The organism is Allobosea sp. AK1 (genome assembly GCF_006714945.1).
Taxonomy (GTDB): Bacteria; Pseudomonadota; Alphaproteobacteria; order Rhizobiales; family Beijerinckiaceae; genus Allobosea; species Allobosea robiniae.
Genome location: NZ_VFMG01000001.1, coordinates 2352501 through 2576450, shown reverse-complemented (window position 1 = coordinate 2576450; position 223950 = coordinate 2352501). Strand labels below are relative to the sequence as shown.

The 223950-nt window shown below is 66.6% G+C and carries 224 protein-coding genes and 1 tRNA gene (2 of these 225 running past the window's edge); 104 read left to right on the top strand and 121 right to left on the bottom strand.

What is annotated here, in order from left to right; translation table 11 throughout:
• On the bottom strand, positions 1–414 hold the 5' portion of the coding sequence (locus tag FHT98_RS12755; protein ID WP_248309212.1) for a transporter substrate-binding domain-containing protein. The gene continues 369 nt to the left of window position 1, outside the view; only the first 414 of its 783 coding nucleotides appear in the window; its start codon is at positions 412–414; its stop codon lies off the left edge, out of view.
• A 99-nt stretch (positions 415–513) separates the two neighbouring features.
• On the opposite strand from FHT98_RS12755, the gene hisF reads away from it, so the two are divergent.
• The 6 genes from hisF to FHT98_RS12725 all read left to right on the top strand — a co-directional run bounded on the left by hisF (position 514) and on the right by FHT98_RS12725 (position 5039).
• Positions 514–1278: an imidazole glycerol phosphate synthase subunit HisF gene (gene hisF, locus FHT98_RS12750; RefSeq protein WP_061971185.1), complete on the top strand. Its 765-nt coding sequence runs from the start codon at positions 514–516 to the stop codon at positions 1276–1278.
• Between the two features lies 1 nt (position 1279).
• Positions 1280–1600 carry a phosphoribosyl-ATP diphosphatase gene (locus FHT98_RS12745; RefSeq protein WP_142114250.1) on the top strand — a complete coding sequence of 107 codons (321 nt, stop codon included), beginning with the start codon at positions 1280–1282 and terminating at the stop codon, positions 1598–1600.
• A gap of 82 nt (positions 1601–1682) precedes the next feature.
• On the top strand, positions 1683–2654 hold the full coding sequence (gene coaA, locus FHT98_RS12740; RefSeq protein ID WP_061971187.1) for a type I pantothenate kinase: 972 nt from the start codon (positions 1683–1685) through the stop codon (positions 2652–2654).
• A complete protein-coding gene (locus FHT98_RS12735) occupies positions 2654–3100 on the top strand; it encodes a YqaA family protein (RefSeq protein WP_142114249.1) in 447 nt (148 codons plus the stop codon). The genes coaA and FHT98_RS12735 overlap by 1 nt, the downstream gene beginning before the upstream one ends.
• A gap of 125 nt (positions 3101–3225) precedes the next feature.
• Positions 3226–3576 carry a RidA family protein gene (locus FHT98_RS12730; protein WP_061971022.1) on the top strand — a complete coding sequence of 117 codons (351 nt, stop codon included), beginning with the start codon at positions 3226–3228 and terminating at the stop codon, positions 3574–3576.
• Between the two features lie 140 nt (positions 3577–3716).
• Positions 3717–5039 carry a hypothetical protein gene (locus FHT98_RS12725; protein ID WP_142114248.1) on the top strand — a complete coding sequence of 441 codons (1323 nt, stop codon included), beginning with the start codon at positions 3717–3719 and terminating at the stop codon, positions 5037–5039.
• An 18-nt stretch (positions 5040–5057) separates the two neighbouring features.
• Here the strand turns inward: FHT98_RS12725 and FHT98_RS12720 are convergent, their stop codons facing one another.
• Positions 5058–6206, bottom strand: a complete 1149-nt coding sequence (locus FHT98_RS12720) for an aminotransferase (RefSeq protein ID WP_142114247.1) — start codon at positions 6204–6206, stop codon at positions 5058–5060.
• A gap of 309 nt (positions 6207–6515) precedes the next feature.
• Between FHT98_RS12720 and FHT98_RS12715 the strand changes: the two genes are divergently transcribed.
• The 3 genes from FHT98_RS12715 (at position 6516) to FHT98_RS12705 (ending at position 10847) form a co-directional block, all read left to right on the top strand.
• A complete protein-coding gene (locus FHT98_RS12715; protein ID WP_142114246.1) occupies positions 6516–7997 on the top strand; it encodes a cobyric acid synthase in 1482 nt (493 codons plus the stop codon).
• A 174-nt stretch (positions 7998–8171) separates the two neighbouring features.
• Complete coding sequence (locus tag FHT98_RS12710; RefSeq protein WP_061971028.1) at positions 8172–8768, top strand: TetR/AcrR family transcriptional regulator; 597 nt, start codon at positions 8172–8174, stop codon at positions 8766–8768.
• A 123-nt stretch (positions 8769–8891) separates the two neighbouring features.
• Complete coding sequence (locus FHT98_RS12705; RefSeq protein ID WP_142115749.1) at positions 8892–10847, top strand: nucleoside-diphosphate sugar epimerase/dehydratase; 1956 nt, start codon at positions 8892–8894, stop codon at positions 10845–10847.
• Here FHT98_RS12705 and FHT98_RS12700 read toward each other — a convergent pair.
• The 3 genes from FHT98_RS12700 to FHT98_RS12690 form a co-directional block, all read right to left on the bottom strand.
• The gene (locus FHT98_RS12700; protein ID WP_142114245.1) at positions 10771–11700 is read right to left on the bottom strand and encodes an NAD-dependent epimerase/dehydratase family protein; all 930 of its coding nucleotides are present in this window, start codon (positions 11698–11700) and stop codon (positions 10771–10773) included. The two genes, FHT98_RS12705 and FHT98_RS12700, sit on opposite strands and share 77 nt — an antisense overlap.
• Entirely contained in the window at positions 11693–12706 is a 1014-nt protein-coding gene (locus tag FHT98_RS12695) for an MraY family glycosyltransferase (protein WP_142114244.1), read from the bottom strand. Before FHT98_RS12695 ends, FHT98_RS12700 begins: the two co-directional genes overlap by 8 nt.
• A gap of 98 nt (positions 12707–12804) precedes the next feature.
• Positions 12805–13254 (bottom strand): hypothetical protein, encoded by a 450-nt coding sequence (locus tag FHT98_RS12690; protein WP_142114243.1) that lies wholly within the window; start codon positions 13252–13254, stop codon positions 12805–12807.
• Between the two features lie 567 nt (positions 13255–13821).
• Here FHT98_RS12690 and FHT98_RS12685 point away from each other — a divergent pair.
• On the top strand, positions 13822–14046 hold the full coding sequence (locus tag FHT98_RS12685; RefSeq protein WP_113584843.1) for a DUF4167 domain-containing protein: 225 nt from the start codon (positions 13822–13824) through the stop codon (positions 14044–14046).
• A gap of 35 nt (positions 14047–14081) precedes the next feature.
• On the opposite strand, the gene FHT98_RS12680 is transcribed toward FHT98_RS12685, so the two are convergent.
• Together FHT98_RS12680 and FHT98_RS26465 are read right to left on the bottom strand one after the other, a co-directional pair.
• A tRNA-Gly gene (locus FHT98_RS12680) sits at positions 14082–14156 on the bottom strand.
• A 122-nt stretch (positions 14157–14278) separates the two neighbouring features.
• A complete protein-coding gene (locus tag FHT98_RS26465; protein ID WP_465246908.1) occupies positions 14279–14443 on the bottom strand; it encodes a hypothetical protein in 165 nt (54 codons plus the stop codon).
• Between the two features lie 372 nt (positions 14444–14815).
• Between FHT98_RS26465 and bcsN the strand changes: the two genes are divergently transcribed.
• The 5 genes from bcsN to FHT98_RS12650 are packed head-to-tail and all read left to right on the top strand — an operon-like array spanning position 14816 to position 23522.
• On the top strand, positions 14816–15709 hold the full coding sequence (bcsN, locus tag FHT98_RS12670; RefSeq protein WP_185745143.1) for a cellulose biosynthesis protein BcsN: 894 nt from the start codon (positions 14816–14818) through the stop codon (positions 15707–15709).
• A 25-nt stretch (positions 15710–15734) separates the two neighbouring features.
• Positions 15735–17918, top strand: coding sequence for a UDP-forming cellulose synthase catalytic subunit (gene bcsA, locus FHT98_RS12665; RefSeq protein WP_142114240.1), 2184 nt, complete (start codon positions 15735–15737; stop codon positions 17916–17918).
• Positions 17915–20371 carry a cellulose biosynthesis cyclic di-GMP-binding regulatory protein BcsB gene (locus tag FHT98_RS12660; RefSeq protein WP_142114239.1) on the top strand — a complete coding sequence of 819 codons (2457 nt, stop codon included), beginning with the start codon at positions 17915–17917 and terminating at the stop codon, positions 20369–20371. Before bcsA ends, FHT98_RS12660 begins: the two co-directional genes overlap by 4 nt.
• On the top strand, positions 20368–21387 hold the full coding sequence (locus tag FHT98_RS12655; RefSeq protein ID WP_248309210.1) for a family 8 glycosyl hydrolase: 1020 nt from the start codon (positions 20368–20370) through the stop codon (positions 21385–21387). Before FHT98_RS12660 ends, FHT98_RS12655 begins: the two co-directional genes overlap by 4 nt.
• Positions 21378–23522, top strand: coding sequence for a tetratricopeptide repeat protein (locus FHT98_RS12650; protein ID WP_142114237.1), 2145 nt, complete (start codon positions 21378–21380; stop codon positions 23520–23522). The genes FHT98_RS12655 and FHT98_RS12650 overlap by 10 nt, the downstream gene beginning before the upstream one ends.
• Positions 23523–23908: 386 nt before the next feature.
• On the opposite strand, the gene FHT98_RS12645 is transcribed toward FHT98_RS12650, so the two are convergent.
• Positions 23909–24784, bottom strand: coding sequence for a flagellar motor protein MotB (locus FHT98_RS12645; protein WP_061968643.1), 876 nt, complete (start codon positions 24782–24784; stop codon positions 23909–23911).
• A gap of 28 nt (positions 24785–24812) precedes the next feature.
• A complete protein-coding gene (gene motA / locus FHT98_RS12640; protein ID WP_061968642.1) occupies positions 24813–25670 on the bottom strand; it encodes a flagellar motor stator protein MotA in 858 nt (285 codons plus the stop codon).
• A 332-nt stretch (positions 25671–26002) separates the two neighbouring features.
• On the opposite strand from motA, the gene FHT98_RS12635 reads away from it, so the two are divergent.
• The 3 genes from FHT98_RS12635 (at position 26003) to FHT98_RS12625 (ending at position 27839) form a co-directional block, all read left to right on the top strand.
• Positions 26003–26875 (top strand): PhzF family phenazine biosynthesis protein, encoded by an 873-nt coding sequence (locus FHT98_RS12635; protein WP_142114236.1) that lies wholly within the window; start codon positions 26003–26005, stop codon positions 26873–26875.
• Between the two features lie 208 nt (positions 26876–27083).
• Positions 27084–27335: a hypothetical protein gene (locus FHT98_RS12630; protein WP_113584836.1), complete on the top strand. Its 252-nt coding sequence runs from the start codon at positions 27084–27086 to the stop codon at positions 27333–27335.
• A 237-nt stretch (positions 27336–27572) separates the two neighbouring features.
• On the top strand, positions 27573–27839 hold the full coding sequence (locus FHT98_RS12625) for a sunset domain-containing protein (protein WP_142114235.1): 267 nt from the start codon (positions 27573–27575) through the stop codon (positions 27837–27839).
• A gap of 171 nt (positions 27840–28010) precedes the next feature.
• On the opposite strand, the gene FHT98_RS12620 is transcribed toward FHT98_RS12625, so the two are convergent.
• The 10 genes from FHT98_RS12620 to pdxR (FHT98_RS12575) all read right to left on the bottom strand — a co-directional run bounded on the left by FHT98_RS12620 (position 28011) and on the right by pdxR (FHT98_RS12575) (position 37865).
• Positions 28011–28796 (bottom strand): inositol monophosphatase family protein, encoded by a 786-nt coding sequence (locus FHT98_RS12620; protein ID WP_142114234.1) that lies wholly within the window; start codon positions 28794–28796, stop codon positions 28011–28013.
• Entirely contained in the window at positions 28783–29514 is a 732-nt protein-coding gene (locus tag FHT98_RS12615; protein WP_142114233.1) for an ABC transporter permease, read from the bottom strand. Before FHT98_RS12615 ends, FHT98_RS12620 begins: the two co-directional genes overlap by 14 nt.
• On the bottom strand, positions 29511–30209 hold the full coding sequence (locus FHT98_RS12610) for an ABC transporter permease (RefSeq protein ID WP_142114232.1): 699 nt from the start codon (positions 30207–30209) through the stop codon (positions 29511–29513). The genes FHT98_RS12615 and FHT98_RS12610 overlap by 4 nt, the downstream gene beginning before the upstream one ends.
• 45 nt (positions 30210–30254) lie before the next feature.
• Positions 30255–31037: a transporter substrate-binding domain-containing protein gene (locus FHT98_RS12605; RefSeq protein ID WP_061968631.1), complete on the bottom strand. Its 783-nt coding sequence runs from the start codon at positions 31035–31037 to the stop codon at positions 30255–30257.
• A gap of 31 nt (positions 31038–31068) precedes the next feature.
• Entirely contained in the window at positions 31069–31842 is a 774-nt protein-coding gene (locus FHT98_RS12600; protein WP_142114231.1) for an ABC transporter ATP-binding protein, read from the bottom strand.
• 150 nt (positions 31843–31992) lie between these two features.
• Positions 31993–33489: a MocR-like pyridoxine biosynthesis transcription factor PdxR gene (gene pdxR / locus FHT98_RS12595; RefSeq protein ID WP_142114230.1), complete on the bottom strand. Its 1497-nt coding sequence runs from the start codon at positions 33487–33489 to the stop codon at positions 31993–31995.
• Between the two features lie 102 nt (positions 33490–33591).
• A complete protein-coding gene (locus FHT98_RS12590) occupies positions 33592–34254 on the bottom strand; it encodes an RraA family protein (RefSeq protein WP_142114229.1) in 663 nt (220 codons plus the stop codon).
• Positions 34255–34315: 61 nt separating this feature from the next.
• A complete protein-coding gene (locus FHT98_RS12585; RefSeq protein WP_185745142.1) occupies positions 34316–35521 on the bottom strand; it encodes an aminotransferase-like domain-containing protein in 1206 nt (401 codons plus the stop codon).
• Between the two features lie 18 nt (positions 35522–35539).
• The gene (locus tag FHT98_RS12580; protein ID WP_142114228.1) at positions 35540–36322 is read right to left on the bottom strand and encodes a 2-keto-4-pentenoate hydratase; all 783 of its coding nucleotides are present in this window, start codon (positions 36320–36322) and stop codon (positions 35540–35542) included.
• 58 nt (positions 36323–36380) lie between these two features.
• A complete protein-coding gene (pdxR, locus tag FHT98_RS12575) occupies positions 36381–37865 on the bottom strand; it encodes a MocR-like pyridoxine biosynthesis transcription factor PdxR (RefSeq protein WP_185745141.1) in 1485 nt (494 codons plus the stop codon).
• 200 nt (positions 37866–38065) lie between these two features.
• Between pdxR (FHT98_RS12575) and FHT98_RS12570 the strand changes: the two genes are divergently transcribed.
• From FHT98_RS12570 to FHT98_RS12545, 6 genes are all read left to right on the top strand, one after another.
• Complete coding sequence (locus tag FHT98_RS12570; RefSeq protein ID WP_061968620.1) at positions 38066–38842, top strand: ABC transporter ATP-binding protein; 777 nt, start codon at positions 38066–38068, stop codon at positions 38840–38842.
• Positions 38843–38853: 11 nt separating this feature from the next.
• On the top strand, positions 38854–39651 hold the full coding sequence (locus FHT98_RS12565) for a transporter substrate-binding domain-containing protein (RefSeq protein WP_091857514.1): 798 nt from the start codon (positions 38854–38856) through the stop codon (positions 39649–39651).
• Positions 39652–39733: 82 nt separating this feature from the next.
• Positions 39734–40432 (top strand): ABC transporter permease, encoded by a 699-nt coding sequence (locus tag FHT98_RS12560; RefSeq protein WP_142114226.1) that lies wholly within the window; start codon positions 39734–39736, stop codon positions 40430–40432.
• 2 nt (positions 40433–40434) lie between these two features.
• Positions 40435–41163: an ABC transporter permease gene (locus tag FHT98_RS12555; RefSeq protein WP_142114225.1), complete on the top strand. Its 729-nt coding sequence runs from the start codon at positions 40435–40437 to the stop codon at positions 41161–41163.
• Positions 41153–41959: an inositol monophosphatase family protein gene (locus FHT98_RS12550; RefSeq protein WP_142114224.1), complete on the top strand. Its 807-nt coding sequence runs from the start codon at positions 41153–41155 to the stop codon at positions 41957–41959. Before FHT98_RS12555 ends, FHT98_RS12550 begins: the two co-directional genes overlap by 11 nt.
• A 40-nt stretch (positions 41960–41999) precedes the next feature.
• Positions 42000–42845, top strand: a complete 846-nt coding sequence (locus FHT98_RS12545) for an inositol monophosphatase family protein (RefSeq protein WP_061968611.1) — start codon at positions 42000–42002, stop codon at positions 42843–42845.
• A gap of 102 nt (positions 42846–42947) precedes the next feature.
• Here FHT98_RS12545 and FHT98_RS12540 read toward each other — a convergent pair whose 3' ends face one another.
• The 7 genes from FHT98_RS12540 to FHT98_RS12510 are packed head-to-tail and all read right to left on the bottom strand — an operon-like array spanning position 42948 to position 51257.
• On the bottom strand, positions 42948–43847 hold the full coding sequence (locus FHT98_RS12540; RefSeq protein WP_061968609.1) for an ABC transporter permease: 900 nt from the start codon (positions 43845–43847) through the stop codon (positions 42948–42950).
• Between the two features lies 1 nt (position 43848).
• Entirely contained in the window at positions 43849–44817 is a 969-nt protein-coding gene (locus FHT98_RS12535) for an ABC transporter permease (RefSeq protein ID WP_142114223.1), read from the bottom strand.
• Positions 44818–44864: 47 nt separating this feature from the next.
• Positions 44865–46442 (bottom strand): ABC transporter substrate-binding protein, encoded by a 1578-nt coding sequence (locus FHT98_RS12530; protein WP_142114222.1) that lies wholly within the window; start codon positions 46440–46442, stop codon positions 44865–44867.
• 43 nt (positions 46443–46485) lie between these two features.
• Positions 46486–48084: a gamma-glutamyltransferase gene (ggt, locus tag FHT98_RS12525; RefSeq protein WP_185745275.1), complete on the bottom strand. Its 1599-nt coding sequence runs from the start codon at positions 48082–48084 to the stop codon at positions 46486–46488.
• A gap of 22 nt (positions 48085–48106) precedes the next feature.
• Complete coding sequence (locus FHT98_RS12520) at positions 48107–49510, bottom strand: dipeptidase (protein ID WP_142114220.1); 1404 nt, start codon at positions 49508–49510, stop codon at positions 48107–48109.
• Positions 49507–49887, bottom strand: a complete 381-nt coding sequence (locus FHT98_RS12515) for an AtuA-related protein (protein ID WP_142114219.1) — start codon at positions 49885–49887, stop codon at positions 49507–49509. Before FHT98_RS12515 ends, FHT98_RS12520 begins: the two co-directional genes overlap by 4 nt.
• Positions 49884–51257: an acyclic terpene utilization AtuA family protein gene (locus tag FHT98_RS12510; protein ID WP_142114218.1), complete on the bottom strand. Its 1374-nt coding sequence runs from the start codon at positions 51255–51257 to the stop codon at positions 49884–49886. Before FHT98_RS12510 ends, FHT98_RS12515 begins: the two co-directional genes overlap by 4 nt.
• A 142-nt stretch (positions 51258–51399) precedes the next feature.
• On the opposite strand from FHT98_RS12510, the gene FHT98_RS12505 reads away from it, so the two are divergent.
• The 5 genes from FHT98_RS12505 (at position 51400) to FHT98_RS12485 (ending at position 55802) form a co-directional block, all read left to right on the top strand.
• Entirely contained in the window at positions 51400–52287 is an 888-nt protein-coding gene (locus FHT98_RS12505; protein ID WP_142114217.1) for a LysR family transcriptional regulator, read from the top strand.
• Positions 52288–52682: 395 nt separating this feature from the next.
• On the top strand, positions 52683–54068 hold the full coding sequence (locus tag FHT98_RS12500; RefSeq protein ID WP_142114216.1) for a YncE family protein: 1386 nt from the start codon (positions 52683–52685) through the stop codon (positions 54066–54068).
• A 12-nt stretch (positions 54069–54080) separates the two neighbouring features.
• Positions 54081–54521 carry a DUF305 domain-containing protein gene (locus FHT98_RS12495; RefSeq protein ID WP_142114215.1) on the top strand — a complete coding sequence of 147 codons (441 nt, stop codon included), beginning with the start codon at positions 54081–54083 and terminating at the stop codon, positions 54519–54521.
• A gap of 1 nt (position 54522) precedes the next feature.
• Positions 54523–55038: an RNA polymerase sigma factor gene (locus tag FHT98_RS12490; RefSeq protein WP_142114214.1), complete on the top strand. Its 516-nt coding sequence runs from the start codon at positions 54523–54525 to the stop codon at positions 55036–55038.
• Complete coding sequence (locus tag FHT98_RS12485) at positions 55035–55802, top strand: anti-sigma factor family protein (protein WP_061968592.1); 768 nt, start codon at positions 55035–55037, stop codon at positions 55800–55802. The genes FHT98_RS12490 and FHT98_RS12485 overlap by 4 nt, the downstream gene beginning before the upstream one ends.
• A gap of 313 nt (positions 55803–56115) precedes the next feature.
• On the opposite strand, the gene FHT98_RS12480 is transcribed toward FHT98_RS12485, so the two are convergent.
• Entirely contained in the window at positions 56116–57471 is a 1356-nt protein-coding gene (locus tag FHT98_RS12480; protein ID WP_142114213.1) for a sensor histidine kinase, read from the bottom strand.
• Entirely contained in the window at positions 57468–58184 is a 717-nt protein-coding gene (locus FHT98_RS12475) for a response regulator (RefSeq protein ID WP_142115747.1), read from the bottom strand. Before FHT98_RS12475 ends, FHT98_RS12480 begins: the two co-directional genes overlap by 4 nt.
• Positions 58185–58602: 418 nt before the next feature.
• On the opposite strand from FHT98_RS12475, the gene FHT98_RS12470 reads away from it, so the two are divergent.
• From FHT98_RS12470 to FHT98_RS12430, 9 genes are all read left to right on the top strand, one after another.
• Positions 58603–58917 carry a cysteine rich repeat-containing protein gene (locus FHT98_RS12470; protein WP_091857554.1) on the top strand — a complete coding sequence of 105 codons (315 nt, stop codon included), beginning with the start codon at positions 58603–58605 and terminating at the stop codon, positions 58915–58917.
• Between the two features lie 89 nt (positions 58918–59006).
• Entirely contained in the window at positions 59007–59531 is a 525-nt protein-coding gene (locus FHT98_RS12465) for an SH3 domain-containing protein (RefSeq protein ID WP_061968587.1), read from the top strand.
• Positions 59532–59638: 107 nt separating this feature from the next.
• The gene (locus FHT98_RS12460) at positions 59639–60088 is read left to right on the top strand and encodes a hypothetical protein (RefSeq protein ID WP_091857558.1); all 450 of its coding nucleotides are present in this window, start codon (positions 59639–59641) and stop codon (positions 60086–60088) included.
• On the top strand, positions 60081–61313 hold the full coding sequence (locus tag FHT98_RS12455) for an HlyD family secretion protein (protein ID WP_113584811.1): 1233 nt from the start codon (positions 60081–60083) through the stop codon (positions 61311–61313). Before FHT98_RS12460 ends, FHT98_RS12455 begins: the two co-directional genes overlap by 8 nt.
• Before the next feature lie 429 nt (positions 61314–61742).
• Complete coding sequence (locus FHT98_RS12450; RefSeq protein ID WP_142114211.1) at positions 61743–62195, top strand: DUF2721 domain-containing protein; 453 nt, start codon at positions 61743–61745, stop codon at positions 62193–62195.
• Positions 62196–62978: 783 nt separating this feature from the next.
• On the top strand, positions 62979–63371 hold the full coding sequence (locus FHT98_RS12445; RefSeq protein WP_139163547.1) for a hypothetical protein: 393 nt from the start codon (positions 62979–62981) through the stop codon (positions 63369–63371).
• Positions 63372–63402: 31 nt separating this feature from the next.
• Positions 63403–63930, top strand: a complete 528-nt coding sequence (locus FHT98_RS12440; RefSeq protein WP_142114210.1) for a hypothetical protein — start codon at positions 63403–63405, stop codon at positions 63928–63930.
• Positions 63931–63966: 36 nt separating this feature from the next.
• Positions 63967–64527, top strand: coding sequence for a dihydrofolate reductase family protein (locus tag FHT98_RS12435; protein ID WP_142114209.1), 561 nt, complete (start codon positions 63967–63969; stop codon positions 64525–64527).
• 119 nt (positions 64528–64646) lie between these two features.
• Positions 64647–64979 carry a YciI family protein gene (locus FHT98_RS12430; protein WP_142114208.1) on the top strand — a complete coding sequence of 111 codons (333 nt, stop codon included), beginning with the start codon at positions 64647–64649 and terminating at the stop codon, positions 64977–64979.
• 61 nt (positions 64980–65040) lie between these two features.
• Here the strand turns inward: FHT98_RS12430 and FHT98_RS12425 are convergent, their stop codons facing one another.
• On the bottom strand, positions 65041–65583 hold the full coding sequence (locus FHT98_RS12425; protein ID WP_142114207.1) for an imm11 family protein: 543 nt from the start codon (positions 65581–65583) through the stop codon (positions 65041–65043).
• 16 nt (positions 65584–65599) lie between these two features.
• Positions 65600–66571: a GlxA family transcriptional regulator gene (locus FHT98_RS12420; protein ID WP_142114206.1), complete on the bottom strand. Its 972-nt coding sequence runs from the start codon at positions 66569–66571 to the stop codon at positions 65600–65602.
• An 80-nt stretch (positions 66572–66651) separates the two neighbouring features.
• Here FHT98_RS12420 and FHT98_RS12415 point away from each other — a divergent pair, with 80 nt between their 5' ends.
• The 7 genes from FHT98_RS12415 to FHT98_RS12385 all read left to right on the top strand — a co-directional run bounded on the left by FHT98_RS12415 (position 66652) and on the right by FHT98_RS12385 (position 72263).
• Positions 66652–67137: a DUF1772 domain-containing protein gene (locus tag FHT98_RS12415; protein WP_142114205.1), complete on the top strand. Its 486-nt coding sequence runs from the start codon at positions 66652–66654 to the stop codon at positions 67135–67137.
• 179 nt (positions 67138–67316) lie between these two features.
• Complete coding sequence (locus FHT98_RS12410) at positions 67317–68465, top strand: DJ-1/PfpI family protein (protein ID WP_142114204.1); 1149 nt, start codon at positions 67317–67319, stop codon at positions 68463–68465.
• The gene (locus FHT98_RS12405) at positions 68462–69733 is read left to right on the top strand and encodes a flavin-dependent oxidoreductase (protein WP_142114203.1); all 1272 of its coding nucleotides are present in this window, start codon (positions 68462–68464) and stop codon (positions 69731–69733) included. Before FHT98_RS12410 ends, FHT98_RS12405 begins: the two co-directional genes overlap by 4 nt.
• Positions 69730–70092 carry a hypothetical protein gene (locus tag FHT98_RS12400; protein ID WP_061971068.1) on the top strand — a complete coding sequence of 121 codons (363 nt, stop codon included), beginning with the start codon at positions 69730–69732 and terminating at the stop codon, positions 70090–70092. Before FHT98_RS12405 ends, FHT98_RS12400 begins: the two co-directional genes overlap by 4 nt.
• Positions 70093–70310: 218 nt before the next feature.
• A complete protein-coding gene (locus FHT98_RS12395) occupies positions 70311–70898 on the top strand; it encodes a dihydrofolate reductase family protein (protein ID WP_142114202.1) in 588 nt (195 codons plus the stop codon).
• Between the two features lie 97 nt (positions 70899–70995).
• Positions 70996–71706, top strand: coding sequence for an LON peptidase substrate-binding domain-containing protein (locus FHT98_RS12390; RefSeq protein WP_185745140.1), 711 nt, complete (start codon positions 70996–70998; stop codon positions 71704–71706).
• Between the two features lie 227 nt (positions 71707–71933).
• Complete coding sequence (locus tag FHT98_RS12385; RefSeq protein ID WP_142114200.1) at positions 71934–72263, top strand: hypothetical protein; 330 nt, start codon at positions 71934–71936, stop codon at positions 72261–72263.
• Positions 72264–72291: 28 nt separating this feature from the next.
• Here FHT98_RS12385 and FHT98_RS12380 read toward each other — a convergent pair whose 3' ends face one another.
• The gene (locus FHT98_RS12380) at positions 72292–73323 is read right to left on the bottom strand and encodes a 2'-deoxycytidine 5'-triphosphate deaminase domain-containing protein (RefSeq protein WP_142114199.1); all 1032 of its coding nucleotides are present in this window, start codon (positions 73321–73323) and stop codon (positions 72292–72294) included.
• A gap of 425 nt (positions 73324–73748) precedes the next feature.
• Here FHT98_RS12380 and apaG point away from each other — a divergent pair, with 425 nt between their 5' ends.
• Complete coding sequence (gene apaG, locus FHT98_RS12375) at positions 73749–74141, top strand: Co2+/Mg2+ efflux protein ApaG (RefSeq protein ID WP_061971076.1); 393 nt, start codon at positions 73749–73751, stop codon at positions 74139–74141.
• Complete coding sequence (gene argE, locus FHT98_RS12370) at positions 74138–75316, top strand: acetylornithine deacetylase (RefSeq protein ID WP_142114198.1); 1179 nt, start codon at positions 74138–74140, stop codon at positions 75314–75316. Before apaG ends, argE begins: the two co-directional genes overlap by 4 nt.
• A 113-nt stretch (positions 75317–75429) precedes the next feature.
• On the opposite strand, the gene FHT98_RS12365 is transcribed toward argE, so the two are convergent.
• The 3 genes from FHT98_RS12365 to FHT98_RS12355 are packed head-to-tail and all read right to left on the bottom strand — an operon-like array spanning position 75430 to position 78619.
• Positions 75430–76434 carry an Hsp33 family molecular chaperone gene (locus FHT98_RS12365; RefSeq protein WP_142114197.1) on the bottom strand — a complete coding sequence of 335 codons (1005 nt, stop codon included), beginning with the start codon at positions 76432–76434 and terminating at the stop codon, positions 75430–75432.
• The gene (argF, locus tag FHT98_RS12360) at positions 76434–77357 is read right to left on the bottom strand and encodes an ornithine carbamoyltransferase (protein WP_091857624.1); all 924 of its coding nucleotides are present in this window, start codon (positions 77355–77357) and stop codon (positions 76434–76436) included. The genes FHT98_RS12365 and argF overlap by 1 nt, the downstream gene beginning before the upstream one ends.
• 41 nt (positions 77358–77398) lie before the next feature.
• Positions 77399–78619 carry an aspartate aminotransferase family protein gene (locus FHT98_RS12355; protein WP_142114196.1) on the bottom strand — a complete coding sequence of 407 codons (1221 nt, stop codon included), beginning with the start codon at positions 78617–78619 and terminating at the stop codon, positions 77399–77401.
• A 543-nt stretch (positions 78620–79162) separates the two neighbouring features.
• Here FHT98_RS12355 and FHT98_RS12350 point away from each other — a divergent pair.
• A complete protein-coding gene (locus tag FHT98_RS12350; RefSeq protein WP_142114195.1) occupies positions 79163–79711 on the top strand; it encodes a GcrA family cell cycle regulator in 549 nt (182 codons plus the stop codon).
• A gap of 192 nt (positions 79712–79903) precedes the next feature.
• Here FHT98_RS12350 and FHT98_RS12345 read toward each other — a convergent pair whose 3' ends face one another.
• The 5 genes from FHT98_RS12345 to FHT98_RS12325 form a co-directional block, all read right to left on the bottom strand.
• Positions 79904–80947, bottom strand: a complete 1044-nt coding sequence (locus FHT98_RS12345) for an amino acid ABC transporter permease (RefSeq protein ID WP_142114194.1) — start codon at positions 80945–80947, stop codon at positions 79904–79906.
• Complete coding sequence (locus tag FHT98_RS12340; RefSeq protein ID WP_248309208.1) at positions 80944–82107, bottom strand: amino acid ABC transporter permease; 1164 nt, start codon at positions 82105–82107, stop codon at positions 80944–80946. The genes FHT98_RS12345 and FHT98_RS12340 overlap by 4 nt, the downstream gene beginning before the upstream one ends.
• Before the next feature lie 120 nt (positions 82108–82227).
• On the bottom strand, positions 82228–83259 hold the full coding sequence (locus FHT98_RS12335) for an amino acid ABC transporter substrate-binding protein (RefSeq protein ID WP_162766191.1): 1032 nt from the start codon (positions 83257–83259) through the stop codon (positions 82228–82230).
• Positions 83260–83355: 96 nt separating this feature from the next.
• Positions 83356–84399, bottom strand: coding sequence for a GMP reductase (locus FHT98_RS12330; RefSeq protein WP_061971090.1), 1044 nt, complete (start codon positions 84397–84399; stop codon positions 83356–83358).
• Between the two features lie 109 nt (positions 84400–84508).
• Complete coding sequence (locus FHT98_RS12325) at positions 84509–85591, bottom strand: DMT family transporter (RefSeq protein WP_142114192.1); 1083 nt, start codon at positions 85589–85591, stop codon at positions 84509–84511.
• Positions 85592–85881: 290 nt separating this feature from the next.
• Here FHT98_RS12325 and FHT98_RS12320 point away from each other — a divergent pair, with 290 nt between their 5' ends.
• Complete coding sequence (locus tag FHT98_RS12320; RefSeq protein WP_142114191.1) at positions 85882–86991, top strand: AbrB family transcriptional regulator; 1110 nt, start codon at positions 85882–85884, stop codon at positions 86989–86991.
• Between the two features lie 4 nt (positions 86992–86995).
• Here the strand turns inward: FHT98_RS12320 and FHT98_RS12315 are convergent, their stop codons facing one another.
• Entirely contained in the window at positions 86996–88168 is a 1173-nt protein-coding gene (locus FHT98_RS12315) for a glycosyltransferase (protein ID WP_185745138.1), read from the bottom strand.
• A gap of 167 nt (positions 88169–88335) precedes the next feature.
• On the opposite strand from FHT98_RS12315, the gene FHT98_RS12310 reads away from it, so the two are divergent.
• Positions 88336–89385 (top strand): glycosyltransferase family 2 protein, encoded by a 1050-nt coding sequence (locus FHT98_RS12310; protein ID WP_142114189.1) that lies wholly within the window; start codon positions 88336–88338, stop codon positions 89383–89385.
• A gap of 25 nt (positions 89386–89410) precedes the next feature.
• Here FHT98_RS12310 and FHT98_RS12305 read toward each other — a convergent pair whose 3' ends face one another.
• Positions 89411–91927 (bottom strand): exopolysaccharide transport family protein, encoded by a 2517-nt coding sequence (locus tag FHT98_RS12305; RefSeq protein ID WP_185745137.1) that lies wholly within the window; start codon positions 91925–91927, stop codon positions 89411–89413.
• Between the two features lie 111 nt (positions 91928–92038).
• Positions 92039–93139 (bottom strand): endo-1,4-beta-xylanase, encoded by a 1101-nt coding sequence (locus FHT98_RS12300; RefSeq protein WP_142114187.1) that lies wholly within the window; start codon positions 93137–93139, stop codon positions 92039–92041.
• A 111-nt stretch (positions 93140–93250) separates the two neighbouring features.
• Between FHT98_RS12300 and FHT98_RS12295 the strand changes: the two genes are divergently transcribed.
• Complete coding sequence (locus FHT98_RS12295) at positions 93251–94489, top strand: lipopolysaccharide biosynthesis protein (RefSeq protein WP_142114186.1); 1239 nt, start codon at positions 93251–93253, stop codon at positions 94487–94489.
• Here the strand turns inward: FHT98_RS12295 and FHT98_RS12290 are convergent.
• The gene (locus FHT98_RS12290) at positions 94481–95383 is read right to left on the bottom strand and encodes a DUF6492 family protein (protein WP_142114185.1); all 903 of its coding nucleotides are present in this window, start codon (positions 95381–95383) and stop codon (positions 94481–94483) included. The genes FHT98_RS12295 and FHT98_RS12290 overlap by 9 nt on opposite strands.
• A 10-nt stretch (positions 95384–95393) precedes the next feature.
• The gene (locus FHT98_RS12285) at positions 95394–96200 is read right to left on the bottom strand and encodes a WecB/TagA/CpsF family glycosyltransferase (protein ID WP_082617681.1); all 807 of its coding nucleotides are present in this window, start codon (positions 96198–96200) and stop codon (positions 95394–95396) included.
• Between the two features lie 411 nt (positions 96201–96611).
• Between FHT98_RS12285 and FHT98_RS12280 the strand changes: the two genes are divergently transcribed.
• From FHT98_RS12280 to hemA, 3 genes are all read left to right on the top strand, one after another.
• The gene (locus tag FHT98_RS12280; RefSeq protein ID WP_113584792.1) at positions 96612–97358 is read left to right on the top strand and encodes an SDR family NAD(P)-dependent oxidoreductase; all 747 of its coding nucleotides are present in this window, start codon (positions 96612–96614) and stop codon (positions 97356–97358) included.
• 92 nt (positions 97359–97450) lie between these two features.
• Entirely contained in the window at positions 97451–98710 is a 1260-nt protein-coding gene (locus tag FHT98_RS12275; protein WP_142114184.1) for an allantoate amidohydrolase, read from the top strand.
• A gap of 81 nt (positions 98711–98791) precedes the next feature.
• Entirely contained in the window at positions 98792–100003 is a 1212-nt protein-coding gene (hemA, locus tag FHT98_RS12270) for a 5-aminolevulinate synthase (protein WP_061971106.1), read from the top strand.
• Positions 100004–100009: 6 nt separating this feature from the next.
• Here hemA and FHT98_RS12265 read toward each other — a convergent pair whose 3' ends face one another.
• The 7 genes from FHT98_RS12265 to rimP all read right to left on the bottom strand — a co-directional run bounded on the left by FHT98_RS12265 (position 100010) and on the right by rimP (position 107841).
• Positions 100010–100471, bottom strand: a complete 462-nt coding sequence (locus FHT98_RS12265; protein WP_142114183.1) for a DUF3592 domain-containing protein — start codon at positions 100469–100471, stop codon at positions 100010–100012.
• Positions 100472–100477: 6 nt separating this feature from the next.
• Complete coding sequence (gene truB, locus FHT98_RS12260; protein WP_142115746.1) at positions 100478–101425, bottom strand: tRNA pseudouridine(55) synthase TruB; 948 nt, start codon at positions 101423–101425, stop codon at positions 100478–100480.
• A complete protein-coding gene (gene rbfA / locus FHT98_RS12255; protein WP_061971111.1) occupies positions 101415–101873 on the bottom strand; it encodes a 30S ribosome-binding factor RbfA in 459 nt (152 codons plus the stop codon). Before rbfA ends, truB begins: the two co-directional genes overlap by 11 nt.
• 154 nt (positions 101874–102027) lie before the next feature.
• Positions 102028–104847 (bottom strand): translation initiation factor IF-2, encoded by a 2820-nt coding sequence (gene infB / locus FHT98_RS12250; RefSeq protein WP_142114182.1) that lies wholly within the window; start codon positions 104845–104847, stop codon positions 102028–102030.
• The gene (locus tag FHT98_RS12245; RefSeq protein WP_274532900.1) at positions 104844–105533 is read right to left on the bottom strand and encodes an RNA-binding protein; all 690 of its coding nucleotides are present in this window, start codon (positions 105531–105533) and stop codon (positions 104844–104846) included. The genes infB and FHT98_RS12245 overlap by 4 nt, the downstream gene beginning before the upstream one ends.
• Before the next feature lie 14 nt (positions 105534–105547).
• The gene (gene nusA, locus FHT98_RS12240) at positions 105548–107140 is read right to left on the bottom strand and encodes a transcription termination factor NusA (protein WP_061971116.1); all 1593 of its coding nucleotides are present in this window, start codon (positions 107138–107140) and stop codon (positions 105548–105550) included.
• A 5-nt stretch (positions 107141–107145) separates the two neighbouring features.
• On the bottom strand, positions 107146–107841 hold the full coding sequence (gene rimP, locus FHT98_RS12235; RefSeq protein WP_113586822.1) for a ribosome maturation factor RimP: 696 nt from the start codon (positions 107839–107841) through the stop codon (positions 107146–107148).
• A 219-nt stretch (positions 107842–108060) separates the two neighbouring features.
• On the opposite strand from rimP, the gene FHT98_RS12230 reads away from it, so the two are divergent.
• A complete protein-coding gene (locus FHT98_RS12230) occupies positions 108061–109149 on the top strand; it encodes a DUF2336 domain-containing protein (protein WP_142114181.1) in 1089 nt (362 codons plus the stop codon).
• Here FHT98_RS12230 and trmB read toward each other — a convergent pair.
• The 18 genes from trmB to hslV all read right to left on the bottom strand — a co-directional run bounded on the left by trmB (position 109124) and on the right by hslV (position 126364).
• The gene (trmB, locus tag FHT98_RS12225) at positions 109124–109819 is read right to left on the bottom strand and encodes a tRNA (guanine(46)-N(7))-methyltransferase TrmB (protein WP_061971120.1); all 696 of its coding nucleotides are present in this window, start codon (positions 109817–109819) and stop codon (positions 109124–109126) included. The two genes, FHT98_RS12230 and trmB, sit on opposite strands and share 26 nt — an antisense overlap.
• 161 nt (positions 109820–109980) lie before the next feature.
• Positions 109981–111213 (bottom strand): methionine adenosyltransferase, encoded by a 1233-nt coding sequence (gene metK / locus FHT98_RS12220; protein WP_091857656.1) that lies wholly within the window; start codon positions 111211–111213, stop codon positions 109981–109983.
• A 128-nt stretch (positions 111214–111341) separates the two neighbouring features.
• Positions 111342–111755: a helix-turn-helix domain-containing protein gene (locus FHT98_RS12215; protein WP_061971122.1), complete on the bottom strand. Its 414-nt coding sequence runs from the start codon at positions 111753–111755 to the stop codon at positions 111342–111344.
• Positions 111756–111880: 125 nt separating this feature from the next.
• Positions 111881–113476, bottom strand: a complete 1596-nt coding sequence (lnt, locus tag FHT98_RS12210) for an apolipoprotein N-acyltransferase (protein WP_142114180.1) — start codon at positions 113474–113476, stop codon at positions 111881–111883.
• Positions 113476–114465 carry a hemolysin family protein gene (locus FHT98_RS12205; RefSeq protein WP_061971125.1) on the bottom strand — a complete coding sequence of 330 codons (990 nt, stop codon included), beginning with the start codon at positions 114463–114465 and terminating at the stop codon, positions 113476–113478. Before FHT98_RS12205 ends, lnt begins: the two co-directional genes overlap by 1 nt.
• Before the next feature lie 11 nt (positions 114466–114476).
• Positions 114477–115049, bottom strand: coding sequence for an rRNA maturation RNase YbeY (ybeY, locus tag FHT98_RS12200; RefSeq protein ID WP_113586825.1), 573 nt, complete (start codon positions 115047–115049; stop codon positions 114477–114479).
• Positions 115046–116152, bottom strand: coding sequence for a PhoH family protein (locus FHT98_RS12195; RefSeq protein WP_091857694.1), 1107 nt, complete (start codon positions 116150–116152; stop codon positions 115046–115048). Before FHT98_RS12195 ends, ybeY begins: the two co-directional genes overlap by 4 nt.
• Positions 116153–116407: 255 nt before the next feature.
• The gene (miaB, locus tag FHT98_RS12190; RefSeq protein ID WP_113586826.1) at positions 116408–117778 is read right to left on the bottom strand and encodes a tRNA (N6-isopentenyl adenosine(37)-C2)-methylthiotransferase MiaB; all 1371 of its coding nucleotides are present in this window, start codon (positions 117776–117778) and stop codon (positions 116408–116410) included.
• Between the two features lie 105 nt (positions 117779–117883).
• Complete coding sequence (locus tag FHT98_RS12185) at positions 117884–118684, bottom strand: lysophospholipid acyltransferase family protein (protein WP_142114179.1); 801 nt, start codon at positions 118682–118684, stop codon at positions 117884–117886.
• 83 nt (positions 118685–118767) lie between these two features.
• Positions 118768–119247, bottom strand: a complete 480-nt coding sequence (locus tag FHT98_RS12180) for a GNAT family N-acetyltransferase (RefSeq protein ID WP_248309207.1) — start codon at positions 119245–119247, stop codon at positions 118768–118770.
• A gap of 71 nt (positions 119248–119318) precedes the next feature.
• Complete coding sequence (tsaB, locus tag FHT98_RS12175) at positions 119319–120005, bottom strand: tRNA (adenosine(37)-N6)-threonylcarbamoyltransferase complex dimerization subunit type 1 TsaB (RefSeq protein ID WP_091857695.1); 687 nt, start codon at positions 120003–120005, stop codon at positions 119319–119321.
• A 55-nt stretch (positions 120006–120060) separates the two neighbouring features.
• Complete coding sequence (locus tag FHT98_RS12170) at positions 120061–120621, bottom strand: NifU family protein (protein ID WP_142114178.1); 561 nt, start codon at positions 120619–120621, stop codon at positions 120061–120063.
• 101 nt (positions 120622–120722) lie between these two features.
• A complete protein-coding gene (locus tag FHT98_RS12165; protein WP_061971136.1) occupies positions 120723–121217 on the bottom strand; it encodes a universal stress protein in 495 nt (164 codons plus the stop codon).
• A 73-nt stretch (positions 121218–121290) separates the two neighbouring features.
• Positions 121291–122340: a tryptophan--tRNA ligase gene (trpS, locus tag FHT98_RS12160; RefSeq protein ID WP_061971137.1), complete on the bottom strand. Its 1050-nt coding sequence runs from the start codon at positions 122338–122340 to the stop codon at positions 121291–121293.
• 46 nt (positions 122341–122386) lie between these two features.
• Positions 122387–123958, bottom strand: a complete 1572-nt coding sequence (gene murJ / locus FHT98_RS12155; protein WP_142114177.1) for a murein biosynthesis integral membrane protein MurJ — start codon at positions 123956–123958, stop codon at positions 122387–122389.
• The gene (hslU, locus tag FHT98_RS12150) at positions 123958–125268 is read right to left on the bottom strand and encodes an ATP-dependent protease ATPase subunit HslU (protein ID WP_142114176.1); all 1311 of its coding nucleotides are present in this window, start codon (positions 125266–125268) and stop codon (positions 123958–123960) included. Before hslU ends, murJ begins: the two co-directional genes overlap by 1 nt.
• Entirely contained in the window at positions 125265–125798 is a 534-nt protein-coding gene (locus FHT98_RS12145) for a GNAT family N-acetyltransferase (protein ID WP_091857702.1), read from the bottom strand. Before FHT98_RS12145 ends, hslU begins: the two co-directional genes overlap by 4 nt.
• Positions 125795–126364, bottom strand: coding sequence for an ATP-dependent protease subunit HslV (gene hslV / locus FHT98_RS12140; RefSeq protein ID WP_274532901.1), 570 nt, complete (start codon positions 126362–126364; stop codon positions 125795–125797). Before hslV ends, FHT98_RS12145 begins: the two co-directional genes overlap by 4 nt.
• A 364-nt stretch (positions 126365–126728) precedes the next feature.
• On the opposite strand from hslV, the gene FHT98_RS12135 reads away from it, so the two are divergent.
• Together FHT98_RS12135 and FHT98_RS12130 are read left to right on the top strand one after the other, a co-directional pair.
• A complete protein-coding gene (locus FHT98_RS12135) occupies positions 126729–128822 on the top strand; it encodes a methyl-accepting chemotaxis protein (protein WP_185745136.1) in 2094 nt (697 codons plus the stop codon).
• 299 nt (positions 128823–129121) lie between these two features.
• Entirely contained in the window at positions 129122–129472 is a 351-nt protein-coding gene (locus tag FHT98_RS12130; protein ID WP_061966648.1) for an Atu4866 domain-containing protein, read from the top strand.
• Positions 129473–129543: 71 nt separating this feature from the next.
• Here FHT98_RS12130 and FHT98_RS12125 read toward each other — a convergent pair whose 3' ends face one another.
• Positions 129544–130155 (bottom strand): NAD(P)-dependent oxidoreductase, encoded by a 612-nt coding sequence (locus FHT98_RS12125; RefSeq protein ID WP_142114174.1) that lies wholly within the window; start codon positions 130153–130155, stop codon positions 129544–129546.
• Positions 130156–130279: 124 nt separating this feature from the next.
• On the opposite strand from FHT98_RS12125, the gene FHT98_RS12120 reads away from it, so the two are divergent.
• From FHT98_RS12120 to FHT98_RS12100, 5 genes are all read left to right on the top strand, one after another.
• Positions 130280–130651, top strand: a complete 372-nt coding sequence (locus FHT98_RS12120; protein WP_200959620.1) for a winged helix-turn-helix transcriptional regulator — start codon at positions 130280–130282, stop codon at positions 130649–130651.
• 174 nt (positions 130652–130825) lie between these two features.
• Positions 130826–131095 (top strand): 30S ribosomal protein S15, encoded by a 270-nt coding sequence (gene rpsO / locus FHT98_RS12115; RefSeq protein ID WP_061966650.1) that lies wholly within the window; start codon positions 130826–130828, stop codon positions 131093–131095.
• Between the two features lie 263 nt (positions 131096–131358).
• Positions 131359–133530 (top strand): polyribonucleotide nucleotidyltransferase, encoded by a 2172-nt coding sequence (pnp, locus tag FHT98_RS12110; protein WP_142114173.1) that lies wholly within the window; start codon positions 131359–131361, stop codon positions 133528–133530.
• Between the two features lie 135 nt (positions 133531–133665).
• Positions 133666–134451, top strand: a complete 786-nt coding sequence (locus FHT98_RS12105; RefSeq protein WP_142114172.1) for an alpha/beta fold hydrolase — start codon at positions 133666–133668, stop codon at positions 134449–134451.
• Between the two features lie 51 nt (positions 134452–134502).
• Positions 134503–135138, top strand: coding sequence for a pyridoxamine 5'-phosphate oxidase family protein (locus FHT98_RS12100; RefSeq protein ID WP_142114171.1), 636 nt, complete (start codon positions 134503–134505; stop codon positions 135136–135138).
• 49 nt (positions 135139–135187) lie between these two features.
• On the opposite strand, the gene FHT98_RS12095 is transcribed toward FHT98_RS12100, so the two are convergent.
• From FHT98_RS12095 to FHT98_RS12075, 5 genes are all read right to left on the bottom strand, one after another.
• Positions 135188–136186, bottom strand: coding sequence for an adenosine kinase (locus FHT98_RS12095; protein ID WP_091862817.1), 999 nt, complete (start codon positions 136184–136186; stop codon positions 135188–135190).
• A 93-nt stretch (positions 136187–136279) separates the two neighbouring features.
• Positions 136280–136654 carry a helix-turn-helix domain-containing protein gene (locus FHT98_RS12090; protein WP_142114170.1) on the bottom strand — a complete coding sequence of 125 codons (375 nt, stop codon included), beginning with the start codon at positions 136652–136654 and terminating at the stop codon, positions 136280–136282.
• Entirely contained in the window at positions 136651–137214 is a 564-nt protein-coding gene (locus tag FHT98_RS12085) for a Smr/MutS family protein (RefSeq protein ID WP_061966656.1), read from the bottom strand. Before FHT98_RS12085 ends, FHT98_RS12090 begins: the two co-directional genes overlap by 4 nt.
• Before the next feature lies 1 nt (position 137215).
• A complete protein-coding gene (mltA, locus tag FHT98_RS12080) occupies positions 137216–138385 on the bottom strand; it encodes a murein transglycosylase A (RefSeq protein WP_142114169.1) in 1170 nt (389 codons plus the stop codon).
• Positions 138382–139107 (bottom strand): Tim44/TimA family putative adaptor protein, encoded by a 726-nt coding sequence (locus FHT98_RS12075; RefSeq protein ID WP_091862805.1) that lies wholly within the window; start codon positions 139105–139107, stop codon positions 138382–138384. The genes mltA and FHT98_RS12075 overlap by 4 nt, the downstream gene beginning before the upstream one ends.
• Positions 139108–139350: 243 nt before the next feature.
• On the opposite strand from FHT98_RS12075, the gene secB reads away from it, so the two are divergent.
• Both secB and FHT98_RS12065 read left to right on the top strand, forming a co-directional pair.
• Complete coding sequence (secB, locus tag FHT98_RS12070; RefSeq protein WP_061966659.1) at positions 139351–139845, top strand: protein-export chaperone SecB; 495 nt, start codon at positions 139351–139353, stop codon at positions 139843–139845.
• A gap of 170 nt (positions 139846–140015) precedes the next feature.
• Complete coding sequence (locus tag FHT98_RS12065) at positions 140016–140750, top strand: TerC family protein (protein ID WP_091862802.1); 735 nt, start codon at positions 140016–140018, stop codon at positions 140748–140750.
• Positions 140751–140777: 27 nt separating this feature from the next.
• Here the strand turns inward: FHT98_RS12065 and dnaQ are convergent, their stop codons facing one another.
• The 5 genes from dnaQ to FHT98_RS12040 are packed head-to-tail and all read right to left on the bottom strand — an operon-like array spanning position 140778 to position 144428.
• Entirely contained in the window at positions 140778–141494 is a 717-nt protein-coding gene (gene dnaQ, locus FHT98_RS12060) for a DNA polymerase III subunit epsilon (protein ID WP_091862799.1), read from the bottom strand.
• A 4-nt stretch (positions 141495–141498) separates the two neighbouring features.
• Complete coding sequence (coaE, locus tag FHT98_RS12055) at positions 141499–142113, bottom strand: dephospho-CoA kinase (RefSeq protein ID WP_061966662.1); 615 nt, start codon at positions 142111–142113, stop codon at positions 141499–141501.
• A gap of 15 nt (positions 142114–142128) precedes the next feature.
• Entirely contained in the window at positions 142129–142962 is an 834-nt protein-coding gene (locus tag FHT98_RS12050) for a shikimate dehydrogenase (protein WP_142114168.1), read from the bottom strand.
• A 12-nt stretch (positions 142963–142974) separates the two neighbouring features.
• Positions 142975–143601, bottom strand: coding sequence for a Maf family protein (locus FHT98_RS12045; protein ID WP_142114167.1), 627 nt, complete (start codon positions 143599–143601; stop codon positions 142975–142977).
• Positions 143598–144428 carry a pyruvate, water dikinase regulatory protein gene (locus tag FHT98_RS12040; protein WP_061966665.1) on the bottom strand — a complete coding sequence of 277 codons (831 nt, stop codon included), beginning with the start codon at positions 144426–144428 and terminating at the stop codon, positions 143598–143600. Before FHT98_RS12040 ends, FHT98_RS12045 begins: the two co-directional genes overlap by 4 nt.
• 469 nt (positions 144429–144897) lie before the next feature.
• On the opposite strand from FHT98_RS12040, the gene hemE reads away from it, so the two are divergent.
• The 8 genes from hemE to FHT98_RS12000 all read left to right on the top strand — a co-directional run bounded on the left by hemE (position 144898) and on the right by FHT98_RS12000 (position 154185).
• Positions 144898–145932 (top strand): uroporphyrinogen decarboxylase, encoded by a 1035-nt coding sequence (hemE, locus tag FHT98_RS12035; protein ID WP_142114166.1) that lies wholly within the window; start codon positions 144898–144900, stop codon positions 145930–145932.
• Positions 145933–145943: 11 nt separating this feature from the next.
• A complete protein-coding gene (gene hemJ / locus FHT98_RS12030; protein ID WP_061966667.1) occupies positions 145944–146366 on the top strand; it encodes a protoporphyrinogen oxidase HemJ in 423 nt (140 codons plus the stop codon).
• Between the two features lie 225 nt (positions 146367–146591).
• Positions 146592–147857, top strand: a complete 1266-nt coding sequence (gene rho / locus FHT98_RS12025) for a transcription termination factor Rho (protein ID WP_061966668.1) — start codon at positions 146592–146594, stop codon at positions 147855–147857.
• A 668-nt stretch (positions 147858–148525) separates the two neighbouring features.
• Positions 148526–149839, top strand: a complete 1314-nt coding sequence (gene mnmE / locus FHT98_RS12020) for a tRNA uridine-5-carboxymethylaminomethyl(34) synthesis GTPase MnmE (protein WP_142114165.1) — start codon at positions 148526–148528, stop codon at positions 149837–149839.
• A gap of 75 nt (positions 149840–149914) precedes the next feature.
• Positions 149915–151801 carry a tRNA uridine-5-carboxymethylaminomethyl(34) synthesis enzyme MnmG gene (gene mnmG, locus FHT98_RS12015; RefSeq protein ID WP_142114164.1) on the top strand — a complete coding sequence of 629 codons (1887 nt, stop codon included), beginning with the start codon at positions 149915–149917 and terminating at the stop codon, positions 151799–151801.
• Positions 151798–152445 carry a 16S rRNA (guanine(527)-N(7))-methyltransferase RsmG gene (gene rsmG, locus FHT98_RS12010; RefSeq protein ID WP_142114163.1) on the top strand — a complete coding sequence of 216 codons (648 nt, stop codon included), beginning with the start codon at positions 151798–151800 and terminating at the stop codon, positions 152443–152445. Before mnmG ends, rsmG begins: the two co-directional genes overlap by 4 nt.
• Positions 152442–153272, top strand: coding sequence for a ParA family protein (locus FHT98_RS12005; RefSeq protein ID WP_061966672.1), 831 nt, complete (start codon positions 152442–152444; stop codon positions 153270–153272). Before rsmG ends, FHT98_RS12005 begins: the two co-directional genes overlap by 4 nt.
• A 31-nt stretch (positions 153273–153303) precedes the next feature.
• Entirely contained in the window at positions 153304–154185 is an 882-nt protein-coding gene (locus tag FHT98_RS12000) for a ParB/RepB/Spo0J family partition protein (RefSeq protein ID WP_185745135.1), read from the top strand.
• A gap of 1 nt (position 154186) precedes the next feature.
• Here the strand turns inward: FHT98_RS12000 and holA are convergent, their stop codons facing one another.
• Genes holA through leuS form a run of 3 tightly spaced genes read right to left on the bottom strand, consistent with a single transcriptional unit; the run spans position 154187 to position 158366 of the window.
• Positions 154187–155215: a DNA polymerase III subunit delta gene (gene holA, locus FHT98_RS11995; RefSeq protein ID WP_142114162.1), complete on the bottom strand. Its 1029-nt coding sequence runs from the start codon at positions 155213–155215 to the stop codon at positions 154187–154189.
• Positions 155216–155221: 6 nt separating this feature from the next.
• Positions 155222–155755, bottom strand: coding sequence for an LPS assembly lipoprotein LptE (locus tag FHT98_RS11990; protein ID WP_091862769.1), 534 nt, complete (start codon positions 155753–155755; stop codon positions 155222–155224).
• Positions 155742–158366, bottom strand: a complete 2625-nt coding sequence (gene leuS, locus FHT98_RS11985) for a leucine--tRNA ligase (RefSeq protein WP_142114161.1) — start codon at positions 158364–158366, stop codon at positions 155742–155744. Before leuS ends, FHT98_RS11990 begins: the two co-directional genes overlap by 14 nt.
• Before the next feature lie 153 nt (positions 158367–158519).
• Between leuS and FHT98_RS11980 the strand changes: the two genes are divergently transcribed.
• A complete protein-coding gene (locus FHT98_RS11980) occupies positions 158520–159185 on the top strand; it encodes a YggS family pyridoxal phosphate-dependent enzyme (RefSeq protein WP_142114160.1) in 666 nt (221 codons plus the stop codon).
• Here FHT98_RS11980 and FHT98_RS11975 read toward each other — a convergent pair.
• Together FHT98_RS11975 and FHT98_RS11970 are read right to left on the bottom strand one after the other, a co-directional pair.
• On the bottom strand, positions 159182–159562 hold the full coding sequence (locus tag FHT98_RS11975) for a glyoxalase superfamily protein (protein WP_113586697.1): 381 nt from the start codon (positions 159560–159562) through the stop codon (positions 159182–159184). The two genes, FHT98_RS11980 and FHT98_RS11975, sit on opposite strands and share 4 nt — an antisense overlap.
• A gap of 104 nt (positions 159563–159666) precedes the next feature.
• The gene (locus FHT98_RS11970; RefSeq protein ID WP_061966679.1) at positions 159667–160233 is read right to left on the bottom strand and encodes a L,D-transpeptidase family protein; all 567 of its coding nucleotides are present in this window, start codon (positions 160231–160233) and stop codon (positions 159667–159669) included.
• Positions 160234–160314: 81 nt separating this feature from the next.
• On the opposite strand from FHT98_RS11970, the gene FHT98_RS11965 reads away from it, so the two are divergent.
• Together FHT98_RS11965 and FHT98_RS11960 are read left to right on the top strand one after the other, a co-directional pair.
• A complete protein-coding gene (locus FHT98_RS11965; protein WP_061966680.1) occupies positions 160315–161001 on the top strand; it encodes a response regulator transcription factor in 687 nt (228 codons plus the stop codon).
• Positions 161002–161004: 3 nt separating this feature from the next.
• Positions 161005–161469, top strand: a complete 465-nt coding sequence (locus FHT98_RS11960) for a cyclic nucleotide-binding domain-containing protein (protein ID WP_061966681.1) — start codon at positions 161005–161007, stop codon at positions 161467–161469.
• A 9-nt stretch (positions 161470–161478) separates the two neighbouring features.
• On the opposite strand, the gene FHT98_RS11955 is transcribed toward FHT98_RS11960, so the two are convergent.
• The 4 genes from FHT98_RS11955 to FHT98_RS11940 form a co-directional block, all read right to left on the bottom strand.
• The gene (locus FHT98_RS11955; protein WP_248309206.1) at positions 161479–162396 is read right to left on the bottom strand and encodes an EamA family transporter; all 918 of its coding nucleotides are present in this window, start codon (positions 162394–162396) and stop codon (positions 161479–161481) included.
• Between the two features lie 119 nt (positions 162397–162515).
• Positions 162516–163331 carry an exodeoxyribonuclease III gene (gene xth, locus FHT98_RS11950; RefSeq protein ID WP_142114158.1) on the bottom strand — a complete coding sequence of 272 codons (816 nt, stop codon included), beginning with the start codon at positions 163329–163331 and terminating at the stop codon, positions 162516–162518.
• 82 nt (positions 163332–163413) lie between these two features.
• Positions 163414–164262, bottom strand: a complete 849-nt coding sequence (locus tag FHT98_RS11945; RefSeq protein ID WP_185745134.1) for a LolA family protein — start codon at positions 164260–164262, stop codon at positions 163414–163416.
• 189 nt (positions 164263–164451) lie between these two features.
• Positions 164452–167022, bottom strand: a complete 2571-nt coding sequence (locus FHT98_RS11940) for a DNA translocase FtsK (protein WP_142114156.1) — start codon at positions 167020–167022, stop codon at positions 164452–164454.
• A gap of 187 nt (positions 167023–167209) precedes the next feature.
• Here FHT98_RS11940 and FHT98_RS11935 point away from each other — a divergent pair, with 187 nt between their 5' ends.
• Positions 167210–167542 carry a hypothetical protein gene (locus FHT98_RS11935; protein WP_142114155.1) on the top strand — a complete coding sequence of 111 codons (333 nt, stop codon included), beginning with the start codon at positions 167210–167212 and terminating at the stop codon, positions 167540–167542.
• Positions 167543–167604: 62 nt separating this feature from the next.
• On the opposite strand, the gene FHT98_RS11930 is transcribed toward FHT98_RS11935, so the two are convergent.
• The 3 genes from FHT98_RS11930 to tesB form a co-directional block, all read right to left on the bottom strand.
• Complete coding sequence (locus FHT98_RS11930) at positions 167605–168942, bottom strand: ammonium transporter (RefSeq protein ID WP_061966540.1); 1338 nt, start codon at positions 168940–168942, stop codon at positions 167605–167607.
• A 28-nt stretch (positions 168943–168970) separates the two neighbouring features.
• Positions 168971–169309, bottom strand: a complete 339-nt coding sequence (locus tag FHT98_RS11925; RefSeq protein WP_142114154.1) for a P-II family nitrogen regulator — start codon at positions 169307–169309, stop codon at positions 168971–168973.
• Positions 169310–169547: 238 nt separating this feature from the next.
• Positions 169548–170414: an acyl-CoA thioesterase II gene (gene tesB, locus FHT98_RS11920; protein ID WP_113586412.1), complete on the bottom strand. Its 867-nt coding sequence runs from the start codon at positions 170412–170414 to the stop codon at positions 169548–169550.
• A gap of 123 nt (positions 170415–170537) precedes the next feature.
• On the opposite strand from tesB, the gene FHT98_RS11915 reads away from it, so the two are divergent.
• Complete coding sequence (locus FHT98_RS11915; protein WP_142114153.1) at positions 170538–171788, top strand: ubiquinone biosynthesis hydroxylase; 1251 nt, start codon at positions 170538–170540, stop codon at positions 171786–171788.
• Positions 171789–171820: 32 nt separating this feature from the next.
• Here the strand turns inward: FHT98_RS11915 and FHT98_RS11910 are convergent, their stop codons facing one another.
• Both FHT98_RS11910 and FHT98_RS11905 read right to left on the bottom strand, forming a co-directional pair.
• On the bottom strand, positions 171821–172018 hold the full coding sequence (locus FHT98_RS11910; protein ID WP_061966490.1) for a Trm112 family protein: 198 nt from the start codon (positions 172016–172018) through the stop codon (positions 171821–171823).
• Between the two features lie 108 nt (positions 172019–172126).
• Complete coding sequence (locus FHT98_RS11905; RefSeq protein ID WP_142114152.1) at positions 172127–176959, bottom strand: NAD-glutamate dehydrogenase; 4833 nt, start codon at positions 176957–176959, stop codon at positions 172127–172129.
• Positions 176960–177140: 181 nt separating this feature from the next.
• Between FHT98_RS11905 and FHT98_RS11900 the strand changes: the two genes are divergently transcribed.
• Both FHT98_RS11900 and FHT98_RS11895 read left to right on the top strand, forming a co-directional pair.
• On the top strand, positions 177141–177689 hold the full coding sequence (locus FHT98_RS11900) for a peroxidase-related enzyme (protein WP_061966491.1): 549 nt from the start codon (positions 177141–177143) through the stop codon (positions 177687–177689).
• Positions 177690–178036: 347 nt separating this feature from the next.
• The gene (locus FHT98_RS11895; RefSeq protein ID WP_061966492.1) at positions 178037–178405 is read left to right on the top strand and encodes a DUF2794 domain-containing protein; all 369 of its coding nucleotides are present in this window, start codon (positions 178037–178039) and stop codon (positions 178403–178405) included.
• A 20-nt stretch (positions 178406–178425) separates the two neighbouring features.
• On the opposite strand, the gene FHT98_RS11890 is transcribed toward FHT98_RS11895, so the two are convergent.
• From FHT98_RS11890 to FHT98_RS11875, 4 genes are all read right to left on the bottom strand, one after another.
• A complete protein-coding gene (locus FHT98_RS11890) occupies positions 178426–178962 on the bottom strand; it encodes a GNAT family N-acetyltransferase (protein ID WP_142114151.1) in 537 nt (178 codons plus the stop codon).
• Between the two features lie 107 nt (positions 178963–179069).
• The gene (locus FHT98_RS11885) at positions 179070–179852 is read right to left on the bottom strand and encodes a Bax inhibitor-1/YccA family protein (protein ID WP_142114150.1); all 783 of its coding nucleotides are present in this window, start codon (positions 179850–179852) and stop codon (positions 179070–179072) included.
• Between the two features lie 219 nt (positions 179853–180071).
• Complete coding sequence (locus tag FHT98_RS11880; protein ID WP_142114149.1) at positions 180072–182657, bottom strand: ABC transporter permease; 2586 nt, start codon at positions 182655–182657, stop codon at positions 180072–180074.
• Between the two features lie 2 nt (positions 182658–182659).
• Positions 182660–183361 carry an ABC transporter ATP-binding protein gene (locus tag FHT98_RS11875; RefSeq protein ID WP_142114148.1) on the bottom strand — a complete coding sequence of 234 codons (702 nt, stop codon included), beginning with the start codon at positions 183359–183361 and terminating at the stop codon, positions 182660–182662.
• Between the two features lie 180 nt (positions 183362–183541).
• Here FHT98_RS11875 and FHT98_RS11870 point away from each other — a divergent pair, with 180 nt between their 5' ends.
• The 4 genes from FHT98_RS11870 (at position 183542) to FHT98_RS11855 (ending at position 186319) form a co-directional block, all read left to right on the top strand.
• A complete protein-coding gene (locus FHT98_RS11870; RefSeq protein WP_091862602.1) occupies positions 183542–184150 on the top strand; it encodes an arylesterase in 609 nt (202 codons plus the stop codon).
• Between the two features lie 80 nt (positions 184151–184230).
• Positions 184231–185286 (top strand): aldo/keto reductase, encoded by a 1056-nt coding sequence (locus FHT98_RS11865; RefSeq protein WP_142114147.1) that lies wholly within the window; start codon positions 184231–184233, stop codon positions 185284–185286.
• Between the two features lie 167 nt (positions 185287–185453).
• Positions 185454–186026 (top strand): RNA 2',3'-cyclic phosphodiesterase, encoded by a 573-nt coding sequence (gene thpR, locus FHT98_RS11860; RefSeq protein ID WP_142114146.1) that lies wholly within the window; start codon positions 185454–185456, stop codon positions 186024–186026.
• Positions 186023–186319 carry a 4a-hydroxytetrahydrobiopterin dehydratase gene (locus tag FHT98_RS11855; RefSeq protein ID WP_061966499.1) on the top strand — a complete coding sequence of 99 codons (297 nt, stop codon included), beginning with the start codon at positions 186023–186025 and terminating at the stop codon, positions 186317–186319. The genes thpR and FHT98_RS11855 overlap by 4 nt, the downstream gene beginning before the upstream one ends.
• A gap of 9 nt (positions 186320–186328) precedes the next feature.
• On the opposite strand, the gene FHT98_RS11850 is transcribed toward FHT98_RS11855, so the two are convergent.
• The 3 genes from FHT98_RS11850 to FHT98_RS11840 form a co-directional block, all read right to left on the bottom strand.
• Entirely contained in the window at positions 186329–187474 is a 1146-nt protein-coding gene (locus FHT98_RS11850; protein WP_185745133.1) for a GNAT family N-acetyltransferase, read from the bottom strand.
• Positions 187475–187488: 14 nt separating this feature from the next.
• On the bottom strand, positions 187489–188124 hold the full coding sequence (locus FHT98_RS11845; RefSeq protein ID WP_142114144.1) for a DUF6875 domain-containing protein: 636 nt from the start codon (positions 188122–188124) through the stop codon (positions 187489–187491).
• A 99-nt stretch (positions 188125–188223) separates the two neighbouring features.
• Positions 188224–188973: an RluA family pseudouridine synthase gene (locus FHT98_RS11840; protein ID WP_142114143.1), complete on the bottom strand. Its 750-nt coding sequence runs from the start codon at positions 188971–188973 to the stop codon at positions 188224–188226.
• Between the two features lie 70 nt (positions 188974–189043).
• On the opposite strand from FHT98_RS11840, the gene ftsY reads away from it, so the two are divergent.
• From ftsY to FHT98_RS11820, 4 genes are all read left to right on the top strand, one after another.
• Positions 189044–190312 carry a signal recognition particle-docking protein FtsY gene (gene ftsY / locus FHT98_RS11835; protein WP_142114142.1) on the top strand — a complete coding sequence of 423 codons (1269 nt, stop codon included), beginning with the start codon at positions 189044–189046 and terminating at the stop codon, positions 190310–190312.
• Positions 190309–190947, top strand: coding sequence for a septation protein A (locus FHT98_RS11830; protein WP_091862545.1), 639 nt, complete (start codon positions 190309–190311; stop codon positions 190945–190947). Before ftsY ends, FHT98_RS11830 begins: the two co-directional genes overlap by 4 nt.
• Positions 190948–191015: 68 nt before the next feature.
• Positions 191016–191429 carry an MbcA/ParS/Xre antitoxin family protein gene (locus tag FHT98_RS11825; RefSeq protein WP_142114141.1) on the top strand — a complete coding sequence of 138 codons (414 nt, stop codon included), beginning with the start codon at positions 191016–191018 and terminating at the stop codon, positions 191427–191429.
• A complete protein-coding gene (locus FHT98_RS11820) occupies positions 191423–192139 on the top strand; it encodes an RES family NAD+ phosphorylase (protein WP_210244421.1) in 717 nt (238 codons plus the stop codon). Before FHT98_RS11825 ends, FHT98_RS11820 begins: the two co-directional genes overlap by 7 nt.
• A gap of 3 nt (positions 192140–192142) precedes the next feature.
• Here the strand turns inward: FHT98_RS11820 and FHT98_RS11815 are convergent, their stop codons facing one another.
• On the bottom strand, positions 192143–192928 hold the full coding sequence (locus FHT98_RS11815; protein ID WP_091862539.1) for an SDR family NAD(P)-dependent oxidoreductase: 786 nt from the start codon (positions 192926–192928) through the stop codon (positions 192143–192145).
• Between the two features lie 178 nt (positions 192929–193106).
• Here FHT98_RS11815 and FHT98_RS11810 point away from each other — a divergent pair, with 178 nt between their 5' ends.
• Positions 193107–193481, top strand: a complete 375-nt coding sequence (locus tag FHT98_RS11810) for a YkvA family protein (RefSeq protein ID WP_091862537.1) — start codon at positions 193107–193109, stop codon at positions 193479–193481.
• Positions 193482–193488: 7 nt separating this feature from the next.
• Here FHT98_RS11810 and FHT98_RS11805 read toward each other — a convergent pair whose 3' ends face one another.
• On the bottom strand, positions 193489–194463 hold the full coding sequence (locus tag FHT98_RS11805) for an NADPH:quinone oxidoreductase family protein (RefSeq protein WP_091862534.1): 975 nt from the start codon (positions 194461–194463) through the stop codon (positions 193489–193491).
• 183 nt (positions 194464–194646) lie between these two features.
• On the opposite strand from FHT98_RS11805, the gene FHT98_RS11800 reads away from it, so the two are divergent.
• The 4 genes from FHT98_RS11800 (at position 194647) to FHT98_RS11785 (ending at position 197491) form a co-directional block, all read left to right on the top strand.
• Entirely contained in the window at positions 194647–195243 is a 597-nt protein-coding gene (locus tag FHT98_RS11800; RefSeq protein ID WP_061966510.1) for a hypothetical protein, read from the top strand.
• Between the two features lie 13 nt (positions 195244–195256).
• Positions 195257–195679: a GFA family protein gene (locus FHT98_RS11795; RefSeq protein WP_091862531.1), complete on the top strand. Its 423-nt coding sequence runs from the start codon at positions 195257–195259 to the stop codon at positions 195677–195679.
• A 102-nt stretch (positions 195680–195781) separates the two neighbouring features.
• The gene (gene rlmN, locus FHT98_RS11790; RefSeq protein WP_244512143.1) at positions 195782–197008 is read left to right on the top strand and encodes a dual-specificity RNA methyltransferase RlmN; all 1227 of its coding nucleotides are present in this window, start codon (positions 195782–195784) and stop codon (positions 197006–197008) included.
• Positions 197009–197011: 3 nt separating this feature from the next.
• Entirely contained in the window at positions 197012–197491 is a 480-nt protein-coding gene (locus FHT98_RS11785; RefSeq protein WP_091862524.1) for a hypothetical protein, read from the top strand.
• Between the two features lie 6 nt (positions 197492–197497).
• Here FHT98_RS11785 and ggt (FHT98_RS11780) read toward each other — a convergent pair whose 3' ends face one another.
• Positions 197498–199234 (bottom strand): gamma-glutamyltransferase, encoded by a 1737-nt coding sequence (ggt, locus tag FHT98_RS11780; protein ID WP_142114139.1) that lies wholly within the window; start codon positions 199232–199234, stop codon positions 197498–197500.
• 175 nt (positions 199235–199409) lie between these two features.
• Between ggt (FHT98_RS11780) and FHT98_RS11775 the strand changes: the two genes are divergently transcribed.
• The 3 genes from FHT98_RS11775 (at position 199410) to FHT98_RS11765 (ending at position 201464) form a co-directional block, all read left to right on the top strand.
• Entirely contained in the window at positions 199410–199961 is a 552-nt protein-coding gene (locus FHT98_RS11775; protein WP_244492769.1) for a LemA family protein, read from the top strand.
• A 94-nt stretch (positions 199962–200055) separates the two neighbouring features.
• A complete protein-coding gene (locus FHT98_RS11770) occupies positions 200056–200859 on the top strand; it encodes a TPM domain-containing protein (RefSeq protein WP_142114138.1) in 804 nt (267 codons plus the stop codon).
• Positions 200859–201464: a TPM domain-containing protein gene (locus FHT98_RS11765; RefSeq protein WP_061966516.1), complete on the top strand. Its 606-nt coding sequence runs from the start codon at positions 200859–200861 to the stop codon at positions 201462–201464. Before FHT98_RS11770 ends, FHT98_RS11765 begins: the two co-directional genes overlap by 1 nt.
• A gap of 18 nt (positions 201465–201482) precedes the next feature.
• Here the strand turns inward: FHT98_RS11765 and FHT98_RS11760 are convergent, their stop codons facing one another.
• The 9 genes from FHT98_RS11760 to acnA all read right to left on the bottom strand — a co-directional run bounded on the left by FHT98_RS11760 (position 201483) and on the right by acnA (position 211403).
• Positions 201483–202250 (bottom strand): DUF1223 domain-containing protein, encoded by a 768-nt coding sequence (locus FHT98_RS11760; protein ID WP_142114137.1) that lies wholly within the window; start codon positions 202248–202250, stop codon positions 201483–201485.
• A gap of 68 nt (positions 202251–202318) precedes the next feature.
• The gene (locus FHT98_RS11755) at positions 202319–203254 is read right to left on the bottom strand and encodes a lipid A biosynthesis lauroyl acyltransferase (RefSeq protein WP_061966546.1); all 936 of its coding nucleotides are present in this window, start codon (positions 203252–203254) and stop codon (positions 202319–202321) included.
• A 153-nt stretch (positions 203255–203407) separates the two neighbouring features.
• The gene (locus FHT98_RS11750) at positions 203408–204430 is read right to left on the bottom strand and encodes a zinc-binding dehydrogenase (RefSeq protein ID WP_113586403.1); all 1023 of its coding nucleotides are present in this window, start codon (positions 204428–204430) and stop codon (positions 203408–203410) included.
• A gap of 28 nt (positions 204431–204458) precedes the next feature.
• Entirely contained in the window at positions 204459–205205 is a 747-nt protein-coding gene (locus tag FHT98_RS11745) for an SDR family oxidoreductase (protein ID WP_113586404.1), read from the bottom strand.
• Positions 205202–206482 (bottom strand): beta-ketoacyl-ACP synthase, encoded by a 1281-nt coding sequence (locus FHT98_RS11740; RefSeq protein WP_113586405.1) that lies wholly within the window; start codon positions 206480–206482, stop codon positions 205202–205204. Before FHT98_RS11740 ends, FHT98_RS11745 begins: the two co-directional genes overlap by 4 nt.
• Before the next feature lie 11 nt (positions 206483–206493).
• On the bottom strand, positions 206494–207627 hold the full coding sequence (locus FHT98_RS11735; protein ID WP_142114136.1) for a beta-ketoacyl-ACP synthase: 1134 nt from the start codon (positions 207625–207627) through the stop codon (positions 206494–206496).
• Complete coding sequence (locus FHT98_RS11730; protein WP_142114135.1) at positions 207624–208088, bottom strand: 3-hydroxyacyl-ACP dehydratase FabZ family protein; 465 nt, start codon at positions 208086–208088, stop codon at positions 207624–207626. Before FHT98_RS11730 ends, FHT98_RS11735 begins: the two co-directional genes overlap by 4 nt.
• Before the next feature lie 128 nt (positions 208089–208216).
• Positions 208217–208498, bottom strand: a complete 282-nt coding sequence (locus FHT98_RS11725) for an acyl carrier protein (protein ID WP_047580420.1) — start codon at positions 208496–208498, stop codon at positions 208217–208219.
• A gap of 205 nt (positions 208499–208703) precedes the next feature.
• Positions 208704–211403: an aconitate hydratase AcnA gene (gene acnA / locus FHT98_RS11720; protein WP_142114134.1), complete on the bottom strand. Its 2700-nt coding sequence runs from the start codon at positions 211401–211403 to the stop codon at positions 208704–208706.
• Between the two features lie 319 nt (positions 211404–211722).
• Here acnA and ccmA point away from each other — a divergent pair, with 319 nt between their 5' ends.
• The gene (ccmA, locus tag FHT98_RS11715; RefSeq protein WP_244492766.1) at positions 211723–212262 is read left to right on the top strand and encodes a heme ABC exporter ATP-binding protein CcmA; all 540 of its coding nucleotides are present in this window, start codon (positions 211723–211725) and stop codon (positions 212260–212262) included.
• On the top strand, positions 212259–212927 hold the full coding sequence (gene ccmB, locus FHT98_RS11710; RefSeq protein WP_061966525.1) for a heme exporter protein CcmB: 669 nt from the start codon (positions 212259–212261) through the stop codon (positions 212925–212927). The genes ccmA and ccmB overlap by 4 nt, the downstream gene beginning before the upstream one ends.
• 5 nt (positions 212928–212932) lie before the next feature.
• Here ccmB and FHT98_RS11705 read toward each other — a convergent pair whose 3' ends face one another.
• Positions 212933–213160, bottom strand: a complete 228-nt coding sequence (locus tag FHT98_RS11705; RefSeq protein WP_061966526.1) for a hypothetical protein — start codon at positions 213158–213160, stop codon at positions 212933–212935.
• A 201-nt stretch (positions 213161–213361) separates the two neighbouring features.
• On the opposite strand from FHT98_RS11705, the gene FHT98_RS11700 reads away from it, so the two are divergent.
• From FHT98_RS11700 to FHT98_RS11685, 4 genes are all read left to right on the top strand, one after another.
• Positions 213362–213601 carry a hypothetical protein gene (locus FHT98_RS11700; protein WP_061966527.1) on the top strand — a complete coding sequence of 80 codons (240 nt, stop codon included), beginning with the start codon at positions 213362–213364 and terminating at the stop codon, positions 213599–213601.
• Between the two features lie 109 nt (positions 213602–213710).
• Positions 213711–214472: a heme ABC transporter permease gene (locus FHT98_RS11695; protein WP_091862492.1), complete on the top strand. Its 762-nt coding sequence runs from the start codon at positions 213711–213713 to the stop codon at positions 214470–214472.
• Positions 214469–214654, top strand: a complete 186-nt coding sequence (gene ccmD, locus FHT98_RS11690) for a heme exporter protein CcmD (RefSeq protein ID WP_142114133.1) — start codon at positions 214469–214471, stop codon at positions 214652–214654. Before FHT98_RS11695 ends, ccmD begins: the two co-directional genes overlap by 4 nt.
• Complete coding sequence (locus tag FHT98_RS11685) at positions 214651–215244, top strand: DsbE family thiol:disulfide interchange protein (protein ID WP_142114132.1); 594 nt, start codon at positions 214651–214653, stop codon at positions 215242–215244. Before ccmD ends, FHT98_RS11685 begins: the two co-directional genes overlap by 4 nt.
• A gap of 130 nt (positions 215245–215374) precedes the next feature.
• Here the strand turns inward: FHT98_RS11685 and purQ are convergent, their stop codons facing one another.
• The 4 genes from purQ to purC form a co-directional block, all read right to left on the bottom strand.
• Positions 215375–216070, bottom strand: coding sequence for a phosphoribosylformylglycinamidine synthase subunit PurQ (gene purQ, locus FHT98_RS11680; RefSeq protein WP_142114131.1), 696 nt, complete (start codon positions 216068–216070; stop codon positions 215375–215377).
• Between the two features lie 3 nt (positions 216071–216073).
• Complete coding sequence (gene purS, locus FHT98_RS11675; RefSeq protein ID WP_061966532.1) at positions 216074–216316, bottom strand: phosphoribosylformylglycinamidine synthase subunit PurS; 243 nt, start codon at positions 216314–216316, stop codon at positions 216074–216076.
• An 84-nt stretch (positions 216317–216400) separates the two neighbouring features.
• A complete protein-coding gene (locus tag FHT98_RS11670) occupies positions 216401–216988 on the bottom strand; it encodes a hypothetical protein (RefSeq protein ID WP_142114130.1) in 588 nt (195 codons plus the stop codon).
• Positions 216989–217029: 41 nt separating this feature from the next.
• Positions 217030–217824: a phosphoribosylaminoimidazolesuccinocarboxamide synthase gene (gene purC, locus FHT98_RS11665; RefSeq protein WP_061966534.1), complete on the bottom strand. Its 795-nt coding sequence runs from the start codon at positions 217822–217824 to the stop codon at positions 217030–217032.
• Between the two features lie 315 nt (positions 217825–218139).
• Here purC and FHT98_RS11660 point away from each other — a divergent pair, with 315 nt between their 5' ends.
• Positions 218140–218463, top strand: coding sequence for a DUF1476 domain-containing protein (locus FHT98_RS11660; RefSeq protein ID WP_061966535.1), 324 nt, complete (start codon positions 218140–218142; stop codon positions 218461–218463).
• 150 nt (positions 218464–218613) lie between these two features.
• Positions 218614–219393 carry an HpcH/HpaI aldolase family protein gene (locus FHT98_RS11655; protein WP_061966536.1) on the top strand — a complete coding sequence of 260 codons (780 nt, stop codon included), beginning with the start codon at positions 218614–218616 and terminating at the stop codon, positions 219391–219393.
• Between the two features lie 74 nt (positions 219394–219467).
• Here the strand turns inward: FHT98_RS11655 and FHT98_RS11650 are convergent, their stop codons facing one another.
• The gene (locus tag FHT98_RS11650) at positions 219468–220112 is read right to left on the bottom strand and encodes a DNA-3-methyladenine glycosylase family protein (protein ID WP_142114129.1); all 645 of its coding nucleotides are present in this window, start codon (positions 220110–220112) and stop codon (positions 219468–219470) included.
• 85 nt (positions 220113–220197) lie between these two features.
• Here FHT98_RS11650 and gluQRS point away from each other — a divergent pair, with 85 nt between their 5' ends.
• Positions 220198–221094, top strand: coding sequence for a tRNA glutamyl-Q(34) synthetase GluQRS (gene gluQRS / locus FHT98_RS11645; RefSeq protein WP_142114128.1), 897 nt, complete (start codon positions 220198–220200; stop codon positions 221092–221094).
• Positions 221095–221099: 5 nt separating this feature from the next.
• Here the strand turns inward: gluQRS and FHT98_RS11640 are convergent, their stop codons facing one another.
• Together FHT98_RS11640 and FHT98_RS11635 are read right to left on the bottom strand one after the other, a co-directional pair.
• Positions 221100–222017, bottom strand: coding sequence for an AEC family transporter (locus FHT98_RS11640; RefSeq protein ID WP_061966539.1), 918 nt, complete (start codon positions 222015–222017; stop codon positions 221100–221102).
• Between the two features lie 112 nt (positions 222018–222129).
• Positions 222130–223950, bottom strand: the 3' portion of a protein-coding gene (locus FHT98_RS11635; protein WP_091862462.1) for a M23 family metallopeptidase. The gene runs 204 nt beyond the window's last position; only the last 1821 of its 2025 coding nucleotides appear in the window; the start codon falls outside the window, past its right edge; its stop codon occupies positions 222130–222132.

Below are 223950 nucleotides of genomic sequence, written 5' to 3'. Positions count from 1 at the left end.
CGCACAGCGCACGATCGGCGCCTTGCCGTTGACGAGATAGGGCGAGGAGAAGAACACCTTCTTCTGCCGGTCGAGCGTCACCGAGATGCCGCCCATCGCGACGTCGCATTTGCCCGAGCCCATATCGGTGAGGAGATCGGCCCATTTCGTCTGGACGAACTTGGCCTCGACGCCGAGCGCCTTGGCGAGCGATTTCGCCAGCTCGATGTCGATGCCCTCGAAGGAGCCGTCCTTCGCCAGGGTGAAGGGCTTGTAGTCGCCGGTGGTGCAGACCTGCAGCGCGCCGCGGCTCTGGACGGTGTCGAGCAGGCTCGGCGCGGCTTGCGCCCGCGCGCCCGAGGCGACGACAGCGGTAACGGCAAAAGCCAGGCCGGCCGCGACGCCAGCCCGGCGAATCATCGATGCAATAGCCATGGAACTCCCCTCTTTGGACTGCTATCAGTCGCCGCCAGCAGAGCAGGGTTGCGGTTCGCGATCAATCCACCCTGCGCCCGCAGGACCGCGTTGCCGCCGATGACCCTGAAGACCCGCATCATCCCCTGCCTCGACGTCAAGGACGGCCGCGTCGTCAAGGGCGTCAAGTTCCTCGATCTCGTCGATGCCGGCGATCCCGTCGAGGCCGCCAAAGCCTATGACGCGGCCGGCGCCGACGAGCTCTGCTTCCTCGACATCACCGCGAGCCATGAGGATCGCGGCATCCTGTTCGACGTGGTCACCCGCACGGCCGAAGCCTGCTTCATGCCGCTCACCGTCGGCGGTGGCGTGCGCAAGGTCGAGGATATCCGGGCGCTGCTCCTCGCCGGCGCCGACAAGGTCTCGATCAACACCGCCGCCGTGACCAACCGCCAGTTCGTCAAGGAAGCGGCCGAGAAATTCGGCGCGCAGTGCATCACGGTCGCGATCGACGCCAAGCAGGTCACGCCCGGCCGCTGGGAGATATTCACCCATGGCGGGCGCAACGCCACCGGCATCGAGGCCGTCGCCTTCGCCCGCGAGGTCGTCTCGCTCGGTGCCGGCGAATTGCTGGTCACCTCGATGGACCGCGACGGCACCAAGGTCGGCTACGATCTCGGCCTGACGCGGGCGATCGCGGATGCGGTCCCGGTCCCGGTGATCGCGTCGGGCGGTGTCGGTGACCTCGACGACCTCGTCGCCGGCGTCGCGCAAGGCCATGCCTCGGCCGTGCTCGCCGCCTCGATCTTCCATTTCGGCACCTACACGATCGGCCAGGCCAAGGCGCATATGGCGGAAGCCGGCCTCAGGATGAGGCAGGACTGAGATGGCTGGTTTCACCCTCTCCGATCTCGAAGCCCGCATCGCCGAGCGCGCGAGCGCCTCCCCCGAGGAATCCTGGACGGCGAAGCTGCTCGCCGCCGGGCCCGAGCGCGCGGCCAAGAAATTCGGCGAAGAGGCGGTCGAGGCCGTCATCGCCGCCGTGAAGGGCGACCGCGCCGAGCTGATCGCCGAAAGCGCCGACGTGCTCTATCATCTTTTGGTCGTGCTCAAGGCCCGCGATGTTGCATTGCGGGACGTCTTGAGCCAGCTTGAAACTCGCACGGCCCGCTCCGGACTGGCGGAAAAGGCAGCCAGACCCCGGTAATCAGCCGGTTTAAGTTGCGTGAGGACGGACCTGGCAGGATGACCCTCCCTTGAACCTCGAAGCCTGGATTGCGGGCCGCGTCATGGACCAGCGCCTCATCCCGACACCGGAGCGCGACCTGGTCTCGCCCTATCGGCTGTTCTCGCGCGACGAGTGGGCCCATCTGCGCGCCGACCAGCCGCTGACGCTCTCGGTCGACGACCTGACCAAGCTGCAATCGATCAACGATCCGATCTCGCTCGACGAGATCGTCGCGATCTACCTGCCGCTGTCGCGGCTGCTCTCGCTCTATGTCGCGGCGACGCAAGGGCTGTTCAAGGCGACGCAGCGCTTCCTGATGGCCGAGTCCGAGCCGAAGGTACCCTATGTCATCGGCGTCGCCGGCTCGGTCGCGGTCGGCAAGTCGACCACGGCGCGCGTGCTCAAGGCGCTGCTCTCGCGCTGGCCGAACACGCCCAAGGTCGAACTCGTCACCACCGACGGTTTCCTCCTGCCCAATGCCGAGCTGGAGCGGCGCGGGCTGATGCAGCGCAAGGGCTTCCCGGAGAGCTATGACGGCGCGGCGATCCTGCGCTTCCTCTCGGACGTCAAGGCCGGCAAGCCGCGGGTGAGCGCGCCGGTCTATTCGCACCTCGTCTACGACGTCGTGCCAGGCGAGACGGTGACGGTCGAGCGGCCGGACATCCTGATCCTCGAAGGACTGAACGTCCTGCAGCCGAGCCGGATGCCCAAGGACGGCACCGTCATCCCCTTCGTCTCCGATTATTTCGACTTCTCGGTCTATCTCGATGCCGACGAGAACGACCTGCATCGCTGGTATGTCAACCGCTTCATGACGCTGCGCCAGACGGCCTTCCGCGACCCGCGCTCGTTCTTCCGCAAATATGCAGAGATCGGCGAGGAGGAGGCGCTCGCCATCGCCGAGAAGCTCTGGACCGGGATCAACCTGCCGAACCTCCAGGACAACATCCTGCCGACCCGCCAGCGCGCCAGCCTGATCCTGACCAAGGGCGCGAGCCATCGCATCCAGCAGGTCGCGCTGCGACGGCTTTGATGGAAGCCTTCGGCGCGCTCGCCGCCATGGCGGGCGCGGCCTTCGTCGCCGCGACCCTGCTGCCGGCGCAATCGGAAGCGGTCTTCGTCGGACTGCTCGCGGCGAAAAGCGTCGATCCGCTCGCGTTGTTCCTGACCGCGAGTCTCGCGAACACCGCCGGTTCGATCCTGAACTGGTGGCTCGGCCGATTGATCGCGCGCCATGGCGTCGACAGGTTGCCGGCGCGCCTGCGGCCCGATCCGAAGCGCTTCGTCCAGGCGCAGGACCTGTTCGCCCGATTCGGCTGGCCGTCCCTGCTGCTCGCCTGGCTGCCGCTGGTCGGCGACCCCCTGACCTTCGCGGCGGGCACCCTGAACTATCCGTTCTGGCGTTTCGCCGTCCTCGTCCTGATCGGCAAGGCCGGGCGCTACGCGGCACTCTGGGCGGGTTGGGCCAGTCTCGCCTGAACCGGGCGCCACCTCGACGACGCCTCCGGCATGTGGCTCCGCCATCCCGGAGGCGCACAGCCGGCATTTGCGAAACCAGCCGGGCCGGGCTACCAGCGAAGACGTCCGTTCAAGGAGATTTGACTATGAGCATTCAGCGTATCGGCGTCGGCCCGCGTATGTCCAAGGCCGTCGTGCATGGCAACACCGTCTATCTGGCCGGCCAGGTCTGCGACAAGGCAGCGGGCAAGAGCGTCGGCGAGCAGACCCAGGAAATCCTCGGCATCATCGACGGCCTCCTGGCCGAGGCCGGCACCGACAAGACGAAGCTGCTGATGGTCAACATCTGGCTCTCCGACATCTCGACCTTCGCCGAGATGAACGCCGTCTGGGACAAGTGGGTCGTCGCCGGCTCCACGCCGGGCCGCGCCACGGTCGAGGCCAAGCTCGCCGCGCCGCAGTTTACGGTCGAGATCGCGGTCATCGCCGCCAAGTAAGCCATCCCGGAACGCCGCGCGCCCACCCGGGCGCGCGGCGTTCCCTTTCACCGGACCGGAGCGGGGAGGCAACCATCAGCCAGACCGACCAGATCGCTCCGCTTCTCGCCCGCGTCGCCGGGCGCAGCGGCATCGCGCCAATGGCTCTGGCAGCGATGATCGCGGATTGGCTGCGCCGTCCCGGCTCCAGCCCGCCGAGCGAAAACCTGCTCGACCGCAAGGCAGCCGACTTTGCTGCGTTGGTGAAGCGCCTTGCGACGCCGCTGGGCGACGCGGAGATCAGGCGGCTGCGGAGCGAGGCGGCAGGCGCCATCGCCGCGGGCCGCTTCGCCGAAGCCGACAAGAGCCTCGCCGAAGCCGAACTGCATGCTATCGGCGGCTCCACCGACCTGTCGGCTCTGCCGCTCGAACGCCGGCTGCTGATCGGCGAGAACCGCGCCGACCGGGCCGCGCTCAGCTTCCTGCGCACGACGGCCGAGGCCTATCGCGAAGCTGCCGCCCGCTATGGCGAGGCCTCCGCCCTGATCGGCCTCGCCGCTATCGACCGCAGCCGCGACACCGCACTGGACCAGGCGAAAGCCATGGCCCGGATCAGCGAGGATTTCGGCGGACGCGAGGGCTATGACGCCGCCATAGCCACCCTGCGCCGATTGCTCGAAGGGCTGGACAGCCTGAGCGATACCGTCGCCTTCGCCGGAGCTCAGGAAGCGCTGGCCACCGCGCTCGACAGGCTCGCCGGGCTCAGCGGCGACAGCAAGCTGCTCAACGAGGCTCTCGTCCATTGCCGGGCCGGGCTGGAGGATCTGCGCCATGACGAGGCGCCGGCGCTCTGGCGCGCCCTGAAGCTGCGTTTCGGCCGGCTCGCCGTGAATCTCGGCATTTCACAGAAGGACGACAACCTGCTGGAGGAGGCGGTCGCGACCTACGCCACGGCGCTCGCGGTCTGGAAGCGCAGCGACGACGAGGCCCGCTGGCTCGAAGCGGAGCACATGATTTCGCGTGCGCGCGCCACGCTCGGCGGACGCCGCAGCGACCTCGCCCTGCTCGAACGCGCCTTCAACGGGCTCAACCGCGTCTCCCAGGCGATCGATCGCAGCCGCGATCCCATGCGCTGGGCCGAGCTCCAGAACCAGATGGGCGGCGTGCTGGCCTCGATGGGCGAGCGCTACAGCGAGCCCGTCGTGATCGAGGAGGCGATCGCCGCCTTCGCCGCCGCGCTGGAGGAATATCGCCAGGAGCGCGCGCCGCTGCTCTGGGCGCAGACACGGGCCAACCAGGCCGAAGCCATGCTCCAGCTCGCGCGCCGCAACAAGGACAAGCCCCTGGCCCAGCAGGCGCTCGCCCAGTTGATGGCGGCAACCGAAGCCGCTCGACAGGCCGCAAACGGCACCGTGGTCGCCGCCGATCTGCAGAAGCGACTCGGGGCCGCCGGCGCGCTCGCGACCAAACTGATCGCCGGCTGATTCAGCCGATCCTCTGCCTCAGCGCGGGCGGCGCGCCGCCAGCCGCTCCAGCGCGGCATCGAGCGTCGCGTCGCGCTTGGCAAAGCAGAAGCGGACGACGTTCTTGACCGCCCCCTCCGCATAGAAGGCGCTGACCGGAATCGCGGCGACGCCATTCTCGGTCACCAGACGGCGGCAGAAATCGACGTCGTCGCTTTCGCCGAGCGGAGCGATGTCGACATTGAGGAAATAGGTACCGGCGCTCGGCAGCACCGCGAAGCCGAGATCGCGCAGGCCGGCGGCGAAACGATCGCGCGAGCGCTGGAAATCGGCGCGCATGCCCTCGTAATAGCCGTCCTCCTTGCCGAGGCCGAAGGCGACCGCGGCCTGCAGGTTCGGTGGCGTCGTGAAGGTGAGAAACTGATGCGCCTTGGACAGCACCCGCATGATCGCCGGCGCCGCCATGACCAGCCCGACCTTCCAGCCGGTCAGCGAGAAGATCTTGCCGGCCGAGGAGATCTTGACGGTGCGCTCGCGCATGTCCGCCCGTCCGAGCACCGAAGCATGGCGGTGTCCGTCGAAGACGACATGCTCCCAGACCTCGTCGCAGATCGCGATCGCGTCATGGCGGACGCAGAAATCGGCGAGCAGGTCGAGATCGGCCTTGCCGAAGATCGTCGCCGTCGGGTTCAGCGGATTGTTGAACAGCACGACCTTCGTCTTCGGCGAGAAGGCCCTGGCCAGCGCTTCCTCGGTCAGGCCGAAATGCGGCGGGGTCAGCGTCACGAATTTGGGGATGCCGCCGGCGCGCCGCACCAGCGGCAGATAGGCGTCGTACATCGGCTCGAACAGCACGACCTCGTCGCCCGGCGTAATCAGGGCCATCAGCGCACCGGCGATGGCCTCGGTCGCGCCCGAGGTCACCATGATCTCGCTGTTCGGATCGAGATCGAGCCCCTGCCAATGCTTGTAATGCTTGGCCGCGGCCTCGCGCAGCTCGGGCAGGCCCATCATCGGCGGATACTGGTTCCAACCGTCGACGACTGCTTCAGCCGCCTTCTGGCGGACATCGAGCGGGCCCGGATCGTCCGGGAAGCCCTGGCCGAGATTGACCGCGCCGGTCTCGCGGGCGAGCTGCGACATCACCTCGAAAACGGTGGTGGGAAGGGCGGAGAGGATCGGATTCATCGCGGTCGGATCGGCTCGGCGAGGGCAGGAGCCTTGGCTGTAGCACGCCGTAAAGGGCCGTGCATCCAGTCGGCAGCCGGCTTCAAAGGTCCGGCGAAAAATAGCGAATGATGAATGTTGACATTCGTCAGTGATCAGTGTCTATTGGATTTCAGCCGGTCTTCGGCGGACGCCTGTTGCGACTTCGCCCCTTTGGCGCAGCAGGATGCCGCAGAAGACCGGCGAACCTTGTCAGGAGGGTGCAAGCGCCTCCCGCGGCACTCGCCGCCGCTGCTTTCCGCACGTGTGCAAACCGCGCTAAGCAGACGCATGGCCCGCTCCCCCGCTCCCGCGATCATGATCCTCGGCACCGGCTCCAATGTCGGGAAGTCGCTGATCGTCGCCGGCTTGTGCCGGCTCTTCGCCAATCGCGGGCTGAAGGTGCGACCGTTCAAGCCGCAGAACATGTCGAACAATGCCGCAGCGACCGGCGCCGGCGAGATCGGCCGGGCGCAGGCCTTGCAGGCGCGCGCTGCCCGGATCGCCCCGCATCCCGACATGAACCCGGTTCTGCTCAAGCCGGAAGGCGAGCAGGGCAGCCAGATCATCCTGCAAGGCCGCGTCGCCGGCCGCCTCTCCTCGCGCGATTTTGGGCGGCGCGGGGATTTCATGCCGCAAGTGCTCGACAGTTTTGCGCGCTTGAGCGACGGGGCCGATCTCGTCATCGTCGAAGGCGCGGGATCGCCGGCCGAAACGAACCTGCGCGCCCGCGATATCGCCAATCTCGGCTTCGCCCGCGCTGCCGACGTCCCGGCCGTGCTGATCGGCGATATCGACCGCGGCGGCGTCATCGCGAGCCTTGTCGGCACCCATGCCGTGCTCGATTCCGAAGACAGGGCGATGATCCGCGCTTTTGCGATCAACCGCTTCCGGGGCGCCGTCGAACTGTTCGCACCCGGCGTCGCGACGATCGAGCGGGCCACGGGCTGGCCCAGCCTCGGCGTCGTGCCCTGGTTCGCCGATGCCGCCCGGCTGCCGGCCGAGGACGGGCTCGACATCCGCTCGGGACGCAAGCCCGGAGCCCGGATCAGGATCGCCGTGCCGGTGCTGCCGGGTATCGCCAATTTCGACGACCTCGACCCGCTCAAGCTGGAGGCGGATGTCGACCTCGCCATGACCGGGCCTGGCCAGCCTTTGCCGGGAGATGCCGATCTCATCATCCTGCCGGGCTCCAAGACCACGCTGCGCGATCTCGCGGCGCTGCGCCGGGAAGGCTGGGACATCGATATCCTCGCGCATCGCCGCCGCGGCGGGCGCGTGCTCGGACTCTGCGGCGGTTACCAGATGCTCGGGCGCGTCGTGCGCGATCCGCTCGGGCTGGAAGGGCCGCCCGGAGAAGCGCCGGGCCTCGGCCTGCTCGATGTCGAGACCACGCTCGACGCGGACAAGACCGTCCGCGAAGTCGATTTCGTCGATGCCGCGGGCGCGACCGATGGCCGAGCCTACGAGATCCATCTCGGCCGGACCGAGGGCATCGACACGGCCCGCGCGCCCTTCCGGGTCGAGGGCCGCGCGGAGGGTGCCGCGAGCGCGGACGGGCGGGTCGTCGGCAGCTACCTGCATGGCATCTTTGCTTCGGACGCGGTGCGCAGCGCCTGGCTGGCAGCCGTCGACAAGGAGCGAGGTGCGTCGGCGCTGCTCTATGAAGATGCGGTCGAAGCGACGCTCGATGCGCTCGCAGCGCATCTGGACAGGCATTTCGACACGGAAACCCTGCTCAAGCTCGCCCGGACGCGTATTTCCGCTGGGTAAGCGATTTCGGGAACCTCGGCTGCCTTCGCCTGTTCTCCCGGCGCAGCTTCGCGGGAGGATTGATGCACATCAAGGCAAAAGTCTTTATTCGCCATTATGTTGACGAATGATGAAATTCGTCATAACGATCAATTCTTCACCGCCTTCGTTTGAAACAACCCAGCCGGCGACGCCGTGAGTAACCCCGAACGCGATACCAGGCAGATCATCGTCGACACCGCCGAGCGCTTCTTCCGCGATATCGGGTACCAGAAGACGACGGTGGCGGACATCGCCAAATCCCTGCGGATGAGCCCCGCCAACGTCTATCGCTTCTTCGACTCCAAGAAGTCGATCAACGAGGCCGTGCTTGAGCGCTACAAGCGCGAACAGGAAGAGGCCATCGCGACGATCGCCGCCGAGGATCGCTCCGCCGCAGAGCGCCTGCGCGACATCCTGGCGACCTCCTATCGCCTGAACGCGGCCCGCTTCGCCGGCCATGCCCGGATGCAGGAAATGGTCTGCGCCGCGATGGAGGAGAGCTGGGATGCGATCATCGCCCATATCGAGCGCTTCGACGTGGTGCTGCGCCGTGTCGTCGCCGACGGCATCGCCCGCGGCGAGTTCCGGCCGATGGAGCCGGCCCATGCCACGGGCTGCATCCGCACGGCGATGATCCGCTTCATGCACCCATTGCTGATCACGCAATGCGAGTGCATTCCCGGCCCGAACGCGGATGAGATGATCGCCTTCGTGCTCAGCGCGCTGGAAGCGAGACCCCAAGGCCGCTGAGGGATCGTCTAGTTTTTGATTTCGCATCGGCTTTCCCGAAAACCGCGCCCCACTTTTCGGGCCGATGCCCCAACGCGTTGACAAGCCGCCGAGGGAGCGGGATACCGCCCGGACATGGCCATCCTGCCCAAACAGAATCTCAAGAAGCTCGCCGTCATCCTGCATGACCTCGCGGTCACGGCGCTGGCGATCTGGCTCGTCTTCGTCGTCCGCTTCGAAGGGGCGCAGCTCATCGAGCACCTGCGCTACCTGCCGCGCTTCCTGCCTTTCTTTGCGGCCTATGCCGGGCTGGTCTACTGGCTGTTCTCGCTCTACCGCTCGAAATGGCGCTTCGCCTCGCTGCCGGACCTCTCGAACATCGTCAAGGCGGTTTCCGTCCTGACCGTGACGCTGCTGGTGGTCGATTATGTGCTGGTCGCGCCGAATTTCTACGGCGCCTTCTATTTCGGCAAGATCTCGATCGCGCTGTACTGGCTGGTGCAGGTCGCGCTGCTCGGCGGCCCGCGCCTCGCCTATCGCTATTTCAAATATGCGCGGTCGCGGACCTCAGCCGTGCGCGAGGCGAGCCTGCCGGCGCTGCTGCTCGGGCGCGGCGTCGAGATCGAAATGGTGATCCGCGCGATGGAAGCCGGCACGATGCGGCGCCTCCGGCCAGCCGGCATCCTGTCGCCCCGCCCCGACGATCTCGGCCAGTCGATCCGCGGCGTGCCGGTGCTCGGGCTGCTCGGCGATATCGAGCGGGTCGCAAGCGAAGCAATCGAGCACGGCGAAGCCTACCGCCGGATCGTCGCGACCCCTTCCGCCCTGCTGCCGGAAGCGCAGCCGGAGAAATGGCTGGCGCGGACCCGCAAGCTCGCCCTGCCGATCTCGCGTATCGACAGCCTCGGCGAGGGCGTGCGCGATACGGAGGTCGCTCCGCTGGAGATCGAGGACCTGCTGGTCCGATCGACCGTCGCGATCGACCGTGAAAGGCTGGGCTCGTTCCTGAAGGGCAAGCGCGTCATCGTCACCGGCGGCGGCGGCTCGATCGGTTCCGAGATCTGCCTGCGCTGCGCTGCCTTCGGCGCGGCCGAACTGCTCGTCGTCGAAAGCTCGGAACCTGCGCTGTTCCAGATCACCGAACAGCTTTCGGTTCAGGCGCCCGACACCGCCATCTCCGGCGTGCTGGCCGATGTCCGCGACCGCGAGCGGATCATGCCGCTCTTCGCCGGTTTCCGGCCCGATATCGTCATCCATGCCGCTGCGCTCAAGCACGTGCCCTATCTGGAGGCCGACTGGAGCGAGGGCATCAAGACCAATATCTTCGGCTCGGTGAACGTCACCGACGCGACCGTCGCCGCCGGCGCCCGGACCTTCGTGCTGATCTCGACCGACAAGGCGATCGAGCCCGTCTCGATGCTCGGCGCGACCAAGCGCTTCGCCGAGATCTACGCGCAGTCGCGTGATGCCGAGCTCACCGCCGCGGATTCCGGAATCAGGCTGGTGGCGGTGCGCTTCGGCAACGTGCTGGGCTCGGCCGGCTCGGTGGTGCCGAAATTCAAGGCGCAGATCGCCCGGGGCGGACCGGTCACCGTCACCAGCCCCGAGATGATCCGCTATTTCATGACCATCCGCGAGGCCTGCGACCTCGTGCTGACCGCCGCCTCCCATGCCCGCTCCGGAGAGACGCAAGCGGAGCGCGCCGCCGTCTACGTGCTCAAGATGGGCCAGCCGATGCGGATCATGGATCTGGCCGAGCGGATGATCCGCCTCGCCGGCTTCGAGCCGGGCGAGGATATCGAGATCATCGTCTCCGGCGTCAGGCCCGGCGAGCGGCTGAACGAGATCCTGTTCGCCCGCGACGAACCGATGGCGGAAACCGGGCTCGACGGCGTGATGGCGGCCAAGCCGATCTTCGCCGGCCGCGCCAGGATCGAGGCCTGGCTGGCACAGCTCCAGGCGACCGTGAAAGCCAATGACCAGGCTGCGGCCCATGCCGTGCTCGACGAGGCGATCCCGGATTTCAGCCGGCGCGACTCGAAGCGGCCAGATGCGCCAGTGCCGCCTTCGTCTCAACCTGCGGCCGCCAGCCGGCACTGAGCAGGCGCTCGGGCCGGGCGACAAGGCTGCCCGCCAGCTTGAGGAAGGTGTCCTCGCGGCCGGCAAGACGCGCCAGCCGGCGCAACCAGGCTTCGGGCATGGGCAGGAGACCCGGGCCGCGCCCGAGCCCGGCCCGCATCGCGGCCAGCATGTCGGAGACGCTGATCGGGTCCGGGTCGGACAGCGCATAGCTCTGCCGTGCCGGGCAGGCCGGCGTCAGCGCGAACAGGATGGCGCTGGCCAGGTTCTCGACGGCGAGCAGAGAGCGCGGCGCCTTCAAGCCACCGAAGGGCAGCGGCACCGGCAAGCGCGCCAGCTTGAGCAGCGCCGCCATATTGGCCTTCACACCCGGCCCATAGATCAGGACCGGACGCAGGGCGACCCAATCCAGATCGAGCGCGGCCAGTCCCTGTTCCGCCGCGAGCTTGGAGCGGCCGTAGGCGTCGCCGGGCGCGGGCTGCCTGTCCTCGCGCAGGGGCGGGCCGTCGACGGCATCGGTCAGCGCCTTGATCGAGGAGAGGTAGACGAAGCGCTGCACCCCGGCTGCCCGGGCGGCGCGGGCGAGCTCCAGCGTCGCCTCGGTATTGAGGCGGCGGTAGAGCGCCTCGTCGAGCCCCGGCCCGGCATGGGCGAGGCCGGCCATGTGCACGACATGGTCGATGCCCTCCAGGGCCGTGCGCCAGTCGACCGGAGACATCAGATCGCCGGTCACGACGGCTTCCGCGCCCGCAGGAACCGGTTTCTGGCTGCGCTGGGCGAGGCGCGGACGATAGCCGGCCCGAATCAGCGCCGCGACGACATGCGGCCCGACGAAGCCGCTCGCGCCGGTGACGAGGACGCGCTCGTCAGCCATGCCGCGGGCCTGTCGCGAAGCGACGCAGCAGCAGGCCGGTGAGCACAGCGGCGACGGCCAGGCAGGCGAACTGGACCGGGAGGGCGGGCCAGATCAGCGAAACGCCCGCGATGGCGGCAAGCGCCAGGTTGAGCAGGGCGACCCGGCCGACCACGCCCGCCACGCTGAAGCCGTTCGTCGTCGCCTGCTGGTAGAAATGCGAGCGATGCGCCTCCCAGACCTTCTCGCCGCGGGCGAGGCGCCGCAGCAGCGTGATCGTGGCGTCAGTGATGTGATAGAGCGGCAGGATCAGCGCGGCGGCGAAAGCGCCGGTGCCGGCCAGCCGATAGAGTAGATAGGCGGTGAGCAGGCCGATCGGCAGCGAACCGACATCGCCGAGGAACAGCCGCGCCACCGGCCGGTTGAACGGCGCGAAGCCAAGCAGCCCGCCGCATAGCGCGGCGGCCAGCCAGCCGGTCACCGGATCGATCGTGCCGGCCATGCCGGCGAGCGCGAGCGCCGCCGCCAACGGCACCATGCCGGCCACCGTGATCCAGTCGAGTCCGTCCATGAAATTGACAAGGTTGACGAACCAGACACCTGCCAGGAGCGCAAGGGCGCGCTCGACCGGCAGCGACAGGAATTCGGGAAACAGGCGCAGCTCCGGCGCGGCGCGAAGCAGCACGAAACCGACGCAGACCGCCTGCAGAACGAGCCTGACGCTCGCCGGCAGCGGGCGGATATCGTCCCAGGCGCCGACGATGCCGAGGCCGGTCACGGCGACAGCCAGCACTAAGACCGAGCGGGTTGCTTCCCCCTCGACCGGCACCAGCCAGAGTGCCGCCCCCAGTGCGAGGAAGGCGCCGGCGAGAACGGCGATGCCGCCGCCCTGCGGGGTCGGGATCTTGTGGCTGGACCTAGCATTCGGCCGCGCCAGCGCATAGCGCAGCAGAAGCGGGCGCAAGGCCACGCACAAGACCGCCGCCAGGACGGCGGCGGCGGCGCAGATCAACAGAGGGCGAAACACGCTTTCCAAAGTGCCCGCACCATAGTCGAGGCGGCGCAAAAGCCTAGAGGGCGCGCCGCCCTATCCGCGTGAAGCGGCTCTCCGAAGCAGCACCTGGCCTATTGCCTGAAGCCGATCAGAACGCCGTCGGCGCCAAGCTGGAGCTGCAGCCCCTGACGACGCGTCGCGAGCTTGAGCGTCACGCCCTTGTCGTTGCGCAGCCAGGTGGTTCCACGGCCGGCGGCGCCGACGGCCCAGCCCTCCTTGAGCTGGACATAGGCCCCCGCGAAGTCGGACCTGCGGTGCAACCCGTAGACCGTGCCCGAGGCGACCGAGCGCGAAGCGCCGATCGAGCCGATGCCGAGCCCGCCCACCGTGATCGGGTAGGAGCGACCCTGGAAACGCAGCGTCCCGCCGCCGGCTTCGCCAGAGGCGATGAAGCCCGCCTGAACCTGTTCGAGACGCACGGTTCCCGTCGCCGGCCCAAGCGAGCGCTGCTGCGCCATGGCCGGCGAAGCCAGCATCAGAACGGCGGCGAGGGTGGTGGTTGTCTGCCTGATCGTCATCATATCCTGCTCCTTGCGCCGAACCGGCGGCTCAAAGCATCGGACCAAATACGATATTCGGTTCGATGATCTGGCACACCAACCCGCGAAACGACGATTCGATCCCGCGATGGGAGCGAGATTGCAGCGGATCGGAATCGCGGACGGAGAACCGCGGCGCAGCGCCGGCCTGCGTTCCGCGAGGTCACGGCAGAGCGTCAAGGCTGCAACGTCAAAAGGCCACAATGAGGCGCTAACAATGCCCGATCGATCGCGTGATTCGACTGGCCCGCCGCAACAGGCGCGTTGCCCGACTTTCCACCTCTTCGACAATCGAACGCCGCTTCGCGGCACGCTGCCGCCGGCATTCCGCCCGGCAGCCTTGCAGGCAGCGCGGCTACGCCGCGCGCCACTGGAACGACATGAAAAGCAAAATCCGATACGACCACAACAAGACGCAGCCCCCTGGCCCATCGGCCTGGGGACCTTCGCTGCCGAAATCCGCCCCGAACTGGAAACCCGAACCCTGCGGCCTGTCCCGCGAGGAGTTGCGCAGGATCGTCGCGCGGATCATGGGCTGAGGAGAAAGCTATGCACCTCGAACATCCCCGGCTGCCGGCACCCCGCCGGCGCAATCGAACGGAGAAGCCGGCAGGTTCCGACCTGCAGGCACGCCATGACCGCGCCGCGGCCCTCGCCCGAGGGTTCGAAGCGGCGGGCGACAAGGTCGCCGCAGAACGCTTCTATCAGCAGGCCGACCACTTTCGCCGCCTGTTGAACGGCAAAACCTCGCAGCCCGGAACTGCGGTCATCTGAAAATTTTCGAGAAGCAGCCTGGCCCATCGGGATTTTGGAGCGGGCGATCGGGATCGAACCGACGACATTCAGCTTGGGAAGCTGACGTTCTACCACTGAACTACGCCCGCATGCCCTTCACGCTGGCGGAGCAGCGCGCGGCAGGCCCGCGTTCATAGCGGGTCCGAGCCCCAGTGTCATCCGGGAATCGCGGCAGGCAGCTCCAATTGCGCGAAGCGCATCAGGCGGCGCCTCAGCCCTTGAAATGCTTGCAGAGCTTCAGGGCCTGGCCCTGGTAGTTCGACTTCAGATCGGCGCCGTAGAGCGCCTCCGGCCGGGCCGCCATGCTCTCATAGACCAAACGGCCGGCGGCGCGCGGGAAATGGTCCAACGCGTAACTTTGGCCCTTTGCTGACATTGCGAAGGGCTGCTTATGGGCAGTGCGATGAAGGCGGCGGGTGAGCAGCCGGACCTTGCCCTTCGCCGCTGGCGCGGGTGAATGCCTCCCAGGACTGGGCCGCACCGGCCGCTCGGGACGGCAGGACCTTGCTCGCCTTTGATTGTGGTGAAGATAGCTCGTTTCCCGATGACGGGAGCATTTATCCAACCGCAGGTTGGAATAACCTCGCGAATCACTTGTATTGGGTGCCACAGCCATGCGCGGGCGCCTCAGCGCCCCTTCGACGAGAGTAACCGCTCGTTAACCGGCGTTAACCAATGGTGAAGACATGACGATGCTGTACCGACATCGGCACGCGTGCCTATGAGGGCTTGGAGCTTCATCGATCGGATGTCTTCGGACAGGCTCCGTGATGTGTCTGGGCCCCTTGCAGGGATGCTCGCCGCATGTGGACTACCTCTCCTCCTTGCAGGCTGCGGTGAGCAACGGTTGTCGAGCGATGAACTCGTGTCGGCCTCGCGCGCGATAACCGTCGACGTGGGCCGCGCCCTGGCGCTGCCTCCGCCCGGCAGCCTGCCTGTGACCGCAGTCTCCCAGAGAACCTATGAGAACGCCGTCTCGCAGATCGTCTCCCTGGCAACCCGCGGCCGGACGCCGGGCGAGAACGCAATCCATGTCGCCTTTTTCACGGCGGCAGATGTTCCTGAGGCCACCGGCGTCGAGGGCAACCTGCTGAAGGAGCCCGGCATCGACGACTTCGCCATCGGCAAAGAGATGGAGGAACGTCTTCCCGGTGTCGCGATGGCCCCTTCCGCCGTTTTCGTCCAGAACAGTTACGGTCCATTCGGCTATGCTTTCGGTCGCGGTACCGGCGGCGAGGCCTGCCTCTACGCCTGGCAGCGACTGGCGGGCAAGGACAGTCTCTTCCGCCCGAAATCGGGCATGATCTCGGTGCGCCTGCGCGTCTGCGACCCCACCGCGACCGAGGCCTCGCTTCTGCGCCTGGCCTATGGCTACGCGTTCAACGCCAAGCTGAAGCGGCACGGCTGGAATCCGATCGGCGATGCACCCGCGCCGGCGCCTGAGCTTGGCCAGGCCGGCGCTCCGATCTATCCGCCGGCGCCGCAGTCCTCCTTCGGCGAGACCCAGCCGCGCCCGCAAGCTGTCCGCCCGCGGCCGGAGCGCCGGCGCAGTGCGGTTCCCGCGGAACCTCAGGCTCCCGAACCGATTTCGACCAAACCACTCGAAGGATATCCCACCGTCCCGCCGCCGCCCGCGCCCTGAACCCACCCGGATTGCCGAAAGCCCGATGCGAACAGCGAGCTACGTCATCTTCTGGGCCGTCATCGCGATGGTCGTTATCGCGCTGATCACCCTGCCGATCAGCCTGCAGGCGCATCTGATTGCCGGGGCGATCGTGGTCGGCGCGATGATGGTCCTGAAGTTTCTGCGGCCCTACGGCGTCTGGCGCCTGATCGCGCTCGGTTTGGGCACCGCGATCGTGCTGCGCTATGTCTACTGGCGCACAACCAGCACCTTGCCGCCAGTCAATCAGCTCGAGGATTTCATTCCGGGGCTGATCGTCTACCTCGCCGAAATGTACAACATCGGCATGCTGGGCCTCAGCCTCTTCGTCGTGGCGATGCCGCTGCCGAAGCGCAAGACGCCGCCGATCGACCTCGCCAACGCACCGACGGTCGACGTCTTCGTACCGACCTACAACGAAGAGCCCGAGATGCTCGCGACGACGCTCGCGGCTGCGCTGGCGATGGATTATCCCGCGGGGCGCCTGAACATCTTCCTGCTCGACGACGGCGGCACCGACGAGAAATGCAACGCCGACGATTTCGCCGCGGCCAGCGCCGCCCGCGAGCGCCGCGCGACGCTGACGAAGCTCTGCGAAGGGCTCGGCGTCACCTATCTCACGCGCGAGCGCAATCTCAGCGCCAAGGCCGGCAATCTCAATAACGGCATCGCCAACTCGCAAGGCGAGCTGATTGTCGTCTTCGACGCCGACCATGCCCCTGCACGCAGCTTCCTGACCGAGACGATCGGCTATTTCGGGCAGGACCCGAAGCTTTTCCTGGTCCAGACCCCGCATTTCTTCATCAATCCGGACCCGCTGGAGCGCAATCTCCAGACCTTCCGCTCGATGCCGTCCGAGAACGAGATGTTCTACGGCATCATCCAGCGCGGTCTCGACAAATGGGACGCCTCGTTCTTCTGCGGCTCGGCCGCCGTCCTCCGGCGCACGGCACTGGAAACCACCAACGGCTTCTCCGGACGCAGCATCACCGAAGATGCGGAAACGGCGATCACGCTGCACGCCACCGGCTGGCACAGCGTCTATGTCGACAAGCCGTTGATCGCCGGGCTTCAGCCGGCGACCTTCACCAGCTTCATCGGCCAGCGTTCGCGCTGGGCGCAGGGCATGATGCAGATCCTCATGTTCCACCGTCCGATGTTCAAGCGCGGCCTCTCGCTGCCGCAGCGGCTCTGCTACTCCTCTTCGGCGCTGTTCTGGCTCTTCCCCTTCGCGCGGCTGACCTTCCTGGTCGCGCCCCTGTTCTACCTGTTCTTCGGCCTGGAGATCTTCACCGCCTCCGGCGCGGAATTCATCGCCTATGTGCTGAGCTACATGGTGGTGAACCTGATGATGCAGAACTACCTCTATGGTCGCTATCGCTGGCCGTGGATTTCGGAGCTCTACGAGTTCATCCAGTCGGTCTACCTGCTGCCGGCCGTGGTCTCGGTGCTCATCAATCCGACCAAGCCGACCTTCAAGGTCACCGCCAAGAACGAGTCTCTGGAGACCCGGCGAGTGTCAGAGCTTGGCCGGCCGTTTTTCATCATCTTCGCGGTGCTCTCGCTCGGTGTCGTCGCCACCTACTGGCGCATGCTCACCGAGCCCTACAATGCAGACATCACGTTGGTCGTCGGGCTGTGGAACATTCTGAACCTGTTGATGGCCGGCTGCGCGCTTGGCGTGGTCTCGGAGCGGCCGGAGGGTCGTGGCGCGCGGCGCTTCGCCGTGAAGCGTCGGGGTGAGATTACCATCGACGGACGCAAGGCCCGGATCGTCACCGAAAACGTCTCCGTCGACGGTATCGCCGTCCGCGTCATGTCGAAGGAATTCGATAAGCTTCCGGTCGGTTCGACCGGGGAGATTACCGTCGAGACCACGATCGACATGCCCCGGGGCGCCCTGCCTGTGCGCGTCCGCCGCCTCGCGCCCGACGACAAGGGATTGCTGCTGGGCTGCAGCTACGAGCCGGCGGAGCCGGTGCATAACCGCATCATTGCCGACCTCGCCTTTTCCGATGCCGAGAACTGGAGCCGGTTTCAGAAGGCGCGGCGCCACAATCCCGGCGTCATCTACGGGACGCTGCGCTTCCTGCGGCTCGCCATTTTCCAGACGAGCCGAGGATTGTCCTATCTCTTCGGTCTCTACCGCCTGTCCCGCTCGACCACCCGGCCGGGAGCGGCGGAATGAAGCGCCTCCGGTTCCAGGCCCATCTCGCCGCGCTCACATCCTGCGCGCTCCTTGTCGGCTCGCCGCTCCCGGCACAGGAATCTCCGGCCGTCCAGCCCGGCCCGGCACCCTTCATGATCGCGCCGCCCGCGCCGTCCCCGGCTCCGACGAACCCTGCGCCTTCCGCGAAGCCGGCTCCGGTTCCGGTACATGAGACCAGCCCGACGCCAGCCTCGCTGCTGTTCAAGCCGCTGCTGCCGGCGGGGCGCGTCACGCTGGAAGGCGAGAGCGATGTCCGCAGTTGGGCGTTCTACCTGACGCAGGACGAGGCGGCAGCCGATCTGAACCTCGACATTGCCTTTCAGAACGCCCTCGTGGTGATGCCGGAAGCCTCGCGATTGACGGTGCGCATCAATGGCGAGCGCGTCAGCGAAATGCCGATCGCCTCCTCCGACCGCCTGAAGCGCAGCTCCATCGCCTTGCGCAAGGGCCTGCTCCGGACCGGACAGAACACGATCAGCTTCGAGGCCGTGCAACGCCATCGCATCGATTGCACGGTCGGCTCGACCTATGAACTCTGGACGCGTATCGATGGCTCCGGCACGCGGCTGGCTTTCAGGAATGCGAGCACCCGATCCTTCGCCCTGCGGAGTCTCGACGATCTGCCCGCTGTCGGCGCCGATGAAAACGGGCTGACGACGATCGCCATCGTCGCGCCCGGCGCGGCGCGCGCGAGCGCCGCGAACAGCATCCTTGCCGTCGCCCAGGCGCTGGCATTGCGCGGCCGCTACGGGCAGGTCACGGTCAGCGTAACCGAGCAACTGCCCGCCCGCATCCGGCCGGGCACACTGACCGTCGCGCTCGGCACGAGCGAGGAGATGCGCGCGCTGCTCGGCGCATTACCGGCCGATGCGGGTGGCCGCAGCTTCGTCGGCTTCGTCCCGAATCCGCAGAAAGGCGCCGATCTCCTGCTCGTCACCGGCGAAGGCTGGCCCGATCTTGAAACCCTCATCGCCAAGTTCCTGACCGCGCCTGTCGCCCGGCCGGCCAATATCAACCGCAAGACCATGGATACCGCGAGCTGGCACGTGCCGGACGCGCCCTTCATCTCCGACAAGGAGGCGATCCGCTTCTCCGAGCTCGGCATTCCCACCCAGGAATCGACCGGCCGGCGCATGCGCGTGCGCGCCATCGTCGCGATGCCCGGCGATTTCTACGCCAATGCCTATGGCGAGGCGACGCTCTATCTCGACGGCGCCTATTCACAGGAGGTCCTGCCGGGCGAGAGCCATATCGAGGTCTTCGTCAACGGCAACGTCGCGGCAACCGTGCCGCTCAATGCGGCGACGGGCGGGTTGCTCCAGCAGTTCCCGATCACGATCCCGCTGCGGCATTTCCGGCCGGGGATCAACGAGATCTGGTTCGAGGCGGTGACGCTGGCCAAGTCCGATCTCGCCTGCGGCCCCGGCGCGACCCTGGCCGGCAAGAGCCGCTTCGCCCTGTTCGACACCACCGTCCTGTCGATCCCGAACTTTGCGAAGATCGGCGTCAGCCCCAATCTCGGGGCCATCGCCGGCACCGGCTTCCCGTATTCGGTCGCCTCCCGCGTCGCGCTGGTCATGGGCCGTCAGGACAATGCCAATCTCAGCGCGGCAGCGACGCTGCTTGCGCGCATCGCCCGCAATGCCAGCCGCCCGCTTGCCATCGATCTTCTCGCCGGGACAGCGGCCGTGGGCGACAGGCCGGCGCTGATCGTCGGCGCCGCCGGCCAGATGCCGGCCGGCCTATTGCCCCGGGTCGGCGTCGCCGACAGTGTCCGCGCCACCTGGCCACAGCGTGCCGATGCCGTGGTGGTGACGCCGGATGCCGAGGGTGCGGCCGTCTTCGACGCCGTCATCAACCGCCTGCAGGGCCGTGAGGCCACGCCCGAGGCCTCCGGCGGCGTGGCTCCGACCACCGAAGCGGTCCGTGATCGCTGGCGCGGCTCGCTCGGCGGCCCGCTGGCGCGCTATTTCATCGGCTTCGACCAATGGCTCCAGCACACCTTCGATCTCTCCTTCGCGCAATTGCGCGCGCCATCGCGCGCGGCCTCGCTCTACGAGCCGGCGGAAGGGACGGAGCTGATCGCGGCTCAGGCCGCCGATCCCGAGACGCGGCAGGTCTGGACCGCTTTCATCGCCCGCCGCGATGAAACCCTGCAGAGCGCCGTCAACCGGATCGTCACGCCGGGCAACTGGGCGGGCATGGCCGGCCGGATCACCGCTTTCCGCGGCGCCCAGGACGCGCATGTCATTTCCGCCGACAGCACCTCCTTCGTCATGACGCGGCCCTTCAGCCTCGCGAATATGCGGCTCGTCTTCGCCAACTGGATGTCCAGCAATATCGGCATCTACGCGCTGGCGCTGCTGATCGCCTGCATCGGGCTCGGCATTGGAACCTCCCTGATGCTCGGGCGGTTGGGTCGGCGATCATGAGATGGACGCTGGCAGCGATGATGGCGACCTTCCTCGGTCTGGCGCCGGGCGTGCGCGCAGCCGTGCCGGCGGATGCCTGGGCGCTCTACCGACAGAAATTCGTCACTGCGGAAGGGCGGGTCGTCGACGATCTCAACGGCGGCATCAGCCATAGCGAGAGCCAGGGCTACGGCCTGCTGCTGGCCTGCCTGGCCGATGATCGCACGACCTTCGCCAGCATCTTCGCCTTCACCCGGACCGAGCTTCTGATCCGCGATGACGGACTCGCAGCCTGGCGCTGGGACCCGAAGGCGAGCCCGCACGTCACCGATATCAACAATGCCAGCGACGGCGACCTGTTGATCGCCGATGCCCTCGCTTGCGCAGGCACGCGCTGGAACATGCCGGCCCACAGCACCGCCGCACGCCAGATCGCGACATCCCTCGCAAAGGTCGCGCTGCGCCAGCATGCCGGACAGACCTGGCTCATGCCAGGCGCTGTCGGCTTCTCGGAGAAGGACCGCGCCGACGGGCCGGTGATCAATCCGTCCTACTGGATATTCGAGGCCTTCCCGACCTTGGCGAAGCTGACCGGGGACCCGCGCTGGATGCAGGTCCAGACCAGCGGTCTGAAGCTGCTGGACGATCTCGCCAAGCGGAAGATGCCGGCGCCGGAATGGCTCTCGGTCAAGGCCGAGCCCCGGCCGGCGGAAGGCTTTCCGGCCCAGTTCGGCTACAACGCCATCCGCATCCCGCTCTACCTGCTGCGCGCAGGGCTGGGCGACAAGGCGCGGCTCGCGCCGTTCCGACAGGCCTGGGCTGGCGGCACGGCGGTCGTCGATGTCGCCAGTGGCAAGCCGGTCGAGCCCTTGCCGGACGCAGGCTACCGCATCCTCTCCGCGTCGCTCGCCTGCGCACTCGACGGCACGCCGATTCCCTCCGAGCTCAAGGCCTTCCAGCCTACCGCCTATTACCCGTCGACGCTGCATCTCCTCTCCCTCTCGATGCTTGGCGAGAGGTATCCGCAATGTCTGTGAAACCCATTTTGATCGCCGTCGCCGTCTCGGGTCTCGCCTTTTACACGCTGGGCCGCTACGGCCATGACATCGCCTCGCGTGAAGCCGTGCAGCCCGTGATCCAGCCGGCACTGGCGCAACAACAGCCTCCGCAGGCGCCGGCCGAGGCTGTGCCGGCACCGAACGATGTCGCGCAAGCCAAGGCCCCGGACCGCCCCGCCGCCGCCCAACCCGCTGCGCCGAAGGTCGACGAGACCGCGCTGCGCTATTTCGCGGGGCAGGGCGACACCCGCCGCTACGAGGCCGAGCTCGCGCGGCTCAAGGCGCTCTATCCGGATTGGAAGCCGCCGACCGACCTGAGCTCGCAAGGGAAGGGACAGGCCGGCGATCCTGAGCTGGAGCGGATGTGGCGGCTCTTCGCCGAAGGCAAATATGGCGAGGTCCGTGCCGCGATCGCCCAGCGGGGCAGCACCGATCCGAACTGGCGCGCTCCGGCCGACCTGACAGCCCAACTCGACACCGCCGAGGCACGTCAGCGCCTCGTCAACGCGTCGAACGCCCGGCAATGGGAACAGGTCATCCGTCTGGGCACCGAGACCCCGGCCATGCTGACCTGCGCCAGTGTCGATGCGCTCTGGCGCGTCGCCGAGGCCTTCGTCCAGACCGGTAAGCCCGAGCGTGCGCGCGACGCCTATGCCTATGTCCTGACCAATTGCACCAAACCGGCCGAGCGCACCGGCACGATGCAGAAGGCGCTCGCCACCCTACCGGAAAATCTCGTCGAAGCCTTGCTGTCGCAGGAACAGCAGAACGAGTTCGCGAGCATCCGCGACGAGATGGCACGACGCCATATCGGCAAGGCCGCCGACGATCCGACGCAGAAGGCGACGCCCGCGGAAATCCAGCGCATCGAAGCCCTAGCCAATGCGGCCTCGACGCCCGATGACGCCATCCTGCTAGGCTTCTACACGCTCCACCATGACGAGCCGGCCAAGGCCGCGACTTGGTTCCAGACGGCGCTCGCGCGCAACGGCGGGGCCAAGGCGGCCGAGGGAGCGGTGCTCGCATTGGGCGACACCAAGAAGTATCAGGAGGCCGAAACGCTCGGCGCTCAGTGGCTCGAAGCCGGCGCGGCCAATCGCAAGGCCTATCTCGATGCCATCACCGCCCTGCTCACCCAGGAGCCTCCGCCACGCCTGGACCGCGCCGTGATCGAGCGCATCGTGAAAACCGTGGGGCAGGACAAATACGCCGCCGGCGCCGGAGCGCTCGGCTGGTATGCCTACAACGCCGGGCAGATCAGCCCGGCGGGAACCTGGTTCGAGACGGCGCTCTCCTGGGATCGTGGCAATGAGCCGGCGGCTTACGGGCTGGCCCTTGTCCGCGAACGCCTGCGCGACCAGGCTGGCTTGCGCACGCTCGTTGCCGAATGGGGCAGCCGCTCGCAGAGGATCGCGGACATCCTCAATCCCCGGCGCCCGCGCTCGGCCCCGACAGCCGAGCATGAGCGCCAAACACGTCAGATGCCGGCGGCGGAATCGGCCCATCGCCGACCAACACCCATCGTCAGGTCCGGCCCCGACGAGCCGATCGCACACGACGCGGCTCCGGAGCCGGCGAGACGGTCGGACGCTTCCCGCGCGACCGGTGGCAATTGCGGAGGTGGCAGCTCAGGCGCCGCCGCCTTGCAGCGCGGCTGGTGTCTCCTCAATCTCAAGCGGCCGGTCGCAGCAGCGCAGGCTTTCGAAGCCGCACGGCGCGGCGGCAATGCGCAGATCGCCTCCGATGCCGCCGCAGGCGTGGCTTATGCCAAGATGCAGCAGGGGCTGACGGCCGAAGCGACCGTCGCGGCCAGCGCCGCCAACCTGCCGCCGGCGCGCCGCAAGGAGCTGTCCACGCTGCTCCTCGCCGAACAATTCTATGCCCAGTATGATGCCAAGGATTACAACGGCGCGCTCATCACCCTGTCGCAGCGCCGCCGCCTGGCGCCCGAGACGACCGACCTGATGCTGATGCGCGGATGGTCCTATTACAATCTCGGCCGCTACGACGATGCCGCGCACATCTTCGAGGCGCTGTACAAGGCCAACAAGTCGCCCGAGGCCCTGTCCGGCCTGACGGCGATCCGTGATGTCACCAAGCGCAACGCCCAGTGATCACGGCGTCATGCGAAGCTTCGTACCGACATCTCCGGGAATGTGTGTCGGCTTCCTAGCGCAACATGCCAATCTTCTCCGTGATTGGCGACGACGGCTAATGATTGCATTTTTTCCGACTAAAATGGCTAAGTCGCTCTGAACGTTGAACGATGGATGCGAGCCTGCAAGCCTCATGAAGCGCCCCCTGTTTCAGGCTCGCATCACTGACCTCGAAGCCCTTTTCGAGCGTCGCGTCGATGATTGCTAGCGGCGCCCTGCCCGTAGCTTCGCGCAGTACATCGACGTTTCCGAGGCCTTGATCCGCGTCGCGATGGTCCCCGTTTGCAGGCCAGCCACTGAACTCAATCTCAAACGGTCACTGAGGCGATCGACGCGCCTTGCCGTCAGGGAAAGGTTCCCGGGGGTAGCGGTGGCTCCGCATTGAGGAGCGTGATCGTAACGCGTCGGTTAGACGGGCTGTAAGCATCGTCGATGAAGAGCGGCTCGGTGTCGGCGTGTCCCACCACGGAAGCGAAGCGGTTGCTGGGAAGCCCGGCTCCCGACAGGATCTCGCGCACGGCGAGTGCGCGCCCGGCGGTGAGGGCCCAGGAATCGGTGGCCTGCACCGAACCCGGGCGCGCGGCGGACGTGTGGCCGGCGACAGACAGTTGGTTGGGCAGCCGGCGCAGGGTGGGCGCGAGCGCCTCCAGCACGAGACGGGTGCGCTCGTAGGGCCGGACCGAGCCCTCGGGGAACATGGAGCGGCCGTACTCGTCCACAAGGGAAACGTTCAAGCCCTCCTTGGTCGGCTCGATCACGATGTTGCGCGACAACTCGGAAATTTCGGGCATTTTCTGGAGCGCCTGCCGCAGGCTGGCTACGGCGCTGTAGTTGGCCTGCATGTCGGCGGCCGGGCGGCTGGCCTCGCGGTCGCTGGCGCGGCCCGAGCTGGTCGGGCGCGCTTTGTCGTCCTGCCCGGAAGTCCCCCTCGCCGCGTCGCGGGGCACTGAGGGCCTGTTGCCTGACTTGTCCAGGGCACTGCCCATCAGGACGCCACCAGAGCCGCTGGTCGTCGGACTCACAGATGCCGGCGCAAAGTATTCCGCCAAGCCGATCTTCTGCTCTTGCGTCGTCATGCTGATCAGCCACATCAGCAGAAAGAACGCCATCATGGCGGTTACGAAGTCCGCATAGGCGATCTTCCAAGCCCCGCCGTGGTGCGCATGAGCGGCCTTCTTGACCTTCTTGACGATAATCGTCGGCTGGGTGGGCTTAGTCATCGAGTCTCTGCCGGAGATTGGATCAGATCTAGGCGGGGAGGCCGGCGGTTGCCGCTTCCACTTCGTTGAACGTTGGGCGGACGTCGCTCATCAGAGCCTTGCGGGCAAATTCTACCGCCATCACCGGCGGCTGGCCGCCGATATGCGCGAGGAGACCCGCCTTGAGTGAAAGAAAGTATTTGGATTCCGCCTCGAACGTGCCCTTGAGCGACTGCGCCATGGGCCCGAAGAAGCCGTAGGCGACGAAGACACCGAAGAAAGTGCCTACGAGCGCGCCGCCGATCAGATGTCCCAGCACCTCCGGCGGCTCGGTGATCGCCCCCATCGTCTTGATCACGCCGAGCACGGCGGCGACGATGCCGAGCGCCGGTGTACCGTCGGCAAGCGACTGCATTGCCGCAACCATACGCTCCTGCTCCTGATGGTGCGTCTCCAGTTCCTCGTCCATGAGAGCGTCGATCTCGTGGACGTTGTTGGCACCCATCGTCAGCATTCGCATGTAGTCGCAGACGAACTCAACCGCATGATGGTTCGCTGCAAAAGTCGGGAAGGCATTGAACAACGTCGACTCGCTCGGATTTTCGATGTGCTCTTCGACAGCGAGCATGCCCTTCTGTTTTACAAACTTGTACAAGGAATACTGCATCCCGAGCAGCTCGACATAGCATTCCTGCTTGTACTGGGGGCCCTTCATGAGCGTGCCGAGCATGGCGGGCACAGCCTTGAGCACCGGCGCAGGGTTGCCGATGACGAAGGCACCAATCGCTGCACCGAGGATGATGACAAACTCGAACGGCTGCCAAAGCACCTCAAGGTGGCCGCCCATCGCCGCGTAGCTTCCGAAGACGCAGACGAAGACGATTATTGTGCCGACGATCAGCCGCATGGTCTGCCACCCTCGCGCCGCAGCAGGTACAGCCCGCGCGAAGCCACTAACTAGCCCAACGAACTGACCGATTAAGGTTAAGGGCGAGTTTATGACCAGTGGACGACAGGCTAGTAAGCGTCGTCCTTCGACGACGGCTTTGAAGTTTGGGTCGGTAGGGTAAGTGATCAGGAGTGCCCGGATTTGGGCATTGAGATCGAGCCGGCGGGTCTCGGCGAACGTCAGCAATCGACCCAAAGCTGACGTCAAGGCATGCCCACTTGTGATGGACGAGCTTTGCTCGTAGCGACGCTTCGCATAGTTGAGCCGACAGGATCGGAATGGAGAAAGACATGTCTCGCGCTTTCAAAGTCGTCGATGCGTTTTCGGCAAAGCCGCTTTTGGGCAATCCCGTGGCTGTTGTGCTCGATGGTTCGGGGCTGACCGACGCTGAGATGCAGGCCATCGCCAGTTGGACGAACCTCTCCGAAACCACATTCGTCCTGCCGCCGACCAATCCGAATGCGAGCTATCTGCTACGAATTTTCAACCCGAGCGCGGAGATGCCTTTCGCCGGGCATCCGACATTGGGGAGTGCTCATGCTGTGCTTGAAGCGGGCATTGCGACGCCGAAGGATGGAAAGCTCATTCAGGAATGCGGTGTTGGATTGGTGGACGTTGCGGTGAATGGCGATGGTCCTGACCGGATTTTGACCCTCTCGCTGCCACCAGCGACACTTACCTCTTTGACCGGCGAAGAGATCGACGAGGTCGAAGCGATCCTGCGACATCCGATTATGCGCGATGCTACGCCTGCGATTATCAATGTCGGGGCCGTCTGGATCATCGCGCAACTAGCCAGCGTGGACGCCGTGCTGGGCCTGGAACCCGATTTGATCCGCTCGGCTCAGTTCGAAAAACGAAAGGGCGCGACCGGAATCACCGTGTTCGCTGGGCGATCAGACAGCACGCCGGACATTGAAGTCCGTACCTTTGCCCCGTCATGCGGGGTCAGTGAAGACCCCGTGTGCGGGAGCGGCAATGGCAGCGTCGCCGTTTTCCGCGCGAGCCGGGGGCTGCTTCCTGCGAGCGGCGTAAACTACAAAGCTGAACAGGGTCGGCGCGTCGGTCGCGACGGCAAGATCAGCGTCACGGTCGATGCTCAGGGGCAAGTTCAAGTCGGCGGCGCGTGCGTCACCACCGTAGATGGGTTCATTGCGGCATAGCTCGCACTGTCCGCGTCCGACCCATTGCGGACACAACTCGCGAAAAAGCCCGCTAGCCGGAGTTCCGAGGCGATAATGAGTGGCGGCCACTCAAAAGACATAGACAAGCCATGTGCAGGGAGCATGCTCGGCGCTGCAGTTGTCTCCATCCGCTTTTGGAAATGACCGCTGGCGGTGCGCATTGACGCCGCCTAGGCGGAGACCTGTCATGCATACCGGAAAAGGCTCTTTGGTCCTGCGCAATGGGCGCAGGCTCCCCCTCACCTTCCAATTTGGCAGTGACTACGACGATACCCGCGCAGGCCATCTTCTCTGCGATACATCCGCACTCGACCCGGCATTGCTGCAGGATCGGCTGCATATCGTTTGCGATGACGGAACTTCTATCGTCGTTGCGGTGATGCACTCCAGTGATCGATATCTGGCGGTCACAGGGCGGGTTCTGCCGGCGGCTGCCTGATACAGCTCTGCCATCATAAGTAGATGCGCGAGAGGCCGCGTGGCCACTTGATCGGCCCAGCGGCGGCGAAGTGCCCATCACCGCGTCAGCGATCGAGCCAAGCCAAAATCAAGCACTGACCGGGCCAGGAAGCTCAAATGCAGCGTACCCCGAAAACTGGATAATTACGCGGTGGCGGCATGATACGCGCAACCGCATGTGTCCGGATCGATGCTGTGGGAACCGGGGTGCTGTCCGATGAAGATGCTTCCGATGGCCGGGATCGCGGCGGCAATGGGATTCGCCGGACTGAGCGGCTTGACTGCGTCAGACGCCGTCTGGGCCAGGCTTTCCCCTTCCTGCCAGGTCAAGGGAAACATCAGCATCAATACGGGGGAACGCATCTACCACGTCCCCGGCCAGCGCCGTTATCTCGAGACCAATATCAGCCCGCAACACGGCGAGCGCTGGTTCTGCACGGCCGAAGACGCCGAACGCGCGGGATGGAGGCCAGCAAGAAGCTGAAACGAAAAAGGCCCGGCGTCGCGCGAGCGGGCCGGCCCCCTGTCCGCTCTTGACCCATAGCCGACGTATGGAACGTCTGCTTCATGGCAGTCTGGCGAGGTCGGCAGTCAGGCGGCCGAAGCTGACCCCTTGCTGACATCCGGAGAGTTCGGTTCCGGACGATCCAGTTCATCAATGGCGGCGCAACCGGTCGAGAACCGCTTCATGCAGTGTCGGGCTGCCGCTCGCCACGACACAGCTATGGCCGGAATGGATCGTGAGCTCGCGGCCTTCCCAATCGGTGATCGCGCCGCCGGCATTGCGCACGATCGGTGTCAGCGCGCAGTAGTCGAACGGATCGAGCCCGCCATCGAGGCTGATGTCGAGCGCGCCGTCCGAGACCCGGCCATAGGCGTGGCAGCCGCCGCCATAGACGCACCACTTCGTATCGCTGCGCAGGCGCTCGAAGGCGGCACGCTCGCCGGCGTCGAATGGCTCGGGATTGCCGTTGCCGAGGATGGCATCGGCCAGCGATGCCCCTTTACGGGTCTGGACCGTCTCGCCATTGCGGCGCGTCGGCAGGCCGTCGCCGCCGATCCAGCGCTCCGCCGTGACGGGGTTGTCGATGACGCCGAGGATCGGCGTGCCCTTGTAGGCCAGAGCGATCAGCGTGCCGAAGGTCGGGATGCCCGTGATGAAGGCCTTGGTGCCGTCGATCGGATCGATGATCCAGGCGAAGTCACGGTCGAGCCCGATGGACTCGTATTCCTCGCCGAGGATGCCGTGATCGGGATGGGCGATGGCGATCTCGCGACGCAGGCTGTCCTCGACTCGGCGGTCGATCTCGGTGACCGGGCTGTGATCGGCCTTGGTGTCGAAGCTGCGGCCCTTGGCGATGGCTTCGCGGATGATCGCGCCACTGCGATCGGCGAGCCGCTCGGCGAAACCGGCGAAGGCGTGGATGTCAGGCTTGGACATGAGCTTCTCCGGCGATCACCGCCGTGGTGCTGGCGGGCGCGCGCTGGTGTCTGGCGAGCCGGTATTCGAGGGCTCGCAGGGCTGCGGTCAAGATGGCGGCTATGACGAGGTAGATCGCAGCCGCTGTCACGAAGAGCTCGTAGGGCGCGAAGGTGCGCGCCACGATTGTATTGGCGGTGCCCGTCAGCTCCATGAGCGTGATGGTGCTCGCCAGCGATGTCGCCTTGAGCATGCTGACGACCTCGTTGGCATAGGCCGGCAGGGCGAGCCGGAAGGCGCGCGGCAGGATGATGACGCGATAGGCCAACGGGCCGGACATGCCGCAGGCATGGGCGGCCTCGATCTCGCCGGCCGGCACCGCCTGGATCGACCCGCGCAGGATGTTCGCCGTATAGGCGGCGGTATGCAGCGAGAAGGTCAGGACGGCGCAGAACCACGGCTCCCGGATGAAGGGCCAGAGCGCGCTCTCGCGGACGAAGTCGAACTGCGACAGCCCGTAATAGACCAGGAAGATCTGGACCAGGAGCGGCGTGCCCCTGAAGAACGAGATGTAGAAGGCGATTGCCGCGCGGACTGGGCCGGGCGCTTCCAGCCGGGCGATCGCCATCGGCACGGCCAGCGCCATGCCGAGCACGAGAGCGGCGGTCAGGAGTTGCAGGCTGAGCCAGGTGCCTTCCAGCAGCGCCGGCAGGCTCTCGATCATGAGGCTCGGGTTCATCGCGCCAGCTCCCGTTCGCCACGGCTGGCGCGGCGTTCCAGTTTCGCGACGATGAGCCCGTTGCTGGTGGTCAGCGCGTAGAAGATGATCGCGGCGATCAGATAGAAGCGGAAGGGTTCGCCGGTGACCGCGGTCGCCATGCCGCTGACCCGCATGATCTCCTCCAGCCCGACCACCGAGACGAGCGAGGTGTCCTTGATCAGCGAGACCCAGTTATTGCCGAGGCCGGGCAGGGCGAAGCGCCAGATCTGCGGCAGGCGCACCGTCGTGAAGGCGTCCCACCAGGAGAAGCCGAAGGCCTCCGCCGCCTCGATCTGGCCTTTCGGGATGGCGAGGAAGGCGCCGCGCAGCACCTCCGCGGCATAGCCGCCGAAGACGAGGCTGAGCGCGAAGACGCCGGCGGCGAAGGCGGGAATCTCGATGAAACCCGCAGCCATCCCGATCGACTTGGCGAGCCCGGTCAGCGTGACCGAGCCGCCGAAATAGATGATCAGGATGATCAGCAGTTCCGGTGTGCCGCGCATGATCAGCGTGAACAGGAAGCCGAGCTGCCGGACCAGCCACCAGCGGGAGAGCTGGGCGAGCGCGCCAAGGATGCCCCAGACGAGCCCGAGCGCCAGCGCGGCGAAGGCGACCTCCAGGGTCGTCAGCGCACCGTGCAGGAGCTGGCCGCCCCAGCCCATCAGTACATCCATCGTCACGACCTCCGCCGCTCTCGGGTCCGCTGCCTCGTCGCGCGATCAGGGCAGGACGCTGAACGACCAGTAGCGATCGTTGATGGCCTTGAAGGAGCCGTCCTTGAACGAGGCGTTCAGCGCCGCGTCGATCTGGTCGCGGAGCGCGCTGTCTTCCTTGCGCAGCGCCACGCCGACGCCGGGACCGAACAGGGCGATGTTGTTGATCTCCGGGCCGACGAAATGGAACTTCTCGCCGCGCGGCTTCTGCAGGAAATCGCCGTCGAGCTTGATCGGCCCGGCGAAGGCGAGGTCGATCCGGCCCGATTGCAGGTCGAGCAGCAGGTTGTCGACCGTGTCGTATTGCGCGAGCTTCACGCCGGGGAATTCCTTGGTCATGAACTGCTCATAGGTCGAGGAGCGCTGGAGCCCGACCGTCTTGCCGGCGAGCGCCTTAGGGTCCGGCTTGCCGTCGGCCCCGATCGGCTGGACGTTCAGCGTCTTGGCGCCGACGAAGCGGGCGGTGGAGGAGCGGTAGGGCACGCTGAAATCGATCGACTTCTTGCGCTCGTCGGTGATCGACATGCTCGCCACGATCAGGTCGAACTTGCCGGCGAGCAGCGCCGGGATCATGCCGTCCCATTGCTGGCAGACGAAGACGAGATTGACGTTCAGGCGCTTGCCGATCTCGCGGGCGACGTCGATGTCGAAGCCCTGCAATTCACCCTTGGCGTCGCGGAAATTGAACGGCGGATAGGTGCATTCGCTGCCGACCTTGACGTCTCTTGCCGCGGCTCCCGTCGTCAAGGCACTGAGCAATCCGGCGGCGACGAGTATGGGCTTCAGCATGTCGTTCTCCCCTTTGAATTGACGGCTCGATTCACAGGACGCGTTGCAGGAAGGCGCGGCAGCGCTCGGAACGCGGGTTGCCGAGGACCTGCTCGGGCGGGCCGCGCTCCTCGACGACGCCTTGGTGCAGGAACAGGACCTCGCTGGAGATCTCGCGGGCGAAGCCCATCTCATGGGTTACGATGATCATCGTGCGTCCCTCGGCGGCGAGCGTGCGCATCACCGCGAGCACTTCGCCGACCAGCTCGGGATCGAGCGCCGAGGTCGGCTCGTCGAAAAGCAACAGGGCCGGCTCCATCGCCAGCGCCCGGGCGATGCCGACGCGCTGCTGCTGCCCGCCGGAGATATGGGCGGGATAGGCATCGCTCTTCTCGATCAGCCCGACCTTTTCGAGATAGGCCTCGGCACGCTCGGTCGCCTCCTTGCGGGAGAGGCCGAGCACCTTGATCGGCGCCACCGCGACGTTCTCCAGCACGGTCAGGTGCGTCCAGAGGTTGAAGCTCTGGAACACCATGCCGATACGGCTGCGCATCCGGTTGATCTGCTTGCGGTCGAGCTGGGCACGGCCGCCGCCTTGCTGCGCCAGCCGGACCGTCTCGCCCTCGAAGCGGATGGTGCCGGCATCGGGCAGTTCGAGGAAGTTGATGCAGCGCAGGAAGGTGCTCTTGCCCGAGCCGCTGGCGCCGATCATCGTCACGACGTCATGGCTGCGGGCCGTCAGGTCCAGCCCCTTGAGGACGGCCAGGTCCCCGAAGCTCTTCCGGATACCCTTGACCTCCAGGACGGTGCTGCGTTCGACGTTCATGAGGACTCCGCTGCTGACGGCAGAATGTGAGGCGGTTCGTGGCCCCCCAAGGTCCAATTCGGAGCTTTCGCTAGGGTCCAGTTCCCGACGTCGCACAAAAGGGCGGCAGGCTGGGTCCGTGGCGGGCGCCTACTGCATCGTCACGCGGCGTTAGGCCCCGTCGCAGGCGGCATCGATCGCCTCGGCCACCGCCTCGACACAGGCCGGCAGCTTTTCGGTCAGGGTGTTGCCGAAGCCGAGGATCAATCCCTGCCGTGCAGGCCCGCGGCAATAGCGCGACAAGGCCGGGCAGTCGAAGCCGCGGTGCAGAAGCGCCGTCGCGGCCGCGACATCGTCGAACGAGATGCGTGGCCGAACCGTCATGTGCAGTCCCGCCGTCACATAGGGTATGACGAAGCGGTCGCCGATGCGCTGCTGCAGCCCGTCTGCCAGCAGGAGCGAGCGTTCCCGATAGATCGCCCGCATCCGCCGCAGATGCGCCGCCAGATGCCCCTCCGCCATGAAGGCCGCGACCAGCGCCTGGTCCGGCTGCGGCGCATAGAGCGAGAAGACGCGTTGCGCCTGGGTGAAGGCCTCGACAAGGCCCGGCGGCACGACGAGATAGGCCAGTCTCAAACCGGGCGCCAAGGCGCGGTTGAAGGAGCTGGTGTAGATGACGCGCTCTTGCGTGTCTGTGGCGAAGAGCGGCGGCTGCGCCTGTCCCAACCAGCGGATCTCGCTGTTGAAATCATCCTCCAGCACCCAGCCGCCATGAGCCTGCACCCAGGCGAGCAGAGCCTGGCGTCGCGCCGGCGGCATCGAGGATCCGTACGGGAACTGCTCGACCGGCGAGACGACGACCAGCTTCGGCAGCGTTCCTCCGTCCGCCTGCGTCGGAAGGGCGGCCGCGTCGAGCCCCATTTCGTCGATCGGCACCGGGCGGATTCGCACGCCGCTGAGCTCGAACGTGGCGAGTTCGGTCAGGTGGCCGGGGTCCTCGACCGCGACCTCGTCGCCGGTATCGAGCAGGACATGGGCGACGAGCGCCGCCGCCTGGAGCGTGCTGCCGATGACGATGACCTGTTCCGGCGCGCAGGCCAGGCCGCGTGCTTCCGCGAGATAGGCCGCGATCTGGTGGGTGAGGCCGGCGCGCGGATGGCCCACGCCGTAGCCCGTCTGCGAGATCGCGCGGGAACGCCAGTGCCGGGCCGCGATCCGGCTGAAGATCTCGTAGGGAAATTCGTCGAGGGCAGGCACGCCTGGACTGAGGCCCAGCGTCTCGGAGCGCTCGGGCGGCAAGCGAGCTTCGAGGAGCTGCGTCGCACGCTCCGACAACGCGGTCTTGCCGGGCAACAGCGCGGACGGATTGGGCCTCGCCCGCGTCTGGTGATCCTCGGGAAGCACCTTCTCGACGAAAGTGCCGGAGCCATGGGCGCGCCGGACATAGCCTTCCGCCTCCAGGCGGTCATAGGCCTGAACCACCGTGTTGCGGGCGAGAGCCAATTCCTTGGCCAGCGTGCGGCTGGGGGGCAGGCGCGTCCCGCGCGGAATCACACCTTCGGTGATGCCCGTCTGGAACCGGGCGAATATCTGCTCGTAGAGCGGGATCTCACTGTCGCGCTCGAGCCTGATCAGGTTCCAGACGGGATAGTTGAACTGGTTGGCCATTCGCCCTCGTCAGGCTGACACACTCCTTCCGAATGGACGCGGGCGCCGGATTCTCCAAGCGGATTTCGCGGAACGGCGTTCGAATACGAGGCCGAGGGTGCCCTACGGCGCTTTCAACCCGAAGACGGCCTCGGCGGTCTGCCCGGCTTTCAAAGCGTCCTCCCATTTCGCCTCCAGCACCAGCCGGGCTTCGGCATCGGCGATGCGGGCGCGGATCGTCGCGGGCGTCAGGGCAACCAGCCCGTCATCGTCGCCGATCAGGAGGTCGCCGGGCGAGACGATCGCGCCGCCGATCGTCACCGGCCGGTTGATCTCGCCGCGCTCGGCCGAGGACGGCCCGCGTGGCGTCACCGAACGCGTGAAGACCGAGAAATCCGTCCAGCTCGCCAGCGTTCCGACATCACGGATTGCTCCGTCGCAGACCAGGCCGACGGCGCCCTTGCGGCGGATATGCCCGCCCAGGATCTCACCGATCATCGCGCTCTCCGCATGCCCCGCCGCCGCGATGACCAGGACGTCGCCGGGGCCGATCACGTCCATCGCGCGCACGACGGAGCCGAAATCCGGCGCTTCGCAGAAGGCGGTCACCGCGCGTCCGAACAGGCGCGGCTGCTGACCGGGCGGCATCAGGGGGCGGATGGCAGGGTCGATCTGGTTGAGATTGCGACCGAGATCGACTGCGACCGCGACGGGGATCGCCCGCCAGCGCTCGATCTCGGCCTGTGTCAGGTCACTTTGCGGAACGGGATGGATGGTCACGGGCATGGTGCAGTCCTCATCGTCGCGATGTGGCGATCTGGTGGTGTCGGGGGGACAGGGGGCGGCTTCAGCTCCGCAGCCGCGATCCCATGCGGGCCTTCAGGACATTGCCGAGCGCTGTGATGCCAGCGACGAGCCGCTCGTCCGTCTGCGTCGAATAGCTCATGCGAGCATGGTTCGGCCGCTGGTCCAGCGCGAAGAAGGTCGCGCCGGGCACATAGGCGACGCGGGCTTCGGGCAAGGCGTAGTCGAGCATGAAGGCGGCGGCGTCGAAGCCTTCCGGGAAGGTCAGCCAGGTGAAGAGCCCGCCGCTCGCATCCGTGCAGGCGATCTCCTGCGGGAAGCTCTGCCGGATCGTGTCCAGCATCAGGTTCTTCTTGTGGCGATAGGCGCTGCGGATCGTGCCGATATGCGCGTCGATGTCGTATTCCGCCAGGAAGCGCGAGGCGACCGCCATGTTGAGCGTGCTCGTCTGCGTGTCCGCCGCGAGCTTGAGCAGGCCGAGCTGCTCGATCAGCTCGCTCGAGGCCACGGCCCAGCCGAGCCTCAGACCCGGCGCCAGGATCTTCGAGAAGCTGCCGAGATAGATCACCCGGCCTTCGGTGTCGAAGCTCTTGATAGGCGGGATGCGCTCGCCCTCGAAGCGGATCTCGCGATAGGGCGAATCCTCGAGAATGATGATGTCATGGGCATTGGCGATCTCGACCAGCCGCTTGCGCCGCGCCAGGCTCATGGTGACGCCGGTCGGATTGTGGAAATCCGGAACCGTGTAGATGAACTTCGCGCCCGGATTGGCCTTCAGAGCCGCGTCGAGCGCCTCGACATCCATGCCGTCCTCGTCCATGCCGACCGTGACATAGCGCGGCTCGCAGGGGTTGAAGGCGATCAGCGCGCCGAGGAAGGTCGGGTCCTCGACGACGATGACGTCGTCCTTGTCGACCAGCATCTTGGCGACGAGGTCGAGCCCCTGCTGGCCGCCCTGGAGGATCAGCACCTCGTCGGTGGTGCAGGGCACGCCGTCGCGCGTCATGCGTTCGGCGATCTGTCGGCGCAGCAGCGGCATGCCGTTCGAGACGGTGTATTGCAGCGCCTCCTGCCCGTTCTCGGCCAGCGTCTTGCGGAAGACCTCGTCGAGCCCCGCGATCGGGAACAGCGAGGCGTCGGGATAGCCGCCGCCGAAGGAGATCACATTGGGATCGGCACCGAGCCGCAGGAGCTCGCGGATGGCCGATGGTTTGACCCGGCTCATCCGGGCAGCGAGGCGAGACGTCATGATCGTACTTTCCGGCACTCAGGCGGTGACGTTGAGCTCGACGGCGCCGATGCCTTCGAGCTCGAAGCGATAGGTTTCGCTTTCGGTGGGGAAGCGGGTGGTGACGAGGCTGCCGGTCATCACGATCTCGCCGGACTTCAGGCTCTGCCCCTTCACCGCCAGCGCATTGGCGAGCCAGGCGAGCGGCGCGAAGGGATGGCCCAGCGCGTCGCGACCATAGCCGCGATCGATCTCCGTGCCATTATGGCTGATCGTGCCCGAGACGGCGTCCAGCGCCGGCCAGTCGCTGCAGAATGTCGACAGGATCACGCCGCCATTCCAGGAATTGTCGGCGACCAGCGAAAGCACGTCGAGCTCGGCATAATCGGCGGCCCGGTCATCGACGATCTCAATGGCGGCGCAGACGCCGGCGACATGCTCGGCGATGCTCTCCTGCGTCCAGGCCGGCCCTCCGATGGGGAGATCGCTGGCCATGCGCACCGCGATCTCGAATTCGAGACCCATGCGGCCGTAATCGGCGATGGCGAGGCATGCGCCGGAATGATGCAGCCGGTCGGCCAGTACGACGCCCGCGATCGGATGGGGAATGCCGCACATCGTCTGCATGCGCTGCGAGGTCAGGCCGATCTTGTAACCGACGGCAGCGCCGCAGCGCGGCTTCAGCAGCGAGACATAGCGCTCCTGCACCGCGTAGGAATCCTCGAGCGAGGCGATGCCGTTCGCCGCGGCGAAGGGCCGGAACTGCTCGTTCCGCTCATGCTCGTCGATCAGCCTGTTGGCCAATCCGTCCGTGTCGATCATCCCGTCCTCCTGTCCCGGCCTTGCTGATGCCCGGGGTAGCGATCGATTCCAAAAAGCCCTAGGCGGCGGCCATGATCTCGGCAAAGCGCCGCACCGCCGGAGTTATGCGTTCCGGCACGGTATTGCCGAAGCCGAAGACGAAACCCGTCGCCGTGCGGTCCTGCAAGCGGTAGCGCGACAAGGCAGGCGCATCGATGCCGCGCTGGCGCGCAGCATTGGTGACGGCCGCATCATCCAGCGGCCCCAGCGCGTGGGCCGTCAGGTGCAATCCCGCGGTGACATCGGGGATGAGGAGCCGGTCACTGAGAGCCTGACGCAGCGCGTCGACCAGGATGGTTGCCCGCTCTCGATAGATCAGCCGCATGCGCCTGACATGCTTGGCGAGCACGCCGCGCCCCATGATGTCGGCCACCATCTGCTGCAGCGGCGGCGGCAGATAGCAGGAGAAGACGAGCTTCGCCCGGTAGAACAGCTCGACCAGATCCGGCGGCAGAACCAGATAGGTCAGGCCCAGCGAGGGCGAGAAGATGCGGTTGATATTGCCGATGAAGATCACGCGCTGGTCGGCATCGAGCGAGAGCAGCGAGGCGAGCGGCTGGCGGTTGATGCCGATCGGGCTGCTGTAATCATACTCGATCACCCAGGCGTTACGGGCCCGCGCCCAGGCGAGCAGGGAAAGCCGGCGCTCCATCGACATGGTCGAGCCATAGGGAAACTGGTTGGTCGGCGAAGCGATCACCATGCGGGCATCATGCGTTTCCGGCCCGAAGCGGTCGACGCAGAGCCCCTCCAGATCGACGCGCTGCGGCAGGATGCGGGCGCCGTTCGCCACCATCGCTGCCGTCCGCGTCGGATAGCCGGGGTCCTCGATGACGACGCCGTCGCCAGGGTCGAGCAGCAATTGCGCCAGCAGGATGAAGGCCTGCGTCGTGCTGGCGACAACGGCGATCTGCTCCGGCCGGCAAGGCACGCCTTCGTATTCCCCCAGATATTTCGCGATCTGCTGGCGCAAGGCGGGCAGGCCGAGGCGCTCGCTGAAATTGAACTGGGGCCAGGGCTCCGAACCCCAGTACTCGGCGGTGCTGCGGCTGATATCCGCGAACGGCAACTCGTCCAGCGCCGGCAGCAGGGGGCTGAGATCGTAGCCGAGCTCGCGCTCGCTCGGCAGCAGCAGCCCCATCAGGGCGCAGCCGCGCGCCGCCAACACGCGCGGCTGCGGGGGCGGCTGCGGAGCGGGCGACGGCTCGCCGATCCGGCGGTGCATGTCTTCGGGCAGATCCTTCTCGATATAGGTGCCCGCGCCTGTACGCCCATGCGCGTAGCCTTCGTTCTTCAAGCGGTTATAGGCGAGCACGATGGTCGAGCGGGAGACGCCGAGCTCGTCGGCCAGCTTGCGCGAAGGCGGCAGATGCATGCCGCGGGGGATCGCGCCGTCGACGACCAGCGCCCGAATTTGCCCGGCGATCTGGTCATAGAGCGGCTCCGGCCCGTCCGGCGCCAACGCGATCGTGTTCCAGAAAGGGTAGTTGAAGCTCGCGTTCATATCCTGTCGCGGTCGGGGCGGGTCTGGTCGGTAGCTCTCGGCGATTGAGCGGCGCGTCGCGCGAGCGGTCAAGCATGTCGCCGGATTGGTATGCTCGACTCGAAAGAATTGGTACTTGAGGCTGTTTTTAGCCGTCGGTACCGTCCCTGCCAATCGCGATCGGACAAAGCCGGTCATCCAGCGCAAGCGGAGGGGAAAACGTGTCTCGACCCGAGGCGAAGACCGTCCTCACGGCGGACGGCATCCACAAGAGCTATGGCGACTTCCCGGTTCTCAAGGGCGTCAGCCTGGCAGCCCGCGAACGCGACGTCATTTGCATGATCGGGGCGAGCGGCTCGGGGAAAAGCACCTTCCTGCGCTGCATCAACCTCCTTGAAACGCCCGAAGCCGGCTCGATCCACTTCGAAGGCGAGCAGCTGAACCTCGGGCGCCGTGGCAATGGCGCTGCGGCTCTGGACGCCCGCCAGATCAACCGCATCCGCAGCCGGATGGGCATGGTCTTCCAGAGCTTCAACCTCTGGAGCCACCTCACCGTCCTCGACAATGTCACGATCGCACCGATCAAGGTTCTGGGCGTGCCCAAGGCGGAGGCCAAGGAGCGAGCCGAGATCTTGCTCGCCAAGGTCGGCCTGTTCGACAAGCGCTTCCACTACCCCGCCCATATCTCCGGCGGCCAGCAGCAGCGCTGCGCCATTGCCCGTGCGCTGGCGATGGAGCCCAAGCTCCTGCTTTTCGATGAGCCGACCTCGGCCCTCGATCCCGAACTGGTCGGCGAGGTGCTGGGCGTCATGCGGCAGCTCGCGGAAGAGGGACGCACCATGATCGTCGTGACCCATGAAATGGCCTTCGCTCGCGAAGTCTCGAACGAGGTGCTCTTCCTTCACGAGGGGAAGATCGAAGAGCGCGACACGCCGGAGAACATCTTCGGCAATCCGACGTCCGAGCGGTGCAGGCGCTTCCTGCAGCGGGTTCTGTGAGGAGAAGAACCATGAAGAAGACGGCACTCACCCTACTGACCGGCGCAGCGCTGCTGCTGGCCGGCTCCGCCTTCGCCCGCGAGGTCAAGGTCGGCACCGAATGCACCAACCCGCCCTTCAACTATCGTACGGCGGGCGGAGAGCTGACCGGCTTCGACGTCGACCTCGCCCGCGAGATCGGCAAACGGGCGGGCTTCGAGTTGCAATTCGTCTGCCAGGCATTCGAGGGACTGATACCGGCCCTCTCGGCCCGCAAGTTCGATCTCATCCTCGCCAGCCTTTCGATCACGGAAGCGCGCCAGAAGAGCATCGATTTCAGCATTCCCTATCGCGCCTCGACCGGCCGCTTCGTCGGCCCGAAGGGTTCCAAGCTGCAGCCTGTGACCGCGGATGGGAAGCCAAATCCCAAGGCGCTTGACGGCAAGGTCGTGGGCATGATCCGCGCCAGCACCTATGACCGCTATTTCACCGAGCTGTTCCCCGGCGTGCAGATCTCGCGCTACGAGAATTACGAGACCTTGCTGCTCGACCTCATCTCGGGCCGGGTCGACCTGATCATGGCCGGACCGATCAAGATGGCCGGCTTCTTCGAGGACAAGCAGGGCAAGGACTTCGCCTTTGTCGGCCCCGAGCTGGAAAGCATCAAGTATTTCGGGCCGGGCGTCGGCGTCGGGCTGCGCAAGAACGAGCCGGAGCTGCTGGCCAAGGTCGACGAAGCGCTGAAGGGCATGTTCGCCGACGGCACCTTCAAGGCGATCAACCAGAAATACTGGAAGTTCACGGTCATGCCGAGCGTCTGGGCCGACTGAGCCGCCCCGGCTGCAAGGGCCTGGTCCGATGCCGCAGGTGCCGGCCATGCCCGGCGCCATCCTCCCCTGACGGGAACGCAATATGACGGCAGACCTCTTTCAGGGCTGGGGAACCCAGCTCTTCTGGGGAACGATGGTCACGCTCAAGGTCGCGTTCCTGGCCTTGGCGGCGGGGCTCGTGATCGGGCTCCTCGTCGCGCTCGCCAAACTCTCTTCGTCGCGGTTTCTGCGCGCGGCGGGCGACCTTTACACCACCTGCATCCGCGGCACGCCGGAGCTGCTGATCATCCTGCTCGTCTATTTCGGCAGCACTGTCGCCTTGTCGGCCGCGTTGCGCTGGATCGGCGGGCCGAACACCTCTTTCGAGATGCCGGCGCTCGGCGCCGGCGTGCTGGCGCTGAGCCTGGTCTTCGGCGGCTACGCGGCCGAGATCTTCCGCGGCGCCTTTCTCGCCATTCCGCCCGGCCAGATCGAGGCGGCCAAGGCCTTCGGCATGTCGCCGCTGACGCTGTTCATCCATATCCGCCTGCCGCTGATGTGGCGCTACGCCCTGCCGGCGCTCGGCAATATCTGGATCTCGCTGATCAAGAACACCTCCCTGATCTCGGTGGTCGGCCTCGAGGAGCTGATGCGCGTCAGCTACATCGCGACCTCGGTGACGCGCAGCCCGTTCCATTTCTACATGCTCGCGGCGCTCATCTATCTCCTGCTGACGATCGCCAATTCCCTCATCATCGAATGGCTGGAGACCCGCGCGAACCGCGGCGTCCGGAGGGTCTGATCATGGACCTCTCGCTCATGATCGAGAGCCTTCCGCGTCTGCTGGAAGGCGCGGTCCTCACCCTCAAGCTCCTGCTGCTGACGGAGATCATCGGCTTCATCTGCGCGCTGCCGCTCGGCATCCTCTATGCCAACGGCAGCCGTGCCGCCCGCACGCCGATCTACGCCTTCGTCTATTTCTTCCGCGGCACGCCGCTCTTGGTGCAGATCTTCATCGTCTATTACGGGCTCGCGCAGTTCGATTTCGTCCGCCAGAGCGTCCTCTGGCCCTGGCTGCGCCAGCCCTTCGTCTGCGCCCTGCTCGCCTGCGCGCTGCATTCCACCGCCTATACGACGAACATCCTGCGCGGCGCGATCCAGGCCGTGCCGGCCGGCGAGGTCGAGGCGGCGCGCGCCTGCGGCATGTCGGCCTTCCAGGTCCAGCGCTTCATCGTGCTGCCGATCGCGTTCAGGCTGATGCTGCCCGCCTACAGCAACCAGGCGATCGGCATGCTGAAGGGCACCTCGCTCGCCAGCACGATCACGCTGATGGAATTGACCGGCGTCGCCAACACCATCGTCGCCAGCACCTTCCAGCCCTACGAGGTCTTCATCATGGCGGCGCTGATCTACCTCACGATCACGCTCGTGATCACGCGCTGCTTCAAATACCTCGAATATGCGCTGAGCAAGCACCAGCGCCCCCTCAAGAGCAGTGCTGCGATCCCCGGACAGGTCCGTCATGCCGACTAGCGACATCAGGAACTTCATTGCCTTCGCCCAGGGGCTGGCCGACGCAAGCGGCGCGATCATCCGCGAGGCCGCCAGCCGAAACAACGCCTTCGTTTCCAAGGGCGACGACAGCCCGGTCACGGAGATCGACCGCGGCGTCGAGACGGAACTGCGCCGTCACATCGGCGCGGCCTTTCCGGATCACGGCATTCAGGGCGAGGAATTCGGCGCGCAGGCGACCGATGCCGAGTATGTCTGGGTGCTCGACCCGATCGACGGCACCAAGGCGTTTGTCGCCGGCATTCCGGTTTTCGGCACGCTGATCGCGCTCACCCGCCGCGGCATCCCGATCCTGGGCGTCATCGACCAGCCGATGACGCGCGAGCGCTGGATCGGTGCCGAAGGCTACCCGACCACCTTGAACGACACCCGCGTCGCGACCTCGGACCGGAAGCTCCTCCCGGAATCCGTCCTCTCGACCAGCAATATCGAACTCTACGATCCGCAGTCGCTGCCGGTCTTCCAGGCGCTGCGCTCCTCCGTGCATTGGTGCGTCTATGGCGGCAGTTGCTATTCCTACGGCCGGCTCGCCTCGGGCGGGATCGATATCGCCATCGACCGCTTCACCACCCCGCATGACGTGCTCGCCCATGTCCCGGTCATCGCTAATGCCGGCGGCGTCATCTCCGACTGGGACGGCGCGCCGCTGACCCTGCATTCGAGTGGCCACTGCCTCGCGGCGGCCAATTCCGATCTGCACCGGGCGGCGCTCGCCCAGATCGCGGCTCCGCGCGCCGGAATGATGTCGGCGGCGTGAGCCGTCCGAGCTGTGTACCAACTCAACCAGGCTAGCCGTCATGACCATCAAGCCCCGGACACGCAAAGAGATCGTCGAGGCCATGAAGGAGGCCGCGCGCATCGGCGGCGCCTCGCTCGCCGCGAATTTCGCGCGCCTCTCCGCGCTGCCCATCCTGGAAAAGGGTCCCTCCGACTTCGTCTCCGCCGCTGATATCGAATCTGAGCGCCTGATCGTCGCCCATCTCAACGCGAAGCTGCCCGAAGTCGCCGTGCTCGGCGAGGAGGGGGCGGCCTCTCCCGATGCCGGCAACGGGCTCAGGATCATCATCGACCCGCTGGATGGCACCAACAATTTCCTGCATGGCATCCCACAATTCTCGGCCTCCCTCGCCCTGATGGAGGGCGACGAGGTGACAGCCGGCGTGACCTTCAATCCGCTGAGCGGTGAGATGTTCTGGGCCGTGGCCGGGAAGGGCGCGTATCTCGGCGAGAAGCGACTGAACGGCTCCAGCCGCAAGTCCCTCGCGCATGCCGTCGTCGGAACCTGCTTCCCCTATAATGGCAAGGGTGACACCGAGAAGGCGGCTCGCGAGATGGCGGCGATCATGCCGCGCGTCTCAGGCATCCGCAGCCCGGGCTCGGCCGCGCTGGAGATCGCCTATGTCGCGGAAGGCCGTTTCGATGGCTTCTGGACCTCCGGTGCCAAGCTCGATCTCTGGGATCTCGCAGCAGGCGTGATTATCGCGCGGGAAGCAGGCTGCCTCGCGACCGAGATCGACGGCAAGGGCGATCCGCTCCGGTGCCGCAGCCTCGTCGTCGCGCCCAGGCAGTTCCATGGCCAGTTCATCGACATCTTTGGTCCGACCTGTGCGACAGGCGCACCGAACAAAACCGCTCTTGCCTAGCCACGATTTCAAAGTCCGGTTTGAAGTCACCTTTCAATGTCTGCAGCTGGCGCTCCGCGGTACTTTGTATCGGCCATGCACCGGCCTTGGCGTGCCTCTGGATCAATCCGCATTGCGCGGATTGAGTACGTCCCGGAGTCGGTCTCCGATCAAGTTGATGGCGACGACCGTGATCAGCAGCGCGATGCCCGGATAGAAGCTGATCCAGAACTTGCCCGAAAGCATATGCTGGTAGCCGTTGGAGATCAGGAGGCCCAGGCTGGGCTCCGTCACAGGCACACCAAGCCCCAGGAAGGAAAGCGTCGCCTCAAGCGCGATGGCGCGGGCGACTTGAACCGTGACAATCACCATCAGCGGCGGCAGGCAGTTCGGCAGCAGATAGCGGAACAGCACGCGCAGCGGGGACGATCCGTAGGATAGCGCCGCCTCGACATATTCCTTCTTCCGCTGGACCAGCGCACTGGCGCGGGCGGTGCGCGCATAGGCCGCCCACTCGACAATCACCAGCGCGAGGATGACATTGCCCACGCCCTTACCGAGAAATGCTAGGATCATCAGCGCGACGAGAATGGCTGGAAACGATAATTGCAGGTCGACAAAGCGCATGATCGCGTTGTCGGTCCGCCCGCCGGCATAGGCCGCGATCAGGCCGAGCGTCGTGCCGATGGCCGCGGCGGCGATGGCAGAGCAGAATCCGACCAGCAGGGAGATGCGAAGCCCGTAGAGGATGGCGGAGAGCATGTCGCGACCCTGCTCATCGGTGCCCAGCCAATAGGTCATGCCGGTCGCAGCCTGCGATCCCGGCGGCAACTGGCCGTCCATGATGTCGAGCTGCATCAGGTCGTACGGGTTCTGCGGCGCGATCCACGGCGCGAAAACCGCCAGCGCGACGATGCAGGCCAGCACGGCAAGGCCGAGCATGGCGAGGGGCGAACTGGCAAAGGCGCGGAGCGTCCGCTGGAGCGGGGTGCGGGTCGCTGGGGCCGAAGTGATTGCGGACATCTCAGTTTTCCAGCCGTACGCGCGGATCGAGCACGGTGTAGAGCAGGTCGACGATCAGGTTGATCAGCACGAAGAGCACGACGATCACCATCAGGTAGGCCACGATCATCGGCCGATCGAGCAGATGGATGCTGTCTATGATCAGCTTGCCCATGCCCGGCCATGAGAAGATCGTCTCGGTCACGACCGAGAAGGCGATGACCGAGCCGAATTCGAGCCCCACGATCGTGACGACCGGGATGAGCGTGTTCTTCAGGACATGGGTGCGGATCACCGAGCCCTCGGACAGGCCCTTGGCGCGCGCGGTCCGGATATAGTCCTGCGGCACGACCTCCCGGGTCTCGGCCCGTACGAGTCGCATCACCAGCGAGATCTTGAACAGCGCGAGATTGAGCGCAGGCAGCGCGAGATGGCGCAGGCCATCGAGGGTCAGGAACGACCATCGCACGCCGAGGAACTCGGCCGTCTCGCCGCGCCCGCCGGCGGGCAGCCAGCCAAGCTGGACCGAGAACAGCATGATCATGACGAGACCGACCCAGAAGGTCGGGAGCGAGAAGCCGAGGATCGAGCCGGCCATCACGGCCTTGGCGCCAGCGGAGTTCGGCCTGACGCCGGCATAGAGACCGAGCGGGACGCCGACGATCACGGCCAGCAGCATGGCGGCGATCGCCAGCTCCAGCGTCGCCGGCATCCGCTGCAGGATGACCGACAGCGCCGGCTCGCTGAAGACGAAGCTGCGCCCGAGATCGCCACGCAGCGCACCGGCCAGGAACGAGAAATATTGCTCCCACAAGGGCCGGTCGAGCCCGAAGGAGGCGATGACGCGCAGCCGCTCATCCTGCGTCGCGTCGGGCGGCAGCAGCACCGCGACCGGATCTCCGATCACGTTCACGCCGATGAAGACGATGACGGTCATCGCAAGGACGACCGCCAGCGCCTGGATCACGCGCTTGGCAAGCCAGCTGATCATGGGACTTTCCTGTCAGCGGCGGGCTCCGGAGAGCCCGCCGGCGATACTCACTTTGCGGGACGCGCATCCATCGCGAGCGTGCGCTCGTCGCGGCGGGCGTCGATGCTGATCCCCTTGCGGGTCACCCAGGCGTTGTCGAGGATGTAGAGCGGGATGATCGGCAGGGTGCGGGCGAAGGTCTCGGTCGCGGCGACGAAGAGCTTCTCGCGCTTGGCGTCGTCGATCGTCGCGAGAGCCTCGACGATCTGCTTGTCGAGCGCCGGGTCGCTGTAGCGGCCGTAATTGAAGACGCCGAGGCCGCGCGCCGGCGTGTTGGTGGCGACCACGTTCGACAGCAGATAGCCGGCCTCGCCGGTCGGGCTGCCCCAGCCCCAGAGACCGACACCGAATTCCTGCTTGCCGCCACGGCCGACATAGCTGCTCCAGGGCAGCGTCTCGACAGCGGTCTTCACGCCGATGCGGGTCCACATCTGCGCGATCGCCTGCGCCGTCGCGGCATCGTTGGGATAGCGGTCATTGGGCGAGAACAGCGTCAGCTTGAAGCCTTCGGGGAAACCGGCCTCGGCCAGCAGCGCCTTGGCCTTGTTCGGGTCGTAGGGCGGAACCGCCACGCTCTTGGCATAGGAATAGGTGCCCGGCGGCAGCCACTGGCCGGTCGGGCGGGCCGTCTTCTGCATGATGCGGTCGGCCAGCCCCTCGCGATTGATCGCGATGGAGAGCGCCTGCTTGACCTTGAGATCCAGCAGCGGGTTCTTCGGCAGCGGCTTGCCGTCATTGGCGGTCACCGTCGCGGCGACCGGTTCCTGCGAGTTCACGGCGAGATAGATGACGCGCAGGCCTTCGGTCGTCGCGATGGCGACGCGCTGATCGGTCTTCAGTTTTTCCAGGTCGCCGGCCGGCGGAGTGTCGATCACGTCGACATCGCCCGACAGGACGGAGGCGACGCGTGCACCGGCATTGGTGATCATCCGCAGCGTGACCTTGTCCCAGGCCTGCTTCGGCCCCCACCAGGCATCGTTGCGCGTGAGCTCGACGCGATCGCCGGGGGTGTAGCTGACGAACTTGTAGGGGCCGGTGCCGATCACGGCCTTTCCGGTGTTGTAGTCCTCGGTCGTCGCCTTCTCGCCGACATGGCGCGAGATGATCGGAACGAAGGCGAGTTCGCGCGGCAGGTTCGGAGCCGGTTCGCCGGTGTCGATGCGCAAGGTCAGCGGATCGACCACCTCGACCTTCTTCACCGCCCGCAGGAAGCCGCCGAAGCCGCCGGGGCTGTTCGGCACGTTGCGGGCACGCTCATAGGTGAAGGCGACGTCGTCGGCGGTGAACGGCTTGCCGTCATGCCAGGTCACGCCCGGCCGCAATTTGAACTCCCAGACCGTGTCGGAGATGGTCTTCCAGCTCAGCGCAAGGCCCGGCTTCAGGCTGACATCCGGTGCGCGATCGACAAGACGGTCGAAGATATGCATCGCGACGGAGTGGTTGGGCGTCGCGTTGTAGAAATGCGGGTCCATCGAGGTGAAGGCCCCGCCGATCGCGATCCGCAGCGGCTCGGCCTGAACCGCGCCCGTGCCTGCGCCGGCCATGACGGCACCGGCAACGAGCAGTCCTCGCATGAGTTGTTTCATCGGTTCGTTCCCTTCCTTTTCTGGAAATCTCTCGGCTGCGGCTTCAGCCGCGCAGCCACATCCCGTCGCGCTGCGGATCGGCTCCCGCCGACAGGCGCCCGTCCCGGTTCAGCACCGCGTGCAGGGCCGCGAAGGCGAAGCCCTGATAGGAGCGGGCGACCCGGTAGCCGTCGCGCTCCAGTTCGGCGGTGACATAGCGCGGGATGCGGTTGGAGACGTCGATCGCGTTGCCGGTCACGCTGATGCGCGGCGCAGCCACGGCGTCGAAGATCGGCATGCCGAAATCGACGACGTTGCTGATGCCCTGCGCCATGGCCGGCAGGATCGCCGTGCCGCCGGGGGCGCCGATGACGATGAAGGGCCGATCGTCCCGGAAGACGATGCTCGGCATCTGCGAGCTGGTGCGGCCCTTGTTCGGCGCCAGCGATCCCGGCCGGCCGGGCCGTGGGTCGAAGGCGCTCATCAGGCCGTTATACATGAAGCCGAGCCCGTCGGTGATGACGCCGCTCGGGATGTTCAGCGTGTGCGTAAGGGTGACGGCGTTGCCGTCCTGATCGACGACGCAGACCTGCGTGGTGTCCTTCGGCTCCTGCTTGAGCTTCATGCGCTCCAGCGAGGCTCTCTCCCCGCGCCGGATGCTGTCGGCGAGCGTCGCCGCATAGTCCTTCGACAACAGCCGATCGACCGGCACCTCGACGAATTCGGGGTCGCCGATATGGGTGTCCTTGTCGATGGTGACGCGCTTCAGCGCCTCGGTGAGGATGCGCAGGTGCTCCGTGCCGTTATGCTCGAGGGCGCCGATATCGAAGCCTTCCAGCACATGCAGGAGCTGGATCAGCGAGACGCCGCCGCCGGGGGGCTGGACGCTGGCGATCCGGTGATCCCGGTAGCGACCCCAGACAGGCGCGGAGCGCCGCAATTCGTATTGCGCGAGATCGTCATAGGAGAGCAGGCCGCCATGGGCTTGCATGTCGGCGGCGATCTGCTCGGCGATCTCGCCGCGATAGAAGATGTCGGGGCCGGCGACGGCGATGCGTTCGAGCGTGCGGGCAAGGTCTGGATTGGCGACGATGTCGCCCGGCCGCTTCATGCTGCCATCCGCCCGGAAATAGACGTCGCGCCCGGTCGCGCTGAAGCGCAGCAATTTCTCGTTCGGCACCCGGCCCATGGCCGATGGATCGAGCGCCATGAAATAGTGCATGTAGGGGCGGATCATGAAGCCGTCGCGCGCATAGGCGATGGCCGGCGCCATGATGTCGGCGAGATCCATCGTACCGTAGTCGGACAGGGCCGTCGTATAGCCCTTCAGATTGCCGGGCGAACCGATCGACTGATAGCCGATCTCGTTGACCTGCCCCTCGACGATGAAGGAAAAGCCGTCCGGCGCCTCGCCCAGCACCTTGTCGGCCCACATGTCGGCGCGCGTGGCGCGCGGGCTGCGCGCATAGAATTCCAGGACCTCATGCACGCCGCGCCGCGGCATGTAGACCTGCATCGAGCCGTAGCCGGCGATGCCGGTCATCTGCGGATCGACCACGCTCTGGACGAAGGCGCAGGCGATCGCGGCGTCGACGGCATTGCCGCCCCGGCGAAGAACCAGGGCTCCGGCCTCGACGGCTTCAGGCTGTGCGGCGACGATCATTCCGGCCACGGCAACGCTCCCCTCAACCGGCTTGCTGATGGAATGCGGCAGGGGCGTATCGCGCCAGTTCCTGCAGCAGCATCGGCCAGGCCCGGAGCCCGAGCGCGACCGAAGGAACATGGAAGAACTCGTTGGGCGCGTGGACGTCCTCGTCCGGCAGGTTGAAGCCGAACATCAGCGTGTCCAGGCCCATCGTCTCCTTGAAGATCGCAGTGATCGGCACCGTCGCGCCGAGCCGGACATGGACGGGCTCCTGCCCGGAGGTCCGGCGCAACACGGTCGTCGCCGCCTGGACCAGCGGATGTTCCGCCGCCAGCGTGGACGCGGGCGAACCGCCGCCGATCGCCTCGAAGCCGACCTTAACGCCCGGCCCTGCCGCCGCGAGGATATGCTCCTTCAGTGCCGCGCCGGCCTGGTCGGGGTCCTGTCCCGGCGCGAGGCGGATGGTGATCTTGGCGCGCGCCTCGTCCGGGATCACGGTCTTGGAGCCGGCGCCGGTATAGCCACCCCATAGGCCGTTCACGTCGATCGCGGGGCGCAGCGTCAAGCGCTCGCGGATGCTGTAGCCGGGCTCGCCGGCGGCGATGCCACCGACATCCGCGACGAAGGCGGCCTCGTCGAAGGGCAAGGCCGCCGTATCGCGACGGTCGCGCTCGGAGAGCGGGCGGACGGCATCCATCAGGGCGGGAACGGCGATGGCGCCTTCCGCGTCGTGGAGGGAGGCGACGATCGCCGCGAGCTCATGCAGGGCATTGCGGACCGAGCCGCCATAGCGGCCGGAATGCAGCTCCTTGTCGGCAGTGCGCACGACGAGCTCGAGCTTGGTCAGCCCGCGCGCGCCGACATTGATCGTGGGCACGGTCGGGCTCGCCCGACCGCCATCGGCCGAGATCATCGCATCGGCCTTGAGCAGGTCGCCATAGCGGCGGACGATCTCGTGCAGGCTCGGACTGCCGGTTTCCTCCTCGCCCTCAATGAAGAGCTTGATATTGACCGGGCAGCGGCCCTCGACGGCGAGAAAGGCCGCCACCGTCTCGATCGCGATCGTGGTCGAGCCCTTCACATCCGAGGCGCCGCGCGCATAAAGGCGCCCGTCACGGATCGTCGGCTCGAAGGGCGGCGATTGCCAGAGCGCCAGCGGGTCCGGCGGCTGCACGTCGTAATGGCCGTAGACGATGATGGTCGGCGCACCCGGCGCGCCGAGCCAGGCGCCATAGACGGCCGGCTGCCCGCCGCCATCGAGAAGCTGGACGTCGGTCAAGCCGATGCCTTTCAGCCAATCCAGCAGAAAAGCGCGCGTGTCGGCCATGCCTTGCGCATAGGCGGGGTCGGTGCTGACGCTCGGCAGCCTGAGGAAGGCGTCGAGCCGCGCCATCACGTCGTCATGGCGGCGCTGCAGGTAGTCGACGACGGATTCGGCGCTCATCTCGAGCCTCCGCTCATGAGTTCGGGAGCAGGCTCTTCGGTCAGAGACAGCAGCCCCGCCGGCATCTCGATCTCGGCCGAGAGCAGCAGGAACGAGAGCGTCTTGCCGTGGCCGTCCAGCCCGAGGCTGCCGTTGACGCCGCCATCCAGCACGTCATCGAGGACGAAGTTGAAGGCGTGGAGCTTTGGCAGCTCGTAGCGCCTGACGGCGGTGGGCTTGCGATCACGGAACACGGCCGCGACGAACGTCTCCGTCAACCGCTCGCGCAGCGGCTCGAAGAACCGCGGCTCGCGGCAGACAACCGCGATATTGAGCCGGTTGCCCTTGTCGCCGGAGCGGGCATGGGCGAGCTCGTAGAGAGAAACCGCGCAGGTCATGCCGTCTCCAGAAGCGAGATCTGCGGGGTGACGCGCTTGCGATCGACCAGGCAGGACGCGCTGCTCAGCCGCGGGGTCAGGCGCTTGCGGACGCCGCCGCCGCCGGCGGGGCCGGCGCAATACAAGGCCTCGACCTCGTCGAGCAGGCATTCCGCCGCGGCGCGATCGGCCGTCTCGGCCGCGAACCGGACGCGCAGATCCCCGTCGCGGACACCCGGAATCCCGGCACTCAGCAGCGAGCCGGACGTATCGCCGAAGACGCTGACGATCCCGATCACATCCGCGCGGACATGCAAGGACGGATGAAGGAAGGCCAGGCGCTTCGTCACCGTTTCGATGGCGAGCGCGGCGCGGGATTTCGCGTTCGGTCCGGCATAGGAGATCTCGGCTTCGGCCAGCAACCCACCGTCGAAACAGACCGTCGCCTTCAAGGTCTCGGGCCGGGCACGGCCACTTGCGCCTGTCACGCGGATGCGATCGGGCCCGACCTCCGTCAGCTCGACCTGCGTGAGATCGAGGATCGCATCCGGCGTCAGATAGGCGGCCGGATCGTGGATTTCGTAGAGAATCTGCTCGGTGACAGTCCGGCGGTCGACCAATCCGCCCGTCCCGGCCGGCTTGGTGATCGTGAACATGCCATCCGGATCGACCTCCGCGATCGGATAGCCCAGCACATCCATCCCCGGCACGTCCTTGACGCCGGGATCGGCGAAATAGCCGCCCGTCACCTGCGATCCGCATTCGAGGAGATGACCCGCGAGGATACCGGCCGCGAGCCTGTCCCAATCGTCATCCGCCCAGCCGAAGCTGTATTTGAGCGGGCCGAGCACGAGGGCGGGATCGGCGACGCGCCCAGTCACGACGACATCAGCGCCCCGATCCAACGCCTCGGCGATCGCATCCGCGCCCAGATAGGCATTCGCCGAAATGATCGCAGGTTCACTGCTTAACAGGGCGCCATCGATCTCCATGCGGGCGAAATCGGCCGGTGCGAAGGTGTCACGCATGTCGTCGCCCGAGACGATCGCAATCTTCAGATCGGCACAGCCGAGTTCAGTAGCCCAAGCCTGGATCTTTGCGGCCGCGCCGAAAGGATTGGCCCCGCCGAAATTGCCGATGATCTTGATACCCGCCGCTGCGCAGGGCGCCAGAGCCGGCCAGAGCAGGCGCTTCAAAGCCGGAACCTCGCCGCGCGCCGGATCGGCAAGGCGGTCGAGCTGCGCGAGCGCGAGCGTGCGCTCCGCCAGGGTCTCGAAAATCAGAAAGCGCGGTCCGTCGTGACGCGCAAGCGCCTCGATCAATGGACCCGAAGAGTCGGGACGATCGCCTGCGAAACCGGCCGCCGCTCCGATCCAAACCTGCTGTGCCACCACTGCGTTAGCGTCCCGACTGCGCCTTGTCCCACGCGATCGAGGCAGAAAACGTCCGTATGGCAAAATGTCAAATAATGGCTATTAATTTATACATAGTCTTAGTTTATGAATTGCGGACTTCTCCCGCCTCGGCGCCACGATGAATCTTACCCTCCGCCAGCTCGAAATCCTCGTCGCCATCGGCGATACGTTGAGCCTCACCGCCGCCGCGGAGAAGCTCGGCGTCTCCCAGCCTTCCGTTAGTGAAACCTTGAGGCGCGTCGAGGGCGAGCTGGGCTGCAAGTTGGTCGACCGGACGACGCGGCAACTGGCCTTGACCTATGAAGGTCACCATGTCGTGGCCAGCGCTCGGGAAGCGATGCGAAGCCTGGCCGGCACCTTCGAGGCGATTGCGCGTCGTGGTGATGGTGTCCATGGCCGCTTGTCTATCGCCGCTTTGCCATCAGCGGTCTGTACCTTGCTGCCGCCCGCGTTACGCAGCTTTCGCAAATGTTATCCGGGCATCGCGGTTTCGGTCCGCGACGCCCTGCAGGATCGAGCAATGGCGATGCTCGAAGACGGCAGCGTCGATCTTGTCATCGCCGGCCAACCGGCGTGGCAGGGTGGCTTCGTCTTCGAGGAGATCGCGAGCGATCAGCTCAAGTTGGTGGTGTCGCGCCATCATCCCTTGTCCGGGCGAGACAGAGTCGGCTGGAGCGAACTGGCGGCTTTCGAATTTATCGCCATGTCCACGTCCTCCTCCGTCCGGCGCCTGACCGATGCCGGTTTCATCCACGCCAATCTGCAGACCGCGCCGGCTTACGAGGTCGATCAGATTTCTTGCGCTGCTGCGCTCGCAGCCGCCGGGCTTGGTATAACCGCGCTCCCAACGATGACGTTCGCCATGTTCAATGCCGATGAATTGACCGTGATCCCGCTGATCGCGCCGACCATCGAGCGCAGCATCGGCATGACGTGGTTGAAAGACCGGCCCCTCTCGGCCAGTGCGATCAAGTTCGTCGCCGCCTTGCGCGCCAGACGCGCTTAGTTTGAACGGGCGAGCTTGCGCAAGCTTTGCTCTTCAGTTTGTGCGGCGTGAATGCCTGCTGCTGGGCACTACCCCAAGGTCCGCTCTTGGCGCAACGCAGCTAAGAGCCTCTTAGTTGGCTCGAAGACCTCGGTTGGGTGGAGAGCCGACGCTCACCGTGGATCCGATTGAGCGTCGGATCGCGTCAACGGTGCGCATTGGCCCTCCGACCGAAAGCGGACTTCAAAGCGGAGACGTCGCGCCACCGAGTTGGTCCACGATCAGCAAGGAAAGCTGCACGCGAAGCGCTCCACAGGGGGGGGACGACTGTCGTGGTCACGGAAGCGTGAGGTCGGTCTGGCTAGCGGAATAATTGACGCCGCCGCGCATCTCATCTGCTCAACCAGGAGCAGGGCATGTCCAGCAGTTATCCGTTCGAGCCGAGCCGTCGCGCAGTGCTTCAGGGAGCCGTGTCCGTCGCGTTGACACCGGCGATCGCCAGTGCGCAGAACCGATCCACGGAAACGGGGCCACGCGCAGGCGACCGGGTCTTCCTGACCAACGAAGATTCCAACACGTTAAGCGTGATCGATCCGGTGACGGACGAGCTCCTGCCGACGGTCAACCTGACCAGTTTCGACGAGGATTCGCGCCCTCCTTTCCGCTTCGTGACGGGCAACGTCACTCCCACCCATGGCGAGATGGTCCAGAAGCCGCTCTATCACGGGGCGATCTCGATCCATGGCTGCGTGCCTTCGCCCGATTCCAGCATGTTCGCGACGGCCGGCCGCGGCACGAGTAATCTCTATCTCGTCGACACGACCAAGCTCAAGGTCATCGGCAATCAGCCGAACCCGCAGGCCGGCGCGACGACATCGCCGGACATCCTGACCTCCGGCATCCTGGTCGGGCGCGAGCCGCATGAGCCGACCTTCACCCGCAACGGCAAGGAAGTCTGGGTCGCGCTGCGCGGCGAGAGCAAAATCGCGGTGATCGACGTTCAGCGTGCCGTCGCCGAATCCGCCGGCGAGCTCCCTCGAGGCGCAGCGATCCGCCGGTTCATGCCCGTCCTGCCCGGCCCGGCCATGGTCTGGTTCTCGGCTGGCGGCGAGACCGCCTTCCTGATCTCGCAGAAGCAGCCTCGCATCGAGGTCTACAACGTCAAATACGACGCGCAGGGCTTCTCGACGACCGAGCGCAAGATGACGATCGACACCTCCGCACAGGACCGTTTCGGCTTCGCGCCGTTCGTCAAGATCACGCCGGACGGCCACGAGTTCTGGGTTTCCCAGAAGCTGGCGGATTGCCTTTCGGTTTACGAAGCCCGCGGGGAGCATCGGCTGCTCGACCACGTGCCGCTGGGCGAAAAGGCCCGGCCCAACCATGTCGAGTTCGTCAAGAACGCGCGCGGCAGCGTCGCCTACGCCACCTTCGCGCGGGTCGACGATGACGGCCCGGAAGGCCGGACATCGAGCCGGATCGCGATCATCGACCGCTCGGCGCCAGCCGGAAAGCGGCGCGTCGTCGGCCATTTCTTCAGCCACGGTCGCGAGTCGCACGGGATCTGGACCGATCCCTCCAAGACGAAGCTCTATGTCGCCCATGAGCTCGACGAGCTGCCCGGCTCGCCCCATGCCGGGCAGACCGTCTGCAGCGCGTTCGATATCAGCGACCCGCTGCAGCCGCGCTTCATCAAGCAGATTCCGCTCGGCACGCTCGACCTGCCATCCGGCAAGCTGCGCAACAAGAAGTCGATCAACCTGGTCTATGTGCGTCCCGGCGCGCGCAGCGAGACAGCGTGACGGGAGCGCAAGATGAGATTTACTCTGGACACCATGTTGGCCCGGGTCGTCGGAGGAGCCGTGCCGGTGCACGATCATTCCAATCATGGCGGGGCGATGCCGCCTTCGCCTGACAAAACCACGGCTGCGGCCGCCGCGGCGCCGAAAGGCTATGATACCTATCTCAGCGACATGCATGTCGGCATGGAGAAGATGATGCGGGACATGCACGCCGACCCGCCGTCCGGAGACCCCGACATCGACTTCCTCGCCATGATGGTCCCCCATCACTGGGGAGCGGTCGAGATGGCAAGGCTGGTATTGCGCGACGGACGTGACCCGATCGTCCGCGAGATCGCCGAGGCCATCCTCGCCGGCCAGCAGACCGAGATGCAGGGTATGCGCGGCCGCCTCGAAGCCTTGCGTCGTGGCGACGACGACTATCCCTCGCTGAGCGGCAACCGGGGACCGTGACATGTTCGGCTGCGTGTCCGACCTCGATATCGAGGCCCAGATCCCGGCACTACGGCGGTTCGCGCGCTCGCTGGCGCGCAATCCCGACGATGCCGACGAGCTGGTTCAGGACACGCTGCTGCAGGCGCTCTCGCGCTGGAGGCAGCTACGGAGGCCGGAGAGCATCCGAGCTTGGCTGTTCCAGATCCTGTTCAATCTCCACCGCACCAGCGGGCGCGGTCGCCAGCGCGACCTCGCCCGCTTCACCGACGATGACTGTGCCGACCATCCCGACCCGACCGGCGATCCGACGCAGGCTTTGCACCTCGGCGATACGCTCGCGGCCCTGGCGCGGTTGCCGCAGGATCAGCGCATCGCGCTCGAACTAGTGGCGATGGAGGACATGACCTACGAAGAAGTAGCCAGGGTGACCGAAGTGCCGATCGGAACTGTGATGTCGCGCCTGAGCCGTGCGCGCGAACGTCTGCGCTCCGAGCTCGAAGGCAGCAATGTGACTCCGCTACGGAGGCTGAAATGACGCAAGGCTCGCGCCCGATCGGCGACGACGATATCCAGGCCTTCATCGACGGAAGGCTCGCGCCGGCCCGCCAGCGGGAGGTCGAAACCTTCCTCGCATCGGAGCCTGCCCTGTGGAGCCGCGTCGAGCAGTTCCGGGCGGATGCCCAGGCGCTGCGGGCTGCAACGCAGCGCCGCTCTACCGAGCCGATTCCGGCCTCCTTACGGCTGAGCGAGGTCAGGCGCCGACGCGCGGCAGGAAGCTTGGCGTTCCATCGGCGGATAGCGGCCGGCATCTGTATCTTCGCCCTTGGCGCCGTGCTCGGCATGGCCCTCCCCCGACAGGAAGCGGAAACACCGACGGCACGGCCCCAGATGACCGATGCGGTCGTCGCCTTCCGTGCCTTCTCCGGGGGCGCCGGCGACGCGGTCGAGGTCCCGGCGGCCCAGACCGTCGCGTTGAAACGGATGATATCCCATCATCTCCGGCAGGACGTCGCCATCCCCGATCTCTCGGAGCTCGACCTGACGTTTCGCGGTGGGCGCCTGCTCGCGAGCGACGAGGGGCCGGGCGGCATGTTCGTTTATGACGAGCCCAGCGGCGGGCAGGTCGCGCTCTATGTGAAGACCCTCGCCAGCCCTCGCAAGGCGGCGCTGGCTTCGCGCCGTGACGGCGATCTCGTTGCCTATTTCTGGTTCACAGGCGCGCTCGGCTACGCGGTGCTCGGCGCTCCCGGCTCCACCTTCGTCAAACGGGCAGCCGAGCAGTTGAGCAACACCTCATGAAGCGGTGCTGAGCCATGGCAACCTTCCGTGGGTCGCATATTGCCGCGTCTCCAGGGCTCTCGCTACCTCATCGCACAGGCGATGGCGCCGCGTTTCGCGAGCGACCGAACGGCCTGCTCTTCCATTTGGTCTCGCGTACTCGATCGTGAGCTCCCTCAGTTCAAATACAACCAGCTGCGGCTTGGGACTCGTCGCGTTGTGCCATGCCGCACTGGTGGGCGTCGGCATCGTCCAGATACCGACCATGGTCATGATCGACGACATCAGAGCCAGGCGGCTGAGTTCGGGAGCCTTCATCGTGTCTCGCACAGGCTCATACCGCCGCAAATCGCGGCAACTTCACCGTGAAGCGCGCGCCGCCATCAGGCGCATCGTCCACCGCAATCGTCCCGCCATGGCCTTCGACGAGGCTGCGTGCAATGGCCAGCCCCAAGCCGGCGCCACCGGTGCGTCGGCTACGCGAGTTCTCGGCCCGGACGAACGGCTCGAACAGGAGGTCGCGCAATTCAGGCGCCACGCCCGTGCCTTCGTCGTCGACGGTCAGCGTCAACAGCGGCTCGTCGGCGTGCAGGACGAGGTGAGCGGCATGTCCATAGGCGATCGCGTTGTCGATCAGATTGGCGGCGATGCGGCGCAGCGCGAGCCGGTCGCCGAGCACTGTCGCGCCGCGTGCCGCCCCGCTCAGGCGTAAATCGACGGGCATGCCGGCGCCCCGACGATCATCGACCTCCAGGCGCAGAAGTTCGGCGAGTTCCACCATCTCCTGCGCGAGTTCGCCTGCCCCGGTGCGACTCGCCAGCAACGCATCGTCGAGCAGCAGAATCATGGCCGCGATATCGGCAATGGCACGCTCGCGATGGACCCCCTCGGGAATATGGTCGGCGCGCAGCCGCAGCCGCGTTGCGAATGTGCGCACATCATGCGAGATGCCGCCGAGCAGGGCCATCCGGGCCCGCAGGAGCTGCGAAAGCCGGGCCTGAAGCCGGTTATAGGCATTGATCAGGGCCTGGATCTCGGGCGGGTGTGTCCGCGAGGCGGGCAGAGGCAGCGGGTCGCCGGAGAGGTCCATGGCATCGAAGGCCACAGCCAGACGCATCAGCGGGCGCGTTGCGCGATGCATGACCAACAGCGCGACGAGCGCGATCAGCGTGCCGACGAGCCCTGCTGCGAAGCCGACAGGCAAGCCGAAACTCGTCACCAGCACCGGGCTGCGGCTGGCGATCACCAAGGTTTCCCCGGTGGAGAGGGTAATCCGCAGCGTCGGCGGGCCGGTGACACCGGGCATCAACAGGGAGAGGAGGCTGCGCGGCCGCTCGACCACCGGCGAGACGATGGTCACCGGTCGGCCGCCGAGCGCGGCGCCGTAGGCCTCCCGCATCGCGGCGCGCGCCGGCGGATTCTCGTTCGGTGCGGACGGAATATCGGCCGTCTCCAGCCTTACACCGAGGTACTCGCTGCCGAAGGCGGCGAGCGCGAGCTCGCGCTCCCGGCCAGAGAGGCGCTCGAGCAGGTCCGCCATCGCCGCGACCTGGGAAGGTGCGGGCGGCATGCCCTCGCGCTCGCCATCCTGCGAGCGGTAGTAGAAGCCCAGTGACACGATCCACACCGCCAGCACGGCGCTGAAGACGATCAGCGTGATGCGGGTCGCGATGCTGAAGCGCGGCGTCATGGCAGGGTCCGCACCGGAGCTGTGAAGAGGTAGCCGCGATTGCGCACCGTGCTGATCAGGCTCAAGCCAGGGCTGGCGGCGTCGAGCTTGCGTCTCAGGCGCGAGACCAGCATGTCGACGGTCCGGTCGAACGGGTCGGCCGTCCGCCCGCGCATCCCATCCAGCAGCTGGTCGCGGGTCAGCACCCGGCGCGGCCGCTGTACGAAGCAGGCGAGCAGATCGAACTCCGCGCTGGTCAATATCAGCATGCTGCCACCGCCATCCGTGAGCTGGCGCGCGTCAAGATCGATGACAAAGCCTTCGAAGCCGAAGCGGCGCGTCGGCGGCGCAGCCGGGCCGGCAGAGCCGCGCCGCAATACGGCACGCACCCGGGCCAGCAACTCGCGCGGCCCGAACGGCTTGGGCAGGTAATCGTCGGCTCCCATCTCGAGCCCGACGACGCGGTCGATCTCCTCGCTCTTGGCCGTCAGCATCAGGATCGGGACCCCGTCACGGGCCCGGATGCGTCGGCAGATCGAGAGGCCATCCTCGCCCGGCAGCATCAGGTCGAGAATGATGAGATCGGGCCGACTTCTGGCGAGGATGGCGTCCATGGCCGGAGCGTCCTCGGCCTCATCCACCACGTATCCTTCCTGGCGCATCAGTTCCGCGACGAGCTGGCGGATATCGGGATCATCCTCGACGATCAGGATCGTGGCAGCATTCGTGATCATGGCGACGTTCTTCAGGATACGCAGCGCGATGGCAAGCACCGCCGGCCGGCTTTTACATTTCGTTACAGACGGTTGACGCGATCCGACAAAACGATGCGCGCCGTTCAAACGCTGCTGACGTAGCCACGCCAGTTTCCTCGCATCGGCCGACGACCAGCCCTCGTCGATCACAGGAGACACGGACATGACGCACTTCCTCATGCTCACAGCCGGCGCCGCCACACTGACCTTCGTCGGCGTCGCCATCGCACGGCGGCTTGCCCGGGCCATCGATCACGCCGATGCGCGCCGCTGAGGTGGGCGGACGCAACCATATCGGCCTCCTCGCATCGGCTGACAAGGAACCTCGCCGATCACAGGCGGTGAGCGACATGACCATGTCCTCATGCCCGCGGCCGGCGCTGCAAGAGCACTCCCAATGATCACGACCCGGCATCCCGCCGACCTCCGCCTCGCCTGGGCAGCGCTTGTCCTCACGATCGGCTCCGCCGAAACCGCCTGCGCCCAGCAGCGCGCGAACCCGGCGATGCCGGCGGAAGCGAAAGCCTTCATACAAGCCTGTTCTCCGGATTATGTCCGGCACTGCTCCGGCGTGCGACCCGGCGGCGGGCGAAGTCTGGCCTGTCTGCGCGCGCTGGATCGCCAACGCCTGTCCTCGTCCTGCCGCGAGGCGTTGCCAGAGGGCGCAGCCCAGCAATCGAAAGCCACCGCTGCCGGCGCCATGCCGCGGTGAGTGGGGCGGGCGCGGGCCATGCACCACCCCTTGGCCCCGCGCCCGCCCAATCCCTATGCCATATGCCATCGCAAGGAAGCGAGAAGCCGATGAACCGGTTCATTACGAACTTAGTTGTCCTGGCGGCGACGGCGCTGTTGCCGGCTGCGGCACAGGCCGCGAGCCCGGCGCGTGCGGTCAACACGGTCAATCTGCGCGCCGGTCCGGGCACACATTATCCGGCCATTGTCACCGTTCCGGCCGGGACCCGGATCACCACCTTCGGCTGCATCGCGAATTACAGCTGGTGCGATGTCGCCTGGGGGCCGAACCGGGGCTGGATGGCGGCCTCGATGATCCAGCTGTTCCATGCCGGCCGCCCTGTTGCGGTGACGCCAGCGGTGATTGCGGGCGCCGGGCTCGCCATCGTTGCCTTCAACCGGGCCTATTGGGCGACCCACTATCCCGCCCAGCCCTGGTACGGCGCCTGGCATCGCTATTATGGCCGGCCGCACCCAGCCCCGGTCGGCCGGGTCAGCGGCGCCACTTGCGGACCGAATGCGTGCGGCTACGGCGCGATTCGCCGGGGCCCCTACGGCACGACGGTGCGCCACGGGCGCATCACGCGGCCCTGACGGCAGCCCGCGGATGAAACCCATCGTCCTCCAGTGAGCCTCCAGCCGCTGCGGCGTCCGCCGCGTTAGCGCCGGCACGATACCCACATATTGTTGGAAAGCTATGCATGACTGCGTCTCTTCATCCCGCCGCTCCGCACCACCTGCCGGCCTTCATCACTGCGCCGGGCGAGACCGACTATCCGATGGTCGCGATGGCGGCGCTCCTGGTGGTGGCGGTGCTCCTGGTCGGGGTGCTATTTCTACATCTGCACACCTTGCCTGAGCGCATCGCGCACAAATCGAAGAAGATCCAGTTCGAGATCGTCGCGGTCCTAGGGCTACTGGCCTTGTTCACGCATATTCATGTCCTCTGGGTCGCGGGCCTGCTGCTCGCCCTGATCGACCTTCCCGATTTCTCCGGGCTGTTCGGCCGCATGGCCGGTGCGCTCGAGAAGATGGCAGGCGTCAGGTCCGGACGAAACGAAGACGTCGCGCTGCCCCAGCCGGCACCGAACCTCACTTCGCACTCCGCGGCGGATCACGCAGACGCTCCGGAGGAGCTGACGCGTGCTTGAGCTCCTTTTCTGTGCGCTTTTGACCGTTTGCCCCGATTATCTCTATCGCCGGTTTCGTCAGGGAAAGCGGATCGGTAAGGAGATCACGCTCTACTCGGTCTGGTTCGAGCTGCGCTGGGGCATTACCGCCTGCGTGATGCTGACAATCGCGCTCATCACGGTGATCTTCTACTACCATCCGTCCACGACCAGTGCGACGCTGTATTATCGGACGATCCCGATCATGCCCGAGACGATCGGGCGGGTCGCCGAGGTCCATGTCGGCACCAGCGGCATGGTCGCCAAGGGCGCGCCGATCTTCAGGCTCGACAGCACGAAGCAGGAGGCTGCCGTCGAGACAGCCCGGCGCAGGATCGCCGAGGTCGATGCAGCCCTCGTCGTCGCGCGGGTCGAGATCCTGCAGAGCGAGAGCAGGATCCTCGAAGCCAGGAGCGCGCATCAGCAGGCGCTCGACGAATTGCGCACGAAGCAGGAATTGCGGCGTCGCAATGGCGATATCGTCGCCACCCGCGAGATCGAAAAGCTCGAAAACCTTGTCGCCGGACGCCAGGCGGCCATGGACGCGACCGTCGCCGCCCGCAACACCGTCCAGGTCAAGATCTCGACCTTGCTTCCGGCCGAACGCGCCAGCGCAGAGGCTGCGCTCGCCCAGGCTCAAGTCGATCTCGACAAGAGGGTGATCCGCGCCGGGGTGGACGGACGCGTCGAGCAGTTCGTCTTGCGGGTCGGAGATCTCGTAAACCCGGTGATGCGTCCCGCCGGAGTACTGATTCCACAGGAGGCGGGGCGCAAGGTCCTGCAGGCCGGCTTCTCGCAGATCGAGGCGCAGGTCATGAAGGTGGGTATGGTCGCCGAAGTGACCTGCATGTCCAAGCCTTGGACGGTCATCCCGATGGTGGTGAGCAATGTCCAGGACTATATCGCGGCCGGGCAGTTCCGGGGTGGTGAACTCCTGATCGATCCCCGGCAGGTTGCGCGGCCGGGAACGATCCTGACCTTCCTCGAACCCCTCTATGCCGGTGGACTCGAGGGCGTCACGCCAGGCAGTAGCTGTATCGCCAACGCCTATTCCAGCAACCATGAGGAGATCGAGGCGAAGGAGACCGGCGCCTCGCGGCGGATCGCCTTGCATGCGGTCGATGCGGTCGGGATCGTCCACGCGTTTCTGCTTCGAATCCAGGCGCTGGTGCTGCCGATCCGGACACTCGTCTTCAGCGGCCACTGATGGCCAGACACCACGGCGGAACGTCGCCAGCGCCGCCGCAGACCACGAGAGCGTTTCCTGCAGGTCACGCCGGGCGATCGCACTCGAACGGACGGCGCGTTGGGGATATCAGCTCAGGGGGCGACCGCTGCGCTCCGGGACCTTTGGAGGGACGATACATCGCGTGCCCCTCGTCGAATTGGTTCAACGTGAAGTTATGTCTCGAGGCAGAGAGGTCGCGCTGAGGAATTGCCATAAACCAGGAGAACGTTGCGAAGCTACGCTAGATAAACTCTGGTTTCGCAGGGCCGATCCGTTGCCGGAGCGATCCGCTCGACGAAGGCGACGGCGGTTGCCTTCGTTGCCAAAAAGGAGGGTGACTAAGTTATTTCGCACGGAAGCACTGCGCGCCTTTGTCTTAGGCATAGGCTCGGGGTAAAAAGGGTACTTATGGACACATCGACTGTTGTTAGAGATTTTGCTTCGATCATACAAACGTCTCTCGCACCCGTGTTCCTATTGGCGGGCACGGCGGGTTTTGTAAATATTTTCGCGATGCGTCTTGGCAGGGTATCGGATCGCTTGAACGATGTCGCGGACCGGACCGAACAGAACAGGATGTCGCTCGTTCAACTTGCCTATCTACGGCGGCGAGTGCTCGCGCTCGAGATAGCGTTGGTCATGGGCGTAGGGGCAGGGTTCTGCACGGGCGGTGCGATCTTAAACCTGCTTGCCGGAGCACTGCAGTTCGGTCTTCGCGAGCAGAATGTCTTCTGGTTCTTTGGTGGCGCCATAGCCTTGCTCATCGGGTCCCTTGCCGCATTCCTGGTTGAGCTGCTCATTGCTGCACGGAACATGTTGCGACAGATGCAGATGGCTCGAACAACCGCCGGGCAGGACTAACTTTTCTCTGCGGTGGTGCGCGAGCGGGATTGCCGGGACTCGTCGAGGGTGGTGACCGCACCAAGGCGGAAACGGCCCGTTGAACCAGCTTAGGAGAACGACGGCAGAGGGTAATCTCGCGAGCTGACCCCGTGAAGGGCAGCGAATCCCGAAAGGGCATCTTGCCGCGCGGCCTGGTCGGCGGAATCGTGCGAGGCGTGGATCGGAGGCGCGATGCGCCGACCGAAAGGCCCGGGAGCCGGCGGTTGGGTGCTCATGGGACGTATCCGAACCCGTCACAATCTCCATTTCCGCGATCGGGCCGAACGGGATCGCCCGCTCTCCGGCCGACGACGGCGCTGGCCAATCCGGATATCGCCGTGGCGCCGTCTTCATGATGTATCAATCCTGAAGACGGCGAGGACGGTGCCTGGCGCGAAGCGCTCGACGAGAATCATGCGGCCGCCGCAGCTTGGGCTAGTTGGTCTCCGCTCATCGACCTGATCGGAATGATCGGCTGAGATCTCGGCTTCACGATCTGCCGTCGTGGCAACCGGTAGCGCGTGCAATCCCGCCCTCTTGGGCGGGCCCCGTTGATCCGAGATCCCGCAGTGACACGACGCAATGGCGGAAATGTCCATGTCTTTGTCATACCTGCCGACCGCTCTCGTCAGTAGGCTAAGTGAACGAGCCCTCGAGCTGGCGAGCGGCTTTTTTGCGTGCCGATGTCGAATCCGGCGGAGCTCATTCGTCGTCGTTACACGGGGCCTTTGGCGCCTGACCAACGCGGAGAGGCAAGAGCACATGCAACCTCGGGACCGCTACCAACTCCGACAGTTCGTCTTCTTCAGCCTTCTCGGGTTGCTAGGCTGCCACGCCCCAGCCTTGGCTGAGGTGCCCGCGGAATGGCAGGGCAAATGGTCGAGCCATTCTGGACGATGCGAGCCGGTCAGTGGCGAAGTCGAAGTGCTGACGATCACAGCGGCCGATCTCGGATTTTACGAGGTCGGTTGCGAGCTGGGCAAGGCGACCCGCTCGGGAAAGAGCCTGAGGTTCGACGCGCGGTGCTACAAGGGCGGTAGCCCCGTCACGCCAGGCAAAGTCGTTCTGCGACGGCATGCCGCCAAAGAGATTGACCTCACGCTGGAGGGTTTCTCCTGGATCGCAGCGAAACCGCAGCGTTTTCAGCGATGCTGACCGGAGCCGCTCTCAGCAACCGGAGGAGGAGATGATGCCGCGCTTCGCAATCGGGATGATCTGGGCGCTTGGGTTGGCTGCCGTGGCTTTGCCGCTGCTGGACTTCGACGATCAGGTCCGCGCAGCGCCCGAAGCCGATCTTACCGCCGTCTGCGCCCGTCTAGGCAATGACGACAGCATTCGGGACTACGATCCCGCACTTCGCGCGCGCACGGCCTCGGCATTCAGGAAGCTGTTTCCCAACGCCAAAAGTGGGCCGGATGGAGATTCCTGGCAAACGCAGGCCCAGTACCGCTGCATGAACGGCAAGGTCATGGTCTGCTTCGTGGGCGCGAACCTGCCCTGCACCAAAATGAACGAGCAGCGCGACAATCCCGGCGCCGACATGTTCTGCCGGGACAATCCCGACGCAGGGAGCGTTCCGGCCTATGCGATCGGCCATGACAGCATCCACGCCTATCGGTGTCGCAACGGGAAGACAGAGGTGACGGGAACCACGCGGCAACTCGACCAGAGGGGCTTCGCCAAGGATCTTTGGACCGAATTGCCGGCTCGGTAGGCCGATAGCCGCCGGCATGTTGATGAGGAGAAGGCGATGACCGAGATCGTTTCCGAGATCATGCTGTCGATCGATGGCGCGGCGCGGGGCGAGAAGTCGCCGGCCTATTACGGATACACGGGGCCGGAATTCATGGCATGGCTGGCGCAGAAGAGCGCGCAGCCGAATCGCACCCTGATCGGCCGCAAGACCCTTGATGCCTTGAGCGGCGTCCCCGAGGTTTATCAGGACGACGATTATCGCAAGATGACCGAAAACCCCGGTTGGGTCGTCTCCTCCACGCTCGGCAGCGCGGGCTGGCCGGGGCTGATCGTGCTGGGTTCCGGCTTTCTCGATACGATCCGTGCAGAACGTGCCGGCCAAGATGCTGAAATCCGGACGATGGGAAGCCTGTCCATCGTCCGTCAGCTTCTTGCGGCGAACCTGCTGGACCGGTTGCGCCTGATCTATTGCCCGCTGATCCTGCCGCAGTCCGGCGTCGAGCCCTTTTTCAAGGGGATGCCGGACCAGAAGTTCAAGCTCGAGGATCACCGGATTCTTGATGGCGAGGTTGTTGTGCTCGACTACCGGCCCGATGGCGCGCCGCATTATGCGTAATGGCGCGGAGTCCGCGGTGATGACTTGATGGCCGTTTGCCCCGGCCGGATCGGACCGTCTGCAGGCCGCTCATGCCGCCGTTATCGCCGCTGCCGCAGCCCCTGAAAGGAGGCAAGACAATGCCCAAGTTCGTCACGATCGGATATGGCGACCGAGCCGGCTACGACCGCACGCCCCAGCCGCTCAGAGACGCCGCGCATGTCCAGGACGCAAAACTGCGCTCCGAAGGCGCCGTGATGGGGATCGCCGGCACACCGGTTCAGGTCCGCAATCCCGAGGCGCGCAACGTAGAAACTCGTGATGGACCCTTCATGTCGTCAGCGTTGCCGATCGCGGGATTCGCCATCATCGAGGCCACCGACCTGGCCGGCGCCATCGAGAAGGTTTCACTCGTGCCATGCGCAGTTGCGTACGGCGTCGTCGAAGTCTGGCCGTTGAAAGAGACGCCGTGATCCGCACCAGCGGGGGTCGCTGATGCCTGGTTTCGCGGCGTCTCCCGATCGCGGCGACCGCTCATTCTTCGGATGTCCACACAGGAGCGAACGAGACACCGCGAAGGCCGGAGCCGCGGACCTGCTCAACGAAACGACCGGTGACATAGACGGCTGAGGCCCGCCGCGGCAGCTTGAAGATCTCGGCGGTTCCGATGACGTCCCTTTTGAAGACATGCCGCTCGATATCGAGGATGTCTCCGTCATCGAAATAGACGATGCCGGATTTCTCCCTGTCGAGGGCATCGAGGACGGTGGTGACGTTGAACAGCCAGACGTTTTCGCCCTTCAGCGGCAGAAGCTGTCCATATTGAGCCAAGACCGGTGCCAGAGCATCCACGGCGGGCTTTTTCAGGATCGGCGCATGCTCGCCCAGCCAGGGGAAATCGGAGTAGCTCGGTTCCTCAGCCCCTTGCTCCGCCTCGACCATCTGCATCACAGGGGGAGCCCAATCCTGGATGGCACGCCCATCCATCGCAAAGAAGGTTTCGAAATCCGCGCCGTCGACGGGAAAAATCCATTCCTGATCTTCCAAGACGGCGAACTTGTAAATCGTCATCGGCATGGCTTGATCCTTCCGGTCAGAACGCCGCATGCATCTCGCGAAACAGTCGCGGCGCGATGCCGAAGCGGCGCTCGAAGGCTTCGGAAAACCGGGCTGCCGGGGACAGGCCGACCTCGGCCGCAACCGACTTCAGAGAAAGCCCGCGGCATAGCAGCATGCGGGCGGCATCGAGGCGCGCCGTCTCGACGAAGCGGGCCGGCGTTTCGCCGGTGGCCGCGACGAACCGACGATGGAACGTCCGCTCGCTGAGACCGGCGCGATCCGCAAGGGTCGGGACTTCCAGGGGGGCGGCGAGGTTTGCCAGGATCCAGGCGATCAGATCGGCGAAGGGGCTGTCAGCCTTCACCTGCGCCTGAAGCAGCGGGCTGAACTGCGATTGGTAGCCAGGGCGGCGCGCATAGAGCACGAGCCGCTTGGCGACCTCTCCGGCGATGTCGGCCGACAGGTCCTGCGCGACCATGGCGAGCGCCATGTCGATGCCGGTGGTCACCCCGGCCGAAGTCCAGAGCCGTCCGTCGACCACGTAAAGCGAGTCGGGGTCGACGGTGACGGACGCAAAGGCGGCAGCAAGCGGTGTGCAGGCATCCCAATGGGTGGCGACACGATGCCCATCGAGCAGCCCGAGCCTTGCAAGGATGATCGCGCCGGAACAGACCGAGCCGAACCGACGCGCCTTGCCCGTCAGCTTCGGAAGCCATGCTGCCCAGGCGGGATCGGCAAGGATTGGCAGCAGGTTCTCGCTCTCTGCGCCGGCGACGAGGAGTGTATCGACCGCCTCGTGCGCGCGGTCTTCCAGGCTTTGCGTGTGGACGGCGATGCCACTGCTGCTCGTCACCGGCCCGCCCGACACCGATACGAGGTCGATGGCGTAGAACGCAGGCTTCTCACTCAACCCCAAAGCTCGATTGGCACTGGTGAAGACCGAGACCGGCCCGGACATGTCGAGAAGCTCGAAGCCGGGATAAACGACGAAGGCGACACGATGCATTGGCAGAAAATGCCATGTTTATGTCATTCCCGCCAGACCCCTCTTTCGCTATCCTAACGGCGGAAACGATGAGGATCGGTATGTTCCTGGCTCTCTCTATCCTTGGTTTGCTGCTGGTAGCGGTGACGATGGGGCTCTCGCTGGCGCATGCACTGGAATTCCCCGGAAAGCTGCGTCTTGACGAGACCACCTACCGCGCAGTTCAGGCGATCTATTTTCCCGGCTTCACCATCGGCGGGCTCGTGGGGGAGGTCGGTGGCATGGTCGTGCTTGCCATCCTCCTGTTCTTCACTCCGACCGGCACGGAGCGCTTCTGGTGGACGACAGGTGCGTTGGGACTGCTGATCGCAGTTCATGCGACCTACTGGCTCGTGACCCACTCGGTGAACAGCGCCTGGCTGAAAGATTCGGAGCTTGGCGGTACGAGCCAACTCATTTTCGGCCTGTTCTCGTCACCCGATTCTGATTGGCGGCACATGCGCAACGTCTGGGAGTGGTCCCACGTACTGCGTGCGTGTTTCGCAACGCTTGGCCTTCTGTCGATGTCAGTTGCGATTGCGCAGTAGGACAACCCTAGTGGCGTGTCGCCATGTAGGTCGATCAGAAGCGGCGCGGTCGTCGCGAGCGTGGCGGCGAGGCCCGGTAGTCACCGTCGCTTCGCTTTGGCAGAAAATACACTGCTTCATTTCCGCCAGCGCACGCTCGATACCCTGACGATGGAAGCAACGCTCGATCGGAGCGCTCGATGTCCATACGCTATCTCATTTGGGCTGGACTGGCCCTGATCGCCCTGCCGCTGGTGGGCCTCGGACTGTGGCTGGCCACCTTGCCCGCCACACCCGTCGCCGTCGCGTCGTCAGCCGTCCCGCAAACGGAGGTAGACGCCATGCTGGCGGCGCTGAAGCCGCCGAAACGGGCTCGGCCCCTGGTCGCCGTCGTCGGCCTCAACGATGCGACGGAGACGACCGACTATCTCATGCCAACGGGAATTCTGCGCCGGGCGGATATCGCCGATGTGGTGATGCTGTCGACGGAGCCCGGCCCGGTCAAACTCTATCCGGCGCTGACTGTCGAAGCCGATGCGACGATCGAAGCCTTCGATGCGCGACACCCGAAAGGAGCCGACTATGTGATCGTTCCGGCCATGAGCCGTGACGATAATCCAGCCGTCATGGCCTGGCTGCGCAAGCAGGCGGAACACGGGGCCGTTATCATCGCAATTTGTGCCGGCGCGAAGGTTGCCGCCGCAGCCGGGCTTCTCGACGACCGGCGGGCGACCACCCACTGGTATTATCTCGGGGATTTGCTCAAGCACCACCCGTCGATCCGCTACGTCGCCAACCGGCGCATGGTGGTGGATCGGGGTGTCGCCACCACCACCGGCATCACCGCTTCGATGCCGATGATGCTGGCCTTGGTCGAGGCGATCGCCGGAAGGGACAAGGCGCAAACGGTTGCCCGCGATCTCGGGCTGGAGCGATGGGATGCCCGGCACGACAGCGGTGCCTTCAGACTGACCCGTCCCTTCGCCGCAATCGCGCTGGGCAATCGCCTCGCCGTCTGGCGCCAGGATCGTTTCGTCATAGCGCTCGAACCGGGGATGGATGAAGTGTCGCTTGCGCTCGTCGCCGATGCGTGGTCGCGCACCTATCGCTCCCGGGTGGGGCTGTTCGCGGCATCGTCTGCGGCAGTGACGACACGCGGCGGCGTGCGCCTCCTTCCAGATAGAGTGACCGCGGCCCGCTCCGGCGAGCGATTGCGGTTTGCTGCCAACATGCGGCCAGCAAAAGCCCTGGACGAGGCCTTGCAGGCTATCGGGGCCCGGTATGGGCAGGCCACGGCGCATATGGTCGCCATGCAGCTCGAATATCCGCGACCCGGAGCGGGATCATGAAGGCGCTGATCGTGGGCGCCGGCATCGGTGGACTGACGACCGCACTCTTCCTGCACCGGGCGGGAATCGAGGTCGAGATATTCGAACGCGCTGATGCGGTGCGTGAGCTCGGCGTCGGCATCAACATGCTGCCGCATGCCGTCGGTCTGCTGGCCGAGCTCGGGCTGATGGACGCGCTTGATGCTGCCGGAATCCGGACGCGTGAGCTGATCTATGCGAACAGGTTCGGCCAGATCGTCTGGCGGGAGCTGCGCGGTATAGAGGGCGGCCATGCGGTCCCGCAATTCAGCATCCATCGCGGCAGGTTGCTGGGCCTGATCCATCAGGCTGTCATGGACCGGTTGGGGCGGGAAGTCATCCGTACCGGCTGCAGCGTGACGGGCTTCGAACAGGACGGGAGCAAGGTCACCGCTTTTCTGTCCGAAACCGGAAAGGCACTGCGAGCCAGCGGGAATCTGTTGATCGGCGCCGACGGCATCCATTCCACCGTGCGCGCCAAGCTCTATCCGGGCGAAGGGCCGCCGATCTGGAACGGCGTCATGCTCTGGCGCGGCGCCACGCGGTGGCCGACATGGCAGGACGGTCGCACGATGGCGATTGCCGGCGGCAACCACGCCAAGTTCATCTTTTATCCGATCGAGAGCGATCCCAACGATCCGGGCATGCGCCTGACCAACTGGGCCGTGATGGCCCGGCTCCACGAGGCCGAGGACCGGAAGCCCACCCTTGGCGACTGGAGCCGGCCCGGCAACCTCGACGAGGTCTTGCCGTTCGTGCGCGACCGCTTCCACCTGGACTACGTCGATCCGGCGAAGATCATCCGCGCCACCGGCGCGTTTCACGAATATCCCAACTGCGATCGTGAGCCGCTGCTGCGCTGGTCGTTCGGGCGCGTCACCCTGCTCGGCGACGCCGCCCATCCCATGTATCCCGTCGGCTCGAACGGTGCGAGCCAGGCCATCCTCGATGCCCGCTCTCTGGCGGAGCACCTGCAGACTCATGGATCCGTGGAGGCCGCGCTCAGCGCCTATGACGGGGAGCGCCGTCCTGCCACGGCGGAAATCGTCCATGCCAACCGCAAAGGCGGGCCGGAAGGCGTGATCGATCTCGTGGAAAGCCGGGCGCCCGATCGCTTCGACGACGTTGAAGCGGTGGCCTCCTACGAGGAACGCCAGCGGATCGTGCGTGGTTATGCGAGCCTGGCGGGGTTCGCCGCGGACAGGGAAAGCGAACGGCGGCGCCACAACAATCGGAAGCTGGAGCCATGACTGACCACACGAAACTCGCGCTCATTCTGTTGGCGGAGACGCTCCTCTTCACCGTGGCTTCTCTGGTGCACGCGGGCGTCCTGATATCCGGGTTCGAGCACCGGCACGCCATGATTGCCGAAGGGGTCTTCGGAGCGGTGCTCGGCCTCGGCCTGCTGATGGTTCTGATCTGGCCGGCGCGCGGCCCCATCATAGCCCTTGCCGCGCAGGGGTTCGCGCTTCTCGGCACGCTGGTCGGTGCGTTCACGATCGCGGTCGGGGTCGGACCGCAGACTCGCGGCGACGCGGCATTCCACGTTGTCCTGCTCCTCGTGCTCCTGGTCGGCTCGCTCGCCGCCTGGGCGTCGTGGCGACGGTGACGCCTAACTCGCAAGAATGCGGTGTCCGCCGGAAAAGGCATTTGGCCGGCGTTGGAGAAGAAGGCTCGAGTGACGAATGGACCAACGCATCGGCGGCTGGAATTGGAGGGAGTATCGATCTTCTACCGCGCGGCAGGTCCAGGCGACCCGTATCTCGCTGATCGAAACGAATAGTCGTTCGCCCCCTGAGGCGAAACAAGCAAAACTGGAGAGGAGCCATGGCCAAAGTCATCATCGAAATGAGCATGTCGCTCGACGGTTTCTGTGCCGGGCCAGATGACGGAGAAGCGTTTCCGAAGGGCCGGGACGGCATCAAGCATGTCTTCGGCTGGCTTTCGAGAGCTAAGGAGGAAGGCGGCGCGAACAAGGCCGAGGTTGACCGCATGTATGCCCAGTCCGGCGCCTACATTTTTGGCCGGCGAACCTACGATATCACCAATGGCTGGGGCGGCTCGCATCCGCTGAAGGGCGTTCCGCTCTTCATCCTCACCCACAAGCCGCCAGCAGCTGAAACGGTGCCGAAGGGCGACTCCAAGTTTACCTTCGTCACCGACGGCATCGAGAGCGCCGTCCGTCAGGCGCAGGCGGCGGCCGGAGACAAGGACGTTGTCATCAGCGGCGCATCACCCTCCCAGCAGGCATTGGACGCCGGTGTGGTTGACGAAATTGCGATTCATCTCGCACCGAGCCTTATCGGCAGCGGAATTCGGCTGTTCGATAACTTCAAAGGGCCAATTTTGCTCGAGAAGGTCTCCTCGACCGATGGACCGATGGCGACCCACGTCCGCTACCGCGTCTGCCGATAACACACGTCATGAATATCCCATCCATGGGCGGCTTTCGAATACGCGAGCTCGGCGGAATTTGCCGCGGGCAATCCAGAAGCGAGCGGGCGGGCATAAGGTGACAGCACAGGCCACCGAGCATCCCCTGCTTCCGCTTGGCGGTGGCGTTCTGCTCGCCCCTTCAATGGCGCGGGCATTCGGCCTGGGGCGCACCGCATCGATCGCTGCGGCAGGAGCCGCGGCAGCCAGCGGCCATCTGGTCTTTGCCTCGTTGCGCGATCCTGAAGGCGAGATGTCTGGCGCATCGTCGGTTTTCGGCGTGGGCGTGACTGCGGTCGTCATTGAATCCGCAGTGTCACAAGGCATCGTGCGAATTTTCGTCGAAGCCGTGCGGCGTGTGCATTTGCGAACGTTCACATTGCAGCAGGGCGGCTTTTACCGGGTGTCGGTCGATCCCTGGGACGATCCACCTGCGCGAGAAGCCGAGCTTCGTCCGCTCCATGAGCGCGCTCTGCTCCGGTTCGAGGCTTTGCGTCGCCGCGCTGGCCTGCCTGCGGTGACGACCAAGCTTGTTCTGGCCGGCGCCCCCGCCGATCGCATCGAAGGGATCCGATCCTTGCCGTGGGTCGCGCTTTCATATCTGGGGCAGGACTCTCCCCCTCATTGGATACCTATCGCGCTAAGACAGGCTCTGCTCGAAGCACCTTCGTTACCCGATCGACTGCGGCTCCTAGTCGAGCTGCTGGACGGCGCGGTACCGCCGGCCTCGCTTGCAGCCGATATGGCACCATTCATCTTGCGAGCAGCAGATGCTGCGCAGCTGAGTTGATTTTGGGCGAGGTTTTGCTGAGTTAGAGCGACGGCAAAATTAAGCTGCCCAAGATCAAGAGACGAACCTGAAGAGGTTAGACTGAAGGCGCTCTGGAGGTCCGCGTTCGGGCGATGAGCTAGATTCCGCTTATGGCGCACGGAGAGCTTCCACCGAACCGCATCGGCTCAGCTCTACGAGGCAGCGGAGCGAACTCTGTACGCGCAGCGCCGTGCGCCCGTCGGGATATGTTCGATCCGCTCGACGGAAACGTCGGGCCCCAACACCGCACGGAAGATCGCGAGCTCCGAGCGGCACAGGCCCTGGCAGGCGCTGGCCGCGGCACAGATCGGGCAATGATTTTCGATGAGCAGGAAGCGGCCATGCCCCTCCTCGACTACGCTCCCCATGTAGCCCTCCCGGCTCCGGATATCCGCAAGAGCCTGGAGCCTTCGCTTGAGCGGGCCGCCTTCCCCGAGCGCATCCCGATAAGCGGTGAGGCTGGCGCTCTCGCGATGGCCGATGAGTTGTTCCAGGCCGGCCTCACCGAAGACGGAGCAGGCTATCGATCAGGATGACGTCGCCCTGGCGCGCCAACTCGCCGGTTCAAATGAACTGTTTTGATAGCTTCAGGCCCTGGCCCTGATAGTTGGATTTGATCTGCTGCCCATACAGCTTGTCCGGTGTTTCGATCATGTCTTCAAAAATTAAAGTTCCAACTCTCTGGCCGTGATCGAGCATGAACGGAACGTCATGGCTCCTGATCTCGAGAACAACCTTACTGCTGTTATTTGTATTAAACTTGGATTTCCCAAAAAATGGATCCAGAAAACCAGCATAATGTACGCGCACCTCCCCGACGGCGGTGTCATACGCTATCATTTCGGCAGCCTCGTCTTCGCCGATCTCGATATCCTCAAGCGAGGCCATGATGTAGAACTCGTCCGGCACAAGGACGAGCTCCCGTCTGCCCGGACGGCATTGGATTGCCTCCCAGAAATCGTTCCTGTCATACTTTCCAATTTGCTGAAGATCGATCAGGCCGGTGGTTTTGCGCGCCCGATACGCGACGATGCCGCTAGCCGCCGCTCCTTCCAGATCGATCGAAACAGGAAATGTCCGACTGGGGCGCTTAAGGTCAGAAGTGACCTCACGAAACCGCAGTTGGTTAAGTGAATCGCCGACCCGCGCAATCACGGGAAAGGAGCGTGGCACGACCTCAGCGAAGAGCGCGCCAGAATAGCCAGCAGGAATTTCATCGAAAGCGGTCCCGCAATCTGCGATGAGGCGAACGAAGATATCCAGCCTGCCAGACGAGCTTTTAGGGTTAGCGCGGGCACTGGTGCGTTCATCGAGGCGCAGACTCTCCTGAAGCGGAATAATGTGAACGCAATTCCGTTCGAGGACCTGAGGCTTCGTCAAGTCCACCTCATGCGTTGCGAGATCGCTCAAGCGCTGAGCGACTGAATTTCCTTTACCCGGTAGGAAGCTGGTGGGAACGCGATAAGCCCGATCCCCCAAGCGAAGATCTAGGCTTGCCGGCTGGATCGCGGCCTCGCTGATCGGCGCACTGGAGCTGATGATGCCCGCTTCAATAGCTCGCCGGATCCACTGCGACGGCCAAATTCCAAAATTCATCGTTTCTCACACCGAAAGAGTCTGGCTGATATCTACATACAACGGCAGGCTCAAGCCGCCACCGTCCTCGTCGTCCACAGTGTCTTTCCTATGTCCGCTGCAGCGGCGGGGACGGTCTTGGATTCGATAAGGGCTCGGATCATGAAGGGTGGGAAGGCGATTGGCCTGATTGCAGATGCACCAGCTCATGACCTCGAGCCTCTACAGCTAAATTCGATGGGAGAGCGGCATCGCGTTCCGCTGGGGATAATCGGTCATAGCTAGCGAAGCGCCCCGCAAAGGCCAAGCATGGGGGATGCGCGGCAGATGCGAGGCAGCGGGTTGCCCACGCCAGAATCGCTGCGTCACCGCATTGACGCTGGCGCCGGCAGGCCGATAACACATCAACACGATAGAGCCGCGATCGGCCGAGGCGGAGCCTTTCCATGTATCAGGCACAGACGCATGGCGTGCGTGTGAGCGCGGCGCCAAGCTTCATGGATGGAGAATCCTCGCATGCGCAGGGCCGGTATTTCTGGGCCTATGCGATCGAGATCGTGAACCTCTCGACACTAACCGTGCAGTTGATGACCCGGCACTGGTTCATCACCGACGGGCGCGGCGAGGTCCATGAGGTACGCGGCGAAGGCGTGGTCGGCAAGCAGCCGGTGCTGCGGCCGGGCGAAAGCTTCAACTACACCTCGGGCTGCCCGCTGACGACGCCTGACGGTTCGATGCACGGTTTCTACGCCATGCAGGATGAGAACGGCACGATCTTCGATGTTGAGGTGCCGCTCTTCCCGCTCGATTCCCCCTATGTGAAGAAGGTTCTGCATTGACCGCCTCCGCTCAAGCCGGGCAGCGCTACACGCCGCTCGAAATGCTCGCCCGCCTCGTCGCCTTCGACACGGTGAGCGACAAGCCCAACCTGCCGCTGATCGATTTCGTCGAGGATTACCTCGCCGGCTGGGGCGTCTCCAGCGTGCGCTTCCCCAATGAGACCGGCGACAAGACGGCGCTGTTCGCGACCGTGGGCCCGCAGGATCGCGGCGGCGTCGTCCTCTCCGGCCATACCGACGTGGTGCCGGTGGCCGGCCAGGCCTGGAGCCGCGACCCGTTCACGCTGCATGTCGAGGATGGCAAGGCCTATGGCCGCGGCGCCGTCGACATGAAGGCCTTCGTCGCGCTGGGGCTGGCGCTGGTGCCGGACTTTTTGGCGGCGAACCTCAAGACGCCGATCCATCTCTTCCTGTCCTATGACGAGGAGGTGACCTGCCTCGGCGTGGTCGACGGCATCAATGCCATGGGCAAGAGCCTGCCGCGGCCGCGCGCCGTCATCGTCGGCGAGCCGACCATGCTCGACATCTGCGACGCGCATAAGGGCGTGCGGACCTTCCAGACCGTGGTGAAGGGGTTCGCAGCGCATTCCTCCAAGCCGCAGCTCGGCGCCAGCGCCGTCCATGCCGGCGCCCTGCTCGCCGCCGAGCTCGACCAGATGGCGGAGGACGCCAGGCAGCGGCCGGACACGAGCGGCCGTTTCGACCCGCCCTATGACACCATCCATATCGGCACGTTCCATGGCGGCATCGCCCGCAACATCCTGGCCGATCGCAGCGAGCTTCTCTGGGAGATCCGGACGGTTCCGAGCTCCGATCCCGAGGCCGGCCCGGCCCGTTTCGCTAAGACGGCCGAGAAGGTGCTGTCGCGGATGCGCTCGACCGCGCCAAGTTCCGCGATCGAGACGCAGATGACCTCGGACGTGCCGGGGCTGGCGCCTGATCCGGGCTCCGAGGCCGAGCGGCTCGCCATGCGGCTTTCGGGCCGCAACCACACGATCGCGGTCGCCTATGCCACTGAGGCCGGGCATTTCCAGCAGGCGGGGCTCCCGACCGTGGTCTGCGGCCCCGGCTCGATCGACCAGGCGCATCAGCCGGACGAGTACATCACGCTGGAGCAATTGGCCGCCGGCGAAGCCTTCATGCGCAAGCTGATGGCGGAGTGCCAGGCGGGCTGAGGCGCGTCATGCTCGGGCTTGCCCCGAGCATCGCGAGACAAGAAGCCTCCCGCGCTTTTCCGACATGAGATTCTCGGGTCGTGGCTTCGCGACGCCCGAGAATGACGGGCGGCTTACTCGCCCGCCGACAGCCCGTCCTCGACCTCGACCGGATCGAACGAATAGCGCCGCGAGCAGAATTCGCAGGTGACGCCGAGCTTGCCGTCATCCGCGATCATCGCCTTGCGATCCTCGGGCGCAAAGCCGCGCAGCATCGCGAGCACGCGCTCGCGCGAGCAGCGGCAGTCCTCGCGCACGAGGACCGGCTCGAAGACGCGGGCGCCGCGCTCGTGGAAGAGGCGGTAGAGCAGGCGCTCACTCTCCAGCGTCGGGTCGAGCAGTTCGTGATCCTCGACCGTCTCGACCAGCGAGCGCGCCTCCATCCAGGCATCGTCGGCGATGCCGTCCGGATCGCCCTTGGCGAGGATATCGTGTCCCTCGGGTGCATCGCCCGGGTGCATGTCCGCAGCGCGCAGGCGATCCGCCGAGTGCGGCATGAACTGGACGAGGATGCCGCCGGCGCGCCATTGCGGCCGCCCGCCCGTGGTGACGGTGCCGACGCCAAGCCGGACATGCGTCGGGATCTGCTCGGACTGGCGGAAATACTGGTGTGCGGCCTCTTCCAGGCTTTGGCCCTTCAGCGCGACGATGCCCTGATAGCGGGTCGTGGCCGAGCCCTGGTCGACGGTCATGGCGAGATGGCCCTCGCCGAGAAGTTCACCGCTCGAGACCTTGCCGAGCGCGATCGCCTCGACGAGCTTGGCCTCGTCGATATGGGCGACGGCCCGGAAATTGTCGGGCGCGTTGAAGTCGACGACCATCATCGGGATGGCACCGTCGCTCTTGGTCTGGAGCTGGAAGCGGCCCTCGAACTTGAGCGCCGTGCCGAGCAGGACGGTGAGCGCCGCCGCCTCCCCGAGCACGCGTGAGACCGGCTCCGGATAGCCATGGCGATCGAGGATCGCATCGATCGCCGGGCCCAGCCGCACGACGCGGCCGCGCACGTCGAGATCGGGCACGGCGAAGGGGATGACCCGGTCGTCGAGCCCGGCAGCGCTCATGCTGTCGTCGACGGCCATCAGGCCGCCGCTCCGCCGAAGCACCAGGCGAGGATGCCCTTCTGCGCGTGCAGGCGGTTCTCGGCCTCGTCGAAGACGGCCGATTGCGGGCCGTCCATGATCGCGTCCGTGACCTCCTCGCCGCGCGAGGCGGGAAGGCAATGCATGAAGATCGCGTCCTTCTCGGCGCGCTCCATCAGCCTGTCGTCGACCTGATAGGGTCGCAGCAGGTTGTGGCGGGTGCCTTCGTTGTCATCGCCCATCGAGACCCAGCAGTCGGTGATGACGCAATCGGCGCCCTCGACCGCTTCCTCGGGGCGATTGGTCAGCTTGATGCGGGCGCCCTGTTTTTTGGCCCAGGCGATCAGGGCCGGCGGGGGGCTGAGCTCCTCCGGCGTCGCGACGGACAGTTCGAAATCGAGCCGGCCGGCAGCGTGGACCCAGGAGGTCAGCACGTTGTTGGTGTCGCCGGTCCAGGCGATGCGCTTGCCCTCGATCGCACCCTTGCGCTGCTCGAAGGTCATGACATCGGCCATGACCTGGCAGGGGTGCTGGCGCTTGGTCAGGCCGTTGATCACCGGGACGGTGGCGTATTTCGCCATCTCGACCAGCGAATCGTGATCGAGGATGCGGATCATGATCGCATCGACATAGCGCGAGAGCACGCGGGCGGTGTCCGCGATGGTCTCGCGCTCGCCGAGCTCGATCTCATGGCCGGCGACCATCATCGGCGATCCCCCGAGCTCGCGGATGCCGACATCGAAGGAGACGCGGGTCCGTAAGGACGGCTGCTCGAAGATGGTCGCGATGACCTTGCCTTCGAGCAGGCGGTCGCCGGCGGCTGCGGGCGTACGGCGTCGCGCCTTGATCTCCTCGCCCGTGCGCAGGATGGCGCGCAGCTCGTTGCCGGAGAAATCGGAGAGATCGAGGAAATGGCGCGTCACGGGCGCTTCCTTCGCTTCGCTGGTGGGGTCTGGGGGTGAACTTATTCGGCGGCCGGGCGCTTCAGCGCCGCTTCGATCGCGCCCGCCGTCTTGTCGAGACGCGAGACGGCTTCCGCGACATCGGCCTCGGTGATGATCAGCGGCGGCAGCAGGCGCACGACATTGTCGCCGGCGCCGACGACGAGCAGGCCATGGGCGCGGGCTTCGTTGACGAAGTCGGTGTTGAGCGTGTGCAGCTTCAGGCCGAGCATCAGGCCCTCGCCACGGATCTCCTGGATCACATCCGGATGCTTGTCCTTGAGCTCGGCCAGCGACTGCTTCAGCCGGAGCGAAATCTGGCCGACATTCTCGATGAAACCGGGCGCCAGCACCACGTCGAGCACGGCATTGCCGACCGCCATGGCGAGCGGATTGCCGCCGAAGGTGGTGCCATGCGTGCCGAGCGTCATGCCGGATGCCGCTTCCTCGGTCGCGAGACAGGCGCCCATCGGGAAGCCGCCGCCGATGCCCTTGGCGATCGACATGATGTCCGGCGCGACGCCGTATGTCTCATGCGCGAAGAACTTGCCGGTGCGGCCGACGCCGGTCTGGATCTCGTCGAAGATCAGCATCAGGCCCTGCTCGTCGCAGAGATCGCGCAGCAGCTTGAGGAAGCGGGCCGGAACCGAGCGCAGGCCGCCCTCGCCCTGGATCGGCTCGATCATCAGCGCGGCGGTCTCAGGCGTGATCGCGGCGCGCAGCGCCTTCTCGTCGTCGAAGGGCACCTGGTCGAAGCCATCGACCTTGGGGCCGAAGCCGTCGATATATTTCTGCTGGCCGCCGGCGGCGATGGTTGCCAGCGTCCGGCCGTGGAAGGCACCCTCGAAGGTGATGATGCGATAGCGCTCGGGATGGCCCTTCGCGGCATGGTATTTCCGCGCCATCTTGATGGCGCACTCGTTCGCCTCGGCGCCTGAATTGGTGAAGAAGACACGCTCGGCGAAGGTCGCCTCGCAGAGGCGGCGGGCCAGCCGCTCGCCATCAGGCGCGCCATAGAGGTTCGAGGTGTGCCAGATCTTGCCGGCCTGCTCGGTCAGCGTCTTGACGAGATGCGGATGGGCGTGGCCGAGCGCGTTGACCGCGATGCCGGCGCCGAAATCGAGATAGCGGGTGCCGTCGGCCGTGATCGCCCAGGGACCCTCGCCGCGCTCGAAGGCGACGGGGGCGCGGGCATAGGTCGGGACAAGCACGGACTGGCTGGCGGAAACAGGGGCGGGAGCCATGGGACGAAGATCCTCGCGAAGGGGACGGGGTGAGAAACGGATTGGCGCTGGACGGAGAACGACGATCCGGGGTGGATGCTGCAGGATGCAGCCATGATACGACCCGGCGGCGACGTTATCGTCGCGCCCAGCTCCCGATCTCTCGTCGCGCCGTCATCCGCATCGTCGGAACCTTGATCCGCCAAACATAAGCGCCGCCCGAGCGGGGCGGCGTCACCTTGTGGATAAATATGCTTAAGGAGGCCGCGGCTGTCAATTCAATGCGGCGGGGACAGTGTTGCCGAAAGGATTCGCTTGACCGCGCATTCGCGAATCGCCTGGGGAAAAGCCGAATTCCGATTCGCCGACTCTTGTTCGCGAGTCACCGCAGCTTGTATGGTCGGCTTCGTCAGATACGACATTTCGTGCGGCGCCTCCTGTACCGTCTGTTGCGGCAGCAACGGCCTTGTCCCTGTGACAGAGCCGCCGGTCCCGGATTCCGTCACGAAGCGCCCTTAAAGGCCGGACCCGCAAGGGATCGGCCGGACAAGACAGGTGATGCGGATGAACGAAGCCGGAGCATGGACGGAAGAGCGCGTCGAGCTGCTCAAGAAGCTCTGGAGCGATGGGCTGAGCGCCAGCCAGATCGCCGCCGAGCTGGGCAGCGTCACGCGCAACGCGGTGATCGGCAAGGTCCACCGCCTCGGCCTTTCGGGCCGGGCCAAGAGCGCGGCGCAGCCGGCCGCGCCGCGCAGCAACGCACCCCGCAAGGCCCCGGCGCGCTCGCCGAGCCATCCGATGGCCGGGGTAGCCTCCGCGCCGACGCGCGGCGCCCATGCGCTCGCGCCCGACTTCGCCGTCGAGGTGGAGAGCGCGGTCGAGGCGTCGCCGCTGCCCTCCGAGGACGTGGTGATCCCGTTCTCGGAGCGCGTTACCATCATGGACCTGCGCGAATACATGTGCCGCTGGCCGATGGGCGACCCGACGACCCCGGAGTTCCGTTTCTGCGGCGCGCGTTCGCAGACCGGCCTGCCCTATTGCAGCCACCACGCCCGCATCGCCTACCAACCTGCCGCCGACCGCCGGCGCGACCGGAGCAAGGCCCGGGCCTGATCGGGTTTGGGGGCTTCGAACAAAGAAAACCGGCCGAAAGGCCGGTTTTTTATTGCCTGATGGAAGGGCACGTCATGCTCGGGCTTGTCCCGAGCATCTCGAGACGAGAGAGGCTCCGGTATCATTTCCGGGAAGAGATTCTCGGACCTGCGCTTCGCTCCGCCGGAGAATGACGGGCCATGCCCAGACTCCTCACAACCTCCGTTTCTTCTCCAGCGAGCGGCTCCAGCGCGAGAGCGCGAAGCAGATCAGCCAGTAGATCGCCCCCGAGAAGACATAAGCCTCCATGTTCATGCCGACCCAGTTGGGATCGGCAAGAGAAGCCTGGGCGATGCCGAGCAGGTCGAGGATCGAGACGACCAGCACCAGCGTCGTGTTCTTGATCAGCGCGATGAACTCGTTGGTCATCGCCGGCAGCGAGATGCGCAGAGCCTGCGGCAGCACGATCAGGCCGGTCGCCTTCCAGTAGTTGAGGCCGAGCGCGGTCGCCGCCTCGCGCTGGCCCCTGGGCAGGGCCTGCAGGCCGCCGCGCACCGCCTCCGCCATGTAGGCGGCGATGACGAAGCCCAACCCGATCACGGCGCGCGCCAGCCGGTCGATGCCGATGCCGCCGGGCAGGATCAGCGGCAGCAGCAGCGACGCCAGGAAGATCACCGCGATGATCGGCACGCCGCGCCAGAACTCGATGAAGATGACGCTGATCAGCCGGATGATCCTGAGCTCCGATTGCCGGCCGAGCGCGAAGAGGATGCCGAGCGGGATCGCGATCAGGCTCGCATAGATCGAGATGAACAGGGTCAGCATCAGGCCGCCCCATTCGCGCGTCTCGATATCACGCAAGCCGAAACCACCAGAGAGCAGCCAGATGCCGAGCGGCGGCAGGATAACGAGCATGGCGAGGCCGAGCTTCAGCCTGAGACGCTGCGGCGCCAGGACCACCGCCGCGATCCCCAACACGAAGGCGATCCCGGCGATGTCGACACGCCAGCGCTGGTCGACGGGATAGAGCCCGTACATGAACTGGCCGAAGCGGGCGCGGATGAAGACCCAGCAGGCACCGCCGGGCGCGCAATCGGCCCTGGTCGAGCCGACCCAGGTCGCATCGATCACCGCCCAGCGGATCAGCGGTATCGCGATCCAGGCGATCAGCACGACCAGCACCACGCTGGTGAAGCCGGTGAAGGGCGTGCCGAACAGGCGCTCGCGCCAGAGGGAGAGAGAGGAGGTGCGGGTCATCGCGTCACCAGGGCGATGCGGGCGTTGTACCAGTTCATCAGCGCCGACACCGCGAGCCCGATGACGAGATAGACCGCGAGCGTCATGGCGATGATCTCGATCGCCTGGCCGGTATTGTTGAGTGCCGAGCCCATGAACAGGCTGACCACGTCGGGATAGGCGATCGCCGCGCCGAAGGACGAGTTCTTGAGCACGTTGAGATACTGGTTGGTCAGGGGCGGGGTCATCACCCGGAGTGCCTGCGGGATGACGACGAGGCTCAGAATCCGGCCGGGACGCAGGCCCAGCGCCGAAGCCGCCTCGCTCTGGCCCTTCGCAACGGATTCGATGCCGCCGCGCACGATCTCGGCGATGAAGCCGGCGGTATAGGTGACGAGTGCGGCAAGCAGCGCGACGAATTCCGGGATGACGACGAAGCCGCCGCGATAGTTGAAGCCGCGCAGCACCGGAATGTCCCAGCGCGTGGCCAGGCTGGCCCAGGCGATCGCGAGCGCTGGCACCACCACGATCAGCCCGATGCCGATGGCGAGCAGCGGCGCGTCCTGCCCGGTGCGCTCCTTGCGGCGGCGCGCCCAGGCGCTGGCCAGCCAGTAGCAGAGCCAGGAGACCAGGACCGCCAGCGCCGCCCAGCGGAAATTGTCGGGTGCATCCGGCAGCGGGATGGTGATGCCGCGGTTGTTGAGGAAGGCGACGCCGAAAAGGCCGATGCTCTGGCGCGGCTGCGGCAGGGCGGCGATGACACCGAAATACCAGAACAGCACGAAGAACAGCAGCGGGATATTGCGGACGAACTCGACATAGGCGCCGGCGATGGTCGAGAGCAGCCAGTGCGAGGACAGCCTAGCAATGCCGAGCGCGAAGCCGAGCAGCGTCGCCAGCACGATGGCGATCACGGTCACCAGCATGGTGTTGGCGACGCCGACCCAGAACAGGGCGAGGATGTTGTCGGCCTGCGTATAGTTGGTCAGGACGAAGGGCACCTCGATGCCCGAGGTGCGCCAGAGGAAGTCGAAGCCCGAGGCGATGCCGGCCTTGACCATGTTCTCCGAGGCGTTGCGCACGAAGAACACGGCGAGGCCGACGAGCAGCAGGATCAGGGCGATCTGGTAGAACCAGTCCCGGACGCGCTTGTCGTTGATGAAGGATAGGAAGCTGCTCACGACCACCTCGATCGAGGTTCGCGGACGTCATTCCCGGGCTTGACCCGGGAATCTCGTGACGCTTGGGCTGAATTCCGAGATGGCCGGGTCAAGCCCGGCCATGACGAGCCTTCACTGTTCTCACTGGAAGGGCGGGGTGAAGAGCAGGCCGCCCTTGGTCCAGAGCTGGTTCTGGCCGCGCTCCATCTTCAGGTTCGAGCCCATGCCGACGGTGCGCTCATAGCTCTCGCCGTAATTACCGACCTGCTTGATGACGTTGTACATCCAGTCGTTCGAGAGCCCCATCATCGCGCCGAAGCCGCCCTCGGCACCGAGCAGGCGGCGGACTTCCGAATTCTTGGAGTTCGCCTTCATCTCGTCGACGTTCTTGGAGGTGACGCCGAGCGCCTCCGCCGCGATGGTGCCGTTCAGCACCCAGCGCACGATGAGCTGCCAGCGCTCGTCGCCCCAGCGCGTCACCGGCCCCTGCGGATCGTTCGAGATCGGCTGGGTCAGGATGATGTGCTCCTCGGGGTTCTTGAGCTTGGCACGCTGGCCGGCGAGCGCGCCGACGCCGGCGGTATAGGCGTCGCAGCGGCCCGCATCATAGGCGGCGATGGCGTCGTCGTTCTTCTGGAAATTGGTGATGGTGGTCTTGAGGTTGCGCTCGCGGAACCAGTCGGCGGCGTTCTTCTCCTCGGTCGAGCCGGCGGCGACGCAGACCGAGGCGCCGTCGAGATCCGCGGCCGTCTTGGCATTGGCCGATTTGCGGACGATGAAGGTCTGGCCCTCGTAGAAATTGATGCCCTGGAAGTTGAGGCCGAGCGTCGCGTTGCGCGAGAAGGTGATGGTCGAGTTGCGCGCGAGCACATCGACCTGGCCCGATTGCAGGATCGGCCAGCGCTGCTGCACCGAGGTCGGCGTGTATTTCACCTTGCTGGCATCGCCGAGCACCGCAGCGGCCAGCGCCTTGCAGTAGTCGACATCGAGCCCGCTCCACTCGCCCTTGTCATTGGCGAAGGAGAAGCCGGGCAGGCCGAGATGCACGCCGCATTCGAGATTACCGCGCGCCTTGACGGCGTCCAGCGTCGGGCTCGGCGCGAGCTGCTGCGCCTGCGCCATCGAAGTTCCCGCGGCCAGCAAAAACGCCGCTCCCAAGATCCTGATCGTCATATCCGTCTCCCCGAGGCCGTCAGCAGCCTTCTGTGTTGCAAAGCGACTATGCAACAGGAGCAAGGAAAGCGGTAGCGGCGGAAATGCCAATCCGCGTCAGTTGCCGAAGATCGTGTTGAGCTGGCTGCCGACCATGATGAAGGTCGTGCGCTTCGACATCTCCTTCAGGCGCACCGCGCCGATATAGGTCATCGCCGAGCGCACGCCGCCCATCAGTTCCTGCATCGTGCCCTCGACCGGGCCGCGATAGGGCACCTCGACGGTCTTGCCCTCGGAGGCCCGGTACTTGGCGACGCCACCGGAATACTTGTTCATCGCCGTGTCCGAGGACATGCCGTAGAAGGTCATCGCGACCGGCACCGTCTCGCCGTCGCGCTCCTCGTAGCGGATCTCGCCCTCGCATTCGTCATGGCCGGCGAGCATGCCGCCCATCATCACGAAATCGGAGCCGCCACCATAGGCCTTGGCGACGTCGCCGGGCACGGTCAGCCCGCCATCGCCGCAGACAAAGCCCTTCAGGCCATGGGCCGCGTCCGCGCATTCGATGATGGCGGAGAGCTGGGGATAGCCGACGCCGGTCATCTTGCGGGTGGTGCAGACCGAGCCCGGCCCGATGCCGACCTTGACGATATCGGCCCCGGCGAGGATCAGCGCCTCGGTCATGTCGCCGGTGACGACATTGCCGGCCATGATCGCCGCATCCGGGAAGTCTGCGCGCGTCGCCTTGACCGTGTCGACGAATTTCTCGGTGTAGCCGTTGGCGACGTCCAGGCAGATCTTGGTGATCGGCGAGCGGGCATGGACGGCCTTCAGCTTGTCATGGTCGGAATCGGTGGTGCCCAGCGAATAGAAGGCATTGGCCGAGCCCGGCTCGCGGAAGAAGGCGATCAGCTCCTCGGCGCTGTAATGCTTGTGCAGGGCGACCATGGCGCCGTGCTTCAGGAGCGCGCGGGCCATCGCCATGGTGCCGACGACGTCCATGTTGGCGGCGATCAGCGGAAAACCCTTCCACTCCTTGCCGGTATGGGCGAAGCGGAACGAGCGCTCGACATCGACCTCGGCGCGGCTGCCCAGCGTCGAGCGCTTCGGGCGGATCAGCACGTCGCGGAAATCGAGCTTCGGATCGTTTTCGATGCGCATGATCGGGCCTCTGGATCTCGCTGTCGCGGGGCCGAGGCCCGGCGGCCGCACGCGGAGAGGCGTGCGCCGATTCATAGCCCCTGGGGCGGGAGCGGCGCAATCCCGACGCTCAGGCCGCGGCTGGCGGCGGTGCCGTCGTGCGGGCGTTCTTGCGGATCGTATAGAGCGTCGCGCCGATGACGATAGCGGCGCCGAGCCAGGTGGTGAGCGCCGGAATCTCGGCGAAGAAGACGAAGCCGGTGAAGCTCGCCAGCAGCAGACGGCTGAAATCGAGCGGCGCCAGCGCCGCCGCCTCGCCGACCTGATAGGCGCGGGTGATCAGCCATTGCCCGGCGGTGCCGAAGACGCTCAGCGTGATCAGCCAGAACCATTGATTGGGCGTCGGCATCTGCCACCACGCCCAGGTCGGGACCGCCAGCAGCACGATCAGCACGATGCCCTGATAGAGCAGGATCGTATCGGTGCGCTCGCTCGCGGCGAGCTTGCGGACGCTGACCGTGATGGCGGCGCCGCAGATCGCTCCGGCGACAGCGAGCATGGCATAGATATCCAGCCCCTCCGAGCTCGGCCGCAGCATGATCAGCACGCCGACGAACCCGATCGCCGTCGCCGCCCAACGCCTGATATCGACGACCTCCTTGAGGACGAGGACCGCCGCGATGGTGACGAACAGCACCTGGCTGAAACCGATGGCGGTCGCCTGGGCAAGCGGGATTTTGACGACCGCCGTGAAGCCGCACAGCATGGACAGGAGCGTGACCACGCTGCGGAAGACCTGCAGGCCGAGCCGGTCGGTATGGAGCGCCCGCCGCAGACTGCCGGCGGCGAAGAGCAGCAGGATCGCCGTCATGATCACCTGCCGGATCAGCAGGATCTGCGCGAGCGGGATGGCTTGTCCGACATGCTTGATGCCGGCGACCATCACCGCATAGACAAGCAAGGCGGCGAGCATGAAGACCGAACCGCGCAGATTCGGGCTCGCGCCGCGCCACCAGTAGCGCAGGCGCTGCCTGCGGGTTTCCAGCCAGCCGAACCGGCCTGCCTTCACGCCACCCGATGGCTCGGCCTCGACGATCGGAACGGAGGCGGAAGACCCGGGCGCCGGAGGCGCGGACGCGGCCGGCTCGTGCCAGGGGGCATCGCCCTCGAACCCCGGCCGACCCTGCCGGCCGGACTGCCGTTCCTCGCTCATCACCCTCAACCAGTGGTCGGCGGCCGATGGCCGGCGCGGAATTTCATCCCTTGCCGCAAATCATTGAGGAAACGCGGCAATTCGGCCAATGACAATGCGACATGGCCGCGTTGTTCCGGCCGCGCGGCGCGCAGGGGCGACATACCCGGCGCGGACTGTGCAAGGCGGCGAACAGCCTCTAGGAGGAACCTCAAAGGGACCTGCCGCTTGACGCTTCGAGACCGCCCCTCTTCCCGCCTCCGGGCGGCCTTGGAAACCGACCGGCCAATCCGGCACGGCGGCACCGGCCGATGAAGGCCCTGTTCGACGATTTCCTGGGCGGCCTCAAGGCGTTCGCCCCCAACCGCTTCCCCTATCGCCGTTTCGCGCTGGCGCTCGCGCTCGGCGGGCTCGGCGGCTGGCTTTTCGTGCAGGCCAAGCTGCCCCTGCCCTGGATGCTGGGCTCGATGGTGTTCTGCACCGTCACCGCGCTGGTCAACCTGCCGGTCGCCGCGCCAGCGGTGATCCGCCCGCCGATGACGGCGGTGATCGGGGTGATGCTCGGCGCCTCGTTCAAGCCGGAGGTGGTCTCGCAGATGCCGAACTGGCTGCCGACGCTCGCCGGGCTCGTGCTGTTCATGGTCGCCTGCGGGCTCTGCTGCGTCAGCTATTTCCGCCGCGTCGCCGGGTTCGACCCGGTCACCGCCTTCTTCTCGGGCATGCCCGGCGGCCTGATCGAGATGGTCACGGTCGGCGAGGAAAAAGGTGGCGATGCCCGCATCATCGCGCTGATCCATTCGGCCCGCATCCTGCTCGTGGTGATGACGCTGCCCTTCATCGTGCAGTGGATCGGCGGGGTGACGCTGAGCGGCGGGCGCGTCGCCGGCCCTTCCATCACGCAGACGCCGCTCGGTTCCGAGCTCTGGCTGATCGGCTGCGGCATCGCCGGCGTCATCGTCGGCCACTGGCTCCGGATGCCCGCGAAATACCTGCTCGGCCCGATGCTGGTCAGCGCGATCGTGCACGTCACCGGCCTCAGCGCCGCGATGCCACCGTCCGAGATCGTCAATGCGGCGCAGCTCGTGCTGGGCGTGACGATCGGCTGCCGCTTCGTCGGCACGGCGCCGCGCATCATCCTGCGCGTGCTGCTGCTCTCGGTCGGCTCGACCATGATCCTGCTGGCGCTGACGCTGGGCTTCGCCTGGCTCGTCGCGCTGCTATCCGTGCACGGCCATGTCCCGCTGATCCTGGCCTATTCGCCGGGCGGCCTCGCCGAGATGAGCCTGATCGCGCTGGCGCTCCATACGGAGGTCGCCTTCGTCGCGGCCCATCACATCATCCGCGTCTTCCTGGTGATGGTCTCGGCCGGGCCGATCTTCGGCCTGATTGGCCGCCGGGACAGCAAGGCCGCAGTCGAATAGCCGCCTACGCCGCGGCAACGGCAAGCCCGCGCGCGAGCCCGTCCGCCAGCGCCACACGCTGCCCCTCCATGAAGGCGGCGCCATCGATGCGCTGCCGATCGCCGGCACGGATCGCGGCGACGCGCTCCGTCACCGCCCGGGCGAAATCCGCCGCCGTATCGGCAGGGGTGAAGTTGGCCGGCAGCGTCGTGAAGCCGCGACAGGACAGAGCGGTCGCGACCGCCGGCAGGCCGAGCTGCATCGCCTCGATCGTCTTGAGCTGCACGCCGGTCCCGGCCCGGCTCGACAGGGCGATCAGCCGGCAGGAGCGCAGGAAATGCTCGGCCGAGGGCACGCGCCCGACGAGCGTCACGTTCAGCGGCGTCCGCAATTCGGGCGGCACCCGGCCGGCAATCGCGACGCGGATTCCATCGGGCAGCAGTGGGCAGACCTCCTGGAGGAACCATTCCAGGCCGATCAGGTTCGAGCCCCAGGTCCAGGTGCCGACCAGGCCGACATCGAAGGCCGGGGCCTCGCCGAGATCGCCGGGTGGAGCTGCGGCCGGCCCATGGGAGGAGACCAGCGGCAGGGCGCAGGATTTCTCCCGATAGGCGGGACCGAGCGCCTGCCGGTCCTCTTCCGCGAGCGTCCAGATGAAGCGCGCCTCGTCCCAGAGCCGTCGCTCCAGCCGCTCCAGCAAGCCCGCCTCGCGCCGGTAGAGCCGGCGCAACAGCAGGCTTTCGGCATGATCGGCGTTCTGACCGGCCGAAACATGCTCGATATTGTGCTCGACGAGGATGCAGGGCGCGAGCCGCAGCAATTCCGGAAAAGCACCCGGCAACATGACGGAATTCAGGATCAGCGCGTCGAAAGGCCCGTGAGCCCGGACGGCTTCGACGAGGCGGCCCGCTCCGGCGAGCCTGAGCTTCGCGCAGGCAACCGGCAAGCCGAGCCGCACGGCGGCCGCCAGCCAGCGCAGCTTCTGCGCCGTCGGCACCACCGCGTTCTCGATATCGGCCTCGGCGATCACGACCGCTTGCTCCGGCTCGGCCGGAACCTCGCCGGGGCGCAGGAAGCCGATCGCCGTGACCTCGTGCCCGGCCGCGCGCAACGCCGAGAGGATCGCCGCATTGGCGATCTCGAAGCCGGTATCCGGCCGGGCGACGGGAATGAGCGAGGTCAGGAAAGCAAGACGCAAGGCGGAAAGCTCGTCGACAGGTGGTAACTCCACTCGTCTCATTGGCCGGGCAGGTCAAGCTGCGCCGTCGGCTATGATCAATAGGACTTGGCGGGATCGGCCGCTCTTTCGGCGAAGGCGGACACCGAACCTTAAGCTGCCGCAGCCTAGCTTGCGGGCCGATGACCATGGCCAGCCAGACAGCCCAGAGCACGCCGGGAGGCGGGCCGGACCACCCCGCCGGGCCGGTCTTCGGCACGCCCGAAAGCTTCGAGGTTGTGGCCGGTTCGGCGCCAGAAGCGCTGGCGGGAATCACGAGCGTCGTCTGCGTCCCGACCTTCAAGCGTCCGGACATGCTGGAAGCGACATTGCGCTCGCTCGCCAGCCAGAAGGGCGGGCATGATTTCGCGGTGATCGTGGTCGAGAACGAGGGCATCGAGCGCGCCGGAGCGGCCCGCGCCAGTGCCCTGCTCGCGGCGGGGCTGTTCAAGGGCTTCGTTCTCGTCGAGCCGCGCCAGGGCAACTGCAAGGCCTATAACGCCGCTTGGCGCTGCGCCCTGACGCGCTTCCCGGCCGTGGAACAGATCCTCGGCATCGATGACGACGAGGAGGCGGAGCCGGGCTGGCTCGATGCCTTCGTCACGGCGGCCCGGACAGCACCGGCAGAGCTGTTCGGCGGCTCGGTCACGCCGGTCTTCACTGACGTCTCGCGCGCCTGGTTGTCAGCGCATCCGGTGTTCCGATCGCATTACAGCGCCTCCGGGCCGGTGCCGATGCTCTATTCGAGCGCGAACTACCTGATCCGGCGCGGCGTACTCGAGAGGCTCGGCTTCCCCTTCCTCGACGAGAGCTTCGATTTCACCGGCGGCGGCGACACCGATTTCTTCACCCGCGCCAAGGCGGCCGGCTTCCGCTTCTGGTGGGTGCAGGAGGCGGCGCAGCGCGAGACCATGCCGGCTCGGCGCAGCGAATTCGCCTGGATCCATGCGCGTGGCCTGCGCAATGGCGCGATCTCGGCGGCCATCGAGCGACGGCAAAATCCCGGAACCGCCGGCAGGCTGCGGGTGCTGGCGAAATCCCTCGCCCTGCTCGCAGCGGCGGTTCCGCGGGGGCTCGCGCTCGGCATCCGCACCGGTTCGGGGCTGATCGGGCTCTACCATGCGCAGGTCGCGATCGGCCGGTTGATGTCGGAATTCGGCGTCGCCAACGAACAGTACCGCAAGCCCGAGAAGAACTGACCCGGCTTTCGCCGCAGCAGACGCTTCAGGCCGCGTTGATCACGAAGCCGCGCAGCTTGTTCGCGTGGGGCCCGAGCGCCTTCTGCCAGCCTTGTGCCACTGCCTTGGTGGAGCCAGCGTCGCGCGCGACCAGCACGATATCGTCGGCCGCCTCGGCAAAGCGCCCGATCAGCCCCGCGATCGGCAGGCTGCCGCCATCGACGATCATCGGTCCGAAACGATGCGCCGCCGCGAACGGCCCTGTCCGCAGCGAGCCCTGCCCCGCCGCCGGCGGGTTTCCGGCCAACGGCAGGAAGGTCAGGCCGGTGCCTTCGTCCTTGAGAATCGCGCGCGCCAGGGCCGCACGCCCGGCCAGCACGTCGCCGAGCCCAAGCGGCGCATCGGCGGCGAAAACCGGGGTCAGGCCGTGAGCGCCGTCGCCGGCATCGACGAGCAGCGCCGGCAGACCGGACCGGGCCGCATCCAGCGCGAGATTAAGGGCGAGCGTGGTCGCCCCCGCCTGCGGCTCGACGCCGAGAACAAGGACGCGGCGGCGTTGCTCGCCCCCCGCTGCTCCGGTCAGCGCGAGGCGAATGGCCGAGACGGCCTCGGCGAAACCGCCCTGCGGCTTGTCGATGACATCGACCAGATGCGCCTGTCCCTGGAAGACCGAGCGCGCCTCCGCCACGCCACGCCGCCAGCGGCGATTGCGCACGGACGGGATGGTGCCGAGCGTCGCCAGGGCAGCGGGCTGGGAGGCAGGTTCGGGAGCTGCCTCGAGCACCCTCGCGGGAACGGAACGGCGTATCGGCTCGGGAGCCGGTTCGGCCGCCGGCGCGGGTTGGCGCGCGGCGTGCTCCGCCTGCCCGCCCTGAATCGCCATGAGACGCCGCCAGCCCGCCGGCCCCAGCCCCGTGGAAGCGGCCGGCGACGGTGGCTCCGGCCGCATTGCCGCGGGCTGGGGCGAGGCAGCGGCTGGTGAGGCAGGCCTGGGTGCTGGCCGTGCGCTCTCGGCCGCTTCGGTGGCGACGGCGCGCGGGGCGCGACGCCAGAACGGCTTGGCTTGCCGCGGAGGGGAAGGAGGAGCCGCGGGCGCGGGAGGTGTGGATAGGGGCCGCTCCTTCGCAACCGCCTCGGGCGCGGCAGGGCGCGGCGCACGGCGCCAGAACGGCTTGCGGGGGCGGGTTTCCTTGTTGGCCGGAGGCCGCGGCACGGCGAACAGGGCGAGGCCGAGCGCCAGCATGGCGCCTGCGCCGCCGCCGCCGAAGGCGCCGAGCATGGCGAGCGTCCGCCGGCTCATGCCGCTCTTTTCGAGCGGCGGCATGGCCGGGCTGATGATGCGGGCATTGGTGGTATCGATGCCGCCGAGCTCGCCGGTCTCGCGGGCACGCTTGAGGAAGGCGTCATAGATGGCGCGCGAGGATTCGACCTCGCGTTCGAGCTCGCGCAGCTGCACCGAGGCGCGGCCGGCGGCGTATTGCCCGGCCGTGAGCTGGTCGACACGGCGGGCGAGCTGGCGCTCGGCCTCGACCGCGCGGTCATATTCCGCCTTGGCGGCGCGGGCGATGCGGGAGAGTTCGTCGGCGATCTGGCGGCGGGCATCGCGCACCTGCGACTGCGACGCGGCCAGTGCCGGGTGACGTGCGCCGAGCGAGGAGACGAGATCCGCCTCGCGCGCCAGCGCCGCGCCGAGCTGGGCGCGCAGCGCGGTCATCGTGTTGGAGGCGACGGCTTCGGGAATCGCGCCGGCCTCGATATTGGTCGCACGCGTCGCCGTGATCTGGTCGTACTTGGCCTTGGCCTCGGTCGCGCGGGTCCGGGCCGCGACGAGCTGCGTGTTGTTGAGCGACAACTGCTCCTCGCTCAGCGAGCGAGTGCCGACACCGACGATGTTGTTGGCTTCCTTGTATTTTTCCGCCTTTTCCTCGGCGATGCGCAGACGGTTGCGCAGTTCCTCCAGCCGCCCGGTCAGGGCCGTGGTCGCGCGCTGCGCCGCCTCGGATCGGACCGCGGCCTGATCGTCCAGATAGGCCTCGGCCAGCGCATTGGCGATCTTCGCCGCCTTGTCCGGGTCCTGCGCCGTCGCGGAAATGTCGATGACGAAGGTGCGCTCGCCGCGCCGGACGCCGACCGTTCGGTCGAGCGCCGCCAGCGCGTAGAGCGTCGCTTTCGGCGACGGGCCGGTGTCAGTACCCAGCAGGCGGGAGAGGAAGCCGGCCGAGGCTCCGCCGAAATCGGGATCACGATCGAGGTTCAGCCGCTCGACAACCCGCGACTTGATGCTGTCGGAGGCGATCACCCGCGCCTGGCTTTCGAGATAGCCGGTGATCGAGGTCGGGTCGCTGCCGACGGTGTTGGGCGAGACGTCGTTCTGGAGCACGCGCAGATCGCGCGGATCGATGAAGAGCTGCGCGGTCGAGACGTATTTCGGCGTCATCAGCAGGCCGGCGAGGATCGCCAGGGCAAGACCGAGCACGGCCATCAGCAGGATCAGCCCGCGCCGCGCCCAGAGCGTCCCGATAATCCAGACGGGATCGGCGAGACGGGCAAGCTGGGCAGGCATGGCAGGAGCCGGCCGCTCGTGGCGGTCTTGCCCGTGGCGATCCTGCCTGTCCTGTGCTTCGCTCGCTGCCGGCTCGGTTGTGAACATGACGCTACGCTTCACTGTCCCGCATCACACTGTGCCACGCCGGTAGCGTTCGAGCACGGCCATCATCGGCTTCTGCCGATAATCGGCATCAAGCGGCAGGGGCCGGGCGCGGGCGCTGTCCTTGCGCGGGAAAGTTTCGTGAACCCATGAATAGCGGTCGGTCAGTCCCCAGGTGACGATCGCCTTCGGCCGCTTGGCCGAGACGACAGCGTCGAGGAAGGTCGAGACCAGGGTGGCGGCGGTCTTGTCGCGCTTCGCGGCATCGGCCGGCAGCTTCCAGTCGATGACGTCGAGCTCGGTGATCTCGACATCGAGGCCGAGCTCGTCGAGATCGCGCATGAAGCGCTGCAGGCCGTCCACGTCGATGCCCTTGTCGGCATAGAGATGCGCCTGCATGCCGACGCCATGCACCGGGATGCCCTTGTCCTTCAGGCGCCGGCAGATATCGAGCGCGACCTTGCGGCGCGCGGCGGCGCCGGGAACCGGCTCCTCGAAATGGAAATCGTTGAGCACGAGCCGGGCTTTCGGGTCGACCCGCGCCGCGGTGCGGAAGGCGATGTCGACATGCTCCGGCCCGAGCAGGCGCTGCCAGATCGTGTCGCGCCAGGGACCGCCCTCGGTGGGATCGTATTTGATGACCTCGTTGACCACATCCCAGGTGGCGATCCGCCCCTTGTAGCGATCGACCACGATCTCGATGTGGTTGACGAGCTCGCGCTCGGCCTCGGCCCGCGTCGTCATCTCCCTGGCCCAGTTGGGCAGCGCCTCGCCCCAGAGCAGCGTGTGGCCGCGCAGCGCCTTCCTGTTCGCCTCGGCGAAGGCGACGAGTTCGTCGGCGCCGGAGAAATCGAAGCGCGGCCGGTCGTGCCGCAGCGCCTCCCATTTCAGGTCGTTCATCGGCACGATGACGTCGCAATAGCGCCTCAGAGCCTCGCGATAGCGCCCGTCCTTGCGAAAGGTATCGATCTCCGCCGCAGAACCGAACGGGATCGGCCGGGCAGCCGCAAGCGCGGAATCCGTTCCTCCCAGGCTGCCCGCCATCAGGCCGGCCGCGGCTCCGCGCAGCAGGTCGCGGCGCGTCGGCGACGCCTCATTCCGGTCCGTTTCGGGTTGCTGCTCAGTCAATCGGGACGCTTCCGTATCGTTTAGGGTCGTTCAACGCCTCTGGGCTAAGAGGGATTCGTCACATCGCAACGCTTGAGGCACGCGCCGGGCCAGCCGCCGCGGAAACGGGTCATGCTGCCGGATCGCGCCACCATCTTCGCCTACCTCACCATCCTGAGCGGCTCCGCCGGCCGGCTCGTGATCTCCCTTGTCTACTTCCTCATCGTTGCGAATACGTTGACCCTCGGCGAATTCGGTCTGTTCGCCACGGCGTCCTCGACCGGGCTCATCCTGTCGCGGCTCTTGGCCTTCGGTTTCATCTCGCCGCTCTACCGGGTCGCCACCGTCAAGCCGCGCCTGCTCGGTGCCTATCTGTCCGGCTTCGCGGGCCTGTCCGCATTCTCGCTGCCGCTGATCACGCTGGTTGCCGGCGCCGCCTATCTGCTGCTGTTCGCGGAGCGCCTCGCACTCCTGCCCTTCGCGGCGATCATCGTCGCGGAGGTCCTGGGCTGGCGCCTCGTCGAGGTCGTCGCCATCGTCAATAACGGGCTTAGGCGCTTCCGGCAGGCGGCCCTGCTCGTGATCATCGGCTCGGGCTTGCGCACGATCGCGGCGCTGCTCTTCGCCGGTTTCGGCCATGCCAGCCTCGAGATCTGGGCCTTCGCCTATTGCGGCGCGACGATGGCGAGCGCCCTGATCGCGCTCCTCGCCTTCCTGCCGGCGGCACGCTGGCGCTTCGTGCGCAGCCTCTATCCGCGCCGCATGGCGGACGCCGTCTTCGCCGGCGCGGCCGATATCGTGTTCTACGTCCAGTCAGAACTCGACAAGCTCCTGGTGCTCGGCCTCGCCGGCGAGCGCACCGCCGGCCTCTATGCCATCGCGCTCCGGGTGATCGACCTCACCGCGATGCCGGTGCGCAGCTTCAACCAGATGCTGGTGCAGAAGATCATGCAGGAGCGTGGCGTCGGCGGCTTCAGGCGGCTTGCGGCTTACGAAGCGGGAATCGCGCTCGTCTCGGTCGCCGGGCTCGTCGCCGTCATCATCGCACTCAAGCCCTTCCCGCATTTGCTCGGCCGCAACGTCTCGGAAGCCGCCTATCTGTTCGCACCGATGCTGCTGGTCCCGGCCTTCCGCAATCTCGTCGAGTACCACGCCGAACTGCTCTACGCCCGCGAGCGCACCGGCTCGCGCATCGCTCTGTTGTGCCTGCTCACCGCGATCAAGGCCGGGTTGATCTCGGTGGTGATGACGCGGTTCCCGGAGGCCAGAAGCTGGGCCGCCTCGATGAACCTCGTCTTCGGCGTGGTCTATCTCGCCTCGGCCGGCTTCACCTACACGCTGCTGGCGCAGGGTCGCAGGCCGCTACGCTGAGGCCTGCCGCTCGAACAGGGCGCGGATGCGATCGAGCGGCTCGCCGATGAAGGACTGGATGCCGATGGCGACCTGCCAGGGTTCCAGAACCTCCTCGAAGGAGGCGAGCCGATCCATCCCGGCGACATCCTCGCTGAACCAGTAGACCTTGCAGAGCTCGCGCGCATCCGGCCAGTGGCCGGCAGCCTCGAGCCCGAGCACGCGTTCAACGAAATAGCCGTAGATCACATATTCCGAGAACTGCCGCTCGCGAGCGATGGCGGAGACCCAGTCGCGCCCGCTGACGCTCTCGACATGGTCGAGCAGGGCCAGCACATGGTCGCGGCGCCAGCTCACCAGATTGTTGATGTAGTCCGGGCTCGGGAACGATGGTGCGTCGAGCCCGAGCAGGGCGCTGGCATGCTCACACCAGGGGATGTGGCGCGCCATGTCGGCGGTAATCGCATCCGGCTTGCGATAGAGCCGGATCGCGCCGTCATCCGACAAGCTGGTCAGGTCGAAGGGCCGCACGAACAGCATGTCGGAATCGGCGAAGAGGATGACGTCCTCGGCGCAGGTTTTTGCGACCGCGAATTTCCTGAGCTGCTGGGCATGCCAGCCGCGCAGCGGCGGGATGCCGCGCGCCAGCGCCTGAAACCCGGTCCAGAGCCGGCGCGTGCCGAAGCTCAGCGGATCGGGCCGCGATTGCAGCCAGCCCGGCAATAATTGCGATTCCGGCAGGATGCGGCGGCGCGGCCCTTCGAGATCCCGAAACAGCGGGACGTCGCGGTCCTCGACCAGAAGATAATGGACCGCATGGCCGGTGACGAAGCGATCGATGCTGGCGCAGAGCAGCCGGCAACGCTCGATATCGCCCCTGTAGCTCGGCGTCGCCAGGGCAAAAGTTTCATTCAATTGGTTGGACTCACCCGCTCCGTCGGCCCCCCACGGCATATTGCCGGGCCATGCGCAGGAGGAAAGCGGGATTTCCGAGAACGTAGCGGCGCCAGAGCCGACGCGGCTCGAGCCAGAGCCGGTAGATCCATTCGAGCCTGATCCGGCGCATCAGCTCGGGCGCACGTGGCACCTCGTCGGCGAAGAAGTCGAACAGCGCCCCGACGGCGGCCGCGACCGAGCCATGCTGCGGCCCGAGCTTGTCGGCGATGAAGCGCTCCTGCAGCGGATTGCCCATGGCCACCAGCAGCAGGTCCGGACGCTCGACCTTCAGCTTGCCGAGAAGCACGATTTCCTCGTCGGCGGTGAAATAGCCGTGCGAGACGACGCTGAAGCGATGTGCTGGATAGCGCTGCGCCAGATTGGCGACCGCGCGGTCGGCGACGCCCGGCCGGCCGCCGAGCAGGGCGACCCGCATCGGCCGCTCGGAGCGGGCGAAGAGCGTGGGGAAGAAATCCGTGCCGTTGAGATTGGCCGGGAAGGCCTTGCCGTAGAGCATCCAGCTGCCGAGATCGACGCCGATGCCGTCTGCCAGCACGAGGAAGGTCGAGAGGCTGCGCTGCAGAGCGGCATTGTCGGCCGCGACATTCACCAGATTGGCGTTGCAGAAGGCGAGCTTCATGTGGCCGCCCGTCAGCACCGCGTCGGTGACCTCGGCGATCGCCGCCTCACGCTCCATCACGGCGATGCCGATCCCGCCGATATCGCGCTTGGCATAGCCCGGTCGCTTTCGGCTTCCGGCTTCGCGAGCGATCGTGATGGAGGCGGTTGCGGACACGGTGCTCTCGATCAGGGGCGCAGCGGCCCATTGCGAACATCACGATGTCTTGGCCGTTCCGGGCCTCGGGTCAAGGCAAAGCCGGCTGAAAGGTGAACGGCTTCTTCCCGCGTTCCGCGAAGGCGCGTTAATGGCAATCCTCTTGCAGCAACAAGGCCTTGTACCGAACCGGAACGATAACCGGGGCCACGCCGCCGCACCCCTCCGGCCGCCGTGCCGCCCCGAAACAGAGCCCGGCCCGGCTGCCCCGATCCGGCACGCGGCGAAGCCCCTCGGCTCTGATCTTTTTGCGATCATCCTTAACGAAATGCATGGCGGCCCTGCGCATTTCACCGAAGCGGCGATGCCCTCTGGCCGGTGCCAATCCGGCCGGCTAGGGTGATTCGCATAAGACGTTCGGGAGGGCTGGGCATGAACCAAATCGATTTAAAGAAGCGCGTCGCCATCGTGACCGGCGGGGCGCAGGGCATCGGCCGCGCCGTCGCCGAACGTTTTGCCCAGAGCGGCGCGACCGTCGCGATCTGGGATGTGGATGCCGCGCTCGCAGCCAAGGCCGCGGCCGAGATCGGCCATGGCGCGATCGGCGTCGGCGTGGATGTGACCGATGCGGCTGCCGTCCAGAAGGCGAGCGATGCGCTGGAGGCCCAGCATGGCAGCATCGACATCCTCGTCACCAGCGCCGGCATCGCCGGACCGAACCACAAGACCTGGGAATATCCGCTAGAGGACTGGGCCAAGGTCATGAAGCTCAATGTCGACGGCACGCTGCATTGCTGCCGCTCGGTGATCCCCGGCATGGTCAAGCGCAATTACGGGCGCATCGTCCTGGTCGCCTCGATCGCCGGCAAGGAAGGCAATCCCAATGCCTCCGCCTATTCGGCCTCGAAGGCGGCGGTGATCGCGCTGACGAAGTCGCTCGGCAAGGAGCTCGCCGACAAGGACATCGCCGTGAACTGCATCACGCCGGCGGCAGCGCGCACCCGCATCTTCGACCAGATGAGCGAGGAGCATATCGGCTACATGCTGGCGAAGATTCCGCGCGGACGCTTCCTGCTGCCGGACGAGGTGGCCTCCATGGTCGCCTTCCTGGCCTCGGCCGAGAACAGCTTCACCACGGCCGGCGTGTTCGACCTTTCGGGCGGCCGCGCGACGTACTGACGGGGCGAGCGGAGCGGATCATGCCGCCGGAGAGAAGCTGCTTGGCGAAATTGCCGGTCGCGGTTTTCGAAACCCTGATCTAGCTTGGCGGCATGACGCAGACGCTCCCCTCCGCCGCCGTCCTCGGCGCCCGCGCCTTCGCGGCGCTGGCCGGTCTCAACCGCTTCAGCGACGAGCCCGGCAAGTTGACGCGGCTCTATCTCTCGCCTGCGCACAAGCAGGCGGCGGAATGGGTCAAGGGTGCGATGGAGGTAGCGGGTCTCAGCGCCTTCATCGATGCCGCGGGCTCGGTGCAGGGACGGCGCGAAGGCACCGTGCCGGGCGCGCCTGCCGTACTGATCGGCTCGCATATCGACACGGTCAAGGATGGCGGACGCTTCGACGGCAATCTCGGCGTCGTCGCCGGTATCCTCGCGGCGCAGGCTTTGCGCGACGCCGGGATCAGCCTGCCCTTCCCGCTCGAGGTGGTCGGCTTCGGCGACGAGGAAAACGTCAGGTTTCCGACGCATCTCTCGACCTCGGAAGCGCTGGCGGGTGCCTATAATCCGGCCTGGCTGGAAGCGCGCGACAGCGAAGGGGTCAAGCTCGGCGATGCGCTCGTCGCCTTCGGCGGCAATCCGGCAGGGATCGCAGCGCTCGCGCGCAAGCCCGGCTCGATCCAGGCCTATCTCGAAGTCCATATCGAGCAGGGGCCGGTGCTGGAGGCGGAGAACGAGCCGGTCGGCATCGTCACCGCCATCAATGCCCAGAGCCGGGCACAGGTGCGCGTCACCGGCGTGGCGGGCCATGCCGGCACCGTGCCGATGGCGCTGCGCAGGGATGCGCTGACCGCCGCCGCCGAGATGGCGCTGGCACTCGAGCAGATCGCGGCTGCGCACGAGCTCGCCGTCGGCACCGTCGGCGTGTTCAGGCCTGACCCCGGCGCGACCAATGTCGTTCCCGGCTCGGCAGAGTTCACCATCGATTTTCGCGCCCCGAAGGATGCGACCCTTGCGGCGATGGATGCGGAGATCCGCAAACGCTTCGGCGAGATCGCACAGCGGCGCGGTGTCGGGCTGGAGATCATCCCCTATGCTCGCGCAGCGGCCGTGCCGATGGAGCCCAGGCTGCAGGATGCGCTCGCCGCCGGCATCGCCCGGTGCGGCAACAACCTCGCCGGCCGGCGGCTGCCGTCCGGCGCCGGGCATGACGCGATGGCGATCGCGGCGGTCGCGCCCGTCGCCATGCTCTTCGTGCGCAATGAAAAGGGCATCAGCCATTCGCCCCTGGAGAACATGACCGAGGCCGATGCCGGCATCGCCATCCGCGTCCTCATCGAAACGATTCTGGAGCTGGCCGAACAGGCGAAGTAGAACAATTCCAGCCGCGACACCGCGCACCATTCCGAAGGCCGCCCGAAAGGCCTAGGAAAAGCGCGCCGCAGGAGGCTGGCCATGGATTTCGAGAATTTCTTCCGCCGGGAACTCGACGGATTGCGCGGCGAGGGCCGCTACCGCGTCTTCGCCGACCTGGAACGCCAGGCCGGCCGCTTCCCGATCGCGACCTATCATGGCGAGAGCGGCCCGCGCGAGGTCACCGTCTGGTGCTCGAACGACTATCTTGGCATGGGCCAGCATCCCAAGGTGCTCGCCGCGATGCATCAGGCGCTCGACGGCAGTGGCGCCGGCGCCGGCGGCACCCGCAATATCGGCGGTACCAACCATTACCATGTCCTCTTGGAGCGCGAGCTCGCCGACCTGCACGGCAAGGAAGCCGCGCTGATCTTCAATTCCGGCTATGTCTCGAACTGGGCCTCGCTCTCGACGCTGGCCGCGCGCATCCCCGGCTGCATCGTGCTGACCGACGGGCTGAACCATGCCTCGATGATCGAGGGCATCCGCCATTCGCGCGCCGAGAAGCATATCTTCGCCCATAACGACCCGGCCGACCTGCGCCGCAAGCTCGCGGCGCTCGATCCCGCCCGGCCGAAGCTGATCGCCTTCGAGTCGGTCTATTCGATGGATGGCGACATCGCGCCGGTCCGCGAGTTCTGCGACATCGCCGACGAGTTCGGCGCGATGACCTATATCGACGAGGTCCATGCCGTCGGCCTCTACGGCGCGCGCGGCGGCGGCATTTCGGAGCGCGAGGGCCTGACCGACCGGCTGACCCTGATCCAGGGCACGCTGGCGAAATCCTATGGCGTGATCGGCGGCTACATCACCGGCTCGGCCGCGCTCTGCGATTTCATCCGCAGCTTCGCCTCCGGCTTCATCTTCTCCAGCTCGCTGCCGCCGGCCGTGGCGGCGGGCGCGATCGCGGCGATCCGGCATCTCAAGGAAAGCTCCGCGGAGCGCGAGCGCCAGCAGGACCGCGTCGCGGCGCTGCGCCGCAAGCTCGACCGGGCCGGCATCCCGCATCTCGCCAATCCCAGCCATATCGTGCCGGTGATGGTCGGCGAGGCGAAGGCCTGCAAGGCGATCAGCGACGAATTGCTCGATCGTTTCGACATCTATGTCCAGCCGATCAACTACCCGACCGTGCCGCGCGGCACGGAGCGTCTGCGGATCACGCCGTCGCCGTTCCATTCCGATGCCGATATCGACACGCTGGTGGCGGCGCTCAGTGCAATCTGGGCGCGCGACGGGCTGAAGCGGGCGGCCTGAGGCTTTTCAGCCCCGCTTCGCCACGATCATCAGAACCCCCGAAAGCAGCGCGAAGACCGTCGCCAGTCCACCGAGGATCAGGGTTCCCATCCACAGGGACAGGAAGCCCTCGATCTCGGCCTTTTCCGGGCTCGCAGCGTCATAGAGGACGGTCACCCGGTCGCCCCTGCTATAGGCCGGCGGGCTCGTGCCCCATGAGGTCACGAAGGTGACGGACCGTCCCTGCGCCGTTTGAAAGCTCACGACCGGCCTATAGGTGGAATCCCCGCCGCCGTGCCGCAGTTCGACCACGGTCCCGGCGGCGCGGTCGGCACGCGCCAGCAGCTTCTGGTTGTGGCTGTAGATGAAGTAGCAGACCGTCGTGAGAATGACGGCGACAATGCCGAAAACGCAGCCGATCCGCCAGAACAGGAGCCGGCCATCCTGGGCCGGGCCCCCGAACTGCTGCTTCCTGCGGCTTTCGCCCATCCGCCCTCAGAGATTGAAGACGCGGTGGGGGACGAACTCGCCGTTCTGGACCGAGCCCGTCGACACCAGCGTGCCCGCGCAGGTGGCGTAGGCTGCCTCAAGCTCGATCGGGGCGCCGGCGCCACGCAGCAGGGCGCTCTGGCCGCGCTTGAGGCGGGCGGCGGCATCACGGTGGAGCACGATCTCAGGGATCAGCGTCAGAGCCGCCTTGACCGGCTGCAGGGCCGAGAGCGCGCTCTCAGGGCTCTCGCGCAGGGTCTCGACGCTCGCCGCCTCAGCGACCGTGAACGGCCCGACGCGGGTGCGGCGCAGATGCGCGACATGGCCGAGGCAGCCGAGCGCGAGGCCGAGATCGCGGGCGATGGCGCGGACATAGGTGCCCTTGCCGCATTCGGCTTCGAAGGTCGTGGTCGCGCCGTCATGGCTGACGATGGTGAGCGCGTCGATCTCGACGGGCCGCGCCTGCAATTCGACCTCCTCGCCGTCGCGAGCGAGATCGTAGGCGCGCTCGCCGGCGATCTTGATCGCCGAAAACTTGGGCGGCGTCTGCAGGATCGTGCCGGTGAAGCGGGGCAGCAGGGCTGTGATCGCGGCTTCGTCGGGGCGCTTGTCCGAGGTCGCGATGACGCTGCCCTCGGTATCGTCGGTATTGGTCTGAGAGCCCCAGGCCACGGTGAACTGATAGGCCTTGCGGCCGTCCATGACGAAGGGAACCGTCTTGGTCGCCTCGCCCAATGCGATCGGCAGCAGGCCCGAGGCCAGCGGATCGAGCGTGCCGGCATGGCCCGCCTTCTTGGCGCCGAAAGCGCGCTTCACGACGCTGACCGCATGGGTCGAGGTCATGCCGATCGGCTTGTCGAGGATGACCCAGCCATGGACGTCACGCTTCTTCGGGCGCGATGCCGGGGTGGCTTCCTGGTCCGGGACGGTTTCGGATGGATTCTCAGCGGTCATCGTCACGGCGGTCTTCTTCGGGAGCCTGGTCTTCGTGGTCCTGGTCGATCCTGAGGCGCTCGACCTGCGTATCGCGGCGCACCTCGTCGGTATCGAGCAGTGCGTCGATGCGCTCGGCCTCGGCGAAGCTCTCATCGGCACGGAAGCGGATATCCGGCGCGTATTTCAGGTTCACGCGATGCGCGATCTCACCGCGCATATAGCGCTTGTTGGCTTCGAGCGCCTTGAGCACCGGCTTAATATCCTGCCCGCCGAGCGGCATGATGTAGGCCGTCGCGAGCTTGAGATCCGGCGAGAGGCGCACCTCCGGCACGGTGATGACGTGCTTTGCCAGCACATCGTCATGGATGTCGCCGCGCGCCAGCATCTCGGCGAGAGCGTGGCGGATCAGTTCGCCGACGCGCAACTGCCGCTGGGAAGGACCGGTGGGTTTCGCAGGTTTTGCCATGGTTCTCGTTTCTCCGGGATCGGACCGGATCAAACGTCACGGCGGGACAAAGCCCGCCGTCTCAGGAAGATAAGGCGCTGGACGCGCTCTTCTCGTCACGAGATGGCCGGGCTTGCAACCCGGCCATGACGCGCTGTTTCAGGAAGCGCGGCCTTTAGAGGCTGCGCTTGATCTCTTCGACGCGATAGCACTCGATCACGTCGCCGGCACGCATGTCCTGATAGTTCTCGAAGGACATGCCGCATTCCTGGCCGGCCACGACTTCCTTGGCATCGTCCTTGAAGCGCTTGAGCTGGCCGAGCTTGCCCTCGTGAACCACGACGTTGTCGCGGATCAGGCGGACATTGGCGCCGCGCTCGATCGTGCCGTCGGTGACGCGGCAGCCGGCGATCTTGCCAACCTTCGAGACGTTGAAGATCTCGAGGATCGTCGCGTTGCCGAGCATGGTCTCGCGCAGCGTCGGCGCCAGCAGGCCCGACATCGCGTCCTTCACATCATCCATGAGGTTATAGATGATGTTGTAGTAGCGGATCTCGACGCCGGCCCGGTCGGCCGCCTCGCGCGCTTCCTTGTGGGCGCGCACGTTGAAGCCGACGACCACCGCGCCCGAAGCCTGGGCGAGCGTGACATCCGACTCGGTGATGGCACCGACGCCCGACGAGAGCACGCGGGCGCGAACCTCTTCGTTGCCGACCTTTTCAAGAGCGCCAACGATGGCCTCGACGGAACCCTGCACGTCGCCCTTGACGACGAGCGGGAATTCCTTGCGGCCGGCGCCTTCCTTGAGCTCGCGCATCATCTCGGCGAGCGAGCGGCCGGCGCCCGAGGCCGCGCCGCGGGCGGCGAGGCGGTCGCGACGCTGACGCTCGCGGTAATCGGTGATCTCGCGGGCACGGGCCTCGGACTCGACGACCGCGACGCGGTCACCAGCCTCGGGCGTGCCGTTGAAGCCGAGAACCTCGACCGGCATGGAGGGCGGAGCCTCCTTCACCTGCGCGCCGGTATCGGCGATCAGGGCGCGGACGCGGCCCCATTCGGCGCCGGCCACGATGATGTCGCCGGTGCGCAGCGTGCCGCGCTGGACGAGCACGGTGGCGACCGGGCCGCGGCCACGATCGAGCTTGGCCTCGATGACCGTACCTTCGGCCGCGCGATCGGGATTGGCCTTGAGATCGAGCAGCTCGGCCTGAAGCGAGATCGCTTCCAGCAGCTTGTCGAGGTTGTGACCGGTCTTGGCGGAGACCTCGACTTCCAGCGTCTCGCCGCCGAGCGTCTCGACTTGGATCTCGTATTGCAGCAACTCGGCGCGCACGCGATCCGGGTTGGAATCGGCCTTGTCGACCTTGTTGATCGCGACGATCAGCGGCACACCGGCCGCCTTGGCATGATGGATCGCCTCGGCCGTCTGCGGCATGACGCCGTCATCGGCCGCCACGACCAGCACGACGACGTCCGTCACCTTGGCGCCACGGGCGCGCATCGCCGTGAAGGCGGCGTGGCCGGGGGTGTCGATGAAGGTCACCTGGGTGCCGAGCGGGGTCGTCACCTGATAGGCGCCGATATGCTGGGTGATGCCGCCGGCCTCGCCGGTGACGACCTTGGTCTTGCGGATCGCGTCGAGCAGCGAGGTCTTGCCGTGGTCGACATGGCCCATGATCGTCACGACTGCCGGGCGGGAGGCCAGGGTCTCGTCGGTATCCGGCGTGTCGAACAGGCCTTCCTCGACGTCGGATTCGGCGACGCGCTTGACGGTGTGGCCCATTTCCTCGGCGATGAGCTGGGCGGTGTCGGCATCGATCACGTCGGTGATCTTGTGCATCGCGCCCTGCTTCATCAGCAGGCGGATGACGTCGACGCCGCGCTCCGTCATGCGGTTCGCGAGTTCCTGGATAGTGATCGTCTCCGGGATGATCACCTCGCGCATCACGCGCTCTTTCTGGACATCGGAAGCCCGATGGCCGGTCATGCGCTGCACGCGCCGGCGGAACGAGGCGACCGAACGTGTCCGCTCGTCCTCGCTCCCGGTTGCGGTCGAGAGCGTCAGGCGGCCGCGCGGCTTGTCATTCGTGGTCTTCGGCGTCTTGGGCGCGGCGGGAGCCGGGCCACGGCCGGCGCCGGCGCTCAGGCCGGGGCGGCGGAACGCAGCCTTGACGTCGACATCATCCGAGCGGTTGCGGGTCGTGTTGGCCGAAGGCGCCTGACGCACCGGCCGGGCGATCGCGGGCTCGGACGGAGCGGTCGTGTCGATGCGGGGCGTGCGCGGCGCATCGGAACGCGGCGGGCGGCTGTCGAGCCGCGGCGGGCGCGCACCGGTATCGCGCATCGGCGGACGCGAGGTGAACTCGCGCGGGCCGGAGGGAGCCGGACGGCCGAAATACTGGGTCGGCTGCGGCGCAGGCGCCTGGGGCGCAGGCGCATCCTCACGGGCCGGCGGCGGCGAAGCCGGGCGGGCGGGCTGGTCGTCGCGCTGACGCGCGGCGGTTTCGACCCGGCGCTTCTGGTCGTCTTCCTGACGGCGGCGCTCTTCCTCCTGGCGCTGACGCGCGGCGGCGGCTTCACGCTCCTGGCGCTCGCGTTCGGCGGCGGCGGCACGCTGGCGCGCCTCGTCCTCGGCGATGCGGCGGGCCTCGGCCTCGCTGCTGCGGGCCTCCGAGAGCGCGCGCTGACGGGCGTCCTTCTCCTCATCGGAGAGGGTGCGCAGCAGCATGCTGCTGGCCGGGCGCTGGGGCGGCTGCGGAGCGGCCGGGCGGGGCGGGGCGGCCTGGGGAGCCGGGGCCTGGGGCGCACGCGGCGCAACCGGCTCCTTGACCTCGTGCCCGGCGGCGCGGCGCTTCACCTCGACGACGACCTGCTTCGTACGCCCATGCGAGAAGCTCTGGCGAACAGTGCTCTGCTCGACAGGCCGCTTCAGCGACAGGGTCTTGGGCGGGTTGACGGTCAGCGTCTTGTCGCCCGGGGTCTTGGTATCGGTCATTCCGCGTTCGGTCCTGCCGGTTCGGTCGTGTCTTCGGTATCGTTCTGGTCGGATGCGGCGGCATCGTCCGTCCGGTAGCGGACGAGCCGACGCCAGCGGGAGAGGACGCCCTCGGCCGCTGGTCCCGGAGCAAGGGCGGCATGTATCACATGTGCCCGCCCCAACGCCAATTCCAAATCCGCCGCCGTGAAAATAGCAACGACGGGCAGTTCACGGGCCTTGAGCCCTTCGGCTTCACGGGCCACCCCGATCCGCCTGATGGCCTGGCCGATCTTGCGCTTGCCGTCATCGGCCCCATCGCTGGCCGCGATGACGCCGATACAACGGCCCGAGCCGATCAGCGCCTCGACCTTGGCGAAGCCCGCGATCACGAGCCCCGCCTTGTTGGCCATCGACAACGCCTGGAGCGCATCGCGCAGCATCAGCGCATCGATCATCTCCGCAAGGTCGGCGGGAACCGCGACCTTCGCCTTGAGCGAGCGCTCGAAGGCCTTGCGCTTGATCGCCTCGGTGACCGTCTTGCGGCTGAGGCTGGCCCAGACGCCACGTCCGGGCAGTTTCCGCCGCAAATCCGGCACCAAAGTGCCGTCCGGCCCGGCGACGAAGCGGATCAGATCGTCAGGCGCCTTCACCGCACGGGTGACCACGCAACTCCGTTCCGATTCCTTCTGCGCCGCCGCTTTCACTACGCGGGCTCCGCTCAGGCCTCGGCCGCCTCGTCGGCTTCCGCCTCAGGCTCCTCGGCCGGCGCCTCGATCCAGCCGGCGTGGATACGCGCGGCCATGATGATCGCTTCCGCCTCCTGGCGCGACAGGTCGAACCCATCGAGATAGCCGGCGTGCCGGGTGGTCTCGCCATCCTTGCGCTCGGTCCAGCCGACGAGATCGTCCGTGGCGCAGCCCGCGAGGTCCTCGACGCTCTTCACGTCGTTCTCGCCGAGCGCGACCATCATGGATGTGGTGACGCCCTCGACCTCGCGCAAGGCGTCCTCGACGCCGAGCGCCCGGCGCTTCTCGTCGAACTCGGCCTCGACCGCGGCGAGATGCTCCTGCGCGCGGCTCTGGATCTCGCCGGCGGTGTCCTCGTCGAAGCCCTCGATCGAGGCGAGCTCGGAGAGGTCGACATAGGCGACCTCCTCGACATTGCGGAAACCTTCCGAGGCCAGGAGCTGGCCGACCGTCTCGTCGACGTTCAGCGCGTTCATGAACAGGTCGGTGCGCTGCACGAATTCCTTCTGGCGGCGCTCCGATTCCTCGGCTTCGGTCAGGATGTCGATGTCCCAGCCGGTGAGCTGCGAAGCGAGGCGGACGTTCTGGCCGCGGCGGCCGATGGCGAGCGAGAGCTGCTCGTCGGGAACCACGACCTCGATCTTGTCGGCTTCCTCGTCGAGCACGACCTTGGCGACTTCCGCCGGCTGCAGGGCGTTCACGACGAAGGTCGCGACATCCGGCGACCACGGGATGATGTCGATCTTCTCGCCCTGCAATTCGCCGACGACGGCCTGCACGCGCGAGCCGCGCATGCCGACGCAGGCGCCGACCGGGTCGATCGAGGAATCGCGGCTGATGACGGCGATCTTGGCGCGCGAGCCAGGGTCGCGGGCGACAGCTTTGACTTCGACAATCCCGTCATAGATCTCGGGCACTTCCTGGCCGAACAGCTTGGCCATGAACTGCGGATGGGTGCGCGACAGGAAGATCTGGGGGCCACGCGGCTCGCGGCGCACGTCGTAGACATAGGCCCGGGCCCGGTCGCCGACCTTGAAGGTCTCGCGCGGGATCATCTCGTCGCGGCGGATGATGGCTTCGCCACGGCCGAGATCGACGAAGACATTGCCGTATTCGACGCGCTTGACCGCGCCGTTGACGATCTCGCCGATGCGATCCTTGTACTCGTCGTACTGGCGATCGCGCTCGGCCTCGCGCACCTTCTGGACGATGACCTGCTTGGCCGACTGGGCGGCGATGCGGCCGAAATCGAAGGGCGGCAGCGGATCGGCGATGACGTCGCCGGCCTGGGCAGCCGGATTATGGCGCTTGGCCTCGTCGACCGTGATCTCGATCGCCGGGTTCTCGACGAGGTCGACAACCTGGAGATGGCGGGCGAGGCGCAGTTCACCGGTCTTGGTGTTGATCTCGGCATGGACGTCGGTCTCGGCGCCGTAGCGCGAGCGGGCGGCCTTGGCGATGGCGTCCTGCATGGCGTCGACGACGATCTGGCGGTCGATCGACTTCTCGCGGGCGACCGCGTCGGCGATCTGCAGCAGTTCGAGCCGGTTGGCGCTGACGACCATGACGCTCACTCCTCTTCGTTATTGTCTTGCGGGGCCGTCTCGCCGGCCTTCGTCGGCCGCGGTCCCAGCGATTTCCCTCGGCCCTTTTTGGGGCTGGCGATCTCTTCGGCGGCCGGCATCTCCGGCGGCAGACCGGACTTGCCGCGGCGCAGCGATTCGGTGACGAGCGCATCGGTCAGGACGAGGCGGGCCTCGGCGATCGCCCGCATCGGAATCGCGACGTCACGCTCTTCCTCGCTCCTGGCATCGTCGCGCGTCAGCAGTGCGTCCTGGCCGGCGACGCCGCGCAGAATACCACGGAAGCGCTTGCGCCCGGCAACCAGCTCGCTCGTATCGATCTTGGCGAGATGGCCCGCCCAGCGCTCGAAATCGCTGGCGCGCACCAGCGGCCGGTCGATGCCCGGCGACGAGACCTCGAGATGATAGGCCGCCTGGATGGGGTCGTCGACATCGAGCGCCGGCGACACCGCCTGGCTAATCGCCTCGCAGCCCTCCACATTCATCGTGCCGTCCGGCCGTTCGGCCATGATCTGCACGGTGCAGCCATTCTGGGCGCTGACGCGCACACGCACCAGCCGGTAGCCGAGATCGACGATCGCCGGTTCGATGATCACGGCGACACGCGCCGCGACGCCACCCTCGACGACGAGGCGGGGTTCCTGATCGGGTGCCGTTGTCGGCTCGTGGGTGGGTTCACTCATGGCCCGGACCGTTCCGTCTGCCTCCGGCGGGTCGCGGCCAATAAAAAAGAGCGGGCCGGTGGGCCCGCTCTTGATCATCGGCGTTAACCGATACCAGAGCTGTTGCCCGCTATTTAGTCCGCATCGCCCCGATATGCAAGCTCGGTTACGGCGGCGCTAACCCGATGGTCATCCTTCGCATGCCAGACTGCATGACGGGATAGCGGTTGAGGATCAGGTATGAGTGCGGTCGGCTCGCTGCTGCGAGATCTCGAATCCACGATGCTGCGCGGCTCGAACGAAGAGCGCGCCGACATCCTGTCGCGGCTGACGGATCTGTTCCTGGCCACGGCCGTCCATATGGATGAGGAGCAGGTCGGCGTCTTCGACGTCGTGATCGGGCGGCTGTCGCGCGCCATCGAACTGCGCGCCCGCGTCGAACTGTCGGAGCGGCTCGCGCCGGTGCCGAATGCGCCGAGCGGCATCGTGCGCCAGCTCGCCCTCGACGAGATCGCCGTGGCGCGCGCCGTGCTGGTGCAGTCGCCACGCCTGAACGACCAGGATCTCGTGGCGATCTCCGCCGCCAAGGGGCGCGACCATATGCTCGCGATCACCGAACGGCCCGAACTCGGCGAGCCCGTCACCGATTTCCTGATCCTGCGCGGCGGGCGCGTCGTCACCCATGCGGTCGCGGCCAACCAGACCGCACGTTTCTCCCGCCACGGCATGGGCGTGCTGGTGATGCGGGCGGCGCAGGACGATGCGCTCCAGCACACGCTGGGCTTGAGGCGCGACATTCCGGCGGAACTCGTCGACCAGCTCATGACTGCCGCCAAGAACTCCGCCCGGCGCCGGCTCAGCGAGAGCCTCGAACCCGTCCTGGCGGGCGATGTCGACGGCGCGGTCGAACGCGGAGCGGACGCGATCGCCGCCGGAGGCCAGATGCCCGGCGAGCTCGGTGCCATCAGCGCCGCCCTCGTCGAAATCCGCGAACTGAACGAAGCCGGCCTGCTCGACGAGGCCAAGGTCCGTGACTACGCCCGCGACGGCGCGGCCGAACATGCGATCTGCGGCGTCGCCGTGCTGGCGCAGCTCGGCCTGCCGGCGAGCGAGCAGATCATTCTCGGCAGCGACCGCGAAGCGGTGCTGCTGGTGGCGCGCGCGCTCGGCTGGTCGTGGGAGACGACAGCGGCGCTGATCTCGCTGCGCAAGGATTTCGGCAAGTCACAGGCCTCCGTCGACCGCGCCCGCGAAAGCTTCCGCAACCTCGCCCAGGGGACTGCCCAGCGCGTGCTCGGCTTCCTCAGGATGCGCGACGCAAAGCCGTGAGATAGCTGGAGATGCGCCCCTCGCGGACCGCCTTCGCCTCGTAGCGGGTGCGAATCCAGCCGGGATAGGGCGTGCGCCAGTCGCCCGGCCGCTCGTCGGTCCAGTCGAAATCGGGCGAGGCCATCAGGCGCGACAGCGTCCAGCCGATATAGTCGTCGATATCGCTGGCGAAGCGGAAGCGCCCGCCGGGGCGAAGCGCACGGGCGAACAGGCCGAGCGTATGCTCCGAGACGAAACGGCGCTTGCGCTGGCGGCGCTTCGGCCAGGGATCGGGATAGAGCAGGTCGATCGCATCGAGGCTGCCGGCCGGGAAGCGCGGCAGCAGAAGGGCGGCATCGTCGTCCCAGACGCGGATATTGGTCAGCCCCTCGCGCTCGGCGACGGCCAGGAACTTGGCCATGCCGTTGATGAAGGGCTCGACGCCGATGAAGCCGATCTGCGGGCTCTCGCGCATCCGCATCAAGAGATGCTCGCCGCCACCGAAGCCGATCTCCAGCCGGACCGCCTCGACAGCTTGCGGGAACAGCGCCTTGAGATCGGCGATCTCCCCTTCCGGCAAACGCAGGCGCGGCAGCGTGTGCTCGATCAGATGGCTCTGGCCGTCGCGGAGGGCCTTGCCCTTGCGGCGACCATAGAAGGCGCGGTCGTCATGATCGGGGTCGTGGGTCATGATCGTATTCGTATCGCTTTGTCCAATAGAGCGTCGTCATTCCGGGCGCAGCGCAGTGGAGATCCGGAGCGACGGCGGTGTTTCAGCGACCTGATCCATCAAGTCAAAGAAAAAAGGCCGGGTGAACCCCGGCCTTTCCATTCATGACCCGACGGTCAGTCTCAGGCGACGGCCTTCTTCAGCGCGTCGACGAGATCGGTCTTCTCCCAGGAGAAGGAGCCGTCGCGGCCGGCCTTGCGGCCGAAATGGCCATAGGCCGAGGTCTTGGCATAGATCGGCTTGTTGAGGCCGAGATGGTTGCGGATGCCGTTCGGCGAGAGATCGACCAGCTTGCCGAGGACCTCCTCGAGCTTGGCCTCGTCGACCTTGCCAGTGCCATGCAGGTCGACATAGATCGACAGCGGCTTGGCGACGCCGATGGCGTAGGAGAGCTGAATCGTGGCGCGATCGGCGAGCTTGGCCGCGACCACGTTCTTGGCGAGATAGCGCGCCGCATAGGCCGCCGAACGGTCGACCTTGGTCGGGTCCTTGCCCGAGAAGGCGCCGCCACCGTGGGGAGCAGCACCACCATAGGTGTCGACGATGATCTTGCGGCCGGTCAGGCCGGCGTCGCCGTCAGGGCCGCCGATCACGAACTTCCCGGTCGGATTGATGTGCCAGACCGTGTCCTTGGAGATCCAGCCATCCGGCAGCGCCTGGCGGATATAGGGCTCGACGATCTTGCGGACGTCGGCGGAGGTCAGCGACTCGTCGAGATGCTGGGTCGAGAGCACGATCTGGGTGACGCCGACCGGCTTGCCGTTCTCGTACTTGACCGTGACCTGGCTCTTGGCGTCGGGGCCGAGCTTGGCGGCCGCGCCCTCGCCCTTCTTGCGGGCGAGCGTCAGCGTCTCGAGGATCTTGTGGGCGTAATAGATCGGGGCGGGCAGCAGCTCGGGCGTCTCGCGGCTGGCATAGCCGAACATGATGCCCTGGTCGCCGGCGCCGACATCCTTGTTGCCGGCCTCATCGACGCCCACGGCGATATCCGCGGATTGCGGATGCAGCAGCACGTCGATCTTGCACTTCTTCCAGTGGAAGCCGTCCTGCTCGTAGCCGATCGCCTTGATCGCCTTGCGCGCGGCCGACTTGACCTTGCTCTTCATCGCCTTCTCGTCGAGAGAGGTACGGACCTCGCCGGCGATGACGACGCGGTTGGTGGTCGCCAGCGTCTCGCAGGCGACGCGGACCTTGCTCGCATCCATGCCGGCCTTGGCCGCTTCCTTGAAGAACAGATCGACGATCTCATCGGAGATGCGGTCGCAGACCTTGTCGGGATGCCCCTCCGAGACGGACTCGCTGGTGAACAGGTAATTCTGGCGTGACACGGTCGGCGCTTCCCTGAATCGGCACATGGAAAAGGCCGGCGCAGCGGCGCCAGCCCGACGAGGACCCGTCATTGCAGCGGACGCGTTCGTCGTCAAGCGGAAAAGTCCGCTTATCGGGAGGATCGTTCGTCACATCGAACGAAACGAGGACGATATCACGCCTTTCCGGCGTCTTCCTCCGCGAGCGCCTCGACGAGATCGATGATGCGCCGACGAACCCGGCCGCTCTTGATCTGCGTGAAGGCCTTGGTGAGCTGCACGCCCTCGCTGGTCGCCAGAAACTCGGAAATATAGGTGGTCGCGGCGGAATCGGCGAAGCCGGGCTCCGGCAGGTCGCCGGTCGGAGCGCCATCGAAGAAGAAGGCCACCGGCACATCCAGCATCTTGGCGATCTGCTGGAGGCGGCTCGCGCTGATGCGATTGGAGCCCTTCTCGTATTTCTGCACCTGCTGGAAGGTCAGCCCGAGTGCATCGCCCAGCTTCTCCTGGCTGACGCCCGCGAGCATCCGACGCATGCGGACGCGGCTGCCGACATGCTTGTCGATCGGATTGGGGACCTTCTTGATCATGATTCACCCTGCTTAGGCATCAGTGTCATGACCAGGAGCCGCCATCCTGGTCGGCGCGGTAGCCGTCCTTTATTATAGGCGCCGCAGCTAATCCACCCTTTGCCGCGAAAAAGTTCCAATCGGGATTAATTCCGGGCCCGAAACCGGGAAAAAGCGAGAAAAAGCAGCAGCAATCCCGCGAAGGCGATATCCCCCGCCCTGGCGTAAAGCGTGACGGGGCCGCTGCGCGGCAGGCTCGAGTCCAGCACGCCCTCGACGCCCAGCGGCAGGCTCGCCACGGTGCGGCCGTAAGGGTCGACCACCGCGGAAATCCCAGTATTGGCGACGCGCACCAGCGGCAGGCCTTCCTCGATGCTGCGCAGACGCGCCTGCGCGAAATGCTGGTAAGGGCCGCTGGTCTGGCCGAACCAGCCGTCATTGGTCAGATTCAGGAAGAAGCCGGCGCGCGGACCGCGCGCGGCGACGTCGCCCGGAAACACCGCCTCGTAGCAGATCAGCGGCGCCGCCGTCGGCAACCCCTTGATCGCGAGCGGCATCCGCGCGCTGCCCGAAGCGAAGCCGCCGGGAATCGAGACGAACTCTGAGAGACCGACCCGGCGGATCAGCGTCTCCAGGAACGGCGGCAGGTATTCGCCGAAGGGAACGAGATGGACCTTGTCGTAGCTGGCGACGATGACGCCCTCGTCATTGACCACCTGGATCGCGTTGTAGATCGGCGGCCGGCTCTCGCCGGGCAGCGTCTCGCCGGCGCGCGCCGCACCGGTGATCAGCGTCACGTCCGGCGGCAGGACCGCGCCGATGCGCGACAGGGCGCCGGGCGTGCGGCCGAGCAGGAATGGAAAGGCCGATTCCGGCCAGATCAGGTGCGTGACGCTCTGGAGGCCCGGCGTGGTCGGGCTGGTCGCCCGATCGCTCAGCTCCAGATAGCGTTCGAGGATCGCCGCGCCGTTATTGCCGTTGAACTTGGCATCCTGCGGCAGGTTGGGCTGCATCAGCCTGAGCTTCACGCCGGCGACGAGCGGTGAAGGAGCGGCCGGCACGCGCCAGTATCCGAAGGCGAAGAGGCCGGCCAAGGCCACCGCCGCCAGCAGCAGAGGCAGGTTGCGCCCCGCCGTCGTCCGGGCCGTTCCGAGCACGGCCGGGGCCGCGCCGATCGCCACCGCGAACAGGGTCAGGCCGTAGAGCCCCACCAGCGAGGCGGCCTGCGCGAGATGGATCTCGCCTGCCAGCATCATGCCGTAGAGGTTCCAGGGAAAGCCGGTCAGGACATGGCCGCGCAGCCATTCGCTGATGCCGAGCATGGCCGCGAGCACGAGGATGCGCCCGGCGCCCCTGGGCCAGGCCAGCCGCGCCAGGCCGAAGGCGCAGGCCGGGAAGAGCGCGAGGAAAGCGGGCAGGGCAACGACGCCGAGCGGCATCGCCCAGGCAAACTTGTCGGCCTCGACGAGAAAGGCGGCGCCGAGCCACCACAGGCCGGCGAGGAAGAAGCCGAAGCCCCACCACCAGCCGACCGCGAAGGCGGCCCGGAAGCGGCGCCAGGCGCTGGTGCCCACTGCGCCGTCGATCAGCCAGACCGCGATGGTCATCGGCACGACCACGAGTGGCCAGAGGTCGAGCGGCGGCAAGGCGAGCGCGCCGCTCGCCCCGGCGATGAGCGCGACCAGGCGCTTCCGCCAGCCCCAGCCCAGGATGACGGCCTCCGCTGCCCCCGACAGCCCCATCAGCCCGGCTCCATCGCCGGTTCCTCCGTGGCGGGCTCGCCGTGACAGTGGATGGTCAGGCGCTTCACGCGGCGCTGGTCCGAATCGAGGATCTCGAAGCTGAGGCCATCCGGCCCCTTCACCATCTCTCCAAGGGTCGGCACGCGGCCTGCCAACGTGACGATCAACCCGCCGAGCGTATCGATGTCATCCGCCACTTCGTTGCCGGAGAGGTCCACGCCGGTCGCTTCCTTGAGCTCGGCGAGGGTCGCGCGCGCATCCGCCGTGAAGCGGTTCTCGCCGGCGGGTACGATCGGGGTCTCCTCGAGATCATGCTCATCCTCGATATCGCCGACGACGATCTCGATCAGGTCCTCGATCGAGACGAGGCCGTCGGTGCCACCATATTCGTCGATGACCAGCGCGATATGGGTGCGGGTCGACTGCATGCGGACGAGAAGGTCGACAGCCGGCATCGAGGGCGGAACATAGAGGACGGGGCGCAGCAGCTTCGTCTCGGACAGGCGCGTCGAGAGGTCGACAGCCGAGAGCGTATGGGGAATGGCGAGCTTGCCGTTCTCTTCCGGCGGCCGGTTCTCCCCGGGCCGTGCCTTCTCGGCGATGTATTCGAGGAAGTCGCGGATATGGACCATGCCGCGGGGATCATCGAGCGTGTCGTCGAAGACCGGCAGGCGCGAATGGCCGGCGGTGCGGAAATGCGCGAGCAGCTCGTCCAGCGTCGCATCCGCCGGGACGGCGACGATATCGGCGCGCGGGATCATCACGTCGTCGACGCGGCGCTCGCGCAGGCTCAGCACATTGGTGAGCATCGCGCGTTCCTGGGCGGAGAGATCGGCGAGCTCGCCATTCTCCTCGGCCAGGGCCTCGACGATTTCCTCGCGGGCGGTGCCGCCGCCGCGCAGGCCGAGCCGGTCGAGGAATTGTCCGAGCCAGTGGCCGAGGCCACGGCCGGCGGTTTCGTTCTGGGATTGTCGACTGTCGTCGCTCATGATCGTGGGGCTTACGGGGAAGAAGGGCTAAGCGCCGTGACGAGTTCGGCACCGGCATAGGGATCGGACACGCCGAGACGGGCAAGCGCCGCGATTTCGAGCGCTTCCATGCGGCGCGCCTCGGCCTCGGTCTCATGATCCTCGCCGAGGAGATGGAGCAGGCCGTGGATGGCTAGGTGGCGCAGATGGTCGCTCACGCTCTTGGATTCGGCCTCGGCTTCGCGCAGCACGGTCTCATAGGCGATGACGATGTCGCCGAGCAGCGGGCTCTGCGCGATGCGCTCCGGCGGGGCGGCCGGGAAGGAGAGCACGTTCGTCGCCTTGTCGAAGCCGCGCCAGTCGCGGTTAACGGTGCGGATGCGCCTGTCGTCGGTGAGCAGCAGGCTGAGCTCGGCGCCAGCCATCGGCTTGCGCGGGGACACCGCGATGCCGGCGTCGAGCGCCTCGTTCAGCAATGCACGCAGGCTCGCCAGCTTGCCCAGCTCATGCCAGCGGCGCGACTGCGCCCTGAGGTCGAGATGGATTTCCGGAGACGTCTTCTCGGGTGGCGGCGCCTGGCGCCGCCCGCGAGGTCGATCGTTCATCGCGGCCGCTCCCGCGCCAACATCCGCTTCAGCCCTTCGCTGTCGCCTTCCCGGTTGAGATCCGGGGGCACATCGGGATTGCGCAAGCGCTCTTCCCGTTCCTCGCGCTCATGGCGCGCTGCGCTCTCATAGGCCATGACGATGCGTCGCACCAGATCATGCCGGACGACGTCGCCCTCCTCGAACCGGGCATAGCCGACGCCCTCGACATCCTTGAGCAGCTTCACCGCTTCGTTCAGGCCGGAACGCTGGCCCGGCGGCAGGTCGATCTGCGAGGGATCGCCGGTGATGATCATGCGCGAGCCCTCGCCCAGGCGGGTGAGGAACATCTTCATCTGCATCGAGGTGGTGTTCTGCGCCTCGTCGAGCAGCACGACCGCATTGGTCAGGGTGCGGCCGCGCATGAAGGCCAGCGGCGCGATCTCGATCATGCCGGTCTGCAGGCCGCGCTCGACATGGCGTGCCTCCATGAAGTCGTTGAGGGCGTCGTAGATCGGGCGCAGATAGGGATCGACCTTCTCGCGCATGTCGCCGGGCAGGAAGCCGAGCCGCTCGCCGGCCTCCACCGCCGGGCGCGACAGGATCATGCGCTCGACCACGCCCTGCTCGATCAGAGAGACGGCATGGCCGACGGCGAGCCAGGTCTTGCCGGTGCCGGCCGGGCCCTCGGCGAGGACGAGCTCATGGCGCTTGAGCTGGCGCAGATAGGCATCCTGCGCGGCATTGCGCGCCCTGACAGGTCCGCGCTTGCGCGTCACGACCGCGTCGAAGGAGGTCTTGCCGGCATCCGCCGTCGGGAAGAGCGAGCGCTGGACGTTGCTTTCCTCGATCGCGCCGTCGACCTCGCCGAGGGTGACGGGCGCGCCGGCCTTGGCGCGGGCATAGAGCGTCTTCAGCACGCGCCCGGCCTGTTCGGCCGTCTCGCGGGGGCCCTTGACGGTGACGTGGTTGCCGTTCGGACTGACCACGACACCGAGGCGGCGCTCGAGATGGGCGAGGTTCTGGTCGTATTGACCGAAGACCAGGCTGGCCAGGCCGTTGTCGTCGAAGGAGAGCACGACCTCCGTCGCCGCCAGCCCATCACGGCCCGCGCTTTCGCGCACACCGCCCTCGGGGCGGGCTGGCGCGAGATCGCGCCGCGGGTTCCGGTCGGGTCTTTGCGTCGTCGAATCAGCCTGTGCCAAATGCGTCGCCTCGCTTCAGGCCGGGGTAGCGGAGGATGGTCCGGCCCCGGTACCTATTCCAGACGGGCAGGAGCGCCCGGCCGGGTCGTCTCGCAGCATAACCGGACGCAACAATTTCAGCCTGATGACAGGCCACCGCCCATCCCTGGCAAATGGTGACGAGGCGGGGCGCGCTCAAGCGGCCAGACCCTTCCCACTGGCGTCGCCAGGCTCCACCAGCCGGCCGAACAGGGAATTGGTGCTCGTCCTCTCGATCATCACGCGCACGATATCGCCGATCTGATTCGTTTCGCTCTCGATCTGCACAGCCTGCAGATAGGGCGACTTGCCGGCAAGCTGTCCAGGATACCGCCCCGCTCTTTCCAGGAGCACATCCACAGTCCGTCCGACCATGGCGGCGTTGAAAGCCTGCCGGTGATGCTCGATGCGCGCCTGCAGGCGGTAGAGCCGCTCGTTCATCAGTTCGCGCGGAACCTGCGCCGTGAGCTCGGCCGCCGGCGTGCCGGGGCGCGGCGAATAGTTGAAGGAATAGCTGGAAGCGAAGCCGATCTCGTCGACCAGGCGGATCGTCTCCTCGAAATCGGCATCGGTCTCGCCGGGGAAGCCGACGATGAAATCCGAGGACAGGGCGATGTCGGGCCGGGCCTCGCGGATGCGCTCGATCAGGCGGCGATACTCGTCGCCGGTATGCTTGCGGTTCATCGCCGCGAGGATGCGGTCCGAGCCCGCCTGCACCGGCAGATGCAGGAAGGGCATCACCTGCGGCAGGTCGCGATGCGCGGCGATGAGATCGCTGTCCATATCTCTGGGGTGGCTGGTTGTATAACGGATGCGGGCGATGCCCGGCACCGCGGCGACACGATGCATCAGGCGCGCCAGGCTCCAGACGGCGCCGTCCGGCCCCTCGCCGTGATAGGCGTTGACGTTCTGGCCGATCAGGGTGACGTCGCGCACGCCGGCCTCGGCGAGGCGCTCGACCTCGGCCATGATCTGCGCGACGGGACGCGAGAACTCGGCGCCGCGCGTATAGGGCACGACGCAGAAGGCGCAGAACTTGTCGCAACCTTCCTGGACGGTGACGAAGGCCGAGACGCCGCGCGCCAGAATCGCCTGCCGCTTCGGCGCCGGGAGGAAGCCGAACTTGTCCTCGATCGGCAGATCAGTGTCGACGACGCGGCGCTTGCCGGCCTCGGCCAGAAGCTCCGGCAGGCGGTGATAGGCCTGCGGCCCGACCACGAGATCGACGGCGGGCTGGCGGCGCTGGATCTCGCCGCCCTCGGCCTGGGCAACGCAGCCGGCGACGACGATTTTCGTCTCCTGGCCCTCAGTGCCTTGCGCCTTCTTGATGTCGCGCAGCTTGCCGAGCTCGGTATAGACCTTCTGCACCGCCCGGTCGCGGATATGGCAGGTGTTGAGCAGGATCAGGTCCGCGCCCTCCGGCGTCGCCGTCTCCTCATAGCCCTGATGGCTCAGGATATCGGCCATGCGCTGCCCGTCATAGACGTTCATCTGGCAGCCGAAGGACTTGATATGGACTTTCTTCATCGCCGCGGATCGGGTCTCCAAAGCGCATCCTTTACTGCGGATCGGGCGCCTTGGGAACGGCCGCAGGATGCAAACGGATGGGAAGCAAGCAGCGGACCAGCAGCTTCAGGCTTCCGGGCGGCCGGTGACGGCCCGGCGACGGGCCTTGCGGACCGAGGCTTCGGCCAGTCGCGTCGCCTCCTTGCGGGAGGTCGCACGGCCCATCACGATCGGCTCGCCCCAGACAAGCTCGACATCGATCGCGCCGCATTCCAGCACATGCTTCAGATGCGGCCAGAGCTCGGTATCGCCGTACCAGGCGAGCGCGGCGCGGCCGACGCGACCGCCCGGTAGATTCTGCCAGCCGGTATAGGTGAGGGTCAACGGGTAGACCGTCACATCCGCCGTGGCATCGCCCATCGCTTGATGCGCGGCGCCGAGCAGGGAGGAGCGGAAGGGCAGGATGCGCGTGCCGTCGCCGGTCGTACCCTCGGCAAAGAGCACGACCTCCTCGCCGCCGGCGATGCGCGCACCCATCGTGGCGGCCATGCCGGCGGTCGCGCTACGGCGCTGCCGGTCGATGTAGAGGGTGCGCTGGAGATTGGCGAGGAAGCCGACCACCGGCCATTCCCCGACCTCGCTCTTGGCGACGAAGGCGAGTTCCCGTTCGGCACCGATCACGCCGATATCGAGCCAGGAGACGTGGTTGGCGACGATCAGCGCCCCGGTTCCGGCCGGCGGCGGCGCGCCGCGTACCTGCCGCCGCACGCCAAGGCACCAGCAGGTCAGGCGATGGAAGCGCAGCGGCAAAGCGCCTCGTCGCGACGGCGCGACACGCATGACGACAAGCTGGGCGAGGACGAGCCCGAGCGTGCCGGTACACAGCATCGCCAATCGGGCGAGTGCGCCGATGCGGAGACCGTTCATGCGCAGGCGGGTCCGGTCATCGGCGGAACGGGCAATCCCATCGGAGGTCGAGATGCCGTCAATGGCGCGATTGCGCCGGCTTGTCACGCAAGATCGAGCCGCATCGCGATCGCGGTGGCGCGGGAGCCGTCCGGCTTGGGGTAATAGCCCTTGCGCCGCCCGACCTCGCGAAAGCCGAAATGGCGATAGAGCCGTTCCGCCGGAAGATTGCCATCCTCGACCTCGAGGAAGACATGGGCCACGCCCTCTTCGGCCAGCCGGGCGAGATGCGACGCCAGCAGCGCGCGGCCGAAACCGTCGCGGCGGCGTGCAGGAGCAACCACGATGCTGAGGATTTCCGCCTCGTCGGCGGCCTTGCGCGAGATGACGAAACCCTCGGGATGGCTGCCGCCGCCGCTGAAGACGCCGTCAGTCGACACCGCCGAATCGGCGATCAGCGCCGCGCACTCGGCCGGTTCCCAGCCACGGGCGAAACCGCCCTGATGGTGCAAGGTCGCGACATCACGGGCGCGGCCGGCATCGAGCCGCATCGTGCGCAGCGGAGCCGAATCAGGGTGAAGCAATCTGCGTAGCCAATCCATGCCGCCTGTTCGCACAGACTGACGCCGCGGCAACCACCATTTGGGGGATGCGCTCACCGGCGCGGCAGGCGGGCTTTGTCCTGCGGCGTCGTCTCCGGCGCCTTCAGGTAGAGGGGCCGCGGCGGCGCGCTGTCGGGATCGGCGATGAAGCCGAGCCGGGCGACCCAGGCGATGTCGGGCGCCCTGGCATCGTCGATGACCAGCGCATCGAGGCCGATCGCCCAGGCTTCGTTGGCGACGGCGAGCGCCGAGGAGCCGACGAGGCTGACCGGCCCGGCGCCGATGGCGCGGGCCGCGTCGCGATAGCTGACCTGCCGGAGCGAGACCAGGGGCTTGCCCTCCGCCGTCAGGGCCTGGAACCAGACCTGCCCGTGCCTGGCATCGAGCGCGGCGGCAATGACACGGCCCGATTCGCGCCCGATCAGGGGCGCGGCGCAAGCGGCGACGGTGGTGACGCCGACGGCGGGAATGCCGGCCGCAAAAGCGATGGCGCGCGCCGCGCTGACACCGACGCGCAGGCCGGTATAGCTGCCGGGACCGACGGTCACGGCGACGCGCGAAAGCGAACCGAAGCCGCCCTCGACATCCTTCATGACACGCTCGACCAGCGGCATCAGCGCTTCGGCATGGCCACGCTCCATCGCGATCTGCTCGATCGCCAGGGGCTTCACCATGTCGGCCGTATCCAGCACGCAGGCCGAGCAGGCGCCGAGCGCGGTATCGATCGCGAGAATGCGCATCAGGATGTCATTCCGCGACAGGCCACGCTCATCGTCACCAGCAATCCCGTTCCGCTCAGACCGCTTCGACTTCGCGCACATCCGGCAGGAAGTGGCGCAGCAGGTTCTGGATGCCGTGCTTCAGCGTCGCGGTCGAAGAGGGGCAGCCCGAGCAGGAGCCCTTCATCGCGAGATAGACCGTGCCGTCGCGATAGCCGCGGAAGGTGATGTCGCCGCCGTCGCCGGCGACCGCCGGGCGGATGCGGGTTTCGAGCAGGTCCTTGATCGTCTCGACGGTCTCAGCATCGGCGGGGTCGAAGAACTCGCCCTCCTCGATCACATCCGCTGCCGAGCCGGCTGCGAGGACCGGGGCGCCCGACATGAAATGCTCCATGATGGCGCCGAGGATCGCGGGCTTCAGATGCGGCCATTCGCCGTCCGACTTGGTGACGGTGATGAAATCGGAGCCGAGGAAGACGCCGGAAACGCCGGTGACGCCAAACAGGCGCTGCGCCAGCGGCGAACGCTCGGCGTCAGTGAGATCGCGCAGATCGAGCGTGCCGTCGGGCATGACGGCGCGGCCGGGGAGAAACTTCAGGGTCGCCGGATTCGGCGTGGCTTCGGTCTGGATGAACATGGATACCTCCGGTACCGGCGATTCAAGGTCGCCGTTCCTGGCTCCGATATAGGCCGCCGGCTGGAATCATTCCAGCGGCATGGAATCACAGTCGCACGCCTTCAGGCGAGGGCGTCGATCTCCTCGTCCTCGAGATGGCCCGGCACGATGGCGACGGGGATAGGGAAGCTCGCCGAGGATTTGCCGGCGAGCGCGCTGACGAGCGGGCCCGGCCCCTTGCTGCTCGTGCCGGCTGCGAGCACGAGCAACGAGATATCCTCGTCCTCCTCGATCAGCTTGACCAGTTCGTCGGCCTTGTTGCCGATGCGCACGACCTTCTCGGGTTCGAGTCCCGCAAGGGTCCGTACGGCGGCGGCGGCCGTCTCCAGTCGCTTCTCGGCTTCGGCCTCGGCTTCGGCCTGCATGACCTCACCGACGCCGAGCCAGGTCTCGTGCTCGGGCGGGGTGGCGACGCCGAGCAGGACGATCGCCGCGCCGACACGGGCGCAGCGGCGCGCGGCGAAGCGAATCGCCTTGCCGCATTCCTCGCTGCCATCGACCACGGCGAGGAATTTCGGGCGATGGCCCGTCTCGTAGGACCGCCGTCTCTTGACCATGAACTGTCCTGCCGCCGCTTCAGGGACGAGCATGGTGGCCTGCGCCGGCCCCCCGGCGCAAGTGCACCCTACGTTACCGGCTGCGCACGAAGCCGACGATGTCCTTGACTTCGCGCATGATCGGCGCGGCGATCGCATCGGCCCGATCGGCGCCCGCGCCGAGGATGTCGTCGATATGCTTCGGCTCCGCCAGCAGGCGGCGCATCTCGCCGGCGATGGGCGCGAGCTTCTCGACCGCGAGATCGACCAGCGCCGCCTTGAAGCCGGAGAACTGACCGCCGCCGAACTGCGTAAGAACCGCCTGCTTCGACGTGCCGGAGAGCCCGGCATAGATGCCGACGAGGTTTTCCGCCTCCGGCCGGCCTTCCATCCCCTTCTCCTCGGAGGGAAGCGCCTCCGGATCGGTCTTGGCCTTGCGGATCTTCTGGGCGATCGCCTCGGCATCGTCGGTCAGGTTGATGCGCGAATAATCGGAAGCGTCCGATTTCGACATCTTCTTGGTGCCGTCGCGCAGGCTCATCACGCGCTGGGCGGGGCCCATGATCATCGGCTCGGGCAGCGGGAAAAAGCCGAGCTCGCCAGTGCCAAGACCACGCTCCGCGATCTGCGGCCCGAAATCATTGTTGAATTTCTGGGCGATGTCGCGGGTCAGCTCGAGATGCTGCTTCTGGTCCTCACCGACCGGGACATGCGTCGCCTTGTAGAGCAGGATGTCAGCCGCCATCAGGCTCGGATAGGCGTAGAGGCCGAGAGAAGCGTTCTCGCGATCCTTGCCGGCCTTCTCCTTGAACTGGGTCATGCGGTTCATCCAGCCGAGCCGGGCGATGCAATTGCAGATCCAGGCAAGCTCGGCATGGCCAGGCACCTGGCTCTGGTTGAAGATGATGCTGCGCTTGGGATCGATGCCGGCCGCGATATAGGCGGCCGTGACTTCGCGGATGGCGCGCTTCAGGTCGGCCGGGTCCTGCCACATCGTGATCGCATGCATGTCGACGACGCAAAACACGCAATCATGCGTCTTCTGCATCGCGACCCAATTGGTCAGCGCGCCCAGATAATTGCCGAGATGCAGCGTCGAAGTCGGCTGCATGCCTGAGAATACGCGCTGATGAAAACCCGACATGGGGCACTCCGTCGTCACGATGGAGAAGGGAAGCGGCGCTTCTGGCTCAACCCCGCCGCTTGCGCAAGGGGAGAGCACCGAAAGCCCCGAGCATCAGGCCCGCCGCGCCATAGGACGCCACCCCCCCGAGGCAGAGCAGGCCAAGCCCCCCGACCCGCTGCAGGGCCAGCTGATCGAAGGCCAGGAACGTCGCCAGCAGCCTGAGCAACAGCTCCAGAACGGCCAGCATGATAGCGCTGGCACCGAGGCTGGCGGCGATCGGCCGCAAGCTGCCGATGCTCGGGCGCCAGATTCCGTCCCGCAACAACGCTCCGCCGAGCAGGCAGGCCTGCGCCACGAAGGCGCATGTCGCCGCGAGCGCAGCCATTTCCGCCGCATTGCCCTGATCTGCCAGGCTGAACCCGACGAAGGCGGCGACGAGCACTGCGACGCCGCCGGAGATCAGCGGCAGGCGCGGCGCCCGGCGCGCGAAATAGACCTGGCCGAAGACCTTGGCGGCGATGGCGAAGGGCAGGCCGTAGCCGAACATGGCCAGCGCCGCCGCCGTCCGGGCGCGATCGCCGGCATCGAAGCGGCCATACTCGAACAGCGTCGAGACGATCGGCTCGGCCAAGGCGACGAGCGCCGTCGCGGCGGGCAGGGCCAGCGCGAGGCCCAGCGCCAGAGCCTGCCCGAGCATGGCGTCGGGACCCTCGCGATTCGCTGCCAGCGCCATGTCGGAGAGCACGACGGTGCCCATCGCGACCCCGACGAAGCCGAGCGGCAGCTGGAAGACGCGGTCGGCATAGTAGAGCGCGGCGACGGCGCCCGGCCCGGTCGAGGCGATCTGCGTCGCGACCAGCAGGACAAGCTGGGCGGCGGAAGCCGCGAGCAAGGTCGCGCCGCCGGTGCGAACGAGCCGCGTCATGTCCGGCGACCAGCGCAGGCTCGGGCGCGGCAGGCCGGGGCCACGTAGCGCCACGAGGATCATGACGAGATGGGCGAGACCGGTCAGGCTGGTGCAGAGCGCGAGCCATCGCGCCCCCGCTTCCGGCTGCGTCTCGCTGGCGTGCAGCAGCAACAGGACGACGAGCAGGATCGCGTTCATCAGCGCCGGCGCCAGGGCCGCGACGGTGAAGCGCTTCTCGGCATTGAGCAGTGCTGCCAGCATGGCGGCCAGCGTCGTCAGGAACAGGAAGGGCAGCATCAGCCGGGTGTAGGACGCCGCCAAAGCCAGGGTTTCGGGCGCCTCGGCGAAGCCACCGGCCAGGCCCAGCACGAGCCAGGGCGCGAAAAGCTCACCCAACCCGACGAGCACCAGCAACAAGAACCCGATCTGCGCAGCGGCCTCGCCGGCGAAGCCGCGCGCCGCCGCCTCGCCGCGCTCGCCCTTGATCGCAAGGTAGAGCGGCACGAAGGGCGCATTGAGCCCGCCCTCGCCCAGCACACGCCGGACGAGATTGGGCAGGCGCAAAGCCGCCAGGAAGGCGTCCGCGACCGGTCCGCCACCGAGCAGGCGCGCGATCAGCACGTCACGCGCGAAGCCGAGCAACCGCGATGCGACCGTGGCCGCACCGACCACAGTAGAATCGCGCGCGAGACGGGAGGATTCCGGCGCTGATGCCGCCGGTTTCTCCATCAGAGAATGAACCGGCTCAGGTCGGCATTCTTGGCGAGGTCGCCGATGCGCGCCTCGACATAGGCCGCATCGATCGTCACCGCCTCGCCGGAGCGGTCCGGCGCCGTGAAGGATATCTCGTCCAGAATGCGCTCGATCACAGTCTGGAGCCGGCGGGCGCCAATGTTCTCGACCGTGGAATTCACCTCGACGGCGATGCGGGCGATGGCGTCGATCGCGTCGGGCGTGAAGGTGACGGAGACCTCCTCGGTCGCCATCAGCGCGACGGATTGCTTGATCAGGCTAGCTTCCGTGTCGGTCAGGATGCGCTTGAAATCCTCGATGTCGAGCGGATTGAGCTCGACGCGGATCGGCAGGCGACCCTGCAGTTCCGGCAGCAGGTCAGAGGGGCGCGAGACGTGGAAGGCGCCGGATGCGATGAAAAGGATGTGGTCGCTCTTCACCGCACCGTGCTTGGTCGCGACGGTGGTGCCCTCGATCAGCGGCAGCAGGTCGCGCTGCACGCCCTCGCGGGAGACGTCTGCGCCGCCCTTGCCCTCGCGGGCGCAGATCTTGTCGATCTCGTCGAGGAAGACGATGCCGTTCTCCTCGACCTCACGGATCGCCGCCTGGATGATCGCATCCTGGTCGATCAGCTTGTCGCTCTCCTCGGCGAGCAGCGGCTGGTAGGCGTCCTTGACCAGGACGCGCTTGGGCTTGCCCTTCTGGCCAAAAGCCTTGCCGAGCATGTCGGAGAGGTTGATCGCGCCGATCGAGGCGCCAGGCATGCCGGGGACCTCGAACATCGGCGCGGAAGCTCCGGCGCCGGCCGCGACCTCGACCTCGATCTCCTTGTCGTCGAGCTCGTTGGCGCGCAGCTTGCGGCGGAAGGAATCGCGCGTCGCCTGGCTGGCATTGGCGCCCACCAGCGCATCGAGCACGCGCTCCTCGGCCGCGACATGGGCCTTGGCCTGGACATCCTTGCGCCGGCTGTCGCGCACCAGCGCGATCGCCACCTCCAGCAGGTCGCGCACGATCGATTCGACGTCGCGGCCGACATAGCCGACCTCGGTGAACTTGGTCGCCTCGACCTTGAGGAAGGGCGCGTTGGCGAGCTTGGCGAGGCGTCGGGCGATCTCGGTTTTGCCGCAGCCGGTCGGCCCGATCATCAGGATGTTCTTCGGCGAGACCTCCTCGCGCAGCGGCCCTTCGAGCTGCTGGCGGCGCCAGCGGTTGCGCAGGGCGATGGCGACGGCGCGCTTGGCGTCCCTCTGGCCGACGATGAAACGGTCGAGCTCCGAGACGATCTCACGAGGGGAAAATGACGTCATGATGCTGGCTTGTCCGAATGAAACTGCATGATGAGAGTGGTATCGGCGCTGCAAGTGACCTCCGGCATCGGCCGGAAGCCGGCCTTCCGGTAGGCTGCGACCGCGCGCCCGTTGCCGGGATCGGGATCGATGACGATGGTACGATAGCCCTGAGAGGACAAAAGCTCGCAGAAGCGGCGCAGCACGGCCGAGCCGATGCCCTGACCAAGCCGGTCGCCGTCAGCCAACGACAAATCCACGCCGACCGCCGTGGCCGGCACCTGCATCAGCCAGGGATTGTCGTCCGCCCATTCGGGACGCTGATGCGGCGCGACGTGCCAGAACTGGATGTAACCTGCAGGGCGACCCGCCACGACGAACAGAAACGGCCTGCAGGTCAGGTCGCGCCCTTCGACCATGTCGCGGATATAGCCGAGTTCGGTCTCCGGCTCGCCCCACCATTCCTGCCAATGGGGGCGCCTCAGCCAATCGGCCAGCAACGCATAATCGTCCCGCTCGACGGGTCTGAAGCCGATCTCGTCCTGCGTCACGCCGCCTCCAGCGTCTCGATGACGAGCGAATGGTTGGTGTAGACGCAGATGTCGCCGGCGATCTTCATCGCCTTGCGCACGATCGCCTCGGCATCGGGCTCGACATCGATCAGGGCGCGGGCCGCCGAGAGGGCGTAATTGCCGCCCGAACCGATCGCCATCACCGCGCCGTGCTCGCTCGCCTCGGGTTCGAGCACGTCGCCGGTGCCCGAGATCAGCAGCGAAACCTCCTTGTCCGCAACCAGAAGCATCGCCTCCAGACGGCGCAGATAGCGGTCGGTGCGCCAGTCCTTGGCGAGTTCGACGCAGGCGCGCAGCAACTGGGTGGGATATTGCTCGAGCTTCTTCTCCAGGCGCTCGAACAGGGTGAAGGCGTCGGCGGTGGCGCCGGCGAAACCGGCGATCACCTCGCCCTTGGCGAGGCGGCGCACCTTGCGGGCATTGCCCTTCATGATGGTCTGGCCGAGCGAGACCTGGCCATCGCCGCCGATGACGACGCGCCCGCCCTTGCGCACCATCAGGATGGTGGTGGCGTGCATGACGGGGACATTGCTGTTTTCGGACATGAGATGGCTAACCGGGGATCGAGACGGGGCGGCGGGTCACGCCAAACATGTTCAGGCGGGGCGGCTCTATCAAGAGGCAGGCCGCTAGACCACCCCGATAGGCCGTTTGGCGGAAGGCGGACCCTTCCCTTGAGTCAAAGCACTCTCTCAAAGACAAGCCAGCGCTTTCGACATGGCTGGAAAGCCCTGCCAAGGATCAGTTCGATCCTGCTACGGGCGAGTCCTTTCGCTGCGTTTAAGCATCGGCAGAAAAACAGAGAATTTTCACCCCCTTAAGCTTTTAAGCAGTTTTTTATCATTAACGCCCAAAGGTCAGAATTCAGAGCGGCTTCCATTGTCGGGAAGCCGCCTCGGGGCGCCATTCATGAAATCTATCCGCCTGAAAATCCTTGCCATGCTGGCCATCGTCGCCGGCGGGGCCATCCTCTCAGCGATCATCAGCCTGTACGGGCTGTACAAGGCCGACGACCTCAACACCCGCTCCGAAATCCAGGGCAATGTCGCTTTGCTGACCCAACGCATCAACGGCGTGGTCACGGCCGTGGTGATGGATTCACGCGGCGTCTACATGGCAAAGACGAGCAAGGAGGCCGAGCCTTTCGCCAAGGGCATCGAAGATCGCTTCCCGACGCTGCGCAAGTTCTCCGCCGATCTGCAGAAAGTCGCGCCGCCGGAAGAACGCGCTGTCGTCGACCAGATTGCCAAGGCGGTCGAAGAGTTCATCACCTTCCGGGCCGAGACCGCCCGGCTGGGCCGCGAGGTTTCGCCTGCGGCGGCCAACGAGCAGGGCAACAACGAAGCCAACCGCACCAACCGGAAGGCCCTGAACGACCTGCTGATCAATTTCAGCCAGCGCGTCGAGAAGGCCAGCATCGCGGTCAGCGACGAGGCGACTGCCTTCACCCGGCAGGTCCAGTGGTTGATGCCGGTCGTGCTGCTGATGACGCTGCTGGTTTCGGTCGGTGTCGCGCTCATCTTTGCTCAGCGCTCGATCACCCGCCCGATCCTGGATCTCAGCCGGGTCATGGAGAAGCTGACCGCCGGCGATACCCGCATCGACGTGCCTCATGCCCAGCGCGAAGACGAGATCGGCACGATGGCGCGCGCCGTTTCCGTGCTGCGCCAGAGCACCGAGCAGGTCGCCCTGCTGCAGGAGCAGGAACGGGCCGCGGCAGCCACGCGCCTCGCCAGGGCGCAATCGATGGAAGCGGTGGTCTCGGATGTCGGCGAGGTCGTCGCCGCGGCCGCGGCCGGCGATTTCTCGGCGCGCCTGCAGATCGAGGATGCCGACGAACAGATGCAGCGGCTGGTGGCCGGCATCAACGAGATCAACGCGGTTGTTGACGGGGCGACGACGGAGTTCGCCGGGGCGCTGTCTGCGATCGCGGGCGGGGACCTGACCAACCGGGTCGAGACGGCCTATCGCGGCCGCTTCGCCGAGCTGAAGGGCGCGATCAACGAGACGGTGGATCGCCTCTCCGACACGGTCGCGACGATCCAGACGACCTCGGCCGATGTCGGGCTGGCCGCGCGCGAGATCAACATGGGCGCGGACGACCTGTCGAAGCGCACCGAGGAGCAGGCCTCCTCGCTCGAGGAGACCGCCGCCACGACCGAGGAGCTCGCAGCCTCGGTCAAGGCCTCGGCCCAGGCCTCGAAGGATGCCGCCCGGATCGCCGACGAGGCGATGCAGGCGGCCGAGAACGGCGGCGCCATCGCCGGCCAGGCGGTCGATGCCATGGCCCGCATCGAGAGCGCCTCGCAGAAGATCTCCGACATCATCCGGGTGATCGACGACATCGCCTTCCAGACCAACCTGCTGGCGCTCAACGCCGCGGTCGAGGCGGCTCGCGCCGGCGATGCCGGCAAGGGCTTCGCCGTCGTCGCCTCGGAGGTGCGCACGCTGGCGCAGCGTTCGAGCGAGGCGGCCAAGGACATCTCCGGCCTGATCTCCTCGTCCAATGTCGAGGTCGGCGAGGGCGTCAAGCTGGTGCGGCAGGCCGGCGACCAGCTCAACCGCATCCTGGCGGCCTCGCAGAAGGTCGCGGCGACGATCGCCGACATCTCGGCCGCCTCGGGCGAGCAGGCCAACGGCATCGACGAGATGAGCCAGGCGGTGGCGCATCTCGACGAGATGACCCAGCAGAACGCGGCTCTCTCCGAACAGAGCGCGGCCTCGGCCAACGCGCTCTCCGGCCGGATCGAGCAGCTCAACGGACTGGTCGCGACCTTCAAGACCGGGCGCGAGCCCGCCAGCCAGACGGCTTATGCGCAACCGGCCACGCCGGCCCGCGCGAAGGCGCCGATGCGAGCCGCCAGGCCGGCCCCCGCCGCCTCCGGCGAGCCGGAGCGGCTGCGGCAGCTCGCCGAGGCCGCCTTCGTCCAGTCCCGTGCCCCCGCCCCGCGCAAGGTCGCCAATGGCGGCCGGGCCAACGATTCCGGATGGGAGGAGTTCTGAGGCCACCAAGCCTTCGAACATCTTCGAACACGACACGCGCGGCGCCCGAATGGGCGCCGTTGGCGTTTCGAGGAGAAATTTTTGCTCGCCGCCTCTTGTCGAGGCGCTTGATCGGCCTATCTCCGTGACAGGCGCCGGAGCTTTGCTCCATCACGACGCCGCCCTCGCACATTCAATCCGTGACGTTCCTCGGCCGACTCGCTGGAGTCGATCGATACCGCACCGCTTGCTGACAGGTCCCGACGGGGATGTCTGCGACAAGCGGTTTCAGCCGTCACCACAACAGGGAGACGAAAACCATGCAGATCAGCCAGGTTCTTCAGGCTCTCGGCCAGTTCGCTTCCGGCCTCGCGCCGGTTAGCCGTTCCGTCCGCCCGCTCGAGATCGATTTCGACACTGCAGACGCCCTCGGTCCCTTCGAACAGGCCGCCATCGGCCAGTGGAAGACCGAGGACGGGTCGATCCTGATCGACCTCCGGCCCGATGGCCAGTTCCACAAGGCCAAGCCCGCCGCCGGCGCCAAGCATGTCGGCCGCTATGCGGTCGATCGCTCGAAGCTCTATTTCGAGGGCGAGACCGGCTGGGTCGCGCTCGGGAAGCTGAAGCGCGGTACGCTCAGCATCGGCGAGAAGCGCTTCCGCAAGGCGTAATCGCGAGCGCTCGACAAAGAAGGGCCGCGCTTCCCAAGGGAGGCGCGGCCTTTTCTTATAGACGCGGGAAATCAGTAGCCGACCGTGAAGCGACGGCGGCTGTGAGCCGGCTTTTCCAGCTCATCGACCAGGGCGATCGCATAGTCCTCCGCCGAGATCGAACTGTTGCCCTTGTCGTCGACCAGGAGCTGATCGGTCCCGAGGCGGAATTGTCCGGTGCGCTCGCCCGGCTGGATCAGGGCCGAAGGGGAGAGGAAGGTCCAGTCGAGGTCCTGGTCCTGCTTCAGCAGATCGAGGAAGACGCCGCCCTTCCGGGCTTCGTCGAGATAGATGGCGGGAAATTCCCGGGTGTCGAAGAGCTTCACGCCCGGCGCGACCTCGAGGCTGCCGGCGCCGCCGACCACGAGATAGCGCTTCACGCCGGATTGCTTCACCGCCGCGAGCAGGAGCTGCGGGTCGCTGGCGGAGAAATGCACGGCGCTGATGACCGCATCGTGGCCGGCGAGGAGCTTGGCCAGCCCGTCCTTGTCGAAGACGTCGCCCTTGATGGCGGTGACGCCCGCCAGAGCGGCGATCTTTTCGGGATTGCGAACGATGGCGGTGACGGCATGGCCGCGGGCGGAGAGTTCGGCCAGCAGGCGCGAACCGATGAATCCGCTGGCGCCGATCAATACGACTTTCATGACAGGGGCTCCTAGTTGTGGTATCCAATGGATACCTGCACTCCAATAGAACCTATCTGACCCTGCCGCGCCGCCCCGTAAAGAAGGCACTTTCACGCGACATGGTCACCTCCGGGAAACCGCCATGCTGAAACGCCCCGACCCTTTCCAGGCGCTCTGCCCGACCCGGCGCGTGCTCGACCGCATCGGCGATACCTGGGCCGTGCTGATCCTGATCGCGCTCGACGACGGCACCTTGCGTTTCAACGAACTCAGGCGCCGGATCGAGAACATCTCGCAGAAGATGCTGTCGCAGACGCTGAAGAGCCTAGAGCGCGACGGACTGGTGCGGCGCGAGGTGTTCGCGACGGTTCCTGTGACCGTCGAGTACTCGCTGACCGAACTCGGGCGGACGCTGGCGCAGACGGTCAACCAGCTCACCCTCTGGGCCGAGGCCCATATCGGCGAGGTCGAGGCGGCGCAGCAGCGCTATGATCGCGGCGGCGCCTCGGCTTAAGCCCGGACTCGGGAACGCTGGCGTTTCCACCGATTTCGTGTATATGCCCGGGCAACCGGCTTAACCAGCCGGCGGCGCGACCCCTCCGCGATGAGGCGGCTCGCGGACTTCGGACCTTGCTGGACGACATCCCGGCCTGGCCCGCCAGATCAACCCGAACACGAGGATATCACGATGTCGATCACGGCCGAGCGCAAGACCGCGCTCATCAAGGAACACGCCACCAAGCCGAACGATACCGGCTCGCCGGAAGTGCAGATCGCGATCCTCACGGAGCGCATCACCAACCTCACCGGCCACTTCAAGTCCCACAACAAGGACAACCACTCGCGCCGCGGCCTGCTCAAGCTGGTCTCGCAGCGCCGGTCCCTGCTGGACTACCTGAAGGGCAAGGAAGAGGCCCGCTACAAGACGCTGATCGAGAAGCTCGGCATCCGCCGCTGATCGAAAGCCGACGGTTTCCGCCCGGTGCGACCTGCTCCGGGCGGCTCCTTCTCAGGTGAGGCCGCCATGGGGCGAGCCGCCTGACTGCCGCGGCGGCCGCATGGGGCGGCCCTCCCGCGTGACCCGCCGGGCGCCCAAGACGTCCATGGCAGGATCGCCGAGCGCCCGGACGCGCAATCTCGCATGATCCGGGTGTTCCGCCGTCTTGCCCATGGGCCTGAAGGCACCGGACGGGTCAAAACCCGACCGAAAGATATAAATCCATGTTCGACATCCAAACCGAAGAACTGATCTGGGGCGGCCGCAAGCTCGTCCTCGAGACCGGCAAGGTCGCCCGCCAGGCCGATGGCGCCGTGCTCGCCACCTATGGCGAGACCGTCCTGCTCGCGACCGTCGTCTCGGCCAAGGAGCCGAAGCCGGGCTTCGACTTCTTCCCGCTGACCGTGAACTACCAGGAAAAGACCTTCGCGGCCGGCCGCATCCCCGGCGGCTACTTCAAGCGCGAGGGCCGTCCGAGCGAGAAGGAGACGCTGGTCTCCCGCCTGATCGACCGCCCGATCCGCCCGCTCTTCGTCGAAGGCTACAAGAACGACACCCAGGTCGTCGTCACCGTGCTCCAGCATGACCTGGAGAACGATCCCGACATCCTCGCGATGGTCGCAACCTCGGCTGCGCTCACCCTCTCCGGCGTGCCCTTCATGGGCCCGATCGGCGGCGCCCGCGTCGGCTATATCGACGGCGCCTACAAGCTGAACCCGACGATCGAGGAGATGAAGGACTCGGTTCTCGATCTCGTCGTCGCCGGCACGCAGGACGCCGTCCTGATGGTCGAGTCGGAGGCCAAGGAGCTTCCCGAGGACGTGATGCTCGGCGCCGTGATGTTCGGCCACAAGCATTTCCAGCCGGTGATCGACGCCATCATCCGCCTGGCCGAGAAGGCCGCCAAGGAGCCGCGCGACTATACCCCGGCCGACAACTCCGTCGTCCTGGACGCCGTCTTGAAGCTCGTCGATGCCGATCTGCGCGCCGCCTACAAGATCACCACCAAGGCCGAGCGCTACAAGGCGCTGGACGCCGCCAAGGCCAAGGTCGCCTCGCTGATCTCGGCCGAGCCGGACGGCAAGACCACCTTCACCAAGGAGCAGGTCGGCGGCCAGTTCAAGGAGGCCCAGGCCAAGGTCGTGCGCTGGACCATCCTCGACGACGGCACCCGCATCGACGGCCGTGACCTCAAGACGGTCCGCAAGATCGTCGCAGAGGCCGGCATGCTGCCGCGCACCCACGGCTCGGCCCTGTTCACCCGCGGCGAGACGCAGGCGCTGGTCGTGACCACGCTCGGCACCGGCGACGACGAGCAGTTCATCGACTCGCTGGAAGGCACCTACAAGGAAACCTTCCTGCTGCACTACAACTTCCCTCCCTACTCCGTCGGCGAGACCGGCCGCATGGGCTCGCCCGGCCGCCGCGAAATCGGCCATGGCAAGCTCGCCTGGCGCGCGATCCGTCCGATGCTGCCGGCGAAGGCGGAGTTCCCCTACACGATCCGCGTCGTCTCGGAGATCACCGAGTCGAACGGCTCCTCCTCGATGGCCACCGTCTGCGGCACCTCGCTGGCACTGATGGATGCGGGCGTGCCGCTGAAGTCGCCGGTCGCAGGCATCGCGATGGGCCTCATCCTGGAAGGCAAGCGCTTCGCCGTGCTCTCCGACATCCTCGGTGACGAGGACCATCTCGGCGACATGGACTTCAAGGTCGCCGGCACCGCCGCGGGCATCACCTCGCTGCAGATGGACATCAAGATCGCCGGCATCACCGAGGAGATCATGAAGGTCGCCCTCGACCAGGCCAAGGGCGGTCGCGATCACATCCTTGGCGAGATGAACAAGGCGCTCTCCGCCTCGCGCAGCCAGCTCGGCGAGTTCGCGCCGCGCATCGAGACGATGAAGATCCCGGTCGACAAGATCCGTGAAGTCATCGGCTCCGGCGGCAAGGTCATCCGCGAGATCGTCGAGAAGACCGGCGCCAAGGTCAACATCGAGGACGACGGCACCATCAAGATCGCCTCGGCCGACGGCAAGTCGATCGAAGCCGCGATCAAGTGGATCAAGTCGATCGTCTCGGAAGCCGAAGTCGGCGTGATCTATGACGGCACCGTCGTCAAGATCATGGAGTTCGGCGCCTTCGTGAACTTCTTCGGCGCCAAGGACGGTCTGGTTCATATTTCGGAGCTGGCCGCCAATCGCGTCCAGAAGGTCTCGGACGTCGTCAAGGAAGGCGACAAGGTCAAGGTCAAGTTCCTCGGCCAGGACGAGCGCGGCAAGATCCGCCTCTCGATGAAGGTCGTCGACCAGGCCACCGGCGAAGACCTCACCGAGAAGCTCAAGGCCCAGCGCGAGGCCGACAAGGCCCGCGAGAAGCAGGGCGCGGCCGAGTAATCGCTGCCCGCCAGCTTGTGTAAAACAGGACGCCCCGCATCGGATGATGCGGGGCGTTTTTCGTTCGCGCGGCATGTCCCGCCATGTCCGGGCAGCGTCCTTGCTAGTCTTCCGTGAAAGCCGGAGTGCCTGCCCATGAAATCCTTCGTCGTTCCCGCCATTGGCGCTTCGTTGCGCTACCATGACATCGCCGGCGACGGCCCGGCCCTGCTCATGATCCATGGGCTTGGCTGCGCCTCCTCCTGCGATTATCCGACCGTCGCAGCCGATCCGGCCTTGCGGGGCCGTCGCATGCTGCTGATCGACCTGCTGGGCTCCGGCTTCAGCGATCGGCCGGAAGCGTTCGGCTATACGATCGTGGATCACGCCCGCTGCATCGTCGCGCTGGTCGATGCGCTGGAACTCCCCCGGGTCGATCTCTTCGGACACAGCATGGGCGGCGCCGTCGCCATTGCCGCAGCTGCGATACTGGGGCCGCGCCTTGGCAGGCTCGTCGTCGGCGAACCCAATCTCGATCCGGGCGGGGGCCAGTTCAGCCGCGGCATCGCGGCGATCCCGGAAGCGGAGTATTGCGCCAGTGGCCAGGATGCGATCGTGCACGCAGCCCAAGCCGAGGGCAACGATATCTGGGCAGCCTCGCTCGCCCGCAGCGCTGCCTATGCGGTGCAGCGGACAGCGCGTTCGCTGGTCGAGGGCAGCGACCCGACATGGCGGAGCACCCTCGTGTCACTGCCCGTGCCGCGCACGCTGATCATCGGCGAGCTGTCACTGCCCTATGATGATGCGGCGGGACTGCCCGAGGCAGGAGTCGAGATCGCTATCGTGCCGGGGGCCGGGCATTCCATCCCGTGGGACAACCCGGCCGGTCTCGCTGCCGCCATCGCGGCTGGCTTGTCTCTGGCGCAACGTGCCGGGAGGTGATGACGCGTCACTTACAATAGTCTAGACATATGCCGACCCATGGAGACTGGCATGTCCGACCACCGCATCGCCTCGCTCGACGACCTCGCCCACGCCTATCCCAACCCGATGGCCCCAGCGTCGCTCTTCAAAGAGATCGATCATGTCGACGCGAACTACGCAGCACTGATCGCCGCCTCGCCGTTTTTCGTGCTCGCGACGGTCGGTCCGGAGGGGCTGGATTGTTCGCCGCGCGGGGATTTGCCGGGCTTCGTTACGGTCCGGGACGCGAAAACGCTCCTGATTCCCGACCGAAAAGGCAATAACCGTCTGGATTCCTTGAAGAATATCCTGTCCGACGATCGAATCGGAATGCTCTTCCTGATCCCCGGTTGCGGCGAGACGCTGCGCGTGAACGGACGCGCGAAGATTTCCTGCGACCCTGAGTTGTTATCGCAGTTCGAGATGGCCGGGAAGCTGCCGGCGAGCGTCATGGTCGTCCATGTCGAGGCCGTCTACTTTCAGTGCTCCCGCGCGGTGGTGCGGGCAGAGCTTTGGAACTCGGAGCGGCAGGTCGACCGGCGCAACCTGCCCTCGCCCGGCACGATTCTGCGCGACATTACCGCGCGCAACGTCGCGGTCGAGACCTTCGACGGCCGGGCCTATGACGAGGCGCTGCCGGGCCGGGTCAAGGCGACGCTGTATTGAGAAGGTGTCAAAGTCGGCAACAGCCGACTTTGATGGGGGAAGGAAGAACTCACAGCAGCCCTTCGTTCCCGGCCAGCGTCTTCAGGCTGATATCCGGCCGGGCGCCGACATGCGAGATGATCTCGGCCGCCGCCAGCGCGCCGAGACGAAGCGAATCGCGGGTCTCGCGGTTCGAGGTCAGGCCGTAGAGGAAGCCCGCGGCGAAGAGATCGCCGGCGCCGGTCGCGTCGACCACGCGCTCGATCGGGAAGACCGGCTCCTCGACGATGCCGTCCGGCGTCACCGCCAGCGCGCCCTTCTCCGAGCGGGTGACGACGGCAAGGATGTTCTCGGCACGCAGCGCTGCCAGCGCGGTGTCGAAATCCGCGGTCTCGTAGAGGCTCTTGAGCTCGTGCTCGTTGGCGAAGACGAGATCGACCATGCGGTTGCGGATCAGCCCGACGAACTCGTCGCGATAGCGGTCGACGCAGAACGAGTCTGACAGGGTGATGGCGACGCGGCCACCGGCCTTGTGGGCGATCTCCGAGGCCTTGCGGAAGGCTTCCTTGGCCGCCGGCGGATCCCAGAGATAGCCCTCGAGATAGACGATATCGGCGTTCTCGACGGCCCTGGCGTCGACGTCGGCGACGGAGAGGCCCTGGCAGGCGCCGAGATAGGTGTTCATCGTGCGCTCGCCATCGGGCGTGACGATGATGAAGGAACGCGCGGTCGCCGGGCCTTCCGTCGCATCGGCCGTGCCGAAGGCGACGCCGAGCGAAGTCAGGTCATGGCGATAGAGCTTGCCGAGCTCGTCGCCGCGGACCTTGCCGATGAAGGCGCCCTTGCCGCCGAAGGAGGCGAGGCCGGCGATGGTGTTCGCGGCCGAGCCGCCCGAGATGATCCGGGCCGGGCCCATCGCGGCATAGAGCGACTCGGCACGCGGCTCGTCGATCAGCATCATCGCGCCCTTGGTCAGCTTCTGCGCGGCGAGGAAATCCTCCTCGGCCGAAGCGAGGACGTCGACGATGGCGTTGCCGAGGGCGAGGACGTCCGTGCGGGTCTGGGTCATGGCTCTAGCTCTGTCCGGAGGGCGCGGCCCGTCGGCCGATTGGGAAGATGCTGGCCCTGTCGCATCCGCATGCCGTGCGGTCAAGCCGGGCGCTCAGGCCGGATCGCGCCGGGCGGCGGCCTCGTCGAGCATGCCGGCGAGGCGGCGCAGATCGTCGCTCTCCAGCAAGCCGATCTCGCGCGCCAGCCGGTTGGCGAAGAGCGTCGCTTCGGGATCGAGGCCGGCTGTGTCGATGGTCACGCGCGGATGCGAGAGGTCGGCGAGGCGGACGAGCTCGTCGGCCTCGTCCCAGATCACGCCGAGGAGATGGATCGCGCCCTGGATCAGCGTGAAGGTCGGGCGGCCGCGCTTGCCGTGTTCCAGCGCCGAGAGATAGGCCGGCGAGACACCGAGACCCTCTGCCATCTGAGCGAGGGTCATGCCACGCGCTTCCCGCAATTCGCGCACGCGCTGGCCGAAGGGCGTCACGGCCCGTGTTCCCGCAGGCGGCGCAGGCGGACATAGAGCGCGCCAGAGCCGCCATGACGCTGCTCGGCCTCCTCGAAGCCCAGGACCAACGTGCGCAGCTCGGGCAGGCGCAGCCAATGCGGCACCATCCGACGCAGCACGCCACGCTCGTCGCCGAACAACGCCAGCGCCGGCGCGCCCTTGCCGGTCACAACCAAGGCGATGCGGCAACCGCGTCGCTGCTCGCGGCGAAGGAAGGCGTGGAGCGCCAGATGCGCCTCGTCCTGCCGCATGCCGTGCAGGTCGATGGAGGCGTCGACGCTCTGCTGGCCGCGGCGCAGTTGCGTGCGCAAACGCCGCTCGATCGGCGCCAGCGGCGGGGCTGCGGACGGTGCAGCTTTCACCGGCAACGCCGTCGCAACGGCGCGCATGGCGGCGTCTGTCGCTAGGGGGACTGCCTGTTCGGGAACCGGCTCGGGCTCGACCGGCGCGCGGCCGGGCAAGGGCTTGACCGAGCGCGCGACCTGGCGCCAGAGCGCGATATCGGCCTCCGTCAGGGTCTTTCCGCGACGCGCGCGCATCTCAGCGCGGCCAGAGCACGGTGAAGGCGACGGGATGGCGAATCAGGCCGGCGCGATGGCCCGCCGCTGCCCCCGAGCCGACGAAGAGATCCATGCGGGCCGGGCCGAGGATAGCAGAGCCGGTATCCTGCGCGATCATCAGGCGCGCGAGATGCTCGTCGCCGCCGACCCCATCCGGGATCGTGGCGTCGATCCAGACCGGCACGCCATAGGGCCAGGCCGTACGATCGACCGCTATGCTGCGCATCGGCGTGAGCGGCAGGCCGGCGCCGCCGATCGGCCCGCTTTCGGCGGAAAGATCGTCGCGGCGGGCGAAGAAGACGAAGGATTTGTTCAGGCGGATCAGGTCGCGGGCAAAGCCGGCATCGGCTTTCAGCCGGGCGATCAGCCGGTCCATGGTCATCTGCTCGGGCGGGATCGACTCGCGCTGGCTGAGCACGCGCCCGAGCGAGGTGTAGGGATGGCCGTTGCGACCGGAATAGGTCAGGCGCGTGACCGATCCATCAGGCAGCCGGACGCGGCCCGAACCCTGAACCTGCAGGACGAAGCGATCGACGGGGTCGCGCAGCCAGAGGATTTCGAGGCCTTGCCCGTCGAGCGCGCCGGTCTCGATCGCGGTGCGGTCCGGGAAGGGCTCGAAGCCCTTTTCCGTGCGACGCGCGGCCGAAAGCGCCTTGTCGAGGCCTGGCCAGTCATTCTCGGAGAAACGCGTCACCAGATCCTTCGGCCGGTCATAGAGCGGCGTCGGGAAGGCGTCGGAGCGGGTCAGAGAGCCTTCGAATTCCGGCTCGAAATAGCCGGTCGTAAAGCCGGTTTCGCCGCCTTCCGGCCGGATACGCCAGAACGAAAAGTTCTGCTCGAAGAAAGTCCTGGCCTGCTCGCGATCGACATTCCCGGCGGCAACCAGCGCCTTCGCCTTGTCGCAGACGGCGGTGAGCCGCTCGGGAAGCGGCACGCCCTGGCGCAACGGCGGATCGGCCATGCATCCCTCCGCGAAGATGGCGAAGGCCCTGGCGTGATCGTCCTGCGCCCAGCCAGCGAGATCTGCTGGCAAGAGCGCCTCGGCGCGGGCTCCTGGAGGCAGCGGGGGCGACGAGGCCATGGCGGTCACGGGTGCAAGGGCCAGGATCGCGGAAAACGCCAGTGCGACACCGGCGCCGCCACGCTTCACGCCGCGGATTCGGTGGCCACGAGCAGCCAGTTGGGGTCGCGGCTGCCGAGCTGGCGCGAGAAGGTCCAGATGTCGTTGACCTCCGAGACCTGTTCGGCGCTGCCATCGACGACCGCACCCTGCGCGTCGCGGGTGACGCTGATCAGTTGCGAGACAAAGGCGATCGTGACCTGGGCGGTCTTGCCCTTGACGTCCACGGCAGCGAGATCGGCCTTGTCGATCGAGACGAAATTCGATTCCGCCTTCTCGCCGCGCTTCTCGCGCTCGGAGATGGCCTGCTCGAAGCCGTCATAGACCTCCTTGGCGAGGAGACCCTTCAGCATCTTGCGGTCGCCGCGGGCGAAGGCGGTGACGATCGCCTCATAGGCGGCCTTGGCACCGCCGACGAATTCATGCGGATCGAAACCGGGCTCCTGGCGGATCACCGCCTCGATGCCGGCGCTGACGGGCGAATCCGGCGCGGCCAGATCCTTCCAGCGCTCGGCCGCCGGCAACTCCGGTGCGACCGGGTCGTTGGCGGCGCCCGGCAGGCGGATCACATTGTCGCGCTTGTCCGGTGCTTGCGCCTGATCGGGCCGCATCGGCGGCGTCTCGCGGCGGGCGAAAGGGTCCTTGGGCTGCTCGTTGCCGGTCTTCTGGCCGAGCACGGAGCGCAGCTTCCAGGCCACGAAGACGGCCAGGACCAGGAAGACCAGAGTCTGCATGTCGAAGGAATTTTGCATCGAAAGCTGACCCGCGGCTCCCCGTTGTTACCCGGCCCATCCGCGTCCGCGCCGGGCCTTCACCTTCATATGGTGAGACTGGCTCGTAACATCCACCCCTCCGCTTGTGAAGGCGACTTCTTGTGCCGGCACGGCGTCCATGATAGCCGACGCGCGCGCCGCTCCATAGCATGGAGCGCAGTCCCGAGTGCCGGCAGAGGCGCGGGATTTCCCGAGACAGCCTGCCAGAACAAGATGGGACCGATGGCCAACGAACTCCCCAACGGCAATGGCGCCGGCGCCGAAGCGGCTCCGAGCCTGAACGCCCTGATCCAGTACACCAAGGACTTTTCCTTCGAGAACCCGAAGGCGCCGCGCTCGCTCGCCCAGCAGGAAGCCCAGCAGGGCCCCCAGATGTCGCTGCAGGTCAATGTCGGCTCGACCGCTCTCGCCGACGACGATTACGAGACCGTGCTGCGCCTCGAAGGCAAGGCCGAGCTCAAGGGCGAGACGCTGTTCGCCTTCGACCTGAGCTATGCCGGCGTGTTCCGCCTGCAGAACATCCCGCAGGAGCACATCCACCCCGTTCTGGTGATCGACTGCGCCCGCCTGCTCTTCCCCTTCGCCCGGCAGATCATCGCCGAGGCCGTGCAGAACGGCGGCTTCCCGCCCTTCTACGTGCCGCCGATCGACTTCGCGCAGCTCTTCCAGCAGCGCCTGCAGGAGCTCGAGGGCCAGCAGGGCACCGCGACCAACTGATCGGTCACGGTACCGAAAGACCTGACGGAAGGGCCCTCACGGGCCCTTTCTTCGTTTATTGCCGATGATTGTTGTCCTTGCAGGACAACGCCCCTCTCTCCATGTGCGTGGGATCGACGGCGGACGCCCCAACCGGGACGCCCGCCTTTTCCGTATCCGATGGAGACCTGATGGACGCCCTTCTGACGCTTGCCGCCGACCCCGCCGTATGGGCCGCGCTCGGGGCACTGATCGCCATGGAGGTCGTGCTCGGCATCGACAACCTGATCTTCATCTCGATCCTGACCAACAAGCTGCCGGAGCATCAGCGTTCGAAGGGCCGCAGGATCGGCATCGGACTGGCGCTGATCATGCGTCTCGGTCTGCTCGGCACCGTCGCCTTCATCGTCAAACTCACCGCGCCGATCTTCACGGTCTTCGGCCAGGCCTTCTCCTGGCGCGATCTCATCCTGATCGCCGGCGGCCTCTTCCTGGTCTGGAAGGCGACGAAGGAAATCCATCACAAGGTCGATCCCGATCCGGAATCTGTCCTCGCAGAAGGCGGCACGCGCGCCGCCACGCTGGGCTTCGGCGCGGCGATCTTCCAGATCCTGATCCTCGACCTGGTGTTCTCGATCGACTCGATCATCACCGCCGTCGGCATGACCGAACATGTTCCGGTCATGGTGATCGCCGTCATCGTCGCGGTTTTGACGATGCTGCTCGCCGCCGATCCGCTGGCGCGCTTCATCGACAGGAACCCGACGATCGTGATGCTGGCGCTGGGCTTCCTGCTGATGATCGGCGGCACGCTGATCGCCGAGGGCTTCGGCGTGCATGTGCCGAAGGGCTATATCTACGCCGCGATGGCCTTCTCGGCCTTGATCGAGGCGCTCAACATGCTGTCGCGCCGCAGGGCACGATAAGCCGCCCTGCACGAAAGGCGACGCGGCTTACTGGGCCGCGTCGTCCGTGATGCCGAGATAGCCCTTCCAGAGCGGCGCCTTCAGCGAGCCGAGGATGAAGGCCTCATGCGCCTTGAGCGCCTCTTCGCTGAGGCGCGGGGCCAGCGGGCGCTGACGCTGCGGCTTCTCGACCGCCGCCATGGCGAGGCCGGGGCGGCCGGCCGAGGCCTCGACGCCGAGACCAAGCGAGGCCTGCTTGCCGCCGATCAGCTCGATATAGACCTCGGCCAGGATCTCGGAATCGAGCAGGGCGCCGTGCTTGGTGCGGCGGCCGTTGTCGATGCCATAGCGCGAGCAGAGCGCGTCGAGGCTGTTCGAGGCGCCCGGATGCTTGCGACGCGCCATCGACAGGGTGTCGACCACGAAGCCCTGCTCGATCGGCGGCAGGCCGAGCCGCTTGAACTCCATGTTGATGAAGCCGACGTCGAAGGCCGCGTTATGGATCACCAGCTTGGCGCCAGCGATGAAGTCGGCGAATTCATCGGCCACCGCGGCAAAGACCGGCTTGTCCGAGAGGAACTCTTCCGAGAGGCCATGGACGTTGAACGCTTCGATCGGCATCGAGCGTTCGGGATTGATGTAGACGTGGAAGGTCCTGCCGCTCGGGCAGTGATTGAGCAGTTCGACGCAGCCGATCTCGACGATGCGGTCGCCGTTATTGGCTTCCACGCCGGTGGTTTCGGTATCGAGAACGATCTCGCGCATCGCTTCAGGACCTCGCTTGCGCACCGCGCCCGGGACGGCCGGCGAGCGCCATCAGGATAGAACCGACCTGCCGCTCGGCGGCCATCAGACCGTGCGACGTGTCCACAAGGAAATGGGCACGGCGGCGTTTCTCCGCGTCCGGCATCTGGCGCGACAGGATCGCGTCGAGCTTTTCCGCGGTCATGCCGGGGCGGGCCAGGACGCGCTGACGCTGGACTTCGGCGGGCGCCGTCACCACGAGGACGGCGTCGCAGCGCGCCTCGCCTCCGGTTTCCAGCAGGAGCGGCACGTCGATGATGGCGAGTTCCGCGCCCTCCCGGCGGCAGCGGGTGAGGAAGGCCTCCTCCTCCTCACGCACCAGCGGATGGATGATCGCTTCGAGCCGACGCAAGGCATCGGGCTTGCCGAGTACGGCCGCGCCCAGCTTTGCGCGATCGACCGCTCCATCGATCACCGTACCCGGGAATGCGGCTTCGATCGGCGCTGCGGCCCGGCCGCGATGCAGACGATGCACGGCCGCATCGGCATCGTGCAGGGGCACGCCGCGCTGCACGAAGAGCTGCGCGGTCGTCGATTTTCCCATCCCGATCGAGCCTGTCAGGCCCAGCACGAAGGTCATGGCTGCTCCGGCGAATCAGGCCTTCAGGATATCGGCTTCGATGAGCGCACGAAGCGCCGGCGTCACCTGCGGCGTCACGCCGAACCAGCGGGCGAAGCCGGGCGAAGCCTGATGCAGCAGCATGCCAAGCCCATCAACGGGAACGCCGCCACGCCGTTCCGCCTCGGCCAGCAACGCGGTCTTCAAGGGGACATAGACGATATCGTCGACGATGGTTCCCGGCCGTAAAGCGGCGAGATCGATTTCCAGCGATGGTTTGCCCTGCATGCCGAGGGCCGTCGTGTTGACGATGAGATCGGCCTCGCCGACGAGGCAGTCGCGCTTCGCCCAATCGCCCGCCTCCAGAGGATCACCAAGAGCGGCGACCAGTTCGGCCACGCGTTCGGGGCTGCGGTTGACGACAAGAATGCGCGCGACCCCGCGTGCTTTCAGGCCGTAGCAGATACCGCGTGCCGCGCCGCCGGCGCCAAGGACGAGCGCCGTGCCGACCCGCCCCTGCCAGCCCGGCACCGTCGCATCGAGATGGGCGAGGAAGCCGCCGACATCGCTGTTGTCGGCGATGATCCGGCCGCCTTCGCGCCAGAGCGTGTTGACCGCGCCGACCGCTCGGCCGGCATCGCTGACCTCGTCGACCAGGGCCATCACTGCTTCCTTGTGGGGCACGGTGACATTGCCGCCGGTGAATTCGCCCTCGCGCAGGCGGGAGATGAAGGCCGGAAGATCGACCGGCGCGACATCGATCCGCTCATAGGTACCGGGAAGCCGATGCTCGCGCAGCCATTCGCCATGGATCAGGGGCGAGCGCGAATGGGCGATGGGATGTCCGATGACGAAGCAGCGAGGCGGCATGAAGGGAGTCCGTTAACCGGCGAGGCAATCGAGATCGCGCAGGGACGCGAGCACCGCAAGCAGCGGCAGGCCGAGAATGGTGAAATGGTCGCCCTCGACCTTGTCGAAGAGCTGGGCGCCGGGCCCTTCGAGCTGATAGCCGCCGACGCTGGACAGGGCGGCCGGACCGGCGCCGGTCAGATAGCGCGCGATGAAATCAGGCTGGAGTGTGCGCATGGTCAGGCGTGCGGCCTCGAGGCCTTCGGCCAGCGGCGCGCCGTCTCGCGCGATGACGAAGGCTGAATGGAGCTCATGGCTCCGGCCAGCGAGCGCTGCGATCTGGCGTGCCGCCCCGGCGAGATCCGCCGGCTTGTGAAAGGCGATGCCACCGCAGGTCAGGGTCTGGTCGGCGGCCAGCACGAGGCGGCCGGGGCAGTCGCGGGAGACAGCCAGCGCCTTCGCACAGGCCAGAGCGGCCGCAACCTGATCCGCCGGCACGCCGCGATCGACCAGGGGCTTCTCGACGGCGCGCTCGTCGATCTCCGGCTTCACCACTTCGACCGGGATACCGACGGCCAGGAGCATGTCGCGCCGGGTCGCGCTGCCGGAGGCGAGAATCAACGGCTCGGGATCGAGCCAAAGGCTGGTTGATGCGCTCATGTCGCGATGAACTTCATGCGGTGGTCGCGAAGCAGGTCGAGAATCGAGGCCGCGGTTTCCTCGATCGAACGGCGCGTCACGTCGATCACCGGCCAGCCCTTGCGGGCGCAGAGACGGCGCGATTGCGTGACCTCATCGGCGACGGCCGTGGGATCGACATAGGAGGTATCGTCATCGGCGCGCAGCGAGAGGAGGCGGTTCTGGCGGATCTGGACGATGCGATCGGCGCTAGCGATGAGGCCGACGATCAGAGGCTTGCGCGCACTTTCCAGTTCCGGCGGCAGCGGGATATTCGGCACCAGCGGGATATTGGCGGTCTTGATACCGCGATTGGCGAGATAGATGCTCGTCGGCGTCTTGGAGGTCCGGCTGATGCCGACCAGGATGACGTCGGCATTGTCGAGATCGCCGCCCATCTGCCCGTCATCATGCAGCAGCGTGTAGTTCATCGCGTCGATGCGGCGGAAATATTCGGTGTTGAGCACATGCTGCGCGCCCGGCTTCGGCGCCGATGCCTGGCCGAGATAGGACTGGAACAGCGAGAGCACGGGCTGCAGCACCGACAGGCAGGGACAGCCGAGCTCGCGGCAGAAATTCTCCAGTTTCTCCTGCCATTCCGGCTCGACCAGCGTGTAGAGCACGACACCGGGCGAGGCCTCGATCTCGGCGAGGACGCGGGCAAGCTGCGCCTCGGAGCGAACCAGCGGATAGACATGCTCGATCGCCGAGACGGTTTCATATTGCGCGGCAGCGGCCCGGCTGACGGCGATCAGCGTCTCGCCGGTCGCATCCGAGACCAGATGCAGATGGAAATAATTGCGGACCACGGCATCCCCCGGCCTGAAGCGTGTTTATCCTCTAGCGCGCTTTGAGCGCGACCGGAATCACCGCGACGAGAATTGACGCAGCTGGCGTTTCCCTCCCGCGGTTTCGGAACGACCGGGTTATCCCGGGCCGTGGGGAGCAGTGTGGACAACCGAACAGGAAACGCAGGCCGAGTGGCGGCTCTGTATAACCCGCCCGAACCATCAACAGCCGCCCAGCTGTGAATGGTAAACAAAGTGTTTCACGTGAATCATTTTGGAAGACGGCGAGCTGCCCGCCGAATTCAATTCGTTAATAAAGCCTTAACCGGTGACCGAGGCCCCGCGCGGCCCGCGACTCGCTGTCCCAGTGGCTGTGGATCGGTTGTGGACAGAATTGCGGCGGGCTATCTCCCTGCCTCCAAGAGTCAAAACAAAAGATTCTCTCTAGGAATCTTATTTAAGAAATAGCGGGATGGATGGCCCGTCAGGCATGACGACACGCGAGACCCCTGCCCTGATCCGTGTGCTCGGCGGTGAAAGCCTGCCGACCCCTCCGGTCTGGCTGATGCGCCAGGCCGGTCGCTATCTGCCGGAGTACCGCGAGCTCAGGGCCAAGGCCGGCAGCTTTCTCTCGCTTTGCTACGATCCCGAGCTGGCCGCCGAGGTGACGCTCCAGCCGATCCGGCGCTTCGGCTTCGATGCCGCGATCCTGTTCGCGGATATCCTTCTCGTGCCGCAGGCGCTCGGCCAGAAGCTCTGGTTTGCCGAGGGCGAAGGACCGCGGCTTGAACCCGTGGCCGACGCGACCCGCCTGGCGGAGATCGATCGCGTCGCGGATCAGGCCAAGCTGGATTCGATCCCGGAGACCGTTCGCCGGGTCCGGGCTGCCCTGCCCCGCGAGACCGGCTTCATCGGCTTCTGCGGCGCGCCCTGGACCGTGGCGACCTATATGGTCGCCGGTCGGGGAACACCGGATCAAGCGCCGGCGAAGGAGCTTTTCGAACGCGACCCAGCCCTGTTTCAGGCGATCATCGACCGGATCGTGACCTCGTCCATCGCTTATCTGAACGCGCAAATCGCGGCGGGCGTCGATGCCGTCCAGATCTTCGACAGCTGGGCGGGTGCGCTCGGGCCGGAGGATTTCAAGCGCTGGTGCATCGCGCCGACGCGACGGATCGTCGAGGGCGTGCGCTCGTCACATCCGCAGGCGCGGATCATCGGTTTTCCGCGCGGGGCCGGGCACCTGATCCCGGACTATATCGCAGGCACGGGCGTCGACGCCGTCGGCCTCGAAACCGATATCGACCGGACCTTCGCGCGGAACGAGATCCAGTCCAGGGTCCCGGTGCAGGGCCATCTCGATCCGCTGGTGCTACGCGCCGGCGGTGACGCGCTGGAGCGGGAGGTGGATGCCATCCTGACAGCCTTCGGCGATCGGCCCTTCATCTTCAATCTCGGCCACGGCATTCTGCCGGATACGCCGATCGCGCATGTCGAGCGCTTGCTGAAACGGGTACGGGGCTGAGGGCTCAGGCAATGTACGAGTGGATCAAGGCTTTCCATGTCATGGCCGTCATCTCCTGGATGGCCGGCATGCTCTATCTGCCAAGGCTGATGGTCTATCACGCGGAGGCGCAGACCGGTTCGATCCAGTCCGAGACCTTCAAGATCATGGAGCGCCGGCTGCTCAAGGGCATCATCAACCCGGCGATGATCGCCACCTGGGTGCTGGGCCTCTACCTCGCCTGGTCCGCCTTCGGCTTCAAGGGTGGCTGGCTGCACGGCAAGCTGCTGCTCGTCTTCATCCTCTCCGGCATCCATGGCGTGCTGGTGAAGCACGTGCGTAACTTCGCGAACGACAGCAATGTGAAGTCGCCGCGCTATTTCCGCATTCTCAACGAGATCCCGGCGCTGCTGATGGTCGGCATCGTCATTCTCGTCATCGTGAAGCCGTTCTGAGGCCTTCTGCGCTTTCCTGCTTGAGCCCCGGGCCGATTCCCGCTATCAGGACGCTGCGCTTCTCCAGCGTCCTCCCTTGTTGTCGACTGTTCATGAGCCGCCTGCCTTAGCAGCAGCTCATGTCGCGCAACCCAAGCGCAGGTCCGGCCAGGACCGATAAGTCGATCAATCCAGTACCATCCCAACCCCTGCCGGTTCGCAGGGCGTTCATGATCCGGGTGCCCCATGCGGGAAATCAAGCTTCAAGAGCTCAAGAGCAAGTCGCCGACCGAACTCCTGGCCTTCGCCGAGGAAGTCGAGGTCGAGAACGCCAGCACCATGCGCAAGCAGGAGCTGATGTTCGCCATCCTGAAGCAGCTTGCGGCGCGCGAGACCGAGATCCTGGGCGAGGGCGTCGTCGAGGTCCTGCAGGATGGTTTCGGCTTCCTGCGCTCCTCCGATTCGAACTACCTGCCAGGGCCGGACGACATCTACGTTTCGCCGTCGCAGCTCCGCAAATTCGGCCTGCGCACCGGCGACACCGTCGAAGGGCCGATCCGCGGGCCGAAGGATGGCGAGCGCTATTTCGCCCTGCTCAAGGTCAACTCGGTCAATTTCGAGGACCCGGAGAAGATCAAGCACAAGATCCATTTCGACAACCTGACGCCGCTCTATCCGGACGAGCGCCTGAAGCTCGAAGTGCAGGACCCGACCAAGAAGGACTTCTCGCCGCGGGTCATCGATATCGTCGCGCCGATCGGCAAAGGCCAGCGTGCGCTGATCGTCGCGCCGCCGCGCACCGGCAAGACGGTTCTGCTTCAGAACATCGCCCAGTCGATCACCACCAATCATCCCGAGTGCTATCTGATCGTGCTGCTGATCGACGAGCGGCCTGAGGAAGTCACGGACATGCAGCGCTCGGTGAAGGGCGAGGTCGTCTCCTCGACCTTCGACGAGCCGGCCTCCCGTCACGTCCAGGTCGCGGAGATGGTGATCGAGAAGGCCAAGCGCCTGGTCGAGCATGGTCGTGACGTCGTCATCCTGCTGGACTCGATTACCCGGCTCGGCCGCGCCTACAACACCGTGGTGCCGTCTTCCGGCAAGGTCCTGACCGGTGGTGTCGATGCCAACGCCCTGCAGCGTCCCAAGCGCTTCTTCGGTGCGGCCCGCAATATCGAGGAAGGCGGCTCGCTGACGATCGTGGCGACCGCGCTGATCGATACGGGATCGCGCATGGACGAAGTGATCTTCGAGGAGTTCAAGGGCACCGGCAATTCCGAGATCATTCTCGACCGCAAGGTGGCCGACAAGCGGATCTTCCCGGCGATCGACATCATCAAGTCCGGCACCCGTAAGGAAGAGCTCATCACGCCGCGCTCGGATCTGCAGAAGACCTATGTGCTGCGCCGCATCCTCAATCCGATGGGCCCGCAGGACGCGATCGAGTTCCTGTTGGATAAGCTGCGCCAGACCAAGCAGAACTCGGAATTCTTCGATTCGATGAATACCTGACCGTCCGCACGACCGGTTTCGGCGTTCGATTCGCCGCCGTATCGACCCGACCAGGGTCGTGCGGCGGCGAAATTGTTTCAGCCTACCCGCAAACCCGACGCCCGGATGTCCGGCCGCATCGCGAAGCCGTCCGAGGTTTGACCTAAGACTCCGCCGCCCGGCTGCCGTCTCGACCGGCGGCATCGAGCCTCGTGCAGGACACAGCCCGGCTCCGTCATCGATTCGGCAGCGAAACGGCGGCCTGCCATGTCTCGCGCAGCAAGCAGCGCACGCCCGGCTGACCGGGCTCTCCGGCCACTTGCGCGATGGAACGCTATCGGTGCGAAGCAGTACTACCTGCGGCGACCGCCCCGCCGATTGTCGATCCGCCGATCTTGTTCAGCCCATTGAAGATATTGAATTTTCTCGACGGGAAACGCTTGCTGCCGCGGTAGTGCCAGATGGCTGGAAATGCCGGTAGTGCCGGGTAGTGCCGTAATCTCGGGCATATGGGGATCGGGGCGGACGCAGCTTCGAGAGCGCCGCGTGTTGGCGGGTTCAGGTTCTGGCGAGACCGATTGCGGGAGCGGAAGGCGAGGTCCTGTCTGCTTTGCGGCTGACTTGATGTTGGCGAAGGCCTCGTTCATGACGGCTGCGGTCGCAGGGCTCGCGGAGGAACTCGACAAACAATGACGGGCTCGGACATCCATCCCACCATCGTGGCCCTGTCATCGGCGCCGGGCAAAGCCGGAGTGGCGGTGATCCGCGTTTCTGGAAGCCGGACTCGATTCGTTCTCGAAACGATTGCAGGAATCATACCCGAGCCCCGTGTCGCGACCCTGCGAAGGCTGGTCGATGCCGGAGGCGAGACGATCGATAGCGCGCTCGTCCTGTTCTTCGCCGCCCCTGCCAGCTTCACCGGAGAGGACGTTGCCGAGTTCCACGTCCATGGCTCGCGTGCCGTTCTGGCCCGCCTCCTTGCCATTCTGACCGCCTTGCCCGGCGTGAGGCTGGCCGAAGCCGGAGAGTTCACGCGGCGGGCCTTTGAAGCGGGAAAGCTTGATCTGGCCGCGGTCGAGGGACTGGCGGACCTGATCGATTCGGAAACGGAATGGCAGCGCCAGCAGGCGCTGCGCCAGATGGACGGGGCCTTGAGCGGCTTCGCCACGAGCTGGCGCAATGCGCTGATCGATGCCATGAGCTTGCTTGCGGCCGAATTGGATTTCTCCGACGAGGGCGACGTCTCCGGCCCGCTACAACAGCAGGCGCAGGCGCTGGCGGGAGAGGTGCTGGCCTCGCTGCGCGTGGCGCTGGGTAGCTTTGCCATGGGCGAGCGCGTCCGCGAAGGCTTCGTAGTGGTGCTGGCCGGACCGCCCAATGCCGGCAAGTCCAGCCTCCTCAATGCATTGGCCCGGCGCGACGTCGCGATTGTCTCGCCGATTGCGGGGACGACGCGCGACATCCTGGAGGTGCGGCTGGATCTGGCGGGGCTGCCGGTCATTCTGATCGATACCGCGGGCTTGCGCGACAGCGTCGATCCGATCGAGGCTGAAGGCGTCCGGCGCGCCCGGGCGCTGGTCGCGCGAGCGGATCTCGTTGTCGCGCTGCGTGGAGTCGATTCGGAGCCGTATCGAGTCGAGAGCACGGCCGAATTGCTTCAGATCGCTACGAAAGCTGACCTTCCGGGGCTGGTCCTGCCCGGGGAACGGGCGATTTCCGTCAAGACCGGTGCGGGTTTGACCGATCTGCTTGCCGAGATCGTCACACGTCTTCAGCAGCTTGGATCGGGCGAGCCGGCTCTCCTGACCCGCGAACGCCATCGCATTGCTGTTGCCGATGCAGTTGCCGCGCTCGAGCGGGCGGTGATGGCGGGCCACGGACAGGGAGAATTGCTGGCCGAGGATATCCGTGTGGCCGTCGTCGCGCTCGAGCGGCTTGTAGGCCGGATCGACATGGAGGACGTGCTCGACAGGCTTTTCGCGGGATTTTGCATCGGAAAGTGAGGCGGCGGCCGGGATCGGCCCGCGCTCTCCGCGATTGTCGTTGACCCGCCCGCCGGGCTTCGCTAGCGAAATCGCATGTCAATTCATCGGCAGCATTACGACGTGATCGTCGTCGGCGGCGGTCATGCCGGAGCCGAAGCCGCCGCCTCTGCGGCGCGCTACGGTGCGCGCACGGCCCTGGTGACGCACAAGCCGGAAACGATCGGCGTCATGTCCTGCAACCCCGCCATCGGCGGGCTCGGCAAGGGACATCTCGTTCGCGAGATCGACGCGCTCGACGGCATCATGGCGCGGGCCGCCGATCTGGGCGGTATCCAGTTCCGCATGCTCAATCGCCGGAAGGGCCCGGCTGTTCGGGGTCCCCGCGCCCAGGCGGATCGCAAGCTCTATCGGCAGGCCGTTCAGGACCTGCTGGCGGCGCAATCCAATCTCGATATCCTCGCCGGCGAGGTTTTCGACCTGGAGGTGGAAGCTGGCCGCGTTGTCGGCGTGATCCTGGCGGATGGTCGTCGATTCGCAACCGGAACGGTCGTGCTGACGACCGGCACCTTCCTCCGCGGCCTCATCCATATCGGCGAGAAGCGAATTCCGGCCGGGCGCGTTGACGAGGCGCCCTCGCTCGGCCTTTCCGCAACGCTGGAGCGCCATGGCTTTCCGCTTGGGCGCCTGAAGACCGGGACGCCGCCCCGCCTTGACGGGCGCAGCATCGATTGGGCCGCGCTCGAGATGCAGCCCGGCGATGAGCCGCCCGAGCCTTTTTCGGCGCTGACGACCGCGATCACCAATCCGCAGATTTCATGCGGGATCACGCGGACGACGCTGGCGAGCCACGATCTCATCCGGGCCAATCTGCATCGCGCACCGATGTTCTCCGGTCAGATCGAGGGGCGGGGGCCGCGCTATTGTCCGTCGATCGAGGACAAGGTCGGGCGCTTCGGAGATCGCGACGGCCATCAGATCTTCCTCGAACCCGAGGGGCTCGACGACGACACGGTCTATCCGAACGGCATTTCGACTTCGCTTCCCGAAGACGTCCAGCTCGACCTGCTGAAGACGATTCCTGGCCTGGATCGAGCCGCGATGCTGCGGCCGGGATACGCGATCGAGTATGATTTCGTCGATCCGCGCGCCTTGAAGAATACGCTCGAGACGCGAGCGATCGCGGGGCTGTTCCTCGCCGGCCAGATCAACGGCACGACGGGCTATGAGGAGGCTGGTGCGCAGGGCTTGCTGGCCGGCCTCAATGCCGCGCGCATGGCTGGCGGGGCGGAGCCAGCTGTGCTCGATCGGACGCAGTCCTATATCGGCGTGCTCGTAGACGACCTCGTGACACATGGCGTTACGGAGCCGTATCGAATGTTTACCTCGCGGGCGGAATTCCGCCTGTCTTTGCGCGTCGACAATGCCGATGAACGATTGACGCCGCTAGGCTTGCAGCTTGGCATCGTCGGGTCGGCCCGGCAGTCGGCTTTTGAAGCGCGCAATCGGGACATCTCGGCGCTGCGCGAGATGCTGAAAGGCTTCTCGCTGACGCCGCAGCAGGCGCAAGCTGTCGGTCTGCAGCTCAATCACGATGGGTCGCGGCGCAGCGCCTACCAGATCTTGTCCTATCCGGATGTCACGTTCGAGCAGCTGTCTTCGGTCTGGCCGGAGCTGACCGACTATGCCGCTCCGGTCGTGGCGCGGGTAACGGCGGATGCGGTCTATTCCGTCTATCTCGACCGGCAGGCGGCCGAGATCCAGGCCTATCGCCGCGACCAGTCCCTGAAGGTTCCGGCCGATCTCGATCTTGACGCGATTTCGGGTCTGTCGAACGAACTGAAACTCAAGCTGGCGGCCCAGCGCCCCGCCGACCTAGCCCAGGCGGGCCGGATCGAGGGGATGACGCCGGCCGCCCTGACCCTGCTGGCGGTCCATGCCCGGAAGGGCCGTGCCGCTGCGTTTTCCACAGGTTCGACGTGACTGTTGATAAGGGCGACAGGCAACGCGCTTTGCGCTTGACGCCTGTTTCACGTGAAACAGAGGAGCGCCTGGCGCTTCTGGTGGCAGAGCTCGGGCGCTGGCAGGCCGCGAAAAACCTCGTCTCCTCGGCGACGCTCGCCGAGGTCTGGACGCGGCATATCGCGGATTCGCTGCAGATCTTCGGATTGGCCGAGGGGCGCGAGCGCTGGCTGGATCTCGGCTCCGGCGGCGGTTTTCCGGGGCTGGTGATCGGCATCTGCCTGGCCGAGCAGGGCAAGGGCCAGATCGACCTGGTCGAGAGCAATGCCCGGAAATGTGCGTTTCTGCGCCATGCCGCCCGCATCACCGGCGCTCCGGTCAAGGTCCATGCGGCCCGTATCGAAGATGTGATCGGCGATTTCACCGGCAAGGTCGATGTGGTGACGGCCCGCGCGCTGGCGCCCCTGCCCCAATTGCTCGGCTGGTGCGAAGAGCTGTTGAGAACCGGCACGCTCGGTCTCTTTCCCAAGGGACAACATCTAGATGCGGAATTGACCGACTCAGCCAGATATTGGAAGATTCAGGCGACAACGGTTTCCTCCGTGACTGATGATGCCGCGCGAATCCTGGTGGTGCGCTCGGCCGAGAGACGAGCCGATCGATGACTGAGCTCACATCCGTGACGACACCGCGCCGCCCGCGCGTGATCGCGCTCGCGAATCAGAAGGGCGGGGTCGGCAAGACGACGACCGCGATCAATCTCGGCACGGCCCTGGCGGCTATCGGCGAGAAGGTGCTGATCGTCGACCTCGATCCGCAGGGAAACGCTTCAACGGGGCTTGGCGTCGACCGCCGCAACCGCAAATCCTCGACCTATGACGTGCTCTGCGGCGATGTCGGGCTCGGGCAGGCTTTGCAGCCGACGGCGGTTCCCGGCCTGTCACTGGCGCCCTCGACGCTCGATCTGCTCGGCGTCGAACTCGAGATCGCCTCCTCCAAGGACCGGGCGCATCGCCTCAAGAATGCGATCGACGAGCTGGTCTACGACCAGCGTTGCCAGGACCTGACCTATATCCTGATCGATTGCCCGCCCTCGCTCAGCTTGATCACCATCAACGCGATGACGGCTTCGGATGCGGTGCTGGTGCCGCTGCAATGCGAGTTCTTCGCGCTGGAAGGCCTGAGCCAGCTGCTCAAGACGGTCGAGCAGGTCAAGGCCGGCCTCAATCCGCGCCTGATCATCCAGGGCGTCGTGCTGACGATGTTCGACCCCCGCAACAACCTGTCGGGTCAGGTTATGGCGGATGTGAAGAGCTTCCTGGGCGACAAGGTCTATGAGACCGTGATCCCCCGTAATGTGCGGATCTCCGAGGCGCCGTCCTATGGCAAGCCGGCGCTGCTCTACGATCTGCGCTGCTCGGGATCGCAGGCCTATCTGCGACTGGCTTCGGAAGTGATCAAGCGCGAGCGCGCTTTGCGGGCCGCGGCCTGAGTTTACAAGTTAGAGATTGATGAGGATGGCGATGGCCGAAGAACAGGGGCGTTCCCGCCTTGGCCGCGGTCTGGCGGCGCTGATCGGCGATGTCGGCGACGAGATCGGGGCGATCGAGCGGGCGCGCGGGCAGCGCCGCGTTCCCGTCGAATTCCTGCGGCCGAGCGCCCGCAATCCGCGCCGCAATTTCGTGGAAGTGGATCTCGACGACCTGACGGCCTCGATCCGCGAGCGCGGCATTCTGCAGCCCATCATCGTTCGTTCCATTCCCGGAATGATGGACGCTTACGAGATAATCGCCGGCGAGCGCCGCTGGCGTGCGGCGCAGCGGGCCGAATTGCACGACGTTCCGGTTATTCTGGTCGAAGCCGATGATCGCGAGGCGCTGGAGATCGCCATCGTCGAGAATGTGCAGCGCACGGATCTCAACGCGATCGAGGAAGCGGCCGGCTATGAGAGGCTGATCGCCGAATTCAACTATACGCAGAACGACCTGGCGCGCGTCATCGGCAAGAGCCGCAGCCATGTCGCCAACACCCTGCGCCTGTCGAAACTGCCCGAGCCGGTGCGCAAGCTGGTCAGCGAGGGCGCGGTGTCGGCCGGCCATGCTCGTGCGCTCCTGTCCGTTTCGGACCCGGAATTCATGGCGCAGAAGATCATCGACGATGGTCTGAGCGTTCGCGATATCGAGCGTATCGTGCAGGAAGAGGCGCGCGGCGAGACCAAGAGTGCCGTGCCGAGCAAGCCGAAGGCTGTGAAGGACCCGGATACGCGGGCCCTCGAGAAGGCGCTGGAGGAGGCGCTCGGCCTATCCGTCTCGATCGGGCATCGGGCGAACGGCGCGGGCGAGGTCAAGATCGGCTACAAGACGCTCGAACAGCTCGACGCGCTCTGCCATCGCCTGAAGTCCTGAGCTACTCCGCTCTAGCGGCACGCCCGAGCCGGGCCAGTGTCCAGAGGGCGCGGGTCGCAATGGCCCGACCCATCTCGGCATTCTGTCGTGTCGCCAGCACCGCATTGCCCAGAAGGCCGATGGCCTCGCCCAGTTTTGCGCTGGACCAGGCGTTCAACGCGGCTTCCGTGGTCGCGATACGCGGATAGGGCAGGCGCATCGTCGCGACGACATCCCGGACGCCGCGCCCGGCATCGATGCTCTGGCGGGCCTTCAGCAGCGTGATGGCCTGCCGCAGGACGGCGCCGAGCATCACGCCGGGGTCTAGCCCCTCGCTGCTGAGCTTGGCCTGGGCGAGGTCGAGCACCGGCAGCTTTCCCGCGAAAACCGCATCGACCAGCATCGCCTGCTCCCGTTGCGCGGTGTCGCCGACGATGGCATCGACATGCTCGACCTGAACGGCCGGGTCCATGCCGACATAGAGCAGCAGCTTCTCGATCTCGCGGCGCGAGGTCTGGCGGTCGCCGCCGAGCAGTCCCGTCAGGTGGTCGCGCGTCGTCCGGTCGATCGACTTGCCGGCCCCGCGGACCATGTCGTCGATGATCGAGCCGAGGTCGCGCGCTGCATCGCCATAACAGGGCACGGCGAGTGCCGTCTTTGCCTTCTCGCAGGCCGTGCGGACGGGGTTGTTGCGCTGCAGATCGCCGGCTTCGACGATGACCAGCGCATCCTGCGAGGGCGTGGCCAGCAGCGGCGCCAGGGCGGGCAGCAATGGCTTCGAGGTCGGCGAGACGCGGATGGCGCGACGGCCGCCGAAAAGGCCGATCGTGTTGGCCTCGTCGGCGAGCTTCAGCGGATCGGAAGCGACAGCGTCGCCGTCCATCCTGACGAGCTGGAAAGCGTCCTGAGGGTCATCGACGCTGGCCCGGGCGAGGCCTGCCGCACGTTCCGAGACGAGGCCGGCATCGGGGCCGTAGATCAGGATCAGCCGCCAGGCGGGATCGAGTCGTGCGAGGCTGCGCTCGGCCTCGTGCGCCTTGATCGCAACCATGGCGCGTCAGGAAGTGAGGTCGGCGGCGATCTGGCCCCGGACGATGGTGGCGAGGTTCTTCGCCGCGCGAACCTGTGCATCGCGCGCCGCGCGCACGGTGGCGAAGCGCTGCGAGGACCGCTCATAGGGAACGCGGACGGAGTTCGTGCCGGAGGCGAGGACCTCGGCGGTGCCGTTTCGGGTGAGCTTCCAGGTCGCGGTCGCCACCAGCACGGCCGAATCGGCGCGGCCATTGGCGTAGTCGACCGTGACGACCTGGACCGATTCGGATATCGCGGCCTCGAGCTTCGCGGTCTTCTGCGCATCCGGCTCGCCGCTGCCGTCGAGCTCGAAGACCAGCTCGTTGCGGAAATAATGGCCGATCAGGCCTTTGATCTCGGGGATTTCGATGCCGCGCAGCGCCGTCTTGACGCTGCCGCCCATCGTACTGGTGGTGTAGTCGGAATAGAGCGGCTGGAAACAGCCGCCGGCAAGGCCCGCGACCGTCAGCACGGCCGCGAGCAGGAAGCGGCGGGAGAGAGCGGCTTCAGACGACGACATTCACGATTCTCCCGGGAACCACGATGATCTTGCGGGTCGCACGTCCCTCGAGGGCCCGCTGAACGGCCTCGCTGGCGCGCACGGCCGCTTCCACGGCCACTGTATCGGCATCGGCGGCCACGGTCACTTCCGCACGCTTCTTGCCGTTGATCTGGACCGGCAGGGTAAGCTGATTGTCCTTCAACAGCGCCGGATCGACCTCTGGCCAGGAAGCCTCGCCGGCAAGGCCCTGCAGGCCCAGCACATGCCAGCATTCCTCGGCCAGATGCGGCATCATCGGCGCCACAAGCTGGGTGATGATCGTGGCAGCCTCAAGGAGCGCGAAGGCGATATCGGCATCGAGCTCGGGCTTCTCGGCCGCACCGTCCAACGCCTTACCGATGGCGTTGGTCAGCGTGTAGATATGCGCGACGCAGCGATTGAAGCCGAGCCGCTCGATATCGGCGCCGACCGCGTCGAGCGCGCGGTGGCTTGCCTTGCGCAGCGCCAGCGCGCCGTCGCCGATCGCGGCGGGCTTGCCGGCCTTGCCGCCGGTGCGCTCCGCGATCTCCGCAACCATGCGCCAGAGACGCTGGACGAAGCGGGCGGCGCCCTGCACGCCCTCGTCCGTCCAGATCACATCGCGATCCGGCGGCGAATCCGAGAGCATGAACCAGCGGGCGGTATCGGCGCCGTAGGAGGCGATGATGTCGTCGGGGTCCACGACGTTCTTCTTGGACTTCGACATCTTCTCGATCGAGCCGATTTCGATCGGCGCGCCGGTGTCGACGTCGAAGCCGCGCCGGTCGGTGCCGGAAACCTCGATGCGGACATTGCCCGGCTCGACCCAGTCGCCATTGGCGGCGCGATAGGTCTCGTGCACGACCATGCCTTGCGTGAACAGGCCGGCGAAGGGCTCGTCCAGGCCGGCATGGCCGGTCTTCTTCATCGCGCGGGTGAAGAAGCGCGAATAGAGCAGGTGCAGGATCGCGTGCTCGACGCCGCCGATATACTGGTCGACCGGCAGGAAGCGATCCACTGCCTTGCGGTCGGTCGGGCTCTCGGTGCGCCACGGATCGGTGAAGCGGGCAAAATACCAGGACGAATCGACGAAGGTGTCCATCGTGTCCGTCTCGCGGCGGGCATCCTTGCCGCATTGCGGACAGGCGACATGCTTCCAGCTCGGATGATGGTCGAGCGGGTTGCCGGGCTTCTCGAAGGAAACATCGTCCGGCAGCGTGACCGGTAGCTCGGCATCCGGTACCGGCACCGTTCCGCAGGCGGAACAGTGGATGACCGGGATCGGGCAGCCCCAGTAGCGCTGGCGCGAGATGCCCCAGTCGCGCAGGCGGAAATTGACCTTGCGCTGGCCGACCGGACGGTTGCCGCGGGTTTCGCCTTCAAGCCGGCGGGCGATCTCTTCCTTGGCTTCCGCGATGGTCAGACCGTCGAGGAAGCGGGAATTGATCATGCGGCCGTCGCCGTCATAGGCGGTGTCGGTGATGACGAAGCTCGCGGGATCGGTGCCCTCGGGCGCGACAACCGGAATATTGCCGAGACCGTATTTGTTGACGAAGTCGAGGTCGCGCTGGTCATGCGCCGGGCAGCCGAAGATGGCGCCGGTGCCGTATTCCATCAGGACGAAGTTCGCGACATAGACCGGCAGCGTCCAGTTCGGATCGAGCGGATGGACAGCGCGCAGGCCGGTGTCGAAGCCGAGCTTCTCGGCCTTGTCGATCGCTTCCTGCGCCGTGCCGGTGCGCTTGCACTCGTCGATGAAGGCCTGCAGCGACGGGCTCTTCGCTGCGATCGACCTGGCGATCGGGTGATCGGGCGCGATGGCGACGAATTTGGCGCCGAACAGCGTGTCCGGGCGGGTCGTGTAGACTTCGACCTCGTCCTGCCCGGCCCCGTTCGATTCGAGAGCGAAACGAACCAGCAGACCTTCCGAGCGGCCGATCCAGTTCTTCTGCATCAGCCGGACCTTTTCGGGCCAGCGGCTCAGGCCGTCGAGCGCGTCGTTCAGTTCCTGGCCGTATTCGGTGATCTTGAAGAACCACTGGGTCAGTTCGCGGATCTCGACCAATGCGCCCGAGCGCCAGCCGCGGCCGTCGATGACCTGCTCGTTCGCCAGCACGGTCTCGTCGACCGGGTCCCAGTTGACCTTGGCCGTCTTGCGGTCGACCAGCCCGGCCTTCAGGAAGTCCAGGAACATCTTCTGCTGGTGGCGATAATAGCTGGGGTCGCAGGTCGCGAGCTCGCGACTCCAGTCGAGCGACAGGCCCATCGATTTGAGCTGCTTGCGCATCGTCGCGATGTTCTCATAGGTCCACTCGCGCGGATGAACCCTCTTCTGCTTGGCGGCGTTCTCGGCCGGCAGGCCGAAAGCGTCCCAGCCCATCGGATGCAGCACCGAAAAACCCTTGGCGCGCTTGTAGCGCGCGACCACGTCGCCCATCGCGTAGTTGCGGACATGGCCCATATGGATGCGGCCCGACGGATAGGGAAACATCTCGAGGACGTAGTAGCTCGGCCGCGTATCGTCGTTCTTCGTCTCGAAAAGCTTGCGCTCCTCCCAGACGGTGCGCCATTTCGGCTCGGACTCTTTCGGATTGTAGCGTTCGACGGCCATGTCAGCGGGCAATTCTTGCGGGTTTGCCGGCTCCCGGAGGCAGGCCGGCGCAGGGGCTGAATGCAAAAACCGGATGTCGGAATCTTGCAACCTGCTCTAGGACACCATTGCGCGCACGCGGTCAACGGCGCCCACGGCATGAGAGGCTGGCAGATGAGCGATACGGTTACGCGTTTGGCAGAAATTCGGGCGGCGATCGGCCGCGCCGAGCGCGATTTCGGGCGTGAAGCTGGCTCGGCCGCGCTGGTCGCGGTCTCCAAGACCAAGCCGGCCGAGCAGATCATCGAGGTGCTCGAAGCAGGCCAGCGCATCTTCGGCGAAAACTATGTCCAGGAAGCCAAGGCGAAGTGGCCGGCGCTGAAGGAGCGCTTCCCGGACGCCGAATTGCACATGATCGGCCCGCTGCAGTCGAACAAGGCACGCGAGGCGGTCGAGCTCTTCGACGTCATCCAGTCGCTCGACCGCGAGAGCCTGGCGAAGGAGATCGCACGCGAGATCGCCCGGGTGGGCAAGACCCCGCGGCTCTTCGTCCAGGTCAACACAGGTGAGGAAGCGCAGAAGGGCGGCGTCATGCCCGCTGAGACGGATGCCTTCATCGCTCGCTGCCGCGAGGTTCATGGCCTCGCGATCGAGGGATTGATGTGCATTCCGCCGGCGGACGAGCCGCCCTCGCCGCATTTTGGGCTGCTCGCCAAGATCGCCGCTCGCAACGGGCTCGAGGGCCTGTCGATGGGCATGAGCGCCGATTACGAGGCGGCGATCCAGCTCGGCGCGACCTATGTGCGCGTCGGCAGCGCGATTTTCGGGGCGCGGGGCTAGGTCTTCATCGGCTCGCCGACATCGATGCGGTTGCCGTCCGGGTCTTCGAAGACGAAGGCCCGCAGGCCGTAATCCTTGTCGCGCAGGCCCTTGACGATGCGCAGGCCGCGCGCGCGGATCACGGCGTGCACGGCGTCGATATCCTCGACCATCATATGCGCGACGTTGAAGGGCGCGGCCTTGTGCCCGGGCTGGAGCGTCAGGTGCAGTTCGGCGGCGTCGCGCTTCAGGATCATGAAGCCGACGGGATCGCCGTTCTCGAAGGTTTTCCGGAAGCCCAGGGCGCCGATGTAGAAGTCGCAGGCGCGGGCCATGTCGGCGACGGGCAGCATGGCGGCAATCCGCCCGAAGCGGAACGAGGAAACCGAATCAGTCATCGCTAATCTCTGGCTGGGATGGCGCCGCGTCGCGGGACGGTGCCCGGGAGCGCAGCTGCCTGATCCGAAGATATGATCGAGACGGTGCCCGCGTCTCTCCTAGCTCACCTCACCAGGATCCGGCAATGGCGCGCCAGCCGCGGCAGCAGTTTGGCGAAGACATGGCCCTCGACGGCGACGCAGCCGGCGGTCGGGGTGAAGCCGGCGCGGGCGAGATGCCAGAAGATCGCGCTGCCGCGTCCGCGCTGCACGGGCCGGTCGTTCCAGCCGAGCTCGACGATCACATCATAGAGATGATCCTCGCGCTGCAGGCGCTCCTCGGCCTCGCCGGGCGGGCGGTCGATCAGGCGGTTGTAACGGCGATCTTTCTGATCGTCGCACCAGGCGTCGCGCGGCCCGATCCGCTTCAGCGGCAGGAGCGTGCGGGGGCGGGAAAGGCGGTCGGCCCGGTAGAAAACGCCGCGCAGCGGCAGATTCGTGCGCGGCGTGCGGCCATCGCCCTCGCGCTTCACGGTACCGATGCCCGAGCGGCCGAGCGCGCAGGGGAAGACTGCGCCGCCGGCAACGAGGAAGCCCTTGCGCCGGTCATGGACCGAGGCGAAGACGCGCAGCGAGGTCAGGTTGCGCGGTCCGCCATGCGGCGCGGCTGTATGGTTCGAGCGGTTTCTCACGGGAATTCCAGGCGGCCTCACTTGCGATGACGACTCAGCAGGCTCATGTTGCCGCAACCCTTCCGTCCGAGCGATCCGTCCATGTCCGCCGTCCATCATATCCTGCTCGTTGATGACGACCAGACCCTGCGCGACACTTTGTCCGAGCAACTGGCCCTCTACGAGGAGTTCCGGCTGTCGACGGCCGAGAACGCGACGGCGGCCATCAAGGCCGTGCAGGGCGAGCGCGTGGACCTTGCCGTGATGGATGTCGGCCTGCCCGACATGGATGGGCGCGAGGCCGTCAAGGTGATGCGCAAGAACGGCTTCAAGAGCCCGGTCGTGATGCTGACGGCACAGGGCTCGGATGCCGATACCGTGCTCGGACTCGAGGCCGGCGCCAACGACTATGTGGTCAAGCCGTTCAAGTTCGCGGTGCTGCTGGCGCGCATCCGCGCGCATCTGCGCCAGCACGAGGCGAGCGAGGACGCCATTTTTCAGGTTGGCCCCTACACGTTTCACCCGGGATCGAAGCTGCTCGTCAGCGAGAAGGGCTCCAAGACCAAGCTGACCGAGAAGGAAACGGCGATCCTGCGCTTCCTCTACCGCGCCGGCCGCAAGCCGATCGCGCGAGAGGTTCTTCTGCAGGAAGTCTGGGGTTATAACAGCCAGGTGACGACCCATACGCTCGAAACCCATATCTACCGGCTGCGCCAGAAGATCGAACCGGATCCCGGCAATGCCCGGCTGCTGGTCACCGATGCCGGCGGTTACCGGCTGAATCCCTGACGAATGGCGCTCGACGAGGACATGGCCCTACTGGCCCGGCAGCCGCTGCTGAGCCTGATGGATCGCGATGCGCTGAGACTGCTCGCCTTCGCGGCCGAAAGCCGCATCCTGCGTGCCGGCGACGTTTTGTTCCGCGCCGGCGAACCATCGGATGGCGCCGTGCTGGTGGTGTCCGGTGCCGTCGCGCTGACGATGCAGGACGATGGGAAGCCGGCGAGCGAGATCGTCGGGCCCGGAGCGTTGATCGGCGAGCTTGCGCTTTTCACCTCCGTCCCACGGCAGGTCACGGCGATCGCGCGCGAGCCGACGCAGGTGATGCGGCTGCCGCGCAGCGTGATGCGCCGCGTTCTCGGCGAATCGCCGGATTCGGCCGAGGCGATCGCTGCTGCGATCGGGGATCGGCTGCGGGGCTTCGTCGGTGAGCTCTCCGCCGTCCAGGAAGCGCTGAGCGCGATCGATCGGAAGTAAGCTGTCCGCTCAGGACGATGGCGGATGCCGGGCAGCACGGATCGCGGCGAAGCGCGGCCAGAGGATGTTGATGCACAGCCCGGACATGACGAGCGCGGCTGCGGCGAACTTCCAGCCCGGCAGAGGCTCCCCGAGCCAGATCGCCGCGGCACCCATGCCGAAGATTGGCACAAGCAAAGCCGTCGGCGCGACGGTTGCGGCGGCATAGCGCGAGAGCAGCCAGCCCCAGACCGCATAGCCGAACATGACGTTGCCGACCGCCTGCCAGATCGCCGCGGCCCAGGCGACGGCGGGAGCATGGGTGAGACCGTCGCGGATCGCCGGCCAGCCCTCGATCATCAAGGACAGCGCGACCAGCGGCGGGATCGCGAACAGGCTGGTCCAGACGACATAGGCGAGCATGTCGACCTTGGGCGTGCTGCGCGCGACGATGTTGCCGGCAGCCCAGCAAACGGCCGCGCCGAGTACCAGGATGATGCCGAGCGGCGTGGTCGAGCCGTCGGTGTGCCAGAGGATGACGCCGATTCCGACACCGGCGAGGAGGAGGCCAGCGATCTGGAAGGGCTGCACGCGCTCATGCGTGATCGCGGCTGCCAGCAGGATCGTGAAGAAGGGCTGCGATTGCACCACGAGCGAGGCAAGGCCCGGCGCGATAGAACCCTTGATCGCGAAGAAGAGCAGGCCGAACTGGCCGGCGCCGATCAGCACGCCATAGGCGGCGAGCTTGCTCCAGGGCGCGTCCGGCCGCTTGAGGAAGAACACCGCTGGCAGCAGCGCAAAGGTGAAGCGCAAGGCGGCGAAGAGCAGCGGCGGGAAATGCTCGACGCCGATATGGATGACGACGAAATTCGTGCCCCAGACGACCATCACCGCCAGCGTGAGCAGCGCGTCTCGGAATGAGAGTGTCGTGGGGAGAGCTGGCTGCACGGGACTGGCTTCGCCTGACGTTTCGCGAAGGCCAGTAACATGCGGAACGACCCCGTCGTTAGGGCGGGCCGGCATGGCTGAGGGGCCCGCGCGACATGGAAAGCCGCGGTCGGAGCCCCTCAGAGTTCCAGCGTCACCGTGACCGGGACATGGTCGGAGGGGCGCTCCCAGCCGCGGGCCTCGCGCAGGAAGGTGAGGTCGCGCAAAGCCGGCTTCAGCGCGTCCGAGAGCCAGATATGGTCGAGCCGGCGGCCTTTGTTGGAGGCTGCCCAGTCCTGCGCGCGGTAGCTCCACCAGGAATAGAGCTTTTCAGGCTCGGGGCGCAGCGTGCGCGCCGCGTCGGTCCAGCCGAGCTCGCTGCGCAGCTTCTCCAGCGTCGTCGTCTCGATCGGAGTGTGGCTGACCACGTCGAGCAGCTGCTTGTGGCTCCAGACATCGTGCTCATAGGGCGCGATGTTGAGGTCGCCGACGAGGATCGCGGGCCGGTCGGTCGGCTTCTTCGTCACGCCCCAGGTGCCGATCTCGTCGAGGAAGGCGAGCTTGTGGGCGAATTTGTCGTTCTTCGCGGGGTCGGGGATGTCGCCGCCGGCGGGGATGTAGAAATTATGGATGGCGATGCCGGCGGCGGGGCCGGCCGCCTTGTCGAGCGTCACCGTCATATGCCGGGCATCGTTGCGGCCGCACATCGACATCGCCTCCTTTTCGCTGAAGGGCAATTTCGAGACGATGGCGACGCCGTTATAGCCCTTCTGGCCGATGAAGGCCTGGTGGACATAGCCGAACTGGTGGAAGGCCTTGGCCGGGAACTGCTCGTCCGGCGTCTTGGTCTCTTGCAGGCAGAGCACGTCGGGGGCGTAGGTGGCGAGGTACTCGCCGACCATGCCGATGCGCAGGCGGACGGAATTGATGTTCCAGCTGGTGACGGTGAGTTGCACGCGAGGATTCCGGCGGTGAGGAGGCCGGAAACTGGGTCGCCCGGGCCCAAAAGGCAAGCCGTTTTCGGCCTGCCGGGCGCCGTCAGAGCTTGCGCTGGTAGTCGATCACGAAATTCTGCGGATCGGGCCGGCGGCGAGTGTCAAGATTGTAAAGCGAGATCGACGTCTCGTAGCCCTGCGGGTCGACGACGACCCATTGCCTGAGCTCGTTGGCGACGAGGTCGAATTTCAGCGTGATCTTGGAGGTGCCGCCCAGCGTCGAACGGTCCTCCAGCCGGACCGTGAGCAGGTCGCCATCGACGCTGGCGCCCTTGAGCGTACCTTCGCGCGCCAGGTCCATCTTCTCGCGCACGAGGAACTTCAACGGCGTCTGGCCGATCGAGTAGATGTCCTGCGTCGCGAGGCGCTTGTCGCGGATGGCGACGGAGGTGCCGTCCGCGATCACCTCCGTGGTCGTCGGCGGCTCGTATTCGAAGCGCATCTTGCCGGGGCGCTGGATATAGATGCGCCCCTCCAGGCGCCGCCCGTTGGAGGCGTGCTGGATGAAGTTGCCCTGCAAGGTGGTGAAGCTGTTGAGATAGGCATTCAGCCGCTCGACGGCCTCTTCCTGCGTCGCGGGGGCGACTTGCCTGCCTTTGACGGGAGCAGCAGCGGACTTCGCCGCCTCAGCCGTCGGGGCTGCCACGGCAGGGGCGTTCGAGGCGGCAGCCTGAACCGCAGGGGCTTCCGTGGCGGCGCCGCGCGCCTGGCCGAGCCCCGGCGGCCGGGGTGGCGGTAGAACGAGGCGCGGTGCGGCCGGTTTCGCGGCCGCGGGCTTCGGCGGCTGAAGCTGAAGCGGCTGGGCCGCCAGCGGGGCAGCCGCCAGCGCGCAGCCGACGATCGTCGTCAGCAGGACCGAAGCCCGAACGGTCGGGGTCAATCTGTCGAGCAAGGCTGCTCCATTCCTTGTGCCGCGGCCATCCCTGCCGAAAGCCTGAACGATCGCTGGTGCGGGAGTCGAGGCCGTTCCCGACCTCATCTGCCTATTCCAACGTCTGGTCTACTGCGGAGGTTGCAGCATCGTCATGGCAATTTGAGGACTGGCGCCGGTGCCTGCAAGGGCGGGCGGCCCTCGCAAGCCTCATTCGTCGTGCTGATTCTGGCTCTCGACGAGAATTTCGCGTTTCCCTGCGTGGTTAGCGGGTCCGACGATGCCCTCGTTCTCCATGCGCTCCATGATCGAGGCGGCGCGGTTGTAGCCGATCTGGAGGCGGCGCTGGATATAGGAGGTCGAGGCCTTCTTGTCGCGCAGCACGACCGCCACAGCCTGCTCGTAGGGGTCGTCGCTCTCGACCGAGCCCATGCCGGTCTTGTCGAAGACGGCACCATCCTCGTCCTCGCCGGCTTCCTCCTCCTCGGAGGTGACGGCATCGAGATATTGCGGCCGGCCTTGCGTCTTGAGATGGGCCACGACCTTCTCGACCTCGCTGTCCGAGACGAAGGGGCCGTGGACGCGGGTGATGCGCCCGCCACCGGCCATGTAGAGCATGTCGCCTTGGCCGAGCAGCTGCTCGGCGCCCATCTCGCCGAGGATCGTGCGCGAGTCGATCTTGCTCGTGACCTGGAAGGAGATGCGGGTCGGGAAGTTCGCCTTGATCGTGCCGGTGATGACGTCGACCGAGGGGCGCTGGGTCGCGAGCACGACATGGATGCCGGCGGCACGCGCCATCTGGGCGAGACGCTGGATCGTGCCCTCGATCTCCTTGCCGGCGACCATCATCAGGTCGGCCATCTCGTCGACGATGACGACGATATAGGGCAGAGGCTCGAGGTCCATGACCTCCTCCTCGTAGATCGCCTCGCCGGAATGCTTGTCGAAGCCGGTCTGGACGGTCCGGGTGATCACCTCGCCGGCGGCCTTGGCCTCGCCGACCCGGGCATTGAAGCCGTCGATGTTGCGCACCGAGAGCTTCGACATCTTCTTGTAGCGCTCTTCCATCTCGCGCACCGCCCATTTGAGGGCGACGACCGCCTTTTTGGGATCGGTGACGACGGGGGTGAGCAGATGCGGGATGCCGTCATAGACGGAGAGCTCCAGCATCTTGGGATCGACCATGATCAGGCGGCACTCCTCCGGCTTCAGCCGGTAGAGGATCGAGAGGATCATGGTGTTGATCGCGACGGACTTGCCCGAGCCGGTGGTGCCGGCGACGAGCAGATGCGGCATGCGGGCGAGATCGGCGATCACCGGTTCGCCGCCGATGGTCTTGCCGAGGCAGAGCGCGAGCTTGTGCTTGGTCGCCTCGAAATCCTGGCTGGCCAGCAACTCGCGCAGGAAGACGGTCTCGCGGCGGGTGTTGGGCAGTTCGATGCCGATCGCGTTCTTGCCCTGCACCACCGCGACGCGCGCCGATACCGCGCTCATCGAACGCGCGATGTCGTCGGCGAGAGAGATCACCCGGGAGGATTTCGTGCCCGGCGCAGGCTCAAGCTCGTACAAGGTCACGACCGGACCAGGGCGCACCTGCGAGATTTCGCCGCGCACGCCGAAATCCTCGAGCACGCCTTCGAGCAGCGTGGCGTTCTGCTCCAGCGCATCGGTCGAGACCGCGTTCGCTGCGACCTTCTTCGGCTCGGCCAGATAGGTCAGCGGCGGCAATTCGAACGAGTCGCGGTCGAGCAGGGAGGGCTGGGCCTCGCGCTGCATGCGCTTGCCGGGCTTCGGCGCGGCGCGCGGCATGGCCACGCGCGGAGCGTTGAGATCGCGCAGATCCTGCGGCTCGTCGTCGAGATCGAAAGGTGCGTCGTAATCGTCGGTCGCCCGGCCGGGCGTGGTGGGGCGGGCACCGGGCAGGGGCTCGGGATCGAAATCGGGCAGGCCGCGGCGCCCGGCCGGCGCCTCGCCGAATTGCGGCTCGCGGCGAACGCGGCCGTTGTCACGGGTCGGAACCAGGCCGGTATCGACGGCCGGCTCGGGCGGCTGCGGCAGGCGGCGCAGGATCGCGGCCCGCAGCGCCATCGCGCCATGGGCGAGCCAGCCGATCAGGATGACGGCGATGCCGGGCTCGTCGTCGCGGCGCTCGTCGCTGTCGGACCAGTTGTCCTCGGCCTCGTCGCTGTCGAGAACCGGGTCCTCGTCGGTGACGAAGCCGAAGCCGGCGGCGGCGGTGACGGCGAGAATGGCGATGCCGGCATAGAGGAAGCCGACAAGGCTGCCGACGGCTCCGCCGGCGATGCCCGCAATATTGCGCGTGCCGAAGAGCAGGCCGTCGCCGATCACGCCGCCCATGCCGGTGGGCAGCGGCCAGCGCGGGGTCGCGGGCAGGGCGCTGGCGACGGCGGCAGTCGCAGCGACGCCGATGACCCAGAGGCCGAGCTTCAGCGCGCCACGATCGAAGATGTGGAAGCGGACGAGCCGGAGCGCCCAGATCACCGGCGGAAACAGCAGGGCGATGACGCCGAGGCCGATGAGCTGCATCAGGAGATCGGCGACCATGGCGCCGGGGCGGCCGAGCCAGTTGCGGATGGCGCCGCTGGTGGCGTTGTTGAGACTGGGGTCGTCGACCGACCAGCTCGCCAGCGCCGTGGAGATGGCGATCATCAGGGCGAGAACGCCCATTCCGGTCAGCTCCGAGGCGCGGCGCGACAGGAACTCGCGCACCGGGTCAGGCAGGCGGTCCATGAGCGATTGGGAGCGGCGGATCGTGCGCATGCGGTTTCGGGTCTTGTCCGGACTGTCGGGCCGCACCATTCGGCCATCAGCGGAAGGTTAGGAAGCCGAGGTTAAGACCCGCTTAACCTTGAACCGCGCTCGCCGGTTCCTGCCGCCGATTGTCGGGAGCGGATGGAACGGATCGCGGTGCGCCGCCTTTGAGTTCGAGACGGAAAGGAGGTGTTCCATGACCGTATCGAAGACCGTTCAAGCCCGGATCGCCCGGATTTGGCGCGGCCGCACGACGCGCGTCAAGGCCGATGCCTACGCGGTCTATCTGAGGAGCGAGGGCGTGGCGCCCTTGCTGGAAAAGGCACTGGGCGCGCAGATGTTCCGGGAGGATCGCGAGACCGAGAGCGAATTCGTCACGATCTCCTATTGGGAGAGCATCGAGGCGATGTCGCGCTTCGCCGGCCCCGATCCACGCCGCATTCATCACCTGGCGCGTGATGCCGAATTCCTGATCGAGCTGCCCGACGGCGTACGGGTCCTCGAGATCGTCGTGAACGAGCCGGGTTGACGCCAAGAAAAACCCCGGCAGTTGCCCGCCGGGGTCGAGGTACCGCCGAAGCGGTGGGAGGATCACATGTTGTAGGCGCGCTCGCCATGCTCGGCGATGTCGAGGCCCTCGCGCTCCTGGTCCGAGGTGACGCGCAGGCCGACCACCGCATCGATGATCTTGAACAGGACGAAGGAGCCGACGCCGCACCAGATGACGGCGACGGCGACCGCGACGAACTGCTTCCAGACCTGGGCGCCCATCGCGTAATCGGCGACGCCGACGCCACCCAGCGCCGGGGCGACGAAGATGCCGGTGCCGATCGAGCCGATGATGCCGCCGACGCCGTGGACGCCGAAGACATCGAGCGAATCATCGTAGCCGAGCGCGTTCTTCACCGTGGTGCAGAAGAAGAAGCAGACCACGCCTGCGATCGCGCCGAGCACGATCGCGCCCATCGGGCCGACGAGGCCGGCAGCCGGGGTGACCGCGACCAGGCCGGCGACGATCCCTGAGAGCATGCCGAGCAGCGAGGGCTTGCCCTTGACGATCCATTCGATGAAGAGCCAGCCCAGCGCCGCTGCGGCGGTCGCCGTGAAGGTATTGATCATGGCAAGCGCCGCGCCGGCGGTGGCCTCGAGGTTCGAGCCGGCATTGAAGCCGAACCAGCCGACCCAGAGCACGGCGGTGCCGATGAAGGTCATCGTCAGCGAGTGCGGCGACATCAGTTCCTTGCCGTAGCCGATGCGCTTGCCGATCACCAGCGCGCCGACGAGCGCGGCGATGCCGGCATTGATGTGGACGACCGTGCCGCCGGCGAAGTCGAGCGCGCCGAGGGTGAAGAGATAGCCTTCCGAGAACCAGACCATGTGCGCCATCGGAAAATAGACGAAGGTCGCCCACAGCACGACGAAGAGCAGCAGCGCCGAGAACTTCATGCGCTCGACGAAGCCGCCGACGATCAGCGCAGGCGTGATCATGGCGAAGGTCATCTGGAAGCAGATGAAGACATATTCGGGGATCACCACGCCCTTGGTGAAGGTGTCCGAGGTCGTCTCATTGGTGACGCCGGCCAGGAAGGCCTTGGAGAAGGAGCCGATGAAGCTGGTCAGCGAGCCGCCGCCGGTGAAGGCGAGGCTGTAGCCATAGACGACCCAGACGATGCACATCACGGCGGCGGTGGCCGTGACCTGACTCATCACCGAGAGCATGTTCTTCGAGCGGGCGAGGCCGCCATAGAACAGCGCCAGGCCGGGCAGCGTCATGAACAGCACGAGCAGCGTCGAGACCAGCATCCAGGCGGTGTCGCCCTTGTTGGGAACGGCAGCGGCAGCCGGCGCCTGTGCCAGCGCGGTGCTGACCGAGAGTGCGGCGAGAGCGAGGCCGGCCGATCCGGCCCGCAGCGAGGTCCTGAGAATCATCGTCGAAAACTCCTGGAGGGGGCGGGGCTCAGAGCGCGTCGGCATCGGTCTCTCCGGTGCGGATGCGCACGGCCTTCTCGATCGAGGAGACGAAGATCTTGCCGTCACCGATCTGGCCGGTGCGGGCGGCGGCTGTGATCGTCTCGATCACCCGCTCGACGAGATCGTCGGAGACGGCGACCTCGATCTTGATCTTCGGCAGGAAGCTCACCGCGTATTCGGCGCCGCGGTAGATTTCGGTGTGGCCCTTCTGGCGGCCGTAGCCCTTCACCTCGGTCACGGTCAGGCCGTGAACGCCGACGGCGGTGAGCCCATCGCGCACCTCCTCCAGCTTGAACGGCTTGATGATCGCCATCACGATTTTCATGTGCTGGGCTTCCCGTTTGCGCCGCCCGGTCGTCAGCCCCGGCGATCTCGTTGCACCTCTCGCGCCTGCGGGACCGCAGTTGCGTCGCAACATGCAATTCAAGGGACGTGCCAACGCGCTCCCGGAGCGGCAAAGCCGCATCCAGAGGCGAAATCATGCAGGAGAAGCGGGAAGAACCGTCGAGTCTGCCTAATAATAAGGCAATCGTCTGGTTTCTGCGCAGCTGCCTGAAATCGGGTCAGCCGAGATCAGGCCGAGGTCGGACGAGGCCTTCCTGCGCCACTGACGCCACCAGGCGGCCCTGCCGATCGAAGATGAGACCGCGCGAGAAGCCGCGCGCACCGGAGGTCGAGGGGCTGTCCTGCGAATAGAGCAGCCAGTCGTCGGCCCGGAACGGGCGATGGAACCACAGGGCGTGGTCGAGACTCGCGGCCTGGATCTTCTGGTCGAAGACCGTCGCGCCATGGGCGATCAGGCTGGAATCGAGCAGGAGCAGGTCGGAGGCGTAGGCGAGCACGCTCTGGTGGAAGGCCGGCTCGTCGGGCAGTGGCTCGATCGCCCGGATCCAGACGTTGAACTTCGGCTCCAGGTTGACGCTGCCGCGATAGCGTTCGAGCTCGACCGGGCGGATCTCGATCGGCCGCTTGCGCTGGTAGAAGGTCTGGAGCGGATTGGGCTGCGGCGAATTGAACAGTTTCGCCATCTCCTCGCGATCCGGCAGCTCTTCCGGCATCGGTACCTTCGGCATCGGCATCTGGTGCTCGTAGCCGGGCTCATCGACATGGAAGGAGGCCGACATCGCAAAGATCGCCTCGCCCTTCTGGATGGCGAGCACGCGCCGCGTGGTGAAGGAGCGGCCGTCGCGCAGGCGGTCGACCTCGTAGACGATCGGCACTTCGGGGTCGCCCGCCAGCAGGAAATAGGCATGCAGCGAATGCGGCTGCCGATCCTCGACCGTCTTGCAGGCGGCATAGAGCGATTGTGCGATCACCTGCCCGCCGAAGACGCGCGGCCAGGTCGATTTCGGGCTGCGACCGCGGAACAGGTTGCGCTCGAGCGGTTCGAGGTCGAGAATCGCCGTCAGGGAGGCGCTGATCTGGGACATGGTCGGCGGCATCGCGGTCAGGTTGACGGAGCGGCCGGCGGCCCGCACAGGGACAGCCGGTTTCGCCTGGCATCAGCACCGAGGCATCCCGTGGCGTCAAGTCGACGCGGAGAGAAGGACGGCATGGCTATCGAACAGGGCAACAGCGCCATGCGCATCGTCATCGCGGGCGGCGGCATCGCCGGGCTGGCGCTGGCTCTGGCGCTGAAGCAGGGGTTGGGCGAGGATTTCGCGGTGATCCTGGCCGATCCGGCGCTGGCGGCTGCACCGCGCGCCGATAACCGCGCCTATGCGGTCGCGGCCGGCGGGCGGGCGATGCTGGAGACGCTCGGCATCTGGGAGACGATCGCCCATACCGCCCAGCCGATGCTGGAGATGATCGTCTCGGACAGCCGGACCGAGGACGCCGTCCGACCGGTCTTCCTCACCTTCGATGGCGAGGTCGAGCCCGGCCAACCCTTTGCCCATATGGTCGAGAATGCAGCGCTGGTCGCGGCCTTGAAGGCAGCTTGCGAGGAGGCCGGTGTCGAACTCCGCAGTGCTGGCGTGCGCCGCTTCACCGCTGATGATACGGCGGTCGAGATCGCTTTCGGAGACAAAACCAGCTGCGAGGCAGCCTTGCTCGTCGCGGCCGATGGCGCCCGCTCCAAGCTGCGCGAACAGGCTGGCATCGGCTGGGTCGGCTGGGATTACGGCCAGTCCGGCATTGCCGCGACGATCGGCCACGAGCGGCCTCATCAGGCACGGGCCGTCGAGCATTTTCTGCCGTCGGGGCCTTTCGCGATCCTGCCGCTGGCCGATGGCGGCAGGCTCGGGCATCGCTCCTCGATCGTCTGGACCGAGCGGAAGGAGAATGTCGGACCGCTGCTTTCGCTCGACGCCCAGGACATGCTGGCCGAGATCGAGCGGCGTTTCGGGCTTGAACTCGGCGAGATCGCCCTTGAAAGCGCGGTGAGCGCGCATCCACTCGGCTTCGGCGTGGCCCGGCGTTTCGTCGGCGAGCGTCTGGCCCTGCTGGGCGATGCCGCGCATCTGATCCACCCGATCGCCGGACAGGGGCTCAATCTGGGCCTGAAGGACGTCGCGGCTTTGGCCGAGGCCATCGTCGACGCGGCCCGGCTGGGTCTCGACCCCGGCTCGGCCGACGTGCTGGAAGATTACGAGAAGGCGCGCCGCTTCGACACCGCGGCGATGGGCGCGGTGACTGACGGGTTGAATCGTCTGTTCTCGAACGATGCGACGCCGGTCAGGCTGGCACGCGATCTCGGGCTCGGTCTGGTCGACCGAATGCCGGGGCTGAAGCGCTTCTTCATCCGCGAGGCGGCGGGCGTCGCCGGCGCGACGCCACGGCTGCTGCGGGGCGAGGCGCTTTGACTGTCATGTGCTGCCGGGGAACGGCGTGAGCCTCAATCTTCCAGCTGGCGTGCTTCTTCCGGCAGCATGATCGGGATGCCGTCGCGGATCGGATAGGCCAGCTTGGCAGGGCGGCTGATCAGCTCCTGCTTCGCAGCATCGTATTCCAGCGTCGCCTTGGTCAGCGGGCAGACCAGGATTTCGAGCAGCTTCGGGTCGATGCGGGTGGTCGTGTCGGCTTCGCCGGTCATCGGTCTTTCCGTTCAAAAAGTGCATCGGACCGAAAAGCGGATGCCGCCTTCCGGTCCGATGTCATCACACTCAGCCTAGATCGCTTCGCGCGTAGCGCACTCGACAATCTAGTGCTTGCGCGGCAGGTCGGCCAGCATGCCGGCTGCTACCATCAGTTTCGGCAAGGTGAGACCGGAGCTGGTGATCGCGTTGATCGTGGTGCGGGTGCGTTCCGCATCCTCGCCGCGCTCCGCCAGCCAGCTTTCCAGCGTGCCCTGGCCCTTGGCCGAGGCCGAAACCTCCTGCGTCAGGCTGGAATGGGCGTCGTCCAGCGTCTCGATCGCCCGTTCGCGAGCAAGGCGCTCGTAATCGTCCGTCGCCGGCACGGCGGCGGCCGCCGCCTTGAGACTCGACAAGCCGAATTGCGCATCGATGCCGAAATGGATGCGGGCGACCTCGCCGATCCTGCGCTTGCTGCGCTCGGCGATATCGACGATGTCGGTCGCCTCGGCCAGCGCCGGCAGGCTGGCAACGCGAGCGGCCAACGCTTCCGGCACCCCTTCCGAGGAGAGCACGGCGATGCGCGCGAGCCTTGCCTGCGAAGCGGCCTCCGGCAGCAGGCTGCCGAGTTCCTCCGACAGTTCCCTCACGCCCTTGGCGTAATGCGCGATGGTCTGCTCGATCGTGCCGGGCTTGGCGACGCCGCGCCGCAGGAACCAGCCCATCCGGTTGGTGACGAGTTCCTGCGCGGCGCCGTAGAGGCCGAGCTGGGTCTTGCCCGGGATCTTCGCGTCGAGCGCATCGATTTCGCCGTTGAGCGCGATGAGGTCGAAGGAATCGCGCGCGATCGCGTAGGCCGCGGCGATGGCCGGCGCGTCCGAGCGGGTCAGTGCTGCCAGCACCGGCACGAGCGCCGGGCCGCCACGGTTGACGATGGCGTTGGCGAGCTGCGTCGCCACGATCTCGCGGCGCAGCTTGTGGCTGGCGATCGCATCCGGATAGGCCTCGCGCAGCGCCTTCGGAAAATAGCGCACGAGTTCGGTCGCGAGATAGGGATCGTCCGGCACCGAGGATTCGAGCAGCGCGTCGTGCACTGAAAGCTTGGCATAGGCGAGCAGCACCGCGAGCTCCGGCCGGGTCAGGCCTTCGCTGCGCTTCTCGCGTTCGGCGAGCTGGGCATCGCTCGGCAGGTACTCGACCGCGCGGTCGAGCCGGCCATCCTTCTCCAGCGTCTGCATCAGGAAGCGCAGGCCCGGCGTTGCGGCCGATCCTTGCGCCTCCGTCAGCGAAAGCGCCAGCGTCTGCAGGTAGTTGTTGCGCAGGACGAGGTCGCCGACCTCGTCGGTCATCGCGGCCAGCAATTCGTTACGCTTGTCTTCCTTCAGGCGACCGTCCTTCACCGGGCCGGCGAGCGCGATCTTGATGTTGACCTCGACGTCGGAGGTGTTGACGCCGGCGGAGTTGTCGATCGCGTCGGTGTTGATCCTGATGCCCTTGCGGGCCGCCTCGATGCGGCCACGCTGGGTGACGCCGAGATTGGCGCCCTCGCCGACGACCCGCGTCCTGAGATCGTTGCCGGTGATGCGGATCGGATCATTGGCGCGGTCGCCGACCTGGGCGTCGGTCTCGTCGGAGGCGCGGATATAGGTGCCGATGCCACCGAACCAGAGCAGGTCGACGCGGCTTTTAAGGATCGCCGTCATCAGCTCGGGCGGCGAAACCTCCTTCTTGTCGAGATCGAGCAGCGCCCGAACTTCCGGGGAAAGCGGGATGCTCTTGGCCTGGCGCGAGAACACGCCGCCGCCCTTCGAGATCAGGCTCTTGTCGTAATCGGACCAGGACGAGCGCGGCAGCTTGAACAGGCGCTGGCGCTCAGCCAGGGACTTCGCCGTGTCCGGGTCGGGATCGAGGAAGATGTCGCGGTGGTCAAAGGCCGCGACCAGCTTGATCGCCGGCGAGAGCAGCATGCCGTTGCCGAAGACGTCGCCCGACATGTCGCCGACGCCGGCGACGGTGAAGGGCGTTGTCTGGATGTCGATATCGACCTCGCGGAAATGGCGCTTTACCGCTTCCCAGCCGCCGCGGGCCGTGATGCCCATGCCCTTGTGGTCATAGCCTTGCGAGCCGCCGGAGGCGAAGGCGTCGCCGAGCCAGTGATGCTTCTCCAGCGAGATCGCGTTGGCGGTGTCGGAGAAGGTCGCCGTGCCCTTGTCGGCGGCGACGACGAGGTAAGGATCGTCGCCGTCATGACGCACCGTATCCGGCGGCGGGACGATGGTCTCGCCGTCGAGATTGTCGGTGAGCTCGAGCAGGTTGCGGATGAAGATGCGGTAGCTCTCGGTGCCCTCGGCGAGCCAGGCGGCGCGGTCGGAGGCCGGCGGAAGCTGCTTCGGGAAGAAGCCGCCCTTGGCGCCGACCGGCACGATCACCGCGTTCTTGACCTGCTGCGCCTTGACCAGGCCGAGCACCTCGGTGCGGAAATCCTGCGGCCGGTCCGACCAACGCAGGCCGCCGCGGGCGACCTTGCCGAAGCGCATATGGATGCCCTCGACGCGTGGCGAATAGACGAAGATCTCGTAGAGCGGGCGCGGCAGAGGCAGGCCGTCGACCCTGGCGCAGTCGAACTTGAAGGTGATGGTCTGGCGCGGCTGGCCGTCGGGGCCGATCTGGAAGAAGTTGGTGCGTAGCGCAGCATCGACCAGGTTGACGAGGCGGCGCAGGATGCGGTCGTCGTCGAGGCTGGTGACGGCGTCGAGTGCCTCCTCGATCTCGGCATGCTTCTGGGCCATGCGCTGCTCGCGCTCGCTCGCCGCGATGCGCGGGTCGAACTTTGCGGCGAAATAGGCGACGAGCCCCGAGGCGATATCGGGATGGCTGGTCAGGGCGTCGGCGATATAACCCTGAGCATAGGGCGCGCCGGCCTGGCGCAGATAGCGGCCGAAGGCGCGCAGCAGGGCCGCTTCCCGCCAGGCGAGGCCAGCGGCGAGCACGAGCTGGTCGAAGCGATCGGATTCGGCGAGGCCGCGGAACTGCGCCATCAGCGCCGCCTCGATGGTCGGATCGAGATGCTCGATATCGATCTCGCCGTCGTCGGCGCGCTCCAGCGTCATGTCGTGCAGCCAGATGCGGACAGTGTCGCCATTGCCTTGCGGCATGACGTTGTAGGTCCGCTCGTTGACGACGCGGAAGCCCATGTTCTCCAGTACCGGAACACGGGCGGAGAGCGAGATCGGCGCGCCGCGCGAGAACACCTTGAGATTGGCGCGCTTGGCGTCGTCGCCCTCGCGCCGGTAGAGATTGACGGCACGACTCCGCTCCGGCGTGAGCTGCTGGAGCATCTCGATATCGACGAGCGCGTCAGCCGCCGAGAAGCGCTCGCGATAGGCGGCGCCGAAGGCCGCGGCATAGCGCTCGGCCAGCGCACGGGCGGCCGGGCCGGCCTTCTCCTGGTCGAGCACGTCCTTCAGCCCATCGCCCCAGGTGCGGACGATGGCGCTGATGCCGGATTCCAGCGTGGCGCGTTCGACGCGCGGGGTTTTGCCCTCGTCCCGGCCGATGATGTAGTGGGTGCGCGAGAGCGGCCCCTCGGGATAGGCGGGATAGGCGGCGGAGAGGCGCCCACCATAGACCCGCGCCAGGAAATCGCCGACGCGCTGGCGCACGGTGGTGTCGTAGCGGTCCTTCGGGATGAAGACGAGGATCGAGACGAAGCGGTCGAACTCGTCGACACGGGCGAGCGCGCGGATGCGCGGCCGCTCGGTGAGCTGCAGGATGTCGAGGGCGAACTGCTCCAGCGTCGCCACGTCGATCTGGAAGAGCTCGTCGCGCGGATAGGCGTCGAGCACATTCATCAGCGCCCGGCCGGAATAGCTCGCCGGGTCGAAGCCGATATTCTTGGCGACGCGCGCGACCTTCAGCCGCAGATAAGGAATGGCCCGGGCCGAGCCGGTATAGGCGTTCGAGGTCAGCAGGCCGACGATGCGCAACTCGCCGTCGAGCCTTCCATCCGGCGTGAACAGCTTGACGCCGACATAGTCGAGATGAACGCGGCGATGGACCAGGCTCTTGACGTTGGCCTTGGTGATGATCAGCGCCTGCGGCTTGGCCAGGAAGGAGCGCAGCTCGGGTGTCACCGTGACCAGTTCGCGGCCCTTGCGCAGGACCTTGACCGTCGGGTCGCGGAGAATGCCGAGGCCCGAACCCTCGATCGGGTCGGCCGCGACATCGCCGCCGGGGAAGCGGTAGGCGCGAATGCCAAGCAGGGTGAAATTGTCGCCGGCGATCCATTCGAGGAATTGCAGCGCCTCGTTGATCTCGTCCTCCGGCAGCGGCGGCGGATTGGCGCGGTAGGCCTGGATCACCTCGGTGATGCGGCCGCGCATCGCGGCCCAATCGTCGACCGCCAGCGCGACATCAGCATAGACGCGCTCGAGCCCGATGCGCAGCTTTTCGCGCGCCTCCGGCGTGTCGATGCGCGGGACGTGGATATGGAGCAGGCTCTCCCGGCGCGTGCCTTCGGGCGCGCGGCCGGCGGCTTCGCCGGCGAGCGAGGCGAACTTGCCCTTGGCGTCGCGGGCGACCGCGAGGATCGGATGGGCAACGAGGCGCGGCTCGTGACCCTGTTCCTGCAGTTCGGCCAGCGTCGAATCGAGCAGGAACGGCTTGTTGTCGTTGACGACCTCGAGAACGGTGAGTTGGTTCCTGCGCTCGCCCTCGCCGAATTCCTCGTCACGGAAACGCAGGTTGATCGTCTCGGGCTTGCGCGGCTGGGCGAGGTGCTCGAAGGCCGCGGCCGCGGTGTGAGCCAGCATTTCGGCCGGCAGGGCCTCGAGATCCTCGGCGACGGAACGGCCAAAGAGCAGGCGGGGGAACTCGGCGGGCATCGAACTCTTCAGTCCGGTGGCTGCGGCCTCGATCGCTGCGATTGCACTCGCAGTCGCGTTCGTCACCCGTTTGCCCATATCCCAACCCCAGTTGTTTTGCCGCAGCGATGACATAGGCTGCGGAGCCTTTCAACTTGCCGTGCCTGAAAAAGCGGCAAACTGACGCTCCCCCGACTCGACAGGACACACCATGGCAACAAAGCATGACAAACCCAAGGTGGGAGAAGAGCCGGCGCGGCAGGATTCGCCCCCGAGCGTGATGGCTCTGGATCTGAAGCCCGGTGCGCTCTCGGCCGAGAACCAGGCCTATTTCGCGAAATGCCAGGAGAAGCTCGGTTTCGTGCCGAATGTGCTGACCTCCTATGCGCATGACGATGCCAAGCTCACGGCCTTCGCCGCCTTCTACAACGACCTGATGCTGGCGCCTTCCGGCCTGTCGAAGCTGGAGCGGGAGATGATCGCGGTGGCGGTCTCCAGCGTGAACCGTTGCTATTATTGCCTCACCGCCCATGGTGCGGCGGTGCGCCAGCTCTCGGGCGATCCCGTGCTGGGCGAATTGCTGGTGATGAACTATCGGGCAGCGGATCTCTCGGTGCGGCACCGCGCCATGCTCGATTTCTCGGTCAAGCTGACGGAAACCCCGCATCTCGTCGGGGAAGAGGATCGCGAAGGCCTGCGCAAGGCAGGTTTCAACGCGCGCGACATCTGGGATATCGGCGCCGTCGCGTCCTTCTACAACATGTCGAACCGGATGGCCTCGGCGGTCGATATGCGGCCCAACGCCGAGTATCACCGGCAGGTGCGGTGAGCCGGGTTCCGGCGCGCCGGCCGCGAGCATTGCCACAAAAGAAAAACGGCCGGCGCAATGCCAGCCGCTAGTTGGCCCCGACTCGGTGGCCCGGCTCCGCCCGAACTCCGGGGGGCTGGGGGGCTGACAAACCGGTGATCAGCGAAACCGGGCCGTCGAGGCAACGAGGAGAGTTGAACGGCGCAACTTGGCGCTCGCTTGACGCGTTCGCGGCGAAAATGGGGCAATCGCCGTGAGGGCTCGACTCGCGCGCGAATGTGATTGCTGCGCCGGCATCCCTTGCCAGCGCAGGACTGCGGGCGCATCATCCCGGAATGATTTGGTGAGGCCCCGGACAGGGAGGCGCCATGAGCGAAAGCGAAACGCCGCAATCGCAAGCCGCCGGTGCGGTCGTCAATTTCCCGGTGCCGGCGCGTCCGGCGCCCGTGACCTTCGACCGGCGCGAACTCAGCGAATTGCTCAACCTCTATGGCCGCATGGTCGCGGCCGGCGAATGGCGCGACTACGCCATCGATTTCCTGAAGGACAAGGCACAGTTCTCGGTGTTCCGGCGCTCGTCGGAGATGCCGCTCTACCGGATCGTCAAGGATCCGGCGCTGGCGCGGCGGCAGGGCGCCTATTCGGTTGTCGCGGCGACCGGGCTGATCCTGAAGCGCGGCTCGGAACTCTCGCGCGTGCTCAAGGTGCTCGACAACAAGCTCAGCGTGGTGAGCTGACAGGTCTGCCCGCGCCGGGTTCAGATGCCCGGCGGCGTGCGGCCGCCCTCGCCCAGTTCCTTCTGCATCAGCATCTGGTCGAGCCAGCGGCCGTGCTTGAAGCCGACCTTCTCGGCAACGCCGATCAGGCGAAAGCCGGCGCGCTCATGCAGGCGGCGCGAGCCGATCGAGGCGCCGGTGCCGTCCCCGATCACCGCGATCATCTGGCGGAAGCCGCGTTCCGTGCAGGCCTGCATCAGGGCGTCGAGCAGCAGGCTGCCGATGCCAAGGCCCTGCGCGGTGGGCGCGAGATAAATCGAGTTCTCGACGGTGGCGCGATAGGCCGGGCGCGGCCGGTAGGCGCCGGCATAGGCATAGCCGAGGATGGCACCCTCCCGCTCCGCGACGAGATAGGGGTAGCCGCCGGCCAGGATCGCCTCGTAGCGCCGCTGCATCTCGGCCTCGCCCGGCGGCTCCAGCTCCCAGGAGGCGGTGCCGTGCAGCACCGCATGGGTGTAGATCGCGGCGATGGCGGGGATGTCGGCCGTTGCGGCCGGGCGGATCGAAGGCGGCGTCATGCCCAAAGCATGAGCAATCTGCGTGCCAGAAGGGAAGGCCCGCTCAAAGAAAAAGCCCCGGCCGTGAGGCCGGGGCTCGTGCGCTCCTGTTCAGGAGCCTGTCATTCTCACTCGCGGTTGCCGATCAGCGCGAGCAGGAACTGGAACATGTTGATGAAGTTCAGGTAGAGCGACAGCGCGCCGTTCACCGAGAGCTTCGCAGCTTCCTCCGGGCTGAGCTCGGAGTAGAGATACATCTCCTTCAGGCGCTGGGTGTCCCAGGCGGTCAGGCCGGCGAAGATGCCGACGCCGACCAGCGAGATGACGAAGCCCAGAGCGCCCGAAGCCAGGAAGATGTTCACGATCGAAGCCAGGATCAGGCCGATCAGGCCCATGACCAGGAACGAGCCCATGCCGGAGAGCGACTTCGAGGTGGTGTAGCCGTAGAGGCTGAGGCCACCGAAGGCCGCCGCGGTGATGAAGAAGACCTGCACCACCGACGCGCCGGTGTAGCGGATCAGGATCGTCGAGAGCGAGACGCCCATCACCGCCGCGAAGGCGAAGAACATCGTCCGGGCGGACGAGGCCGACATCTTGTCGGCGCGGAACGAGAAGAAGAAGATGAAGGCCAGCGGCGCCAGCGCGACCACCCACATCAACGGCGTGCCATAAAGCAGCTGGCCGAAGGAGGTGAGGTAGGTGTTGCCGATCTTGGCGACGGCGTTGGCCTGATCGGTCACGGCCATCTTGTTGATGCCCAGCGCGAACAGCGCCGAGATCGCAAGGCCGATCACCATGTTGTTGTAGACGCCGAGCATGAACGAGCGCAGGCCCTGATCCATCTCGACGGCGCTGGTCTGCTGTGCGCGGCCGGCACCCCAGACTGGAGCATTGCGGTCGAAGTTGCTCATTAAGCGAGTTTCCCCTGACGGTGTTTCGGACGACGGCAAGCGCGCAGGCACCAGCCGTCCTCGCGATCGATCGTCGCGATGACGGGAATATGAGGGGCTTTCGCCTTCCTTACAAGACCCCGCCATGGTTAAGGCCCGGCGGGTGATAGAAGTTCGGTGCTGCTGCCATGCAGAATTACAGGATTTTAATGTCTATCGAGGCCCGACCTCAGATAGTCATCATAAATTTCTGAGATGAGAAGCCGGCGCTTTCGTCAGTATTTTTATCGTACCGACCAGACCGAACAGGACGGTAACCCCGACAGCAGCAGTCGCAGAGAGTATTGCACCGGTCGGGTCACTGACGAATTCGATCCGCATCACTTGCGTGACGATGCCCCAGCCCGCCGCAGTACCCGCGACAACGCCGAAGACGGCCGCGACGAGGCCGATGGCGGCGTATTCAAGGGCGTACGACGAAAGTATGAAGCGGCGGGTGGCGCCCAGCGTTTTCAGGATCATCGCGTCATAGAGCCGCGCCCGCTGCCCGGCGGCGAGCGCGCCACCCAGAACCAGCAGGCTGGCGGCGATGGCGAGTCCGGAGGCGCCGCGGATCGCCATGGCGAGCTGGGCGACAATGGTGTTGACCGCTTCGAGCGCGTCCTTGACCCGCACCGCCGTCACCGCCGGGAAATCGAGCGCGAGGCGGCGCATCAGCACGGCGTCGGTCGCGCCCTTGCCGTCGGGGCTCGACGCGACGGTGGCGAGATTGGTGTGCGGTGCGCCCGCGAAGGTATTGGGCGAGAACACCATGACGAAATTGATGCCGAAGGAGCGCCAGTCGACCGTGCGGAAATTGGCGACGCGGGCGGTGATGTTGCGGCCGAGCACGTTGACGGTGAGCTTGTCGCCGATCTTCAGGCCGATGCCGGCAGCGTTCTGGGCGTCGAAGGAGACCAATGGCTCGCCGCGATAATCGGCCGGCCACCATTCACCGGCGGAGACGCGCGAGCCTTCAGGAAGGGTGGCGGCATAGGTGATGCCGCGGTCGCCATCGAGCACCCAGGCGGATTGCTCGCTCGCCTTGATGTCTTCGGCGCGGGTCTCGTTCACGGAGACGATGCGGCCGCGCATCATCGGCACGCGCTCGGTCTTCGCTCCCGGCCGTTCCGCCGCGAGGAAGGCGTCGAAGCGCTCGGAATCGCGGCTGGGCACGTCGAGGAAGAAGAAGCTCGGCGCCTTGTCGGGCAGGGCGCCGGTGAGCTGCCGGGTCAGGCTGACATCGATGAAAGAGAGCGCCGAGAGCAGCGCGACGCCGAGGCCGAGCGAGAGCACGAGCGCGGGCGTCAGAGCGCCCGGCCGGTGGCTGTTGGCGAGGGCCATGCGGAGCGCCGGGCGGCGCGGGCGCGGGATGCGGCGCGCCAATGCCATCAGGCCGAACGAGACGGCACGCAGCAGCAGGAAGACGCCGAACATCACGCCGATATAGATCAGCGCGATCCGGCGATCATAGGCGAAGCCGATGGCGACGCCGGCGAGACCGGCCAGCGCAAGCGCGCAGAGCACCAGATAGATCGCGCGGGGGCGGCGCGGATCGGGCTCGACCTTGTCGCGGAACAGGGCCGAGACGGAAATGTCATGGGCGCGGCCGAGCGGGATGATCGCGAAGACGAAGGCGGTCAGCAGGCCGTACAGCGCGGCGATGGCGAGTTCGCCCGGTGCCAGCGTCGGCTCGAACGGCACCGGCAGGATGCTCTGGACGACGGCGCCGAGGCCGAAGGGCGCGGCGGCGCCGAGCAGGAGGCCGATCGCTGTGCCGATCGCGGCGACGAGCATGACCTCGGTCAGGTGGATCGCGACGACGCGTCCGCCCGTGGCGCCGACGGCCTTCATCGTGGCGAAATCGAGCTTCTTGGCCTCGACGAAGCGGCGTACGGCATTGGCGACGCCGACGCCGCCGACCAGCAGGGCAGTGAGGCCGACCAGCGTCAGGAACTGGGTGAAGCGCTCCAGATTGCGCTGGAAGCTCGGCGCGGCATTGGCGCGGGAACGGATTTCCCAGCCGGCATCGCGCTGCTGCGTGCCGGTATCCGCGATCAGCTTCTCGAGATCGGCATCGCTCGTGGCGGTTTGCGGAAGCTGGAGGCGATAGGTCCAGCGAATCAGGCTGCCGGGCTGGATCAGGCCGGTCGCCTTCAGCGCCTCCTGCGAGATCATGAGACGCGGGCCGAAGCCGACGCCGGCCGCGATCTTGTCGGGCTCGGAAACGAGATTGGCACGCAGCTGGATTTTCGCGCCGCCGACCGTGACGATGTCGCCGGGCTTGAGGTCGAGTCGGCCGAACAGGACGGGGTCGGCGACCGCGCCGTAGACGCCGCCGCGCTGGTCGAGCAGGCCGGACAGCGGCGTCTGTGGGTCGGTCTCGACCGTACCGATGCTGGGATAGGCGGCGTCGACCGCCTTGATCTCGACGAGAGCCGCGCCCTTCTCGCCTGCATTGGCCATGCCGCGCATGGTGGCGATGCTGGAAACGGTGCCGCGCGCAGTCAGGAAAGCGAGTTCGGGCGGCGTCGCCTCGCGGTGGATCAGGCTGAAGGCGGCATCGCCGCCGAGGATGCGCCGGCCTTCGCGGGCGAGGCCCTCAGTCAGGCCGCGCGAGGCGGAGGCGACGGCAGCGATGGTCATGACGCCGAGCGCAAGGCAGGCGATGAAGATGCCGAAGCCGCGCAGGCCAGCGCGCAGGTCGCGGATAGCGAGGCGCAGGACGAGGCCGATGCCTGGGGTTCGATAGGCCGGGCTTTGCGGCGGCTTGACGGGAGCGTGCATCGTCAGGCGACCACCGTCTCGGGCTCGGCCTCGATCACGCCGGAACGCAGGCGGACCGTGCGCTCGCAGAGCGCGGCGAGTGAGAGATCGTGGGTGACGAGCACCAGCGTCGCGCCGCGCTCGCGCTTCAGGGCAAAGATAAGGTCGACGATCGCACGGCCGGTCGATTCGTCGAGATTGCCGGTGGGCTCATCGGCGACGAGGATCGCCGGGTCGGGCGCGACGGCGCGTGCGATCGCGACGCGCTGCTGCTCGCCGCCGGACAACTGGGCTGGATAATGGTCCATGCGATGGCTCAGGCCCACATTGCGCAGTTCCGCTTCGGCGCGGGAGAAGGCGTCCGTATGGCCGGCGAGCTCCAGCGGCAGGGCGACGTTCTCGCGCGCCGTCATGGTCGGGACGAGGTGGAAGGACTGGAAGACGATGCCGATATGCCGGCCGCGGAAGATCGCGAGTCCGTCCTCGTCGAGGGCGCCGAGATCCTGGCCGGCGACCTCGACGAGCCCGGAATCGGGGCGCTCCAGCCCGGCCATGGTCATCAGCAGCGTCGACTTGCCGGAGCCCGAGGGGCCGACGAGACCGGTCGCCTCACCATCCGCCAGCGACACCGAGACGCCCTTGAGAATATGGACGCGGGCGGCGCCGCGCCCCAAACTCAGGTGGACATCCTGCAACTCGATTGCCGAAGCGGCCTTCTCGCTCATCACGCCATGATCCTGATTTCACGACCCATCGCCATCCCCGTTCGCACGGAATCGCGCCCCGAACGGGGCGGGTTCTCGGCACGGTACGGTCTGCGGCCATATGGGCTCAGCTTCGCGCTTGTCCAATCGGCTGCGACGTTTTTGGTCGCGTTCCTGCTGCTTTTCATCGGGTCCCCTGACATGGCCGGCGCTCAGACTCCTCCCTCCAACGCGAGCGCGGCGCGATCGCTGAAGCTCGTCGCCTTCGGCGATTCGCTGTCGGCGGGGTACAACCTGCCGGGCAGCGCAGCCTTCCCCACCGTTCTGGAGCAGGCGTTGCGCCAGAAGGGTCTCGCTGTCGAAATCGTGAACGCCGGCGTCTCCGGCGACACGACGCAGGGCGGGCTCGAACGGCTCGACTGGTCGGTGCCCGACGGCACCGACGGCGTCATCCTCGAACTCGGCGCCAACGATGCCTTGCGCGGCGTCGACCCTGCGCTCACCCGGAAAAACCTCGAGGCGATGATCGTGCGCCTGACCGAGCGGAAGATCCCGGTGCTGCTCGCCGGCATGTATGCGCCGCGCAATCTCGGCGAAGATTATGCGAAACGCTTCGATGCGATCTATCCCGAGCTTGCGAAGACGCACGGGCTGGTGCTTTACCCGTTCTTCCTGGAAGGCATCGCGGGAGACCGCGCTTTGAACCAGGCGGATGGGCTGCATCCCACGGCCGAGGGCGTCGCCGTCATCGTCCGGACCATCCTGCCGACGGTCGAGCGTTTCATCGCCAGCCTGCCGCCCAGGTCCTGATCCGCCCGCGGGTTCTCCGCGCGGCGTATTTCCGTTTCCGCATCGCCGCCCGCCGGCCCCGCTCCCGGAGTTGCTTCGCCATGGAATACCGCCGCCTTGGACGCACCGATCTCAAGGTCTCGGTGATCTGCCTGGGAACCATGACCTGGGGAGAGCAGAACACCGAGGCTGAGGGCCACGCCCAGATGGACTATGCCGTCGAGCAGGGCATCAATTTCTTCGACACCGCCGAGCTGTACTCGATCCCGCCGAAGCCGGAGACGCAAGGCTCGACCGAGCGGATCGTCGGCAGCTGGTTCAAGGCGCGCGGCAAGCGCGACAAGATCATCCTGGCGTCGAAAATCTGCGGGCGCGGCGGCAATACCTGGTTCCGCGACGACAAGAGCCCGACGCGGGTGACGCGCAAGCAGATCTTCGAAGCGGTCGACAAGAGCCTGCAGCGGCTGCAGACGGATTATATCGACCTCTACCAGATCCATTTCCCGGAGCGGCCGATGCCCTGGGGCTCGAATCCGACGCGATTCTCCAAGGCAGCCTTCGAGCAGCCGGCCGACGAAACGCCGATCGCCGAGCAGCTCGATGCCTTCGCGGAGGTGATCAAGGCCGGCAAGATCCGTCATCTTGGCCTCTCCAACGAGAGCGCCTGGGGCACGATGCGCTTCGTTGGCGATTCGGAAATCCGGGGCACGCCGCGGGTGCAGTCCATCCAGAACGCCTACAGCCTGCTCAACCGCACCTTCGAGACGGCGCTCGCCGAAGTGGCGCTGCGCGAGGATGTCGGCTTGCTCGCCTATTCGCCGCTGGCGCAGGGCTTTCTCACCGGCAAATATCTCGACGGCGCCCGCCCGGCGGGAACCCGCACGACGCTGTTCGACCGCGGCCAGCGCTACCAGACGGCCGGAGCGGAGGAGGCAATCAAGCGCTATATCGCGCTCGCCCGCGAAGCCGGGCTCGACCCGGCGCAGATGGCGCTCGCCTTCGTCAACAGCCGTTCCTTCGTAACCGCCAACATCATCGGCGCGACCTCGATGGAGCAGCTCAGGACCGACATCGCCTCGATCGACGTGAAGCTCTCGCCGGAGGTTGAGGCAAAGATCGACGCGATCCATCAGCTCGTCGGCAATCCCTGCCCGTAGGTTTCGTTTCCAGTCCAGGCACGGTCATCCCGGGTCGGCGCCGCTATCGCGGCTTGTCCGGGATGACCGCGCGGGAGTGGGGATGAGGGCGCAAAAATAATTCCCCTAAGCCGGCTTCCTGCTCTACCGTCTCGCCAGAGTCACAATCGCTTGGCAGGGATTCGCTCATGCCGAGGCTGTTCATCGCTCTGGAAATTCCCGCCGAAGTCGCGACCGGCCTGACATTGCATCGCGGCGGATTGTCGGGTGCGCGCTGGATCGAGCCGGCCGATTATCACATCACCCTGCGCTTCCTGGGCGATGTCGACCGGCGCATGGCGAATGATGTCGACTACATGCTCTCCGATCTCACGGCCTATCCCTTCGAGATCACGCTCGATGCGCTCGGCAGCTTCGGCGGCGACAAGCCGCGCGCGCTGTTCGCGCGGGTGCAGCCGAGCAAGGCGCTGAGCGACCTCCAGGGCGATCTCGAACGGCAGATGCGCCGCCTCGGCCTGCCGGCGGAGGCGCGCAAGTTCGTGCCCCATGTCACGCTGGCACGGCTGCGCGACACCTCGCCCGGCGAGGTCGCGCATCATCTCGGCCAGCATCCGATCGTCAGGCCCTTCGTCTTCACCGCGCGCCGGGTGGCGCTGATGTCATCGCGCGATTCGATCGGTGGCGGGCCCTATGTGCTGGAGGCGGCCTATCCGCTCGGTCCGTCCTACCCGAATCGCCTGCCGCGGGAGATGCGCCGATGACGCGGCCGAAACGATTGAGCCCCGAGGCGCAGGCCGAAGCGCTGGCGACCTTGACCGGCTGGAAGCTGGTGCAGGGGCGCGAGGCCATCGCCAAGCGCTTCGTCTTCCGCGATTTCAGCGAGGCTTTCGGCTGGATGACGCGCGTCGCGCTGCTGGCCGAGGCGATGAACCATCATCCGGAATGGGCGAATGTCTACCGGACCGTGGATATCACGCTCGCAACCCATGATGCCGGCGGCCTGACCGAGCTCGACGTCAAGCTGGCCCGCGCCATCGACGCGATCTCGGATTAGGTCGCTGCGCTAGCTGCCTTGCCGCGGTGCGGGCATGACATGGCGCGAGAGGCCTGCCGGCAGGCGCTTCACCACGCTCTTCAACATCGGTCGCCAATGCTGGATGCCGAGATGGCAGGCCAGCCGCCCTTTCAATGACAGCGGCCGGAGCCGGTCGCTGATCGCGACGCAGCCATCGGCGTGTTCGCGCTTGTAGGGCTCGGCCGGAGCCAGGAGGTCGAAGACCGTGCTGCCACGGGCGCGGGCGCCGGCGAAGCTGTGGTGGATCAGGATCTTGCCGATGCCGTCGTGCTCATGATCCGGATCGGTCGCGAGGACATGGGCGAAGCTGTGGCCCTTGCAGTCGAAGGAGAGGTCGATGCCGATCGGCGCGCCTCCGCTGAGGATAGACATGATCCGCAGCGTGGCCTCGCCGGAGGCGTCCCCGGCCAGGTCGGTGAAGAAGGCGCCGAAGCGGGGGTCGTTGACGACTGGCGCGACGATGCCGCGCCGGGCGAGCGTCGCGCGCTTCATCCCGATGGCGGCGGCGGCGAGCCGGGCCGCGTCGGGGCCCGGTGGCGGCATGGCGTAGGCGAGCGGGCCGCGTTCCTCCAGGCGGCGCAGGCGCCGGCGGTGGTTCGAGCGTTCCCGTGCGGGATAGGCGAGACTGGGGCCGGATTCGCCGACGCGGCGGGTGAGGTCCGCGAAGGGCGCCTCCTGCCGATCGCCATGGGCCGCGCCATCGAGCAGGCCGCTCAGCGCAAGGCGCGAATCGGCGCGCAGCTTGCGGGCTTCGAAGAGATCGGCGCGCAGGGTTTGAACGAAGGTCCAGCCGGCTTTCAGCAGGGCGTCCTCGCCATCGCCGACGAGCACGTCGCCGAACTGGGCGACCGGCACGCCCATGAAGCGCAAGGTGTCGAGACCGTAGCGCCTCTGGCGGATCAGCGGCCAGACCATCACCAGTTCACCGGCCCGGCGGGCTATGACGATGCTGAGCCGGGTATCAGGGCTGAGGTAATGCGTCGCCCAATGGCGCAGGAAGACATGGCTCTGGAAGAGCTGCGACGGTGCAGCCGAGCGTTCGAACAGTGCTTCCCAATCGCGGCGCAGCGCCAGGAAGCCCGCGACATCCTCGACCAGATCGAGCGTCACGGCGTCGTCCGGCCGGGTGGCCAAGGGCAACGCCGCGTTCATGGCCCCGTGCGGAGATGCGCGATGAGGCGTTTCGCGCCCGCCAAGCGGAAGCGGGTGAGATAGGGCAGCATCAGGAGCGGATGGCGCGCCGCGAAGGGCGCGTCCTGCTCGACCATATGGCGGACGGCGACGACGGGGAAGGGCGCGCGCAAGGGGCGGAACTGCGGGTTCCACAGGCCCGGCGCTTCCGAGTCCGGGTGCATCAGGCCGATCATGCGGAAGCGGCGCAGGGATGCGAATTTCAGCCGCTTCTGGACCCGTTGCAGCATCGCCGTGCCGGCTGCATCGGCGCAGCCTGGGAAGCCGAGGATCACGGTGCGGAAATGCTGGAGGGTCGCTTGCGCGGGAATCGCGTCGAGATCGGCGAAGCTGCGGTTCACGGCCGCGAAGGCTGCATTCTCATCGGTTGCCGTCGCGGTGGAGACGCCGAGGCGCACCATGTCGAGCTTCGCAGCCTGGCGGGTGAAGGGGCAGACCGCGCCTGTCCGGCCGAGATCGGCATGGCTGCTCATCAGGTAAGTCTCGACCCAGCCGACGAGTACGGCCAGCGGCGGTGCGGCGCCGTCCGCGCAGCGGGCGCGGGTTTCGGGCAAGGTCAGGAGCTGCGGATCGGCGCTGGCGCTATCGGTCATGGCTGCATGACGGGAGAAGGTGCAGCCGTGGCATAGCAGCCCCGGATTAGCGAAGGATTGATCGCTGCCGGCATGTCGCCAGCGCTGCGTTGACGCGTTCTAAACCCTGTTCCAGCCGCAAGTCGTGAGCGCCGCCAGCATATGCGGCGGCGGCGGCGCCTCGACCGTGATCGGATCGCGCTTCTTGTAGAGTGGCACGGTGATCGCGCGGGCATGAAGCTGGAGGCCCGGCCCGCCTTCGCGTGGGGCATCGCCATAAATCTCGTCGCCGAGCATCGGCCAGCCCGAGGCCTGGCAATGGACGCGCAACTGGTGCGTGCGGCCGGTCAATGGTTCCAGCGCGAGCCAGGCGAGCGGGCCGTGCTCGCTCTCGCCGCGGCCGAGCACGCGATAGCGGGTCTGGGAGGGCAGGCCGGCGGGATCGACCTTCATCCACCAGCCGCGCTCGGGCGAGCGCTTGGCGAGCGGAAGGTCGATCAATCCTTCGTCCTGCGCAGGGTTGCCCTGCACGATCGCCCAATAGGTCTTGTCGATGCGCCCGTCGCGAAACATCTGGTTGAGCTCGGCCATGGCGCGGGGATGGCGGCCGAGCACGAGGCAGCCGGAGGTGTCCTTGTCGAGCCGATGCGCGGCTTCAGGCTTGCGTGGCAGGCCGAAGCGCAGGGCATCGAGATAATCGGTCAGGACCGGGATGACGCGGCGCTTGGCCTGCGGGCCGCGATGCGAGGGCAGGCCGGCAGGCTTGTCGATGACGAGCATCATGGCGTCGCGATAGAGCAACGGCACCGGCAGCTCGTCGTCGATCTGCCCGGGTGATTGCGAATTTTCTGGTCGGTCCGGCGCTGCCATGGCATTGCGCTACCCAACCCGGCCCGGCGGCGCAACCGAAGATGCCTGCCGAACCGAAGACAGGACGACGATGAGCGAGACCGAACCGAAGAAACGCGGCTTCTTTTCGAGGCTGTTCGGACGCGACGAGGAAGCGGCCACACCGGCGCCCGCGCCCGAGACGGCGACCGAGCAGGTTGTTGAGACGGTTGAGGAGCTGAAGCCGGAAGCCGAAGAGATCGCTCCTGCCCCGGCTGTCGAGACGGAAGCGGTTGTCGTCGAGGCGGTGACCCCTGAACCCGTTGCGCCGCCTGCTCCGGTTGAGGAGGCTGCACCTCCGGCGGAGCCCGAGCCGGAACCTGTCGTTGCCGTCGCTCCGCAGCCCGAGCCGATCGTTGCTCCCGAGCCCGCTCCCGTCCCTGCGCCGCAGCCGAAGCGGAGCTGGTGGCGGCGATTGACCGAGGGGCTGTCGCGGACCTCCTCGGCACTGACGACGGGGATCACCGAGCTCTTCACCAAGCGAAAGCTCGATGCCGGCACGCTGGAGGACCTGGAAGACATCCTGATCCAGGCCGATCTCGGTCTCGCCACCTCGGCGAAGATCGCCAAAGCGGTCGGCGACGGGCGCTACGACAAGCAGATCGAGCCGTCCGAGGTGAAGGCGATCCTGGCGCGCGAGGTCGAGACGATCCTTCTGCCCGTCGCCCAGCCCCTGGTGATCGACGCCACGAAAAAGCCGTTCGTGCTGCTGATGGTCGGGGTCAATGGCTCCGGCAAGACCACGACGATCGGCAAGCTCGCCGCGAAATTCCGCACTGAGGGCAAATCCGTGATGCTCGCGGCCGGCGACACCTTCCGCGCCGCGGCGATCGAGCAGTTGCGGGTCTGGGGCGAGCGCACCGGGGCCGAGGTCGTCTACGGCCAGCAGGGCGCCGATGCCTCGGGCCTCGCCTTCGAGGCGCTGCAGAAGGCCAAGGCCAATGGCACCGATGTGCTGCTGATCGACACGGCCGGCCGGTTGCAGAACAAGCAAGGGCTGATGGACGAGCTTGCCAAGGTCGTGCGCGTCATTCGTAAACAGGACCCGAACGCCCCGCATGCGGCCCTGCTCGTGCTCGACGCCACCGTCGGCCAGAACGCGATCAGCCAGGTCGAGGCCTTCCGCGAGACGGCGGGCGTGACCGGGCTGGTCATGACCAAGCTCGACGGCACGGCGCGCGGCGGCATCCTGGTGGCGCTGGCGGCGCAGTTCGGCCTGCCCGTGCATTTCATCGGCGTCGGCGAAAGCGTCGATGACCTGGAGCCGTTCTCGGCGCGCGATTTCGCGCGGGCCGTGGCGGGATTGGGAGAAGCGGCGTGAGCGAAACGACTCAGCAGGTTCCAGTCGAGGCGGCGGGTAAGGGCAAGGCGGTCAACCCGTTGCTCAAGCTGGCGCTGGAATTCGGACCGCTGGCGATCTTCTTCTTCGCCAATTCCTACGGTGATCGGCTGTTCCACGTGGCTGAGGATCGGCGCATCTTCGTCGCAACCGGCATCTTCATCGCCGCTTCGCTTGTGGCGCTGGTGCTGTCGCGGGTGCTGATGGGCTATCTGCCGCGCATGGCGATCGTGAACGCGATCGTCGTCACCGTCTTCGGCGGTTTGACGCTGGCGCTGGACGACGCCTTCTTCATCAAGGTCAAGCCGACCATCGTTAACGCCCTGTTCGGCTCGGTGCTGCTCGGCGGGCTGTTCTTCGGGCGCTCGCTGCTCTCGCTGGTACTGGAGACGGTGCTGCAGCTCGATGCCGAGGGCTGGCGCAAGCTGACCTTCCGCTGGGGCCTGTTCTTCTTCGTGCTGGCGGCCATCAATGAGGTGGTCTGGCGCACGCAGACGCAGGATTTCTGGGTGGCTTTCAAGGTCTGGGGCGTGATGCCGCTGACCATGATCTTCGCCCTGGCGCAGACGCCGTTGATTCTGAAGCACGAGATCAAGCCGGCGAAGACCGAGGAATAGCGGGTTTCTAGCTGCTCTTGCCAATTGGCAATATTATCTCCATTTTATGCCAAATGGAGAGTAATGCCATGACTGGCCTGCTGCGCATCGAGACGGCCCAGCGCGATTTCGTCCCCGATCCCATCACGGATGACGAGGCGGCGGCGATGTTCCGCGCCGCAGTCAACCTGTTCCGGCTCTGGCGGATCACCGACGAGGAAGCGGCGGTCCTGATCGACCTGCCGGTCAGGAGCTACCGGCGCTGGAAAGCCGGCGAGATCGGCCGTATCTCGCGCGACGGCAAGGCTCGGCTCTCGAACCTGATGGGCATCCACAAGGCGCTGCGCCTGATCTTCACCGAGCCGCAGCGCGGCTATGACTGGATCAAACGGGCCAATGCGGATTTCGGCGGCAAATCGGCTGTTGACGTCATGCTCGGCGGCGAACTGACCGACCTGATGCGGGTGCGCCGCCTGCTCGATGCCGAGCGGGGCGCCTGGTGATCGATCCGGTGAGCCTGCCGATCGCGGAGATCGAATGGCGCGGGGCGGTCCGGATCATCCGCAGCATCTTCCCGCCGATCGACCTGTTCGAGGATATCGCCGACCCCGCCGACTGGCCGCTCCTCATCGCGGCCGAGCAGAAGACCAATCCGCGCCTGATGGAGACGATCGGCAATCTCGACCTCGTACCGGCCGACCGGCGCGTCTCGGGGCCGGGCGCGAGCTGGCTGATGGCGCCCTTCACCCATGTCAGCCCGGACCGGCCGAGCCGTTTCAGCGATGGCAGCTTCGGCGTGCTCTATGTCGGCGACCGCTTCGAGGTGGCGCTGCTGGAGACGATCCACCACCATGCCCGCTTCATGCTGGCGACGACGCAACCCCCGGGCTGGACCTCGCAATTCCGCGAGATCGTGCTTGAGGTCGACGCGGAGCTTCACGATATCAGGCCGCTCGAGGCCGAAGCCGCTGCGGTGCTCGATCCCGCCGACTATACCGCGAGCCAGGTGCTCGGCATCGCTCTGCGGGCGATCGGCTCGGCCGGCATCGTCTATCCCAGCGTGCGCTGCCCCGGCGGTGAGTGCGTCGGATTGTTCTATCCCGACGGGGCGGGCCACCCGGTGCAGGGGCGGCATCTCGACTATCACTGGAACGGCGAGCGGGTGGACCTCTACCGGGACCGCAGTGCCGGCGAGGTTTTCCGGATCGTCTAAAGCCTATTTCGGTGCCAGCCGGATCGCGCCGTCCAGGCGGATCGCGGTGCCGTTCAGCATGTCGTTCTCGATGATGCTGCGGGCGAGCGCCGCATATTCCGCCGGGCGGCCGAGGCGCGAGGGATGCGGCACGGAAACCGCGAGCGAGGCCTTGGCGTCGTCGGGGAGGCCGGCAAACATCGGGGTCTCGAACAGGCCGGGCATGATCGTGACGATGCGGATGCCGACGCCGGCGAGATCGCGCGCGACCGGCAGCGTCAGGCCGACGACGCCGGCCTTGGAGGCGCCGTAGGCGGCCTGGCCGATCTGGCCGTCCTCGGCCGCGACCGAAGCCGTGCAGATGATGACGCCGCGGCCGCCATCGGCCGTGACCGGATCGAGCCCGGCCAGCGCGACCGCCGATTTGGCGATGATCCGGAAGGTGCCGGTCAGATTGATCGCGACCGCCTTCTCGAAGGTTGCGAGGTCATGCGCGATCAGTTCGCCGGTGTCGCGCTTCTTCGAGACGACGCGGCGGCCGGGCGCGATGCCGGCGCAGTTGACGATGATGCGGGCGACGCCATGGGCGGCGCGGGCCTTGGCGAGCGCCTCGTCGACCGAAGCCTCGCTGGTGACGTCACAATGGGCGAAGACGCCGCCGATCTCCTTGGCGGTCGCTTCGCCGCGCTCGGCGTTGAGGTCGAGCAGCGCGACCTTGACGCCCTCGCTCGCCAGCATGCGCGCGGTCGCCTCGCCGAGGCCGGAGGCGCCGCCGGTGACGACGGCAGCAAGGGAGGAGTCGAGTTTCATGGCGCGTTTCCCGTCAATCGTGTTCTGAAGACGGTTTAGAGGGCGTTTCGTGCCGCTCCAAGCGGGTTTTACGGGTGGCCTCTTGTGCAGGATTGCGGCGGGGCCATCTTTCGACATGGCGGCTCACGAGGGAGCGCGCGATGATGAGCGTCATCGGACGCAAAGGAGCGAGACAGGGATGAGCGAGGGGTTCAGCGCAAGCTTCAGCCGCGAGGAGATCGAGGCGATCCGCAAGAGCCTGCGCGACGAGGCGAAGTTCGGGTCCGATTTCATGGCCCGGCTGAAGCGCGTCGCGAAGCGCATTCCGTTTGCCGGGGATCTGCTGGCGGCGTGGTTCTGCGCGCGCGATCCGGCGACGCCGCGACGCGTGCGGATGACGCTGCTCGCCGCGCTCGGCTATTTCGTGCTGCCGGTCGATGCCATTCCCGACATCATGCCACTGCTCGGCTTCACCGATGACGCAGCGGTGATCGCGGCTGCCATCGCGGCCGTCGCCGGCTCGATCACACCCGAGCATCGCGAGCGGGCGAAGCAGGCGCTGGCGGAGCTCTGAGGCTCCGTCACAGCGTCAGCACGATCTTGCCCTTCGCCTTGCGGTCGGCGATCAGCGCATAGGCCTCGGTCCAGCGTTCGAGCGGGATCCTGGCATGGACATGGGCGCGGATATGGCCGTTCGCCGCCCAGTCCAGCAGGCGTTCCATGTTACGGCGATGGGCGGCCGACTCGCGTGCGACGAACTGCCCCCAGAATACGCCGCGCAGGTCGCAGCCTTTCAGCAAAAGCAGGTTGAGCGGAATCTTCGGGATCTCGCCACCGGCGAAGCCGACGACGAGATAGCGCCCTTCCCAGGCCATCGAACGCAAGGCCGGCTCAGCCAGCTCGCCACCGACGGTGTCGTAGAGCACGTCGACGCCGCGGCCTTCGGTGAGCCTCTTCAGTTCGGCCCGAATGTCGCCCTGCGCATAGTCGATCTCCTCCTGCGCGCCGTGCTCGCGGGCGAGCGCAAGCTTGTCGGGCAAGGAGGCGCAGGCGATGACATGGGCGCCGAGCAAAGCGCCGATCTCGACCGCGGCGAGCCCCGCTCCACCGGAAGCTCCGAGGACGGCGAGCCGCTCGCCGGGCTTGAGGCCGGCGCGCTGGATCAGGCCGTGCATCGCGGTGCCATAGGTGACAAAGAGGCCGGCCGCCTGCGCATCGTCGAGCCGCTCGGGAATGCGGATGATCTGATCGGCGGAGACCGCGACCTTTTCGCGTGCAGCGCCGTAGCCGAGCCAGGCCGCGACGCGTTCGCCAATTTGCCAGCCGGTCACGCCTTCGCCGACGGCGCTGATGGTGCCAGCGCATTCGGCCGCTGGCGAGAAGGGGAAGGCCGGCCTGGTCTGGTAGCGGCCCTGGATGATCAGCGTGTCGAAGAAGTTGAGGGCGGCGGCCTTCACGGCGACGACGACCTCGCCGGGGCCTGGTTCCGGATCGGGCAGATCGCGGATCGCCAGGTCCTCGGCAGGGCCGTGATGTTCGCAAAGCAGGGCTTTCATCGTCGATCCGCCATTCGCCGTTACCGGTCCCGATTCTGGCATGACTGCAAGCGGCACGGAACCGGCCTGCCGCCATTCGTATTTTCGCCAGGATCGTGACACTCTATGCCGCCGTCCGCGCGATCCGCCCGATCAACAGGTGGTAAACGCGGTATTAAGATTTTTAGTGACTGATGGCGGTCCATGATCAGCTCGTTCCTCCGCATCCGCGACGCCGCTCCTTCCCGCTCCGCCCTCGCGCTCTGCCTGATGGCTGGCGTCTTCGGCGCTGCCGCCCTTCCGGCGCAGGCCGCGCCTGCCAAACCGAAGCCTGCCGCTGCCGCGGCCAGCTCGGGCCAGGGCCAGGCCATGCTGCTCGAGACCGCGGGTAAATGGCAGGCGTTCTCGTCCCAGCAGGGCCGCTCCAAGGTCTGCTACGCCCTGTCCAAGGCCGAGGCCCGCATGCCTGCCAATCTCAAGGATGTCGAAGGCCTGCTTTTCGTTTCGAGCCGGCCGGGCGAGGGCGTGCGCAACGAGATCAGCTTCGTCATGAATTTCGACCTCAAGGAAGGGGTCGAGCATCAGGCGATCATCGGCAGCGAGCGCTTCGCGCTGGTCGCCAAGGGCCAGAACATGTGGCTGAAGAACCCGGCCGAAGAGCCGCGCATGCTCGATGCGCTGCGCCGCGGCGCCGGACTCGAGGTCAAGGGCACCTCCAAGCGCGGCAACCCGACCAGCGACAAGTATTCGCTCGCCGGCATCAGCCAGATCGTGAAGCGGGCCGAGGACGCCTGCAAGTAAGGCGCTTCGGGCCATGGCCTCGGCCGCTCCTGCACCGGAACGCCGGCTGAAGGGCCGCTGCTATTGCGGGCAGGCTCGATTCGAGGTTGCAGATGCCTTCCGCTACGCCGCCAATTGCCATTGCGCGCAATGCCGGCGCACGACCGGATCGGCCTTCAAGCCCTTCGCCGGGATCGAGCGTGCCAAGCTCGCTGTCACCGCAGGGGCCGATGCCCTGCTGATCGTCGGGGAAGCCGACAATCACAACGCGCATTGCAGCCGCTGCGGCTCGCTGTTGTTTTCGGTGGTTCGCGACGGGGCGTATGTCCATGTCGCCCTGGGCACGCTCGACGATGCGCCGGGTATTCGGCCCGACCATCACATCTTCGTCGGCTCGAAGGCGCCCTGGTACGAGATCACCGACGACCTCCCGCAGTTCGAGGGGCATGCGAATTAGGCGGATACCGCCTTCGAATCGCGCAATTTCCGATTTTCTGTGATTTGTGCTAGGGAGCCGCGAAATCCCGCGCCTTCCCCGATGGGCGACGACAGAGCTCCGATGACCGCATCCGTTCCCGCTACCGCCGCTCCGGCGGCCGAACCCGTTTTGCGACGCCCCTCGCTGGTGGGGCGCACCCGCGCCGGCCTGACCGAGGCGCTGGCTGAGATCGGCGTGCCCGAGAAGGAGCGGCGCATGCGCGTCGGCCAGCTCTGGAACTGGATCTACCATTACGGCGTACGCGACTTCGACGCGATGACGACGATCGGCAAGGGCTTACGCGGGCAGCTCGCCGAACATTTCTCGCTCGATCTGCCGAGCGTCACGGCCGAGCAGGTCTCGACCGACGGCACCCGCAAATGGCTGATGCGGATGCCCTCGACCGGCCCGCATGACCGCGGCGCCGAGATCGAATGCGTCTATATCCCGGAGGTCGATCGCGGCACGCTCTGCGTCTCCAGCCAGGTCGGCTGCACGCTGACCTGCACCTTCTGCCATACCGGCACCCAGCGCCTGGTGCGCAACCTCACCACCGAGGAGATCGTCGCGCAGGTGATGGTGGCGCGCGACCGGCTCGGCGATTTCCCGAACCGGACAGCACCGGACGGCGCCTTCGTGCCGAATGATGGCGGGCGCTTCGTCTCGAACATCGTCTTCATGGGCATGGGCGAGCCGCTCTATAATTTCGACGGCGTGCGCGATGCGATCGGCGTGATCACCGACGATCAGGGCCTGTCGATCGGGCGCCGGCGCATCACCGTCTCGACCTCGGGCGTGGTGCCGCAGATCGGCCCGCTCGGCGAGGAGATGGGCACGATGCTGGCGATCTCGCTGCATGCGGTGCGCGACGAGCTGCGCAACGAGCTGGTGCCGCTCAACAAGAAATATCCGATCAAGGACCTGCTCGAGGCCTGCCGGAATTATCCCGGCCTCTCGAACGCGAAGCGTATCACCTTCGAGTACGTCATGCTGAAGGGCGTGAACGATTCCGACGCCGAGGCGCGTGAGCTCGTCCGCCTGCTCAAGGGCATTCCGGCCAAGATCAACCTGATCCCGTTCAATCCCTGGCCCGGCACGAAATACGAGTGCTCCGACTGGGACCGGATCGAGCGCTTCTCCGAGATCGTCTTCCGTGCCGGCTATGCCTCGCCGGTGCGCACGCCGCGCGGGCGCGACATCCTCGCCGCCTGCGGCCAGCTCAAGAGCGAGACCGAGAAGCTCTCCGCCCGCGCCCGATTGATGCTGGACGAGGCGCAGGCCGACGCGCCGGCCGTGGCGGCGGAATAAGCCTTGCTGCGCTGGATTGTTCTGATTCCGTTCGCCTGCCTCGTTGCAATGGGGGCAGGCGTGTTCTTCCTGGGCGTGGCGAGCTTCGCTTCGCCGGCCGTGGCGATGCTGATCGGCGGCGGTATCGAGCGGCTCGTCGACATCCTGTTCGGGCTCGCCGAAAGCGGCGTCGATCCGGGGCCGGCCGCGCAGGCGGCCTTTGCCCTGATCGCCCGGCTGGGGCTTGCGATCATCGTCGCGCCGGTCGTGCTGGTCGCCGTCGGTTCGGAACTGTTTCGCCTGCGCAGCGGGTTGCTCCAAAGCGGCTTCACCGGTCTGCTCGCCGCGCTGCTGCCGCTTGCCATGCTCAGGCTGTCGCGCGCGCCGAGCACGGCCGAGATCCAGATCATCTCCGGGCTCTTCCTGGTCGGTGCGGCGACGGGCTTCGTCTACTGGCTGATCGCCGGGCGCGGCGCTGGTGGCGAGCGCCCGGCGCAAGCCTAGCTCTGCTCAATCCCCGATCGCGACGCCTTCGCGGCGGCCATCGGCGCCGCCCAGAAAGCCTTCCGGTGTCTTGACGATGGCCTGCGTGCCTGAGGTCATCTCGAGCAGGCGGACCTCGTGGCCCTTGGCCTCCAGTGCGGTCTTCCAGGCTTCCGCTTCGGTGCCTTTCTCCAACTCGGTCGGGCCGTTGCGGCTGCCGAAATTGCCGAAATCGACGGCTTGCTGCGGATCCATTTTCCAGTCGAGCAGGGCAACCAGCGTTTTTCCGACATAGCCGATGATCTGGCTGCCGCCGGGCGAGCCGACCACGGCATAGAGCCGGCCGAAGGCATCGAAGACCAATGTCGGCGCCATCGACGAACGCGGGCGTTTGCCGGGCTCGACGCGGTTGGCGACCGGCTTGCCGTCCTCCTCCGGCGCGAAATTGAAATCGGTCAATTCGTTGTTGAGCAGGAAGCCGCCCTTGGTCATCAGGCGCGAGCCGAAACCGTCCTCGATCGTGGTGGTCATGGCGACGGCGTTGCCGTCGGCGTCGACGACCGAGATATGGCTGGTGCCGTTCTCGATCCCGTCGGAAGGGGCGAGCAATTGCGCGCGCTTGTTCGGGGGATCGCCGGGCTTGGCGCGGCCCATGGAGCGATCCGGGCTGACGAGACCGGCGCGCGAGCGGATATAGTCGCGGTCGATCAGGCCGCGCACGGGCACGCTGATGAAGGCGGGGTCGGCGAGATAGAGCGCGCGATCGGCGAAGGCGAGGCGCCCGGCCTCGCTGAACCAGTGCGCGGCGTCAGTGCCCGGCCCCATCCGGCGCAGGTCCTGCCCTTCGAGCACCCCGAGCATCTGCTGGAGCGCGACGGCGCCGGAGCTGGGCGGGCCCATGCCGCAGAGGCGCCAGATCCGGTAGGCACCACAGACCGGCTCGCGTTCCTCGACCTTGTAGCCAGCGAGATCGGCCAGCGTCATGTCGCCGGGATTGGTCGGATGGTCGGTGACCGTCGCGACGATGTCCGCGGCGATCGCCCCCTTGTAGAAGGTCTCTGCACCTTGCGCCGCCACGGCACGCAGCGTCGCGGCGAAGGCGGGATTCTTCAGGACGGTGCCGACCGCCTTGGGCTTTCCGTCCGGCTCGTAAAAATAAGCGGCTGCGAGCACGTTCTTCGGCAGATCCTTTTCTCCGGCCAGCAGCCCATTCAGGCGCGGTGAGATCGCGAACCCCTCCTCCGCCAGCTTCAGCGCGGGCGCGACGACGTCGGCCCAGGGCAGCTTGCCCCAGCGGCGATGGGCTTCTTCCAGCAGCTTCAGCGTTCCGGGCACGCCGACCGAGCGGCCACCGACCACGGCCTCGCGGAACGGCATCGGCTTGCCGTCCTTCATGAAGCGATCAGGCTTGGCGGCGGCCGGCGCGGTCTCGCGGCCGTCCAGCGTCGTCACCTTGCGGCCGGCCTCGTCCCAATGGACGAAGAAGGCACCGCCGCCGATGCCGGAGCTCTGCGGCTCGACCAGATTGAGGACGAGCTGGATGGCAATGGCGGCATCGGTGGCGCTGCCGCCGGCGCGCAGGATGTCGCGCCCGGCCGTCGCGGCCAGCGGATTGGCGGCGGCGGCCATGAAGCGCTGGGCCGTTCCCAACGTCTTGACGGTGCGCCCGGTCGCGGCTTCGGGAGCGGGCGCCTGTGGCTGGGCGAAGGCGATCTGGGCGGCCAGCAAGGCGGGGGGCAGGGAGAGGAAAAGAGACAGGCGCATGGCGAAGCTCCGGTGAGGAATCGCAGGATAGGCCATTCGCCGCGACCTGACAGCTTGGATGGGCGGGCGCTGGCGGGTAAGGTCCGAATCGATTGTTCTGACGTTGCCAAAAGGGGTTTTCGGCATGTCTTTCGCGACCCATCTTCGCCGCCCGCTCGCCTGGCTTGTCCTCGGCATGTTCGGCCTCGTGCTCGCCGGCTGCGGCTACAACAACGTGCCGACGCTGGAGGAAAAGGCGAAAGCCGCCTGGTCGGAGGTGCAGAACCAGTATCAGCGCCGCGCCGACCTGATCCCCAATCTCGTCGAGACGGTAAAGGGTTATGCCGCGCAGGAGCGCGAGGTGCTGACCGCCGTGGTCGAAGCCCGCGCCAAGGCGAGCCAGGTCAAGGTCGATGCCTCGACCATCAACGACCCCGTGAAGTTCAAGGAATACCAGGACGCGCAGAACCAGCTCACCGGCGCGCTCGGGCGGCTGCTCGTCACGGTCGAGCGCTATCCCGAGCTGAAGTCCAACCAGAACTTCCTGGCCTTGCAGTCGCAGCTCGAAGGCACCGAGAACCGCGTCGCGGTGGCACGGCGCGACTACATCCAGGCGGTGCAGGCCTTCAACACCGAAATCCGCACCTTCCCGGGCGTGATCTGGGCAAAGCTGTTCTGGGGCGCCAAGCCGATGGAGACCTTCACGGCGACCGCTGGAGCGGAGCGGCCGCCCGCGGTGAAGTTCTGAGAGCGGTGATCGGGCCGGCGTGATGTCGACAAGGCCGTCATGCTCGGGCCTGACCCGGGCATCTCCTGCCAGAGATTCTCGGGTCGGCCCGGGAATGACGGCGGCGCGCGCCGTTGCAGCCCTGCTGCTTCTGCTCTGGAGCAGCTTCGCGCTCGCCGCTGAGCCGACCTATCCCGCTCTGACGGAGCGGGTCGTCGACGGCGCGAACCTGCTGGCACCGGACGTCCGGCAGCGGATCGAGGACAAGCTCACGGCGCATGAGGACAAGACCTCCGACCAGGTCGTCGTCGCGACCGTGCCCTCGCTGCAGGACATCACCATCGAGGATTTCGCCAACGGCCTCTTCCGGCACTGGCAGCTCGGTGAAAAGGCGAAGAACAACGGCGCGCTGCTGATCGTCGCGCCGAAGGAACGCAAGGTCCGCATCGAGGTCGGCTACGGGCTGGAAGGGGCGCTGACCGATGCGCTCTCGAAGGTCATCATCACCACGGCGATCGCGCCGAAATTCAAGACCGGCGATTTCGCCGGGGGAATCGAGGCCGGGGTCGACGCCATCCTGACCATTCTCGCTGGAGATGCCGAGGAATGGCAGCGCCGCGCCGAGGTGCGCTCGGACGAGAGCACGCTGGGCGAGGATATCGCGGTGGTCATCGCGATGATCCTGATCTTCCTGTTCATCGTCGCCTTCCTGCGTGGCCTGAGCCGGCAGGGCGGCGCGCGCCGGCACCGTCTGCGCAACGGGCAGTGGGTGACGCTGCCACAGAGCACGGGCTGGAGCACCGGTTCGGGGTCCAGCTCGGGCTGGAGCGGCGGCGGAGGCGGCTGGAGCTCGGGCGGCGGTGGGTTTTCAGGTGGCGGCGGCTCGTCTGGCGGCGGCGGGGCTTCGGGAGACTGGTGATGGACGCAGCCGACAGGGACGCGATCGCGGAGGCCGTGCGCCGGGCCGAGTTGCAGACGGCCGGCGAGATCGTCGTGGTGATCGACCGGGCGGCGTCCAGCTATCGCAATATCCCGGTGATGCTGGCGTTGACGCTGGCGCTGGTCGTGCCGTGGCCGCTCCTGTCGCTGACGGTGATGAGCGCGCAGCGGATCTTCCTGATCCAGTTGCTCTGCGCCGTCGGCCTGCTGGCGAGCCTGCTCTGGTATGGCCGCGGCGGGCGCTTCGTGCCCGGCTTCGTCAAGCGCGGGCGCGCGCATGATGTGGCGCTACGCGAGTTCACGGCGCGTGGCCTGACGCGGACGAAGGGGCGCACCGGCGTGCTGCTCTATATCGCCTTGCAGGAGCGCTATGCGGAGATCCTCGCCGATACCGGCATCGACGGGCTGGTCGAGAAGGATACCTGGCGCGGCATCATCGAACCCCTGCTCGCGGCGGCGCGGGAGGATCGATTGACCGAAGGGCTGATCGCGGCTGTCGGCTCGGTCGGGACGGTACTGGGGCAGCATGTGCCACCCGTGCCCGGCGATACCGACGAGCTCTCGAACAAGGTGATCCTGCTTTAGATCGCAGCGCGCAGAAGCTCAGCGCTTCGCCGGCCCCTTGGCGGCGCCGAGGATCGCGCCGGGCATCATATGGCCGTACTTGCTGGGGCGCTCGGCCTGGACAATGACGACATAGCCGTCGGCCTCAGGCGCCTGGGTCGCCGAGAGCGGCGCTGTGACGGTCGTCTCCTTGCCGGTCCAGTCGCCGACGCGCACCATGCCGCGCACGACATTGGCGTAGGACAGCGTGCGGCCCTGGTTCTCGCCGCGCGCAATCGGCACGGCAGCCTGATGCGTGGTCGGCAATACCCAGATACCGGCTGTTGCCTCGCTCTCGCCTCCGGTCGGAGCGACCTGGATCTGGAGCGCGCCGTTCTCTTCCTTCAGGGCGATCCGGGCAGCGAACCCTGTCGTCGCGAACTGGCTCACCGCCTTTTCGATCTCGGCCCGCTCCGAGCCGATGGCATGGGCGGCGCCGTTGATGACGACCTGGGGGGTGTAGACCTGCCCGTCGCCACGGGCCTTGGCGTAGAATTTCTGGCGCTTGGCGAAGGAATCCTTGCCGAGCGTGTCCTTCCAGCCGAGATAGTCCCAATAGGTCACCGGCAGGGTCAGCGCGATCAGCTCGGGGTCCTTGGCCAGCTCGACGACGAGCGCATCGGCCGGCGGGCAGGATGAGCAGCCCTGGCTGGTGAAGAGCTCGATCACCGCCTTGGGAGGCTTCGCGGGCGTCTGCGCCTGGGCCGCCGCCATGCCGAGGGCAAGGGCTGCAACGGTCGCTGCGAGATGGCGCGGGCGAGGGGACATGATCAGGACTCTGCGGACGACTTCTTTTCCGGAGGTTACCAAAGCCCGCAATCCCGTCACGAGGGAAATCACGTTGCCTTGAAAACCGGCACGGTCGCGTGAGCGTGATCGAAGGCCTCGCGCGCGGCAGCGGAGATCATGTTGGGCCGCCAGCGGCGATGCATCCAGAGCCATTGCTCGGGATATTCGCGGACCCAGCCCTCGACGACGGCCGTCATCATCGCCATCGCGCCCTGCACGTCGATCTCGCCATTGGCGTCGCGCGGCAGGTCGAGCGGCGGGGTCAGCTCCAGCCGGAAACGGTGGTTCGGCAGGCGGATGACGCGCACGCCATGGACCGGGCATTCGAAGCGCTTGGCGAATTTGCCCATGATCGGGTTGGTCAGGGCCGGGCGACCGAAGAACGGCACGACGACGCCACGGGTGAAATGCTGGTCGATCAGCATGCCCAGATGGCCGCCATTCTCCAGCACGCCCTGCATGGCGAAGGCGGCGCCTTGCTTCGCCGCGGCGAGCCCACCCATCGCGCCCGAACGGATCTCGTGGACGACGGCGGCGATCGCCGGGTCGTTGGGGGCCCGGAAGACGGCGGTGGTTTCGAGGTCGTAGGCCTGGGCGCAGATCGCCGGCAGCTCCCAGTTGGCGAGATGGGTCGAGAAGATCAGGCCCGGCTTCTCGTCGTCCTTGAGCGTGATGAAGTGCTCGATGCCCTTGACCTCGACGCGCGAGGGCTTGTCGGGGTTGTGGTAGTCGTAATCGAAGAGCGTCTTCAGATGGGCGTATTCGCCGGCGACGCGGCCGAGATTCTCCCAGGCGCCGCGCGCGATGCGCCTGACCTCGGCCTCGTCCTTCTCGGGGAAGGCTGCGCGGATATTGGCGAGTGCGACGCGGTTGACCGGGATCAGCGGGCTTGCGCTGCGCAGAAGCCAGCCGCCGAGATCGCTGGCGCGCTCGGGCCCGAGCAGGCGCAGGAAGCCGAACAGGGCGCGGATCACGCCGATCATCACCGCGGCGCCGGCGCGCGCGGCGATAGCCTTCAATCGTCTCAAGGTCGGTCCTGCGTGAAACGCCCGTGCCGAGAGCAAGACCGGGCCTAAAAAGGCGATCTGGGGCAGGAAGCCGCCCGCGTCAAGTCCTTGGCGGGAAACAGGTCCCGGTCAGAAGGCGATGACGACCTTGCCGAAGACCTTGCGGCCCTCGATGCGGGCAAGGCCCTTCTCGAATTCGGCGAGCGGGAAGACCGAGTCGATCACCGGCTTCATGCCGCCGGCCATCTTCTCCAGCGACTGGGCGATGTTCTCGATGCGGCAGCCGAAGGAGCCGGTGATGCGGTATTGCTGCTGGAAGAGCTGCATCAGGTTGATCGATGCCGAGGGGCCGGAGGTCGCACCGCAGGTGACGAGCCGGCCGCCGCGCTTCAGGCAGAGCAGCGAGCCGTTCCAGGTGTCGGCTCCAACGTGCTCGAACACGACATCGACGCCCTTGCGGCCGGTCAGCTTGCGGACGACGCCCTCGAAGCGGTCCTCGCGGTAGTTGATGACGTGGTCGGCGCCGAGCGCCTTGGCCTTGGCGCCCTTCTCGTCGTCGCCGACCGTGGTGTAGACGGTGCAGCCGATCGCCTTGGCCATCAGGATCGCGGCCGTGCCGATGCCGGAGCCGCCGGCATGGACGAGCACGGATTCGCCGGGCTCCAGCTTCGCATTGTCGAACAACATGTGCTGGACCGTGCCGAAGCCGATCGGCGCGCAGGCCGCGTCCTCGAAGGAGACGCCCTTCGGCGCCTTGATCGTCAGCCGCGCCGGGCGGTTCAGCAATTCGCGGGCGAAGCCGTCGATATGGAAGCCCATGATGCCGGCGACGTTCTCGCAGAGATTGTCGCGGCCTTCGCGGCAGGCCTTGCACTGGCCGCAGGTATCGGCGCCATAGGCCGTCACGGTGTCACCGGGCGCGAAGCCGGTCACGCCCTCGCCGACGCAGACGATCTCGCCGGCGGCCTCGACGCCCGCCGCCTGCGGCATCTTGCGCTTGGCGAAGGCCATGCCGCGGAAGCCCCAGAGGTCGAGATAGTTCAGGCCCACCGCCTTGACGCGGATCTGCACCTCGCCCGGAGCGGGCGGCGGCGGCGGCTCGATCTCTTCCAGGCGCAGGTCGCGGTCGCCGTGGAGCTGGAGGGAACGCATCGGTTTTCGACCTTTCGGAACAATCTTGTCAGCGGTGTACGCCGAGCTGCGCCGTCACGCCGCCGTCGATCGGCAGCACGGTGCCGGTGATATAGGCGGCGGGCTCGCTCATCAGGAAGGCGGCGAGGCCGGCGACTTCTTCGGGTTTGGCGAAGCGGCCGGCCGGGATCTGCGCCTGCATCTTGTCGCGATAGGCGGCGTAGGGCGCCATCATGTCGGTATCGACGAAGCCCGGCGCGATCACGTTGACGGTGACGCCGCGCTTCCCGGTCTCGACCGCGAGCGTCTTGGCATAGGAGATCAGCGCGCCCTTGGAGGCCGCATAGGCGGCGTTGCCGGGATTGCCGCGCAAGGCCGCGACCGAGCCGATCGCGACGATACGGCCGGCGCGGGCGCGGATCATGGTGCGCATCAGGCTCTTGGCGAGGCGGGTGAAGGCCCAGAAATTGACCTGCATCGCGGCTTCGGCCTTGTCCTGCACCATCATCGCGGCAAGCGAATCATAGGGCTGGCCGGCATTGTGGACGAGGCCGAAATAGCTCTCGCCTTCGCGGGCTTCGCAGAAGGCGTCGAGCGCTTCCTTGTCGGAGAGGTCGAGCGGCAGCGCGACGATGCTGCGGCCGGGATGACTCGCGGCAATCTCCTCCGCCAGCGCCTTCGCCTGGTCGGCGGAGGAGCGGAAGGTGAAGTCGACATCATGGCCGGCCGCGGCCAGCGCACGCACGATCGCCGCGCCGACGCCCTTGGCGCCGCCGGTGACGAGGATTTTTGTCATGCAGCCTCCGGAGGCGCCGTCAGCACGAGGCAGGTGTTCTGGCCGCCGAAGCCGAAGGAGTTCGAGATGATCGTCCTCACCTTCGCCTTGCGGGCCTCGTTCGGCACGACGTCGAGCGCGATGGCCGGGTCCGGGTTCACGTAGTTGATCGTCGGCGGGATCGTGCCGTTGGCGATGGTCATGAAGGAGATCACCGCCTCGACGGCACCGGCCGCCGTCAGCGTATGGCCGATCATCGACTTGTTCGAGGAGATCGGCAGGCTCGCCATGCGCTCGCCGAAGACGGCGGCGCAGCTCATCGCCTCCATCTTGTCGTTCTCGGGCGTCGAGGTGCCGTGGGCGTTGATATAGTCGACATCGTCGGGCGTCAGCCCGGCATCGGCCAGCGCGTCCTGCATGGCGAGGATCGCAGGCTTGCCGTCCGGGCTCGAGCGGGTGCGGTGGAAGCCGTCGCCACGCTCGCCGCAGCCGGCGACGATGCCGAGAATGGTCGCGCCACGCGCCAGCGCATGGTCGTAATCCTCCAGCACGAGGGCACCTGCGCCCTCGCCCATGACGAAGCCGTCGCGGCCCTTGGAGAAGGGCTTGGCAGCGCCTTCCGGCGGGTCGTTCTGGGTCGACAGCGCCGAGAGCAGCGAGAAGCGGATCAGCGCCTCGGCATGGATCGAGCCGTCGGTGCCGATGCAGAGGGCGGCCTGGGTATCGCCCCGGCGGATCGCCTCGACGCCCATCTGGATCGCGGTCGCGCCCGAGGAGCAGGCGGTCGAGAGCGAGATCGGCGAGCCCCTGGTGCCGAAGCGGTCGGCGATATGGTCGGCGACGCCGCCGAAGACGAAGAGCTCGTGCATCGCCCGGAACTGGCCGGTTGCGGCGGTGCGCAGCAGGCCGTCGTAATCGGCTTCGCCCGAGGTGGCCCGGGCCATCTCCTGCTTCTGCGGCCATTCCATCTCGACCGGCGGTACCGCCATGAAGAGCTCGCCGGGGAAGTCGCCTTCCGTGCCGATGCCGCTCTGGCCGACGGCTTCCTCGGCCGCCAGCGTCGCGAGCTTCTCCGAGAGCTGGGGGGCCGTGAACGGGCCGTCGAACAGGAAGTCGACGGTGCCGCCAATGCTGGTCTTCAGTCCCTCGGTCGGGAAGCGGTCGATGCGGTGAATGCCGGATTTTCCTGATGTCAGGGCCTGCCAGTTGACGTCCTTGCCCTGCCCGAGCGAGGTGACGACACCCAGCCCGGTGACGGCGACGAGCGGACGGCCCTTGGCGTCGCGATGCGTGGTCATGGCTTCAACCCTCACGCTTGAACGAGATGCGCGGCGCCTTCGCCGCGCCAATGGCCGGCGCCGGTGACGATCGCCTCCCTGGCCTGCCCGACTGACAGCGCGATCGCGGCGAGCGCCACCGAAACCGGGAAGGCGGCCTCGACGCCGTGCCCGACCAGATCGCCGGCCGCGATGCGCTTTGCAGAAGGAGCCGTGGCTGCGATGGCCGCCGCTTCCTCGGCCGTGATGCCGGCGCAGCCGGTGGCGGCGGAGATGGCGAGCGCCTCAGTGGCGATCGGCCCGAAGCCGCCGAGCAGTGTCGTCAGCGCGGACCCGACCGTGCCTGGTGCGCGGCGGCTGCGGGCGGCGCCGGTCCGGCTGAGCTTCGCATGGACTTTCGCTCCGCGGGCGGCGGCGCGCTCGGCCGATTCCAGCACGAGGAAGGCGCCGGCGCTGCCGGTTATCAGGCCGGGCGCCTTCTCGCGTTCGAAGACGGGGGCGAAATCGTCGCGGTGCAGATAACCGCCGAGCTCGAAGAGCAGCAGCATGTCGCGGCGCTCGGCATTGTAGGCGCCGCCGACCAGCATCAGGTCGGACTGGCCCGACGCGATGCGGGCATGGGCGGTGCGGATCGCGTCGACGCCGGCCTGCTCCTCGCCCATGAAGGTGCGGGACGGACCGGTGATGCCGTGGACGATGCCGATATTGCCGGCGAGCAGGTTGGAGAGCTGGGCCAGGAAGAGCGTCGGCCGGAGATCGCTCATCAGGCGTTCGTTGAGGAAGGCGCCCGGCTCGCCCGCACCGCGCAACCCTTCCAGGATGGTCGCATCGACGGCATGGTCGCGCTCGCCGCCGCCGGCGGCGACGATGACCTGCAGGGCACTCTTCGCCTCGGTGTCATCCTTCAGTCCGGCGGAATCGAGGGCGAGGCCGGCCGCGTAGACGCCGAGCCGCTGCCAGGGCTCCATCTGGCGCTGGTCGGATTTCTTCGGGATCTGCCTGTCCAGCTCCAGTGCAGCAAGCGGATGGACCGGATAGGGCTTGAAGCCTTCGGTATCGACGACCGGCGGGCCGCCTGCCGCGAGCGCGGCGGCATGCGTCTCGATGCCCTCGCCGAGGCTGGAGACGATGCCGATGCCGGTGATCACCACGTCGCGGCGGTTCATGGGGCAGGCTCCGGCGTCAGGCCGATTGTCTCGATGCGGCTGAACATCAGCGCGCGCATATCGGCGGGGAAAGGCATCAGGCGGAAGCGCAGCTCGGCATCGCAGATCGGCTTGCCTGCGCTGGTCAGCTTCACCTTGGTCGCGGCGTAGCCGGAACCTTCGATCACCAGCTCGGCGCTGGTCTCCAGCTCAGTACGGGGCTCGACGAAGGTGCGGAAGCGCGCCTTGTCGACCGTCATCAGGAACGGCATCTGCGAGAGGCCGTTGAGGCCGAGCAGGAGATAGCCCGAGGCCTGCGCCATGGTCTCGGTCAAGAGTACGCCGGGCACCAGCGGGTGACCGGGGAAATGACCCTCGAAGACCGGGCTTTCGGCGGGGACGGTGGAGCGCGTCACGATGCGCTTCTGCGACGGATCGAAGGTCACGACCCTGTCGATCATGTCGAAATATTCGAGGCGCATGCGATCCTTGGCCTGATGAGCGCCAGAACGGCGCAAGGCCGCGGCACGGATCGGGTGATCCGCGCGACGGCCCCTATGCTCTATCGGGAGCGAAGCGCCGGCTCAAGTCCGGCGGTTCGGCGCAGGCGTCACGCCTTCTTGGCGGCGACGAGGTCGTCGATGCGCTTGCAGAGATTCTCGAGCACGAAATATTGCTCGGCCGGAGCCTTGCCCTCGTTGACTTCCTGCGTCCACTGCTCGAGCGGCAGCTTGATGCCGAAGGCCTTGTCGATCGCGAAGGCGATGTCGAGGAAGGCCAGCGAATCGATGCCGAGATCTTCGATCGCATGGCTCTGCGGCGTGATCTTCTCCCGCGGAATATCGCAGGTTTCGGAAATGATGCCGGCGACCGTCTCGAACGTGGCGGACATGCTGCGGGTGCTCCCGTCTGGTATCGGTGATGGCGGACGACATCCGAGCGCGGGATATCGCCCTGCGCCTGCCCCAAGTCGCCACCGAGGATGACTGAACCGCCCCCTTACACTGCGGCGGGCGCGAGGACAACCGGGAGGCGTCCCTCATGCATCATGGCCGGCTTGCGCCGGCCATGACCTGTCTCGTTGCTGCGTTTGCGGCTTACGCGGCGAGGCCGCGCAGCACGTAATGCAGGATGCCGGCATTCTTGTAGTAGTCGATCTCGTCCAGCGTATCGATGCGGCAGAGGATCGGCACCTTCTTCACCGAGCCGTCGGCATAGGTGATCTCGGCTTCCATCATCTGGCGCGGCTTGACGTTGGCGAGGCCGTGGATGGTGACCATCTCGTCGCCCTTCAGGTCGAGCGAAGCCCAGCTCGTGCCCTCCTGCAGGGTGAAGGGAACGACGCCCATGCCGACCAGGTTCGAGCGATGGATGCGCTCGAAGCTCTGGGCGATCACCGCCTTGACGCCGAGCAGGTTGGTGCCCTTGGCCGCCCAGTCGCGCGAGGAGCCGTTGCCGTATTCGACGCCGGCGAAGATCACCAGCGGCACCTTCTCCGCCTGGTACTTCATCGCCGCGTCGTAGATCGGCAGCTCTTCCTTGCTGGGGTAGTGGATGGTGTAGCCGCCCTCACGGCCGTTCGGGCCGAGCATGTGGTTTCGGATGCGGATATTGGCGAAGGTGCCCCGCATCATGACTTCATGGTTGCCGCGGCGCGTGCCGTACTGGTTGAAGTCGGCGACCGCAACGCCATGCTCGGTGAGATAGGCGCCGGCCGGCGAGGCCGCCTTGATCGAACCGGCCGGCGAGATGTGGTCGGTGGTGATCTTGTCGCCGAAGAGGCCGAGGATGCGCGCGCCCTTGATATCGGTGATCGCATCGGGCTTCCGGTGCATCCCCTGGAAATAGGGCGGGTTCTGCACATAGGTCGAATCGTCGTCCCAGGCATAGGTCTCCGAAGTCGGCGCATTCACCGCCTGCCAGTGCTGATCGCCCTTGAAGACGTCGGCATACTTGGCCTCGAAGATGGCGCGGGTGACGTTCTGCTGGATGAAGCTCTGGATCTCCTTGTTGGAGGGCCAGATGTCCTTCAGGTAGACGTCCTTGCCGTCCGAGCCCGTGCCGATCGGCTGCGTCGTCAGGTCCATCTGGACCGAGCCGGCGAGCGCATAGGCGACGACCAGCGGCGGCGAGGCCAGGTAGTTCGCCTGCACGTCCGGCGAGACGCGGCCTTCGAAGTTGCGGTTGCCGGAAATGACGGCGCCCGCGATCAGGCCCTTCTCGTTGATCGTCTTCGAGATCGGTGCCGGCAGCGGGCCGGAATTGCCGATGCAGGTGGTGCAGCCGAAGCCGACCAGGTTGAAGCCGAGCTTGTCGAGATCGCTCTGCAGGCCCGATTTGGCGAGATATTCGGCGACGACCTGCGAACCGGGCGCCAGCGAGGTCTTCACCCAGGGCTTGACCTTGAGGCCCTTGGCGACCGCGTTGCGGGCGAGCAGGCCCGCCGCCATCAGCACCGATGGGTTCGAGGTGTTGGTGCAGGAGGTGATCGCCGCGATGACGACGTCACCATGGCCGAGATCGAAATCCTCGCCCTCGACCTCGACGCGGCGCGAAAGCTCGGCGCCCTTCTTGTACTCGGTGTCCATCGCGGCGGCGAAGCCGGCCTTGACGCCGGAGAGATCGACGCGGCCTTCCGGACGCTTCGGGCCGGCCATCGAGGGCTGGACCGTCGAGAGATCGAGCTCCAGCGTGTCGGTGAAGACCGGATCCGGCGTCTCGCGGGTGGCGAAAAGGCCTTGCGCCTTGCTGTAGGCCTCGACCAGTGCAATGCGGTCGGACTTGCGGCCGGTGGTGGTGAGATAATCCAGCGTCTCGGCATCGACCGGGAAGAAGCCGCAGGTCGCGCCGTATTCAGGGCCCATGTTGGCGATCGTCGCGCGGTCGGCCAGCGTCAGGTTGTAGAGGCCGGGGCCGAAGAACTCGACGAACTTGCCGACGACGCCCTTCTTGCGCAGCATCTGCGTGACGGTGAGCACGAGGTCGGTCGCGGTGATGCCTTCCTTGAGCGAGCCGGTCAGCTTGAAGCCGATGACTTCCGGCAGCAGCATCGACTGCGGCTGGCCGAGCATGGCGGCCTCGGCCTCGATGCCGCCGACGCCCCAGCCGAGAACGGCGAGGCCGTTGACCATGGTGGTGTGCGAGTCGGTGCCGACGACCGTGTCAGGATAGGCGACCTCGACCTCGGCGCCGTCGATCGTCTCGTTGCGGGTCCAGACGGTCTGGGCGAGGTATTCGAGATTGACCTGGTGGCAGATGCCGGTGCCGGGCGGGACGACGCGGAAATTGTCGAAGGCGCCCTGGCCCCACTTGAGGAACTTGTAGCGCTCCGCGTTGCGCTCGTATTCGAGCTCGACGTTCTGGGCGAGGGCCTTTGGCGTGCCGAACTCGTCGACGATGACCGAGTGGTCGATGACGAGATCGACGGGAACGAGCGGGTTGATCTTCTGGGCGTCGCCGCCGAGCGCCTTGACGCCGTCGCGCATCGCGGCGAGGTCGACCACGGCGGGAACGCCGGTGAAGTCCTGCATCAGCACGCGGGCCGGGCGGAAGCCGATTTCCTTGCCGGCGGTGCCCTTGTCGTCGAGCCAGGCGACGAAGCCCTCGATATCGGCCTTGGTGACCGAGCGGCCGTCCTCGAAGCGCAGCAGGTTCTCGAGCAGCACCTTCATCGAGAAGGGCAGCTTCGAGATGCCGGCGAGGCCGTTCTTCTCGGCATCGGGCAGGGAGTAATAGGTGTAGGTCTTGCCGCCGGCGGTGAGCGTCTTGCGGGCTTTGAATGAGTCGAGCGAGGCCATTCGGGCTTGATCCTGATCAAGGGGTTGCGGTCGCGACCGACATGTCTTCAAGGGATACTGCCCTTGCGGACGATGCCGTTCGAAGGCCTAATGCGCATGACGCGCGCGCCGCCTCGGGAGTGCCCGAGCCCCGCGCCGGATCGGCGTGCGGCGTAGCCGCGGGTTCTATAGAGCAATTCCAAGAAGCGCGCTAGATGAACGAAATGAGCTCGAACGCATCTGCGGCAGCGCTGGCTTGAAACCCGCCTCCTTCCCACTGACCAGCCTTCACGCCGAAGATCTCGCCTGCCGCCGCGGCGGCCGATTGATCTTCGAAGGCTTGAGCTTTGTGCTTCGCCCCGGCGAGGCGATCGCGCTGACCGGCCGCAACGGCGCCGGCAAGTCGAGCCTGATCGCCATGCTTTGCGGGCGGCTGAGGCCTGATGGCGGCCGTATCCGATTGACCGGCTCGGAGGATGAGGCCGATCTCGCCGAGCTTTCGCATCTCGTCGGCCATCGCGACGGGCTCAAGACGGCGCTGACGGCGCGCGAGAATCTCGCCTTCGCACAGGATGTGCTCGGCGACGCCGCGGCGACGCCGGACGAAGCCTTGGCGGTGGTTGGGCTGGGCCATGCGGCGGAATTGCCGGCCGGCTATCTCTCGGCCGGGCAGCGGCGGCGCGTCGCGCTGGCGCGGCTTCTGGTCTCGCGCCGGCCCTATTGGTTGCTCGACGAGCCGCTTTCGGCGCTCGACACGGCTTCGCAGGCGATGGTCGCCGGGCTGATGCGCGATCATCTCGCCGAGGGCGGTGCGATCCTGGCGGCCACCCATGGTCCGCTCGGGATCGAGGGCGCGCGCGAAGTCAGGATCGGGCCATGAGGCGCGCTTTCCTGGCGATCCTGAAGCGCGATCTTGCCGTTGCGAGCCGGGCCGGCGGTGGTGGCGAGCTCGCGCTCGTCTTCTTCCTGACAATGGTCGTGCTCGTGCCCTTCGCGCTCGGGCCCGATCTCAACCTGCTCTCGCGGATCGGCCCGGCGATCCTTTGGCTGGGGGCGCTTTTGTCTGTCCTCATCGGGCTCGATCGGCTGTTCCAGAGCGACGAGGAGGACGGTTCGCTCGACCTGATCCGGGCTTCCGCCCTGCCGCTCGAACTCGCGGTGCTGGCCAAGGGGCTGGCGCATTGGCTGACGACGGGCCTGCCTCTGGCGCTGGTCTCACCATTGCTCGGTCTGTTGGTGGCGTTGCCGGGCGAGGGTGTGTTGCCGCTCGTCGCAACACTGCTGGTCGGCACGCCGGCCTTGAGTTTCATCGGGGCGGGCGGAGCGGCACTTGCCGCAAGCCTCAGGCGAGGCGGGCTGATCGTGCCTGTGCTGGTCGCGCCCTTGACGGTGCCGGTCCTGATCTTCGGTGTTTCCGCTGCCAATGCGGCTGTGGGGGGCACCGTGCCCTTCCTGACGCCGTTCCTGATCCTGTGCGCGATCTCGCTGGGGGCGATCGTGGTGGGCACGGTGGCTGCGGCGGCAGCCCTGAGATCGGCCGAATAGGCGGCTCAGTCGCGCTGGGGTGCCTGCGGCGCAAACTCGATCGGGTAGCCGCATTGGGTCGCGAACTTGGCGACGGATACCGCGATATCCTCAAGTGCGACGTTCCGCTCGACAAACGCGCGGCGGATTTCCTCGGCGGTGGCGTTGACGTCAAGGACGAGCACCTCGTCGATTTTGCTGCGCACCTTCGTCTCGACGGCGCGCTGCATGTCCTCCGACAGCTTGATCAACATGGTCGATCCTCCTGCAGGCAAGCTAGCGCGGCGTGCTGCCGAAAGCAATGCGGATTCGATAAATAAACGAATTAATTCAATAGTTTAGCAAGATAATAAATTGCAGGAACTGCCGCTGATGACGGCACCGGCGCAGGCTCTTGCATCCCAGTCCCAGGCGCTGTTATCGTCACTTACTCATTTTGATGTGGTTGCAACAAAATGCCATCCGAAGAACGGGGCGAACGCCTCCAGATCATGCTCAACCAGGACGAGTTGCGGGCCCTGGAAAACTGGCGATTCGACAAGCGCATGCCGAGTCGGGCGGCGGCGGTGCGCGAGCTTCTGCGGCGGGGTCTGGCGGCCGAGGGGTTCGATCTGGCCGGCGAAGGCATCCGGTCCAAGCAGTTCGGTATCGTCGACAAGGGCGGCGCGGATGCCTCGGCAGACGAGGATGCCTAGCCGAAGCGTGATTGTCGCATCCCTCAAGCATGCATTGCTTGGAACCCGTCGAGATTGCTAAAGCTGCGCTCATGGCGCTCAAGCCCCCGCAATTGACATCGCCGGCATCATGGCCAGCCTGATCGACCTCGCCAATCCGACGCGCTTCATGCGTTTCTCGGCCGTAGTGCTGCCGTGGCTTGCCGCCATTGCAACACTGCTGATCGTCGTCGGGCTCTATCTCGCCTGGTTCAAGGCGCCTGCCGATTACCAGCAGGGCGAGACCATCCGCATCATGTTCATCCATGTGCCGGCCGCCTGGCTCGCGATGATGTTCTATTCGATGATGGCGCTCTCGGCGCTCGGTACGCTGGTCTGGCGCCATCCCCTCGCCGATGTCGCGCAGAAGGCGGCGGCCCCGATCGGGGCCTGCTTCGCGCTGGTCTGCCTGGTTACCGGCGCGCTCTGGGGCAAGCCGATGTGGGGCACCTACTGGGTCTGGGATGCGCGGCTGACATCGATGCTCGTGCTGTTGCTGATCTATCTCGGCCTGATCGCGCTCTGGCGGGTGCTGGACGAGCCTTCGCGGGCGGCGCGGGCCGTCGCCATCCTGACGCTGATCGGCTTCGTCAACGTGCCGATCATCAAGTTCTCCGTCGACTGGTGGAACACGCTGCACCAGCCGGCCTCGGTGCTGCGCATGGGCGGGCCGACGATCCATCCCGCGATGCTCTGGCCGCTCCTGATCCTGGCGGTCGGCTTCACGCTGATGGCGCTGTCGCTGCACATGGTCGCGATGCGCGCCGAAATCATGCGCCGGCGCGTGCGGACGCTGACGATCCTTGAGGCCGAGCGGCTCGACCGGCTGGCGGCGCAGGGAGTGCCGGCATGAGCGGTTTTCTCGACGGAATTGGGCCGCATGCCGGCTTCATCCTGGCCTCCTATGGCGCGGCGGCGCTCGTTCTCGCCGGGCTGACGCTGGCGATCCTGCGCGACCACGCTGCCCAGAAGCGGGCGCTCGATGCGCTGGAGCGTCGCGGCGCCGGCCGCCGTTCGGGCCGGGAGGCGGCATGAGCCAGACTGAGGCCGCACCGCAACGGCGCTCGCCGCTGGTTTTCCTTGCGCCGCTGATCATTTTCGGCGGGCTCGCGATCGTCTTTGGCATCGGGCTGTTCAGCGGCGACAAGAGCAAGGTGCCCTCCGCCCTGATCGGCCGCGTCGCACCGACGATCGCGCTCGCGCCGTTGGAGGGGCTGCAGCGGGACGGGAAGCCCGTGCCGACCTTCGGCAATGCCGATCTCGCGAAGGGAAGGGCGACGCTGGTCAATGTCTGGGCGAGCTGGTGCGCGCCCTGCCGGGTCGAGCATCCCGTACTGATGGGCCTCGCCGAAACCGATGCGGTGAAGCAGGGCAAGGTCGCGCTGGTAGGGATGAACTATAAGGACGAGGCCGAGAATGCCCGCCGATTCCTCGGCGCGCTCGGCAATCCGTTCTCGGCGGTCGGCGCAGACCGGGCCGGGCGCGGCGCGATCGAATGGGGCGTCTACGGCGTGCCCGAGACCTTCGTCATCGGGCCGGACGGCCATATCCTGGAAAAGCATGTCGGCCCGCTCGACCAGGCGGCGGCGAGCCGGCTGTTGCAGCGGGCGCTGAAGGCGCGCTGATCAGTGCGTCAAGCTCGGGCTTGGCCCGGGCATCTCATGCCGAAAAGGGCGATTTATCCTGACAGAGATTCTCGGGTCTGCGCTTCGCTTCGCCCGAGAATGACGTGCGTGTTCCCGCACGCCGCCTTCTTCAGGCCGCTTTGCGGCTGCCGACGAGGCTCTGGAACAGGCCGCGCCCATCGGTGCCGCCGACCAGCGAATCGATCAGGTTCTCCGGGTGCGGCATCAGGCCGAGCACGTTGAAGCCGGGCGAGTAGATGCCGGCGATGTTGTTGAGCGAGCCGTTCGGGTTCGCTGCCGGGGTGACGTTGCCCTGCTCATCCGCATAGCGGAAGGCGACGAGGCCCTCGCCTTCGAGGCGCGCGAGCGTCTCGGCATCGGCGATGTAGTTGCCTTCGCCATGGGCGATGCAGACATCGATCGCCTGGCCCTTGGCATAGGTGCTCGTATAGGGCGTGTCGTTGCGCTCGACCTTGAGGTGCTGGCGCTTGCAGACGAATTTCAGATGGGCGTTGCGCACGAGGATGCCGGGCAGGAGCCCCGCCTCGCAGGCGATCTGGAAGCCGTTGCAGATCCCCAGCACATAGCCGCCGCGGGCGGCGTGGGCGCGGGTCGCGTCCATGATATGGGCGCGGCCGGCGATGGCGCCGGTGCGCAGATAGTCGCCATAGGAGAAGCCGCCCGGCAGCACGACGAGATCGGTCCCATCAGGCAGTTCGGTATCGCCGTGCCAGACATGATTGACCTCGGCGCCGGCCTGCTTCAGCGCCTTGGCGACGTCGCCGTCACGGTTGGAGCCGGGGAAGGTGATGACGGCGGCTTTCATCGCTCAGGCTCCGATCTCGACGCGGTAGTTCTCGATCACGGTGTTGGCGAGGAGTTTTTCGCAGGCGGCCTTGAGGGCGGCCTCGGCGGCGGCTTTGTCCGAGCCCGAGAGCTCGATGTCGAAGACCTTGCCCTGGCGCACCGACTCGACGCCGGCGATGTCGAGCGACTTCAGCGCGCCCTCGATCGCCTTGCCCTGCGGATCGAGCACGCCGTTCTTCAGGGTGACGGTGACGCGGGCTTTCATGAGGTTCTCCGAGCGCGGGCTTTATCGGGGTGCTTTAGAGGCGAATCGGGGCGGGCTCAACCGTTTCCCGCGGTTTCACGTGAATCAGCGGCTGCGCCAGGCGGCCTGGGCATCGCGGCGAGCGGCCTCGGCCGTCTCGCTCACGGCGAGGGCCAGAACGAGACGGTCGCTTTCGCGCCCATAGATGATCGCGGTCACAGCCTGGCGACCCGTCCTGTCGAGCGAGCGGATCGTGACGAGAACGCCCTTGGCTTCGGTCGAATCGATGCGGATGACATCGGTCGCGCTGCGGGCTTCCGGTTTCACATCCGGCTTCTTCTTCTGCTTGCGCTGCGCCTTGCGGCGCTCGGCCGCCTTCGCTGCCGCCAAGCGGGCGAAGGCCTGCCCGAGGCTTGCCGGGCTTTCCGAGAGGGCCTGTTCCATGTCGCGGGCCTGATCGCCTTCGAGGGCGATCACCGCGGCGAAGCCCTGCCGCGTGCAACTCTCGCGCGGGCAGAACACCATCGAGCGGGCTTCGAGCCCGTCGTTCAGCACCCAGGAACCGATCGGCAGGGGCTCCCAGCCCTGCGAGGCTGGCAGGCCAGCGATGCCCGGCCCGAAATGGTGCGAGCAGGCGCCAAGCAGGAGGCTGCCGGCGAGGGTCAGAGCCACGACATGAAAACGGGAGCGCATGCGCTCCCGTTTCATCGGCGATAATGGCGCCGCGATGGCGCTCACTGCACCAGTCGCGGGCCGGCCGGGCCGGGGTTCTCGTTCTCGCCGAGAATGCCGAGGCGGCGGGCCACCTCGGAATAGGCCTCGATCAGGCCGCCCATGTCGCGGCGGAAGCGGTCCTTGTCCATCTTGTCCTTGGACTTGATGTCCCAGAGACGGCAGGAATCGGGGCTGATCTCGTCGGCGACGACGATGCGCATCATCTCGCCTTCCCAGAGGCGGCCCGTTTCCATCTTGAAGTCGACGAGGCGGATGCCGGCGCCCAGGAACAGGCCGGAGAGGAAGTCGTTGACGCGGATGGCGAGCGCCATGATGTCGTCGATCTCCTGCGGCGTCGCCCAGCCGAAGGCGGTGATGTGCTCTTCCGAGACCATCGGGTCGCTGAGCGCGTCGTTCTTGTAGTAGAACTCGATGATCGAGCGCGGCAGCTGCGTGCCTTCCTCGAGTCCGAGGCGCGTCGCCAGCGAACCGGCGGCGATGTTGCGCACGACGACCTCGAGCGGGATGATCTCGACCTCGCGGATGAGCTGCTCGCGCATGTTCAGCCGGCGGATGAAATGCGTGGGCACGCCGATATCGTTGAGATTCGAGAAGATGTGCTCGGAGATGCGGTTGTTGAGCACGCCCTTGCCGTCGATCACTTCATGCTTCTTGGCATTGAAGGCGGTGGCGTCATCCTTGAAATGCTGGATCAGCGTACCGGGCTCGGGTCCTTCATAGAGGACCTTCGCCTTGCCTTCGTAAATGCGACGGCGGCGATTCATGGGTATGTACCGTGGCTTGAGGAAATCCAAAGGTCGGCCCTTCTCTGGACGCGATGGGGTCGCGGCGGGATCTGGCCCCTGTTCTGTTCTTGCCGGCGCCGTCGGCCTGTCGGACTCGTCGGGTGCGAATCCAGCGGCGGCAACGGTGCCGGTTGCGTGCGGAAACACCGGAGGTGGCCCCGCGCCTGCTATATGGAGCCTCCGCGCCGCAAACGCAACAAACCGGCATTTGGGTGCCTGCGGACGCTTAAAGACCGCTGAAGACACGGATCGAGGCTGGCCCTCGCTCGACCGGCGACCTATATGATTGAACGGTATTTCCCCAGACGAGGACATGGACGCCGCATGACGACCTTCGACCAGCGCAAGGACGCCTACGAGAACAAGTTCGCCCATGACGAGGAGCTGCGCTTCAAGGCGACCGCCCGGCGCAACAAGCTGCTCGGGCTCTGGGCTGCCGAGAAGCTCGCCAAGAGCGGGGCGGATGCCGAAGCCTATGCCAAGTCGGTCGTCGTGGCCGATTTCGAGGAGGCCGGCGATGAGGACGTGGTGCGCAAGGTCAAGAACGACTTCGCGCTCGCCGGGATCACCGTCGCGGATACCGAGATCCGCACCGTGATGACCGAGCTCTTGATCAAGGCGGCCGACGACATCCAGGCCGGCCGGTAAGTTACATATCCGGGCGCGCATCCCGGTTGACGCAGGACGTCTCTGAAACGGGCGCATGGGCGCCCGTTTGCTTTTCCGGCTCCGCGCTGATCAACCTTGCGTCGATGGCCGCGACGTCCGAAGCGCGGCTTCGAACCGGATGAACGCACCATGGCCAAGCCCACCGTCCTGTCCTCCCTTGCCGATCGCTTCGCCAAAGGGGACAGCATCGTCTCGGCCTGGTGCGGCCTGCCGGACCCCTCCGTCTCGGCGACGCTCGCGCAGGAGGATTTCGATACGATCACGCTCGACATGCAGCACGGGCCGATCACGCTGGCCGAGGTCATCCGGGCGATTCCGCTGATCAACGCTGCCGGCAAGCCGGTGGTGGCCCGCATCCCGGTCGGCGAGTTCCAGAACGTCTCGAAGCTGTTCGACAGCGGCGTCTCCGGCGTCATCGCACCGATGATCAACACGATGGAGGATGCCCGCCGCTTCGCCGCCTATGCCAAGTATCCGCCGATGGGCGAGCGGAGCTGGGGCAGCTACGGGGGCCTGAGCGCCTCCGGCCTCGACCAGAACAGCTATCTGAAGGAAGCGAATCGCTTCTCGCTGACCTTCGCGATGATCGAGACCCGCGAGGCGATGGCGATCGTCGACGACATCCTGGCGCTTGACGGGATCGATGCGCTGTTCGTCGGGCCGTCGGATCTGTCGATTGCGCTGTCCGGCGGGGCGAAGGTCGATGCCACTGCGCGCGAGGTCGATGAAGCGCTCAAGCATGTCGTCGCCCGCGCCTCGGCGGTGAACAAGCCGGTCGCGTTCTATTGCGCGACGGCGGAGCGCGCCAAGCAGGGGCTCGCCATGGGCGCGCGCATGGTCACGGTGATGAGCGATTCGTCGATGCTGCGCGCCGCCGCACAGACGGCGCTGAAGATCACGCGGAGCTGATCCCGGATCTCCGCTTCGCTCCGTCCGGGATGACCCGCATTTCCGCGTGAAGGCCGTGTGTCAGGGCGTGACGCTCAGGCATTGATGCCCTCGCGGCGCTTCAGCAGGGCATAATCCGCCCAGAGCAGCCGCGCCGCGACGCCGCGCCAGGGCCGCCAGGCCTCCGCCATCGCCTGAAGCTCGGCCGGTTTCGGGCGGGCTGCGAGGCCGAAGGCATGGCGGGCGGCTTCCTGGATGGCGAGATCGCCGGCGGCGAAGCCGTCGCGATGACCCAGGCAGAACAGCAGATAGACATCGGCCGTCCAGGGACCGATGCCCGAGATCGCCGTCATCTGCGCATGGATCTCCTCCGGAGAGGCGTGGTCGAGCGCCTCGAAGGCGAAGCGGCGCTCGACCAGGGCAGTCGCGAGCGCGAGCAAGGTGCGCTGTTTTGGCCGCGACAGGCCGGACAGGCGCATGTCGTCATCGGTCGCGGCCAGCACGCGCTCCGGCGTCAGCGGCACGAAGACCGCGGCAAAGCGGTTCCAGACGGCCCGTGCGCTAGCGACCGACAATTGCTGCGAGACGATGATCGCGGCGAGGCCGGCAAAGCCGCCTTCGCGCAGTCTCAGCGGCGGCAAGCCGGTGCGCGCGACGATCGGCTGCCAGTCCGGGTGGAGGGCGACCAGCGCTGCCATCCCCTCCTCGAGATCGGCATTGGATGTGATTCTCTCGATCATGGTCCCGGTATCGATGGCAGAGGCGACGGGTTTCGTCAGCAGGGAGCAGCTTGGCGCAGGCGCGCGCAATCCCTAGACAGGAGAGATGGCGTCCGCTCCACCCGATTCCAGCCGGCCGGTTTTCCGCTTCGCCCCGAGCCCGAACGGGCGCCTCCATCTCGGCCATGCGCTGTCGGCCCTGACCAACGAGGCGATGGCCCATCGCTTCTGCGGGCGCCTGCTGTTGCGGATCGAGGATATCGACCTGACGCGGTGCCGGCCGGAATTCGTCGAGGGGATCGAGACGGACCTGGAATGGCTCGGCATCCGGTTCGAGCCCGGCTTCCGCAGGCAATCCGCGCATTTCGACGATTATGCCGGAGCGCTGGCCAGTCTGCGCCAGCGCGGACTGATCTACCCGTGCTTCTGCTCCCGGCAGGAGATCCGCAACGCGGTCGTGGCCCGGGAAGCGGTCACCGGACGGCCCTGGCCGGTCGATCCCGATGGCGCACCGCTCTACCCCGATCTCTGCAAGGTGCTCGGTCCGGACGAGGCCGCGCGGCGTATCGCGGCCGGGGAGCCGCATGTGTTGCGCCTCGACATGGCGACGGCAATCGCCGCGGCGGGGAGATCATTGGGCTACACGGTGTTCGATGCGGATGACGTCCGGCACGTTGTCCAGATCGCGCCGGAACGCTGGGGCGACGTGGTGCTCGCCCGCAAGGACGTACCGACAAGCTATCATCTGGCCGTCACCGTCGATGATGCCTTGCAGGGCGTGACCCATGTCGTGCGTGGCCGCGATCTGGAAGCGGCGACGGATGTCCACGTCCTGCTGCAGCATCTGCTCGGCCTGCCGACGCCGCTCTATCACTTCCATCGCCTGCTGCTCGACGATGACGGGCAGAAGCTCGCCAAGAGCCGGGATTCGCAAAGCCTCGCGGCGCTCCGAGACGATGGCGTCACCGCGGTGGAAATCCGCCGGCAGCTCGGCTTCGCCTGAAGAACTCAGCCGACGCCGAGGAAAGTCAGCCAGGCCGCGGTGGTGAACAGCGAGAGCAGGGTCGAGAGCGTGATCGCGCTCGATGCATCGGCCACGCCCTGCCGGTAGCGCTCGGCGAAGAGATAGGCGTTGATCCCGCAGGGGCAGGCGGCGAACAGCACCGCCACCCCGGACCAGTGGACCGGCATCTCGAAGACCCACGTTGCCAGCCAATAGACCAGGAGCGGATGCAGGCCGAGCTTCAGCCCGCTCAGCACCGTCGGCAGGGCGAGCCCCGATTCGAGACCGTAGCGGCGCATGGCGATACCCAGGCTGATGAGCGCGCAGGGTACGGCGGCGCCGGCGAGCAGATCGACCAGCGTCCAGACCGGCGTGGGAATGAAGGCGACGATCGGGCGCACCGCCGAGCCCAGGATGATGCCGATGATGATCGGATGGGTGAAGAGGCGCTTGATCAGCAACGGGATCGAAGCCGAGCGTCCCTCCGCCAGCAAGGTCGCTGCCGTCATCGTGACCGGCAGATGGACGGCGAGCAGCAGGCCGAGCGGCACGGCGCCAGCATCGCCATAAGCCTTCAGGATCATCGGCACGCCGACGAAGACGGTGTTCGACTGCGCGGCGGCAAAGCCGGAAACGACAAGCTCAGGCCCTTTGCGGGCAAAAAACCGGGAGGCGATGACCATGGCCAGCGCCCAGACCACGGCGAGGCCGGCGAAATAGGCGACCCAGTAGCCCCATGGCTGGGTCAGGGGAATGTCGGCCTTGGCGAGCGTGCGGAACAGCAGGCAGGGCACGGCGAGGACGAAGACGAAATCCGACAGGCCCTCACCCGTGGTCTCGCGGAGGAGCTTCGTCCAGCGCGCGAGATAGCCGAGGCCGATCAGCCCGAAGACGGGCAGGACGACGAGGAGGGAAGCGACCATGGCTTCGGAACTCGCGCGATAGAGGAATGCCTGCTTCCGCGGTGTCCGCTTGCGCGCTTACTGTCAAGCTACCGAAGCGCAGCGGGCGGCGGAACGCCCTGCCGTCATGCGCTCAACGCAATTGAGCGAGCGTGCCGCCGGCTTTCTCGATCAGGCTGCGGATCTCATCGCGCTGGCGCTTGAATTCGGCCAGCGTCGTACCCTGCAATTCGCGCCCGCGCGGCACGCGGATCTTCATCGGGTTGACGAAGTTGCCGTTGACCAGGACCTCGTAATGCAGGTGCGGACCGGTGGAGAGGCCGGTGGTGCCGATATAGCCGATGACCTGGCCCTGGCGGACCTTGGCGCCCGGCACGATGCCGGCCGCGAAGTTCGATTGATGCGAATAGGTGGTGACATAGCCGTTGGCGTGCTGGATCTCGGTATGCTTGCCGTAGCCGGAGGACCAGCCGGCCTTGAGCACGGTGCCGTTGCCGGCGGCAAGAATCGGCGTGCCGATCCGGTTCGCCCAGTCGATGCCGGTATGCATCTTCGAATAGCGCATGATCGGGTGGTAGCGCATGCCGAAGCCGGAGCGCAGCTCGCCATCGGCGACCGGCTTGCGCAGCAGGAACTTCTTGAGCGATTTGCCCTCGTCGTCGAAATACTCGATCAGCCCGTCATCGGGCGCCTGGTAGCGGAAGACCCGGCGCGCCTCGCCATTGACGGTCAGGGTCGCGGACAGGATCTCGGCACGCTCGCCTTCATCCTCCTCGGTGAAGATCACCTCCAGATTATCGCCGCCATGGACGCGCTGCTGGAAATCGAGATCGTAGGAGAAGATGCGGACGAGCTCGTCGACCAGCGGCCGCGGCAGGTCGTGGCGCGCGCCGGTCTCGTAGAGGCTCTCATAGAGGCGAGCGCCGCCGGAACCCTCGTCCTCGTCGCCGTCCTCGGTATTGCGCCGCTGCGGCTTCTGCGGACCGACCACATCCTGGCGCGGCAGGTCGACCGGCACGAAGGCGCCCTTGTCGTTCATCGCGATCGTGCTGTCGGGCTGGCCGTTGCTGAGCAGCGAGATGCGCATGATCTGGCGGGAATCGCCGGGGCGAGGGCCCGGCGCGTAGAGCACCTGCAAGACCTGGCCATCGGGCAGGGCCGAGGTGCGGACCTTGCCGCCGAAGGCGGTGATCATCGCGCGGATCTGCTCGGGGGCGACGCCGGCGCCGCGCATGACCTGTTCGAAATTCTCGCCGCGCTTGGCCATCAGCAGCTTGTCCTCGACGAGGGGCTCGCGCGAGGCCGGGATCGGCGTCTTCGGTGCGTTGGTCAGGTTCTCCGGGACGACGCGGACCTCGATCCCCGAGAATCGGGTATCGGTCGCCGGAGCATAAGCCAGGAGGTCGGTGCCCGGCGCCGCCGCACCGGTCAGCGTCCTGCTGAGCATCAATTGCGGCGGGATCGGCAGCGCACGCTGGCGACCGGAATTCGCCATGTTGGCGCGCTCTTCCTCGATCTGGGAGATCACTTCGGCATCGCTGAGCTGTGGCTTGCCGGAGGGCAGGGTCAGATCGTCGAGGTCGCGCTTGACGATGGTGACGTCGGCATCCGGCATGTCCTGGGCCGGCTCGGCATAGCGCTCCTCGGGCTGCCCGCCCTCGGCGAAGAGGCGCAGCGGGTTGAAGGGCGGGATATTGGAAGCGTAGACGCCGGTCGTGAGCGATAGATTGGAAGCGAGGCGGACGAAGGGCCGGACGCGGATGACCTCGCGGTCGCCGGTCCGCTGGGACATCGGCGCCCGCATGGCATGGCGCGCCGACATGACCGGCTGGTCGGTGACCAGCTTGTCGGCCTTGCGGGCCCCGCCGCCATCGCCCGCGGCCGAGGATGCGCGGATGGCGACCGTCTCGGGCTGCTCGGGATAGCTGGTGTCGCCGCGCATCGCCACGAGGAT

Excerpts from the sequence above, each read along its gene's own strand:
- hisF (WP_061971185.1), top strand. The coding sequence starts at position 514 with ATGACCCTGAAGACCCGCATCATCCCCTGCCTCGACGTCAAGGACGGC.
- FHT98_RS12745 (WP_142114250.1), top strand. The coding sequence starts at position 1,280 with ATGGCTGGTTTCACCCTCTCCGATCTCGAAGCCCGCATCGCCGAGCGC.
- coaA (WP_061971187.1), top strand. The coding sequence starts at position 1,683 with ATGGACCAGCGCCTCATCCCGACACCGGAGCGCGACCTGGTCTCGCCC.
- FHT98_RS12735 (WP_142114249.1), top strand. The coding sequence starts at position 2,654 with ATGGAAGCCTTCGGCGCGCTCGCCGCCATGGCGGGCGCGGCCTTCGTC.
- FHT98_RS12730 (WP_061971022.1), top strand. The coding sequence starts at position 3,226 with ATGAGCATTCAGCGTATCGGCGTCGGCCCGCGTATGTCCAAGGCCGTC.
- FHT98_RS12725 (WP_142114248.1), top strand. The coding sequence starts at position 3,717 with ATGGCTCTGGCAGCGATGATCGCGGATTGGCTGCGCCGTCCCGGCTCC.
- FHT98_RS12720 (WP_142114247.1), bottom strand. The coding sequence starts at position 6,206 with ATGAATCCGATCCTCTCCGCCCTTCCCACCACCGTTTTCGAGGTGATG.
- FHT98_RS12715 (WP_142114246.1), top strand. The coding sequence starts at position 6,516 with ATGGCCCGCTCCCCCGCTCCCGCGATCATGATCCTCGGCACCGGCTCC.
- FHT98_RS12700 (WP_142114245.1), bottom strand. The coding sequence starts at position 11,700 with ATGGCTGACGAGCGCGTCCTCGTCACCGGCGCGAGCGGCTTCGTCGGG.
- FHT98_RS12690 (WP_142114243.1), bottom strand. The coding sequence starts at position 13,254 with ATGATGACGATCAGGCAGACAACCACCACCCTCGCCGCCGTTCTGATG.
- FHT98_RS12685 (WP_113584843.1), top strand. The coding sequence starts at position 13,822 with ATGCACCTCGAACATCCCCGGCTGCCGGCACCCCGCCGGCGCAATCGA.
- FHT98_RS26465 (WP_465246908.1), bottom strand. The coding sequence starts at position 14,443 with ATGTCAGCAAAGGGCCAAAGTTACGCGTTGGACCATTTCCCGCGCGCC.
- bcsN (WP_185745143.1), top strand. The coding sequence starts at position 14,816 with ATGTCTTCGGACAGGCTCCGTGATGTGTCTGGGCCCCTTGCAGGGATG.
- bcsA (WP_142114240.1), top strand. The coding sequence starts at position 15,735 with ATGCGAACAGCGAGCTACGTCATCTTCTGGGCCGTCATCGCGATGGTC.
- FHT98_RS12660 (WP_142114239.1), top strand. The coding sequence starts at position 17,915 with ATGAAGCGCCTCCGGTTCCAGGCCCATCTCGCCGCGCTCACATCCTGC.
- FHT98_RS12655 (WP_248309210.1), top strand. The coding sequence starts at position 20,368 with ATGAGATGGACGCTGGCAGCGATGATGGCGACCTTCCTCGGTCTGGCG.
- FHT98_RS12650 (WP_142114237.1), top strand. The coding sequence starts at position 21,378 with ATGTCTGTGAAACCCATTTTGATCGCCGTCGCCGTCTCGGGTCTCGCC.
- FHT98_RS12645 (WP_061968643.1), bottom strand. The coding sequence starts at position 24,784 with ATGACTAAGCCCACCCAGCCGACGATTATCGTCAAGAAGGTCAAGAAG.
- motA (WP_061968642.1), bottom strand. The coding sequence starts at position 25,670 with ATGCGGCTGATCGTCGGCACAATAATCGTCTTCGTCTGCGTCTTCGGA.
- FHT98_RS12635 (WP_142114236.1), top strand. The coding sequence starts at position 26,003 with ATGTCTCGCGCTTTCAAAGTCGTCGATGCGTTTTCGGCAAAGCCGCTT.
- FHT98_RS12630 (WP_113584836.1), top strand. The coding sequence starts at position 27,084 with ATGCATACCGGAAAAGGCTCTTTGGTCCTGCGCAATGGGCGCAGGCTC.
- FHT98_RS12625 (WP_142114235.1), top strand. The coding sequence starts at position 27,573 with ATGAAGATGCTTCCGATGGCCGGGATCGCGGCGGCAATGGGATTCGCC.
- FHT98_RS12620 (WP_142114234.1), bottom strand. The coding sequence starts at position 28,796 with ATGTCCAAGCCTGACATCCACGCCTTCGCCGGTTTCGCCGAGCGGCTC.
- FHT98_RS12615 (WP_142114233.1), bottom strand. The coding sequence starts at position 29,514 with ATGAACCCGAGCCTCATGATCGAGAGCCTGCCGGCGCTGCTGGAAGGC.
- FHT98_RS12610 (WP_142114232.1), bottom strand. The coding sequence starts at position 30,209 with ATGGATGTACTGATGGGCTGGGGCGGCCAGCTCCTGCACGGTGCGCTG.
- FHT98_RS12605 (WP_061968631.1), bottom strand. The coding sequence starts at position 31,037 with ATGCTGAAGCCCATACTCGTCGCCGCCGGATTGCTCAGTGCCTTGACG.
- FHT98_RS12600 (WP_142114231.1), bottom strand. The coding sequence starts at position 31,842 with ATGAACGTCGAACGCAGCACCGTCCTGGAGGTCAAGGGTATCCGGAAG.
- pdxR (WP_142114230.1), bottom strand. The coding sequence starts at position 33,489 with ATGGCCAACCAGTTCAACTATCCCGTCTGGAACCTGATCAGGCTCGAG.
- FHT98_RS12590 (WP_142114229.1), bottom strand. The coding sequence starts at position 34,254 with ATGCCCGTGACCATCCATCCCGTTCCGCAAAGTGACCTGACACAGGCC.
- FHT98_RS12585 (WP_185745142.1), bottom strand. The coding sequence starts at position 35,521 with ATGACGTCTCGCCTCGCTGCCCGGATGAGCCGGGTCAAACCATCGGCC.
- FHT98_RS12580 (WP_142114228.1), bottom strand. The coding sequence starts at position 36,322 with ATGATCGACACGGACGGATTGGCCAACAGGCTGATCGACGAGCATGAG.
- pdxR (WP_185745141.1), bottom strand. The coding sequence starts at position 37,865 with ATGAACGCGAGCTTCAACTACCCTTTCTGGAACACGATCGCGTTGGCG.
- FHT98_RS12565 (WP_091857514.1), top strand. The coding sequence starts at position 38,854 with ATGAAGAAGACGGCACTCACCCTACTGACCGGCGCAGCGCTGCTGCTG.
- FHT98_RS12560 (WP_142114226.1), top strand. The coding sequence starts at position 39,734 with ATGACGGCAGACCTCTTTCAGGGCTGGGGAACCCAGCTCTTCTGGGGA.
- FHT98_RS12555 (WP_142114225.1), top strand. The coding sequence starts at position 40,435 with ATGGACCTCTCGCTCATGATCGAGAGCCTTCCGCGTCTGCTGGAAGGC.
- FHT98_RS12550 (WP_142114224.1), top strand. The coding sequence starts at position 41,153 with ATGCCGACTAGCGACATCAGGAACTTCATTGCCTTCGCCCAGGGGCTG.
- FHT98_RS12545 (WP_061968611.1), top strand. The coding sequence starts at position 42,000 with ATGACCATCAAGCCCCGGACACGCAAAGAGATCGTCGAGGCCATGAAG.
- FHT98_RS12540 (WP_061968609.1), bottom strand. The coding sequence starts at position 43,847 with ATGTCCGCAATCACTTCGGCCCCAGCGACCCGCACCCCGCTCCAGCGG.
- FHT98_RS12535 (WP_142114223.1), bottom strand. The coding sequence starts at position 44,817 with ATGATCAGCTGGCTTGCCAAGCGCGTGATCCAGGCGCTGGCGGTCGTC.
- FHT98_RS12530 (WP_142114222.1), bottom strand. The coding sequence starts at position 46,442 with ATGAAACAACTCATGCGAGGACTGCTCGTTGCCGGTGCCGTCATGGCC.
- ggt (WP_185745275.1), bottom strand. The coding sequence starts at position 48,084 with ATGATCGTCGCCGCACAGCCTGAAGCCGTCGAGGCCGGAGCCCTGGTT.
- FHT98_RS12520 (WP_142114220.1), bottom strand. The coding sequence starts at position 49,510 with ATGAGCGCCGAATCCGTCGTCGACTACCTGCAGCGCCGCCATGACGAC.
- FHT98_RS12515 (WP_142114219.1), bottom strand. The coding sequence starts at position 49,887 with ATGACCTGCGCGGTTTCTCTCTACGAGCTCGCCCATGCCCGCTCCGGC.
- FHT98_RS12505 (WP_142114217.1), top strand. The coding sequence starts at position 51,400 with ATGAATCTTACCCTCCGCCAGCTCGAAATCCTCGTCGCCATCGGCGAT.
- FHT98_RS12500 (WP_142114216.1), top strand. The coding sequence starts at position 52,683 with ATGTCCAGCAGTTATCCGTTCGAGCCGAGCCGTCGCGCAGTGCTTCAG.
- FHT98_RS12495 (WP_142114215.1), top strand. The coding sequence starts at position 54,081 with ATGAGATTTACTCTGGACACCATGTTGGCCCGGGTCGTCGGAGGAGCC.
- FHT98_RS12490 (WP_142114214.1), top strand. The coding sequence starts at position 54,523 with ATGTTCGGCTGCGTGTCCGACCTCGATATCGAGGCCCAGATCCCGGCA.
- FHT98_RS12485 (WP_061968592.1), top strand. The coding sequence starts at position 55,035 with ATGACGCAAGGCTCGCGCCCGATCGGCGACGACGATATCCAGGCCTTC.
- FHT98_RS12480 (WP_142114213.1), bottom strand. The coding sequence starts at position 57,471 with ATGACGCCGCGCTTCAGCATCGCGACCCGCATCACGCTGATCGTCTTC.
- FHT98_RS12475 (WP_142115747.1), bottom strand. The coding sequence starts at position 58,184 with ATGATCACGAATGCTGCCACGATCCTGATCGTCGAGGATGATCCCGAT.
- FHT98_RS12470 (WP_091857554.1), top strand. The coding sequence starts at position 58,603 with ATGATCACGACCCGGCATCCCGCCGACCTCCGCCTCGCCTGGGCAGCG.
- FHT98_RS12465 (WP_061968587.1), top strand. The coding sequence starts at position 59,007 with ATGAACCGGTTCATTACGAACTTAGTTGTCCTGGCGGCGACGGCGCTG.
- FHT98_RS12460 (WP_091857558.1), top strand. The coding sequence starts at position 59,639 with ATGACTGCGTCTCTTCATCCCGCCGCTCCGCACCACCTGCCGGCCTTC.
- FHT98_RS12450 (WP_142114211.1), top strand. The coding sequence starts at position 61,743 with ATGGACACATCGACTGTTGTTAGAGATTTTGCTTCGATCATACAAACG.
- FHT98_RS12445 (WP_139163547.1), top strand. The coding sequence starts at position 62,979 with ATGCAACCTCGGGACCGCTACCAACTCCGACAGTTCGTCTTCTTCAGC.
- FHT98_RS12440 (WP_142114210.1), top strand. The coding sequence starts at position 63,403 with ATGATGCCGCGCTTCGCAATCGGGATGATCTGGGCGCTTGGGTTGGCT.
- FHT98_RS12435 (WP_142114209.1), top strand. The coding sequence starts at position 63,967 with ATGACCGAGATCGTTTCCGAGATCATGCTGTCGATCGATGGCGCGGCG.
- FHT98_RS12430 (WP_142114208.1), top strand. The coding sequence starts at position 64,647 with ATGCCCAAGTTCGTCACGATCGGATATGGCGACCGAGCCGGCTACGAC.
- FHT98_RS12425 (WP_142114207.1), bottom strand. The coding sequence starts at position 65,583 with ATGCCGATGACGATTTACAAGTTCGCCGTCTTGGAAGATCAGGAATGG.
- FHT98_RS12420 (WP_142114206.1), bottom strand. The coding sequence starts at position 66,571 with ATGCATCGTGTCGCCTTCGTCGTTTATCCCGGCTTCGAGCTTCTCGAC.
- FHT98_RS12415 (WP_142114205.1), top strand. The coding sequence starts at position 66,652 with ATGTTCCTGGCTCTCTCTATCCTTGGTTTGCTGCTGGTAGCGGTGACG.
- FHT98_RS12410 (WP_142114204.1), top strand. The coding sequence starts at position 67,317 with ATGTCCATACGCTATCTCATTTGGGCTGGACTGGCCCTGATCGCCCTG.
- FHT98_RS12405 (WP_142114203.1), top strand. The coding sequence starts at position 68,462 with ATGAAGGCGCTGATCGTGGGCGCCGGCATCGGTGGACTGACGACCGCA.
- FHT98_RS12400 (WP_061971068.1), top strand. The coding sequence starts at position 69,730 with ATGACTGACCACACGAAACTCGCGCTCATTCTGTTGGCGGAGACGCTC.
- FHT98_RS12395 (WP_142114202.1), top strand. The coding sequence starts at position 70,311 with ATGGCCAAAGTCATCATCGAAATGAGCATGTCGCTCGACGGTTTCTGT.
- FHT98_RS12385 (WP_142114200.1), top strand. The coding sequence starts at position 71,934 with ATGTTCGATCCGCTCGACGGAAACGTCGGGCCCCAACACCGCACGGAA.
- FHT98_RS12380 (WP_142114199.1), bottom strand. The coding sequence starts at position 73,323 with ATGAATTTTGGAATTTGGCCGTCGCAGTGGATCCGGCGAGCTATTGAA.
- apaG (WP_061971076.1), top strand. The coding sequence starts at position 73,749 with ATGTATCAGGCACAGACGCATGGCGTGCGTGTGAGCGCGGCGCCAAGC.
- FHT98_RS12365 (WP_142114197.1), bottom strand. The coding sequence starts at position 76,434 with ATGGCCGTCGACGACAGCATGAGCGCTGCCGGGCTCGACGACCGGGTC.
- FHT98_RS12355 (WP_142114196.1), bottom strand. The coding sequence starts at position 78,619 with ATGGCTCCCGCCCCTGTTTCCGCCAGCCAGTCCGTGCTTGTCCCGACC.
- FHT98_RS12350 (WP_142114195.1), top strand. The coding sequence starts at position 79,163 with ATGAACGAAGCCGGAGCATGGACGGAAGAGCGCGTCGAGCTGCTCAAG.
- FHT98_RS12345 (WP_142114194.1), bottom strand. The coding sequence starts at position 80,947 with ATGACCCGCACCTCCTCTCTCTCCCTCTGGCGCGAGCGCCTGTTCGGC.
- FHT98_RS12335 (WP_162766191.1), bottom strand. The coding sequence starts at position 83,259 with ATGACGATCAGGATCTTGGGAGCGGCGTTTTTGCTGGCCGCGGGAACT.
- FHT98_RS12330 (WP_061971090.1), bottom strand. The coding sequence starts at position 84,399 with ATGCGCATCGAAAACGATCCGAAGCTCGATTTCCGCGACGTGCTGATC.
- FHT98_RS12325 (WP_142114192.1), bottom strand. The coding sequence starts at position 85,591 with ATGAGCGAGGAACGGCAGTCCGGCCGGCAGGGTCGGCCGGGGTTCGAG.
- FHT98_RS12320 (WP_142114191.1), top strand. The coding sequence starts at position 85,882 with ATGAAGGCCCTGTTCGACGATTTCCTGGGCGGCCTCAAGGCGTTCGCC.
- FHT98_RS12310 (WP_142114189.1), top strand. The coding sequence starts at position 88,336 with ATGGCCAGCCAGACAGCCCAGAGCACGCCGGGAGGCGGGCCGGACCAC.
- FHT98_RS12305 (WP_185745137.1), bottom strand. The coding sequence starts at position 91,927 with ATGCCTGCCCAGCTTGCCCGTCTCGCCGATCCCGTCTGGATTATCGGG.
- FHT98_RS12295 (WP_142114186.1), top strand. The coding sequence starts at position 93,251 with ATGCTGCCGGATCGCGCCACCATCTTCGCCTACCTCACCATCCTGAGC.
- FHT98_RS12280 (WP_113584792.1), top strand. The coding sequence starts at position 96,612 with ATGAACCAAATCGATTTAAAGAAGCGCGTCGCCATCGTGACCGGCGGG.
- FHT98_RS12275 (WP_142114184.1), top strand. The coding sequence starts at position 97,451 with ATGACGCAGACGCTCCCCTCCGCCGCCGTCCTCGGCGCCCGCGCCTTC.
- hemA (WP_061971106.1), top strand. The coding sequence starts at position 98,792 with ATGGATTTCGAGAATTTCTTCCGCCGGGAACTCGACGGATTGCGCGGC.
- FHT98_RS12265 (WP_142114183.1), bottom strand. The coding sequence starts at position 100,471 with ATGGGCGAAAGCCGCAGGAAGCAGCAGTTCGGGGGCCCGGCCCAGGAT.
- truB (WP_142115746.1), bottom strand. The coding sequence starts at position 101,425 with ATGACCGCTGAGAATCCATCCGAAACCGTCCCGGACCAGGAAGCCACC.
- rbfA (WP_061971111.1), bottom strand. The coding sequence starts at position 101,873 with ATGGCAAAACCTGCGAAACCCACCGGTCCTTCCCAGCGGCAGTTGCGC.
- infB (WP_142114182.1), bottom strand. The coding sequence starts at position 104,847 with ATGACCGATACCAAGACCCCGGGCGACAAGACGCTGACCGTCAACCCG.
- nusA (WP_061971116.1), bottom strand. The coding sequence starts at position 107,140 with ATGGTCGTCAGCGCCAACCGGCTCGAACTGCTGCAGATCGCCGACGCG.
- rimP (WP_113586822.1), bottom strand. The coding sequence starts at position 107,841 with ATGAGTGAACCCACCCACGAGCCGACAACGGCACCCGATCAGGAACCC.
- FHT98_RS12230 (WP_142114181.1), top strand. The coding sequence starts at position 108,061 with ATGAGTGCGGTCGGCTCGCTGCTGCGAGATCTCGAATCCACGATGCTG.
- trmB (WP_061971120.1), bottom strand. The coding sequence starts at position 109,819 with ATGACCCACGACCCCGATCATGACGACCGCGCCTTCTATGGTCGCCGC.
- metK (WP_091857656.1), bottom strand. The coding sequence starts at position 111,213 with ATGTGCCGATTCAGGGAAGCGCCGACCGTGTCACGCCAGAATTACCTG.
- FHT98_RS12215 (WP_061971122.1), bottom strand. The coding sequence starts at position 111,755 with ATGATCAAGAAGGTCCCCAATCCGATCGACAAGCATGTCGGCAGCCGC.
- lnt (WP_142114180.1), bottom strand. The coding sequence starts at position 113,476 with ATGGGGCTGTCGGGGGCAGCGGAGGCCGTCATCCTGGGCTGGGGCTGG.
- FHT98_RS12205 (WP_061971125.1), bottom strand. The coding sequence starts at position 114,465 with ATGAGCGACGACAGTCGACAATCCCAGAACGAAACCGCCGGCCGTGGC.
- ybeY (WP_113586825.1), bottom strand. The coding sequence starts at position 115,049 with ATGAACGATCGACCTCGCGGGCGGCGCCAGGCGCCGCCACCCGAGAAG.
- miaB (WP_113586826.1), bottom strand. The coding sequence starts at position 117,778 with ATGAAGAAAGTCCATATCAAGTCCTTCGGCTGCCAGATGAACGTCTAT.
- FHT98_RS12185 (WP_142114179.1), bottom strand. The coding sequence starts at position 118,684 with ATGAACGGTCTCCGCATCGGCGCACTCGCCCGATTGGCGATGCTGTGT.
- tsaB (WP_091857695.1), bottom strand. The coding sequence starts at position 120,005 with ATGCGCATTCTCGCGATCGATACCGCGCTCGGCGCCTGCTCGGCCTGC.
- FHT98_RS12170 (WP_142114178.1), bottom strand. The coding sequence starts at position 120,621 with ATGTTCATCCAGACCGAAGCCACGCCGAATCCGGCGACCCTGAAGTTT.
- FHT98_RS12165 (WP_061971136.1), bottom strand. The coding sequence starts at position 121,217 with ATGGTCAAGAGACGGCGGTCCTACGAGACGGGCCATCGCCCGAAATTC.
- trpS (WP_061971137.1), bottom strand. The coding sequence starts at position 122,340 with ATGTCGGGTTTTCATCAGCGCGTATTCTCAGGCATGCAGCCGACTTCG.
- murJ (WP_142114177.1), bottom strand. The coding sequence starts at position 123,958 with ATGGAGAAACCGGCGGCATCAGCGCCGGAATCCTCCCGTCTCGCGCGC.
- hslU (WP_142114176.1), bottom strand. The coding sequence starts at position 125,268 with ATGACGTCATTTTCCCCTCGTGAGATCGTCTCGGAGCTCGACCGTTTC.
- hslV (WP_274532901.1), bottom strand. The coding sequence starts at position 126,364 with ATGTCCGAAAACAGCAATGTCCCCGTCATGCACGCCACCACCATCCTG.
- FHT98_RS12135 (WP_185745136.1), top strand. The coding sequence starts at position 126,729 with ATGAAATCTATCCGCCTGAAAATCCTTGCCATGCTGGCCATCGTCGCC.
- FHT98_RS12130 (WP_061966648.1), top strand. The coding sequence starts at position 129,122 with ATGCAGATCAGCCAGGTTCTTCAGGCTCTCGGCCAGTTCGCTTCCGGC.
- FHT98_RS12125 (WP_142114174.1), bottom strand. The coding sequence starts at position 130,155 with ATGAAAGTCGTATTGATCGGCGCCAGCGGATTCATCGGTTCGCGCCTG.
- FHT98_RS12120 (WP_200959620.1), top strand. The coding sequence starts at position 130,280 with ATGCTGAAACGCCCCGACCCTTTCCAGGCGCTCTGCCCGACCCGGCGC.
- rpsO (WP_061966650.1), top strand. The coding sequence starts at position 130,826 with ATGTCGATCACGGCCGAGCGCAAGACCGCGCTCATCAAGGAACACGCC.
- pnp (WP_142114173.1), top strand. The coding sequence starts at position 131,359 with ATGTTCGACATCCAAACCGAAGAACTGATCTGGGGCGGCCGCAAGCTC.
- FHT98_RS12105 (WP_142114172.1), top strand. The coding sequence starts at position 133,666 with ATGAAATCCTTCGTCGTTCCCGCCATTGGCGCTTCGTTGCGCTACCAT.
- FHT98_RS12100 (WP_142114171.1), top strand. The coding sequence starts at position 134,503 with ATGTCCGACCACCGCATCGCCTCGCTCGACGACCTCGCCCACGCCTAT.
- FHT98_RS12095 (WP_091862817.1), bottom strand. The coding sequence starts at position 136,186 with ATGACCCAGACCCGCACGGACGTCCTCGCCCTCGGCAACGCCATCGTC.
- FHT98_RS12085 (WP_061966656.1), bottom strand. The coding sequence starts at position 137,214 with ATGCGCGCGCGTCGCGGAAAGACCCTGACGGAGGCCGATATCGCGCTC.
- FHT98_RS12075 (WP_091862805.1), bottom strand. The coding sequence starts at position 139,107 with ATGCAAAATTCCTTCGACATGCAGACTCTGGTCTTCCTGGTCCTGGCC.
- secB (WP_061966659.1), top strand. The coding sequence starts at position 139,351 with ATGGCCAACGAACTCCCCAACGGCAATGGCGCCGGCGCCGAAGCGGCT.
- FHT98_RS12065 (WP_091862802.1), top strand. The coding sequence starts at position 140,016 with ATGGACGCCCTTCTGACGCTTGCCGCCGACCCCGCCGTATGGGCCGCG.
- dnaQ (WP_091862799.1), bottom strand. The coding sequence starts at position 141,494 with ATGCGCGAGATCGTTCTCGATACCGAAACCACCGGCGTGGAAGCCAAT.
- coaE (WP_061966662.1), bottom strand. The coding sequence starts at position 142,113 with ATGACCTTCGTGCTGGGCCTGACAGGCTCGATCGGGATGGGAAAATCG.
- FHT98_RS12050 (WP_142114168.1), bottom strand. The coding sequence starts at position 142,962 with ATGCCGCCTCGCTGCTTCGTCATCGGACATCCCATCGCCCATTCGCGC.
- FHT98_RS12045 (WP_142114167.1), bottom strand. The coding sequence starts at position 143,601 with ATGAGCGCATCAACCAGCCTTTGGCTCGATCCCGAGCCGTTGATTCTC.
- hemE (WP_142114166.1), top strand. The coding sequence starts at position 144,898 with ATGACGACACGCGAGACCCCTGCCCTGATCCGTGTGCTCGGCGGTGAA.
- hemJ (WP_061966667.1), top strand. The coding sequence starts at position 145,944 with ATGTACGAGTGGATCAAGGCTTTCCATGTCATGGCCGTCATCTCCTGG.
- rho (WP_061966668.1), top strand. The coding sequence starts at position 146,592 with ATGCGGGAAATCAAGCTTCAAGAGCTCAAGAGCAAGTCGCCGACCGAA.
- mnmE (WP_142114165.1), top strand. The coding sequence starts at position 148,526 with ATGACGGGCTCGGACATCCATCCCACCATCGTGGCCCTGTCATCGGCG.
- mnmG (WP_142114164.1), top strand. The coding sequence starts at position 149,915 with ATGTCAATTCATCGGCAGCATTACGACGTGATCGTCGTCGGCGGCGGT.
- FHT98_RS12005 (WP_061966672.1), top strand. The coding sequence starts at position 152,442 with ATGACTGAGCTCACATCCGTGACGACACCGCGCCGCCCGCGCGTGATC.
- FHT98_RS12000 (WP_185745135.1), top strand. The coding sequence starts at position 153,304 with ATGGCCGAAGAACAGGGGCGTTCCCGCCTTGGCCGCGGTCTGGCGGCG.
- holA (WP_142114162.1), bottom strand. The coding sequence starts at position 155,215 with ATGGTTGCGATCAAGGCGCACGAGGCCGAGCGCAGCCTCGCACGACTC.
- FHT98_RS11990 (WP_091862769.1), bottom strand. The coding sequence starts at position 155,755 with ATGTCGTCGTCTGAAGCCGCTCTCTCCCGCCGCTTCCTGCTCGCGGCC.
- leuS (WP_142114161.1), bottom strand. The coding sequence starts at position 158,366 with ATGGCCGTCGAACGCTACAATCCGAAAGAGTCCGAGCCGAAATGGCGC.
- FHT98_RS11980 (WP_142114160.1), top strand. The coding sequence starts at position 158,520 with ATGAGCGATACGGTTACGCGTTTGGCAGAAATTCGGGCGGCGATCGGC.
- FHT98_RS11975 (WP_113586697.1), bottom strand. The coding sequence starts at position 159,562 with ATGACTGATTCGGTTTCCTCGTTCCGCTTCGGGCGGATTGCCGCCATG.
- FHT98_RS11965 (WP_061966680.1), top strand. The coding sequence starts at position 160,315 with ATGTCCGCCGTCCATCATATCCTGCTCGTTGATGACGACCAGACCCTG.
- FHT98_RS11960 (WP_061966681.1), top strand. The coding sequence starts at position 161,005 with ATGGCGCTCGACGAGGACATGGCCCTACTGGCCCGGCAGCCGCTGCTG.
- FHT98_RS11940 (WP_142114156.1), bottom strand. The coding sequence starts at position 167,022 with ATGCGCACGATCCGCCGCTCCCAATCGCTCATGGACCGCCTGCCTGAC.
- FHT98_RS11935 (WP_142114155.1), top strand. The coding sequence starts at position 167,210 with ATGACCGTATCGAAGACCGTTCAAGCCCGGATCGCCCGGATTTGGCGC.
- FHT98_RS11930 (WP_061966540.1), bottom strand. The coding sequence starts at position 168,942 with ATGATTCTCAGGACCTCGCTGCGGGCCGGATCGGCCGGCCTCGCTCTC.
- FHT98_RS11925 (WP_142114154.1), bottom strand. The coding sequence starts at position 169,309 with ATGAAAATCGTGATGGCGATCATCAAGCCGTTCAAGCTGGAGGAGGTG.
- tesB (WP_113586412.1), bottom strand. The coding sequence starts at position 170,414 with ATGTCCCAGATCAGCGCCTCCCTGACGGCGATTCTCGACCTCGAACCG.
- FHT98_RS11915 (WP_142114153.1), top strand. The coding sequence starts at position 170,538 with ATGGCTATCGAACAGGGCAACAGCGCCATGCGCATCGTCATCGCGGGC.
- FHT98_RS11910 (WP_061966490.1), bottom strand. The coding sequence starts at position 172,018 with ATGACCGGCGAAGCCGACACGACCACCCGCATCGACCCGAAGCTGCTC.
- FHT98_RS11905 (WP_142114152.1), bottom strand. The coding sequence starts at position 176,959 with ATGGGCAAACGGGTGACGAACGCGACTGCGAGTGCAATCGCAGCGATC.
- FHT98_RS11900 (WP_061966491.1), top strand. The coding sequence starts at position 177,141 with ATGGCTCTGGATCTGAAGCCCGGTGCGCTCTCGGCCGAGAACCAGGCC.
- FHT98_RS11895 (WP_061966492.1), top strand. The coding sequence starts at position 178,037 with ATGAGCGAAAGCGAAACGCCGCAATCGCAAGCCGCCGGTGCGGTCGTC.
- FHT98_RS11890 (WP_142114151.1), bottom strand. The coding sequence starts at position 178,962 with ATGACGCCGCCTTCGATCCGCCCGGCCGCAACGGCCGACATCCCCGCC.
- FHT98_RS11885 (WP_142114150.1), bottom strand. The coding sequence starts at position 179,852 with ATGAGCAACTTCGACCGCAATGCTCCAGTCTGGGGTGCCGGCCGCGCA.
- FHT98_RS11880 (WP_142114149.1), bottom strand. The coding sequence starts at position 182,657 with ATGCACGCTCCCGTCAAGCCGCCGCAAAGCCCGGCCTATCGAACCCCA.
- FHT98_RS11875 (WP_142114148.1), bottom strand. The coding sequence starts at position 183,361 with ATGAGCGAGAAGGCCGCTTCGGCAATCGAGTTGCAGGATGTCCACCTG.
- FHT98_RS11870 (WP_091862602.1), top strand. The coding sequence starts at position 183,542 with ATGGCCGGCGCTCAGACTCCTCCCTCCAACGCGAGCGCGGCGCGATCG.
- FHT98_RS11865 (WP_142114147.1), top strand. The coding sequence starts at position 184,231 with ATGGAATACCGCCGCCTTGGACGCACCGATCTCAAGGTCTCGGTGATC.
- thpR (WP_142114146.1), top strand. The coding sequence starts at position 185,454 with ATGCCGAGGCTGTTCATCGCTCTGGAAATTCCCGCCGAAGTCGCGACC.
- FHT98_RS11855 (WP_061966499.1), top strand. The coding sequence starts at position 186,023 with ATGACGCGGCCGAAACGATTGAGCCCCGAGGCGCAGGCCGAAGCGCTG.
- FHT98_RS11845 (WP_142114144.1), bottom strand. The coding sequence starts at position 188,124 with ATGACCGATAGCGCCAGCGCCGATCCGCAGCTCCTGACCTTGCCCGAA.
- FHT98_RS11840 (WP_142114143.1), bottom strand. The coding sequence starts at position 188,973 with ATGGCAGCGCCGGACCGACCAGAAAATTCGCAATCACCCGGGCAGATC.
- ftsY (WP_142114142.1), top strand. The coding sequence starts at position 189,044 with ATGAGCGAGACCGAACCGAAGAAACGCGGCTTCTTTTCGAGGCTGTTC.
- FHT98_RS11825 (WP_142114141.1), top strand. The coding sequence starts at position 191,016 with ATGACTGGCCTGCTGCGCATCGAGACGGCCCAGCGCGATTTCGTCCCC.
- FHT98_RS11815 (WP_091862539.1), bottom strand. The coding sequence starts at position 192,928 with ATGAAACTCGACTCCTCCCTTGCTGCCGTCGTCACCGGCGGCGCCTCC.
- FHT98_RS11810 (WP_091862537.1), top strand. The coding sequence starts at position 193,107 with ATGAGCGAGGGGTTCAGCGCAAGCTTCAGCCGCGAGGAGATCGAGGCG.
- FHT98_RS11805 (WP_091862534.1), bottom strand. The coding sequence starts at position 194,463 with ATGAAAGCCCTGCTTTGCGAACATCACGGCCCTGCCGAGGACCTGGCG.
- FHT98_RS11800 (WP_061966510.1), top strand. The coding sequence starts at position 194,647 with ATGATCAGCTCGTTCCTCCGCATCCGCGACGCCGCTCCTTCCCGCTCC.
- FHT98_RS11795 (WP_091862531.1), top strand. The coding sequence starts at position 195,257 with ATGGCCTCGGCCGCTCCTGCACCGGAACGCCGGCTGAAGGGCCGCTGC.
- rlmN (WP_244512143.1), top strand. The coding sequence starts at position 195,782 with ATGACCGCATCCGTTCCCGCTACCGCCGCTCCGGCGGCCGAACCCGTT.
- ggt (WP_142114139.1), bottom strand. The coding sequence starts at position 199,234 with ATGCGCCTGTCTCTTTTCCTCTCCCTGCCCCCCGCCTTGCTGGCCGCC.
- FHT98_RS11775 (WP_244492769.1), top strand. The coding sequence starts at position 199,410 with ATGTTCGGCCTCGTGCTCGCCGGCTGCGGCTACAACAACGTGCCGACG.
- FHT98_RS11770 (WP_142114138.1), top strand. The coding sequence starts at position 200,056 with ATGACGGCGGCGCGCGCCGTTGCAGCCCTGCTGCTTCTGCTCTGGAGC.
- FHT98_RS11765 (WP_061966516.1), top strand. The coding sequence starts at position 200,859 with ATGGACGCAGCCGACAGGGACGCGATCGCGGAGGCCGTGCGCCGGGCC.
- FHT98_RS11760 (WP_142114137.1), bottom strand. The coding sequence starts at position 202,250 with ATGTCCCCTCGCCCGCGCCATCTCGCAGCGACCGTTGCAGCCCTTGCC.
- FHT98_RS11755 (WP_061966546.1), bottom strand. The coding sequence starts at position 203,254 with ATGATCGGCGTGATCCGCGCCCTGTTCGGCTTCCTGCGCCTGCTCGGG.
- FHT98_RS11750 (WP_113586403.1), bottom strand. The coding sequence starts at position 204,430 with ATGCGTTCCCTCCAGCTCCACGGCGACCGCGACCTGCGCCTGGAAGAG.
- FHT98_RS11745 (WP_113586404.1), bottom strand. The coding sequence starts at position 205,205 with ATGACAAAAATCCTCGTCACCGGCGGCGCCAAGGGCGTCGGCGCGGCG.
- FHT98_RS11740 (WP_113586405.1), bottom strand. The coding sequence starts at position 206,482 with ATGACCACGCATCGCGACGCCAAGGGCCGTCCGCTCGTCGCCGTCACC.
- FHT98_RS11735 (WP_142114136.1), bottom strand. The coding sequence starts at position 207,627 with ATGAACCGCCGCGACGTGGTGATCACCGGCATCGGCATCGTCTCCAGC.
- FHT98_RS11730 (WP_142114135.1), bottom strand. The coding sequence starts at position 208,088 with ATGCGCCTCGAATATTTCGACATGATCGACAGGGTCGTGACCTTCGAT.
- FHT98_RS11725 (WP_047580420.1), bottom strand. The coding sequence starts at position 208,498 with ATGTCCGCCACGTTCGAGACGGTCGCCGGCATCATTTCCGAAACCTGC.
- acnA (WP_142114134.1), bottom strand. The coding sequence starts at position 211,403 with ATGGCCTCGCTCGACTCATTCAAAGCCCGCAAGACGCTCACCGCCGGC.
- ccmB (WP_061966525.1), top strand. The coding sequence starts at position 212,259 with ATGAGGCGCGCTTTCCTGGCGATCCTGAAGCGCGATCTTGCCGTTGCG.
- FHT98_RS11705 (WP_061966526.1), bottom strand. The coding sequence starts at position 213,160 with ATGTTGATCAAGCTGTCGGAGGACATGCAGCGCGCCGTCGAGACGAAG.
- FHT98_RS11700 (WP_061966527.1), top strand. The coding sequence starts at position 213,362 with ATGCCATCCGAAGAACGGGGCGAACGCCTCCAGATCATGCTCAACCAG.
- FHT98_RS11695 (WP_091862492.1), top strand. The coding sequence starts at position 213,711 with ATGGCCAGCCTGATCGACCTCGCCAATCCGACGCGCTTCATGCGTTTC.
- ccmD (WP_142114133.1), top strand. The coding sequence starts at position 214,469 with ATGAGCGGTTTTCTCGACGGAATTGGGCCGCATGCCGGCTTCATCCTG.
- FHT98_RS11685 (WP_142114132.1), top strand. The coding sequence starts at position 214,651 with ATGAGCCAGACTGAGGCCGCACCGCAACGGCGCTCGCCGCTGGTTTTC.
- purQ (WP_142114131.1), bottom strand. The coding sequence starts at position 216,070 with ATGAAAGCCGCCGTCATCACCTTCCCCGGCTCCAACCGTGACGGCGAC.
- purS (WP_061966532.1), bottom strand. The coding sequence starts at position 216,316 with ATGAAAGCCCGCGTCACCGTCACCCTGAAGAACGGCGTGCTCGATCCG.
- FHT98_RS11670 (WP_142114130.1), bottom strand. The coding sequence starts at position 216,988 with ATGCGCTCCCGTTTTCATGTCGTGGCTCTGACCCTCGCCGGCAGCCTC.
- FHT98_RS11660 (WP_061966535.1), top strand. The coding sequence starts at position 218,140 with ATGACGACCTTCGACCAGCGCAAGGACGCCTACGAGAACAAGTTCGCC.
- FHT98_RS11655 (WP_061966536.1), top strand. The coding sequence starts at position 218,614 with ATGGCCAAGCCCACCGTCCTGTCCTCCCTTGCCGATCGCTTCGCCAAA.
- FHT98_RS11650 (WP_142114129.1), bottom strand. The coding sequence starts at position 220,112 with ATGATCGAGAGAATCACATCCAATGCCGATCTCGAGGAGGGGATGGCA.
- gluQRS (WP_142114128.1), top strand. The coding sequence starts at position 220,198 with ATGGCGTCCGCTCCACCCGATTCCAGCCGGCCGGTTTTCCGCTTCGCC.
- FHT98_RS11640 (WP_061966539.1), bottom strand. The coding sequence starts at position 222,017 with ATGGTCGCTTCCCTCCTCGTCGTCCTGCCCGTCTTCGGGCTGATCGGC.